Annotated in this window: 207 protein-coding genes and 2 pseudogenes (1 of these 209 running past the window's edge); 129 read left to right on the top strand and 80 right to left on the bottom strand. The window is 62.2% G+C overall.

Going from position 1 to position 222,644, the window contains the following annotated elements:
• Positions 1-1,202: hypothetical protein (locus UP06_RS28010; RefSeq protein ID WP_045006879.1), on the bottom strand; the 1,202-nt coding region annotated here is incomplete at its 3' end.
• Positions 1,203-1,608: 406 nt separating this feature from the next.
• Between UP06_RS28010 and UP06_RS28005 the strand changes: the two genes are divergently transcribed.
• From UP06_RS28005 to UP06_RS41090, 3 genes are all read left to right on the top strand, one after another.
• Positions 1,609-2,295 (top strand): hypothetical protein, encoded by a 687-nt coding sequence (locus UP06_RS28005; RefSeq protein WP_045006878.1) that lies wholly within the window; start codon positions 1,609-1,611, stop codon positions 2,293-2,295.
• Positions 2,296-2,512: 217 nt separating this feature from the next.
• Positions 2,513-3,184 (top strand): hypothetical protein, encoded by a 672-nt coding sequence (locus tag UP06_RS28000; protein ID WP_045006877.1) that lies wholly within the window; start codon positions 2,513-2,515, stop codon positions 3,182-3,184.
• Positions 3,185-3,252: 68 nt separating this feature from the next.
• Complete coding sequence (locus UP06_RS41090; protein ID WP_156163270.1) at positions 3,253-3,588, top strand: hypothetical protein; 336 nt, start codon at positions 3,253-3,255, stop codon at positions 3,586-3,588.
• A gap of 1,873 nt (positions 3,589-5,461) precedes the next feature.
• On the opposite strand, the gene UP06_RS27985 is transcribed toward UP06_RS41090, so the two are convergent.
• Complete coding sequence (locus tag UP06_RS27985; protein ID WP_045006874.1) at positions 5,462-6,373, bottom strand: LysR family transcriptional regulator; 912 nt, start codon at positions 6,371-6,373, stop codon at positions 5,462-5,464.
• A 182-nt stretch (positions 6,374-6,555) separates the two neighbouring features.
• On the opposite strand from UP06_RS27985, the gene UP06_RS27980 reads away from it, so the two are divergent.
• From UP06_RS27980 to UP06_RS27950, 7 genes are all read left to right on the top strand, one after another.
• Positions 6,556-7,302, top strand: coding sequence for an SDR family NAD(P)-dependent oxidoreductase (locus tag UP06_RS27980; RefSeq protein ID WP_045006873.1), 747 nt, complete (start codon positions 6,556-6,558; stop codon positions 7,300-7,302).
• A gap of 90 nt (positions 7,303-7,392) precedes the next feature.
• Entirely contained in the window at positions 7,393-8,139 is a 747-nt protein-coding gene (locus tag UP06_RS27975) for an SDR family NAD(P)-dependent oxidoreductase (RefSeq protein WP_045006872.1), read from the top strand.
• A 168-nt stretch (positions 8,140-8,307) separates the two neighbouring features.
• Positions 8,308-8,745 carry a GlcG/HbpS family heme-binding protein gene (locus tag UP06_RS27970; RefSeq protein WP_045006871.1) on the top strand — a complete coding sequence of 146 codons (438 nt, stop codon included), beginning with the start codon at positions 8,308-8,310 and terminating at the stop codon, positions 8,743-8,745.
• 14 nt (positions 8,746-8,759) lie between these two features.
• Complete coding sequence (locus UP06_RS27965; RefSeq protein ID WP_045006870.1) at positions 8,760-9,623, top strand: alpha/beta fold hydrolase; 864 nt, start codon at positions 8,760-8,762, stop codon at positions 9,621-9,623.
• 41 nt (positions 9,624-9,664) lie between these two features.
• Positions 9,665-10,417, top strand: a complete 753-nt coding sequence (locus UP06_RS27960; RefSeq protein ID WP_349509944.1) for an SDR family NAD(P)-dependent oxidoreductase — start codon at positions 9,665-9,667, stop codon at positions 10,415-10,417.
• A gap of 33 nt (positions 10,418-10,450) precedes the next feature.
• Positions 10,451-11,746: an MFS transporter gene (locus tag UP06_RS27955; protein WP_082081644.1), complete on the top strand. Its 1,296-nt coding sequence runs from the start codon at positions 10,451-10,453 to the stop codon at positions 11,744-11,746.
• Positions 11,743-12,144 (top strand): nuclear transport factor 2 family protein, encoded by a 402-nt coding sequence (locus UP06_RS27950; RefSeq protein ID WP_045006868.1) that lies wholly within the window; start codon positions 11,743-11,745, stop codon positions 12,142-12,144. The genes UP06_RS27955 and UP06_RS27950 overlap by 4 nt, the downstream gene beginning before the upstream one ends.
• A gap of 263 nt (positions 12,145-12,407) precedes the next feature.
• Here UP06_RS27950 and UP06_RS27945 read toward each other — a convergent pair whose 3' ends face one another.
• Entirely contained in the window at positions 12,408-13,685 is a 1,278-nt protein-coding gene (locus UP06_RS27945; protein WP_245305561.1) for a complex I NDUFA9 subunit family protein, read from the bottom strand.
• 713 nt (positions 13,686-14,398) lie between these two features.
• On the opposite strand from UP06_RS27945, the gene UP06_RS27940 reads away from it, so the two are divergent.
• From UP06_RS27940 to UP06_RS39315, 3 genes are all read left to right on the top strand, one after another.
• Positions 14,399-14,944 carry a LabA-like NYN domain-containing protein gene (locus tag UP06_RS27940; RefSeq protein WP_349509943.1) on the top strand — a complete coding sequence of 182 codons (546 nt, stop codon included), beginning with the start codon at positions 14,399-14,401 and terminating at the stop codon, positions 14,942-14,944.
• A gap of 1,968 nt (positions 14,945-16,912) precedes the next feature.
• Positions 16,913-17,239 (top strand): hypothetical protein, encoded by a 327-nt coding sequence (locus UP06_RS27930; protein WP_156163269.1) that lies wholly within the window; start codon positions 16,913-16,915, stop codon positions 17,237-17,239.
• A gap of 71 nt (positions 17,240-17,310) precedes the next feature.
• Positions 17,311-19,938, top strand: a complete 2,628-nt coding sequence (locus UP06_RS39315; protein WP_050032132.1) for a PAS domain S-box protein — start codon at positions 17,311-17,313, stop codon at positions 19,936-19,938.
• A gap of 15 nt (positions 19,939-19,953) precedes the next feature.
• On the opposite strand, the gene UP06_RS27920 is transcribed toward UP06_RS39315, so the two are convergent.
• Positions 19,954-20,601, bottom strand: coding sequence for a response regulator transcription factor (locus UP06_RS27920; protein WP_045006865.1), 648 nt, complete (start codon positions 20,599-20,601; stop codon positions 19,954-19,956).
• Between the two features lie 518 nt (positions 20,602-21,119).
• Between UP06_RS27920 and UP06_RS27915 the strand changes: the two genes are divergently transcribed.
• The 6 genes and pseudogenes from UP06_RS27915 (at position 21,120) to UP06_RS27895 (ending at position 30,991) form a co-directional block, all read left to right on the top strand.
• Positions 21,120-21,569: a response regulator transcription factor gene (locus tag UP06_RS27915; protein WP_349509945.1), complete on the top strand. Its 450-nt coding sequence runs from the start codon at positions 21,120-21,122 to the stop codon at positions 21,567-21,569.
• Between the two features lie 270 nt (positions 21,570-21,839).
• A complete protein-coding gene (locus UP06_RS27910; protein ID WP_050032129.1) occupies positions 21,840-23,393 on the top strand; it encodes an ATP-binding protein in 1,554 nt (517 codons plus the stop codon).
• A 207-nt stretch (positions 23,394-23,600) separates the two neighbouring features.
• Positions 23,601-27,761: pseudogene (locus tag UP06_RS42220) on the top strand (ATP-binding protein); the annotation flags it as partial.
• Between the two features lie 70 nt (positions 27,762-27,831).
• Entirely contained in the window at positions 27,832-29,076 is a 1,245-nt protein-coding gene (locus UP06_RS41085) for a PAS domain-containing sensor histidine kinase (protein ID WP_349509942.1), read from the top strand.
• A gap of 318 nt (positions 29,077-29,394) precedes the next feature.
• Positions 29,395-29,988 (top strand): helix-turn-helix domain-containing protein, encoded by a 594-nt coding sequence (locus UP06_RS27900; protein WP_050032126.1) that lies wholly within the window; start codon positions 29,395-29,397, stop codon positions 29,986-29,988.
• A gap of 298 nt (positions 29,989-30,286) precedes the next feature.
• Positions 30,287-30,991, top strand: coding sequence for a Crp/Fnr family transcriptional regulator (locus UP06_RS27895; RefSeq protein ID WP_045006864.1), 705 nt, complete (start codon positions 30,287-30,289; stop codon positions 30,989-30,991).
• 221 nt (positions 30,992-31,212) lie between these two features.
• On the opposite strand, the gene UP06_RS27890 is transcribed toward UP06_RS27895, so the two are convergent.
• On the bottom strand, positions 31,213-32,106 hold the full coding sequence (locus tag UP06_RS27890; RefSeq protein ID WP_045006863.1) for a LysR family transcriptional regulator: 894 nt from the start codon (positions 32,104-32,106) through the stop codon (positions 31,213-31,215).
• A 103-nt stretch (positions 32,107-32,209) separates the two neighbouring features.
• Between UP06_RS27890 and UP06_RS27885 the strand changes: the two genes are divergently transcribed.
• From UP06_RS27885 to UP06_RS27875, 3 genes are all read left to right on the top strand, one after another.
• On the top strand, positions 32,210-33,631 hold the full coding sequence (locus UP06_RS27885) for an aldehyde dehydrogenase family protein (RefSeq protein ID WP_045006862.1): 1,422 nt from the start codon (positions 32,210-32,212) through the stop codon (positions 33,629-33,631).
• Between the two features lie 358 nt (positions 33,632-33,989).
• Positions 33,990-34,895, top strand: a complete 906-nt coding sequence (locus UP06_RS27880) for a helix-turn-helix domain-containing protein (RefSeq protein WP_045006861.1) — start codon at positions 33,990-33,992, stop codon at positions 34,893-34,895.
• A 15-nt stretch (positions 34,896-34,910) separates the two neighbouring features.
• Complete coding sequence (locus tag UP06_RS27875) at positions 34,911-36,074, top strand: alpha/beta hydrolase (RefSeq protein ID WP_156163266.1); 1,164 nt, start codon at positions 34,911-34,913, stop codon at positions 36,072-36,074.
• Positions 36,075-36,231: 157 nt separating this feature from the next.
• On the opposite strand, the gene UP06_RS27870 is transcribed toward UP06_RS27875, so the two are convergent.
• A complete protein-coding gene (locus tag UP06_RS27870) occupies positions 36,232-37,020 on the bottom strand; it encodes a TetR/AcrR family transcriptional regulator (protein ID WP_156163265.1) in 789 nt (262 codons plus the stop codon).
• On the opposite strand from UP06_RS27870, the gene UP06_RS27865 reads away from it, so the two are divergent.
• The 14 genes from UP06_RS27865 (at position 36,990) to UP06_RS27805 (ending at position 51,764) form a co-directional block, all read left to right on the top strand.
• Positions 36,990-37,559, top strand: coding sequence for a hydrolase (locus UP06_RS27865; RefSeq protein ID WP_045006860.1), 570 nt, complete (start codon positions 36,990-36,992; stop codon positions 37,557-37,559). The genes UP06_RS27870 and UP06_RS27865 overlap by 31 nt on opposite strands.
• Positions 37,556-38,680, top strand: a complete 1,125-nt coding sequence (locus UP06_RS27860; RefSeq protein ID WP_045006859.1) for an AbrB family transcriptional regulator — start codon at positions 37,556-37,558, stop codon at positions 38,678-38,680. The genes UP06_RS27865 and UP06_RS27860 overlap by 4 nt, the downstream gene beginning before the upstream one ends.
• A gap of 268 nt (positions 38,681-38,948) precedes the next feature.
• Entirely contained in the window at positions 38,949-39,929 is a 981-nt protein-coding gene (locus UP06_RS27855; protein WP_045006858.1) for a helix-turn-helix domain-containing protein, read from the top strand.
• Positions 39,930-40,438: 509 nt separating this feature from the next.
• A complete protein-coding gene (locus UP06_RS27850; RefSeq protein WP_245305559.1) occupies positions 40,439-41,269 on the top strand; it encodes an NHL repeat-containing protein in 831 nt (276 codons plus the stop codon).
• A 1-nt stretch (position 41,270) separates the two neighbouring features.
• On the top strand, positions 41,271-42,248 hold the full coding sequence (locus tag UP06_RS27845; protein WP_045006856.1) for a 3-hydroxyacyl-CoA dehydrogenase NAD-binding domain-containing protein: 978 nt from the start codon (positions 41,271-41,273) through the stop codon (positions 42,246-42,248).
• 77 nt (positions 42,249-42,325) lie between these two features.
• Complete coding sequence (locus UP06_RS27840; RefSeq protein WP_045006855.1) at positions 42,326-43,546, top strand: acyl-CoA dehydrogenase family protein; 1,221 nt, start codon at positions 42,326-42,328, stop codon at positions 43,544-43,546.
• Between the two features lie 112 nt (positions 43,547-43,658).
• Positions 43,659-44,441 (top strand): enoyl-CoA hydratase-related protein, encoded by a 783-nt coding sequence (locus UP06_RS27835; RefSeq protein ID WP_245305558.1) that lies wholly within the window; start codon positions 43,659-43,661, stop codon positions 44,439-44,441.
• Between the two features lie 37 nt (positions 44,442-44,478).
• Entirely contained in the window at positions 44,479-45,705 is a 1,227-nt protein-coding gene (locus UP06_RS27830) for a CaiB/BaiF CoA transferase family protein (RefSeq protein ID WP_045006853.1), read from the top strand.
• A 76-nt stretch (positions 45,706-45,781) separates the two neighbouring features.
• Positions 45,782-46,159 (top strand): succinate dehydrogenase, hydrophobic membrane anchor protein, encoded by a 378-nt coding sequence (gene sdhD / locus UP06_RS40235; protein ID WP_082081634.1) that lies wholly within the window; start codon positions 45,782-45,784, stop codon positions 46,157-46,159.
• A gap of 46 nt (positions 46,160-46,205) precedes the next feature.
• Positions 46,206-47,165, top strand: a complete 960-nt coding sequence (locus UP06_RS27825) for an alpha/beta fold hydrolase (RefSeq protein ID WP_245305557.1) — start codon at positions 46,206-46,208, stop codon at positions 47,163-47,165.
• A gap of 8 nt (positions 47,166-47,173) precedes the next feature.
• Positions 47,174-47,626: a (2Fe-2S)-binding protein gene (locus tag UP06_RS27820; RefSeq protein ID WP_045006852.1), complete on the top strand. Its 453-nt coding sequence runs from the start codon at positions 47,174-47,176 to the stop codon at positions 47,624-47,626.
• A complete protein-coding gene (locus UP06_RS27815; RefSeq protein ID WP_045006851.1) occupies positions 47,623-49,773 on the top strand; it encodes a xanthine dehydrogenase family protein molybdopterin-binding subunit in 2,151 nt (716 codons plus the stop codon). The genes UP06_RS27820 and UP06_RS27815 overlap by 4 nt, the downstream gene beginning before the upstream one ends.
• Positions 49,770-51,062: a c-type cytochrome gene (locus UP06_RS27810; RefSeq protein ID WP_045006850.1), complete on the top strand. Its 1,293-nt coding sequence runs from the start codon at positions 49,770-49,772 to the stop codon at positions 51,060-51,062. The genes UP06_RS27815 and UP06_RS27810 overlap by 4 nt, the downstream gene beginning before the upstream one ends.
• 135 nt (positions 51,063-51,197) lie before the next feature.
• Positions 51,198-51,764: a carboxymuconolactone decarboxylase family protein gene (locus tag UP06_RS27805; RefSeq protein ID WP_045006849.1), complete on the top strand. Its 567-nt coding sequence runs from the start codon at positions 51,198-51,200 to the stop codon at positions 51,762-51,764.
• 290 nt (positions 51,765-52,054) lie between these two features.
• Here the strand turns inward: UP06_RS27805 and UP06_RS27800 are convergent, their stop codons facing one another.
• Entirely contained in the window at positions 52,055-53,386 is a 1,332-nt protein-coding gene (locus tag UP06_RS27800; RefSeq protein ID WP_045006848.1) for an NAD(P)/FAD-dependent oxidoreductase, read from the bottom strand.
• A gap of 541 nt (positions 53,387-53,927) precedes the next feature.
• On the opposite strand from UP06_RS27800, the gene UP06_RS27795 reads away from it, so the two are divergent.
• The 7 genes from UP06_RS27795 to UP06_RS27770 all read left to right on the top strand — a co-directional run bounded on the left by UP06_RS27795 (position 53,928) and on the right by UP06_RS27770 (position 61,420).
• A complete protein-coding gene (locus tag UP06_RS27795) occupies positions 53,928-55,403 on the top strand; it encodes a catalase (RefSeq protein ID WP_045006847.1) in 1,476 nt (491 codons plus the stop codon).
• 143 nt (positions 55,404-55,546) lie between these two features.
• A complete protein-coding gene (locus tag UP06_RS42460) occupies positions 55,547-55,675 on the top strand; it encodes a hypothetical protein (RefSeq protein ID WP_283806043.1) in 129 nt (42 codons plus the stop codon).
• 902 nt (positions 55,676-56,577) lie between these two features.
• Positions 56,578-57,285 (top strand): ATP-binding protein, encoded by a 708-nt coding sequence (locus tag UP06_RS27790; RefSeq protein ID WP_156163264.1) that lies wholly within the window; start codon positions 56,578-56,580, stop codon positions 57,283-57,285.
• A 38-nt stretch (positions 57,286-57,323) separates the two neighbouring features.
• A complete protein-coding gene (locus tag UP06_RS27785; protein ID WP_045006846.1) occupies positions 57,324-57,848 on the top strand; it encodes a flavodoxin domain-containing protein in 525 nt (174 codons plus the stop codon).
• Positions 57,849-57,851: 3 nt separating this feature from the next.
• Positions 57,852-59,699 carry a 2-oxoacid:acceptor oxidoreductase subunit alpha gene (locus UP06_RS27780; RefSeq protein WP_045006845.1) on the top strand — a complete coding sequence of 616 codons (1,848 nt, stop codon included), beginning with the start codon at positions 57,852-57,854 and terminating at the stop codon, positions 59,697-59,699.
• On the top strand, positions 59,696-60,583 hold the full coding sequence (locus tag UP06_RS27775; protein WP_050032116.1) for a thiamine pyrophosphate-dependent enzyme: 888 nt from the start codon (positions 59,696-59,698) through the stop codon (positions 60,581-60,583). Before UP06_RS27780 ends, UP06_RS27775 begins: the two co-directional genes overlap by 4 nt.
• A 204-nt stretch (positions 60,584-60,787) precedes the next feature.
• Positions 60,788-61,420, top strand: a complete 633-nt coding sequence (locus tag UP06_RS27770) for a PepSY domain-containing protein (RefSeq protein WP_050032114.1) — start codon at positions 60,788-60,790, stop codon at positions 61,418-61,420.
• A gap of 703 nt (positions 61,421-62,123) precedes the next feature.
• On the opposite strand, the gene UP06_RS27765 is transcribed toward UP06_RS27770, so the two are convergent.
• A complete protein-coding gene (locus UP06_RS27765) occupies positions 62,124-62,834 on the bottom strand; it encodes an FCD domain-containing protein (protein WP_156163263.1) in 711 nt (236 codons plus the stop codon).
• Between the two features lie 329 nt (positions 62,835-63,163).
• Here UP06_RS27765 and UP06_RS27760 point away from each other — a divergent pair, with 329 nt between their 5' ends.
• The 5 genes from UP06_RS27760 (at position 63,164) to UP06_RS27740 (ending at position 69,105) form a co-directional block, all read left to right on the top strand.
• Entirely contained in the window at positions 63,164-64,786 is a 1,623-nt protein-coding gene (locus UP06_RS27760) for an FAD-dependent monooxygenase (protein ID WP_045006843.1), read from the top strand.
• Positions 64,783-65,985, top strand: a complete 1,203-nt coding sequence (locus UP06_RS27755; RefSeq protein WP_045006842.1) for an FAD-dependent monooxygenase — start codon at positions 64,783-64,785, stop codon at positions 65,983-65,985. The genes UP06_RS27760 and UP06_RS27755 overlap by 4 nt, the downstream gene beginning before the upstream one ends.
• Positions 65,982-67,220, top strand: coding sequence for an ABC transporter substrate-binding protein (locus UP06_RS27750; protein ID WP_045014466.1), 1,239 nt, complete (start codon positions 65,982-65,984; stop codon positions 67,218-67,220). Before UP06_RS27755 ends, UP06_RS27750 begins: the two co-directional genes overlap by 4 nt.
• 46 nt (positions 67,221-67,266) lie before the next feature.
• Positions 67,267-68,166 (top strand): VOC family protein, encoded by a 900-nt coding sequence (locus UP06_RS27745; protein ID WP_045006840.1) that lies wholly within the window; start codon positions 67,267-67,269, stop codon positions 68,164-68,166.
• A 75-nt stretch (positions 68,167-68,241) separates the two neighbouring features.
• Positions 68,242-69,105 (top strand): fumarylacetoacetate hydrolase family protein, encoded by an 864-nt coding sequence (locus tag UP06_RS27740; RefSeq protein ID WP_045006839.1) that lies wholly within the window; start codon positions 68,242-68,244, stop codon positions 69,103-69,105.
• Positions 69,106-69,116: 11 nt separating this feature from the next.
• Here UP06_RS27740 and UP06_RS27735 read toward each other — a convergent pair whose 3' ends face one another.
• From UP06_RS27735 to UP06_RS27715, 5 genes are read right to left on the bottom strand one after another with little or no spacing between them, the layout of a single operon-like run.
• Entirely contained in the window at positions 69,117-69,821 is a 705-nt protein-coding gene (locus tag UP06_RS27735) for an ABC transporter ATP-binding protein (RefSeq protein WP_045006910.1), read from the bottom strand.
• The gene (locus UP06_RS27730) at positions 69,814-70,560 is read right to left on the bottom strand and encodes an ABC transporter ATP-binding protein (protein ID WP_045006838.1); all 747 of its coding nucleotides are present in this window, start codon (positions 70,558-70,560) and stop codon (positions 69,814-69,816) included. Before UP06_RS27730 ends, UP06_RS27735 begins: the two co-directional genes overlap by 8 nt.
• A complete protein-coding gene (locus UP06_RS27725) occupies positions 70,557-71,567 on the bottom strand; it encodes a branched-chain amino acid ABC transporter permease (protein WP_045006837.1) in 1,011 nt (336 codons plus the stop codon). Before UP06_RS27725 ends, UP06_RS27730 begins: the two co-directional genes overlap by 4 nt.
• Entirely contained in the window at positions 71,567-72,436 is an 870-nt protein-coding gene (locus UP06_RS27720; protein ID WP_045006836.1) for a branched-chain amino acid ABC transporter permease, read from the bottom strand. The genes UP06_RS27725 and UP06_RS27720 overlap by 1 nt, the downstream gene beginning before the upstream one ends.
• 31 nt (positions 72,437-72,467) lie before the next feature.
• Positions 72,468-73,724 carry an ABC transporter substrate-binding protein gene (locus UP06_RS27715; RefSeq protein ID WP_045006835.1) on the bottom strand — a complete coding sequence of 419 codons (1,257 nt, stop codon included), beginning with the start codon at positions 73,722-73,724 and terminating at the stop codon, positions 72,468-72,470.
• Between the two features lie 279 nt (positions 73,725-74,003).
• Here UP06_RS27715 and UP06_RS27710 point away from each other — a divergent pair, with 279 nt between their 5' ends.
• Positions 74,004-74,651, top strand: a complete 648-nt coding sequence (locus UP06_RS27710) for a GntR family transcriptional regulator (RefSeq protein ID WP_045006909.1) — start codon at positions 74,004-74,006, stop codon at positions 74,649-74,651.
• Between the two features lie 111 nt (positions 74,652-74,762).
• Here the strand turns inward: UP06_RS27710 and UP06_RS27705 are convergent, their stop codons facing one another.
• Positions 74,763-75,455, bottom strand: coding sequence for an SDR family NAD(P)-dependent oxidoreductase (locus UP06_RS27705; protein WP_045006834.1), 693 nt, complete (start codon positions 75,453-75,455; stop codon positions 74,763-74,765).
• A gap of 236 nt (positions 75,456-75,691) precedes the next feature.
• Between UP06_RS27705 and UP06_RS27700 the strand changes: the two genes are divergently transcribed.
• The 9 genes from UP06_RS27700 (at position 75,692) to UP06_RS27660 (ending at position 84,434) form a co-directional block, all read left to right on the top strand.
• Positions 75,692-76,495, top strand: coding sequence for an SDR family oxidoreductase (locus UP06_RS27700; protein ID WP_045006833.1), 804 nt, complete (start codon positions 75,692-75,694; stop codon positions 76,493-76,495).
• Complete coding sequence (locus UP06_RS27695) at positions 76,488-77,690, top strand: pyridoxal phosphate-dependent aminotransferase (RefSeq protein WP_045006832.1); 1,203 nt, start codon at positions 76,488-76,490, stop codon at positions 77,688-77,690. Before UP06_RS27700 ends, UP06_RS27695 begins: the two co-directional genes overlap by 8 nt.
• A 216-nt stretch (positions 77,691-77,906) precedes the next feature.
• Entirely contained in the window at positions 77,907-78,839 is a 933-nt protein-coding gene (locus UP06_RS27690) for an ABC transporter permease (protein WP_045006831.1), read from the top strand.
• The gene (locus UP06_RS27685; RefSeq protein ID WP_045006830.1) at positions 78,839-79,642 is read left to right on the top strand and encodes an ABC transporter permease; all 804 of its coding nucleotides are present in this window, start codon (positions 78,839-78,841) and stop codon (positions 79,640-79,642) included. Before UP06_RS27690 ends, UP06_RS27685 begins: the two co-directional genes overlap by 1 nt.
• 28 nt (positions 79,643-79,670) lie before the next feature.
• Positions 79,671-80,735, top strand: a complete 1,065-nt coding sequence (locus UP06_RS27680) for an extracellular solute-binding protein (RefSeq protein ID WP_045006829.1) — start codon at positions 79,671-79,673, stop codon at positions 80,733-80,735.
• 12 nt (positions 80,736-80,747) lie between these two features.
• The gene (locus tag UP06_RS27675) at positions 80,748-81,842 is read left to right on the top strand and encodes an ABC transporter ATP-binding protein (RefSeq protein ID WP_045006828.1); all 1,095 of its coding nucleotides are present in this window, start codon (positions 80,748-80,750) and stop codon (positions 81,840-81,842) included.
• Between the two features lie 119 nt (positions 81,843-81,961).
• Positions 81,962-82,657, top strand: a complete 696-nt coding sequence (gene pxpB / locus UP06_RS27670; protein WP_045006827.1) for a 5-oxoprolinase subunit PxpB — start codon at positions 81,962-81,964, stop codon at positions 82,655-82,657.
• Positions 82,654-83,631, top strand: a complete 978-nt coding sequence (locus tag UP06_RS27665) for a 5-oxoprolinase subunit C family protein (protein ID WP_045006826.1) — start codon at positions 82,654-82,656, stop codon at positions 83,629-83,631. The genes pxpB (UP06_RS27670) and UP06_RS27665 overlap by 4 nt, the downstream gene beginning before the upstream one ends.
• A gap of 35 nt (positions 83,632-83,666) precedes the next feature.
• Entirely contained in the window at positions 83,667-84,434 is a 768-nt protein-coding gene (locus UP06_RS27660) for a LamB/YcsF family protein (protein ID WP_045006825.1), read from the top strand.
• Here UP06_RS27660 and UP06_RS27655 read toward each other — a convergent pair.
• Genes UP06_RS27655 through UP06_RS27630 form a run of 6 tightly spaced genes read right to left on the bottom strand, consistent with a single transcriptional unit; the run spans position 84,427 to position 89,116 of the window.
• The gene (locus UP06_RS27655) at positions 84,427-84,861 is read right to left on the bottom strand and encodes an acetyl-CoA carboxylase biotin carboxyl carrier protein (protein ID WP_045006824.1); all 435 of its coding nucleotides are present in this window, start codon (positions 84,859-84,861) and stop codon (positions 84,427-84,429) included. The genes UP06_RS27660 and UP06_RS27655 overlap by 8 nt on opposite strands.
• Positions 84,852-85,829 (bottom strand): 5-oxoprolinase subunit C family protein, encoded by a 978-nt coding sequence (locus UP06_RS27650; RefSeq protein WP_045006823.1) that lies wholly within the window; start codon positions 85,827-85,829, stop codon positions 84,852-84,854. Before UP06_RS27650 ends, UP06_RS27655 begins: the two co-directional genes overlap by 10 nt.
• Positions 85,826-86,488: a 5-oxoprolinase subunit PxpB gene (gene pxpB / locus UP06_RS27645; RefSeq protein ID WP_045006822.1), complete on the bottom strand. Its 663-nt coding sequence runs from the start codon at positions 86,486-86,488 to the stop codon at positions 85,826-85,828. The genes UP06_RS27650 and pxpB (UP06_RS27645) overlap by 4 nt, the downstream gene beginning before the upstream one ends.
• Positions 86,485-87,840, bottom strand: coding sequence for an acetyl-CoA carboxylase biotin carboxylase subunit (accC, locus tag UP06_RS27640; RefSeq protein WP_045006821.1), 1,356 nt, complete (start codon positions 87,838-87,840; stop codon positions 86,485-86,487). Before accC ends, pxpB (UP06_RS27645) begins: the two co-directional genes overlap by 4 nt.
• Positions 87,840-88,310 carry an acetyl-CoA carboxylase biotin carboxyl carrier protein gene (locus tag UP06_RS27635; RefSeq protein ID WP_045006908.1) on the bottom strand — a complete coding sequence of 157 codons (471 nt, stop codon included), beginning with the start codon at positions 88,308-88,310 and terminating at the stop codon, positions 87,840-87,842. The genes accC and UP06_RS27635 overlap by 1 nt, the downstream gene beginning before the upstream one ends.
• 47 nt (positions 88,311-88,357) lie before the next feature.
• Positions 88,358-89,116 (bottom strand): SDR family oxidoreductase, encoded by a 759-nt coding sequence (locus UP06_RS27630; protein WP_045006820.1) that lies wholly within the window; start codon positions 89,114-89,116, stop codon positions 88,358-88,360.
• A 152-nt stretch (positions 89,117-89,268) separates the two neighbouring features.
• On the opposite strand from UP06_RS27630, the gene UP06_RS27625 reads away from it, so the two are divergent.
• From UP06_RS27625 to UP06_RS27610, 4 genes are all read left to right on the top strand, one after another.
• A complete protein-coding gene (locus UP06_RS27625) occupies positions 89,269-90,288 on the top strand; it encodes a LysR substrate-binding domain-containing protein (protein WP_349509941.1) in 1,020 nt (339 codons plus the stop codon).
• Positions 90,289-90,385: 97 nt separating this feature from the next.
• Positions 90,386-91,057 carry a 4-carboxy-4-hydroxy-2-oxoadipate aldolase/oxaloacetate decarboxylase gene (locus UP06_RS27620; protein WP_045006819.1) on the top strand — a complete coding sequence of 224 codons (672 nt, stop codon included), beginning with the start codon at positions 90,386-90,388 and terminating at the stop codon, positions 91,055-91,057.
• Between the two features lie 39 nt (positions 91,058-91,096).
• Entirely contained in the window at positions 91,097-92,080 is a 984-nt protein-coding gene (locus UP06_RS27615) for a peptidyl-alpha-hydroxyglycine alpha-amidating lyase family protein (protein WP_045006818.1), read from the top strand.
• A gap of 707 nt (positions 92,081-92,787) precedes the next feature.
• A complete protein-coding gene (locus UP06_RS27610) occupies positions 92,788-93,693 on the top strand; it encodes an alpha/beta hydrolase family protein (RefSeq protein WP_349509940.1) in 906 nt (301 codons plus the stop codon).
• A gap of 42 nt (positions 93,694-93,735) precedes the next feature.
• Here UP06_RS27610 and UP06_RS27605 read toward each other — a convergent pair whose 3' ends face one another.
• Positions 93,736-94,215 (bottom strand): MarR family winged helix-turn-helix transcriptional regulator, encoded by a 480-nt coding sequence (locus tag UP06_RS27605; RefSeq protein ID WP_045006816.1) that lies wholly within the window; start codon positions 94,213-94,215, stop codon positions 93,736-93,738.
• 508 nt (positions 94,216-94,723) lie between these two features.
• On the opposite strand from UP06_RS27605, the gene UP06_RS27600 reads away from it, so the two are divergent.
• Positions 94,724-96,307, top strand: coding sequence for a porin (locus UP06_RS27600; RefSeq protein WP_045006815.1), 1,584 nt, complete (start codon positions 94,724-94,726; stop codon positions 96,305-96,307).
• A 94-nt stretch (positions 96,308-96,401) separates the two neighbouring features.
• Here the strand turns inward: UP06_RS27600 and UP06_RS27595 are convergent, their stop codons facing one another.
• Positions 96,402-97,661 (bottom strand): LysR family transcriptional regulator, encoded by a 1,260-nt coding sequence (locus tag UP06_RS27595; protein WP_082078786.1) that lies wholly within the window; start codon positions 97,659-97,661, stop codon positions 96,402-96,404.
• Between the two features lie 186 nt (positions 97,662-97,847).
• Between UP06_RS27595 and UP06_RS27590 the strand changes: the two genes are divergently transcribed.
• The 12 genes from UP06_RS27590 (at position 97,848) to UP06_RS39310 (ending at position 110,214) form a co-directional block, all read left to right on the top strand.
• Positions 97,848-99,050, top strand: coding sequence for an aminotransferase class I/II-fold pyridoxal phosphate-dependent enzyme (locus UP06_RS27590; protein WP_045006813.1), 1,203 nt, complete (start codon positions 97,848-97,850; stop codon positions 99,048-99,050).
• A 13-nt stretch (positions 99,051-99,063) separates the two neighbouring features.
• Positions 99,064-99,537, top strand: a complete 474-nt coding sequence (locus UP06_RS27585; RefSeq protein WP_050032100.1) for an acetyl-CoA carboxylase biotin carboxyl carrier protein — start codon at positions 99,064-99,066, stop codon at positions 99,535-99,537.
• On the top strand, positions 99,534-100,235 hold the full coding sequence (locus UP06_RS27580) for a 5-oxoprolinase subunit B family protein (RefSeq protein WP_045006812.1): 702 nt from the start codon (positions 99,534-99,536) through the stop codon (positions 100,233-100,235). The genes UP06_RS27585 and UP06_RS27580 overlap by 4 nt, the downstream gene beginning before the upstream one ends.
• Positions 100,232-101,227 carry a 5-oxoprolinase subunit C family protein gene (locus UP06_RS27575; RefSeq protein ID WP_045006811.1) on the top strand — a complete coding sequence of 332 codons (996 nt, stop codon included), beginning with the start codon at positions 100,232-100,234 and terminating at the stop codon, positions 101,225-101,227. The genes UP06_RS27580 and UP06_RS27575 overlap by 4 nt, the downstream gene beginning before the upstream one ends.
• Entirely contained in the window at positions 101,224-101,643 is a 420-nt protein-coding gene (locus tag UP06_RS27570) for a biotin/lipoyl-containing protein (protein ID WP_045006810.1), read from the top strand. The genes UP06_RS27575 and UP06_RS27570 overlap by 4 nt, the downstream gene beginning before the upstream one ends.
• 19 nt (positions 101,644-101,662) lie before the next feature.
• On the top strand, positions 101,663-102,430 hold the full coding sequence (locus UP06_RS27565) for a LamB/YcsF family protein (RefSeq protein WP_045006809.1): 768 nt from the start codon (positions 101,663-101,665) through the stop codon (positions 102,428-102,430).
• Between the two features lie 17 nt (positions 102,431-102,447).
• Entirely contained in the window at positions 102,448-103,830 is a 1,383-nt protein-coding gene (locus UP06_RS27560) for an acetyl-CoA carboxylase biotin carboxylase subunit (RefSeq protein ID WP_045006808.1), read from the top strand.
• Between the two features lie 26 nt (positions 103,831-103,856).
• Positions 103,857-104,762: an ABC transporter permease gene (locus UP06_RS27555; protein WP_045006905.1), complete on the top strand. Its 906-nt coding sequence runs from the start codon at positions 103,857-103,859 to the stop codon at positions 104,760-104,762.
• A complete protein-coding gene (locus UP06_RS27550) occupies positions 104,759-105,565 on the top strand; it encodes an ABC transporter permease (protein WP_045006807.1) in 807 nt (268 codons plus the stop codon). The genes UP06_RS27555 and UP06_RS27550 overlap by 4 nt, the downstream gene beginning before the upstream one ends.
• A 102-nt stretch (positions 105,566-105,667) precedes the next feature.
• A complete protein-coding gene (locus UP06_RS27545) occupies positions 105,668-106,663 on the top strand; it encodes an ABC transporter substrate-binding protein (RefSeq protein ID WP_197087405.1) in 996 nt (331 codons plus the stop codon).
• Between the two features lie 18 nt (positions 106,664-106,681).
• Entirely contained in the window at positions 106,682-107,767 is a 1,086-nt protein-coding gene (locus UP06_RS27540; RefSeq protein WP_050032095.1) for an ABC transporter ATP-binding protein, read from the top strand.
• 56 nt (positions 107,768-107,823) lie between these two features.
• A complete protein-coding gene (locus tag UP06_RS39310) occupies positions 107,824-110,214 on the top strand; it encodes an MFS transporter (RefSeq protein ID WP_197087403.1) in 2,391 nt (796 codons plus the stop codon).
• A 67-nt stretch (positions 110,215-110,281) separates the two neighbouring features.
• Here UP06_RS39310 and UP06_RS27530 read toward each other — a convergent pair whose 3' ends face one another.
• Both UP06_RS27530 and UP06_RS27525 read right to left on the bottom strand, forming a co-directional pair.
• A complete protein-coding gene (locus UP06_RS27530; RefSeq protein WP_045006804.1) occupies positions 110,282-111,421 on the bottom strand; it encodes an MFS transporter in 1,140 nt (379 codons plus the stop codon).
• Between the two features lie 290 nt (positions 111,422-111,711).
• On the bottom strand, positions 111,712-112,080 hold the full coding sequence (locus tag UP06_RS27525; RefSeq protein ID WP_045006903.1) for a hypothetical protein: 369 nt from the start codon (positions 112,078-112,080) through the stop codon (positions 111,712-111,714).
• A 250-nt stretch (positions 112,081-112,330) separates the two neighbouring features.
• Here UP06_RS27525 and bamA point away from each other — a divergent pair, with 250 nt between their 5' ends.
• The 10 genes from bamA (at position 112,331) to UP06_RS27475 (ending at position 124,472) form a co-directional block, all read left to right on the top strand.
• A complete protein-coding gene (bamA, locus tag UP06_RS27520; protein ID WP_045006803.1) occupies positions 112,331-114,844 on the top strand; it encodes an outer membrane protein assembly factor BamA in 2,514 nt (837 codons plus the stop codon).
• A 295-nt stretch (positions 114,845-115,139) separates the two neighbouring features.
• Entirely contained in the window at positions 115,140-116,276 is a 1,137-nt protein-coding gene (locus UP06_RS27515; RefSeq protein WP_082081633.1) for an ATP-grasp domain-containing protein, read from the top strand.
• Complete coding sequence (locus UP06_RS27510; protein WP_045006801.1) at positions 116,273-117,163, top strand: succinate--CoA ligase subunit alpha; 891 nt, start codon at positions 116,273-116,275, stop codon at positions 117,161-117,163. The genes UP06_RS27515 and UP06_RS27510 overlap by 4 nt, the downstream gene beginning before the upstream one ends.
• Positions 117,164-117,197: 34 nt before the next feature.
• Complete coding sequence (locus UP06_RS27505; protein WP_045006800.1) at positions 117,198-118,403, top strand: FAS1-like dehydratase domain-containing protein; 1,206 nt, start codon at positions 117,198-117,200, stop codon at positions 118,401-118,403.
• A gap of 79 nt (positions 118,404-118,482) precedes the next feature.
• Positions 118,483-119,682 carry a CaiB/BaiF CoA transferase family protein gene (locus UP06_RS27500; RefSeq protein ID WP_045006799.1) on the top strand — a complete coding sequence of 400 codons (1,200 nt, stop codon included), beginning with the start codon at positions 118,483-118,485 and terminating at the stop codon, positions 119,680-119,682.
• Positions 119,679-120,869: a CaiB/BaiF CoA transferase family protein gene (locus tag UP06_RS27495; RefSeq protein WP_045006798.1), complete on the top strand. Its 1,191-nt coding sequence runs from the start codon at positions 119,679-119,681 to the stop codon at positions 120,867-120,869. Before UP06_RS27500 ends, UP06_RS27495 begins: the two co-directional genes overlap by 4 nt.
• A 23-nt stretch (positions 120,870-120,892) precedes the next feature.
• Entirely contained in the window at positions 120,893-121,744 is an 852-nt protein-coding gene (locus UP06_RS27490; RefSeq protein ID WP_045006797.1) for an HTD2 family dehydratase, read from the top strand.
• A gap of 58 nt (positions 121,745-121,802) precedes the next feature.
• Entirely contained in the window at positions 121,803-122,630 is an 828-nt protein-coding gene (locus UP06_RS27485; RefSeq protein WP_082081631.1) for an ABC transporter ATP-binding protein, read from the top strand.
• Positions 122,627-123,418, top strand: coding sequence for an ABC transporter permease (locus tag UP06_RS27480; RefSeq protein ID WP_045006796.1), 792 nt, complete (start codon positions 122,627-122,629; stop codon positions 123,416-123,418). Before UP06_RS27485 ends, UP06_RS27480 begins: the two co-directional genes overlap by 4 nt.
• 37 nt (positions 123,419-123,455) lie before the next feature.
• A complete protein-coding gene (locus UP06_RS27475; RefSeq protein WP_045006795.1) occupies positions 123,456-124,472 on the top strand; it encodes an ABC transporter substrate-binding protein in 1,017 nt (338 codons plus the stop codon).
• 33 nt (positions 124,473-124,505) lie between these two features.
• On the opposite strand, the gene UP06_RS27470 is transcribed toward UP06_RS27475, so the two are convergent.
• Entirely contained in the window at positions 124,506-125,081 is a 576-nt protein-coding gene (locus tag UP06_RS27470; RefSeq protein ID WP_045006794.1) for a cysteine hydrolase family protein, read from the bottom strand.
• A complete protein-coding gene (locus UP06_RS27465; protein WP_045006793.1) occupies positions 125,078-125,764 on the bottom strand; it encodes a GntR family transcriptional regulator in 687 nt (228 codons plus the stop codon). The genes UP06_RS27470 and UP06_RS27465 overlap by 4 nt, the downstream gene beginning before the upstream one ends.
• Before the next feature lie 112 nt (positions 125,765-125,876).
• Here UP06_RS27465 and UP06_RS27460 point away from each other — a divergent pair, with 112 nt between their 5' ends.
• From UP06_RS27460 to UP06_RS27420, 9 genes are all read left to right on the top strand, one after another.
• The gene (locus UP06_RS27460; RefSeq protein ID WP_045006792.1) at positions 125,877-126,686 is read left to right on the top strand and encodes an HpcH/HpaI aldolase/citrate lyase family protein; all 810 of its coding nucleotides are present in this window, start codon (positions 125,877-125,879) and stop codon (positions 126,684-126,686) included.
• Positions 126,687-126,766: 80 nt separating this feature from the next.
• The gene (locus UP06_RS27455) at positions 126,767-127,972 is read left to right on the top strand and encodes an ABC transporter substrate-binding protein (protein ID WP_045006791.1); all 1,206 of its coding nucleotides are present in this window, start codon (positions 126,767-126,769) and stop codon (positions 127,970-127,972) included.
• An 82-nt stretch (positions 127,973-128,054) separates the two neighbouring features.
• Positions 128,055-128,804, top strand: a complete 750-nt coding sequence (locus UP06_RS27450; RefSeq protein ID WP_045006790.1) for an SDR family NAD(P)-dependent oxidoreductase — start codon at positions 128,055-128,057, stop codon at positions 128,802-128,804.
• A 4-nt stretch (positions 128,805-128,808) separates the two neighbouring features.
• Positions 128,809-129,714 carry an NAD(P)-dependent oxidoreductase gene (locus UP06_RS27445; RefSeq protein WP_045006789.1) on the top strand — a complete coding sequence of 302 codons (906 nt, stop codon included), beginning with the start codon at positions 128,809-128,811 and terminating at the stop codon, positions 129,712-129,714.
• Positions 129,715-129,716: 2 nt separating this feature from the next.
• A complete protein-coding gene (locus UP06_RS27440) occupies positions 129,717-130,607 on the top strand; it encodes a branched-chain amino acid ABC transporter permease (protein WP_245305556.1) in 891 nt (296 codons plus the stop codon).
• On the top strand, positions 130,594-131,574 hold the full coding sequence (locus tag UP06_RS27435) for a branched-chain amino acid ABC transporter permease (protein WP_045006787.1): 981 nt from the start codon (positions 130,594-130,596) through the stop codon (positions 131,572-131,574). Before UP06_RS27440 ends, UP06_RS27435 begins: the two co-directional genes overlap by 14 nt.
• Complete coding sequence (locus UP06_RS27430) at positions 131,571-132,356, top strand: ABC transporter ATP-binding protein (RefSeq protein WP_050032090.1); 786 nt, start codon at positions 131,571-131,573, stop codon at positions 132,354-132,356. The genes UP06_RS27435 and UP06_RS27430 overlap by 4 nt, the downstream gene beginning before the upstream one ends.
• Positions 132,349-133,086, top strand: coding sequence for an ABC transporter ATP-binding protein (locus tag UP06_RS27425; protein WP_045006786.1), 738 nt, complete (start codon positions 132,349-132,351; stop codon positions 133,084-133,086). The genes UP06_RS27430 and UP06_RS27425 overlap by 8 nt, the downstream gene beginning before the upstream one ends.
• Before the next feature lie 17 nt (positions 133,087-133,103).
• Positions 133,104-134,042 carry an SMP-30/gluconolactonase/LRE family protein gene (locus UP06_RS27420; protein ID WP_045006785.1) on the top strand — a complete coding sequence of 313 codons (939 nt, stop codon included), beginning with the start codon at positions 133,104-133,106 and terminating at the stop codon, positions 134,040-134,042.
• Between the two features lie 72 nt (positions 134,043-134,114).
• On the opposite strand, the gene UP06_RS27415 is transcribed toward UP06_RS27420, so the two are convergent.
• The 7 genes from UP06_RS27415 to UP06_RS27385 form a co-directional block, all read right to left on the bottom strand.
• Entirely contained in the window at positions 134,115-134,828 is a 714-nt protein-coding gene (locus UP06_RS27415; protein ID WP_045006784.1) for a phosphoribosyltransferase, read from the bottom strand.
• A gap of 13 nt (positions 134,829-134,841) precedes the next feature.
• Entirely contained in the window at positions 134,842-136,074 is a 1,233-nt protein-coding gene (locus UP06_RS27410; RefSeq protein ID WP_045006783.1) for a Zn-dependent hydrolase, read from the bottom strand.
• Positions 136,067-136,852 carry an ABC transporter ATP-binding protein gene (locus UP06_RS27405; RefSeq protein WP_045006782.1) on the bottom strand — a complete coding sequence of 262 codons (786 nt, stop codon included), beginning with the start codon at positions 136,850-136,852 and terminating at the stop codon, positions 136,067-136,069. The genes UP06_RS27410 and UP06_RS27405 overlap by 8 nt, the downstream gene beginning before the upstream one ends.
• The gene (locus UP06_RS27400; RefSeq protein ID WP_045006781.1) at positions 136,849-137,622 is read right to left on the bottom strand and encodes an ABC transporter permease; all 774 of its coding nucleotides are present in this window, start codon (positions 137,620-137,622) and stop codon (positions 136,849-136,851) included. Before UP06_RS27400 ends, UP06_RS27405 begins: the two co-directional genes overlap by 4 nt.
• A 72-nt stretch (positions 137,623-137,694) precedes the next feature.
• Positions 137,695-138,639 carry an ABC transporter substrate-binding protein gene (locus UP06_RS27395; RefSeq protein ID WP_045006780.1) on the bottom strand — a complete coding sequence of 315 codons (945 nt, stop codon included), beginning with the start codon at positions 138,637-138,639 and terminating at the stop codon, positions 137,695-137,697.
• Positions 138,640-138,745: 106 nt separating this feature from the next.
• Positions 138,746-139,471: a histidine utilization transcriptional repressor HutC gene (gene hutC, locus UP06_RS27390; protein WP_045006779.1), complete on the bottom strand. Its 726-nt coding sequence runs from the start codon at positions 139,469-139,471 to the stop codon at positions 138,746-138,748.
• On the bottom strand, positions 139,468-140,826 hold the full coding sequence (locus UP06_RS27385; protein WP_045006900.1) for a formimidoylglutamate deiminase: 1,359 nt from the start codon (positions 140,824-140,826) through the stop codon (positions 139,468-139,470). The genes hutC and UP06_RS27385 overlap by 4 nt, the downstream gene beginning before the upstream one ends.
• 85 nt (positions 140,827-140,911) lie before the next feature.
• On the opposite strand from UP06_RS27385, the gene hutI reads away from it, so the two are divergent.
• From hutI to hutU, 3 genes are read left to right on the top strand one after another with little or no spacing between them, the layout of a single operon-like run.
• Positions 140,912-142,126 (top strand): imidazolonepropionase, encoded by a 1,215-nt coding sequence (gene hutI / locus UP06_RS27380; RefSeq protein WP_045006778.1) that lies wholly within the window; start codon positions 140,912-140,914, stop codon positions 142,124-142,126.
• Positions 142,126-143,682: a histidine ammonia-lyase gene (gene hutH / locus UP06_RS27375; protein ID WP_502691610.1), complete on the top strand. Its 1,557-nt coding sequence runs from the start codon at positions 142,126-142,128 to the stop codon at positions 143,680-143,682. Before hutI ends, hutH begins: the two co-directional genes overlap by 1 nt.
• Positions 143,683-143,721: 39 nt before the next feature.
• The gene (gene hutU, locus UP06_RS27370; protein WP_045006776.1) at positions 143,722-145,392 is read left to right on the top strand and encodes a urocanate hydratase; all 1,671 of its coding nucleotides are present in this window, start codon (positions 143,722-143,724) and stop codon (positions 145,390-145,392) included.
• 7 nt (positions 145,393-145,399) lie between these two features.
• On the opposite strand, the gene UP06_RS27365 is transcribed toward hutU, so the two are convergent.
• Both UP06_RS27365 and blaBJP read right to left on the bottom strand, forming a co-directional pair.
• Positions 145,400-147,415 (bottom strand): putative bifunctional diguanylate cyclase/phosphodiesterase, encoded by a 2,016-nt coding sequence (locus UP06_RS27365; RefSeq protein ID WP_045006775.1) that lies wholly within the window; start codon positions 147,413-147,415, stop codon positions 145,400-145,402.
• Between the two features lie 307 nt (positions 147,416-147,722).
• Positions 147,723-148,613, bottom strand: coding sequence for a BJP family subclass B3 metallo-beta-lactamase (gene blaBJP / locus UP06_RS27360; RefSeq protein WP_045006774.1), 891 nt, complete (start codon positions 148,611-148,613; stop codon positions 147,723-147,725).
• Between the two features lie 268 nt (positions 148,614-148,881).
• Between blaBJP and UP06_RS27355 the strand changes: the two genes are divergently transcribed.
• Positions 148,882-150,210: an alpha/beta hydrolase gene (locus UP06_RS27355; RefSeq protein WP_045006773.1), complete on the top strand. Its 1,329-nt coding sequence runs from the start codon at positions 148,882-148,884 to the stop codon at positions 150,208-150,210.
• A 22-nt stretch (positions 150,211-150,232) separates the two neighbouring features.
• Here the strand turns inward: UP06_RS27355 and UP06_RS27350 are convergent, their stop codons facing one another.
• The 3 genes from UP06_RS27350 to UP06_RS27340 form a co-directional block, all read right to left on the bottom strand.
• Entirely contained in the window at positions 150,233-150,517 is a 285-nt protein-coding gene (locus tag UP06_RS27350; protein WP_197087401.1) for a TonB-dependent receptor plug domain-containing protein, read from the bottom strand.
• Between the two features lie 63 nt (positions 150,518-150,580).
• Positions 150,581-151,603, bottom strand: a complete 1,023-nt coding sequence (locus tag UP06_RS27345; RefSeq protein WP_502691609.1) for a hypothetical protein — start codon at positions 151,601-151,603, stop codon at positions 150,581-150,583.
• Between the two features lie 181 nt (positions 151,604-151,784).
• A complete protein-coding gene (locus UP06_RS27340) occupies positions 151,785-152,087 on the bottom strand; it encodes a hypothetical protein (RefSeq protein WP_045006770.1) in 303 nt (100 codons plus the stop codon).
• Positions 152,088-152,319: 232 nt separating this feature from the next.
• Between UP06_RS27340 and UP06_RS27335 the strand changes: the two genes are divergently transcribed.
• Positions 152,320-152,595, top strand: a complete 276-nt coding sequence (locus tag UP06_RS27335; RefSeq protein ID WP_045006769.1) for a hypothetical protein — start codon at positions 152,320-152,322, stop codon at positions 152,593-152,595.
• Positions 152,596-152,610: 15 nt separating this feature from the next.
• Here UP06_RS27335 and UP06_RS27330 read toward each other — a convergent pair whose 3' ends face one another.
• The 5 genes from UP06_RS27330 to UP06_RS27310 all read right to left on the bottom strand — a co-directional run bounded on the left by UP06_RS27330 (position 152,611) and on the right by UP06_RS27310 (position 155,231).
• Positions 152,611-153,303: an MIP/aquaporin family protein gene (locus UP06_RS27330; protein WP_045006768.1), complete on the bottom strand. Its 693-nt coding sequence runs from the start codon at positions 153,301-153,303 to the stop codon at positions 152,611-152,613.
• The gene (gene arsC / locus UP06_RS27325) at positions 153,303-153,713 is read right to left on the bottom strand and encodes an arsenate reductase (glutaredoxin) (protein WP_045006767.1); all 411 of its coding nucleotides are present in this window, start codon (positions 153,711-153,713) and stop codon (positions 153,303-153,305) included. Before arsC ends, UP06_RS27330 begins: the two co-directional genes overlap by 1 nt.
• Positions 153,714-153,724: 11 nt before the next feature.
• On the bottom strand, positions 153,725-154,195 hold the full coding sequence (locus UP06_RS27320) for an ArsI/CadI family heavy metal resistance metalloenzyme (protein ID WP_045006766.1): 471 nt from the start codon (positions 154,193-154,195) through the stop codon (positions 153,725-153,727).
• An 11-nt stretch (positions 154,196-154,206) separates the two neighbouring features.
• Entirely contained in the window at positions 154,207-154,551 is a 345-nt protein-coding gene (locus UP06_RS27315) for an ArsR/SmtB family transcription factor (protein WP_045006765.1), read from the bottom strand.
• Between the two features lie 89 nt (positions 154,552-154,640).
• A complete protein-coding gene (locus tag UP06_RS27310) occupies positions 154,641-155,231 on the bottom strand; it encodes a TetR/AcrR family transcriptional regulator (RefSeq protein WP_045006764.1) in 591 nt (196 codons plus the stop codon).
• Positions 155,232-155,407: 176 nt separating this feature from the next.
• Between UP06_RS27310 and UP06_RS27305 the strand changes: the two genes are divergently transcribed.
• The 5 genes from UP06_RS27305 (at position 155,408) to UP06_RS27285 (ending at position 160,265) form a co-directional block, all read left to right on the top strand.
• On the top strand, positions 155,408-155,785 hold the full coding sequence (locus UP06_RS27305) for a DoxX family protein (RefSeq protein ID WP_045006763.1): 378 nt from the start codon (positions 155,408-155,410) through the stop codon (positions 155,783-155,785).
• 253 nt (positions 155,786-156,038) lie between these two features.
• Positions 156,039-156,890, top strand: a complete 852-nt coding sequence (locus UP06_RS27300) for a 3-hydroxybutyryl-CoA dehydrogenase (protein ID WP_045006762.1) — start codon at positions 156,039-156,041, stop codon at positions 156,888-156,890.
• Positions 156,891-157,026: 136 nt separating this feature from the next.
• Positions 157,027-157,491, top strand: a complete 465-nt coding sequence (locus UP06_RS27295) for a group III truncated hemoglobin (RefSeq protein ID WP_045006761.1) — start codon at positions 157,027-157,029, stop codon at positions 157,489-157,491.
• Positions 157,492-157,757: 266 nt separating this feature from the next.
• Complete coding sequence (locus UP06_RS27290; protein WP_045006899.1) at positions 157,758-158,411, top strand: QcrA and Rieske domain-containing protein; 654 nt, start codon at positions 157,758-157,760, stop codon at positions 158,409-158,411.
• Between the two features lie 126 nt (positions 158,412-158,537).
• Entirely contained in the window at positions 158,538-160,265 is a 1,728-nt protein-coding gene (locus tag UP06_RS27285) for a methanol/ethanol family PQQ-dependent dehydrogenase (protein WP_045006760.1), read from the top strand.
• A 263-nt stretch (positions 160,266-160,528) separates the two neighbouring features.
• Here UP06_RS27285 and UP06_RS27280 read toward each other — a convergent pair whose 3' ends face one another.
• The 7 genes from UP06_RS27280 to xoxF5 all read right to left on the bottom strand — a co-directional run bounded on the left by UP06_RS27280 (position 160,529) and on the right by xoxF5 (position 168,411).
• Positions 160,529-160,789, bottom strand: coding sequence for a hypothetical protein (locus UP06_RS27280; protein ID WP_045006759.1), 261 nt, complete (start codon positions 160,787-160,789; stop codon positions 160,529-160,531).
• 54 nt (positions 160,790-160,843) lie between these two features.
• Positions 160,844-163,156 (bottom strand): xanthine dehydrogenase family protein molybdopterin-binding subunit, encoded by a 2,313-nt coding sequence (locus tag UP06_RS27275; protein WP_045006758.1) that lies wholly within the window; start codon positions 163,154-163,156, stop codon positions 160,844-160,846.
• 1 nt (position 163,157) lies between these two features.
• The gene (locus tag UP06_RS27270) at positions 163,158-163,610 is read right to left on the bottom strand and encodes a (2Fe-2S)-binding protein (protein ID WP_045006898.1); all 453 of its coding nucleotides are present in this window, start codon (positions 163,608-163,610) and stop codon (positions 163,158-163,160) included.
• Positions 163,611-164,240: 630 nt separating this feature from the next.
• Positions 164,241-164,801, bottom strand: coding sequence for an S-(hydroxymethyl)glutathione synthase (gene gfa, locus UP06_RS27265; protein WP_045006757.1), 561 nt, complete (start codon positions 164,799-164,801; stop codon positions 164,241-164,243).
• A gap of 33 nt (positions 164,802-164,834) precedes the next feature.
• On the bottom strand, positions 164,835-165,944 hold the full coding sequence (locus UP06_RS27260; protein ID WP_045006756.1) for an S-(hydroxymethyl)glutathione dehydrogenase/class III alcohol dehydrogenase: 1,110 nt from the start codon (positions 165,942-165,944) through the stop codon (positions 164,835-164,837).
• Positions 165,945-166,005: 61 nt separating this feature from the next.
• The gene (locus UP06_RS27255; protein WP_045006755.1) at positions 166,006-166,494 is read right to left on the bottom strand and encodes a c-type cytochrome, methanol metabolism-related; all 489 of its coding nucleotides are present in this window, start codon (positions 166,492-166,494) and stop codon (positions 166,006-166,008) included.
• 111 nt (positions 166,495-166,605) lie between these two features.
• Positions 166,606-168,411: a lanthanide-dependent methanol dehydrogenase XoxF5 gene (gene xoxF5, locus UP06_RS27250; RefSeq protein WP_045006754.1), complete on the bottom strand. Its 1,806-nt coding sequence runs from the start codon at positions 168,409-168,411 to the stop codon at positions 166,606-166,608.
• Between the two features lie 510 nt (positions 168,412-168,921).
• Between xoxF5 and UP06_RS27245 the strand changes: the two genes are divergently transcribed.
• On the top strand, positions 168,922-169,890 hold the full coding sequence (locus UP06_RS27245; protein WP_045006753.1) for a helix-turn-helix domain-containing protein: 969 nt from the start codon (positions 168,922-168,924) through the stop codon (positions 169,888-169,890).
• Between the two features lie 27 nt (positions 169,891-169,917).
• Here the strand turns inward: UP06_RS27245 and UP06_RS27240 are convergent, their stop codons facing one another.
• From UP06_RS27240 to UP06_RS27220, 5 genes and pseudogenes are all read right to left on the bottom strand, one after another.
• A complete protein-coding gene (locus UP06_RS27240; RefSeq protein ID WP_245305555.1) occupies positions 169,918-170,907 on the bottom strand; it encodes an FUSC family protein in 990 nt (329 codons plus the stop codon).
• Between the two features lie 160 nt (positions 170,908-171,067).
• A pseudogene (locus tag UP06_RS27235) lies at positions 171,068-172,242 on the bottom strand (IS481 family transposase).
• Positions 172,243-172,461: 219 nt separating this feature from the next.
• Positions 172,462-173,388 carry a substrate-binding periplasmic protein gene (locus UP06_RS27230; protein ID WP_045006751.1) on the bottom strand — a complete coding sequence of 309 codons (927 nt, stop codon included), beginning with the start codon at positions 173,386-173,388 and terminating at the stop codon, positions 172,462-172,464.
• A complete protein-coding gene (locus UP06_RS27225; RefSeq protein ID WP_045006750.1) occupies positions 173,385-173,741 on the bottom strand; it encodes a c-type cytochrome in 357 nt (118 codons plus the stop codon). Before UP06_RS27225 ends, UP06_RS27230 begins: the two co-directional genes overlap by 4 nt.
• A gap of 13 nt (positions 173,742-173,754) precedes the next feature.
• Entirely contained in the window at positions 173,755-175,419 is a 1,665-nt protein-coding gene (locus tag UP06_RS27220) for a methanol/ethanol family PQQ-dependent dehydrogenase (RefSeq protein ID WP_045006749.1), read from the bottom strand.
• A 334-nt stretch (positions 175,420-175,753) separates the two neighbouring features.
• Between UP06_RS27220 and lanM the strand changes: the two genes are divergently transcribed.
• The 4 genes from lanM (at position 175,754) to UP06_RS27200 (ending at position 177,647) form a co-directional block, all read left to right on the top strand.
• Positions 175,754-176,146: a lanmodulin LanM gene (gene lanM, locus UP06_RS27215; RefSeq protein ID WP_045006748.1), complete on the top strand. Its 393-nt coding sequence runs from the start codon at positions 175,754-175,756 to the stop codon at positions 176,144-176,146.
• Positions 176,147-176,328: 182 nt separating this feature from the next.
• Positions 176,329-176,409, top strand: coding sequence for a pyrroloquinoline quinone precursor peptide PqqA (gene pqqA / locus UP06_RS27210; protein ID WP_018460299.1), 81 nt, complete (start codon positions 176,329-176,331; stop codon positions 176,407-176,409).
• A gap of 28 nt (positions 176,410-176,437) precedes the next feature.
• Positions 176,438-177,343: a DUF6662 family protein gene (locus UP06_RS27205; protein WP_045006747.1), complete on the top strand. Its 906-nt coding sequence runs from the start codon at positions 176,438-176,440 to the stop codon at positions 177,341-177,343.
• A gap of 94 nt (positions 177,344-177,437) precedes the next feature.
• Positions 177,438-177,647 (top strand): hypothetical protein, encoded by a 210-nt coding sequence (locus UP06_RS27200; RefSeq protein ID WP_045006746.1) that lies wholly within the window; start codon positions 177,438-177,440, stop codon positions 177,645-177,647.
• A gap of 4 nt (positions 177,648-177,651) precedes the next feature.
• Here the strand turns inward: UP06_RS27200 and UP06_RS27195 are convergent, their stop codons facing one another.
• The 4 genes from UP06_RS27195 to UP06_RS27180 are packed head-to-tail and all read right to left on the bottom strand — an operon-like array spanning position 177,652 to position 180,484.
• Positions 177,652-178,005 carry a hypothetical protein gene (locus UP06_RS27195; protein ID WP_045006745.1) on the bottom strand — a complete coding sequence of 118 codons (354 nt, stop codon included), beginning with the start codon at positions 178,003-178,005 and terminating at the stop codon, positions 177,652-177,654.
• A gap of 59 nt (positions 178,006-178,064) precedes the next feature.
• Positions 178,065-178,775, bottom strand: a complete 711-nt coding sequence (locus UP06_RS27190) for an ABC transporter ATP-binding protein (protein ID WP_045006744.1) — start codon at positions 178,773-178,775, stop codon at positions 178,065-178,067.
• Positions 178,765-179,502, bottom strand: coding sequence for an ABC transporter permease (locus tag UP06_RS27185; protein ID WP_045006743.1), 738 nt, complete (start codon positions 179,500-179,502; stop codon positions 178,765-178,767). The genes UP06_RS27190 and UP06_RS27185 overlap by 11 nt, the downstream gene beginning before the upstream one ends.
• Before the next feature lies 1 nt (position 179,503).
• Positions 179,504-180,484: an ABC transporter substrate-binding protein gene (locus UP06_RS27180; RefSeq protein ID WP_045006897.1), complete on the bottom strand. Its 981-nt coding sequence runs from the start codon at positions 180,482-180,484 to the stop codon at positions 179,504-179,506.
• Between the two features lie 87 nt (positions 180,485-180,571).
• Here UP06_RS27180 and UP06_RS27175 point away from each other — a divergent pair, with 87 nt between their 5' ends.
• Entirely contained in the window at positions 180,572-180,931 is a 360-nt protein-coding gene (locus UP06_RS27175) for a hypothetical protein (protein ID WP_045006742.1), read from the top strand.
• Between the two features lie 52 nt (positions 180,932-180,983).
• Here UP06_RS27175 and UP06_RS27170 read toward each other — a convergent pair whose 3' ends face one another.
• Positions 180,984-181,802 carry a quinoprotein dehydrogenase-associated SoxYZ-like carrier gene (locus tag UP06_RS27170; RefSeq protein ID WP_045006896.1) on the bottom strand — a complete coding sequence of 273 codons (819 nt, stop codon included), beginning with the start codon at positions 181,800-181,802 and terminating at the stop codon, positions 180,984-180,986.
• Between the two features lie 53 nt (positions 181,803-181,855).
• Positions 181,856-182,647: a quinoprotein relay system zinc metallohydrolase 2 gene (locus tag UP06_RS27165; RefSeq protein ID WP_502691607.1), complete on the bottom strand. Its 792-nt coding sequence runs from the start codon at positions 182,645-182,647 to the stop codon at positions 181,856-181,858.
• 262 nt (positions 182,648-182,909) lie between these two features.
• Here UP06_RS27165 and UP06_RS27160 point away from each other — a divergent pair, with 262 nt between their 5' ends.
• Together UP06_RS27160 and UP06_RS27155 are read left to right on the top strand one after the other, a co-directional pair.
• A complete protein-coding gene (locus UP06_RS27160) occupies positions 182,910-183,791 on the top strand; it encodes a substrate-binding domain-containing protein (RefSeq protein WP_045006740.1) in 882 nt (293 codons plus the stop codon).
• Complete coding sequence (locus UP06_RS27155) at positions 183,788-184,345, top strand: PQQ-dependent catabolism-associated CXXCW motif protein (RefSeq protein ID WP_045006739.1); 558 nt, start codon at positions 183,788-183,790, stop codon at positions 184,343-184,345. Before UP06_RS27160 ends, UP06_RS27155 begins: the two co-directional genes overlap by 4 nt.
• Before the next feature lie 3 nt (positions 184,346-184,348).
• On the opposite strand, the gene UP06_RS27150 is transcribed toward UP06_RS27155, so the two are convergent.
• The 6 genes from UP06_RS27150 to UP06_RS27125 all read right to left on the bottom strand — a co-directional run bounded on the left by UP06_RS27150 (position 184,349) and on the right by UP06_RS27125 (position 189,222).
• On the bottom strand, positions 184,349-184,651 hold the full coding sequence (locus UP06_RS27150) for a copper-binding protein (RefSeq protein WP_045006895.1): 303 nt from the start codon (positions 184,649-184,651) through the stop codon (positions 184,349-184,351).
• 135 nt (positions 184,652-184,786) lie between these two features.
• The gene (locus UP06_RS27145) at positions 184,787-185,401 is read right to left on the bottom strand and encodes a hypothetical protein (protein ID WP_045006738.1); all 615 of its coding nucleotides are present in this window, start codon (positions 185,399-185,401) and stop codon (positions 184,787-184,789) included.
• Positions 185,398-186,246 carry a lanthanide ABC transporter permease protein PedC gene (locus tag UP06_RS27140; RefSeq protein ID WP_045006737.1) on the bottom strand — a complete coding sequence of 283 codons (849 nt, stop codon included), beginning with the start codon at positions 186,244-186,246 and terminating at the stop codon, positions 185,398-185,400. The genes UP06_RS27145 and UP06_RS27140 overlap by 4 nt, the downstream gene beginning before the upstream one ends.
• On the bottom strand, positions 186,243-187,052 hold the full coding sequence (locus UP06_RS27135; protein ID WP_045006736.1) for a lanthanide ABC transporter ATP-binding protein PedB/LutE: 810 nt from the start codon (positions 187,050-187,052) through the stop codon (positions 186,243-186,245). The genes UP06_RS27140 and UP06_RS27135 overlap by 4 nt, the downstream gene beginning before the upstream one ends.
• Complete coding sequence (locus UP06_RS27130) at positions 187,049-188,017, bottom strand: YVTN family beta-propeller repeat protein (RefSeq protein WP_045006894.1); 969 nt, start codon at positions 188,015-188,017, stop codon at positions 187,049-187,051. The genes UP06_RS27135 and UP06_RS27130 overlap by 4 nt, the downstream gene beginning before the upstream one ends.
• 8 nt (positions 188,018-188,025) lie before the next feature.
• The gene (locus tag UP06_RS27125) at positions 188,026-189,222 is read right to left on the bottom strand and encodes a lanthanide ABC transporter ABC transporter substrate-binding protein PedA1 (RefSeq protein WP_045006735.1); all 1,197 of its coding nucleotides are present in this window, start codon (positions 189,220-189,222) and stop codon (positions 188,026-188,028) included.
• A 126-nt stretch (positions 189,223-189,348) separates the two neighbouring features.
• Between UP06_RS27125 and UP06_RS27120 the strand changes: the two genes are divergently transcribed.
• Positions 189,349-189,852 carry a DUF3280 domain-containing protein gene (locus UP06_RS27120; protein WP_045006734.1) on the top strand — a complete coding sequence of 168 codons (504 nt, stop codon included), beginning with the start codon at positions 189,349-189,351 and terminating at the stop codon, positions 189,850-189,852.
• Positions 189,853-190,018: 166 nt separating this feature from the next.
• On the opposite strand, the gene fghA is transcribed toward UP06_RS27120, so the two are convergent.
• Both fghA and UP06_RS27110 read right to left on the bottom strand, forming a co-directional pair.
• The gene (gene fghA / locus UP06_RS27115; RefSeq protein WP_045006733.1) at positions 190,019-190,864 is read right to left on the bottom strand and encodes an S-formylglutathione hydrolase; all 846 of its coding nucleotides are present in this window, start codon (positions 190,862-190,864) and stop codon (positions 190,019-190,021) included.
• Positions 190,865-190,966: 102 nt separating this feature from the next.
• Positions 190,967-191,587: a response regulator gene (locus tag UP06_RS27110; protein ID WP_045006732.1), complete on the bottom strand. Its 621-nt coding sequence runs from the start codon at positions 191,585-191,587 to the stop codon at positions 190,967-190,969.
• Between the two features lie 207 nt (positions 191,588-191,794).
• Between UP06_RS27110 and UP06_RS27105 the strand changes: the two genes are divergently transcribed.
• The 3 genes from UP06_RS27105 to UP06_RS27095 all read left to right on the top strand — a co-directional run bounded on the left by UP06_RS27105 (position 191,795) and on the right by UP06_RS27095 (position 197,867).
• Positions 191,795-193,153 (top strand): histidine kinase, encoded by a 1,359-nt coding sequence (locus tag UP06_RS27105; protein ID WP_045006731.1) that lies wholly within the window; start codon positions 191,795-191,797, stop codon positions 193,151-193,153.
• Positions 193,154-193,316: 163 nt separating this feature from the next.
• On the top strand, positions 193,317-195,782 hold the full coding sequence (locus UP06_RS27100; RefSeq protein ID WP_045006730.1) for a TonB-dependent receptor: 2,466 nt from the start codon (positions 193,317-193,319) through the stop codon (positions 195,780-195,782).
• Positions 195,783-195,869: 87 nt separating this feature from the next.
• On the top strand, positions 195,870-197,867 hold the full coding sequence (locus UP06_RS27095; protein ID WP_050032083.1) for a tetratricopeptide repeat protein: 1,998 nt from the start codon (positions 195,870-195,872) through the stop codon (positions 197,865-197,867).
• A 188-nt stretch (positions 197,868-198,055) separates the two neighbouring features.
• Here the strand turns inward: UP06_RS27095 and UP06_RS27090 are convergent, their stop codons facing one another.
• Complete coding sequence (locus UP06_RS27090; RefSeq protein ID WP_045006729.1) at positions 198,056-198,340, bottom strand: hypothetical protein; 285 nt, start codon at positions 198,338-198,340, stop codon at positions 198,056-198,058.
• Positions 198,341-198,664: 324 nt separating this feature from the next.
• Between UP06_RS27090 and UP06_RS27085 the strand changes: the two genes are divergently transcribed.
• On the top strand, positions 198,665-200,128 hold the full coding sequence (locus UP06_RS27085) for a GH1 family beta-glucosidase (RefSeq protein ID WP_045006728.1): 1,464 nt from the start codon (positions 198,665-198,667) through the stop codon (positions 200,126-200,128).
• 116 nt (positions 200,129-200,244) lie between these two features.
• Here the strand turns inward: UP06_RS27085 and UP06_RS27080 are convergent, their stop codons facing one another.
• Both UP06_RS27080 and UP06_RS27075 read right to left on the bottom strand, forming a co-directional pair.
• On the bottom strand, positions 200,245-202,413 hold the full coding sequence (locus tag UP06_RS27080) for an alkaline phosphatase family protein (protein WP_045006727.1): 2,169 nt from the start codon (positions 202,411-202,413) through the stop codon (positions 200,245-200,247).
• Entirely contained in the window at positions 202,410-203,960 is a 1,551-nt protein-coding gene (locus UP06_RS27075; RefSeq protein ID WP_197087399.1) for a multicopper oxidase family protein, read from the bottom strand. The genes UP06_RS27080 and UP06_RS27075 overlap by 4 nt, the downstream gene beginning before the upstream one ends.
• Positions 203,961-204,526: 566 nt before the next feature.
• Here UP06_RS27075 and UP06_RS27070 point away from each other — a divergent pair.
• Entirely contained in the window at positions 204,527-205,165 is a 639-nt protein-coding gene (locus tag UP06_RS27070; RefSeq protein WP_050032081.1) for a hypothetical protein, read from the top strand.
• On the opposite strand, the gene UP06_RS41075 is transcribed toward UP06_RS27070, so the two are convergent.
• Positions 205,162-205,326 carry a hypothetical protein gene (locus tag UP06_RS41075; RefSeq protein ID WP_156163252.1) on the bottom strand — a complete coding sequence of 55 codons (165 nt, stop codon included), beginning with the start codon at positions 205,324-205,326 and terminating at the stop codon, positions 205,162-205,164. The genes UP06_RS27070 and UP06_RS41075 overlap by 4 nt on opposite strands.
• 69 nt (positions 205,327-205,395) lie before the next feature.
• Between UP06_RS41075 and UP06_RS27065 the strand changes: the two genes are divergently transcribed.
• Together UP06_RS27065 and UP06_RS27060 are read left to right on the top strand one after the other, a co-directional pair.
• Complete coding sequence (locus tag UP06_RS27065) at positions 205,396-206,628, top strand: acetyl-CoA C-acetyltransferase (RefSeq protein WP_045006726.1); 1,233 nt, start codon at positions 205,396-205,398, stop codon at positions 206,626-206,628.
• 281 nt (positions 206,629-206,909) lie between these two features.
• Positions 206,910-207,212, top strand: coding sequence for an HU family DNA-binding protein (locus UP06_RS27060; protein WP_045006725.1), 303 nt, complete (start codon positions 206,910-206,912; stop codon positions 207,210-207,212).
• Between the two features lie 228 nt (positions 207,213-207,440).
• Here UP06_RS27060 and lon read toward each other — a convergent pair whose 3' ends face one another.
• From lon to UP06_RS27045, 3 genes are all read right to left on the bottom strand, one after another.
• Complete coding sequence (lon, locus tag UP06_RS27055; RefSeq protein WP_045006724.1) at positions 207,441-209,834, bottom strand: endopeptidase La; 2,394 nt, start codon at positions 209,832-209,834, stop codon at positions 207,441-207,443.
• An 8-nt stretch (positions 209,835-209,842) separates the two neighbouring features.
• The gene (locus UP06_RS27050; RefSeq protein WP_045006890.1) at positions 209,843-210,226 is read right to left on the bottom strand and encodes an Hsp20/alpha crystallin family protein; all 384 of its coding nucleotides are present in this window, start codon (positions 210,224-210,226) and stop codon (positions 209,843-209,845) included.
• 170 nt (positions 210,227-210,396) lie between these two features.
• Positions 210,397-210,963 (bottom strand): YciE/YciF ferroxidase family protein, encoded by a 567-nt coding sequence (locus UP06_RS27045; protein WP_045006723.1) that lies wholly within the window; start codon positions 210,961-210,963, stop codon positions 210,397-210,399.
• A 143-nt stretch (positions 210,964-211,106) separates the two neighbouring features.
• Here UP06_RS27045 and UP06_RS27040 point away from each other — a divergent pair, with 143 nt between their 5' ends.
• The 4 genes from UP06_RS27040 to UP06_RS40230 all read left to right on the top strand — a co-directional run bounded on the left by UP06_RS27040 (position 211,107) and on the right by UP06_RS40230 (position 215,784).
• Positions 211,107-211,733 (top strand): MarC family protein, encoded by a 627-nt coding sequence (locus UP06_RS27040; protein ID WP_045006722.1) that lies wholly within the window; start codon positions 211,107-211,109, stop codon positions 211,731-211,733.
• A gap of 159 nt (positions 211,734-211,892) precedes the next feature.
• Positions 211,893-212,546: a class II aldolase/adducin family protein gene (locus tag UP06_RS27035; RefSeq protein WP_197087392.1), complete on the top strand. Its 654-nt coding sequence runs from the start codon at positions 211,893-211,895 to the stop codon at positions 212,544-212,546.
• A gap of 8 nt (positions 212,547-212,554) precedes the next feature.
• On the top strand, positions 212,555-214,342 hold the full coding sequence (locus UP06_RS27030; RefSeq protein ID WP_045006721.1) for a chloride channel protein: 1,788 nt from the start codon (positions 212,555-212,557) through the stop codon (positions 214,340-214,342).
• A gap of 125 nt (positions 214,343-214,467) precedes the next feature.
• Positions 214,468-215,784 (top strand): alpha/beta hydrolase, encoded by a 1,317-nt coding sequence (locus UP06_RS40230; protein WP_050032079.1) that lies wholly within the window; start codon positions 214,468-214,470, stop codon positions 215,782-215,784.
• A 12-nt stretch (positions 215,785-215,796) separates the two neighbouring features.
• Here UP06_RS40230 and UP06_RS27020 read toward each other — a convergent pair whose 3' ends face one another.
• Both UP06_RS27020 and UP06_RS27015 read right to left on the bottom strand, forming a co-directional pair.
• On the bottom strand, positions 215,797-216,984 hold the full coding sequence (locus tag UP06_RS27020; RefSeq protein WP_245305554.1) for an MFS transporter: 1,188 nt from the start codon (positions 216,982-216,984) through the stop codon (positions 215,797-215,799).
• Positions 216,985-217,080: 96 nt separating this feature from the next.
• Entirely contained in the window at positions 217,081-217,338 is a 258-nt protein-coding gene (locus UP06_RS27015) for a DUF2798 domain-containing protein (protein WP_045006719.1), read from the bottom strand.
• A gap of 169 nt (positions 217,339-217,507) precedes the next feature.
• Here UP06_RS27015 and UP06_RS27010 point away from each other — a divergent pair, with 169 nt between their 5' ends.
• Positions 217,508-218,074 carry a hypothetical protein gene (locus tag UP06_RS27010; RefSeq protein ID WP_502691323.1) on the top strand — a complete coding sequence of 189 codons (567 nt, stop codon included), beginning with the start codon at positions 217,508-217,510 and terminating at the stop codon, positions 218,072-218,074.
• Between the two features lie 137 nt (positions 218,075-218,211).
• Here UP06_RS27010 and UP06_RS42215 read toward each other — a convergent pair whose 3' ends face one another.
• Entirely contained in the window at positions 218,212-218,550 is a 339-nt protein-coding gene (locus tag UP06_RS42215) for a hypothetical protein (RefSeq protein WP_245305553.1), read from the bottom strand.
• A 123-nt stretch (positions 218,551-218,673) separates the two neighbouring features.
• Here UP06_RS42215 and UP06_RS27000 point away from each other — a divergent pair, with 123 nt between their 5' ends.
• From UP06_RS27000 to uraD, 4 genes are all read left to right on the top strand, one after another.
• Positions 218,674-218,952: a hypothetical protein gene (locus UP06_RS27000; RefSeq protein ID WP_045006718.1), complete on the top strand. Its 279-nt coding sequence runs from the start codon at positions 218,674-218,676 to the stop codon at positions 218,950-218,952.
• Positions 218,953-219,041: 89 nt separating this feature from the next.
• Positions 219,042-219,455 (top strand): DUF3830 family protein, encoded by a 414-nt coding sequence (locus UP06_RS26995; RefSeq protein ID WP_045006717.1) that lies wholly within the window; start codon positions 219,042-219,044, stop codon positions 219,453-219,455.
• Between the two features lies 1 nt (position 219,456).
• Complete coding sequence (gene puuE, locus UP06_RS26990; protein ID WP_045006716.1) at positions 219,457-220,392, top strand: allantoinase PuuE; 936 nt, start codon at positions 219,457-219,459, stop codon at positions 220,390-220,392.
• A gap of 7 nt (positions 220,393-220,399) precedes the next feature.
• A complete protein-coding gene (uraD, locus tag UP06_RS26985) occupies positions 220,400-221,287 on the top strand; it encodes a 2-oxo-4-hydroxy-4-carboxy-5-ureidoimidazoline decarboxylase (RefSeq protein ID WP_045006715.1) in 888 nt (295 codons plus the stop codon).
• Here the strand turns inward: uraD and UP06_RS26980 are convergent.
• Positions 221,284-222,644, bottom strand: partial view of a molybdopterin-dependent oxidoreductase gene (locus tag UP06_RS26980; RefSeq protein ID WP_045006714.1) — the end only. 1,366 nt of this gene lie beyond the right edge of the window; 1,361 of the gene's 2,727 nt are visible here — the last part of the coding sequence; its start codon lies beyond the right edge, outside the window — the gene reads right to left on this strand; it ends in the stop codon at positions 221,284-221,286. The two genes, uraD and UP06_RS26980, sit on opposite strands and share 4 nt — an antisense overlap.

The following is a 222,644-nucleotide window of genomic DNA, read 5'->3' as shown; positions in this document are numbered from 1 at the left end:
TACTCGTCGCGCTCAAAGGCGATGTCGTAGTTGGTGCCCCACTTTGCGAGTTGTTCGCTGATCGCTTCGCCGTCAATCCGATTCGCATTGCGATAAAGATATTTGGAAGGCCACTGTGGCGCGCCGTCAATCGAGACGATCGAACTATCGCAAAAGGCAAAGCCGCGTAGTTCCGGCTTAGTCTCAGCCGCGGAATAATCCAATCGTTCTTTTGCGCTCAGTTCGGCAGGAAGTTCACCGGTAGGTTCCAGCTTGTTGATCGAGAGGTCTGTGTGGGCCGGGTAGACATCGCCTTCGACTTGGCGATTAAAGAAGATGACTGCGCCAGGTTCGCGTCGTGCCAATCCATTATTGCCCCGAGAGCCAAAGTAATCTTGGAACCGATTCCCTTCGATGAGCGGGGGTTTGCTGGGTCCATAAGCGATATTCCAAAGCGATTCTCGAGTCGACTTATCAGGAAACCAATAGGCTGGTTTGCTGGGAGGCCAGCCAGACGTCACGACATTGCGCGCCGCGTCGGAGAGCTTCATTCTTGAAATGCCGAAGCACTGGGTGGCCATTACACGAAGCCCCGGCTTCCATTTGGGAAACTTCCACATATTTATCGGGTTGATGCCCAACAGCTCGTAAGTGATGAAATTCCTTTTCGCCTCGGTCTCGCGCCACGCTTCCCATTCTTCGCGCGTTGCTCGAGCAATTGTGGAACCCAGGAATTTCAATTCAGAGCGCGGGCTATCGTACGAGTCCTCCGATGCATAGGCGACGCCAGACCAAGGCTCGTCGGCACGTTGATAGGTGATCACGAGCGGTAGCAGCGTTTTGGGGACCCTGCCGTTCTGCGTAGTCTCGCCATTGCAGGCTTGAGGCAAGTGCACCACCACACCGTGCTCATCTTTTGTCTTGAGCCCGAAGATCGTTGGCACGACGCCGACTTCGACTGTTCTATCGTTATCGTTGTAGGTCGTTATTTTTACGCGGCAACCGACCACGATGTCGAAATTAAGCGGCTCCCCCTTGTAGACGTAGCTGGCCTTAAATCGGTAATAGTAGCCGCGGTCCTGGCCGGGTGCAGTGACCTTGACCGGCTTCGTGAAACTGAAAAGAGCGCCGAAGACGAGCCAAGGTTGCGAAAACAACAGCATCAGCCCCAAGCCGAGTAAAACGACAACGGTTCCGAAGATCAGGCTGGGTAATGTCTTCATATCCACTTATACGGGTCGATTGCGGTCGGGCTGATGTAGCACTGCAATCGCATAGCAAACAGAGGTTGTGGAAGTGATCGATGACGTTGGATCTTTTGCGGCTACGCTTTCACCGTTCGTTAGCCAATGTCATGCGCGAAGCGTCGTGAAGGCTAGCGAGCGCTGTTCGCAGACCGTGGGTCCGCTTCTGGCCCGGAGGCGAATGGGTGCAGTCCGCAGCTAGAAGCAGACCGGACATCGGCGGCATAGCTTTCGACTACCGCCTTTGACCCGAAGCGGACATTCGATCTGTGCATTCATGGAAAGTTTAGTATCGCGTGGAAAGTTGATGCCATTTTCTGATGCAACCAACGATAATGGTCGGGACGCCGATGCACCGGGTCGTTATGATTAGCAGGATCCATCCATGAACGGTGCCAAATGGCTCGTTGGCGCTACCGCAATCCTCTTGGCGGCTAGTGTCCTGGCCTACAAGATGGTGCTCCCGAGCTACTCGTATCGCTACCGGCTTCATTTGACAGTTGAAGTCGGAGAGAAGACCCATGCTGGTTCGAGCGTCATACAAGTCAACTGGGGATGCGGGCCGAAGATTGCGGATGCTTCGGGATGTGCAGCCGGACTAAGCGGTCAGGCGACATTGATTGACCTCGGGACCCACGGTGTGCTCGTAGCGGCACTACACACCGGTGATCACATTTTACCAACGCCAGATGGGGCCATCGACGCAATTTTTCTCTGCGCCAAGGCATTCGGCAACCAAAGCACTTTTAGGGACTTGCCAGAACTGTCGAAGCTGAGTGGACGGCGAGCCCTTTCGGCCGACAACTTCCCGAGACTAGTTTGGTTTACAAACGGAGCAGATCCCGCGTCCGCGAGAAAGGTAACGCGAGAAAGCATGGCTGACTTGATTGATCCGACAGCCAAGATTACCGACGCATTTGTCGAGATCACTCGTGATCCAGTCGCGGTCGATCTGCCGAACAAGTTGACTTGGTTTGAGGCACTGAAAGTTGCGCAAAAGGAAAGCAGAATGCCTTCGATGCCTCAGCAGTTTCATCTATACTACAATATGCTCGTTGGGGAAGACACCTGAGGTCTGCTTGTGGCCCATCGCTTCCATCGACGCGATGAAGCTGCATGTCGGCTGGTAGAGGCAAAACGGAAGTCTGCGGCCGAGCGCCAAACCAATCCGATTGACCCTTAGCGGTCCTTCACTCATTCATCGAACGTTGAGTATCACCGGAGCGAGCCGTTGACCTCCAAATCAAATGCAACCAAAAGGAGAACTTTAGAATAACAAGAGGCACCGGATGAAGCGGATCGGGATAGTCGCGATCCTGATAGGAACAGCATTCATCGTTTATTTGTGGACGCAGCCTGCGTACACACATCGCATCCGGTTGACAATCGAAGTTCAAACTCCTGACGGCATCAGATCAGGGTCAAGTGTAATCGAGACGAGTACATGGGAGAGCGGAAACTGGGGGCCCATAGAGGCCAGAGGGATTCGCAGGGACTTTAAAGGCCGCGCGATATTCGTGGATCTCGGACACGGGAAGAATGTTGTTGCTTTGTTGGGCTTTGGTGCCGATGGCACAGATCAATATCATCTATATCGGCTCACGCGCGATGCGTTGGCTCCAACTAAGAAAGGCGACTGGACCGAAGAGTATAAGCTGAAAGGACAAGGCGTCTTGCCGCCAGATGACATACCGGGCCTCGCAACCTTCAAAGACATCAACGATCCATCCTCGGCAGTGCGCGTCGATCCCGCTGATGCTGCCGCAACTCTGGGATCGGGATTCGCATTTCGGCAGGCATTGCTGGAAACAACAAGCGACTCGGCCTCAAAGGGCATCGAAAAGATCTTTCCCTGGTGGCGGTCGCAGGGACGTCCAGCGGAAATAGCGTATCGAGCTTGGCGAGCGGGCTCAAGGATCGGAACTAGCATTGAGCCCGAGCACCTTTTCCAAAAAGAGTAGTCGGTGATGCGTGAATGATCGGCCTCGTCCTATTGCTCATTCTACACAGGCTTGGATAGGAGAGGCGAATGCTTTGCTTCGAGGTTTGGAGAAATGGCGAAAAGCTGACGACGGCCGGTGTGAGTGAGACAGGCGTTCTGTCCGTCATTTTGAGCTGGGTAGGCAAAGAGCCGAATGCATCATCAATTGCGGCTTCGTCGGCGGAAGCGATCCCAGGGATTCGTTGTCAGGTGGGTGGGATTGAAGGCGTCAATTCGATCGACTGGTATGATACGGACCAGTTGAAGATCGGCGACGAACTGCGGGTACGTCTGATCTCGTCCGATCACTCCGATCCGCCAATTCGCTCCCAAACGCCTCCGCGTGGTACCCGGGATTGGATCGGAAAACGCCGCCTGGAATGATTTCTGGTATTGGCCCATCGCGTGGGTTGGCACACCAAAGGGACATGTCGGGTGCGAGGGGTAGAGCAGAAGCCGTCCGAGTCATGGCCGACCGCCGCTTTTGACCCCAAGCAGACCTACCGGAGACATCGCTCCGGCCTGGTTACTTCCAGCTCCTGTTAACAAAATGACAATAGCATCCGCCGCAATGGCGTTCGGAAGAACCGGACAACTTGGATGGTTTGCGCGATCCAAAAGATGGATGATCAATGCCTCAGCACGCGGCGGACGCATACGATGCGCAAATGTGGACCTACCGCGACCATCTCCGCGGGTTGAACCGCAGGCTGGCGGAGGACTACGCTCGAGAGAATGTTCAGCATGTAGTGGCGGCTATCGAGGAGTTGGCCCAAGCGGCTCCAGTCACTCTTGCGATAGCCCAGTTTCACGAAGCAATTCGTCGCTCGCCAGCGAAAAATTTCTGGCCTGTCATCCGCCGAACAAAAGGCGTGTTGCTCCTTCGATCATCTGACGTGGGCGGCGGCTGCCCGTGGCCATGGCAACGAACAAACTCAGGAAACATGCGCTACAGGCTGCCAGGACATCTGCTTTTTTCGCCATGGCCTCCGAATGTTTGCCGCAGCGTTCGAAACCGCACGATCGAACTTCAGCGAATGGTCGATCGACTCCGAGCAATGTCAGACACAGTTAGTTTCTTGGACGAAGCTCTTGCCGGTTCCATACAAGTTAGGACGCGGTTCGCTATTCGGCTCATAAACGGGATCAAAGCGCTCCAGGGGATAGCAATGCCAGACAGCATTGCGGCTCTTGATCAATGGTCCGATGAACCACGGCCCGGTTGGAATGTCGTGTTGCGGATTTCGCAAGGAGCGCTCATCTATCGCGACGGCCCCGATCGTTGCGAGATCGAAATTCCCGCCGCGTTCACCAAGCCTCTCCGTGCACCCTCGTCGCCCGACCGCGCGTTGGAACGTCATCTGGTCCGTGCCGGACCGAGATCGTATTACCCGTGAGCTAGGGGGCCGCTTCTGGCCCATCGCGTTGGTTTGCACACCGCGCGGCGACATGTCTGGAGCGAGAGGTAGAGCAGAAGTCGTCTCACTCAGGGGCCGACCGCCGCTTTTGACCCCTAAAGGACATTGAGCAGTATTCTTGTTAGACTAGCTCGTGACGCGCCGATCTTAGCTCGATTCATCGAATCAACAGGCTGGCTCTCGTGGTCCTAACTCGTTACCTGAAATGCGCGTTTGTTCTTGCGCTACTGCCAAGCAAGATCATGGCGCTCCCCATATTCGAGAGCGGCATCTGCACTCACGTCGATGGCCTCGACCAAGCCCAACAGGTGAAGAAACCGACGGCGGCAGGCCCGAATGCGATACAAGATGCCAGAAATGCCTATATTGAGCGGTTCGGTAAACCGACATTTGAAAACCGTTATCGGCCCGATAGCGTTACACTTACCTGGGTTACGAAGGACGGCCCAGTCCCCGTGGCGCAGGACGTCATCATTGAGATCGTCCGGGGCGATCTTCACATCAGGTGTGGTCTTACGTTCTAGGTATCAGATGGGCGTCGTCCAATAGATTTGGCGGTGCGGTGCTATTCTCAAATGGCAGCTTTTGGCCCAAAGCAGACATCTTCGAGCTGGCGAGCCGCGGTCGACTGGTGGCCCTTTTCGGAAGTGGCGGCCCTGGTGCCTGATGTCCGCTGTTGGGCGAGTACGGACAGATCACATGCGCGCAGCGCGTGGGTAGCAAATCTTCACCAATGCAGTCCTCAAGGTCACTAGCCGATCCGAATTCGCGCGCCAGCCCCGCGCGGCCGTGCCCTGTAATCGGCCTCAGACAAAGGATGGGATGCGATGCCGATCTAGTCACGGAGCCTTCCGGCCCCTGCTGGACATCTGGGCGCTCAAGTCATCGATTCTCGAAAGGAATAGTTTCAGGATCGGCGATCTATTCGCCTTGTTGTAGCCGACAACCAAGTCGATCGTTGGGGCATCTCCTCGGATCGGACGGCTGGTTACGGACCAAGGAAGAAGAATATTTGAATAGGCAGGCAGAAGCGCTACGGCACCGGTCGACGCGATCATGGATATCGCATGGGTAATGTTGTCCACTTCGCGAGCCGGAACGATAGCCAGTCCGGACCGCTTCAAGTAGTCCTCGATCACAGCGCGCGAGGTCGGGGCCGTCTTCGATGGTATGATGAATGTTTCGCCCACGATCTCTCGCAGATCGATGGCGTCATGCCCGGCAAGGCGGTGGTCGCTGGGGAACACGACGACGAATGGCTCCGTAATCACACCCCTGTAAATCAGATCGTCCGCCCGCTCTTCCGGCCGCATGAACGCGGCGTCAAGCCTGCCCCGTATCAAGGCGTCCGCGAGGTCCGGGGAATTCTGGCTAAAGACTGTGACCTCTATATTGGACAGTTCATCGTGAAGGATGCGCATCGCTTCAGGCAACCATTCTATTTCCTTCCCCGTGAGACACCCTAGAGCGAAGGACGGCTTGGCGGGTTGAGCCGCCCGCCGCGCTGCTTCCTTGGCTGCCTCTGCCTGGGTGAGCGCCAGCCGTGCATGGTCGAGAAAGGCCTTGCCAGCGGCGGTCAATTCGATGCCGTGCACGCTACGGCTCATCAACTCGACGCCAACCTCGTATTCGAGATCGCGGATTTGGCGGCTGAGGGAAGGCTGCGCCGTGTGCAGCCTTTTCTCAGCCGCGACCGTCAGGCTGCCTTCCTCGGCGACCGCGATGAAATAGCGAAGGTGCCGTAGCTCCATAACGCTCCCTCCATATCTCCAAGGCATGCCCGCCAACTTACAAAGTCTTTTTCGGGGGTGCCAGCGGAGCCTACATGGCTTTCAGGGAAAGCACCTGAGACTGTTCTCGGTCTTAAAAGCCGCGGCCATAAGTTTCCGGTTCCATGCTCTCCCGGTAGGGCAGTAAATTGCGAGGATCACAAATGAGTAACTCAGTCGTATTGATCACGGGTGCCTTGACCGGCATTGGTCGCGCCGCTGCCGTCGCCTTCGCCAAGAAGGGCGCGAAGGTGGTCGTTGCCGGCCGGCGCGATGAGGCCGGCCAGGCGCTCGTCAAGGAGCTGCGCTCGTTCGGTTCCGAGGCCGAGTTCATCAACACCGACGTCCGCAAGGAGGATGACGTCCGCGCTATGGTCGACAAGACCGTCGCACGGTTTGGCCGTCTCGATGTCGCGGTGAACAATGCCGCCACCGAAGGTGCGGTCGGCCCGATCACAGACCAGACCGCGGAAAGCTTTGCCGCGACCTTCGAGACCAACGTTCTCGGCGTGGTCCTGAGCATGAAGCACGAAGTGCGCGCCATGCAGGCCCAGGGCAGCGGCAGCATCATCAATATCTCCTCGACCTATGGGCATAGGGGCGCGCCCTATGCCTCGATCTACGTCGGCGCCAAGCATGCCGTCGAAGGCATTACCAAGTCGGTGGCGCTCGAACTCGCCAAATCGGGGATTCGCGTGAACGCTGTCGGGCCTGGCCCCACGGACACCGGCATGCTGACCCGCTTTACTGGCACGGCGGAGAACAAGGCGGCCCTGGTGACCCAGGTTCCGCTCGGTCGGCTCGTCCTCTCCGAGGAGGTCGCCGACGGCATCGTGTTCCTCGGTTCGGACGAAGGCAGGTTCATCACCGGCCACGTCCTCAACGTCGACGGCGGACACAGCGCCAACTGACCATGTCCGGGCGCGAGGTTTGCTCCGCGCCCGAAAGCCACGGCTTCGAATGCGTTTTAGGTCAACAACAAGATTCAGAGGACGACCGCTATGGGCGCTCCTGTTATCCTCATTACCGGCGCTCTGACCGGCATCGGTCGTGCCACCGCATTTGCCTTTGCCAAGGAAGGCGCAACGGTCGTTGCGTCCGGCCGCCGCGAGGCCGAAGGCAAGGCACTCGAAGCCGAGCTTCGTAGCCTCGGCGCTGAAGCCGCTTTCATTCTGGCGGACGTGCGCCACGAAGACGACGTGCGCAACCTTGTCGAACAGACTGTCGCGCGCTTCGGCTGCCTGGATGTCGCGGTCAACAATGCCGGTACCGAAGGAAAACCTGGCCCGCTGGCCGAGCAGACGTCCGAGAGCTATGCAGGGATGTTCGACACCAATGTGCTTGGCACGCTCCTGAGCTTGAAGCACGAACTGCGGGTCATGCAGCCGCAAGGCTCAGGCAGCATCATCAATATTTCTTCGACCATGGGCGAGCGCGGTGCGGCGAATTTAGCGCTCTACACCGCAAGCAAGCACGCGGTGGAAGGTCTCACGAAATCCGCCGCTCTCGAAGCCGCTCCTTCGGGCGTCCGCGTCAATGCAGTCGCCCCTGGTCCGACCGAGACCGCGATGCTCGATCGTCTGACCGGGACCCCCGACAAAAAAGCGGCGTTCTATGCTGCCATACCGCTTAAGCGCGGTGCGAAGCCGGAAGAGATAGCCGACGCGATCGTGTTCCTCGCTTCAGACAAAGCGTCCTTCGTCACCGGCCAGATTATCAGGATCAACGGCGGCAAAACCGCCATGTGATCGCTCGCGGCAAGCTGATGCTGCCGGGATTTTCATCTTCATATCTTCGGAGCCCGATCATGACCACCGACAACCACCAGGGATACGCAAGAGAGTCGATTCATTGCGACCTACACCGGATCAACGCGCAGTGCATATGCAGTGCATATCAAGTGAGGAGTGAACCCAATGGCTAACGTTGTGAAGAAACACAGCATCTCTTCTGGGCTGGCACAGAAAATGGTGGATGCAGCTGTGGCAAAAGCCAGCGAACTTGGCGTTAGCGAGAACGTGGCGATCCTCGATGACGGCGGCAATCTCAAGGCCTTTAGCCGGATGGATGGGGCCTCGATGCCTACCATCGAGATTGCGCAGAAGAAGGCGTACACCGCTCTATTCGGCGTCTCCACTCAGGACTTTTTCAACTTTATCCAGGGCGACCCGTCGCTTTTGGCCGGCATCCCCACGCTTGCGCGTGTAGCGGCGTGGGGTGGCGGGTTTCCCATCAAGGTGAACGGCGAGGTTGTCGGGGCGATCGGGGTGAGCGGAGCGCCCATGGTGCAGAACGACATCGATTGCGCGAGAGCGGCCCTAGCGCTCCTACCGGATGCGGTACCCACTGAGTGAAAAGGCCCGACCAGATGGTTCATACCCACCAGACCGCGCCGACGCAGTTCGTCGAAGCGAACGGAATCCGCTTAGCTTATCGCCGATACGGCAAGGCCGGCGGCGTGCCACTCGTCTTCAACCAGCACTTCACCGGGACGATGGACCATTGGGATCCAGCCGTGACCGACGGTTTCGCCAAGGACCGCGAAGTCGTTCTGTTCAATAATGCCGGCGTCTCCAGCAGTTCAGGGCAAGTGCCAACTTCGATCGAGGGTATGGCCGCCAACGCCATTGCCTTTATCGGAGCGCTGGGTCTTTCAAAGGTCGACGTGTTGGGTTTCTCCATCGGTGGCTTCGTCGCTCAGGAGATCGCCGGCCAAGCGCCTGGCCTCGTTCGCAAGTTGATCCTTGTCGGGACCGGACCACGCGGTGGCGAGGGTATGGCCAATCTGACGCCCGAGGCGCAGCAAATTTTCGGCGCAAGCTACGAGGACCCTGACCACCTCTGGCTCGCCGTCCATTTCACCAGGTCGCAAGCAAGCCAGGCGGCTGGCCGCGGTTTCCTCAAGCGGTTCCGCCTGCGCAAAGAAAACCGAGACCCCGAGGTCAATGAAAAGGTGGCAACCGCACAACTCGAAGCATTAGGCAAATGGGGCATTCGGTTCAAAGGGTCGTACGACTACCTGAAGTCAATCCGGCAGCCGACGCTGGTGGTGAACGGCGGCAATGACGTGATCATCTACTCCGTGAACTCGTTCATCCTGCAGCAGCACCTGCCGAACGCCGAGCTCATTCTCTATCCCGACGCAAATCACGGCTCGCAGTACCAGTATCCCGAACTCTTCGTCCGTCATGTCTCGATGTTCCTGTCGGAGCACGAGCATCGGTGCGAGTGAATTCCAAAGCGGTCACCTAATCGGCAGCAACAACCAGGACGATGATCATGGCTACTCTGACCGGCAAAACCGCGCTCGTTACCGGCGGTTCGCGCGGCATAGGACGCGCCAGCGCAATCGCGCTTGCCGCCGCCGGCGCCCAGGTTCTCGTGCATTACGGCCGCGGCGCGAAGGAAGCCGACGAGGTTGTCGCGCAGATCGCCGAAGCCGGCGGCCGAGCGGATGCCATAGCGACGGACCTTGCCGCCGCGGACGGCGCCGGCAAGCTTGCGAGGCAGGTCCGCAGTATTGTCGGAGATCGCCTCGACATCCTTGTTGCCAATGCAGGGGTCTTGAAAGCGGCCACCATCGAGGAAACGACGGTCGAGGATTTCGACAGGCTGTTCGCAGTCAACGTCCGCGCACCGTTCTTTCTTGTGCAGCAGCTGCTTCCGATTATGTGCAAGGGAAGCAGCATCGTTTTCCTCTCATCGCTCGCGGCGCGCGCCGTTGTTGGAACGGAACCCGCGTATGCGGCAACCAAGGGTGCCGTCGACACCCTGGTGAAGCATTTCGCCTCGATGCTTGGCGCGCGCGGTATCCGCGTCAATGCCGTCGCGCCCGGTGTCGTCGAGACGGACATGTTGAACTTCACCAGGATAGACGCGGGCCGCGACTTCGCGCTGGGCATTCAGGCAATGAAGCGCCTCGCGCAGCCCGACGACATCGGCGGGGTTATCGCCTTCCTGGCATCCGAAGATGCCCGATGGATCACCGGCGATATCATCCGCGTCGATGGCGGCTCGAAGCTCTGAAGTTGGAATGCCGGGAGCGCCGGGAGTAAAGCGATGATCAAGGGTCCTCCTCTGTCTCTAGCCGCTTGCGGGCCTCACCAACGCGGCTGCTGTACCCAGCGAAACTCCGCACCGTGCGAGCTTGGGCAACGCACAAGCTTCTGGGTTGCGGCCGGCGTGGTCGCGCACACCTTGTGGACCAGCGCTGCGCCGGCGATGACCTATCCCCTGTTTGCCGAGGAGTGGCATCTCACCCACACGGTTACGACCGGAGTCTTCGCCATCTATCCTATTGTCGTAGCCGCCGTTCTGGTCGGCTTCGGTGATGTGTCCGATTATGTCGGCCGTCGCGCCGCAATCCTGTGGGGTGTCGGCGCTTCGCTCTTTGGCACTCTGCTCTTGGCGCTGGCGCCCGATGTGCTCTGGCTGTTTGCGGGGCGCGCCTTCATGGGCATCGGCGTCGGCCTCACGGCAGGCCCCTCGACCGCCGCAATGGTGGAGTTCAGCGGCCAAGGAGCGGCGAAGCGCGCCGCCACGATCACAACCATCGCTCAAGCCGTCGGTTTTGTCGCGGCCCTGCTGCTCGGCGGTGCTCTCATTCAATATGCTCCGCTGCCCACGCGGCTGAACTTTTGGGTGCTGTCCGCAGTCCTGGCTGCGCTGTTTGCCGCGGCATGGTTCCTGCCGCGCCATACCGGCACCGAAGCCCAGGGCCGCTGGCGTCCCAAAACCCCCTTCATACCGAACCATTTGCGCAACGCTTTCGCGGTCGCGGCGGCGGCGGTAACTACTGCCTACACGCACGGCGTACTGATCCTATCGCTCGGAAGTCAGGTTGCCCGCGATCTCGTTGGATCGCCCAACGCGCTCGTGAACGGCGCGGCTCTTTCCCTATTCGCAATCGCCTCGGCCGTGGTCGGGATTGGCGCGAGGAGGCTGCAACCTCGGGCCGCGATGACCGGTGGCGTCGCCGCATCCGCACTAGGCATGGTGCTGCTGGCGGCGGCGGTCGCTCATCATCATTTGCCAGTTTTCCTCGCCGCTACGGCGATCTCCGGCGCCGGATATAGTCTGCTGTTTTTCGGCGGCCTGCAGACGATCAACAGCGCCGCGCCGGTCGAGCACCGCGGCGGCGTGCTCTCGGCAATCTATTTGCTGGCTTATGTGTCGTTGGGTGCCGTCTCGCTGCTTCTCGGTGCGGTGGCGACCGCGCACGGGCTCGGTTTCGCCGTCAACCTCGGCGCGGGCGTGATCTCCCTGTTCAGCGTGATCACGGTCGCTTTGGTCGCGATGACCGCGCCGGATCGATCCAGATTGCTATTCCGTCGAAAAGCGAAGGACAACACATGATCAGGACCACACCGGAGCAAAACAAGGCACTCGTGCTCGAAGCATTCGACACGCTGTTCAACAAACGTGACTACGACGCAGCATCCCGCTTCTGGTCCGACAAATACACGCAGCACAGCGCCCACATCGAACCGGGCCGCGAAGGTCTCTTCAACCTCATCAAGGCCTCTCCCGCGTCCCTCAAATATGAGCCGGGCCTGATCTTGGCCGAAGGCGATTTTGTCATCGTCCACGGGCGATTCTCTGGCATTGGACTACCAAGAAACTGGATTGCCGCCGACATCGTGCGCATTGCCGACGGGGTGTTGGCCGAACACTGGGACGTTCTCCAGGATGAGGCGGCTCGCGCGGAGTCGAAGAGCGGTCTGCCAATGTTCGGTGACAGCTTCACCGGTTGATCTTCGTGCGTCACCGAGGGTCAGCGAGGAATAGATATCTTTGAAGGGTTGTTGACTTCCGCTGTTGGCCCATCGCTTCCGTTGACGCGGCACAGCCACATGTCGGCTCATAGGGGCAGACCGGAAGTTCGTAACCGAGCGCCAAACCGACGCTATTGACCCCTGAGCTGACCATCGATCTATCGCGCCTAGTGCGCGACCTCGGAGGCAAGCCGCTTCCCGACATCAGTAGTCACATGGTGACACGGTAACGAAGTCTAGCCCTACCTGGTCCGAGCCTTATTTGTGTTATGAGTTTCCTCGTTTGTATGCTTGAGCATCGCTTTGAGTTCTTCTTCGAGCGATCGCGGCGAAATTCCGAGTAAACCAAATCCCGGTCGGCTGCCCGAGACCATTGTGTCGATCTGCATAAGCTCAACCTGATTGCGCGTGAGCGGCGGGTGCGGCAGGATCTCAGCGAGGCCGGCGGCGGCATTCCAGAAAGCAAAGGGTACTCGCACCAGCATTGGCCGCAATCCGGCGGTGCGCGCAATGGTCCGCAACAGCTCCCCGTATGAGTAAACGCGCGGGCCGGCCAGTTCGTAGATAGGAAACGGCTTTTGTGTTTGCCGCAGGACCTGTGCGATCGCCGCGGCGACGTCGTCCACGTACACCGGCTGAAGCCTCGTCCTGCCGTCGCCGAATAGCGGATAAGCCGGCAGGGTCCGAAGCAGCCCAAGAATTGTCGTGAGAAAGGCGTCGTCCGGCGCGAACATTACAGCCGGGCGGATAACGACTGCGCCAGGGAATGCCGCTTGCACAGCCACCTCGCCCTCGCCGCGATTGCGAATATAGGGCGAAGGCGATGTGGGGTCAGCGCCTATTCCCGATAGGTGTACAAACCGTTTGATCTCGGCCCGCCGTGCCACTCTAGCGATCCTGGCGGCCGCTTCGACGTGCACCGAATGAAATGTGTCGCCTCCATGCTCGGCGTAAAGGCTGATCGCGTTGACGACGCCGTCGGCACCCATAACGGCGGCCTCTACAGAGCGCTCGTCATGTGCATCAGCGATGACCTGTTCCGCGTTGTCGCCCTCGGCCCGCGCAGGATGCCGTGAGGCTGTACGCACCGTAACGGTGGAGACGCTCAAATGGCGCACAACGCGACGACCAACAAAGCCGGTCCCCCCAAACACGGTCACGCGGTTCATTCCCCGGTCCATCCCGCGATCCTGTGCGACGTTCTGTATTGACCCGCCGAGCGCCGCGGGCACTGCCTCAGCGGCCTCCGCCGGCGAACTGCCTTTGTCGAGATGATGTGAGATCACATCAATCAAAATTTGCGCTGCAGGGCCGACCGTTTGCCATTCTTTCCTAGCTTGATCGATCAGCGGCTGCGCCTCATCATAGAGCGTTCCCGCCTGTTCGATGATCGGATGTGCCTTACTGAGAAGATCGATCAGCGCCTTGGTCGCTGGCAATGACCGCTCAATTTGTTCAAGCTGCGCGTCGCTGAGACCGGAAACGTGACCAATGACTTCAATGAGCAAGTGTTTCAGCATAGCGCAACCTTGCTGGTAGCGACGTACTAACTCAGGGCAACCAAGCGAAAGTGGGCACGGGCTCGGGGGCGTCAGTTGTTGTCTCAGCTGACAGGGCCCGGCTGCCGAGCCCTCAGAGCTCGGAACAATCGCGCGCAATGGTGGCTGATATTTGATCCACATCGATTATGTCCAGCATCTGGACCCAAATTTCCGTTAGCTGCCTTGGACTGAGTGACTTGCTCGTTGAGCCGGACCTCTGTTAGAGGCTTTCGATATTGTAGATCGGTAGGGCGCCGCGAGGAGCATCTGGAAAGCCCCCTAGCCGCGTAGTATCTGGCAGCGGCACACTGTCGCCCCGTCCTGACATCACGGTTCTCTGTTCGCTGGTCCACACGCGCCAAGTCCATCGTCGGCCTCGCCGTTGCACGGTGATATCAGAGATTTCGAATTGGTCAGGCATTGCGCTGCACAAAATTGCGGACAGGTCGAGAATAGCCGAACCAGCCGACCAATCCACCACGGGCGGACATACCCCTCTACGCCGCCGCGTAGGACTTTTCGTAGTCCGGCGGTGTTACGAATTAATTTTGGCCGGAGCAAAACTGTTTGAAGGTTAAAGGACCCCGGTATAGCATCAGAAAATCCGGCTTTGATGAAAGCTTTGGAAGTGCCGCCTCATTGGCGGGTTCGTATTCCCCGCAGCATGGCACTTCGTGCTTCCGAGATACGATATGTCGTCTCCCAACAGGATTGCGCTCTTTATCGACGGAGCCAATCTCTACGCCACAGCGAAGACGCTCGGCTTCGATATCGATTACAAACGCCTGCTGAGCGAATTTCAGAGCCGCGGTACGCTTCTGCGCGCCTTCTATTACACTGCCATTATCGAGGACCAAGAGTACTCCTCGATCCGTCCGCTGATCGACTGGCTTGACTATAATGGCTACACCGTCGTCACTAAGCCAACCAAGGAGTTCATTGACGCCGGCGGTCGGCGCAAGGTCAAGGGCAACATGGATATTGAGCTCGCTGTCAGTGCCATGGAGCTCGCCGCCCATATCGACCAGATGGTGCTGTTCTCGGGTGACGGAGACTTCCGGCGCCTGGTCGAGGCGGTACAGCGCCGCGGCGTTCGGGTCACTGTTATTTCCACGATCGCCAACCCACCGCCGATGATCGCCGACGAGCTGCGCCGCCAGGCCGACGTGTTCACCGATCTTATCGAGCTCCGAGCTAAGATCAGCCGCGATCCGTCCGAACGCCCGCCCCCCCCGTGAGCGCGAGTCGCGCTATCAGCCGCAGCAGATACCCGAGCGTCAGACCATCGCGGGATCGAAGGGAAACGATAGCGTTCTCGAGAACTGATTCCGAGCGAGACCCCTGATGCAATGCAGATATGGCTAAGACTCAGTAGCCACGCACTTGGTCGTGCGTTCGTTCGAGCTCGGTCCCTAGGGAGGGCCGTCTGATTGAAGCTCGTTTGAAAGAGCGTTGGCTAATCTCTCCAGCTCTGATCGCTCTTCGCTCAAACGCTTCTCGATAAACTTCCGCTCAAATTCGGTCAGGCGGGTTCGCAATAAGCGGCGGTATCGTTGGATGTTGTTGTGACGAGCTTGTGTTCGAGCCGATTGCTCAGCTTCAATCGTCGGCATCTCACACTGGCCTCTTTCATGCACTCCGAAGCCTCGCTGCTTCCCCATGCCTCGCCGGACCTGTGGCCTCACCGGCTAGGATCTGGTCACTCAAGCTTACGCCGCCCGGCTCGAAATACAGCGTCCTGGCGGCGTTTATTTCAGCCGGGCCCCTGAAATTCCCAACGCAGTAAGCCTAGCAGGCCAACAGTGTCGGACGTGTGAAGCAGTTCACAAAGAGCCGAGGGCCGCTATGGCGGGTGCTTCACCTTGATCCAGTGCTTCTGACGCGCGCCACGCTGGGGCCGATCGCGATGTTTGACACAAGCGCCGCGAGGGTCCAGCAGGCGGCGGCGTCAGGACTCCTCCGTCCGGGGGCGGCCTCTTTGTCTCGTCGTTTGCCATACTTTACGGTGTACCTGTTTCCCCATACCGCCCAGGCGCCGCTGACATGAAAAGGCCGCAGGATCTGAAGTGGATCCTGCGGCCTGTCCGGGAAAATTGATTGTTTACGGAATGAGCACTTCCAGCCCCGGTTACAGTGATGATTTCAGAACTTGGCTCGGGGGTTGAGTCGAAAGCATTTGTTCCGAAGCGGAACATAAGGGCTGTTGCGCCAGTGCAACGTCTTCACGTCGCAGGGAATAGGAACTGGACGGGGGGAAAGCTCGGCAAAATAATTGTTTGTTTGAATGTTGATGGTCTCGATCCTTTGTTTTGTTTAGCGGCCTGCTTAGTCGGCGCGTCACTGAGCAAAAACTTGCCGTTCGTCCTTGCATTGGTGCGATGGTCTATTTCACGCTGATGTCTCGCTCAGATCGGCAAGTTCCTCAATCGCCTGGTCGAGGCCCCCATCTAGATCCAGTTCGACCAGCTGGGCGATCTGCTCGGTCCACGGTAACTGTCTGGTCGACCGTCTTGCGTGTGACGCGTCGCCGTTCAACACCCGTCCATTCAACAGACACTTTGCCCCCCGAGGCTAGCAGCATCACATGGCGGGGCCGCCGACCGAGGGGCGGCGACCCCTCGCCGCGAAGGCGCCGTTACGCGAGACGAGGACGACTTCGCGACTGCATCCAGCATCGGGTCCGCTGTCGGCCGGCGCAAGAACATCCGCGCGTTAGTGTTACTTGGGCCGCTTAACGGTGCCTGAGGGCGTGACGGATTGGTCCCGCGCGACGATCGCTTCATCAGTTTGCAGGGTCCGCGCGAGTTCAGACCGAAGATGTCGAGCGTGCGCCGCATCTTTTGGCTCTGAGAGAAAAGCAATCTTCACGAGGAAGCGGTTCAATCGCGGTGTGACGAGAAGATTGTCAGAGTGTTGCGAGCGCAAGTTCGTGATCTGTCGTCGCATCTCAACGAGATCGAACCGGTCATCGTCGGGCTTATTCGCCAAATGAAGCTCATACCTTTGTGGCGGATAAACGAAGCCGCCGCGCCGAGTATCTTGGCGCGACGACTTCGCCATGGTGAACCCGGACGGGGCAATGTCCGGTGGGCAAAGCTACCCCACCGATGCGTCGCCGCAATCAAAGCTTCAAATTAAGCTTGATCTCCTCGCTGGAAGTTAATTCGGGAACCGATAGGCCGCACGGGAAGGTACCGAGCCGGTGAATGCCCAAGAAGGAACGTCTAGGCCTGCGTCGGAATTCCCGACTGAACAACCAACGCGAAACTTCGATGCGCTGCTATATCTTCACGCTCGACGACTGCGGTAGGACACTGAAAGCGCAAGAGATCGACTGCAATAACGCCGAAGAGGCTCTACAGCTGGGCTCTGCCGCGGTGGCGAACGACCCTGTGGAGGTTCTCATCCGGCCGCCGTATGATGAGTGGAGTGCGGCTTTGGATCCGCGGCGCAGCAGACGTCGAGCCCTGAAGCCGGCGATGGAGATGACCTTGTCTCGCAAAGGGCGAGGGGCCGAAAACTTTCGTGCATAGCTCCTCGTTGGGAGGCTGGCTCACGAATGAGGCAAGCAATGGCGCGTCGGGACCCTTTATCGCCAACACCTATGCCGACGATTCTCCGCTACGGCATTGCAGTCCTGTCCGTAGCAATCGCAGTCGTACTGGATTTCTTCGTGCTGCGGCAGTTCGAGGCCGTTTTGACGCCGTACCTGTTCGCGGTCGCCGCGACCGTTTGGTACGCAGGAACCGGGCCGGGTGTGCTCGCAATTGTCCTGTCAGTGCTCAGTCTCAATTACTTCTTCCTGTCTCCCGTTTTTTCCTTCAGCCCAATCAGCTATGCCGATTTTGTTTATCTGGCCTTTTGCATATTTTGCGCTTCGGCTGTCGGCTGGGTCAGCGCTGTGCGACGGCGGGCAGAGCAGGAGCTTCGTTGGACCCACGAGGAGCTCGAGGCCACGGTGGCGGAACGCACCGCCAGCTTACGCCGCAGCGAAGCCTATCTGGCGGAAGCACAGAGGCTAAGCCACTGCGGTGTGACGGCCTACAAGGGCTCGACGGTTTTCTATGGATCGGAAGAGATTTACCGCATCTGGGGGTTTGATCCGGCGCAGGGTGTTCCAAGCCGCAAAGCCGTGCTGCAACGGATCCACCCCGACGACCGTGACCGGCTGAACGCAGTGGTTGAGCGCGCGCTGGGTGAGAAGAAACGTTACTCGGCCGCGTACAGAATCGTACTGCCCGATGGAACGGTGAAACACCTCGAGTCAATCGGCCAACCTGTGTTCTCGACAAATGGGGAACTGGTCGAGGTGGTCGCTACACAAATCGACGTGACGGAGCGCAAACACGCCGAGGAAGCATTGCGCGAAAGCGAAGCGAAGATCCGGCGCCTGGTCGATTCCAACATCATCGGGATTTTCGTCTGGGATTTCGACGGTCGCATTCTCGAGGCCAACGACGAATTTCTTCGCATGGTGAGCTACGATCGCGAAGACCTGGCTTCGGGCTGCATAAGGTGGGCGGACCTGACGCCGCCCGATTGGCGCGACAGGAATAACGCAAGGATCGAACAGCAGAAAAGTGGCGGCCGGTTCGAGCCATTCGAGAAAGAATTCACGAGAAAAGACGGTAGCCGTGTGCCCATACTGATAGGTGGGGCAACATTTGAAGAGGGCGGTAATCAGGGCGTTGCATTCGTGCTCGATTTGACGGAGCGCAAGCGCGTGGAGGATGCGCTGCGCGAGAGAGAGATTCAACTCGCTGCGGCGCGGCGCGAGTTGCGGCAGATGATCGATACCATCCCAATCCCGGTGGCGAGCTATTCGGCAGACGCCAGGCGCGACTTCGTCAACGCCGCCTGGAAACAATACACGGGCCTCTCGGACGAGGCTGCGCTCGGCACGAAATGGTCCGTCGTGGCGCATCCCGACGACATCGCGGGAGGCGATAAAATGTGGCGTGACGCCCTTGCCACCGGCGAGCCGTGGCATACCGAGGAGCGCGTCCGGCGTGCCGACGGACAGTATCGCTGGTTCTGTATCGATCGTGTCGCTGCGCGCGACGAGAACGGCAAGATCATTAAGTGGTACGGGACCGCCTATGACATCGAGGATCGCAAGCGCGCCGAAGATGCGCTGCGGGAAAGCGAACACAAGCTCCGTCAAATCATCGATACGATACCGGCCCATGTCGTGCGTTATCAGCCGGACGGCGCAGCCGATTTCATGAATCGGACTTTTAGTGAATTCGTCGGTCCAGGGGTCGGGTTCGACAACCTAGGAAGCGTGGTGCATCCGGAAGATTACCCGGAACGCTCGCGCGACTGGGACATGCATGTTGCAGCGGCAGAGCCATACGACATCGAAATGCGGCTGCGCCGCGCCGACGGCGTGTATCGCTGGCACCGCAGCAGGCGCGTGCCGTTGCGCGACGCGAACGGTGCGATCGTGAACTGGTATGGCGCAGGTCACGACATCGATGACCAGAAGCGGGCCGAAGAAGCATATCGCGAGGCGCTGCTGGAGCTCGCGCACGCCAATCGCGTCGCGACAATGGGCCAATTGACGGCCTCGATCACCCATGAAGTGAACCAACCGATTACGGCGGCAGTCACATACGCGTTAGCCGCGCGGCGTTTCCTGAGCGCCAAGCCACCGAATCTTCGTGAGGTGGATGAAGCGCTTTCTCTTATTGTCAAGGAGGGGAATCGTGCAGGCGAGGTTGTCGGGCGAGTCCGCGCGCTCATCAAGAAGGCGCCCGCGCGAAAAGACGCCGTAGAGATCAACGATGCCATCCTCGAGGTTATTGCGCTCACCCGTAGGGAGGCCGCAAACAATGGCATCTCGGTGCGGACGCAGTTAGCGGAGGGCTTGCCTCGTGTCCAGGGTGATCGGGTCCAGCTGCAACAGGTGCTGCTTAACTTGATCATCAATGCCATCGAAGCGATGCGCGAGATCGACGAAGAGGAGCGGGAATTGCTCATTGGCACCCGTAACGAACCGGATGGCGTGTCAGTCGAGGTACGAGATTCAGGTCCAGGCTTCGCGTCGGCGGCGCTTGAGCGCGCATTCGAGGCTTTCTACACCACGAAATCGGACGGTTTGGGACTTGGGCTGTCGATTTGCCGGTCGATTATCGAAGCGCATAACGGGCGTCTGTGGGCGAGCCCTAACGTGCCACGTGGCGCTATCTTTCGCTTCACTGTGCCGACTCATTCGGCCGCCGCATTGTGAATGAAGTGCCCGCTTCTAGGCAACGCGACCCGGGTTATGCGGCTTTGTCGGCGTCAGTTGCAACTGGTCGGCCATGCGCGCCAAATCAGGTAAGGACGATGCCCGCATCTTGCGCATCACTTGGCCACGATGAACTTTTATCGTGATTTCGCTAACGCCGAGGTCGGCTGCGATCTGCTTGTTCAGCCGCCCGGTCACCACGAACGCCATGACCTCGCGCTCCCGGGGCGTCAAGGTTTCGAAACGAGCTTTCAGCCCTGCCAAAGCTTGTTCCTGCTCAAGCTGCGCTCGATCACGGGCGTGACCGAGTTGAATCGCTTCAAGCAAATCCTGCTCCCGGAACGGCTTTGTCAGGAATTCGATAGCGCCACCCTTCATCGCCTGCACCGACATTGGAATGTCGCCATGTCCGGTGATGAAGATGATAGGCAGCCGTCTTTTGGCGCCTGCCAGTTCGCGCTGCAGTTCGAGTCCGCTCTGGCCGGGAAGCCGCACGTCAAGCACCAGGCAAGTGGGTCCTTCTGGCAGATCCGCCGCGCAAAATTCGCTCACCGACCCGAATAGGCTGACCCGAAAGCCCGCCGATCGAAGCAGCATACTTATGGAGTCCCGCACTCCCGGATCATCGTCGATGACCATCACTGTTGGCGGTTGCTCTACCACATGTGCCTCGTTGACATGCGCATCAGCTTTTCTAGTCCGCGACCTAGCATAGCGAGATTATCGCGTGGACGATAGAGGAGACCATCAGCCCAATTTACTCTCCACGGTTTGCACTCATCGGTGAACTGGCTTGTTGAAGTCGGGCCAGTATTTTGCGTCAGGAAGCCACCTGCCCACCCAAGTCGAACCGACTAGCGCCGGCAGGGCGCAACCTTTGTATAGTGCGCACATTCCCATTTGGTACTCGATCTTTCCGCTAGTTCAATAGTGAGCGCCGATGCGTGCCGCTATGGTCGAGTTCTCTCCCGAGGCCGATCACTCCCTGCGGCCTCCCCTTGCCCCCTCCAGCCTGGTCCAGGCTGGAGGGACTTTTTGTGAGTTAACAGAGCAAGGGCGATATGAAAGTCGGTGCTTGTGACGCAGCTTGTTCCATGGACCACAAGATTTCCGGTCGAGTTACTATACAATCGTATAATCGAAGCACGTAGCGGTTGCGCCTAGGTTGGATGAGCAAGAGTGTGTGGGCGACATTCGTTTCTCCAAGCGCTGCTCGCGGTTACCGGTCGTGCCAAGTGCCAAATACCAGACCAATAGTTGCCATAGTCGATGACGACAACGCGGTTGGAAATGCAATCGAAGTTTTAATGCGTTCGGTGGGATTGATCGCCAAGGCATTTTCGTCCGGAGAGGAGTTCCTGCGGTCACCCGAACTGAGCCGCACCGGCTGCTTGGTTGTCGACTACGACATGCCCAAGATGAATGGCCTCGATTTGCACAACAATTTGTCTCGATTGGGCAATGAGATTCCCACCGTACTGATAACTGCCTATCCGAGCGATGATATCCGCGCCCGGGCACTTCAGGCCGGGGTCATCTGCTATCTGCCCAAGCCGTTCGATGAGAGTGACCTCCTGAATTGCATTCAGGCTGCGCTGGATCGCATCAAGGGAAATGGAGGCGCGCCTTAGCGTGCCTACGTCGCATCAATGGCCGCTAGGCATGCGACAGGTCGCCTCCGCTCGCCATCCCTGCCCATCATTGCGGTCGTAGCGGCGGGGTGCGGCCCAACTCAGTGCTGAGGGTGATTGAGTTATACCAAGGTGTAGTTCCTGCTTTCCAAAGGTGAGGGAAAGACTACGAGCTTCGTTGGGGTCAGCTTTACGCGCGCACAATTGCGGCGTTTGCCCACCGACGATACGCATGCAGAGCCGGGGAGATCCAACATTTGGCTGACAAGTATGCATGGCACCGTCGTTCACAAGAAGCTGAGGTTTGGCCCTTTTGAACTTTCGATTGGCGAGAGGGCGCTTCGGCGCGACGGTCGAGAGCTTTCGCTCGGGGATCGGGCGTTGGATATTCTGACCTATCTTGCCGACCGCCCAGGCGAGGTCATCGCGAAGCAGGAGCTGATGGATCACGTCTGGACAGAGGTCACCGTTGAAGAGGGAAGCCTCCGGGTCCACGTGGCCGCAATCCGCAAGGCTCTTCGTGACGGCCAATTCGGCAATCGATACATCGCAAACATCAAAGGACGGGGCTATTCGTTCGTCGGCACCGTCATCCCGCTGGTTGGCGGCACGGAAAGCAGGAACGCCAAGTTCTCCCACCAGGGCAGGCTCCCCGTCAGACCGATCGTGATGGTTGGGCGAGAAACGGTTGTCAGCGAGGTTAGCCAGAAACTTCGAAATGAGCGGTTCGTAACTCTGCTCGGCCCCGGCGGTATTGGCAAGACGACCATTGCCCTGGCCGTTGGCCGCGCCGCTGCCGAGGAGTTTGGCGGGGAAGTCCATTTTGTCGACCTGGAAAGCCTTGCGGATCCGCGGCATGTTGCAGGCGCCGTCGCGACATCCCTTGGACTTGCGCTCACATCGAAAGATCCCGGTCTGGAGCTGGTCGATCTGGTTCGTTCGCGGAAGTGTCTTATCATTCTCGATAACTGTGAGCATGTAATCGAGGCGGTCGCGCTGCTCGCCGAGCAACTCTATCAGGAATCGGAGCAGATCTATCTTCTGACCACGAGTCGCGAATTGCTGAAGGTAGGAGGCGAGCATTGTTGGCGGGTTCTTCCCCTTGATTTTCCACCAGATGGCTCGGAGCAAACGGCAAATGCCGTGCTTCGATTTCCTGCGGTGCAGTTGCTCGCACGACGCGTGGCGGCGAGGGCGGGAAGCTTCATTCTCACCGATGGGGAGGCGCCGTTTGTCGCAGAAATGTGCCGGAAGCTGGATGGCATACCCTTGGCAATTGAGTTGGCGGCAGGTCAGGTGGCCGCCCTCGGCCTCAAGAACACCCTCGCTCGGCTGGAGCTGCTGAAACTGGCCCATCGATCGGCGGTCGCCAGACATCAGACGCTGAAAGCGACATTGGATTGGAGCTACAATCTGCTGTCTGACGGGGAAAGGACTGTTCTTCGACGTATCGCCCCTTTCGTTGGTCAATTCACCCTTGACGGCGCGCGGTATGTCGCTGGCGAACTCGGCATGGGCACCGGAGACATCTTTGACGCGATCGCCGGCCTGGTTGAGAAGTCGTTAATAGCAACTCAGATCGACGAAACGCAGGGACAGTATCGGTTGCTAGATACGACGCGGGCATATGCACTCGAAAAACTAGAGGAGCATGCCGAAGTCGACGTAGTCCTCCGCCGGCATGGGGAATACGTCGCTGGCTGCCTCGAATCGCAACGAGTTGCGCTGTTGGCAATAGGAGCCGACAAGTCGCCACACGTTCCTTCAAGCGGCCAGCCACCTGCCCGTCTAAGTTTGGTGCGGATACGTTCCCGGGGCGGGTGAGAGTAGGCAGCCAACAGGGCGGCGCTTTCCAGTAGGTGCAAGTCCCGGAAAAGGTTCCAGATGGAAGCAACCAGAACAGTCAATGGAAGTAACGAAACGGCTAACGTCTTCGGTAAGCGCGTTACGAATTGGTGACCGCGCGACTGTACAGGCCGTAACGCGTGTGATTACGGGGCAAGCCTCAAAGCACTTCCACCAGGAACCTTCATGAACGGGCTCTCGGGTTACGTGTTCTCGTCGCTGCGGGAAGGCGGCATCGCTCTATCCCGAGGCTCTGGCAACGGCTTGACGCCTATCCTGCTTGTTGCTGCAGAGGAAACCTCGCCCGGTTGCGTCGAGCGACTTGAGCGCGAATATGCGTTCAAGTCCGAACTTGACGCCGAGTGGGCCGCGCGACCTGTTGCGCTTACGCACGATAACGGCCGTATAACGCTGGTGCTTGAGGATCCCGGCGGTACGCCGCTCGATCAACTGCTTGGCCAGCCACTGGATGTATCGCATTTCCTGCGCATCGCGATCCCGCTCGCGGGCGCGCTCCGCCATGTGCATGAGCGAGGCCTCATCCATAAGGACATCAAGCCTGCAAATATTCTGGTGGAATCGGCAAGTAGCGGCGTGTGGCTGACGGGGTTCGGCATCGCTTCGCGTCTGCCGCGCGAGCGCCAGGCGCCAGAGCCGCCGGAGACTATCACCGGTACACTCGCCTACATGGCGCCGGAGCAGACAGGCCGGATGAACCGCTCGGTCGACTCCCGAAGCGACCTGTACGCGCTGGGGGTTACCTTTTACGAGCTTTTGACAGGCGCGTTGCCCTTTACCGCCGCTGACCCGATCGAGTTGATCCACTGTCACATCGCGCGAGAGCCTGTCCCGCCGCACGAACTTGTAAGCGCGCTGCCGGCTCCGCTCTCGATGATCGTCATGAAGCTTCTCGCGAAGACAGCCGAGGAGCGCTACCAGACCGCAGCAGGGGTCGAGGCGGACCTGCGCAAGTGCCTGACTGCCTGGGAGTCGTTCGGGCGGATCGACCCGCTCTCGCTTGGTCTGCAGGACGCGTCGGACCGGCTGATGATCCCGGAGAAGCTGTACGGACGCGAGGACGAGATCGCCACCCTGCTCGTTGCCTTCGATCGTGTCGTGAAGCATGGCGGCTCGGAGCTCGTTCTGGTCTCTGGCTACTCGGGCATCGGCAAGTCGTCGGTCGTCAACGAGCTGCACAAGGTCATCGTGCTGCCTCGCGGTATCTTCATTTCGGGAAAATTCGACCAGCGGCTCCGCGATACCCCTCATGCGACCCTGGCTCAGGCTTTTCAGGGATTGATTCAACAACTGCTGAACGGCCAGGTGAACGACATCGCTTTCTGGCGAGAAGCGATCAAGGAAGCTGTCGGCAGTCAGGGCCGCCTGCTGACCGACCTCATTCCCAACCTCGTTCGACTGATCGGCCCACAGCCGACCGTGGCAGTCCTCTCGCCGGTCGACGCCCAACTGCGGTTTCAGACCGTGTTCCGGCGGTTTGTCGGCGTCTTTGCGAGGGCGGAACATCCGCTCGTCATTTTCGTCGATGACCTGCAATGGCTCGATCCGGCCACGCTGACGCTCATCGAATATCTCCTCCTCCATCCCGACACGCGTCACCTGTTGCTCATCGGTGCCTATCGCGACAACGAGGTCGACCCGGCACATCCGCTGATGCTCAAGCTGGAGGATCTGCGCCAAGCCGGCGCGAAAGTCGATCGGATCGTCCTCGGCCCGCTCTCGGTCGACGACATCAACCAACTGCTGTGTGACACGTTGCGGAGTGCGCCCGCCGAGATGCGGCCGTTAGCCGAGCTGGTGCACAAGAGAAGCGGCGGCGGCAATCCCTTTTTCGCAGGACAGTTCCTCACCAGCCTCGCCGAAGAACGGCTGATCGAGTTCGATCCGCTCTCGCGGTCGTGGACATGGGATTTGGACGCTATCGTCGACAACAACAGGTTCAGCGACAATCCAGTGGACCTGATGATTGGCAGGTTACGGCGTCTTGCTCCGGCGGCCCAGGAGGCGTTGAAGCTGCTCGCCTGCCTCGGCAATCACGCCGACTTTGCGACTTTGGCAAAGCTGCGCACCGAGTCCGACGAAGCGATGCACGCAAGTTTTCGCGACGCGGTCCGTGCCGGCGCCGCTGTTCCCCGCGAAGGAAGCTACCGGTTCTTCCATGATCGGGTTCAGGAGGCCGCCTATGCTCTGATTCCGACGGAAGGTCGTGCCGAACTCCATCTGCGGATCGCACGTCTCCTTGTCGCGGAGACCACGCAAGAGAGCGTCGCGGAGAAGATCTACGACCTCGTCAACCAGCTGAATCTTGGCACGGCTCTCATTTCCGAGTGGCCCGAGAAGGTGCGCGCGGCCGAACTCAATTTTGTTGCAGGCCGGAAGGCGAAAGCTTCGACCGCCTATGCTGCGGCCTCCACCTACCTCGCAGCCGGTATCGCCGTTCTCTCGGACGACGGGTGGCAGAGAACCTATGACTTGACGTTGAACCTGTTCCTGGAGCGGACAGAATGCGAGATTCTCAACTCGAACCTGGAGCAGGCGGCGGGACTCGTGGAGGTGCTACTCATCAAGGCGCGGTCCAAGATCGATAATGCCGAGATCTGTCGTCTGCGCATCATGCTTCAATTGAGGCAAGGCAACTACAGCCCCGCTGTGCGCACGGCGCTCGAATGCCTGCGAACGTTCGGCGTCGATCTGCCGGATGCTCCGACGCCGGAACAAGTGCGGGCAGAATACGAGGAGATGCGCCGGGCCCTCGACGGGCGCCCGATCGAGAGCCTGATTGATCTGCCGATGATGGAGGACCCGGAGACGCAGGCGGTCATGAAGCTCTGCAGTTCAATGGGCGAATTGGCCTATCACGCCGACGGCGAGCTGTTCCAGATGAATTGCTTAAGGATGGTCAGGCTGTCCTGTCGGTATGGAACAAGCGGGTACTCTACGATCGGCTACGCCGGAATCTCCGTAGCTCTTGGCCCGGTGTTCCATTGCTTCGCAGACGGAGAGGCGTTTGCACGATTGGCAGTCGCGGTCGCCGAACGATACGGGTTCACCGCGCAGAAGGCAGGCGCACATTTCCTCATGCAAATGGCGGTCCTGTGGACGCGTCCAATTGAAGAGGCTCTGACCTGCCTCGAGGCCGCGGCTCGATCTGTCGCGGAAACCGGCGAGATGGTCTACGCCTGCTGGAACCGTCAACATCGCGTCACCGATCTGATGGCACGCGGCGATCCTCTCGACCAGGTATGGCTCGAGTCGGTAGATGCCCTGGATTTCGTCCGCAAATACAAATTTGGTCAGTTGGTCATCTTGAGCATTCAGGGTTTTGTTCAAAGTCTTCGCGGAGGAGCGGGAAGCGGCGCCCCCCTTGACGAGACGGCGCTGGAAGCGCGGGTGCTCCGGGGCGGCGTGCCAATCGTTGCCTGCTTTCATTGGATCCTGCAATTGCAGCGGCACTTCTTGCTGGGCAACGCGGAGAGAGCCCTTGAGTTTGCTGCCAGGGCGAAGCCAGTTCTCTGGTCGGCTCGTTTCAATCTTCAGTCGATGGATTACTGCTTTTATCATTCTCTTGCCATTGCCGCGGTCTTCCCGGCGTCTTCGCCGGAGAGACGAGCAGATCTTCGTGAGGAGTTCATCGCACACCTGGGTTCGTTTCAGCGATGGGCTGAGAGTGGCCCGGCGACGTTCGCGCACAAACACGCGTTGATCTCGGCGGAATGGGCGCGCCTCGAAGGAGGGGACATTGAGGCCATGCGGCTGTACCAGCAGGCAATTCGCTTGGCGGCGGAGCGCGGCTTCCTCCAGGACCAGGCGCTCGCCAGCGAATTGGCGGCTCGATTCTACCGCCTTCGTGGTCTCGAAAAGGTGGCTGATACTTTTTTGGACGAAGCCCGCGACTGTTACGTTCGCTGGGGCGCCTGGGCGAAGGTCGCTCAACTCGACAAGACCCACCCCCGGATCCGACAACCGGTATCATTGGCCGCAAAGCCCACCATCGAGACGTCTGCCGAGCGGTTGGATCTGGCTACGGTCATCAAGATGTCGGAAGCCGTGGCCGGCGAAATCGTCCTCGAGAGGTTAATCCAGACGCTGATGGCTATTGCGGTCGAGCATGCCGGGGCCGACCGCGGCCTCCTGATTCTCCCACACGGCGGCGAAAGTCGGATGGAGGCGGTCGCGAGGAGCGGTCGCGATGGTGTCAGGGTCCATCTTCTCGGAACACCGGTGACGTCGTCTGAATTGCCCGTGTGCGTCCTTGAACGAGTCATCCGCACTAAGAGTCAGGTAATTCTGGATGACGCCCGCGAAAAGAACGCGTTTGCCGAGGATGAATACATCGGTCGCAAACAGGCACGGTCGCTTCTTTGCCTGCCGTTGCTGAAAACAGACCGAACTAATCGGCGTGCTATACCTCGAAAACAGTCTGGCGTCGCATGTGTTCACGCCGGGGCGTATCGCGGTGCTGAAGTTGCTCGCCTCGCAGGCGGCAATCGCGTTGGAGAACGCCCGGTTGTACGGCGACGTCGCAGAGCGCGAGGCGAAAATCAGGCGACTGGTCGATGCCAACATCATTGGGATTTTCATCTCGAGTCGGAAGGGTGGAATCATCGAAGCCAACGACGCGTTCCTCAAGATGATGGGATACGACCGGGAGGATATCGCCGCGGGCAATATGCGCTTGGCCGACCTGACGCCGCCGGAATGGCGGGCCAGCGCCGCCCGCTCTCTGGTGGGCATAGACACGACTGGCGCGGTCCAACCTTATGAAAGGGAGTACTTGCGCAAGGACGGCAGCCGCGTGCCTGTGCTGATCGGTTCGGCCGCGTTCGACGAACAGCAAGATCATGGCGTTGCCTTCGTGCTTGATTTGACTGAGCGCAAACTCGTGGAGGCAGAAGCACGCGAAAGCGAGCGGCGCTACCGCGAGACGCAACTGGAGCTCGCGCACGCCAACCGCGTCGCGACGATGGGCCAGTTGACGGCCTCGATCGCCCATGAAGTCAACCAGCCGATCGCCGCGGCAGTCACGTACGCCTCAGCCGCTCGGCGTTTCCTGAGCGCGAAGCCACCAAATTATCGCGAGGTAGATAATGCGCTCTCACTTATCGTCAAGGAGGGGAATCGCGCAGGCGAGGTCGTCGGGCGAATCCGCGCACTGATCAGGAAGGCGCCCCCACGAAAAGACGCTGTAGTGATCAACGATGCCATCCTCGAGGTTATTGCTCTCACCCGTACCGAGGCCGCCGAAAATAACGCCTCGGTGCGGACGCAGTTGGCGGAGGGGTTACCGCATATCCGAGGGGATCGGGTCCAGCTGCAGCAGGTACTGCTTAACCTGATCATCAATGCCATCGAAGCGATGCGCGACGTCGGCGAAGGGGAGCGGGAATTGCTCATCAGAAGCCGTAACGAGCCGGATGGCGTGTCGGTCGAGGTACGCGATTCAGGTCCGGGCTTCGCGCAGACGGATCTTGGGCGGGTGTTCGAGGCGTTCTACACCACGAAGCCAGGCGGTTTGGGGCTTGGGCTATCGATCTGCCGATCGATCATCGAAGCGCATAACGGACAATTGTCGGCGAGCCCTAATGTGCCACGTGGCGCGATCTTTCGTTTCACTGCGCCGGCTCATCCGGCTGCCGCATCGTGAGTGGAATGCCGCTTCGGACCCACGACATTTCCGCAGGCATGTACAACTCGGCACACGTCGACCAACTCAACTGCGGCCGGCTTTGTTGTCAACGAGCTCGCGGTGTCGATCACCGACAATCTCTCGGTCGCCTGGGCATAAATCGTGATGGGCTTACTCAACCTTCCGGAAGCGAAGGCGCGGATATTCAACACTCGATCCGCTTCGTTGTGCCGAGCAACTAACCTTCCATAACGTTGATTAACAAGCCAAAAAGGCGCCCCGCGCTGCACGCTCTCGCGCATCCGAAGCCTCGGATACCTTATCGAGGGAGTGACCATGGAAGGACTTCAAGCCACCGCACCAGAGCCTTTCGCTGCGGCCGATAAGCAGTTCCACCTGGTTGCGAGCAGCTTGGCCAAGCTGGTGGAAACTGCAAGACGAGAGTTGGGGCGCGACCAGGAGGCGGTCAAGGCGTCGCTGGCGACAGCATCGAACATCCTGCAGTCGGAGATCGAGCGCTGTTCGGGCGCTAGTGGCTCCAAAAGGGGTGGCCTAGCGGCTTGGCAGATCTCACGCGTGCGAGCTTACATTGACAGCAATTTGCACCACACCATTCACATCCGGGATCTCAGCACTATAGCGCGTCGAAGCCCAGCGCATTTCTCACGTAAGTTCAAACTGGCCGTTGGCGATTCGCCACATGCCTACGTAGTGAGAAGGCGTCTGGAGCGAGCCAGCCTCCTGATGATCACAGGAGCGGCGTCACTGAGTGAAATAGCCTTGAGCGCTGGCGTTTCGGATAAAGCACATCTGTGCAGGCTGTTCAGGCGGGCCTTTGGCCAAAGCCCGGCCAGTTGGCGACGCGAGCGCGGGACACCTGGGGAGGTTATCTTAAGAACCGGCAGGGACGAGAATATTCGTCAAGGATAAGCGCTTGGGCAGGAGCGGAAATTTCCTAACTGCACGCACCGCGACCCTCAACCGCCTTTATGTTGTTCTTATACCGATGAGTCGCCTTCCCAATCGAATTCGTACGTAGATTGAGCAACGATATGGTCGCCGCGTCATTCCGGGTGCGACCGCTAGACTATCGGATGGTTGATCCGCTGCATCTCGGGCCTTCGCCAGCCACACATTGCTGACATCGTCAAATCGCTGTCGCGACCTACTGCTCGAGCGGGCTCGTGCCTGGCGTTGGTCGCGAGTCTGAAGCATCGTGGGAGTCGTTATGTATGAGTTCGTAGTGGATCAGAGTCTTGGGATCAACGGTCTGATTAACTTGTCAAATATTGTGTTTCTCGTGGCGTTCTCGGTACGAGACGTGCTCAAGCTGCGCATATTGGCGATCGTCGGTGAGGGGCTGACCCTGCCGTATTACTATTTCCAGGGCGAAAAATTGTGGCCGCCGATTTTCTGGGGAGTTGCGTTCATGATCGTCAACGCGATCCGCATCGTGGCGATCGCCTTGGAGCGGCGGCCGGTGGTTCTCAGCAACAAGGAAGAGCAGCTCTACCGCGTCGCTTTCAGCTCGATCGACAAGCGAGAATTCTTAAGGCTGGTCAGCCTTGCTCGATGGGTCGACTGCTCGCCCGGGGAAATTATTCTCGAAAAGGGGCAGCACATATCTGAGGCCATCGTCGTCATGGCCGGGGATCTCGAAGCTATTCTTAGCGGCAACTCCAGAATGGCGCTTCGATCTGGTCAACTTATTGGGGATGTAAGCGCCTACAGCGGCTTGGCCAGTCCGGTGCAGGTAGTGGCTCGTGGTCCCGGCATTCTCGCAAAGTGGGACCTGCAGCACTTGCGCGAATTCGCAGCGAGCAGACCCGAACTCCGTGCCAACCTTCTGCGGATTGTGAGCATGGATATTGCCGTCAAATTGCGCGACATCGCCAGTCCCAGTTTAGCTGCTCAAGAACTTGTACCGAAGTGATCCAGTGGCGCGTAGGGAGCTACGGCGCGATGAGCCTGATGGGAGCGAATTCAGGACTACGGCCCGACGAACCGCAAAAGGCGGCGCTTGCGCTGCGTGACACTAGCAACGGTGGCGCACCATTCAGGATAAAATTGCGAACTCAAATACAACTGAAATTGCAATATAACCTCCAGTCGGATTCCGATTTGATCATGCGTCGCGCAGCGCCAACAAAACTATCAAATCACTGCTTTTTCCCGGATCAGATCGATCATGGCGCGCAGGGCGGCGGGCACATGCCGACGTCCGGGATAATAGAGCGACAGGCCTCGAAAGGGCGGTGTCCATTCATCCAGCACGCGAACCAGCGAGCCGGCCGCGAGGTCGGCCGCGACATTCCATTCGGTGAGATAGGCGATGCCGAACCCGGCCCGCGCCGCCGCCAGCATTAAATTGGGCTCGTCGAGGATCAGCGGCCCTTCACCGTCGATCGCCAGCGCTTCGCCGTGGCGCTCGAACTCCCAACGATAGATGCCACCGCTCGGCAGTCGGCTGCGGATGCAGCGATGCCGGGAGAGATCGGCAGGCGTGCGCGGCTTCGGATGCTGCTTGAAATAGGACGCCGATCCCACGACTGCGAAACATTGGGTGGGCCCCAGCGGCACGGAGATCATGTCCTGCGGCACCTGTTCAGCCAGCCGCACGCCGGCGTCGAACCCATCGACGACAATGTCGACCAGCCGTCCTTCCGTGACGATGTCGACCGTCATGTCGGGATAGCGGCGCAGATACTCGAACACGATCGGCTCCATCTGCCGTGCCGCACCCGCCGACGTGTTGATGCGCAGTGTGCCGGCCGGCGTCACGCGATGACTTCCCGCCAGCTCCATCGCTTCTCTAATCTGGCCAAGCGCCGGAGCAATGCCGGAAACGAACTGCTCACCGGCCTCGGTCAGCGACACGCTTCGCGTCGTTCGGTGGAATAGGCGCACGCCGAGTTTCGCCTCCAGCGCGGCGACGGCATGGCTCAACGCCGAGCGTGACATGCCGAGTTCGGTAGCGGCCGCTCGGAAGCCGCGGTGGCGCGCCACCGCCAGCACCGCGTCCAGTTCGATCAGTCCCGATGACCTCATTGTCCGGATTCCTGCACCAGATCATGCAGAATTATACACCTTATCGGGCCAACGAAAGTGCCCTATTTCCCGGTTCATCCAAGTTTCTCCGGGAGAGAGTGCCATGCGCTTCATCGACAAGATCTATATCGACGGCAGCTTCGTCACACCACACGGGACGGAGCTGTTCGACCTGTACAATCCTGCGACGGCGCAGGTCATCGGCCGGGTGCGCCTCGCTGACGAGGAGGACGCGCGCACCGCTATTGCAGCCGCCAAGCGCGCTTTCCCGGCCTTCGCGCGCACGAGCAAGGCCGAACGCATCGCCCTGCTGAGGCGGATGCACGCCGCCATCAAGGCGCGCCGCGAAAAACTGTTGGAAGCCATCCTCGAAGAGTATGGCGCTCCCGTCTCGCGTGCCGGCTTCATGGCCGACCATCCGGCAGGCGTCCTGCTCGATATGGCCCGGGTGCTGGAGGACTATCGCTTTACGCGTCGGGTTGGCACGGCAGAGGTGATGATGGAGCCCTTGGGTGTCGCCGGCCTCATCACGCCGTGGAACAGCGATGCCGGCTTCATTTGCGGCAAGCTCGCTGCCGCAATCGCTGCTGGTTGCACGGCGGTCGTCAAGCCGAGCGAGATGAGCGCGATCCAGACGCAGGTGGTAAGCGAAGCCCTACACGAGGCCGGATTGCCGGCCGGCGTGTTCAACATCGTCACCGGCCGGGGCGACGTCGTCGGCACCGAGATTACGAGCCACCCCGATGTCGCGAAGATCTCCTTCACCGGTTCGACCGCAGTCGGCAAGGCAATCCTGCGCGCCGGCGCGGAGACGATGAAAAGGATCACGCTCGAACTTGGCGGCAAGTCTCCCACCGTGATCCTGGACGATGCCAATCTGGCCCAGGCGATTCCGTTGGCCATCGGTGCGGGCTTCATGAACAGCGGACAGGCTTGTATCGCCGGCACGCGCATCCTCGTGCCACGGAGCAGACTCGGTGAGGTGGAAGAGCTCGCGAAGGCGACGGTCGGACAGGTCAAGACCGGCGATCCGCGCGATCCCTCAACGACCGTCGGCCCGATGGTCAGCCAGAAGCAATGGGATCGTGTTCAACGTTATATCCGTATCGGGATCGACGAGGGCACGCTGCTTGCCGGCGGCGAGGGCAGGCCGGACGGGCTCGACGGCTGGTTCGTGCGGCCGACGCTGTTCACCAACGTCCGCAACGACATGACCATTGCGCGCGAGGAGATCTTCGGGCCGGTGCTGTCGATCATTCCCTACGCGGACGACGAAGAGGCGATCGCCATCGCCAACGACACGGTCTATGGCCTGCAAGCGTATGTTCTGTCCGGCGACATGGCTCGTGCGCGACGAGTGGCCGACCGGATCGTTGCCGGTCGCGTGCTGATCAACACGCTGGCCCACGAGCCGATGGCACCGTTCGGCGGGTTCAAGCAATCCGGCATCGGCCGCGAATACGGCGACTTCGGGCTCGAGGCGTTTCTCGAGCCGAAATCCCTGCTCGGGCTACATGCCGCCTGACACGCCAAATCGTCAACAACGCCGGCGGTACGGCCAGCCCGGCTGATATCGAGAATTCGGTGACAGCAACGACTTGCGAAACCGACCTCAACAAAACTTGATCTCCAGCCTTCGTCTGGCTCGCATCCATGTGAACCCGGCCACGCCCCAAAAGAGCATAGGCAGACAGCTGGGATCACGTCCGTTCAAGAATTACTTGAGCAACTCCGGGATCGTCGCGGCTGGACTGACAGTTGACGCTCATGCGATGGGGCAGCCTCATCGACGATGATCGTTTCCGGTGCCAGTCGCGACGTCAGATCCAAGGAGCTGCAAATTGCGGATCTATAGTTCGGCGCTTTGAGCTATTGAGCGAGTGATGACCGAGGCTTATGGACAGCGACTTGCGGAGCGATTTCGAGTCGAGAACGCACCGGTGATCGTTACTCACGCATTACGCACAGCGGACATAGCAGTCACGGAGATTCGATGTGACAGTCCGTTGCTCGAAATGTGCAATCCGATTCAGTACGAAGACGCCTTTCTCGTCGGTTTATACCTTCGCGATTTTCCCAATCGCGAATATTGGGAGCGTGGCCGACGAGCGTCGGTGTGCGACATACGGGCCGGCGAGAGTTGTCTCCATGACCTGAAGCGAGTTCCCACCGTTTTATTCGACAAGCCCTATCACTCTCTGGCTTTCTATCTGCCGCGTGCGGCGCTGGACGCGATTGCAGACGAGGCCAACGCGCCGCGCATTTGCGATTTGAGCTATGAGCCCGGCGCGGGCGTCAACGACGTCACGATATCCGGCCTGGGGAGTTTGCTGCTTCCCGCCCTCAACCATCCCGACCAAGCTAACCAGTTATTTGTCGATCACGTCCTGCTCGCGGTCGGGGCGCATGTCGCGCATACCTATGGGGGCATGCGGCCGATGTCGCGGCCGGCCCGGGGTGGGCTGACGCCATGGCAGGAGCGACGCGCGAGAGAAATTCTTCAAGCCAACATCAAGCACGGTGTGGCGCTCAAGGAGGTGGCGCGAGAGTGCGGCCTCTCTGTGGGCTATTTCTCACACGCCTTTCGTCGCACGCTGGGAGTGGCGCCGCACAAGTGGCTCACTGAGCAGCGCGTCGAGCTATCCAAGGAAAAGCTGCGCGATGATGGGCTGTCGCTATCGGATGTGGCCGCTGAGTGCGGCTTCAGCGACCAAAGTCACCTCACGCGAATTTTCAGACAGGCGGTCGGCGTAAGTCCGGGCGCGTGGCGTCGGGCTCTCCAGCGATAGCAAACGAGTAGATCAGTGCGTGTTGCCTTGATGGGGAAGTCAGTTGCCATGTGGAGTAGCTTTCGTTATCGCAGGCTGGATTGGGCAATCGCTGTTCTAATTTCCTTCATTTTGGTCGGTTGCGCTGCCAGACCTGGCCCAGAGGTGCTGACGCCCGTGGCTGCCTCGTCTGGCGAAAAGGCGCTGCAGATCTATGTGGCGACCACGCGTGCGCGCGAGAGTTCGTCGGGGAACGTGTTCACCGCGAACCAGGCCAATGCGCTCAACTTTGCAAAGTTTGTCGTCTCGGTGCCGCCCAATCACAGGTCAGGCAATGTTGAAATGCCGACCGCAACCCCCGATCCACGGAGCAGCTTTGCTGTGGTGGATCAGGCCGTGATGAGCGAAGCCGATTTTCGCAAAGCCGTCGCTCCGCAAGGCGATACTCGGAGAAAAAAGCACAAAGCCTTCGTTTTCGTGCACGGGTTCAATAGCAACTTCCAGGAGTCGCTGTTCCGACTCGCCCAATTGCAGGCGGACATCAAAATCGACGGGATTCCGATCCTGTTCTCCTGGCCATCGCAAGGTCAGGTAGCTGCCTATGAAACAGACAAACAATCGGCAAGCTATTCTCGCGACTATCTGATGGCTTTACTAGAAATGTTAAGCAGCAGCTCCGAGGTCGGAGACATTGTAGTGGTTGCCCACAGCATGGGTGCTATGTTGACAGTTGACGCTCTGCGCCAGCTTCGTATCGAAGGCAAAGACCGAGTGATCGCCAGGCTAGGCCGTGTTGTGCTGGCGGCGCCCGACATCAACGCGGAAACGTTCCGTGCTCAGGTACAAGCCATCGGTCCGCTCAAGCCACCTTTGTTGGTTCTAGTTTCCAAGGATGATGGTGCGCTTCGACTGTCCAGTTTTCTTGACGGTGGCATTGCGCGTGCTGGTGATATCAACGTAGACGATCCCGTTGTGCGGGCGGCCGCCCTGACGGAAAGAGTTCAAATCGTCGACATTTCGAGGCTCGCAAAGCACGACGATCTGGGGCACGACCAGTTCGTCAGTGTTGCTGTACTTTATTCACGATTGCACGACCAAGCCACGCGTTACCGCTACACGGCTGGCACATTCACCTTTGCGGATGATCATGAGACGTTCTTGCGGCCGATTGACATCGGAAATCAGGTGGCTGCGCAATGACGGCTTGCAAGCCCACAGACGGGGCCCGTTGATTTCGTCGATGCGGGCAACAACCGGAGCAACCAGTCATTTCTTCCAGATCACTAATCGCTTCGATTGCACTCGCTCGTCTCGAGCATAACTCTCGCGCTACCGTAAGGATAAAGACCAGATTAATTCAGTTGCCGCTCTTTTTCCTTTTACGCGGCGCTCCAGTTTTGAGCTTCGCTGCCAGATAGAGGCGGTTCATCAATCTGAGTTCGTCCGGTGCGCCAAGGCTGGTAGGTGCTTCCTTGTTGGCCATGCCTACCATCGTCTTCATGTTGTTCAGAACGACGGCGGCGACGTCGTCGGCCAGATTGTCATCGAGATCGGGCGCACAGACAGTTAGCGCCGTTCTAACGCCAGTGAGCGCCTGGGCTCGGAAACGTTGACGGACGACCGTCCAGTCGGCTCGGAACTCAAGGAATGCCGTCACGGCTTGCGCTTGCGGATGGAGTTTCACAAAGAGATCGATGAGGGCGTCGGCGAGCTCCTCGGGCGTGATCACCGCAGCCCGCGCGTGGATCGCGTCATATTCTGCCTGCAGGATTTCAGCGTATCGCTGCATGAGAGCATCGCCCACTGCCTCTTTGCTCGGGAAGAAGCGGTAGAGCGAACCTATCCTTGCATCGGCCCGCGCCGCGATCTCCGCCATGGTGGCGGCCTCGTATCCCCGTTCCTGAATCACGGCCGCCGCCGCTTGCATCAAGTCCGCGACGCGTTGGCGGCCGACATCCCGCTGAGGTTCCAGCGACCGTCGATTGGGGCTTGACGAATTTGAGGATTTGCTCAAATAGTAATCCTGCTTGAGTATGTCCTCAAATATATAGCGGAACCGCTCCGCGTTGGGCAACAGGCGAAGACAAGAAATCTCGAACTCGAAAGGACACTCCGATGATAATTCTTCCCGCCGCTTCGACTGCATTGATCTTGATCGATTTGCAGAAGGGCATCGTCGGAATGCCAACGGCTCCTTATTCTGGCGAAGCGGTGCTCGCCAAAGGAAAAGAGTTGGCTCGGCGCTTCCGGGCCGCTCGGGCACCGGTCATGCTCGTCAATGTCGCCTTCGCTCTCGATTTCAGCGACGCCCTGAAGATGCCGGTCGATCGCCCACCGGCGTTGCCACCCGGCGGCTTGCCGGAAGGTTGGACCGAGCTGGCCGACGGCCTGGCCGAACCGTCCGATCTGACAATCACAAAGCGCCAATGGGGTGCATTCCATGGCACCGAATTGGATCTGCAACTCCGCCGCCGCGGAGTGACCTCGGTGGTGATCGGCGGGATAGCAACCAATATGGGCGTGGAGTCGACCGCCCGGGCGGCGCATGAACACGGCTATGCCGTTGTATTGCCCGAGGACGCCGCCGCAGGCCGGTCGGCCGAGATGCATAGTTTTGCGTTCGAGCAGATTTTCCCGATGCTGGGTCGTGTGGCGAAGGCCGACGATATCGAGTTGCAGAGGTGAGCGAGCCGTCGGCGAAACGGGCTCTCCCGCTGCAACGCTTATCCACGGCGGAACGTTGGGTTGTGCTCATCGCACTATCCGCCGTGGCGGCGGCAGTCCTCCAGTGCGCCCGGCTCCCGGCCGCTGCGATGCTCGGGCCGCTCGCGGCTGCCGCGCTGGTGCAGGCCTCGGGTGGCGCAGTAAGAGTTCCGCGCGTCCTGCTCATAGCAGCGCAGGCGATCATGGGTTGTCTCGTCGCCCGCTCGATCACCTCTTCGATCGTCGGAGGCTTCATCATTCATTGGCCTCTGTTCCTCGGCGTTGTGGCGCTGTCGATCATCGCGAGCGCGGGAGTTGGCTGGGTCATGAGTCGCTTTCGCGTCATTCCTGGCACGACCGCGGTATGGGGCATGCTTCCAGGAGGCGCTCCGGTGATGATGTTGATGGCTGAGGCTTATGGCGCCGATTTTCGGCTCGTCGCCTTCATGCAGTATCTGCGCGTCGTAATGGTGGCGGCCGTAGCCTCCCTGGTTTCGCTGATATTCGTCCCCAGTGGCGGTGGCCGCTTCTCCAGCGGCTATTTCCCGCCGATCAGCCTGCTGGACCTTACGGCGACGGCAATTCTTGCTGTGATCGGCGGTAGCATCGGTCTCGGCCTGCGGATACCGGCCGGCGCGCTTCTTGGTCCGCTGGTGCTCGGAGCGGTGCTCAACGTGTTCGGCTGGGTGAACATCGAGCTGCCCCCTGTCGTCCTTGTCGCCAGCTTCGCGCTCATTGGCTGGAATATTGGATTGCGATTCACCCAAGACGTTCTGGCCGCTGCGGCCCGGGCTCTTCCTCAGTGTCTGGTGGCCATCGTACTGCTGATGGCGTTTTGCGGCATACTCGCTGGGACGCTGACAGCTTTCTTCCACATTGACCCACTTACCGCCTACCTCGCCACCAGCCCCGGTGGCGTCGACGCTGCCGCGATCATCGCTGCCTCTACCAAAGTAGACACACCCTTCGTCATGGCCATGCAAACTGTCAGGATGATCGTGCTGTTGCTCGTTGGTCCTCATATAGCGCGATGGATGGCGAGCACGCTTGAGCCGCGAGCCCCGAACTCCGAGCCAGCCGCGCCACTGGACCAAGGTGACTGAATCAGCAGGAGGATAGCCATGGCGGACGGTCTCCATAGAAATCTGCGTTTGGGTTCTTTTGAGCTTTCAGGCGAAGAGAGAGCGCTTCGGCGCGAAGGTGTGATGCTGCCCCTTGGTAGCGGGGCGCTCGACATCCCAATCTATCTTGCCGAGCCTCCGGGCGAGTCAATGGCAAAGCAGGAACTGCTTGATCGCGTCTGGTCAGTCAGATCAGGGAGCTACAAAATGCGGACCAGCTGTTTGGCCCCCTCGAGCGATTGATTGGGTCATGACCGAGGCTTTTGGACAACGGCTTGGTGAGAGATTTCGAGTCGGGAACGCACCAGCGATCGTCAGCGGAGCATTGCGTACAGGTGATATCGCGGTCACGGAAATTCGATGCGATAATCCGCTGCCGGAGATGACCGGTCCGATTCAGCGTGAAGATGCGTTTGTCGTCGGTTTGAAACTCCGTGATTTTCCCGCTCACAAATATTGGGAGGATGGCCGACTGACGCCAGTGTGCGACTTGCGGGCTGGCGAGAGTTGTCTCCATGACCTGAAACGGGCTCCCACCGTTCTCCTCGATCAGCCCTATCACACTTTGGTATTCTATCTGCCGCGCGCGGCGCTTGACGCGATCGCTGACGAGGCCAACGCGCCGCGAATTCGCGATCTGAGCTATCAGCCCGGTGCGGGCGTCAACGACGTCACGATTTCCGGCCTGGGACGCTTGCTGCTGCCCGCCCTCAGCCATCCGGACCAAGCTAACCCTTTGTTTATCGACCACGTCTTGCTGGCGGTCGGGGTGCATGTCGCTCAGACCTATGGAGGCATGCGGCCAATGTCGCGGCTGACCCGGGGTGGGCTCGCGCCATGGCAGGAGCGACGCGCGAAGGATATTCTGCGCGCCAACATCAAGCGCCGTGTGACGCTCAAGGAGGTGGCGCGAGAGTGCGGCATGTCAGTGGGCTATTTTTCGCACGCCTTTCGTCGCACGCTGGGAGTGGCGCCGCACAAATGGCTCACTGAGCAGCGCATCGAGCTATCCAAGGAAAAGCTGCGCGATAACGGGATGTCGCTATCGGATGTGGCCGCGGAGTGCGGCTTCAGCGACCAAAGCCACCTCACGCGAATTTTCAGACAGGCGGTTGGCGTAAGTCCGGGCGCGTGGCGTCGGGTTCTCAGGACCGTTCAAGAAAGCGGATCGGGCAATATCGAGCGCGATCCCAGTGATCCGAATGATCCAACGGCAGGCCCGCGCGCATAGGCCGGGCGCCTCATCGACCTGGATGCGACCCTGCTGGTGGGCTCGCAACAGTTCGAACCAGCCCATGATATAGACAAGTAAGCCCTCGAAAAAGATCTCCAGAGCCGCGAGAGGACGTTACTCGCGACCGGCAAAGAGGCCGATTGGTGCGCCCCCAATCAACGCTGAGCGGGAGTTCGCGGTTGTTGGACCGTGGCGCTAGAATTCCGCCAACGGTCGCGCGAACCGTTTCAACTGCTGCACTCGACCCGGTTCGCGATTGCTCTTAGAGCGTCGTGTTCTTCAGAAGTGAAGTTGGAAGCAGAACCGTTCCAGAGACGACAGTCTGATCAAAGATAATCATCGGCCTGCGCGGCATGATCACGATCGAGCTTTGAGTTAGCACGATCCCGATCGCAAAGAGGTACGACATGTCGAGGCCGCTACTGAAATCGTCTCAAGACGCTGTTGCGAGGGCGGCTATCCAACGCCTTTTTGTTCTTGAGCTGAATGCCGGCCGCATTCACTCGATGAATACCGATGGCTCCGACCGTCAGACCATCGTGTCGGGTTGCCATTTACCCGACGGCATCGTCGTCGACGTTGACGCTGGCCATATCTACTGGACCAACATGGGCATCCCGAGCCTGAACGACGGCTCGGTCGAGCGGGCCGACATCGACGGCAAGAACCGCAAGACAATCGTCGCGCAAGGAGATACCCACAGCCCGAAGCAGATCATCCTCGATAAGAAGGCTGGCAAGCTCTATTGGTGCGACCGCGAGGGCATGCGCGTCATGCGCTGCAATCTCGACGGCACCAAGCTGGAGACGCTCATCGAAGCAGGCCGTGGCGAGGCTGACAGCCGTGATGCGACACGCTGGTGCGTTGGGCTGACGATCGACCCGAAGTTTGGACATCTCTACTGGAGCCAGAAAGGCCCAGACAATGCCGGGCTCGGCCGTATCTTCCGCGCCAATGTCGAAATCCCCGCCGGCCATACCGTAGCCACCCGGTCCGACATCGAGATCTTCTACGACGGCCTGCCGGAGCCGATCGATCTCGAGCTCGACCACAAGAATCGGATCCTCTACTGGACCGACCGCGGTGACCCTCCGCGCGGCAACACGGTGAACCGGGCCTCGATCGACGACAAGCCTGTCGAGCCGGAGATCGTGATGACCCACCTCATGGAGGGGATCGGTATCGCGCTCGACGTTCCAAACGACCGCATGTTCGTTACCGATTTCGCCGGCTCAGTTTTCTCCGCACGGCTCGATGGATCCAGTGAAAAAAATGTCCTCGAAGCCCAGGGCAACCTCACCGGCATCGCATATGCCGAAATACCGAAGGTGAAGTGACATGTCGCAAAACAAGCCTATTCGTCGAGTTGCCATCATCGGCACGGGTGTCATCGGCGCAAGCTGGGCCTCACTCTTCCTTGCCAAAGGCCTTGACGTAGTGGCGACAGACGTTGCGCCGGGCGCGGAAGCGGCATTGAAGCGCTTTGTCGCCGCGGCCTGGCCGGCACTGCGGCGGCTTGGCCTCGCACCCGGCGCTTCCCAGAACAGGCTGGGATTCACCGCGGCCCTGCCGGATGCTGTCAAGGACGCCGATCTGGTCCAGGAAAACGGACCTGAGAAGATCGAGTTCAAGAAAACGCTCTATCGTCAGCTGGATGAATTACTGCATCCCAGCGTCATCATCGCCTCAAGTTCGTCGGGCTTGACGATGAGCGAGATCCAGTCGGCGTGCGAGATGCATCCTGAACGCTGCGTGATCGGCCATCCGTTCAATCCTCCCCACTTGATCCCGCTGGTTGAGATAGTCGGCGGGGCAAAGACCTCGGAAGCCACGATCCGGCGCGCAGCAGAATTCTACACCTCGATCGGGCAACGGACGGTGCGCGTCAACAAGGAGATGCCTGGCCACGTCGCCAACCGCCTGCAGGCCGCACTGGCACGCGAGGTCTACTACCTTGTCGCCGAGGGTGTCGTGAGCGCCGCCGACGTCGACACCGCCCTGTCTTGGGGCCCGGGCCTGCGCTGGGGCATCATGGGCAACATGATGCTCAACCACCTCGGCGGCGGTCCGGGCGGCATCGAGCACTTCTTCCAGCAGTTCGCCGGCCCGATGACAGCTTGGTGGAAGACCCTCGGCTCGCCGGCGCTAACGCCGGACGTGCAAAAGACGCTCATCGACAGCGTCCATGCCGAGGTCGGATCGCGTTCGATCGACGAACTCGCAGCGGAACGCGATGAAGTCTTGCTCGGGTTGCTTGAGTTACGCAACAGGGTTGCCGAGTCGAGCCAAGCGAAAGTGACGGCGACAGTCGCCTGAGACCAGGCGCCGCGGCGAGATCAATCATAAATCCTTCGACTATTCCGATTTTCAACCCACAGCATCAGGAGTACCAAATGTCCACCACAACCGCAGCAAGCAAGACCTTCGCGTCGAAGCCGGTCCCCCTACCGAACGCCGACTTCTATCAGCTGATCGAGATGCTCACGCCCGAGGAGAAAGCGGTCGTCACAAGAGTGCGGACCTATATGCAGACCAAGGTCCAGCCGATCATCAACAAGTACTGGTCCGATGACGCGTTTCCGTTCGAACTGCTGCCTTCGTTCAAGGAAATCGGCATCGGCGGGCTCGGCTACGAGGGTTACGGCTGCGCCGGCGGCAGCCAGAAACTGTACGGCTTCGTCACGATGGAGATCGCGCGCGTCGACGCGTCGATCTGCACGTTCTGGGGCGTCCACAGCGGCTTGGCGATGGGCTCGATCTATCTCGATGGCTCCGAGGAGCAGAAGCAGAAATGGCTGCCGCAAATGGCCCGTTACGAAAAGATCGGGTGTTTCGGGTTGACCGAGCCGCTGGTTGGTTCGGGAGCGAGCGGCGGGCTGACCACGACCGCCAAGCGCGAGGGCGACGCCTGGATTCTCAATGGCCAGAAGCGGTGGATCGGGAATTCGACTTGGTGCGACGTTTCGATCATCTGGGCGCGGGATCTGGCGGACAATCAGGTCAAGGGCTTTATCGTCGAGAACAAGTCGACGCCAGGCTTCAGCGTCGAGAAGATCGAGCACAAGATTGCGCTCAAGGTGGTCCAGAACGGACAGATCACCCTCAAGGACGTACGTGTGCCCGAAGCGAACCGCCTGCAGGGTGGCAATTCATTCCGCGATACCGCACGCGTGCTCCGGATGACGCGGTACATGGTCGGTTGGGCGTCGACCGGAATCCAGATGGGCGCATTCGAAGCAACCCTCAAATACGCCCAGGAACGACTGCAATTCGGCAAGCCGATCGCGTCGTTCCAGATGATTCAGGATCTGCTCGCAAAGATGCTCGCCAATCTGACCGCGTGCCAGTGCTTGATGCTCCGGCTGGCGCAGCTCGATGACGAAGGCAAGCTCGACGATCATCATGCGGCGCTGGCGAAGGCGTTCTGTACGGCGAAATCGCGCGAGACGGTCGCATGGGGCCGCGAGATCCTGGGCGGCAACGGCATCGTTGCCGACTACAACCTCGCGCGCTTTTTCGCCGATGCCGAGGCGCTGTACTCCTACGAGGGCACCTATCAGATGCAAAATCTGATCGTCGGCAAAGCGATCACCGGCCACGGCGCCTTCGTGTGACATTCCAGCGGCCGGCGCTCGGAGGCCGGCCGTCCCCGGTCAAGGAGACATGATTATGATTTCGCAAGCTGCATCGTCTGTAACCGTATCCAACCCATTGCCCAGGGCGGCCTTGGCCCTTGCGAACGTTCAGTACGAGAAAAAGGGGGCGATCGCCTACGTCACGGTCAATCGGCCCAAGGTGCTCAACGCGCTCAACACCCCGACTTGGACCGATTTGCGGGCCGCTTTCGAGGATGCGAAGGCCGACGCTTCCGTGCACGGTGTGATCCTCACCGGCGCTGGTGACAAGGCTTTCATCGCCGGTGCCGACATCAGTGAACTCGCGCATGTCGATGCCTATGAAGCGGAAAAGTCCAGCCGCTTTGGGCAAGACGTCCTCGATCTGATCGAAAATCTCGGCAAACCCGTGATCGCGGCGGTCAATGGTTTTGTGCTTGGCGGCGGCTGCGAGACCGCGATGGCCTGCACCATCAGGATCGCAGCGGAGCACGCCAAATTCGGGCAACCCGAGGTCAAGCTGGGCCTGTTGCCCGGCGGCGGCGGAACGCAGCGTTTGCCGCGCCTAGTGGGAAAAGGTCGTGCGTTACAGCTAATCCTCACGGGCGAAACGATTTCTGCGCAGGAGGCCTATCGCATCGGCCTCGTTAACGAAGTCGTTCCGGCCGCCAGCCTGATTGAGCGTGCCGAGACGATCCTGAAGCAGATCGCCGCCAATGCTCCGATCGCCGTGAAGTTCTCGCTGGAAGCCGCCAACAAGGGGCTGGAGACGAGCCAAGGCGAAGGCCTCGCGCTGGAAGCCTCCTTCTTCGGCATCTGCGCCGCCACCGAAGACAAGAAGGAAGGCACTGCTGCCTTCCTCGAGAAACGTGCACCGCAGTTCCACGGTCGCTGAAGCGACCGCCGCACACGGCGATCTAGAAAGGACGACTATGACAAGCGACAATATTTTCTCTGGACTGAAAGTGGTGGATCTGGCGAGCTTTATCGCAGGCCCGAGCGCCGCGGTTATCCTGTCGGATTTCGGCGCTGACGTCATCAAGGTGGAGCCACCGCACGGCGACCTGTGGCGAATCGCGAACCACCTGCCACCGCAGCCAGTCGCCGAGGATGCCTACCCCTGGCACCTCGCCAATCGCAACAAGCGGGGTATGGCGCTTGATCTAAAGTCGCCGAGCGCCCATCAGGTTCTCGAAAAGCTCGTCAAATGGGCCGACGTTCTCATCGTCAATACACCGCACCCGGCGCGCAAGAAATTGAAACTCGAATATGAAGATGTGGTGGGGTGGAACCCGCGCCTGATCTACGCCGACGTCACGGGCTTCGGCGACAAGGGACCGGATGCGGATCTCCCCGGCTTCGACATCACGTCGTACTGGGCCCGCAGTGGGTTGCTGTCGATGACGCGCGATGCCGGAGCGCCGCCGACCTGGCCGGTGGCCGGCAGTGGTGACAATGCCACCGCCGTAGGGCTCTATTCGGCAATCGTCACGGCCTTGTATCGTCGCGAGCGCACGGGGGAAGGTGCGCGCGTCACGACCTCGCTGCTTGCCGAAGGCGTGTGGTCCGCCAGTGTCTCGATCCAGGCAGCGCTGTGCGGTGCGAAATTCTTCGGGCTTCACGATCGCAAGAACCCTGCGAATGCGGCGATGAACGTCTGGCGCGCCAAGGATGACACCTGGTTCGTTCTCCTCATCACGCCCGACAAGCTGGCAGCCGTCGCCAAGGCCATCGGCCGTCCGGACCTTTTGACTGATCCCCGTTTCTCCGATCCGGCGAAGCTGATGGCGAATATGCCGCAGCTCACCGCGATCCTCGACGAGATCTTCAGGGCCGAGCCGATGGCCCATTGGTACGAGGTGTTCAATGGTGCCCATGTGACGTTCGGAGCCGTGCGAGGACCGCAAGAGGTGATCAATGATCCCCAGCTCCAGGCGAACGACATCATCGTTCCGCTCAATGGCGCCGGCGGCAAGCTGACCTCCACTATCAGCAGCCCGCTTCAGGTGCATGGCGTCGCCAAGGTGCCCGCGAAGCGCGCCCCAAAGATTGGAGAACACAACGAGGAAGTTCTCCGGCAGCTCGGATTCAGCGTGGCCGAAATCGACGGTTTCCATGCGAGCGGTGCCATTCCGAAAGCAAAGGGACACGCGGCCTAGCGTGACGACACTGTCGGGGGCGGCGAGGGAGCCGCCCCGGCAGCCATTACCTGGTTCTTTGGTCTAGGAGACCTCGATGACAAAGGCCACCTCTCGATCGGATAAGACGGAATTGCGCGACGAGGTGGTGTCCCGCCGTGTCCGCCAGTTCGGCAGTGCGCGCGATGGGTTGCGCGAATGGGGATTGCAGCGCTTGACGGCGATCGCGGTCATCCCGCTGAGCCTGTATTTCGCCGCATCGGTCCTGTCGCTCGCGACGTCAGACCGAAAAGCTGCATCCGACTGGCTTTCGTTGCCTGTACTAGCCTTGGTCGTAATCCTCGTCGTTCTTGCGTTGATCACACACGCACTGATCGGCGTTCGCGCGGTTGTTCTCAATTATGTGCACGCGCGCACCCGCCCTGGTAGCCGAGCCCGTCTGATCGATCATCCAACCCCCGCAAATCAAGCGTAGTACGATGGCAATCCGAAAACCTAGCGCCCCCGGAGGAACGAGATCGATGATCGCCATCCGTCGAGCCACGTGCCATGCAAACGGCATCCGCCAATTCTACCTGGAGGCGGGGTCCGGCCCGCCTGTGGTCCTCTTACATGGCTTTCCGGAGACCAGCTTCGGCTGGCGTTTCCAGATTCCGGCGCTTGCCACACGCTATCGCGTGATCGTTCCGGACCTGCGTGGATACGGCGAGACCGACAAGCCGTCGAGAGGCTACGACCAGAGGACAATGGCCAACGACATCGTCGAGCTCTTGAAGACGCTCGGCGTTGGGCGTGTCGCACTGGTTGGGCACGATCGCGGCGCGCGGGTCGCGACTCGCCTTGCCAAGGACCACCCGGATGTTGTCGATCGCCTGGTCGTCATGGACAATGTTCCGACCCGCATCGTCGCGCGCGAAATGAACGCGAAGGTCGCCCGCGAATACTGGTTCTTCACGTTCCACCAGATTCTTGATCTGCCGGAGGCGTTGATCGCTGGACGCGAGGACATCTGGCTTCGTCACTTCTTTTCCGACTGGTGCCACGATCCGATGACGATCTCCGGCGAAGCGTTCGAGACCTATGTGAAAGCCTACAGCGCCCCCGGCGCCGTACGGGGCGCGATGTCCGACTATCGTGCCAGTGCAGAAGACGTCGCGCAGGACCTCGAGGATGCCGAGCGGAAGATCGGGTGCCCCGTGCTTTCGCTTTGGGGCGCGGATTTCGGTGCCGTCGGCCGCCTATTCGACATGAAGGCGGTCTGGAGCGAGATGGCAGAAAACCTCTCGGTAGCTCCGATCGAACGCTGCGGCCATCTTCCGCAGGAGGAGCAACCGGAAGCCGTCAACAGGCTGCTTCTCGACTTTCTCGACGGATGGGCCGGTCGAACCGCAGCGCGGATACAGCAAGAACATCCAATGCGTGTTGAACTCAGACAAGAAAAGGTCTTCCCCACTGGACAATGCTCCGTCCGCATCGACTGAGAGGACAAATGATATCGCTCAACATCAACGGGCGCGACTATTCCGTGCAGGCTCCCGATGACATGCCATTACTCTGGGTTCTGCGCGATCTCCTGAACCTCAAGGGGACAAAATTCGGATGCGGAATCGCGCAATGCGGCGCTTGTACCGTGCATGTGGACGGCCGGCCCGTTCGATCCTGCATGTTGCCGGCCGCGAACGTCGGCCCGCGCGAGGTGACGACAATCGAGGCCATCGGGCAAAAGGACAGCGGGCGCAGGATTCAACAGGCATGGCTCGAACTCGAGGTCGTCCAATGCGGCTACTGCCAGTCGGGCCAGATCATGGCCGCGGCGGCTCTCATCGAGCGCAATCCCGCTCCCGACGATGCTGAGATCGATGCGGCGATGGCCGGAAATATCTGTCGTTGCGCGACCTACGCGCGCATACGCGCCGCGATCAAGTCGGCCTCCCGCAAATGACCGGGCACCTGTCGATTTCCCGTCGCCAGTTGATCGTAGGCGGCCTCATGGTCGCCTTCGCCTCTAGCGCCCGGGCAAGAGCCGCAACGTCCGAAGTGACAAGTCCGAGCGCGATCGGCGGTTTCGTTCGCATCTCGCCGGAGGGAGGCATATCGCTGGTGATGCCGAGTGTCGAGATGGGTCAGGGTATCTACACCGCGGAAGCGGCTTTGCTGGCCGAGGAACTCGACGTCCGCCTCGACCAGATCGTGGCGTTTGCCGCTCCTCCCGACGGATCGCTTTACGCGCAGCCTCTCTTCAAGGCTCAGATGACGGGTGGGTCCACCTCGATCCGCGGGTTCTGGACCCCTCTTCGGCAGGCGGGGGCGGCCGCGCGATCCATGCTCGTTGCCGCGGCGGCGCAGGCTTGGGGAGTGCATCGGAACGAATGCTCCACGAAGGATGGCACGATCCTGCATTCATCGACGGGCCGCGTCCTAAAATATGAAGAGGTCGCTGAATCGGCCGCGACCCTGCCGATGCCCGAAGATCCGAAGCTGAAGTCGCGCGAAGAGTTTAGGATCATCGGCAAATCCCAACGTCGGATCGATACGTCGGCCAAGGTGAACGGGAGCGCGGTCTACGGGATCGATGTGATGGTCGATGGAATGAAGACCGCGGCCGTGGCGATCAGCCCCGTGGACGGAGGCAGGCTGAAATCGGTCGATGACAACCGTGCGCGAAAGATCCCGGGCGTCATCGACGTCTTGCGCATCGACGACGCGGTCGCAGTGGTCGGCGAACACTATTGGGTCGCTCGCGCCGGCGTTGAGGCACTGGATATCGATTGGGAGCTGGGACCGAACACGAAACTGACCACCGCATCGATCCGCGCCGAAGCCGTCAAAGCGGCCGACGAGGGGACGCCGATCAAGGCTCTCGAACGCGGTGACGTCGAGACTAGCTTCAAGAATGCGACGAAGCGGGTGACCGCCGAATACGAACTTCCGTTTCTGGCTCACGCGACAATGGAGCCGATCAATACGACCGTTCATGTCCGTCCCAATGGTTGCGATATCTGGGTCGGCACTCAGACGCCCGTGGTAGCCCAGAAGCATGCGGCCAGGATCACGGGACTTCCGGTCGACAAGGTGGCCTTGCACAATCATCTCATCGGAGGTGGATTCGGGCGCAGACTCCAGGCTGATACGATCGAGCAGGCCGTTCATTTTGCCAAGCAGGTCCCCTATCCCCTGAAGATCATCTGGACGCGCGAGCAGGATATCCGGCACGATCGCTTCCGCCCCTGTTATCTCGACAGGATAGCAGCTGGTCTGGACGAGCAAGGCCGGCCCCTGGTCTGGACCCATCGCACCATATCGGGAACGGTCAGGCGTTATTTCGCTGAAGACGGCTGGCCGGAAGGAAAGCTCGACAAGGATGCCGTCGATGGCGCTTGGGACAGCCCCTATGCGTTCCCAGCCATCAGGGTCGACTGGGTCAGGCACGATCCGCCAGTCAAGCTGAACTGGTGGCGCGGCGTCGGCCCTACGCACAACGTCTTCGTGGTCGAGAGCTTCCTGGACGAGTTGGCGCATACCGCAGGACAGGATCCGATCGCCTACAGGCGGGCGTTGCTCGATGCCAATCCGCGCGCAATGGCCGTGCTGGACAAGGTTGCCGACGCCGCCGGCTGGCATAAGTCGTTGGAGCCAAGGTCCGGGCGCGGGGTGTCGCTGCATCAGAACTTCGGAAGCTACGCCGCTCTGGTCATCGAAGTCGCGGTGGCTATCTCAGGCGAGATTTCGCTGAATAAGATCGTGGCCGCCGTCGACTGTGGCATCCAGATCAATCCCGATACGATCCGTGCGCAGATCGAAGGCGGTGTCCTGTTCGGACTGTCGGCCGCCCTGTTCAACGGCATTACCTTCGACGAAGGACGGGTCGAACAGGGCAACTTCAACGATTACCGACAACTTCGCATCAACGAGACGCCGCCGATCGAGGTCCACCTCCTGGAAAGTAACGAGAGTCCCGGTGGCCTCGGCGAGGTAGGAACGGTGTCTGCGGCCCCAGCACTCGGGAATGCAATCTTCGCAGCAACCGGGGTCCGCATCCGCCGCCTGCCGATCGACCGAAGCCTGCTTTCCAAACGGGAGAACGCATGAAGCGCATCCTTGTCGCTGTATGCGCTCTCGGTGTCGTCATCGCGATCGTGGCCGCATGCTTTTTCTTTTGGCCCGCCTCGATCGAAGCGGTCCAAGCTACGCAGGCGCAACCAACTGGATACGCACTCGTTGCAAAAGGCGAGTATCTGACCAAAGCGGCCGATTGCGTCGCCTGCCACACCGCTCCGGGAGGGCAGCCGTTTGCCGGTGGTCGCGCCTTCAGGCTTCCGTTTGGAACGATCTACTCGAGCAATATCACGCCGGACGGGGAAACAGGGATTGGCAGATGGAGCGATGCGGAATTCGTAAGAGCCGTGCACAGGGGAATCGGGAAGAACGGAGAGGATCTCTATCCTGCCTTTCCGTACACAGCCTATGCCCTTCTTTCGACCGACGACGTCCTTGCCATCCGTGCCTACCTTTCAACTGTGCGACCAGTGTCACTGCGGAACACCGACAACACACTCGTTTTCCCATTCAACCAGCGGTACTCGCTGAGAGCCTGGAAGCTCCTGTTTGTGCCGACCAGGCCATGGGAGCCGTCCACGGCTCACGACGCGCCGTGGAATCGTGGAGCGTACCTTGCCGAAGCGCTCGCGCATTGCGGCGAATGCCATACACCCCGCAATCTGATGTTCGCGACAAAGAGAGGCAGGAAGTACGCCGGGGCGGTCGTTGACGGATGGAAGGCCTACAACATCACGTCTGACCGTGAGAGCGGCATAGGTGCTTGGTCCGACGCCGACATAGCGCAGTATCTATCCTCCGGGCACGCGCCCGCGCGCGGCAGCGCCGGAGGTGGGATGGGAGAGGCAATCGATCTCAGTCTTCGTCATCTCTCCTCCGAAGACATCGCAGCGCTGACCCGATATCTGAGATCCATTCCGGCACAACCATCGGAGCTCGCGGTCCGGATCGATCATCATCCGGCCACGTTGAACCGTGCCACGGCCTGGTCGCCGGGACCGGATCGCAACGAAAGTATCGGGTTTCAGATTTTCGCGTCGGCTTGCGCCAGTTGCCACGGCTGGGACGGAGCCGGTCAACAGACGGAACACGCAGAATTTCTCGGCTCACCCGCGGTGAACGACCCGTCGGGCGTCAATCTCGTCCGCGTCGTGCTCGAAGGGGTCAAGATCGGGTCGCACAGGGGCGACAACTTGATGCCTTCGTTCGCCGCTGCCTATTCCGACGCGGAGATCGCTGCCGTCAGTAATTATGTCATAGGGCATTTCGGCGGCAAGCAAGGCAAGGTTACGGCGGCCGACGTTCGTGCCGCCCGCAACTAAGAAGTCGCTCGAATTCGAACTCGCCTTGAGCAGGAAAGCTAGGACACCACGATGAGAATGATCCTGTCCACGCCCGTCGGGATGCAGAGCTACCTGCCGCCGGGTGTGAGTATGATCCTGTAAGGAGTAACGCTCATGCGTTTGCCGTTCATTCCGCCGGCCGAACTCTCGCCGGAACAGAAGCTGCTCTACGACGATATGAAGGCCGGCATTGCCGCGAAATACAGCACCTTCAAGACCATGCGACCGGACGGGGCGATACTCGGGCCATGGAGCGCATGGCTGCATGATCCCGATCTTGGTCACGCGCTCTGGGGCGCCACAAAAGGAATGACGCGATTCCGGCACTTGCCGGAAATGGTTCGGCAGATCGTGATCCTTACGGTAGGTGCAAGGTTCGGCGCGGCCTATGAGATCTACGCACACGGCGCTGTCGCTCTGGCGAATGGAATGAGTGCCGAGCGCCTCGCAACCATTGCCGCGGGTCTTCGACCGGCGGACCTGACGAGCGAGGAGGCAATTGGCTACGACATGGCTAGCGCGTTATTGGGCGGCGGCATGCTGGCGTCACCGATCTGGGAACGCGCCATCGCCGTCTTCGGTGGGGAGGGAACCCGCGAGATCGTATACCTTGTCGGACACTATTGCTTCATTTCAATGACACTGAACGGCTTTGCGATTTCCGTCCCTGACGACGAGTAGCGGTGCTGGCGGGGGCCTCTTTCGCAATTGGTGAAGAGGCTGCCGAAATCAGCAATTGGCTCCGGTCGCTCTTTGGGCGTATGACGCGCTTCGTATCGATACCGCTCTCCAATTCCGGGGACGGCTGTTAAGCTTTCCAAAGACCACCCTGGGGCCTAGCGTTCTCTCCGTGGCAGGGCTAAGCCCCCGAAGTGGCGTAAGGTGACGCTTGTGGTTCAATATTGAAGCACAGGGCTATCCCAAACCAGCTTAAAGCATCCGGCAGTGATGACCACCGGGCCTGACCACGACTATGAGGCGGACGACCGCGATCCTTCGGAAATCAACCGTGAGCTCCGCTGCCCCGACAGATAAGACCAGAGCCATTGCGTTTGGACGCGGAACCGGTTTTGAAGTTGCGGCAGGGATAGTATGTGCAACGCGGCCCACACCAGCCAGGTCAGAAAGCCGCTGCTACGCAAATGGCCGGACTCGAGGATGGCGAAGTTCTTGCCAACCACCGCCATATTGCCCTTGTTGCGGTATCGAAACGGTCGACCATCCTTGCGCCCTCTGACACGGTTCGCGATGACATGCCCGACAAATCGGCCCTGTTGAATGGCTGCCTGCGCCACTCCGGGGACGGGGTTCCCATCCTGGGTCATCGTGGCCGCATCTCCCGCGACAAAGACATTGGGCGCCTCAGGGATGTCCATGAAAGCGCCGACGAAGGCGCGCCCAGCGCGGTCCATTTTCGTCCCCAGCATTTTTATGACAGGCGAGGCGCTGACGCCTGCCGTCCAAAGCACGGTGGCGCTCGGAATGCGGTTGCCGGCCGCGATCACGCCCTGGTCGTCAACCTTCTCGACCTTTACGCCCGTCGAAACTTCAACGCCGAGCTTGCTTAGTCGCCTTGCTGCCTTTCGTGACAGAGATTCTGAAAAGGTCGGAAGAATACGCGCGCCTCCGTCCAGTAGCAGAATTCGGCTCTTGGCGGGGTCGATCTTGCGGAAGTTGTTGCGCAGAGTCACCGAGGCCAGTTGAGCGATCGAAGCGGCAAGCTCGACGCCGGTTGGGCCGGCACCCACCAACACGAAGGTCATTTGGCGCGCGCGCTCCTTCTCATCATCGGTGGATTCCGCCAATTCAAACGCACTCAGGATCCTGGTCCGGATCGTCTCAGCGTCGTTGAGGCTCTTGAGACCTGGCGCAAAGCGCGCGAACTCGTCATGACCAAAATAGCTCGGATGCATTCCGGCGGCGATCACGAGGAAGTCGTACTCGAGTTTCAGAGAACCTATTCCCGGGCAATATACGTCGACGGTCCGCGTTCCCGAGTTGATGCCCTTAACCTCGGCCAGCAATACGCTGAGATTCTTCTGTTTCGCCTCGAGCTGCCGGATTGGCGCCGCTATCTCGGATGGCGCCAAGACAGCGGTGGCGACTTGGTACAGGAGCGGCTGGAAAATATGATGATTGCGCCGATCGATCAGCGTTATTTCGACATTGGCTCGCTTGAGCGCGCGTGCAGCCGCGATGCCGGCGAAGCCTCCGCCGACGATCAGGACGCGTTTCTTATCTAAGACCGCCTTTGTTGCCGGCGGCTCTTCTTGCGGAAGCGATTCGGTCAGAACTGTCGTCATGGAAACTCCTTCGATCCGAAGGCGACTCGGTCTCTGCTATGGATATGGGAAGTGTGACGGCTCTTCTTGAACGACGCTGCGGTGCATGGAACGTTCACGCCGTTTTCATGTTCGCGTCGATCGCAAGCGCTTGAACAGTGGGCGCTTACGGATCAGCCCCATGGTCGTAGCCATAACAATCAGGGAGCCGTGATGCCGTTCGCTACGGTGCTCGTCAGCAGAATCGGGCGCCCAACCGGCTATCGCGAGCTCCGCACCGATCTGCCTTGGGGAGAGCTTATGTGGCCCGCTTGTTGCCTGCGCGAACTATCCTGAAAATCGTGCGGTTGCCCCGCGCGTCTATAGATCCGAATTCGTCAGCTGACAGTTTTGAGCATGATTGGCGCTAATCCCGCAGTAGCGTTCAATCGCAACTGGTAGCGAGAAGGCATATTGGGTGCCGGCTTCGAGACGCTGTTCCAACTCAACACGACAGCTCTCGTTCTAGATGATGAAGCATTGAGCACTCGGCACGTCCAACTCTGTCCACCGGAGCCTACCCTTGAGCGACCTATCCAAACGATCGCCGTTGGCCCATGCATCCGGCACCCCAGTCACGGATAATTTCAACATTCAGACCGCGGGGCCGCGCGGTCCCGCCCTGCTGCAGGATGTCTGGCTGATCGAGAAGCTCGCCCATTTCGCCCGCGAAGTGATCCCCGAGCGCCGCATGCACGCCAAGGGTTCCGGCGCCCACGGTACCTTCACCGTCACGCATGACATCACGCGCTACACCAAGGCCAGGATGTTCTCCGAGATCGGCAAACAGACCCCGATGTTCGCTCGCTTCTCGACGGTTGCGGGCGAGCGTGGCGCCGCTGATGCCGAGCGCGATATCCGCGGCTTTGCCCTGAAATTCTATACTGAAGAGGGCAACTGGGACGTCGTCGGCAACAACACGCCGGTGTTTTTCTTCCGCGATCCGCTGCGCTTTCCCGATCTCAATCACGCCATCAAGCGCGATCCGCGCACCGGCATGCGTAACGCCGACAACAACTGGGACTTCTGGACGCTGCTCCCTGAAGCACTGCATCAGGTCACAATCGTCATGAGCGATCGAGGCATTCCGAGAAGCCTCCGTCACATGCATGGCTTCGGCAGCCACGCGTACAGCTTCCTCAATGTCGCGAACGAGCGCATCTGGGTCAAATTCCACTTCTGTACCCAGCAGGGCATCCAGAATCTGACGGATGCGGAAGCCGAAGCCCTCGTCGGCAAGGATCGCGAAAGCCACCAGCGCGATCTGTTCGAAAATATCGAGGCCGGCAATTTCCCGCGCTGGACCCTGTTCATCCAGGTGATGACAGACGCGCAGGCGAAGGCATTCCCATTCAATCCTTTCGACCTGACCAAGGTCTGGCCAAAGGGCGACTTTCCGCTGATCGAGGTTGGATATTTCGAACTCAACCGGAACCCCGAGAACGTCTTCGCCGAAGTCGAACAGGCAGCGTTCTCTCCCGCCAACATCGTGCCGGGCATCAGCTACTCGCCGGATAAGATGCTGCAGGGGCGGCTCTTCTCCTATGGAGATGCACAGCGCTACCGCCTGGGCGTCAATCATCATCACATCCCGGTCAACGCGCCAAAATGCCCGTTCCACAGCTATCATCGCGACGGCGCCATGCGCACTGACGGCAATCTCGGCGGAACTGTTACCTACTTCCCCAATAGCCTGGGCGAGTGGGTTGACCAGCCGCAGCTGAACGAGCCGGCGCTGGAACTCGGAGGCGCCGCAGCACATTGGGACCATCGTGTCGATGACGATCACTACCAGCAGCCAGGCGACCTTTTTCGCAAGATGACTCCTGCCCAGCAGCAAATACTGTTCGACAATACGGCTCGTCAGGTCGGCTCCGCTGCCAAGCAGATTCAGGAGCGTCATGTCGCTAACTGCGCCAAGGCAGATCCTGCCTACGGCGCGGGCATCGCGAAGGCGCTGGGCATCGATTTGAAATCGAACATGATAGCGGCGGAGTAGCCTCGCCCTCCGCGCCGACGGCACTCACCGGCTCCCCCAGCCGCGTACCGATACCGTCGTAGAAAAAGGGTCGTGCGACGCGGCGAGTCAACGAAAGTAAAGTCGGCTGCATCGGCGCGAACGGACAGTGCACAGGAGACGATATGAGGAGCGTATTGAGCCTGGCTACATTCGCCATCGTGGTGCTGTGCTTCGTGGCGTTCGTGAGCAAAGTAAGGCCAGTTCCCATCATTGCAGCGCCCTCGCTGATCGAGCAGACGCAGGCTCAGTGATGCGTCCGACGATTCGGGTATCTCCCAAAGGACAATCGAGAGTTCTAATCGAGAGCGATAAGGAGTGCCCGTAGCCCGCTATTTTATCTTCGTCGGAAGCACGCTTGCGGCTTTGTTACTCATCTCCAGCCGGTTTCTGCCGAACCCACCAGCGGCGTTCGCTGATCAGTCCGTCGCCGTCGATAGAGCGGTTATCCGGATCAAGTCCGCCCACAAATGGCCGGAGAAGGTCATCTTTGACACCAGTCAGCTGACCATCACACCTCCCGTTGTCACGGACGCTCTCACGATCCAGTCGTCGAGTCCGCTACCGTCTGTCAATTCGCTGGATCATTCGAATCTTGAAGCCACGGGCTTGCTAAAGCCAGACACACAGCCGGTCGCCATCAATCATCCAACCCTGCAATCCAAGCACCGCGTGGAAAGGACCACTCGACCGAGGCGCTTAGCGAGGGGTCCTGTTACACACCGCCGAATAGTAACGAGCAGGGACTGTTGCCAGTTCGGGTGGGTTGATGGCGGTCAAACAAGCTCGAATGCTATGCCGCCCAAGCGGGCTGCGTCGTCATGGCCCTTGGATTGACGCGCGATCGATCGGCAGAACTTGAAAGACGACGGATTTCGACAGGTGGGCACGGAAGTGAGCATCAACCATCCAAATAAATCAGCAACGTACAAGACCGACAGAAGTACATCCGTTATTCCTTACAGCATCAAGAGGCGACGAAATCCCGAGATTGTCTTTGACGCGATTGAGGCCGAGTTGGAGCGTCGCGGCGCCGAGCTATGAGGGCTGCTGTCCGAAACCATTCGCTGCGAGAGCTGTTTGGAAAGGCATTACGATCCAAACGAAATCGTGGAGAACGCTTTTGGTCAGAGACAACAACTCGTTGGAGCACGAAATGACCGAGCGCGTCGCACAGTTGCCGGATCCCGACGGATCGTTGCTTCTTCGCGAGTTGGATCACAGAGTGAAAAACGAATTAACGTCCGCGATATGCGCAGTTTCAGCCAAAGCGGTGCAGTCCGATAGTGCCGCGGTCAAGGCCGCGCTGTTCGACGTCGTGGACTTCCTACATCAATGGGCCGACGTTCATCGCGCGCTGCACATGCCAGATCAAAGGCGCCTCACCGATGCCGCAAGCTACCTCCAGCAGCTTTGCTTCGCCATGACGAAATACCGACTGGATTGCCTGGCAATACGCGTCTTGTATTCAGCGGATGATCTGAGGCTTGAAGGAGAGCGCTGCTGGAAGCTCGGACTGATTGTATCCGAGCTACTGACCAATGTGGCACGACATGTAGAATTCGGAGCTAATCATCCAGAATTGCGAGTGAAGTTGATGCTTGTAGGCGACGTCGTAAGGTGCGGGGTCTCTGACAATGGGTCGGCACCTGAACCCATCCGGCGCGGCCGAGGGCTTACGATCGTCAGCGAGTTGGCTAGCAGTCTGGGGGGCCGCGTTCATACGTCTTGCGCCGCCGAAGGATCCTCCTTCCTTCTCACCTTTCCGTTGACTGAGGCCGAGAAGCGTGCCGCCGGCGCGACCCATGATGTTTTGAAGCAGAAAAAGATGGGCCGCCCACGGCGGCTGGAGGCGTCAAGATAAGTCGGCCGGGAACCGTCACTGGAAAGCGGAGGTAACTCTTGAACAACATTGCCAATCCCGCGGGAGCGGTCCTACAGTTCGCTCAGCGTCGACTCCTTCATATCGTCTTTGCCTCCACCAGCGGTCACACGGAGTACGTGGTGGGTGCGCTGATCGATTCCTTGAAGAACAGCGTCCTAGGTTGGGAGATCGAGGCAACGACGGCCGAGAAAGCGCAACCACAGGATTTGCTGAGCGTTGATGTTCTCCTGCTTGCCTCCGCGACCTGGAATACAGGGGGCATCGAGGGACAATTGAATCCGCATATGTCGGTGCTGCTCCAAGACAAGGCGCAGACTCTGGATTTGGCCGGAAAACCGTGTGCATGCATCGGACTCGGGGACCACCGATACTTTTACACGGCTCGGGCGGCGGATCATTTGGACCACTACGTTGAGGCCCACTATGGCCGGCTGATCGTTCCAACGCTTAAAATCATAGACGAGCCCTACGGCCAGGAGGAGACCATAGGAACCTGGGGCAAACAGTTGGTTGATGTCTTGAATCCGGCAGATCGGTGTTAGGCGATGCCCCGCATCTCTCTCAAAATCGTCGGCGCTTCGGGACAGGGAATAAATTCCATTGGCGCGATCATCGCTAAGGGTCTCAAAAGATCCGGCTACTGCGTGTTTGGCTACCGCGAGTATCCCTCCCTGATAAAGGGCGGGCACGCTAGCTATCAACTGGACGTCTCGAATGAACGCATTTGCAGTACCGAAACGAAAGTGGACGTGCTTGTCGCGCTGAACCATCACGGCCTCGAGCTGAACATGGAGGAGCTGAAACAGGGCGGGATCGTGCTGCACGTGACGCCCGGGTGGCAGTTTCCGGAGCACCATCGGAAGCTGATCGCGGAGCGAAGCCTTCGCATCATCTATTTCCCGGTTGATGATATGCTCAATCGCCTCGGCGCAAGGGCAATTCTGTCGAATGTGCTGCTGACCGCCTTTGTCTGGTCCATGCTGGACCAGGATATCGATGCCCTCAAGTCCCTCGTCGGAGAGACGTTTGCGAAGAAGAAAGCTCTCCTCGAATTGAACATACGATGTATCGATGAGGGATATTCTTTTGTCGATCCCGAGCAGGGGGCGATCTCCGTCGCTTTGCCGCCGCCTGACAAAGGCTTCGCCGGCCACCTCCTTATTACCGGCAGTCAAGCAATGGGACTAGGCGCGGTTCATGCCGGGGTGAGGCTCTATGCCGGCTACCCGATGACACCCTCCAGCCCGCTGCTGTCATTCATCGCCGAGCTCGAAAACAAGACCCACATGGTGGTCAAGCAGGCGGAAGACGAAATCACCGCGGCCCAGATCGTGAGTGGGGCGATGTACATGGGAACGCGCGCGCTTACCGCCACCTCCGGCGTCGGATTTGATCTTATGAGCGAGACACTGTCGCTGAATGCCATGATCGAGAACCCGACGGTGTTTGTGCTGGCACAACGCCCTGGTCCGGCCACCGGCCTGCCGACCTGGACGGCTCAAGGAAGTCTCTTACAGGCCGCGAACTGCTCTGCCGGTGAATTCACGCGCTGCGTAATCTCGGTGAGCAACAGCCAGGATGCCTTCGACTTGATGCCGGTCGCATTCAACCTGGCGGAGCAGTACCAGATCAGTGTCATTGTCCTCACCGACAAGCAGATCGCCGAGGCGCTGTACACGCAACATCCTTACGATCAGGAAAAGACTGAAATTGATCGTGGCAGGCTCGTCGTCGATCCCGAGAAGCTGAAACTCCTGAAATCTTCTGATCGATTTAACCCGCACGCCCAGGGCGGCGTTTCGTTGCGATGGCTTCCCGGCAGCCGCGCGGCGACCTATTGCGCGCAAGGTGATGAACACAATTCCATCGGCGCGGTGGATGAGTCCAGTCTCAACACAAAGTTGCAGATAGAGAAGAGGCTGCGGAAGTGTCACGGATTAAAGGCAGGGCTTCCCGCACCTCACTTGAGTATCGGCGGTCGCAGCGTAGAGACGAGCGACTGGATTGATACAGGCGACGAAATCGAGTTGCTCGCGATCGGCTGGGGAAGCACCGGTGACGTGTTTCAGGACGTCATGCGCAGCGATGAACTGCGAGGGCGGAAGATCGCGTATCTGCACTTCACGTATCTCTGGCCGCTCCGCACCCAGGAGCTTCAGAGACTGGCAAAGCGGTCGAAACACATCGTCCTGGTCGAGCAGAACTATCAGGGGCAATTGGGCATGCTGATCAGAATGGAATGCGGCCTGGATATCCCGGATAAAATTCTCAAGTACGATGGTCGACCATTTTTCTACGATGAGCTTCTGTCATCGGTGATTGAGAGATGTGCGAGCACCTCGGAAAACGAAAAGACGTCTCCCGGTTTAGAACATGCGGGTAGCCCATCATGAATATCGCTCTGCAGACCCAGCCGCCCGCTCTTTCCGACTACTATTCGGAGACCAAATGCATCTGGTGTGACGGCTGCGGCAACTACGGCATTTGGACGGCCGTGAAGTATTCCCTGGTAGAACTGAATTTGTATCCTTGGCAGGTTTGCCTTTGCTACGATGTCGGCTGTAACGGCAACGGCTCGGACAAGATTGAGGGCTACCGCTTCCACGGGCTCCACGGTCGGGTCATCCCGTTTGCGGCAGGCGCGAAGCTTGCAAACATGAAGGTTCCGGTCATCGCCTTCGGCGGTGACGGCGCGACTTTCTCGGAAGGTATCGGGCATTTGATCCATGGCGTGAGGAGCAATTATCCCATCACGTTCGTCCTGCACAACAATACAAACTTCGGGCTAACGACCGGGCAGGCGAGTTCGCTCACGCCACAGGGCCAGGTCATGAACACAAGCCCCAACGGGATCCCCGAGCACACGTTGGCGAGCATGGACCTGGTTTTCTCACTCAATCCCACGTTCGTTGCCCGTGGCTTCAGCGGCGACATCAAACTGATGACTCGTATTCTCAAAGCCGCCATTCAGCACCGCGGCTTTGCCTTCGTCGAGATGCTCCAGGCGTGCCCGACATACAATCACTTCGCGACGCACGAGTATCTGTTGGACAGGTACTTCGATGCAAATGCCGATGGTCACGACCCGGGCAATCTGCAGCAGGCGAGGGCGCTCGCTACGCAGGTTCAGGATCGCATCGCCTGCGGCATTCTCTATCAACGCAGAGACGCTCCCGACTTCTATAGTCGGTTAATTCCGCGACAAGGCGTAGAGACGACCTGTGTGGAGGAGGTGCGGAGGTATGATGTAAGCGAGTATTGGAAGGAATTGGTGTAAGCAAATCCCACCGTTGGGAGCGCGGCGGCGCGAGCGCGGGCATCGGCGTCTCACCGTGACCGGGACCCGCGCCGCGCCAACGATTGGAAAATCCGCAAAGCAGTCTTTGTGTCGGTTAATGGCTTATGGTTGGAACGGCATCATCCTGCTGGCCAGCGTCTCTCTTCAGCAAACCGTTCCTCGTCGATCTAAATGAGTGGGGCAATGTCAAAGAAGCAATTAGTCGTAGCCCTAATATCGCTTCTAATCTGCGCACCCTCCTATGCCGGCGCCACGCCGGATGGCGAAACCGGCGCGGCTCAAGAACAGGATGCAACGAGCAATGAGCTCGCCGAAGAGGCGATAAGCCGTGAACTTAAGTTGTTCCGAGGCGCGGAAGTATCATTGCGCCAAGCGCTGAAGATAGCTGACAGCCTTCACCCCGGCTCGAGGATCGTCGATGTCAGTTTTGATGGCGGCTCCGGCTCATCCGTTTATCGCGTGAAGATGTTTCGGCAGGATCGCATTTGGGAAGATACTATCGACGCCAAAACGGGGCAGGTTGCGGGCAATGCTAGAGTATTATCCATGAGTGAGGTGAACCTGGAGGATCGCCTCAACTTGATCGCTATGCAATCTGTCCGGCAAGAGCTTGCAGATGCAGTCTCTGTCGCTGAGGATAACACGTCAGGAAAGGCGGTCAGCGGCGGACTGGTGAGCGAAGCCGGCAAGTTGAATTTTGTGATCGTGGTTCTGTCCGGCACCAATCTCAAGCAGGTCCTGCTCGAACCGCCCAGTGCCATCAACCCAGAAACGCTTCCACGTCATTCAATGTCGTCAAGGGTCAAGCCGCACTGACGGCAACCGAGTGTTGGCTTTCCATTCGTTTCCGTTCCCACGATAGCCTCCGGGCCGCTGGCCAGCTAAAAGACTGCACAGGAGCCGCGGCCAATGTCGGCCTCTTAGCCGTGGGCTTAAGTTCCGCCCCACCCCTGGTTGTTTCAGAGAACTTGTCGCTTTTAGCGCCCGCCTCTCGGCGGAGCGAACGAACGCAGATCCTTGAGCTTCAGCCCAAGGAGCGCCCAAGAATGGCCATGAACAAAAGTGGAAAATAGTCGGGGACAAAGGCCGAAAAGTTGCGCAATTTCAAGCCTACGCTCTGAAGGCAATCCGTTCAGGACGCAGAGGTCGCAGGTGTTGAAGGCGCGGCCGAGCAATTTACAGTTGGTCTGTAACCTATTGATTTCGATAGCGCTATTACGGTAGCCTTTTACATCTAAGTATTTGTAATTGCTTCTGAAAAATGAGACTCTTAATCAGCGGGTCCCAGGTTCGAGCCCTGGTGCGCCCACCAAATAAGATCAATCATTGCGGACGCTTCTGAATCAGAGCGGACCTTTTGGTTGGAAGGCCGGTCTGATCCGTTCTGAAGGCTGGTCGAGAGCCGGGCTCGAATTGCTCTCAAATTCCGAGATACGCCGCTTGGACTTGTTTGCTGTTTGCAAGCTCGTCGTTTTTTCCCTGCATGGTCACGCGCCCGCTCTCCAGCACGTAAGCGCGGTCAACCAGAGACGGCGCGCGGCTTTGCGGATTTCGGCGCCTGCTCGCGCTCGGACAACGAAGAGTCGAGGATGACGCTTGCGGTCTTTTGCAAATGTTCGTTCATCAGCGCGACTGCGCGTTTACTGTCCCGCGCCAAAGCGGCCTCTGCAATCTCGCGATGCTCCCTGTCGAGGTCCCTTTCCACCTTGGAAAAGGGGCCCGAAAACCAGCGGTAGCGTTCAGAGTGATTGAAAAGCATCTCCCGCAAATGAAGGAGCCAGGGGCTGTCGCATCCCGCCGCGAGGACTTCATGGAAAATCTCGTGAGCCTTCGCATATTCGTTGCTGTAGCGGCGCGCGGCCTTATCTGCCCATACCGGCGTGTGCGATAGGCGATGCAGTGCCGCGACGACCTGCGACTGCCACTCGATACCACCCTTCTCGATGGCCCCCTGAAGGCACAGCCCCTCGATGTTGCACCGAACGTTTGTGAGGTCGCGAAGGGCTTCGATGGACAATGGCGCGACACGAAAACCTCGCTGAGGTTCGCTGACGACAAACCCTTCCGATGCGAGACGTGAAAGGGCCTCACGGACGGCGCTCGAGCCGACCGCAAAGCGACGGCACAAGTCATCGATCTTCAGCTTCTCTCCGGGAGCAAAGCGGCACGCGAGCAGTTCGGACCGAAGCTCCGCATAGGCTCCTTGGGTCAGGCTTGTCGGCGATTCCATGATTTTCTCCGATAACACGCGCGATGCCACAAGTCAGCCATAATATGCACGCTTTTAGAATTATGCATATTCCATTGTAATATGCATTTTATATGTTATGGTGAGTTCGCACTTGGAGGAAACGCCCCGCGCGTTTCATCGCTTACGAAAGAAACGGAAGCCGCAACCTCGCAGCGGCCGATCAAGACGGGATCAGAGCGAAGGTTACGTCGCTGCCCGCGCGTGTGCACTGCCTGATCTTGGAGTTGAGCAGTTCCAGCTCTGATCGGGCGTCATGCGCAAGCGCACAAAAACATAAAATTCTTCGCGCGTCGTATTGGGAGGAAGGAATGAAATCGGTTCCGGTTTTGATTGCAGGGGGTGGTCCGGTCGGGATGACGCTTGCGAAGGTCCTGGCCTATTTCGGAATCCGCTCCATGCTGGTGGAGACGAACACGACCACGACCCGCCACCCGAAGATGGACATCACCAACAGCCGCAGCATGGAGCTTTTCCGCCGGTTTGGACTGTCGGATGCATTGCGTAAAGTCGCGGTGCCGGAAGATCATCCCTTCGACGTCGCCTGGATCACGAGCCTCGCCGGATATGAGCTGCATCGTTTTCGATATCTGACCCCGAGCGAGTTTCGAAAGCGCATCCGTGTCAAGAACGACGGCACCCAGCCGCTCGAGCCTCCGATGCGCGTTTCACAGGTCGAGATCGAGCCCGTTCTGAAGAAAGCCATCGACGCCCGTCCGGAAGTCGAGGTGCGGTTCGGCGTTGCCTTCGAACGTTTCGAAGAGAAGAACGATCATGTCGTCGCGGTCCTGCGGGAGCAGGGAAGTGGCGCGCAAGAGCACGTCACCTGTCAATATCTCATCGGTTGCGATGGCGGTTCGAGCCGTGTTCGGGCGGGGCTGGGCATCCAGCTCGAGGGACAAGCGCGCGTCGGCGAACTCTACATGATCCACTTTCGGTCAACCGAGCGTGATCTGCTGCAGCGCTGGGGTGTCGCCTGGCACTACCAATCGCCACTTGGAACAATGATTGCCCAGAATGACGATGATATCTGGACCGTTCATGTTCCCGTTTTTCCCAGCCAAGACTCAACCAAGCTCGATCCGCGCGCGCTTGTCGAGGCCTATGCCGGCCGGTCATTCCCGTTCGAGATCCTGGTCGCGAATGCGTGGACGCCGCACCTGCTCGTTGCCGAATCCTATGGTAGGGGACGCGTCCTCCTCGCAGGCGACTCCGCGCACCAGTTCATCCCGACGGGCGGCTATGGAATGAATTCGGGCGTCGGCGACGCCATCGACCTCGGCTGGAAACTGGCTGCAACCTTGCAGGGCTTCGGTGGGCCTGACCTTCTTGCGTCATACGAAATTGAACGGCGTCCCGTTGCGGTCCGAAATCGCGACGCATCCGGCCGCCACATGCAGGTGCGGATGCAGATTGCCGAAGCCTACGGAAACCTGCTGGAAGGCGGCAACAGCGAAAATCCCGTGCGACGGGCAGAAGTCGGCGCAGAGCTTGCCAAGCTTGGCAACATAGAGAACGAGTGTTTCGGGATCGAGCACGGCTTTATCTATGAAGGATCGCCGATCCTCGCCGACGGGCCGGCCGCTCCCTTTCCGTTTGATCCTGTCGTATACAAGCCGACGACCACGCCTGGCGCCCGCCTGCCCAGCACATTCTTGAAAGATGAGACGGCGCTCTATGATCGGCTCGGCACGCACTTCACCCTGATCGATTTCCGCGGAAGCGATCTGTCGGCCTTTGTCGAGGCTGCGGCGCGACGACGGATACCGCTGGCGATCTTGCAGCTCGACGAGCCCGATCTGAAGGGGGTTTATGGTCAGGACATGTTGCTCGTGCGGCCCGACCATCACATTGCGTGGCGCGGAACAGGCAGAAAGACGCCGAATGCAGACGCAATCCTGGCGACGGCTCTGGGCTGGGGGGCGGAGCGGTGAAGCCGCTTCATGCCCTGGTAATCGGCGCCGGCATCGGGGGCACGGCGGCTGCGATAGCGTTGCGTCGGGCTGGCCTCGACGTGTCCCTGTTCGAGCAGACGGTGGCGCAACGCGAGGCTGGCGCAGGTATTCAGGTTAGCCCCAACGCCTCCCGGCTGCTCCGCCGCTACGGGCTTGGCGATGCCATGGCACGCGCTGCCGTTCGTCCCTCCGCGGTCGTCTTTCGTCGCTGGCAGGACGGTCGTGTCCTAGGGCGCGAAGAATTGGGTGATGCCCTCGAGAACCGCTACGGTTCGCCGTACTATCATTTCCACCGGGCCGACCTCATCGCTCTTCTGGCGGACGCGTTCGGTCCCAAAGAGATCAAGCTCGGACGTCGTCTGATCGATGTCGCGCAAGACGAAAGCGGCGTGACTGCTCATTTCGAGGATGGCACGTCGGAGCGCGGCGATCTCCTGGTCGGGGCCGACGGAATACACTCCAGGGTTCGCGAACGCCTGTTCGGCGAGGAAAAGCCAAGATTCTCGGGGCAGATCGCGTATAGGGGGCTCGCGCCTGCGGAACGCGTCGCGCATCTCGGCCTTCCGCTCGATGTCACGAACTGGGTCGGGCCGGGCGGACACTTCGTGCACTACTTCGTTTCCGCCGGTCGCTTTCTGAATTTCGTGGCGGTCAGCGAGGAAGCGACATGGACGCGAGAGCAGTGGTCTGACCGCGGTTCGATCTCCGATGCCGCGAAGATCTATGAAGGATGGCATCCGCAGATCGCGACCATTCTCAACGCGGTCGACGAGACGTTCAAGTGGGCGCTGTTCGATCGCAATCCGTTTCCGGAATGGACGGAGCGGCGTGTCGCACTGCTGGGGGACGCGTGCCATCCCATGCTGCCCTTCATGGCGCAAGGTGCCGCGCAGGCTATCGAGGACGGTGCGGCGCTGGCGGCCTGCCTGAAACAGGCAGCCTTCGACATTCCGGCAGCGTTCCGGACTTATGTCGCCTTGCGCAAGCCGCGAGCAACCGCGGTGCAGGAAGGATCACGCGCCAACTCCAAAAGCTTCCACCTGCACGATGGACCACAGCAGCTCGAGAGGGATCAGATCTTTGTCACGCGAGGCGTGCGCGGCAGTCCTGAGGCAATGAACAGGCTTTACGGCTACGACGCAGAAGCCGTCGCGCCGACACTGGAGGAACAGCGATGACCCGCGCTTTCGAAATCGCTTACGCCCGTTTGGGTATCGCCCTGATGGTGTTTAGCGAGTTGGCCATTTCGACGCCTGGCATCGCTCAAGAGAAGCGGTACGATACGGGCGCATCCGATACTGTGATCAAGATTGGCAACACTGCGCCCTATAGTGGACCGCTGTCCTCGAATGGTGTCATCGCCAGGACGGAGGCCGCCTACTTCAAGATGATCAATGATCAAGGCGGGATCAGTGGCCGCAAGATCGAGTTCATTTCGTACGACGATGCGTATAGTCCTCCGAAGACCGTGGAGCAGACCCGAAAATTGATCGAAGGCGACGAAGTTCTCCTTCTTTTCAATCAACTCGGTACGCCGACCACCATGTCGGTCATCAAATATGTCAACGCCAGAAAGGTACCGCAGCTGTTCATCGCGGCGGGCGCAACCGTCGTCGGCGATCATAAGACTTACCCTTGGTCGATGGGCTTCCAGCCAAGCTACCAGAGCGAAACGCGTATCTACGGCAAGTACCTGCGCGATAATTATCCCAATGGAAAGATCGCCGTTCTCTCGTCCAATGACGACTTCGGACGGGACAACGTGAGGGGATTGAAAGATGGTCTTGGCGACGCGGCCGGGAATATCGTCGCCGAAGTCACCTACGAGACGAGCGCGCCGACGATCGATTCCGAACTCGTGAAGCTGAAATTCTCTGGCGCGAACATCTTCGTCAATTTCGCCTCCGCTAAATTCGCCGCGCAAGCCATCAAGAAAGCGGCCGAGATCGATTGGAAGCCCGTGCATATCCTGCATGGAAACTCGCAGTCGATCAGCGCCGTCCTGAGCCCTGCCGGCCTCGAAAACGCCAGGGACATCATCACCGCGAGCTACATCAAGGATCCTGCGGACGCGGCTTGGAAGGACGACCCCGGTCTGAAGAGGTTTTCCGATTTCATCGCCAGATACCTGCCGGGCGAGGACAAGAGAAATTTTTACGTGGTCTATGCATACAACGCTGCGCAGGCGCTGATTGCGGTACTTGAGCAGTGCAGGGATGACCTTACGCGCGACAACGTCCTGAAGCAGGCGGAGGCTTTGAAGCAGGTTCATCTCGATATGCTGCTTCCCGAGATTGCGCTGAACACCTCGCCCACCGATCACTACCCGATTGAGCAAATGCAACTGCAGAAGTTCGATGGACGGAACTGGGTGCGATTTGGCCCAACTATCGAAGGGGCACCACGAAAGTGATCCGCCACCAAACAGAGACGCCGAGCAATACGACCAGGAGGTTGCAATGAGCAGGATGTTTAATCCGAAAGTCTTCCAGCTGGGGTACGTCGGGCTGGGATGCACGGATTTGGGGCGCTCGGCCCAATACTACATGGAGACGCTCGGACTGACGGAGACGGCGAAAGGACACCTCGGCGAAATCTATGCCTCAGTGGGATACGAACATCACAATGTCATCCTTACGAAGGCGGCTCACAAATCCTTGCTGCAGTTGGGCTTTCAGCTCAAGCCAGCCATAGACCTTGCAGATTTCGCTAAGCAACTGAACGCGTACGGTGTGCGCAGCGCGGTCAAGTCCGATTCACAGCCAGGAATCTCAAAGTTAATCGAGGTGGAAATCGCTGACGGGCACACCGTCCAGTTCTACCGCGACATTGAAGCACCGGCGCCTGGCTTCAAGAACGTCGGCGTAGCGCCATTGCGCCTCGGCCACGTAGCGGTGATCAGCCCCCAGGCGGCAAAGCTCCGGAAGTTCTACGAGGAATTCCTCGGATTTTGGTACACCGACGAGTTTGAAGGCATAGCGACGTTTCTCACCTGCAATCGCGATCACCACGTCATCAACATCGTCGACATTCCGGAATCGAGGGTTCATCACATCGCCTTTCAATTGAAGGACAGCGTCTCTCACCCGAACGCTTGCGATGAACTCCGTCGGGCAGGGATCAAAACGGAATGGGGGCCGAGCCGCCACACGGCAGGTCACAATCTGGCAGGTTACCACTACGACCCGGACAAGGTCCTGATCGAGCTCTACACCGAAATGGATGTTTTCATTCCAGAACTCGGCATGTGCGAAGCGCGCCCCTGGCACGAACATTTCCCGATGAAGCCTCGCGCCTGGAAGCTCACAGAGCTCAACGCATGGGGAACCGACTTCGCCTTCAACCTCGGTCAGGGCTAGTCGGATTCGGCACGGCGTTCCCGTCGAGGGGGCAGGATAGCGGTGCAATGCGCCCCATAGCAAAGGAAGGCTAATATGAAACTGGTACGATATCTGAGCGACGGCGCTTCGGCGAGGCTGGGTCTTCTAATTGGCGATCGCGTTGTGCCGTTGGCCGACGTAGCTCCGGGGGCGCCGACCGATGTCCTCGATGTCATCGGGGCTTGGGAAGGGCTGCGTGGCGCCCTAGCCAATGCCGCCGCGACCAGCGGCATCGCTCTTAACAGAGTGAAGTTGCTTGCCCCGATCGAGAGGCCCCGAAAGATTCTCGCGATCGGCCTCAACTACGCCGATCACATCGAGGAATCGCAGGCGGCTGGGGTCAAAATACCCACCGAACAAGTGTGGTTCTGCAAGCAGCCGACGTCTGTCAACGCGCCATTCGGCGACGTTCAGTTGCCGCGTGTGTCAAACCAGCTCGACTACGAAGTAGAACTCGTTGTTGTCGTCGGCAAGAGTGGACGGCACATCCCGGCCGAGCGCGCTCACGAACACGTCTTTGGATACAGTGTCGGAAACGACGTCACGGTCAGGGACTGGCAGTTCAAAACGCCGCAATGGATGCTGGGGAAGTCATTCGATACGCACTGTCCCTTCGGTCCGAGCATCGTAACCGCGGATGAAATTGGCGATCCGCACTCGCTCGGGGTTCGCGCGTTCGTCAATGGCGAGTTGCGACAGAATTCCAACACGCGCCATCTGGTCTTCAATGTTTGGCGCCAGATCGAAGAGTTGTCTCACGCAATGACCCTCGAGCCCGGAGACCTGATTTTCACGGGAACTCCGGGCGGAGTGGGTTTCGGCTTTAAACCTCCGAAACCGCTGCTCGCGGGCGACTCTGTACGATGCGAAATCGACCGCATCGGAGTCATCGAGAACCGGATCGTCGCAGAGGTCTAGAGGGGTGCCTCTCAAATTCCGAGATACGCCGCTTGGACTTGCTGGCTGTTCGCAAGCTCGTCGCTTTTTCCCTGCATGGTCACGCGCCCGCTCTCCAGCACGTAAGCGCGGTCAACCAGAGACAGCGCGCGGCTGACATTCTGCTCGACCAGCAGGATTGCAGTGCCCATTTTGTGAATTTCTGCAATCTTCTCGAACGTGACGTCGGTCATCACCGGCGCCAGGCCGAGTGACGGCTCGTCCAGCATCAAGAGCCGTGGCTTCAGCATGAGGCCGCGGCCGACCGCGAGCATCTGCTGCTCACCGCCGCTCATCGTACCCGCGAGCTGCCTTTTGCGCTCGGCAAGCCGCGGAAAGATCTCATAGACGAGCTCCATCGTTTTGCTGCGCTCGGCCTTGGCCTTTGGCACAAAGGCGCCGATTTCCAGATTTTCCTGCACGGTCATCTCCGGAAAAACCTGGCGCCCTTCCGGGACGTGGGCGATACCCAATTCCGGAATCTTGTGAGGTGGCAGCGAGGCCAGGTCTATGCCGTCGAAACTGATGACCCCCGACGTCAGGCGGACGAGTCCGGAGATGGCACGCAAGGTCGTGCTCTTGCCGGCGCCGTTCGCGCCCAACAGGCCAACGGCTTCACCGGCGTTGACGTTGATCGAGACCTGGGAAATCGCCGGCACCGCGCCGTAGGCTGCGCTAACGCCCTTGAGCTCAAGCATGAGCCCCTCCGCCTGCGCCTGCATAACCGGAGCCGAGGTAGGCGCGGATGACCTCGGGATTCTCGACAATCTCCTTCGGCGCGCCATCCGCGATCTTCTGGCCGTGGTCGAGCACGACGATATGACGGGCAACCGCCATGATCGCGCGCATCACGTGCTCGACGATGACGATCGTCAAGCCGCGCTGCGACAGTTTGCCGACCAGCGCAACCGCCTGATCGATCTCTGCCGGGTTGAGCCCCGCCATCACCTCGTCCAGCAGGAGGATGCGCGGCTGGGTCGCCAGCGCGCGCGCCATTTCGAGCCGGCGCTGGTCGATGGTGGTGAGGTCCTTGGCCGGCGTCTGTTCGCGCGCGGTGAGCCCGACGAAGTCGATGGCTTCGCGCGCCTTCTCGCGCGCGGCCACAATGTGGCGGTCGCGCAGGAAGGCGCCGGTCATGACATTGGCAAGCACCGTCATCGCGCCGAAGGGCTTTGCGACCTGGAAGGTGCGTGCGAGGCCCAGCGCACAGACGTCGTGCGGCTTCAGGCCCACGACTTCCTGCCCGAAGGCCAGCACGGAGCCGGAATCGGCGCGATGAAAGCCGGTGATGAGATGAAAGCTCGTGGTCTTGCCGGCGCCGTTCGGCCCGATCAGCGCCACCGTCTCGTTCTGCTTCACGGTGAAGCTGACGTCCTGCACGGCGCGCAAGCCGCCGAAGCGCTTGCTCAGGCCCTTTACCACCAGCGCATCCGTCATGGCGATGTTCTCACCCGCGCCGGGCGCCGGTCGAGATGCCGTTGCCAGATATCGTTGAACAGGCCCATCAAGCCGGTCGGTCGCCACAGGATGACCGCCATCAGGATCAGGCTGTAGACGGTGAGTTGGATGCCGCCGGTCGAGGAGCCGAGCCAGCTCTGCAGCAGGGCCGAGGTGGTCTCCAGCAGCACCGTGCCGACCACCGGGCCCCACAGCGTGCCGATGCCCCCGACGATCGAGACCAGCGCAGCCTCGATCGAGATGTTGAAACTGAAGGCGGTCGCGGGATCGATGAAATAGATGTACTGGACGTAGAACGTTCCGGCGAGCGCGGTGAGGAATGCGCTGATCATGTAGATGTGGCGCTTGATGCGCGGCGCGTTCACGCCGATCGCTTCCGCTGCGTCCTCATCCTCGCCGATGGCGACGAGGTAGTAGCCCATCCATGAGCGTTCGATGCGCCAGGTGATCACCAGCCCCAGCACCAGCAGGCCGAGCACCACATAGTAGTAGGACGCCTTGGTCTCGAACTGCATCATCAAGGGCGAGCTACCGAGATTGGGAATGGTGGTGCCTTCGGCGCCCCAGGCGAGATCGCGGAATTTCAGGAAGATCAGCATCAACGCCTGTGCGGTCGCGATGGTGGCGATGGTGAAATAGGGGCCGCGCAGGCGAAAGCAGAGCCAACCGACCGGCAGGCTCGCCAGCATCGCGACGAAGCCGCCGGCGATCATGCCGATCCATGGCGAGATGTCGAAATCGATCTGCATGATGGTCGAGGTATAGGCGCCGAGCCCGAAATAGGCAGCGTGGCCGAGCGACAGCTGCTTGGCATAGCCGCCCATCAGGTTCCAGGCGACTCCGAGGAACGAAAACAGGAGGATGCGGATGAAGATGTCGAGTGCGAATCCGTTCCTGACGAGTTGCGGGAGCAACAGCAGGATCACGCCGAGCGTGGCCAGCGCAAGCACCTGCCACTTGCCAGCGTTGTCAGTGTCCTTGCCCACTAGCGCATTCTCCCACCGCCGAGGCCTTGCGGCTTGAACGCCAGCGTCAGCAGCAGCATCGCAAACACCACGATCAATCCGGAATCGGCGCCGACGAACTGGACGCCAAGCGATTCTGCAATTCCCATCATCAGGCTCGCGACCAACGCGCCGAGCACATTGCCGAGCGTGCCCAGCACGACCGCAACAAAGGCCATCAGCACGAACACCTGGCCTACGAACGGATAGGCTGAATAAAACGGCATCAGGAGCGAGCCCGCGGCGCCCGCAAGCGCCAGGGCGGCGCCGAAGGCGACACAGAACACGCGGTTGGGGTTGATGCCCATGAGCGTCGCGACATCGCGGTTCTGCGCTGCCGCGCGCATCGCCTTGCCGAGATCGGTCGCGCGCAGGAAGGCCCACAACGCGCCGCTCAGGGCCATCGCGACCACGAAGGCGATCAGCTTCGCCTCCGGAATGTATAGTCCGCCGAAGTGAAAGGCTTCATCCGAATAGGAGGTGTGAACCGTGCGGTAGTTCGCGGTGAACAGCAACAGCGCAAGATTGAGCAGCAGCAGCGACAGCGCAAAGGTCAGGAAGATCTGCGGCATGTCGTTCGGCCCCAGCACCCTGCGGATCAGGAAATGCTGCACCAGCACGCCGATCACGAACAGGGCTGGCATCGACACGAGCAGCGAAACGATCGGGTCCACGCCGAAATAGGTGGCAAGGAAATAGCTGACATACATCCCGATCATCACGAATTCGCCCTGGGCGAAATTGACGATCTTGACCACGCCGAAGATCAGCGTCACGCCGATGCTGACGAGTGCGTAGATGCCGCCGATGAGCAGGCCGTTGATGACGGCCTGGGCCACTGTCTCCAGCATCGGAACCCTCTCGTCTTCAGCTCTTGCGTCTTCAGCTCTTGATGAGCGGTGCGCGGGCGTCTTCCTGGGGGAAGACGCTTGCAAGGTCGCCGTTCTGCCACTGCACGCCCACGGGGCGGCCATAGACATTCTTGCCGTCGGGCCCGAACTTGACCTTGCCGCCGGGCGTCATCGCCGCATAACCCGAGGATAGGTCGAGCGTCGACAGCGCCTCTCGCACCTTCTGCGGATCGGCGGAAGCGGCGCGCTCCAGCGCGTCCGCCAGCATGAAGGTCTGTGCCACCAGCCCGCCCGCATATTCAAACAGGAAATCGCCGGTGATTTTCTTGTAGGCCTCGTTCACCTTTTGGCAATCCGGACTCATGTCGTGATTCCAGTGGGCGATCCCCTGCAGGCCTTCGGCAAGCTTGCCGACATTCTTGTAGAAATCCGGAATGACAAAGCCGCCGGAGCCTCCATTGATCGCAACGTTGAGGCCGACCTGCTTCACCGTGCGCACGATCAGGATCAAATCGTTGAGGTAGGAGACCGAAAACAGCGCATTCGCCCCAGAAGCCTTCACCTTGTTGATCAGGGGACCCGCATCCGTGAAGCCCGCCGAATAGGGCTCGAACATCACGATCTCGACGCCTTCGCCTGGTGCCAGCTCCTTCAAGCCGTTCGAGGTGGAGGTGCCGAAAGCCGTGTTCTCGAAGATCACGGCCACTTTCGGCTGGTCACTGACGAGCTTGGACATCTGGAGCTGCGCGCGGGCGAATTGCGAGGCGCGCGCGAACGGCGTGAAGGTGAACTTGCGGCCCTTGTTGAGCTGGTCGGAGCTCGAGCCGGTAATGATCGGCATCTTGGCGCGCTCGCAGACTTCGCTCGCGATCAAGGTGAGCGCGCTGGCGAAGCAGCCGTGGATCGCCGATAATTTATTGCCAGTGATCAGCCGGTCGGTCTCGGTCCGGGTCACGGTGGTATCGCTCTGCACATCAGAGATGATGAGGTTGAGCTTCGCACCGCCGAGCGATTTGATGCCGCCGGCGTCATTGATCATCTCCACCGCAAGCTTTGCCGCGGCGACGCAGCCGACGCCGATCTGCGCCATGCTGCCGGTGGTGGGATAGAGCGCACCGATATTGACGGGATCAGCAGCGTAACCACGGAGCGGCACCGCGCCGAAGGCCCCGGCAGCCAATGCACCGCCCGCCTTGATGAGGAATCTGCGGCGGCTGTGTTGCTTGGAGAGGAGGGGCTTCGGTGCGCTCTCGCGATCGAGGACGGATTTGTGGCGTCGTCTGCTCATGCCGTTTCCTCCCTGTTCGGATCTGTCGCTGGGCCTTGGGCCCGCCGTCCGTCTTGCCGAGGAGCGTAACCCCTCGCGAAATTGTTTACAATATCGTTAGCAATATTATTATCCGGCGGAGAGGGTGCTGCGCCTGCGCGGGGCGCGTTGACGGATCGGGACAGAATGGCCGCGAAATCGCTCAAGCCAATGAAGGTAGGCGCCAAGGTCGCGGAGAAGGCTCTGGACAAGTCCGCCGACGGCGCCGCCCGACCGGCGCAGCCGCCGGCCGCGACCGAGATGATCGCGCGGCGCATCGAGGAAGATATCGTGCTAGGGCGACGGCATCCGCGCGAGCGTCTGATTGAGCAGGACCTTTGCGATCTGTTCCAGACTCATCGCGGCGACGTGCGGCTTGCGCTGTTCGAACTGGAAAGAAAGGGATTGATCGATCGCATCCCCAATCGCGGCGCGATGGTGCGCGGATTGACGCCGCATGAGGTGCGCGAGATCTACGCCGTCCGCGAGGAACTGGAGGTGATGGCGGTGCGCATCATCCCGTTCCCAGTTGCACCACGCGAAATCAGTCGGCTCGAAGAACTTCACCGCGAGCACAGCGCGGCCGTCGCATCCGGTGATCTGCTCACCGTGTTCTACAGCAATCTGAGCTTTCACCAGACGTTGTTCGGCCTGTGCGGCAATTCCTGCCTGATCGAGACCATCGATCAGTTGGCACGAAAGGTCCACGGAATACGCTTCTATGCCGATGCATCGCCGAAATCGCTCGATCGCGCGCGGCTTGATCATTTGCGGATGATTAAGGCGCTGCGCGGCGGACGTCGCGACGAGTTGATCTCACTGACCCGCCGGCATCTAAGACCCTCGCCGGAAGCCTACATCAAGGCATACGAGCAGCGTTTCGGTAAGGGCGACGTGGCAGGGTCGTAGGAGCGGCGCGGCCAGAAACCCAACAGCGAGCCAGCGCCGCTTCAAGCCGTTGTTCGGGGCATCAATCGATTCAGTCTCTGCCCGTGATTTGGCAGTCGTTCCGCCCGAGGCTCAAAGCATCGGCTCGAACTGGCAGTGCACGAGCATCTCGGAAACCGAAGCGTTGTTCGGCAGCATGAGCGCTGTTTCCGCCAGGCGGGCGATATCGCCGGGCTGGCTCATCTCGTGGCGGGGAATCTCGTCGTCATTCAGGGTCATGTCGGTGGCAACATAGCCCGGGCAGATCACGGTCGCCCGAATGCCCGCCGCGCGCCCTTCCCGGCGAATGCCGTGGGTGAGTGCGACCACGGCGAATTTCGTCATCGCGTAGCCGACGTTGCTGCCCACGCGCTTCCCGGACAGCGATCCCAGATTGATGACCCGCCCATGACCGCAGACGGCCAGATGGGGGAGGGTGGCTCTGACAAGGCGCAGGGGGCCCTTGACGTTGACGCGCCACATCTCATCCAGTTCGCTCTCGCCCTCGTCGGAGACGCGAACCCTCGGATTGATTCCGGCCGCGTTGACGATGGCGTCGACGCCGCCCCATCGCGCAACCGTTGCATTGGCCCATGCGAGCGGGCTTTTGGCGTCCTCGGCGTCATAGCGATGCGTCATCAGCCGCTCGCTCTCCGCGAGCCGGCTCGGATCGCGGAGCCCCGCGGAGACCCGGAAACCCGACGCCAGCAGCCGCTCGACGACTGCGCGTCCGATGCCGCGCGAAGCACCCGAGACCATCACGATCCGATTGTCGACCTCCAACATTTCGATTCCGTCTCCCAGGGATGAGCAAAGCCGTTTCAAAGTGTAAGGGGGCACGACGGGAAGCAAGTAAGAAAAATTCGCTCTACCGGCATTGTGCGTGCTTATGGCTCGCCGGTGAAGGACGCCGTCGGGGACATTGGATGTCCTTATGAGGGCAGAACAAATCCGCTCTATGCGTGCGTGCGCCCGTGCACGTAGTTTTCCGTCGCTCTGTTTGACGGCAAAGAGCCTTGCGGATGGGATTTTCAGACTATCGGACGGCGTTGGTGACGGGCGCGTCCTCGGGCATCGGAGCTGCGACGGTTCGTCGCCTCCGCGCCGAGGGGCTCGAGGTTCATGCGTTGGGCCGTGACGCGCAGCGGCTGGCGAGGTTGTCGGCGGAGACCGGGTGCCGTATAGGCGAGGTCGATGTGAATGACCTCGAGGCCCTGACGCGTCTCGCGACCTCGGCCGCGTTCGATATTCTCGTCAACAATGCCGGCCAGTCGCGCCGCAGCAATATCCTGGACACCGCGACCGACGATGTCGACATACTCGTCGACGTCAATTTGCGCGCGGTCCTGCACCTGACGCGGCTCGTCGTGCCCGGCATGGCGAGGCGCAATCGCGGCCACGTGGTCAACGTCTCGTCGATCGCCGGCCACTATGCTTTCGGCGAGAACGCGACGACCTTCAATTCATCCGTCGCCTATCACGCGACGAAGGCAGGCGTTCATTCGCTGTCGCAGCAATTGCGTGTAGATCTCCATGGCACCTGCGTCCGTGTCACAGAAGTATCGCCAGGACGCGTCGCGACGAGCATCTTCCAGAATCAGAACGCTGCCGATAACCCGGATGCGCGCTTCGTGGGGGCGTTCGAGACGCTCCAGTCCGAGGACATCGCAGAAGCCATCGCGTTCGCCGTGGGATCGCCGGCGCGGATGAACGTGGCGATGATCGAGGTCGTGCCGACGTTCCAGGTCGTGGGCGAGTTGCGATTCGCGAGCCGATCCGAGACTGTCCGACGCACTGAAGTGATAAGTGGAGCTGATAATGCCTGAACTCGCAAACCGCCTGAAGACCGTGAAGATATCGGCTTCGGCGGCGATGACGGACAAGGCGCGCGAACTTCGCGCCGCAGGCGTCAAGATCATCGGCCTGTCGTCCGGTGAGCCCGATTTTCCGACGCCACCGCATGCGATCGAGGCTGCGCATCGGGCGGCGCTGGCGGGCGATACCAAATATCCGGCGCAGCCGGGGACCGTCGCGCTGAGGACCGCGGTCCAGCGCAAGTTCAAGCGCGAGAACAATCTCGACTATGCCCTCGACGAGATCTTGGTCGCCAATGGCGGCAAGCAGATCATCTTCAACGCGCTGCTCGCCACCTGCAATCCCGGCGACGAGGTCGTCATTCCGGCACCGGGCTGGATCACCTATGCCGACATCGTGCGCTTTGCCGAGGCGACGCCGGTCGCGGTGCCGTGCCCGGAGAACAACCAGTTCAAGCTGCGGCCTACGGACCTCGACGCTGCGATCACGCCTCGGACCAAGTGGCTGATCCTGAATTTTCCCAACAATCCGACCGGCGCGGCATGCACGCGCGAGGAGATGCGTGCGATCGCGGACGTCATGCTCAGCCATCCCGACGTCTGGATCCTCACCGACGACATCTACGAACACCTCACCTATGACGGTTTCGAGTTCTGCACCATCGCGGAGGTTGAGCCGAGGCTGAAGAATCGTGTCGTGACTGTCAACGGCGCGTCCAAGGCCTATGCGATGACGGGCTGGCGGGTCGGCTATTGCGGCGGTCCGAAGGACCTGATCGCCGCCATGAACAATGTCCACGGTCAGGCGACCGGCGGAATCTGCACCGTGAGCCAGGCGGCGGCAGTCGCGGTCCTGGACGGTCCGCAGGATTTCCTGAAGGAGCGCGCGGACATCTATCGCGACCGGCGCGATCTGGTGGTCAAGCTCCTCAATCAGATCCCCGGCATCACCTGCCACAAGCCGGAAGGGGCCTTCTATGTGTTTCCGAACATCGCCGGCTGTATCGGCAAGACCACGAAAGCGGGACGGCGGCTGGAAACCGATGCCGACTTCATTTCCGCGCTGCTGGAAGAGCAGCATGTCGCGGCCGTGCCCGGCGGCGCCTATGGCATGAGCCCGTACTTTCGTATCTCCTATGCGACCGACACCGAGTCGCTCAAGGAAGGCTGTCGGCGCATCGCGAGCTTCTGCGAAAGCCTGCGCTGACCGGACATCCCGATGCCGGGCTTTACCCCCGGGGAGGACAAAGATGCTGTCAGCAGCACTTACCGATCAAGATTGGAGCAGTATGCCGCACCAATTGTCATAATCGATCCTAATGCCCCTAAACGAAGATGTTCTTGGCCCCGTAGGATGCCGGCGCATAAGCTTTAAGCAAAGAAGGGGTATGCCTTGGTATCGCGCAGTCCAGGACGGCCAGCGATGACCACCAGCGACGATGCGGTGGCGGTTTTGGGCGTTGAAACCCCACCGGTTGCCCGACAGGGATCGCGGTGGCGCCTGGCCTTGCCTGTCGGACTTCTCGCAGTCCCGATGTTGGCATTCCTGACCTATTTCTTCTTCTATCCGGCGATACGGCTGCTGTTCTCCAGCATCCTGACCCAGAACAGCCTGGGAATCATTGGTCGCCCGTTCACGCTTGCGCACTATGCGCGCTTGATCGATGTCGAACTCTATGCCCGCGTGCTTTGGACGACGCTTCGGATCAGCGCGATCACCTCCGTGCTCGCGACGGTGCTTGCCTATCCGGTCGCGTTGGTCATGGTCAAAAGCCGCCCGATCGTCACGCGGAGCATTACGCTGATTGTCATCGCGCCCTTGATCGTCAGCGTGGTCGTGCGTGGATATGGCTGGCAGCTGGTGCTTCAGAACGGCCCGAAGGGGATGTTGAACTGGATCCTGATGACCCTGCACATCGTCAATGAGCCGTTGTCGATTCTGTACACCGAAACGGCCGTCGTCATCGGATCGCTGCACGTATTCTTTCCGATGATGGTCCTGCCGCTGGCGTCGGCGCTCGGCAAGATCGATCCCAATCTCGAAGATGCTGCCCGCACACTTGGCGCGCCATGGTGGAAGGTGTTCCTTCGGGTGACGCTGCCATTGAGCATGCCCGGCTTCGTGGCGGGCTTCACGCTGGTATTTTCGCTCACCGCCGGTTCTTTCGTCATTCCAGCGATCCTCGGCGGCGCTTCAGCGGTCATGCTCGGCAATCTGATCGAGCAACAGATCTTCGTCGTCTATGATTGGCCATTCGGCGCTGCCATCGCCGTGGTTCTCGTCGGCCTCGTCCTCGCAGTCAACGGTGTCTCGATGTGGCTTCTGGAAGGCCGCCGTCTCAGGAGGGCCGATTAATGGACGAGCGGTTTTCCGGCTTTGGTGCCTTCATCCTCTACACGATCACGGCCGGCATGATGATCTTCATCCTGGCACCGCTCCTGCTGGTCATGGCGGCGTCGGTCTCCGATACCTATTTCGTGACGTTTCCTCCGCAAGGCTTCACTCTGAAGTGGTACGCCAAGGTTCTGCAAGACCGTGATTTCCTCGAAGCGATGCGGCTGAGCATCCTGCTCGCGCTCGGCACGACGGTCGGATCGCTCCTGTTCGGCGTGCCGGCGGCCTTTGCGCTTGTGCGCGGCAATTTCTTCGGCCTGGCCGCGATCAAGGGGTTTTTGCTGTCGCCGCTGATCTTCCCGGCGCTGGTGACAGGCCTGGCATTGCTTCAGATTCTCACGAAGCTCGGCTCCCAGGATGCGCGGGTGAATCTTCTGATCGGGCACATCGTCGTGACGTCGCCCTATGTTATCCGGACCGTCGTCACCAGTCTTCAACTGGTGGACGAGAATCTGGAGGATGCCGCGCGCACGCTCGGCGCGAGCCGGTTGCTGACGTTCTGGCGCGTGACGCTGCCGCAGATCGCCTCCGGCGTCGCCGCCGGCGGACTGTTCGCCTTCATGGTGTCCTTTGACAACTACCCGGTCACGATGTGGCTGGCGAACTCGGAATATTCCCCCGTGCCGCTCGTCCTGATGCGGCAGTTGGTCAACGTCTTTGATCCATCCGTGCCTGCAATGTCGACGATCATCATCCTGATGGCGATGGTCGGTGTTCTGCTGCTGGAGAAGCTGGTGGGCCTGCGCCGCGCGCTGGCCGCCTGATGTTTGTTCATAGAAGGAGATTGGACTCATGAGCCTGACACGTAGGACACTCATCAAGGCCGGCGCATCCGCGATTGCGCTCCCCACGATCATCAGCCGGGCGTCGGCGCAGGACGTCAAGCAACTGCATGTCGGCGTATACAACTCCGCGCTGGGCAAGCTGATCCAGAAGGAGGTCATTCCCAAGTTCGAGGCCGAGTTCAAGTGCCGCGTCTTCACGATCGAGGGGGCGACCCTCTCCAACATCGCGGCCCTCCGCGCGACCCGCGATACACCGCGCTTCAGCATGATGATGATGGATGACGTCGGCATCCCCCAGGCCAAGCAGGAAGAATTGATCGACAAGCTCGACGCGAGCAAGATTCCCAACCTCGAGAAGGTCTATCCGCGCTACCTCTTCGAGGACGGCTATGGCGTCGGCTTCTCGATCTCCAGCGCGGCGATGTTCATCAATCCGCAAGTGACCAAGCCGCTCGAGAGCTACGAGCAGATCTTCGATGCGAAGTACCGCAAGCAGATCCTGCTGAACACACCCAAGAACACCCAGAGCGTGCTGATGCTGATTGCCGCGACGTCACTCGTAACCGGCAAGCCGTTCAAGGAAGCGCAATATCTGGTCGACAGCGGCTGGGACAAGCTTGCGCTGCTGAAGCCGAACGTGCTGACGATCTACGACAGCGAGGCGCAGGTGCTCCAGGTTGCCCAAGGCCAGGCGACCATCGGCGGCATCGAATACTCCAAGGCGATCTACCCCCATACGGCGAAGGGCATGCCGCTCGACATGACCTTCCCCAAGGAGGGTGCGTTCACCGGCATCAACAGCATGACGCTGGTCAAGAAGGCGCCCGAGCCGGAGCTGGCCTGTGCGCTCATCAACCGTATCCTGGAGCCGTCGGTCGCAAAAATGCTGTCAGAGCAGACGCTGAGCGCGCCGTCGGTCGGCGGAATCGATTTCAAGCCCGAAACGGCCAAGTTCCTGGCCTATCCCGACACCAAGGCGGCCGATCTCGGGCTGTTCACGCCGGACTGGAAGTTCATTGTTCCGCGCCGCGGTCCGTGGCTTGAGCGCTATAATCAGGTGTTCACGAGCTGAGCAGGGGGTGCCATGAGGTCGTCCGTAGTCAGGCTTGATCGCCTCAGCAAGGAATACAACCGAACGGTTGCCGTCGACGACGTATCGCTCACGATCGAGCCGGGCCATTTGATCGCGCTGCTCGGTCCGAGCGGATGCGGCAAGACCACCTGCCTTCGCATGATCGCGGGCCTGATCCGTCCGACATCCGGCGACGTCTTCGTGAACGACGAGAGAGTGACCGACATTCCGGTCCATCGCCGCAACGTCGGAATGCTGTTTCAGAGCTACGCTCTGTTCCCGCATCTTACCGTCGAGGAGAACATCGCATTCGGCCTCGACGTGCGCGGGATCGCGAAGGCCGAGGCCGCGAAGAAAGTGGCTTCGGCACTCAGCCTCGTCCAGCTGTCGAACTTCGGAAAGCGGTATCCGGCGCAGTTGTCGGGCGGTCAGCAGCAGCGCGTCGCGCTTGGACGGGCGCTGGTCATTGAGCCGGCGATGCTGTTGCTCGATGAACCGCTAGGAGCGCTCGACAAGGGGCTGCGCGAAAGCATGCAGGTCGAGTTGCGCGCCTTGCAGCGCAGGCTGGGTCTCACCACGATCATGGTCACCCATGATCAGGACGAGGCCCTGACCATGGCCGACAAGATCGTGGTGATGCGCGACGGCAAACTCGAGCAGGTCGGCTCGCCGACCGAAATCTACCAGCGCCCGACGTCGAAATTTGTGGCGAAGTTCATCGGTGCTTCGAATCTGTTCGAAGGACACGTTGAACAGAGAAGCGGCGGCGGTGCGCTCATCCGTGTTTCGCCGGAGCTGAGCCTGGAGGTCGACGAGATGCCGGCATCCGCGACCGACGCGATGATCTCGATTCGGCCCGAGTCGATCATCGTCGAGAGGGCCGGCGAGAACGCAGCGCCACCACAGGTCAACAGCGTGGCTGCGCGTGTCGACCAGGCCATCTATAGAGGGTTCGTCAGTCACTATTATCTGAAGACGAGCGGCGGCGAGCAGATCATTGTGTTCGAGCAGAATCAGTCGCAGCAAGCGGGACTTCGATATACCGTGGGCGAAGAGGTTGTCGCGCGATGGGGCTCTCCGAGCAATCACGTCATCGCACGCCACTGAGGCTCGCGGGCAATCGACATCCCTTATACCCGCAGACGAACATCGTCTTGGATCGACTTCCGCTGTCTGGCTAAATTTAACGCTGACGACGCCGTGGGCGTTGGACGTGCGAGGCGTTTTTGTCGATTAATCATCCCAGTGCTCCCTTTGTCGGCGCGATCGAAAAAAGCCCGAAGGTCAGCCTGATCGGTACACTCGCGATGCTGATTGAAGCGCCCGGCGACTTCGACCTGGTACAGCAGGGACGCATCTGGGCCCTGGCTGATGCACTCTCGTCCTGGCCAAATGTCCAGGAGGCCGTCATTGGCGTCACCAACGTGATGCTGGCATTTGAGCAACCGCCTGACGATCTCGGCGGGCTCAGCGCTTCGATCATCGAACTGTGGCATCGTCTGCCGGGCCGTCAGGCGGATGGCAAGCTCATCGAAATTCCCGTCGTCTACGGCGGTGAGCAAGGATTCGACTTGCCCGCGGTCGCCGCGCGCGCGGGACTATCCGAGCGGGAGGTGATCAGGATTCACAGCGACGGCGAATATACGGTTTGCGCGGTCGCGAGTTCGCCGGGGTTCGGTTACCTCCACGGCCTTGATCCGCGCATCTTCATGCCACGAAAGTCCGTACCTTCATTGAACATGAGCGCGGGCTCAGTGACCATCGGCGGGATGCAGACCGGCGTCGCGGTCTTGACCAGTCCGAACGGATGGAATGCGATCGGCTGGGCCTCTGTTGCGATGTTCGATCCAGAGCGGACCCAGCCGTCTCTCATGCTGCCGGGTGACCGCGTCAGGTTCAGGATCGATCGGATCGAGCTGTGATCGAGATACTGACCAGCAATGCGTTCAATACCATCCAGGATCAGGGCCGCAACGGCGCGCGCCGCCTGGGTGTGAGCACGTCCGGCGCCATGGATCCCGTCGCCCTCGAGGCCGGAAACGCGTTGCTTGGTAACGATCGCGATGCCGCCGGAATCGAGATCCAGACGTTTCCTTTCCGCCTGCGATTCGAGGCCGACACCACATTCGCGCTAACCGGTGCCGACCACGATGCCACATTGGCGGGCACGACTGTTCCATCATGGTGGTGTAGGCGGGCCAAGGCAGGCGATATCCTTTCAATCAGCGCGCCCAGGCGAGGTACACGCGTCTACGTGACGTTCGCAGGCGGCATCGATGTGCCGCGCGTGCTGGGCTCGCGCAGCACCCATCTGCGCGCCGGCTTCGGCGGGATGGAGGGCCGCGCCTTGCAGGCAGGCGACGTCGTGCCGGTCGGCGAGACACGGTGCGAGGCCGCCGGCCGCTTCGATTTCGGCGTCGAACCACCCGATGTGGCGATTGCGGGCCGTGGTCCATCGAAGGACCGCGTGCTGCGGGTGCGTCTCATGCGGGCCGGCGAATATGATCTGTTTTCGGAGGCGATGCAGGCCGCGTTCTGGTCCACGACATGGAAGATCAGTGCCCGCAGCGACCGCGGTGGATACCGCCTCACCGGAGGCAGACTGACATTGGACGCGCCGGTCGAGATGCGTTCGCATGGCGTCGTGGCGGGTGTCGTGCAGGTGCCGCCGGCCGGCGAGCCGATCATCCAGATGAGCGACGCCAACACGGCAGGCGGCTATCCGAAGATGGCTGCCGTGATTCAGGCCGATCTCTGGCGTCTCGGCCAGGCGGCGCCGGGATCGTTCATCGCCTTCAGCGAGGTCAGCTACCAGGAGGCCGTTGCGGCCATGGCGCCCGTCAACGGCTACCTCGCGAAGTTGCGTGCGACTGCGGATCTCTATCGAGCGCTTTGAGTGGACATCAACAATAACAAGAGCAGGGTGCAAACATGAAAATCGGCATCAATTCAGACATGGGCGAAGGTTTCGGCAACTATCGCATCTGCGACGATGAGGCGCTGATGGGCATCATCTCGTCGGCCAATGTCGCGTGTGGTTTCCACGCCGGCGATCCCATCATCATGGATCGCATGGTCCGGCTGGCGAAGCAGAAGGGGGTCGAGGTCGGCGCCCATCCGGGCCTGCCGGATCTGCTCGGTTTTGGCCGGCGCGTGATCCAGATGGATGCCGCCGAGCTCGAGAAGCACATGGTCTACCAGATCGGCGCGTTACAGGCGATCGCGGCCAACGCAGGCCACCGCGTGACCCATGTCAGCTTCCATGCAGCGATGGGCAACATGGTGGATGCGGATCCCGAGATGGCCGAAATCGTTGCGCGTGCGATTGCGACCATCAATCGCGATTTCATCGTGTTCTCGCAGCCCGGCGCCGAGATCGTGCGGGCCGCGCGCAAGGTCGGCCTGCGTGTCCTGACGCTGTTCCTGGCCGATCGGGCCTACGACGAGAATGCCCATCTGGTGTCCCGCAAGCTTCCCAATTCGGTCATCACCTCGCCCGAGGCCGTGGCCGAGCGGGTTCAGCGGTTCCTTGATAGCGGAACGGTGAAGACGATCGAAGGCAAGTCGATCAAGATCGAGGCGCGCTCGATCCTGATCCACAGCGACACCCCCGGATCGGTCAACCTCGCCGGCACGGTGCGCCGCGTGATCGAGCAGGGCGGCGGTGAAGTCACGCCCGCAACCGTATTGCTCAACTGATCGGGCTGATCTTGCCGAGTGGGCGGATGCGCGCAATTGGTGTGCCGTAGCCGACCATTGCCCCCGTCTCTGCGATCACGGCATCGACGGTGCCAGCGGCCGGCGCAATGACGGGTGCATAGAGCAGTCCGATCTTGACCAGGCCGACGATTGCGCCGGCCTCGATCCGCTGACCGGGCGCAACAAACGGCTTGTCCCGCCAGGGATGAGCCGCAAGGAAATGTCCTGCGACATCGGCCTTGGCAATGACGGAGTGGTCTGCGGCTGGGCCGGCCGCAGCAGCCAGCATCGGAGAGGCAGCCATCCGGGCGCCTGTATCCATGACGAGCTTCAGCGACTGTCCCGACTCCTCGATCTCGATCGCGTCGACGCCGGACCTTTCGAGGATTTGCGCCAGGCGTTCGATATCGGTCAGCTCTATCGGCATGCTCTGATCTCCTCGACAAGACGCACATTTGTCCTCAGCCGATCGAGATAGGCGGACATCTCGGCCTCGGCCGCAAGCGCATCGGTATAAGCGGTTTGCTCGAACCGCAATTTTCCGCCGAGGCGCGCCTGCCCGACGCGCCAGAGATCGGCCCTGATCACGGTTGCGATCTTCGGATAGCCGCCGGACGTCTGCGCGTCGCGCATCTGGATGATGGGTTGCCCGTTGGGTGGAATCTGGATGACGCCGGGGACGATGCCGTGAGAGCGCTTCTCGATCGGCACGCGCGGCTTCACGGCCGGGCCTTGCAGACGGTAGCCGTAGCGGTTGCTTTGCGGCGTGATCTTCCAGCTGCTACGCCAGAACAGCGCCTGCGTGGGACCGTCGAATCCGTCATATTCGCCCGCGATCACGACCCTGACGATGGTCTCGTCCGTGGATGCGTTTGCCCGCGCCAGAGTGAGATCGGCCGGCTCGATCCCGAGCTCGCCGATGGTCGCGGTGGACGCGGCGCAGGGCAGGATATCGCCGGGCTGGAGCGGTCGTCCGTGCAAACCGCCGAATTCGCCGCGAAATTGCGTGCTGCGCGATCCCAGCACGATCGGCACGTCGATGCCGCCGCCGACCGTCAGATAGCATCGCGCGCCGTGGGACATCGCCTTGATGGTTAGAACATCTCCGGCGCGGGCGTACGAACGCCACCATGGCGGGATCGAGCGTCCTGCGATTTCGGCCTCGACCCCGGCGCCCGTCAGCGCGAAGGCCCTGTCCCGGCCGAAGCTGAGCTTGAACGGCAGCATCGGGATTTCGATGCCGGCGGCATTCTCGTCATTGCCGAGAAGGATGTTGCCGGCGCGCAAGGCGACGTCGTCCATCGCGCCCGATGTGCCGACCCCGAAGCGATATTGGTCGAACCGGCCCAGGTCCTGGACGCTGGCCGGACCCGTGACTGACAGGATCTCGATCAACGGATCACCCGTTCGATCTCGAAGCGGATGATATCGCCGGGTACGAGCGCGGCCGGTGTAGGCCAGGACGGATCGAAGAACGTCCAGTCCGTATGCCCGATGGCGTGCCAGCCGCTGGGGCCAGGTGATGCGGAGACGCCGGTCTGTGATCCGCCGATGGACACCGAGCCACCTGCGGAACGTTGCAGCGGCGTCTGACGCCGCGGCATGGTGATCCGCGGGTCCATGCCGCCGAGGTAGCAATAGCCGGGATGGCTGCCCAGCGCGAACACCGTGTAGAGCGGCGCAGCATGGATCGACACGACATCGTCCACTGACAGGCCGCAATGATCGGCGACGGACTTGAGCGACGATCCGATCTCGCCGCCATAGGTGACAGGCAGCTTGATCTCGCGACCGCCGATGGCGATGCCTTCTGCCTCGTCCCAGCCGTCGTTGAGGGCGGTAATCAGGGTCTTAAGCTCGCGGGGAGGTGTCTCGAAGGTCAGCATCAGGTTGGTGATGCCGGGAATCGCCTCACGGATTCCCGGCCATGCCGATGCGGTGGCCGCCAGCGACCAGATGCGCCGCTGATGCGGCAGGTCGAACGCGCCGGGGGCCTCGAACAATAGCGCCGATGTTCCGAGCAGGCTGATCCGCGGTCGGTCCGGCGTCGTCATTGCGCGGCCACTCGCGCGCTCATCCAGTGCTCGAGATGGTGGATGTCGTAGCCGCCACGGCAGAACGTCGGATCGGACAGGATCGCCTGATGCAACGGCACATTGGTTCGGATGCCTTCGGCGCGCAGTTCAGACAAGGCGACGCGCGCGCGTGCCATGGCTTCATCGCGGGTGCTGCCATGGGCGATCAGCTTGCCGATCAGCGAGTCATAGTGACGGGAAACGGTGGCACCGGCGGTGATGTGGGAATCGACGCGGATGCCGATCCCGCCGGGAACGTCCCAGCGCGTCACCGTGCCGGGCGATGGCGCGAAGGTGGTGGGGTCTTCGGCATTGATGCGAAACTCGATCGCATGGCCAACGCGCGCGATGTCGGCTTGCGAGATCCGCAGCGGCTCGCCTTGTGCGATCCGGATTTGCTCCTTGACGATGTCGATCCCGGTCGTCATCTCGGTGACGGGGTGCTCGACCTGGACGCGCGTGTTCATCTCGATGAAGAAGAATTGCCCGTCCTCGTAGAGGAATTCGAAAGTGCCTGCGCCGCGGTAGCCGATCCGCCGGCAGGCTTCGACGCAGCTTGAGCCCACCTGTTCGATCAGCGCGCGATCGATGCCGGGTGCGGGAGCTTCCTCGACGACCTTCTGGTTTCTGCGTTGGAGCGAGCAGTCGCGGTCGCCGAGCCAGAGATGATTGTCGTGCTGATCGCACAGCACCTGAATCTCGATATGGCGGGGCTTTTCGAGGAATTTCTCGATGTAGACCGCAGCGTTCTTGAAGGCCTTGCTCGCCTCCGCACGCGTCAGCGCGAGCGCCTGATCCAGTGCGTCTTCGTTGCGCACGATCCGCATGCCGCGTCCGCCGCCGCCACCGGCGGCCTTGATGATCACGGGGTACCCAATGTCCCGCGCGAGCGCGCGCACTTCGGCCGGATCATCCGGCAGGGCGCTGTCCGGCCCGGGCACGCAAGGCACGCCGGCCGTTCGCATCGTGCGCTTGGCTGCAACCTTGTCGCCCATGGTCCGGATGCAATCCGCCGGTGGGCCGATGAAGGTGAGGCCGGCGCGCGTGACCCGCTCGGCGAACTCCGCACTCTCCGAGAGGAATCCGTAGCCCGGGTGAATTGCCTGGGCGCCGCTGACCTCCGCCGCGAGCAGGATCGCCGCCGCGTTGAGATAGGTGCCGCTCGCCGGTGCCGGCCCGATGCAGAGTGCCTGGTCTGCAAGCGCGACATAGCGCGCGTCGTTGTCCGCTTCCGAGTGAATGACGACCGTCTTGAGGCCCATGGCCCGACAGGCGCGCTGGATACGAAGCGCGATCTCGCCGCGGTTGGCGATCAGGACCTTGTCGAACATCAGGATGGACCCGCAGGACCGATCCGAAACAGGGCTTGTCCCGCTTCGATCTCGTTACCGTCATCCGCGAGGATCGCAAGCACGACGCCCGGCGCTTCGGCTGTGACGTCGATGAAGGTCTTCATTGCCTCGATGATGCATATCTTCTGCCCGACCTCGATCCGTGCACCGACCTCGACCAGCGGCGGCTCGTCCGGCGCCGCTGCCCGGTAGAACACGCCGTGCATCGGTGCGGGCACGACAATGTTTGTGATGGCCGAGGCGGGGGCGTCGGGAGCAGGGCCTTCCTGGCGATCGAGGGCGGGAGCCTGCGAGTTGCCTGCACTTGCAAGAGGTGCCGAGACCTGGGGCGCTCCCTGATCCGGTCGCTTGAGGATGCGGATGCGTGTTCCATCCTGCGTAAGCTCGAGTTCCGCGATGGAGGACCTCGCAACCAGATCCACGAGCTGTTCGATTTTAGGGAGATCCACGGTCACGCTCTGTGTTGACGGCACGTCGAGTTCGGGGCGTTCATGCATCACTCTGCTGGCCGCGGGCCCTTTTGTGCGAAATTGAGGCCGCCGACAACCTGCTGGGTCGGCAAGACCTCCATGAACGCGACATTCATGCGCGCCGGCGATCCGATCGCGAATGTGATCGAGTTGGCGATGTCCTCAGGCTGGAGTGCATCATAGTCGTCAAAGAAGCGGCGCTTGGCTTCGGCGAGGTCGCCCAGAAGGCGCCCGAAGACTTCAGTCTCGACCCGCGCCGGTGATATCTCGGTGACGCGAACCCTGGTGCCGAAGAGATCAACGCGCAATTGCTGCGACAGCGAGTGAATGCCCGCTTTGGTGGCATGGTACACGGTGTTTCCGCCGGCAAATGCGTAGTGGCCCGCGATGGAGGAGATGTTGACGATATGGCCGCGGTCGCGGTGCGCCATGCCCGGCACGACGAGCCGTGTCAGATGCAGCACCGCACGCAGATTGACGTCGATGAGTGCGTCGACATCCTCCGGCGTCGTGTCCAGGATATTCCCGCGTCGGGATTGGCCGGCATTGTTGACCAGGACGTCGAACTCGGCGGACTTCGCCAGCGCCGCAAGCGCGTCCAGGTCGCTGATATCAACGGCGCAGGGCCGGCATCCGGTCTCCGCGGATAGGGCGCTCAAGCGGGCTGCGTCGCGCGCCACGGCGTAGACTTCGAGCCCTTCCGCACTGAGGCGGCGCACCGTCGCCGCACCGATCCCCGAGGACGCACCGGTCACCAGGGCCGTTCGATAGTCCGAAAATCCCATCCGCAGGGCTCCCTCTGCTACCGTCCAGCCCTCGATGGCGTCGGCTGCGATGCGAGCGGCGGACGTGTTCAGAGCTACCTATAGGCCCTGCGGGTTCCAGATGGTAAGAACATTTCCTTCTGATCCCATAGCTTCAGCCTATTGCTGCTGCATTGCTCCCTGTCTGGATATCCGGAGGCGCCGTATTGGATACGAAACGTTTGGAGGCATTCACGAAGGTCGTGGATCTCGGCAGCATGACGAGCGCGGCAAAGGTGCTGAACGTCGCGCAGCCGGCCTTGAGCCAGCACATTGCGAGCCTGGAAGCGGACTTCAAGTGCAAGCTGCTCGATCGCAGCGCCCGCGGGGTCAAGCCCACCGAGGCCGGACGGATCCTCTATCGCTACGCCAAGTCCATCCAGCGGCAGATCGAGGAAGCCCGGCGCACCATTCTGGACAACAAGCCGGAGCTGACCGGCAACGTCACGATCGGCCTGGCGCCGCTCAGCTCGGCGGCATTGCTCGCGACTCCGCTGCTGATGCAGGTGCGTGAACGCTATCCCGGCATCGTGCCACACATCTACGACAGCTCGGGGATCATGCTCAGCGAAATGATGCTGAAGGGGAGCATGGATATGGCCGTCCTGTACGGCGATCGTCCGGTGACGGGTCTCGATTACAAGCCGCTGATGCGCGAGTATTTTTATCTTGTGGCGCCCCGCAGCATGTACCCGGAGCAGATGCCTCCGGAGGAGGTTTCGGCGGAGGAGGTCGCTCAATTCGACCTTCTGCTTCCATATCGGGAATCCTTCCTCCGACAGACGGTCGAGCGGGTCTGCGCCGAGGTGGGACTCCGCCCGCGCATCGTCGCCGAGATCCACTCCCAATCGACCCTGTCTTCGGCGATTGCAGCCGGCGTGGGGGCGGCCGTGCTGCCCATCTCCATCGCAAAGGCATTGCCGAACCTGGATGAGCTCTGCATTCGGCGGATCAATGCGCCGTCGGCCTCGCAGCAAATGTCGCTATGCATTTCGGATAACGTTGCCCTGTCCGATGCCGCATTCGCCGTCTACAAGATATTGCTCGAGATCATCGTCAAGAACTGGGGGCAGTTCGATTGCCCCCCGGGCTCGGCTGCCATCGCTGCGGGTGGCGCAACATCGCCTCTGGACGGTCCGAAGGACGAGCCATAACGAAACGCGATGCGGCAATCCTAAAATCTGAAATTCTCCGATGTGAGACGGTCGACTATCTCAGGTGAAGCTTAGATTGCGGACCCTCGGAGGGACCATGGTTCACGTTGTCAGAACATTCGATCGGCCTGCCAAAGATCTCGTCGAGCGTATCAAGCAGTTTCCTCCGTCCACCCTGCACGAAGCGCAGGGGCGATCGGGCGCACTGACCTCCCGCATCAAGCCGATCTATTCCGGCATGCGCGCCTGCGGGCCCGCGCTGACGGTCAGCTGCCATCCGGGCGACAACATGATGCTCATCACCGCGATCTCGCTGGCCAAGCCGGGTGACGTGCTCGTTGTGAGTGCGGGTGATCATCCCGAGCAGGGCGGGTTCGGCGAGGTGCTGTCGACGGCCTGCGTCGCCAAGGGCATCGTCGGTCTGGTCACGGATGCCGGCGTTCGCGACGGCCCAGCGGTGCGCGACACCGGCTTCAATGTCTTCTCCTACGGCCTCTGCATGAAGGGCACCGTCAAGGAGACGCTTGGCACCATCAATCAGCCGATCGTCATCGGCGGCATTGCGGTTCGTCCTGGCGATATTGTGAGTGCCGACGACGACGGCGTGGTGATTGTGCCGAAGGAGAACATTGCCGACGTTTGCGTCAAGTCGGCCGCGCGCGAGGAGAAGGAAGCCAGCGTGATGAAGGCGCTCAAAGCTGGCGGCGACATTCTCGAGCTCTCTGGCATCGGCAAGGTGCTGGAGTCCAAGGGCTGCACCTTCGCCTGAGCGGTCACGCGCCGCGACCGCGCAACGATAGGAGATCAGGTGGCAGCCATTCTCGGCTCGGGGAATCATCGCTACCGCGTCGTCGACAATTGGGTGAAGCTGCCGGACGGCTGGCAGCTCACCGACGTCGCCTCCGTCGCGGTCGACAGCAAGGACCGCATTTACGCCTTCAATCGCGGCGCTCATCCGATGGTGGTGTTCGACCGCGAGGGCAATTTCCTGCAGAGCTGGGGCGAGGGACTGTTCTCCCGCGCGCATGGCCTCCATATCGACGCCGACGATCATCTCTATTGCACCGACGATGGCGACCACACCGTGCGCAAATGCACGACCGATGGCAAAGTACTGCTGACGATCGGCATCCCCGGGAAGCCCTCGCCGTTCATGAACGGTGATCCCTTCCACCGCTGCACCCACACCGCGCTGTCGCCAAACGGCGAGATCTACGTCTCCGACGGCTATGGCAACGCCCGCGTCCACAAGTTCACGCCCGACGGCAAGCTGATCAAGAGTTGGGGCGGCCCTGGCACTGATCCCGGCCAGTTCAACATCGTGCACAACATCGCTACCGACGCCGACGGCTTCGTCTACGTCGCCGACCGCGAGAACCATCGCGTGCAGGTGTTCGATGGCAATGGCAGATACGAGACGCAGTGGAACAACCTGCACCGGCCGTGCGCGCTGTGTTGTTGCGGCGGCAAGAGCCCCACCTTCGTCATCGGTGAGCTCGGTCCCGCCATGGCCGTCAACCGCAAGGTGCCCAATCTCGGTCCGCGGCTGTCGATCGTGGACGCCAAGGGCAAGCGTATCGCGCGGCTCGGCGGTGAAGACGGTCCGGGGATAGCAAGCGGAAAATTTCTAGCGCCGCATGGCATCGCGCTGGATTCCAGGGGCGACCTCTATATCGGCGAGGTCGGTGTCACCGATTGGAAGACGAATTTTCCGGACGAGGATATGCCGGCCGTGGTCCGCGCGACACGTTGCTTGCAGAAACTGGAGCGCATCGCGGACCCTTCTCCCTAGAGTCGTATTTTGGTCTCGCTGGTCAGGATGCGGCTCCCGCTCCTTCGCAGTACCTTCCGCGAGAAGTTCGTGGGATGGTCGCCGTCAGATTTCTCCAGCATTTGCGCTGCGCGTCGATTGGACGCAGCTCGGGCTTGTTCTTTGGGCAGCACGCTCATGAAACAATCGCTCTTGGCGAAGCAGCTGGCGCCCTAACTCGCAAGATGCAGCAGAAAGGGCACTCGATCTCGCGTCATAAAAATCCGCTATGACGGCAGACTGCAGTCGTGCCTTCCTTTGTCATCAAACGTGTTTCAATTTTTTCGTCGGCCGCGACAAACGGTGCCGAGAGCAAGGCCACCGAAGTGGCGGCATTTGCGGGTGCGTCAACTTGTAGCAGCTATGGAGCGAGCGGAAATGACGACCTACTCGAGTCGACGGGGATCTGGCATCGGAATTGCTCTGATTGGAGTGCAGACCAAGGGCACACCAGTCGAGGACGCGAATTCCGCAGCCCTGAGTAGCCGTTAACTGCGCCGCTTAGGGGGCGGGAGATGGATTGTGAATATTGGCCTCATGGCTTCTCTGACGTTGCTGGTGGAAGCCTGGCGCGCCTGCGGAAGCGTGCGTCCGCATTCTTCGAGGGCCTATCGGTCACCGACCTTGTGCGTGAGACGCAGAGGAAATCATGGATATCAGATTGGACGCGAGTAGGGGACGATTACCTATTGCTCGCCGAATCCGCGGGCGGGGCTGGTCCGGATCATGTTGTCGGCGAATCGTACCTGTGCGCGCTGACGGCCTTTGAGGTCGCAAGAAGCCTGTCGTACTCGGAAGATCCTGCAAGCATCGTTCTCGCAGACAAAATCGGCCTCAGTCTGAGCAAGCTCGAAGATTGCTTCACCAAGCCGATCGAGCGCGCGGAAATTGACTGTTTTGATCAAGGACCGCTTGAGGGGCTTTTTCTGCCGGCTGCTTGCGATGAGTCGTCCGCCCCTGCGATCATCTGCGTCGGCGACGAGGAAGTTACTCTGAGCTCGATGTTGAGTCGGTTGTTTCCGGTCGCACTTTGCCGGAGAGTGTCGCTCCTGCTCATCGATGGTCGCAATGCATCGGCTTTTCGCTCGTCCAAGCCCGAGCATGCTCTTGGTTGCTGGTTGGACTATTTGGACGGCCGCCCGGATGTCGATTCAAGTCGGATCGCTGTTTATGGCGAAGGGGCGGGCGCCAGCCACGCGTCTCGCCTCGCCTCTTCCGATCGCAGGATCGCCGCGGCCGTGTGCGACGGGGGCCTTTGGGCGTCGCACCGACGTCAAGCGTCGGTTCGCTGGATAGCCGGCGTCTCGCATGGGGCCGACAGGAGCCCGATACGCCCCTTGCGGATATCCCGCACAATACCTTGTCCAATTCTCATGGTGGTCGGAAGTCGCTCGATGGTCCGTGAGGAGGACGCACTCGAACTGCAAGCCGGCTACCGGCAATCCGGAGCTCATTGCTCGATTGTCGTCCCGAACGCGATCCAGAATCCTCTGGGAGAGGTCGAGAATTTTATTGCCGTGGATGATTTCGTTTTCGACTGGTTCGATGACAAGCTCGGATCTGCCCGTCAGCTCGATCCTCTAACTTATCTCTAGCTGAGTGAGAGGCGTTGCCCGGCCAATCGGGCTCGGCTCAAGCTACGAGACGTCTAGCGCCAATAATCGTGCAGCCAATCGGGCGTTCTTGGCGATCGTTGCAAGGACGGCGTTGAGGTCAGCCAAGGTTTTCTCGTCGAGATCGTTGAACATGGTCGAGTTCAAGGCGAGCTTTCTCTTGGACAGTTTTTCGATCTCCACCGTCGCCTTCGTCGTGAGCGACATCAGGACGAAGCGCGCGTCGTCAGCGCCCGGTCGCCGCGATAGAAAGCCGTTCTTTTCGAGGTTCTTGGTCTGGTTGGTCACAAAGGCGGGGTGAACGCGCAACTTGTGCGCAATGTCAGTTCCGGCAACGCCTCGCCCCTCGTCCAGTTCGGTGATCGCCATCAGGATCAACCATTGTGGCTCGGTAATGCCCAGCAGTCCGGCCCAGCTGGTGTGGATGTCCTCCATCTGAGAGTGGATTTCGACCACGTTCCAGATGAAGTCGGTAATTGCTCTGTCGAGTTTCTTCTCGATCATGTTGCCCCCTGTTTGGTTTATGACGAGTCTTTTAATGGGATATTGGGGAGGCGTCTCGAATATCGGGCACCGACGATAGTGGTAGACACCGAACGGTGGAAATCGTCCGAGGATTTATTGCTTGCAAAAAACAATTGATTAAATTACGCCTTATCGCACTCAATCTTGCTGCTCTTGACCTTGTCGATGGACAGCGATGTGAGACCTCCAAGAAGCCCTCGGGATGCCCCCTGAGGGCTTTTTTCGTCTGAATTCGTGCTGATTTTGGCCCTCGGGCCGTGAGCTGTTGCTCTCAAGTCACATCGCCTCCGGAACTTACGATTCACTAAATCAATAAATTGAGGCCATTGTTTTTATAAACTATATGTGAAGCCACGACGGAGGGGGGGCACCTCGCTGTCGTTTCAGTCCGGACCTCGAGTGCGGACCTGAATTGAACGGAAATTGAGAGGGTAAAGCGGCGTCCACCGAGGATGCGAGCCCCCTGAACCGACCTGGAGGTTTACTAATGAAGTTGACGAAGACACTCTTTCTCGGCTCGGCTGCCGGCCTGATGGCCGTCTCCGGGGCGTTCGCAGCCGATCTTCCCGTGAAGGCCAAGGCGGTCGAATACGTGAAGATCTGCTCGCTGTACGGCGCCGGATTCTACTACATCCCGGGCACCGACACCTGCATCAAGCTGGGTGGTTACCTGCGTGCCGACGCAAATCTGGGCACCAATTCGGACTTCAACCCGAACCAGGGCGGTACTGCCGGTGCTCGCAACCGTCTGATGAACTACTACACCTTCCGCGCTCGTGAAGACCTCAACATCGACACCCGCACCGCGACCGAGTACGGCGTGGTCCGCACCTTCTTCGACGGCGTGTTCTCCTGGACGACCGGCAACTATACCCCCACCGGTTCGGGAACGGGCGGAACCCAGTACAGCGGTACGCTCGGTCTCAACGCTGCGGGCACCGGCCTCGTCGGTTCGAACGGTTCGGGCTCGGTTAACGGCACCGACGGCAACACCTCGGCCGGTTCGCTCGGCGTGTACTACGCCTTCATCCAGTTCGCTGGCTTCACAATGGGTAAGGCCGTGTCGCAGTTCGACGCGCCCTGGACCAACTATCCCGGCAACATCACCGACAACCTCGTTGGCGGCAGCGGCACCGTCACCGGTGTCGTCCAGTTCACCTACACCGCTGACTTCGGCCAGGGCGTGACGGCGTCGTTCTCGGCTGAAGATGCGACCCAGTACTATCAGGCCGGCAACCTCAACATGACCGGCGCGACCGCGGGCGGCATGATCGGCGGCTCGTACGGCACCAACGCTATCGGCGGCTCGCGTTCGCCGAACCTCGTCGGTACGGTGCGTGTCGACCAGGCCTGGGGCCTCTTCCAGGCGTCGGTGGCTGCGCATGACAACCACGTCGGCTACTACGGTGCGACCGAGACCACCGGCCACCCCGACGACAAGTGGGGTTGGGCGGTTCAGCTCGCTCTCTCGATCAAGAACATCCCGACCGGCGCGGGTGATACGATCAACATCCAGGGCGTCTACACCGACGGTGCGACCCGCTACAACTTCCAGAATCTGTCGGGCAGCTCCTACGCGCTGTACGGTAATTCGGGCGCTGCTGGCACCTACGGCAGCCTCGGCTTCGCCAACGCTCCCGACACGGTGTTCGTGACCGGCAGCTCGCAGGAAACCGTCAAGACCTGGGGCTTCCGTGGCGCCTACACCCACAACTGGGATCCCTACTGGAACTCGGCGATCTACGGTGCCTACGCTCAGGCCCAGTTCGGTACGCTGGCCAAGACCACCCTCTGCGGCGCTGGCGGTGCTGGCGGCGTGTTCGGTGGCCTGGCGGGTGTGACCAGCTGTAACCCGGACTTCGCTATCGGCCAGGCGGGTATCGTCACCCGCTGGACCCCGGTCAAGAACTTGACGTTCTCGGCCGACCTCTCCTGGACCCATCTCGACCAGAAGTATGCTGGCACGGTTGGCATCAGCCCGGCCGTCACGACCGCCAAGCCGACCGCGACCTACGAGCTGAAGGACCAGGACTCGCTCGCCCTGATCCTCCGCGCTCAGCGCAACTGGTAAGATCGGTCTAACGACCTAACAGAGAGCCCCGGCGGGAAACCGCCGGGGCTTTTTTGTACATCCGGCAAGGTTGATTGCGGGACGCGAAAATGGTTCAGCCAGCGGCGATGGCCGGCTGCAATTGAGTCTCGTGGACTGTTGCGCGCAGGATCCGCACGAACTCCGTCTGGATGGCCGTTGGCTCCAGATCTCGCCGCGACAGGAGCCAGACGTCGCGATGTGAGTTCGGCACCGCCTTCGGGAGGATACAGAGGCCCGTCAGGGCGTCGTCGATCCCATGGGTACTGCGGGTGGTGAGCGCCAGGAAATTCGTCTGAAACAACAGTGAGCGGACCAGCGAGAATTCCAGCGTCGTCACGGCCGCGGTCGGCGCAGCCATGCCTTCCAGCTCGAACATCGTCGCCATCCGCGCTGCAGCGCCGGTGCCGGGTTGGGCTCCGATCCAAGGATATGATGCAAGCGTCTTACCGTCGAGGTTGGTTTCGCGGGCCAATGGATGATCCGGTCCGCAGACGACGCACAACTCGCTCGCGAACAGCTTTTCGGACCTGAACTCGCGCGGGATGTCTGGTCGCACCGTGGTGCAGAGGTAATCCAGCCGCCCGGCGCGTAAATGCTCGAGCATGTCTTCGTAATGATCCTGCTCGACCACGAAGCTTATGCCGGGAAATGCGTGAACGCATTTCTGGATGGTTGCCGGCAGCAGCACGGATGCCGAGACACGAACGCAACCAACCGCAATCGTGCCTTGCAGCTGGCCATTGAGGGCACTCATGTCGGCATTGGCGAAGCGAAGCTCTCTCAGCGCCAGGCTGAACAGGATTGCGATCTCGTGGCCGAGATCATTGAGTGAGCCGCCGTATTTCTGCCGATGCACCAGCTTGGCGCCGACGGCAGCTTCAAGGCCGCCGATCGCGCGATGGACGGACGGCACGCTCAAGCCGATGTGCTCGGCGGCGTTGCGGAAGCCGCCGGACTCGTCCATCGCGGTCAGCGCGCGGACCTGTGACACCGTCAACAGATTGAGCAAGCGTTCGAGGCGTGCGACCGACGGCCGATCCGGGTCCGGGCAGAATTTTGACAGCGCGCGCGTGAGGTAAAAGATGCATCGCCCTGCGCGTCTGACCAGAGCAGCGCCAAACTCCGTCTCGACCAATCCTGTGGCGCGTCGCTCGAACAGGTGCACGCCATAGTGTTCTTCGAGCGCACGAAGTCCAAGCGTCACAGCAGGTTGGCTCAGTCGCAGACGCTGTGCGGCCTTGCGCAGGCTCAACCCTTCCGAAACGAGCGTCAATAGGCGCACGTGCCTAAGATTAGGCAGGGGATGATCCTCTTTTAGGCGGATGTGTCGCATCGGGGCAGGGTGTTAGCAGGAACTTATCGCATGACGGAATGAATAAATTGGCGATCCGGCGCGTGAACGATGCATCATTTCGTCATAGCGAGCCACAACGAAGTGGCCGCGACGTCAGAGGTGAGGAACGGCACGGGGGAGATCTTATCGGCGCCTTCGAAAGGCGACGAATTCCGGAGCTGTCTTATGCAACTCACTGCCGCCCGCCTGTCTCGCGTCAAAGCATCCGCCTCTGAAGCTGCATCACGAAAGGCGCGCGAGCTTATCTCGGCAGGCGTGGACCTGATCTCGCTCGCGACTGGCGAGCCCGATTTCGATACGCCTGATCATGTCATCGAAGCCGCGATCGCAGCAATGCGCGGTGGCCAGACGCGATACACCTCGTCCGACGGAACCGTCCAGCTCAAGCGCGCGATCGCGACGAAGTTCGAGCGCGACAACAATATCCAATATGCCCCCAACGAAATCCTTGCCAGCTCGGGCGCGAAGAACGTCGTGTTCCTCGCCTTGATGGCAAGTCTCGATGCCGGCGACGAAGTGATCGTGCCGGCGCCTCACTGGGTGTCGTATACCGACATGACCGTGCTGGTCGGCGGCACGCCGGTCGTCGTCAGCTGCTCGCACAACAATGGCTACAAGCTCGACGCCGAAAGCCTCGAGAAGGCGATCACGCCACGGACCAAGTGGCTTCTCCTCAATACGCCGAACAACCCGACCGGCGCGATCTACAGCCGGGAAGAGCTCGAAGCTCTGGCCGAGGTGGTCAGGCGGCATCCGCGCCTTCACGTCATGACCGACGAGATCTATGAGCACATCATCTTCGACGGGCTCAAGTTCCACAGCTTCGCGGCCGTTGCGCCAGATCTCAAGAACAGGACGCTGACGATCAACGGCGTGTCCAAGGCCTACGCCATGACGGGCTGGAGAACCGGATTCGCCGGTGGACCGGCCGAGCTGATCGAGTCGATGAGGCGTGTTCAGTCGCAGTCCCTGGGCAGCAGCTCCTCGATCAGCCAAGCCGCCGCAGTGGCGGCCCTGACTGGGCCACAGGAATTTCTCCTGGAGCGGTCGGCGGCGTTTCAGGCGCGTCGCGATCGCGTCATCGCAATGCTGAACTGGGTACCCGGTCTTTCATGCAGCCGTCCCCAAGGCGCCTTCTACCTGTTCGTCGGCTGTGCGGATTTGCTGGGGCGCCGCACACCGGACGGCAAGGTGCTTGCCGCCGACACGGATGTCGCCGAGTTCCTGGTCGAGTACGCGAAAGTCATGGTCGTCAATGGCGGAGCCTATGGCCTCTCGCCTCACTTCCGGATATCCATCGCGACGTCGCTCGAGCGGCTGGAAGAGGCCTGCCGCCGTATCACGTCGGCGATTTCGGCGCTGAGGTAGCAGAGGCCACGCCATGACCGTTCCATCGATCAGCTTCATCGAAGGCGTCATCGATCTCTTCAACAGGTCGGGTGCCACGGAGTTCGAGTTCAGGGACGGCGACGTCAGCGTGAAGCTTCGCCGAGGTGCTGCTGCGGGGCGCGGGATCGTCTCGCCCGCGGCAAGTGCGCCCGGATCAGTGCCATCGGGCACATCAGTCACCCCACGGCCCGCGCCGACAAGGACCGAAGAGCTCGTATCGGCCTTCATGCATGGCGTATTTCACCGTGCGTCGGCGCCGGGCGAGAAGCCGTTTGTCGAAGTCGGCTCAAGCGTCGCAAAGGACCAGCAGATCGGCATTCTCGAAGCGATGAAGGTGTTCATACCTGTCGTCTCGCCGATCGATGGGACGATTATTCGGATTGACGCCGAAAACGCGGCGGACGTTTCAGTCGGGCAGCCGCTCATGAGCGTTGCGCCCATCGGGACAACAGGAGAGCCCGCTTGAGCGGCCGGATCGCCATTCTTGCCGAGCCTCGGGTCACGCATTGCGGCGACCAGGGATTGCTGCTCGAAGCCGAAGGCGATCTGGCGCTGCCGACGCAGGAACGGATCTGGGCCCTCAACGACCGTGTTCTCGAATGGCCGGGCGTGCTGGATACGCAGCCGGGCATGAACAGCCTGCTGGTGCTGCTCGATCCCGATGAAAGCGACCTCGTCGAAAGCGCGGACAAGCTGCTTCGCGCCTGGAAGGAGTGCCGGAGCGCGACACGCCGAGGGCAGTTGCTGGAGATCGGCGTCGTCTATGGCGGGGAGGGGGGGCTCGATCTGCCTGATGTCGCCCGCTACCACGGCCTCGCTGTCGAGGACGTCGTCAAGCTTCATTCGGACGCGGAGTACACGATCTTCGCGCCGGGCACCGGTCCTGGTTTCGGATATCTGTTCGGGCTCAATCGTCGTCTCTTCATTCCGCGCCGGAACGTTCCGGTGATGAGAAAAGTCGGCGGTGTGGTGTCGATGGCCGGGGCGCAAGCGATGCTGGGTGTGCCGAGGAAGCCGGGTGGTGCGGACGTCCAACCGACCGGATGGCACGTCATCGGCCGGGCGCCCGATGCGCCGATGCCGTTCGATGTGGTGCGCGATCCGATGAGCATCGTGTCGCTGGGCGATCGCATTCGCTTTCGCGTGGAGCGGATCGAACGATGATCGAGATCCGCCAGACATCTCCGCTCAACACGGTCCAGGACCTCGGCCGGTTCGGATACCGGCGTTATGGCATCGGCACCGCCGGTTCGATGGATGGTCTGGCGCTGGCGGCTGGAAACCGTGCCCTTGGAAATGCGCAGAACGCGGCGGGCGTGGAGTTCCAGTTGTTCCCCGCGACCATCTGCTTTCAGCGCGACGCCGCCATTGCGCTGACAGGCGCTGATTGCGCTGCGACGCTTGATGACAAGGCCATCCCGCCCTGGTGGGTGCTGCCGGTGAGGGAGGGGCAGACCTTGAAACTCTCCGCGCCCATGCGCGGGGCCCGCACCTATCTCTGCGTCGCCGGAGGCATCGATGTGCCGGAGGTGCTCGGCTCGCGCAGCACGCAGATGCGGGATGCTTTTGGTGGGCTGTCGGGGAGGTATTTGAGCGCGGGCGATGTTCTTTCAGCGGGTCCGCACGCGGCGTTTCGCTTTCGTGACTCCTTCGGCTTCGGCATCGAGCCGCCGGAATCCGCGCTCACGCCCAATCTGCACGATTGGGCCGGTGAGAACGAGGTCGTCCTGCGCGTGATCCTCGCATCCGAAGCGCCACAGTTCGATGACGCTTCGCTCAAGGCATTCAAGACGGCGTCCTGGACGATCACGGCGCAGAGCAATCGCATGGGGTACCGGCTCGCGGGCCCCACTCTGAGACGACCAGACCCGACCGAGATGCGCTCGCAGGCGATCGTTCAGGGTGTGGTTCAGGTGCCGCCGTCGGGGCAACCCATCGTGCAATTGGCCGATGGAAACTCTGCGGGCGGATATCCCAAGATCGCTTATATCCTCCAGTCGGATTTGTGGCGTCTGGCGCAGTCGACGCCGGGCCGCACGCTGCGCTTCTCGGTCGTGTCGCTCGACGACGCCGGCCGCGCGCGCCAACAGGTGTCGCAGTACCTGAATGAGCTCGCTCGCTTCAGCAGCCACTGCCGGATGCAGGTGGCGCGATGAGCGAGAAGCTGCACAGGATCACAGCAATTGTCGACTTGCTGCGCAGGCACGGGATCGACGCGTTCGAGTTATCGAGCCCTGACGAGAGCATCAAGTGCATCTTCGAACCGATCGCCAGTGCAGGTGCTTGTGACGCACTGACGCCCCCTGCAATTGCTGAATCCGACATGGTCGAGATCGTGTCGCCGGGAGTTGGCACGTTTGTTGCGAGACATCCGGCGATGTCGAGAGATCTCGCGGCAGTCGGAGAGACCAAGCGGGAAGGCGAATGCGTCGCTCTGATTCAGAGCGGCAGGATTTACCGGCCAGTCGTCGCGCCATTCGAAGGCGCGATCGTGAAGCGGCTGGCCAGTCCGGGCGACGTAGTGGATCACGCGCGCCCGTTGTTCCTTCTGAAGCACGGCAAGGCCGTCTGATGCCATGGAGTGAAACATCATGAAGATCGATCTTAATTCCGACCTGGGCGAGGGTTTTGGCCGCTGGAAGAGCGGAGACGACGAGGCCCTGATGAAGGTGATCTCGTCGGCCAATGTCGCTTGCGGATTTCACGCCGGCGATGCGGTCATCATGACGCGGATGACGGAAGCGGCCAAGGAGAACAAGGTCGCTCTCGGCGCGCACACCGGATTGCCCGACTTGCTCGGGTTCGGCCGTGTCGCAATGGATATGAATCCGAGGGACTGGCAAAAGCATGCGCTGTATCAGCTTGGTGCGCTCGTGGCGATCGCAAAGGTCGGCGGCTACGAGGTGACGCATGCCGGCTCTCACGGTGCGCTCGGCGACATGTCCAAGCGCAACCCGGAATACGGCCAGATGATGCTCGACGTCTTTGCCGCCTTCGACAAGAACCTGATTGTTGCCCTTCAACCCAACAGCAGCTCGATGAAATATGCCCGCAAGATTGGTCTCAGGACCGTGGGCAAGATCTTCGCCGACCGGGCCTACGATGACGAGGGCCACCTCGTCAGCCGCAAGCTGCCGGGTGCGCTGATCAATGATCTTTCGGCGGTCGGGCAGCGCATAGACCAGTTCATGAACGACAGCACGATCACCGCGATGTCGGGCAAGCGCATCAAGATGGAAGCAGCCTGCGTGCTCGTTCACAGCGACACGGCCGGCGCGCTCGAGATTGCCAAGACAGTTCGCGCAACTGTCGAGAAGGGGGGCGGCAAGATCGTCCCCTTGACGGAATTGGCGAACTGACAGCGGAGCTCGTCGCAATGCGGTTCCAGACCGTTCTCATAGCCAACCGCGGAGAGATCGCGCTGCGCATCATCCGCGCGTGCAAGCGGTTGGGCTTGAGAGCGGTCGCCATCCATTCGGAGGCGGACCGTGGCGCGAGCTATCTGGAGCTCGCCGACCGTGCGGTCTGCATCGGTCCTGCTCCCGCTGCCGCGAGTTATCTGGACATCGGCGCCATTCTGCTCGCGGCGGAGGCGACCGGCGCGGAAGCCATCCACCCCGGCTACGGCTTCCTGTCGGAGAACGGCGGCTTCGCGGAAGCGGTCGAAGCCGCGGGGTTGACCTTGATCGGCCCCAGCTCGCGATCGATCAGGCTGATGGGAGACAAGATCGCTGCAAAAGAGGCCATGCTGCGCGCCGGAATCCCATGCGTTCCCGGCAGCGTCGGCGCTTTGCCAGCAGACATGGCGGCCTGCGAGGCCATCGCCGACAAGATCGGCTACCCCGTGATCGTGAAGGCCGCGGGCGGTGGCGGCGGCCGCGGCATCAGCATCGTGAGGAGCAAGTCTGAACTGGCGCCCGCGATCATCAGCACGCGGGTCGTTGCCGCGAAAGCCTTCGGTGACGGAAATCTCTATATCGAAAAATTCCTGGAACATCCGCGGCACATCGAAATCCAGGTGCTCTGCGACGAGTTCGGCAACTGCATCTGGCTTGGCGAGCGCGACTGCTCGGTGCAGCGGCGGCATCAAAAGGTGATTGAGGAGGCGCCTGCCGTCGGCATTGATCGCGCACTCATCGCGGAGTTGGGAGAGCGGTGCGCCGACGTTTGCCGCGAGCTCGGCTACCGCGGTGTCGGGACCTTCGAGTTTCTCTATCAGGACGGCGCCTTCGCCTTCATCGAGATGAACACCCGCGTCCAGGTCGAGCATCCCGTGACCGAAGAGATCACCGGGGTGGATATCGTCTGCGAGCAGATCAAGGTCGCGGGAGGCCTGACGCTCGGCATCCGACAGAAGGACGTCAGTTTCGCGGGCCACGCGATCGAATGCCGCATCAACGCCGAGCAGCCGTTCGAGTCCGTTCCATCCGCAGGCACGGTCACGGGCTGGGATGTGCCCTCGGGCGAAGGCATCCGCATGGACAGCCACATGCGCGCCGGCGCGATCGTGCCAAGCTATTACGACTCCCTGATCGGGAAGCTGATCGTTCGTGCCGACGACAGGGCTCAATGCATCGAACGCCTCAAGGCCGCGCTCGGCCGGCTCCGGGTCGATGGCGTCAGCACCAATAGCGAGCTGCACCAGGTGGTGCTTGAGAATGCCGACTTCGTGCGGGGCGGGATTGATATTCATTTCCTGGAGAAGCTATTGCGGAACCGCGCGCAGCAGGTCGCCGAAGTGGTGGAGCGCAGGCGATGACGCTGGCGTCGACCGTGGATCAAAGCATGGCGAACGCCAAGCCGCGTCGCGGACGCCAGGCGCTGCGGGTTTCGATCGGGATGATCCTGCTGCTTCCGGCGCTCGGCTTTCTTCTTGTTTTCCTCGTCATTCCCTCACTGTCGCTGTTGAGCGCCAGCGTTCTGACGCAATCCGGGTCCGGCGATATCGGTCTGCCCGTGACCTTCGCAAACTACGACCGGCTCTTGTTCAGCTCCGCCTATCAGAAGGTCGTCCTGCGAACGATGAGCATCTCGGTATGGACGTCGCTGATCTCGATCGTGCTGGCGTACCCGCTTGCTATGGTCATCGCCTATGGACGTCCGTCGCTGAGCCGGTTGACGATGGTCCTGGTCGTTGCGCCGCTCGTGGTGAGCGTCATCGTGCGATGCTACGGTTGGCAGCTGCTGCTCGGCAATAATCGCGCAGGCGTGCTGAACTGGCTGATCGCGTTAGTCTTCCGGAATCCGGCGACGATCAAGCTGATGTATACGGAATGGGCGGTGATCATCGCCTCGGTCCATGTGTTCTTGCCTTTGATCGTCCTTCCGATCGCCACGTCGCTTGCCCGCATCAACCCATCTCTCGTTGAGGCCGCCCGGATGCTCGGTGCGCCGCCCTGGCGGGCGTTCTTGCGCGTGACGCTGCCGCTCAGCGTGCCGGGACTCACGGCCGGTGTGACCATCGTGTTCGCGCTCACGGCGTCGTCATTCGTGACACCGCAAATGCTCGGCGGCACCAATGCCTCGATGCTTGGAATATTACTCGAGCAACAGGCCATGACGGTGTTCGACTGGCCGATGACCGGGGCCATCGCCTCCGTGATGGTCGCGATCGCGCTCTGCTCGAATGCGGCATCGACCTGGATCATCGGGCTGTTGACGCGGCGCGGCCAGCCGGGAGGCCGCAAATGACGAGCGGCAGGCTCTCCGGCGGAGGCGGCTTCGTCACCTACACCGCGGCGATGGCAATTCTGTTGTTCATCGTTGCGCCGCTCGCCGTGATCGTTGCCCTGTCGGTTTCGGAATTGAACTTCGCGACGTTCCCGCCCAAGGGCTTTACGCTCGCCTGGTACGCGAAGGTGCTGTCCGACGCTGCTTTTCGGCATTCCTTCGTCGTCAGCATCTTGATCGCCTTGGGCGCGACGACGATATCGCTGTGCCTGGGGCTCCCAGCGGCCTATGCGCTTGATCGATGGAAAGTGCCGAGCGCAGGCGTGATCCGGGCGCTTCTACTGTCCCCGATGATCCTGCCGATCCTGATCACCGGTCTCGCCCTTCTCAAGCTTTTCTCGCAGACAAGGATGCGCGATGCGAGCATCAATCTGCTCATCGGCCACATCCTGGTCACGCTGCCCTATGTGGTGCGCACCATCACGGTGAGCCTCGAGCTGGTCGATCGGACCCTCGAAGAAGCCGCACTGACGCTGGGCGCATCTCCGGTCCGCGCCTTCGTGAGGGTGACGGTGCCGCAGCTCGTCCCGGGTATCGCGGCGGGCTGCCTGTTCGCCTTCATGATTTCCTTCGACGACTATCCGATCTCGATGTGGCTCGGCGACGCCGAATATGTGCCGTTGCCGGTCTATCTGCATGACAGCCTCACGAGGCTGTTCGACCCGTCGATTGCAGCGACGTCGAGCTTGATGATCCTCACGGGAATTTTGGCCGTCGTCGGCCTGGAAAAGATCGTCGGACTTCGGCGTGCAATGGGTGTCTGATCAAAAGGGGTATGAGTTATGACAAATAGGATCATCCGTCCGGTTTCGCGTCGTACTCTGCTGGGCGCAGCCGCCGTCGGTATCGCGAGTCCGAATTTTTTCGTGAAGAACGCGTGGGCGGCCGGAAAGAGCCTCTTCATCGGGACCTACACCTCCATTCAGGGACAGGTCATCAAGGAAAAGGTCATCCCGAAATTCCAGGCAGATTTCGACTGCAAGGTCTTTCAGACCGAGAACGTGACGCTCGGCAACATCGCGATTCTCAGGACGCAGAAGGCGAATCCCAACTACTCCGTCATGATGATGGACGATCTCGGCATCCCGATCGCAAAGGCGGAAGGCCTCATCGACAAGCTGCCGCGCGACAAGATCCCGAACATGCAGAATGCGTTCTCGCGCTTCATCTACAATGACGACCATGGCGTTGCCTTCGCAATCTCCGAGATTTCGCCCTGGTATGTAAGCTCGCTGTCGCCGCCGATTGAAAGCTGGACCGACATGTGGAGCGACCGGTTCAAGGGCCGCTTCATGCTGATCACGCCAAAACAGTCGCAGAGCGTGCAGTTGCTCGCCTTGGCCGCCTCGCTTGCGACGGGAAAGCCGATCCTGGAAGCCCAGTACGAGCTGGACAAGGGCTGGGCGAAAATGGCGGAGTTGAAGCCCAACGTTCAGACCGTCTATGACACGACCGGCGCGGCGCTGCTGCAAGCAGCGCAGGGACAGGCGGACGCAGGCGGGCCGGATTTCTCCAAGGTCGTTCAACCCTACATCCTCAAGGGTGCGCCGATCGTGCAGTCGCGCCCGAAGGAGGGATCGTTCGCCGGTGTGAACTGCGTAACGCTCGTCAAGGGCGCGCCGGAGCCGGATCTTGGCGCGGCCTTCATCGATCGCCTGTTGTCGCCCGAGGTCCAGAAGATTTTGGCGGAAGAAACCTACGGCGCTCCCTCGGTCAAGAACGTCGACCTGAAGAAGGAAGTCGCCGCGGCGATCCCCTACGGCGAGGATCGGGTCAAGAACCTGATTCTTCTCGACTGGGAGAAAATCAATCCGCAGCGCGGCGCGATCATCGAGAAATACAACCAAACCTTCGGAGCCTGAGCCATGAGACCGCCCACAATGGATCTGGCGCTGTCCGGTCTGGTCAAGTCGTTTGGCGAGTCCACAGCGGTGGACAATGTCACGCTGCGGATCGCGGCTGGAGAGCTGGTGGCGCTGCTCGGACCGAGCGGGTGCGGGAAAACGACCACCTTGCGCATGATCGCAGGGCTGGTGCAGCCCACGTCAGGCGAGGTCCTGATCGGAGGATCCCGCATCACGCATGTGCCCGTGCACAAGCGGAACATCGGAATGCTGTTCCAGAATTATGCCCTGTTCCCGCATATGACGGTCGCGCAGAACGTCGCCTTCGGATTGCAGATGCGGCGTCTGCGGCAATCCGAATTGCGAGAGAAAGTCGAGACGGCCCTGGCGATGGTGCAACTCAAGGAATATGCCGACCGGCTTCCCGCGGCGCTCTCCGGCGGCCAGCAGCAGCGGGTCGCGCTGGCAAGGGCGGTGGTGATCGAGCCGGCGCTGCTGCTGCTCGACGAGCCGATGGGAGCGCTCGACAAGAATTTGCGGGAGAACATGCAGTTCGAGGTTCGGCAGATTCAGAAGCGTCTGGGCATTACCGCTGTCCTGGTCACGCACGATCAGGAAGAGGCGATGACCATGGCCGATCGGGTCGTGGTGATGCGTGATGGACGGCTTGAACAGGTCGGGACGCCCAAGGAAGTCTATGAAAGCCCCGTCAGCCGTTTCGTGGCGAGCTTCATCGGCGTTTCCAACTTCATTCAAGGGTCCGTCGTTGCCGCGGACACTACGGGCACAAAGATGAAATTGGTGTGTGGAACTGAAGCGCTCGTGTCCGAGACAGGCGTGACCGACGGCGAGCGTCTTCTCTCAATACGTCCTGAATCGGTCATGCTGCGGGTTGCCACGCCCGGCGAGACACCCGGCCTGAACGAGGTCATTGCGACGGTCGAGCACGTCGTCTTCAAGGGCCAGACGACCCACGTGCACATGAAGATGCGCGACGGGGCGACGCTGCTGTCCAACCTGTCCGGAACGGTAGCATCGCGCCTGCTCCCAAGCCTCGGCGCCGGGACTGACGTGATCGCAAGCTGGTCTGCCGACCGCGCGCGGGTCGTGCTCGACTCCTGATAGCAACGGCCGAGACACGAAAGACAAGACAAGTGACGCCGGGTTGGATGAATCGCGTGGACCTCAGCGATGGGGTGCCCACGCCTCTCAGATATCTGTCAATCGCCACGATCACGCTGGCCGTGACCATGAGCAGCCTTGACAACAGCATGGTCAACGTCGCGCTGCCCGCAGTCGCGCGCGACCTGAATATCCCGCCGGCCAGTGCCATCTGGCTGGTGAGCATCTATCAGATCGCGCTCGCAGTGACGCTGTTGCCGCTGTCGAATCTCGGCGAGATTTTCGGTTATCGCCGCGTGTATCTCTGCGGATTGACGCTCTTCACCATCTCGTCGGCTGCCGTGGCGGCGTCCAACAGTTTCCTGACCATCATGCTGGCGAGATGCATGCAGGGGCTTGGCGCGGCCGGCATTCTGAGCGTCAACATCGCGCTCATCAGGTTCGTCTATCCCAAGCATGAGCTTGGCAAGGGCATCGGCATCAACTCGTTCGTGGCAGCCTCGGCCTTTACCGCCGGCGCGCCGGTCGGATCGCTGATCATCAAATATTTTGGCTGGCACGGCCTGTTCGCGGTGAACGTACCGACCGGCATCGTCGCCATTCTGGTCGCGCTCTATTCGGTCCCGCAGACCCCGGTCTTTGCTCGGCCATTCGATCTTGGCGGCGCATTTCTCTACTCGACGGCCTTTGGCTTGCTGCTGTTCACATTCAACGGCTTCGGGCACGAGCAGTCCTGGTGGCTTCTGGCCGCCCTGGTTCTCGGCACGGGGGTGTTCTGGTGGGCCTATCTGCAACGAGAGGGACAAAAGCCGACGCCGCTCCTGCCGATCGACCTGTTCAAGCGTCCCCTGTTTCGCATGGCGGTGCTGACGTCGATCTGCTCGTTCATCGCGCAGATGTCGGCGATCCTCGTCCTGCCGTTCTTCATCGAACATATCGGCTATCACGATCCGGCCGTTATTGGCCTGTTGATCACGCCGTGGCCCGCGGCGGTCATTGTGACCGCCTTGGTGGCCGGCAATCTGGTGAACCGGTTTTCGGCGGCGCAGCTCTGCACCGGAGGGCTGTTGCTCCTTGCGGCTGGCCTCGCTTCGCTGGCTCTTCTGGACATCGGCGCGACACCTTTGCGCATCGCTTGCAGCATGGCTGTGTGCGGCGTCGGCTTCGGGCTGTTCCAGTCACCCAACAATTGGGCGCTGATCAGCGCGGCGCCTCCGGCCAGGAGTGGTGCGGCGAGCGGCGGCCTGAATTCGGCGCGGCTGGTCGGTCAGTCGCTCGGGGCGGCCATCGTCGCGATCATGCTCACGGAATTTGGGCCCAATGGCGCACCCTCGGTCTGCCTTTTCCTCGGCGCGGCTGTTGCGGTCGTCGCGGCCTGTGTGAGCGCACTTCGGGCAGAGGCTTATTCAACCAAATCAAACGAGGCGGCCGAAGCACCAATGGTGTCGCCAGGCGCCAATGATAGCAGGACAGGAGCAATGGAACCGGTGGGATTGAACGATGTGATCTTCAAGGTGGAGGCACAGGCGTTTCGCGACGCTCTGCACGGAAAATACAGCATCCACGACATGATGTCGGATCGGCCGCCTCCGGGCGATGAAATCCTGTCCAGAGCAAAGGTCCTGGTGACGACCGGACTCGCCGGTGCGTCGGAGGACGACATCCGAATGATGCCGAACCTGTCGCTGATCTGCTGCATCGGGACGGGTTACGAGAATGTTGATATTCCGGCTGCGCGTCGGCGGGGCGTGGTCGTCACGCATGGTGCCGGAACGAACGCGTCCGCGGTGGCGGACCATGCGGTCGCCATGCTGCTCGCCATCATGCGCAACCTGCACATGTTCGATACCGTCGCCAAGCAGGATCTGTGGCGGGGAAATCTCGGGCCGCGTCCGATTCCGACCGGTAAGCGAGCCGGTTTGGTCGGGATGGGCGCGATCGGACAGCGGATTGCGCGACGGCTGGAGGCCTTCGACATGGAGGTGAGCTATCACGCCAGACGTGCGAAGGCCGAGTTTCCCTGGACATTCTACCCGTCCGTCCTCGAGCTCGCGAACAACGTCGATTGCCTCATCGTGGCAGCGCCGGGTGGTGGCGAGACCTATCACATCATCGACGATCAGGTTCTGTCGGCGCTGGGCCCGCACGGCTTCCTGGTGAATGTCAGCCGCGGCAGCCTGGTCGATACGCCGGCGCTGGTGACGGCGTTGAAGTCCGGCACCATTGCCGGCGCGGCGCTGGATGTCTTCGAGGAAGAGCCGTCCATTCCATCGGCCCTGCGTGACCTCAGCAACGTGATCCTGACCCCGCATGTCGCGGCCTTCGCGCCGGAAGTCCATGCCGTCTCGACTAAGCTCCTTCTGGACAATATCGAGGGATTTCTTCGCTGTGGCGCCGTTGTGTCTCCCGTTCCGGAGATGCGTGATGCTCTCGCATTGAAGAGCTAGCCCTCGAGCCCGTCTGCTGCTGGCTGCCCAGATGATTGATCGCAAAAGTCTCTCGCAGCTAGACCTGCTAACGCTGGTCTCTCGTCACGACGCGCGCCGAAACCGTGACAAGCGCCATGAGTGCGGCCAGGATCCAGAACGCCGTTGGGAGTCCTGCAACATGGGCGACAAATCCGACGCCGGCGGGACCGACGAGGATGCCGGCATAGCCCGCAGTCGTGATCGCTGCGACGGCGAGACCGACGGGCATAACAGCTTGCGTGGCCGCGCGCCGGAACAGGATCGGCACGAGGTTCGATGAACCGAGGCCGATGAACAGGAAGCCGGTCATGGCGATGGCCGCAACGGGCGCCAGCAACAAGACGATGAAGCCTCCGATTGCAATCAGGCTTCCCCAGAACAGCGCCGCGCGATCCCCGATGCGGGCAACGACGGCATCTCCGGCCAGCCGGCCGACGGTCATCGCGATCGAGAACACGATATAACCGATTCCACCATGGGTCGCGGAGACGAGGCTCGCGCCGATGACGAGCAGCGCGCCCCAGTCGAGCATTGCGCCTTCGACGAGGAAGGTGATCGCGCAGAGCAGCGCGAGCAACAGCACGGTTCCGCGCGGCAGCACGAAGAGTGGTCCCTCCGGCGTCTGCGTCGAACGAAGCAGGCGTGGCCAGGCCACCACCGTTGCGAGCAGCATCAGGACCGAACAGATCAAGGTGCACGCGAACGCATCCAGTTGCAGCGAGAGCAAGGCGGTCATCACGGCGGATCCGGCGAAGCCGCCGATACTGAACAGCGCGTGGAAGCCCGACATCAGCGGGCGTCTCGCGGCGCGTTCCACCTCGATCGCGTGGATGTTGATGGCGACGTCGATGGAACCGAGCGCCGCGCCGAACGCGGCAAGCGCCAGTGCCAGTGTCAGGGGCGAGCTCGCGATCGCCAAGAGCGGCAGGATGAAGGCGAGACCGAGTCCGCCCGCGATGATGATCGGCTTGCTGCCATAGCGCGCGCTCAGGACGCCAGTCAGGAACATCGCGACGACCGAACCGATGCCGAGGCTGAGCAGGAGCAATCCGAGGACGCCGTCGTCAATGGCGAGACGCGCTTTTGCGAAGGGCACCAGCGGCGCCCAGCAGGCGATGCCAAAACCGGCAACCAAGAAGGCGAGCCGCGTCGCAAGACGTGTCGCGGGCCGGTCGGCAGAGAGCATGAGAATTCCGGGGAAAGGGGCGAAGAATGCTATGAACGTTGCCGCACGCGCGGTCAAGGCGTCGACAAGCCGCCCGTGATGTCGATGTTCCGGCCGATGTACAGGTGATCGCGTGCGACGACAAAGATGCCGCGCCTTCCAGTCGCGCGGATGGCGAATACCCGCAGCCCAGGCGTGATCTCCGCTCGCGCTCGATCTCCGTGTTCCAACCGGCCGAATGTTGCTGAATATCAAAAGATATTGCCGGCCGTCGCGCGCCTGCAACGACCGCCAGGCTGGCCGCAAGCAGGTCACCAGGACAGCGGGAGTCTCTGCTCAAATCCGCCGAGGTCCGAGGCCGGGCTGAGGGGTTGCCGGTCGAGCGGCCGATTGTTGTTCTGGCGGGCGAACGATGTGCCGGGCGGAAGGGCGTAGTCGCTGAACTTCCGATCGCCGGGCAGGACCTCGGTCCCGCCGTCCAGCCACGACCGCTTGCTGACATAGATGCGCGTATGCGGACCGGACTGGTACGAGTGATTGGGGCCGCGTGGGCCGTAGTCATAGACCGCCCCACGTGCCGTCTGCTGCCGATCGTGCTTGCCGGTCGTGTCGGCGTTGCACGTTACGGTCGAGGCGAGGACGGCGACCAGCGCCAGTCCGGTCGTGACGATCGGGTTCATTGCGGCATTCCATGCGCGTTGGCTGATGCCGACCGCTCTCGCATCGACCTTGCGGTCTGTAAACAAGCCATGTTTTACGCGATGTTGCTGGCCGATCGCGCAAACGGGACGTACATGCCGCTTTCGGTGCATGGGCGAAGGCGGCCCGCTCAATCAAACTCAATCCCCGGAAACAGTACAGCAATCACAAAGCCACACCACGGCCACAGCCGTTTCGTTTCAGAGCAGTCAGGTGCTCTTGAGGTGTGGAATGTCGGTTTTGCGGGCCTGGCTTGTCGCGGTCGTCGTGAGTGGCGTGTCGATTGCAGCTTCACTTCCTCTGGTGCTGCTGCCGCAGCCGGCGGCGGCGCAAGCCGCTGAAGCGATCGTGGTTGAAGGCAATCGCCGCGTGGAGGCCGAGACGGTTCGCTCTTACTTCACACCCAAGGCCGGCGGGCAGCTCGATCAGGCGACCATCGACGACGGTCTCAAGGCGCTGATCGCGACCGGGCTGTTCCAGGACGTGAAGGTCAGCCGGTCCGGTGGCCACGTTGTGGTGTCGGTGGTGGAAAACGCCGTGATCGGCCGCGTTGCCTTCGAGGGCAACAAGAAGATCAAGGACGAGCAGCTCTCGGCCGAAGTCCAGTCCAAGCCGCGCGGCACCTACTCGCGGGCGATGGTGCAGTCCGACACATTGCGGATCGCCGAGATCTATCGTCGCTCAGGCCGCTACGACGTGCGTGTCACGCCCGAGATCATCGAGCAGCCGAGCAACCGCGTCGATCTCATCTTCACGGTCGAGGAGGGAGTGAAGACCGGTGTCAAATCGATCGAGTTCATCGGCAACAGCGCCTACTCGGCCGCGCGTCTGCGCGACGTGATCAAGACGCATGAGAGCAATCTGCTCTCCTTCCTCGGCAACAATGATATTTACGATCCGGACCGGGTCGAGGCCGACCGTGACCTGATCCGCCGCTTCTATCTCAAGAACGGCTTTGCCGACGCGCAGATCGTGGCCGCGCTGACTGAATATGATCCGGACAAGAAAGGTTTCCTCGTCACATTCAAGATCGAGGAAGGCCAGCAATATCGCGTCGGCACGGTCGATTTCCGCTCCGGCATCGCCAATTTTGATGCAAACTCGATGCGCACCTTCTCGCGCGTCAATGTCGGCTCGCTCTACAATGTCGAATTGCTCGAGAAGTCGACCGAAGAGATGCAGATCGAGGCCTCGCGCCGCGGCTATTCTTTCGCTGTGATTCGACCGAGCGGTGATCGCAATTTCGAAGCGCACACCGTGTCCGTCGTGTTCAACATCGATGAAGGGCCGCGCACCTATATCGAGCGCATCAATCTCCGCGGTAACACCCGCACGCGCGATTATGTGATCCGGCGCGAGTTCGATCTCTCCGAGGGCGATGCCTACAATCGTGCACTGGTCGACCGCGCCGAACGCCGGCTGAAGAACCTGGATTACTTCAAGAGCGTCAAGATCACCACGGAGCCCGGCTCTTCCAGCGACCGCGTGATCCTGATCGTCGAGATGGAGGAGAAGTCGACCGGCGACTTCTCGATCTCGGGCGGCTACTCCACGACCGACGGTGCGCTCGCCGAAGTCTCGGTCTCCGAGCGCAACCTTCTCGGCAAGGGACTCTATGCCAAGGCGTCAGTGACCTACGGCCAATATGCCCGCGGGGTATCGCTGTCCTTCGTCGAGCCTTATTTGCTCGACTACCGGATAGCGCTCGGAGTCGACACCTACTGGCGCCAGCAATTGTCGAACAGCTACACCAGCTACGGCGTGACGACGGTGGGTTTCTCGCCGCGTCTCGGCTTCGCGCTGCGAGAAGATCTCTCGCTCCAGCTCCGCTACTCGCTCTATCAGCAGAGCATCTCGCTCGCCAGCATCTACAACAATTGTAACAACAACGCGGCCAATACCTCACTGGCCTTCAATCCGACGCCGGCCTACATCAAGAATATCCTGGGCGGGGTGGATCCGACCAATGCCACGGATTCGGGCGTTTATGGTTACGGCTGCTACGGCGACGGCGAATCGACACTGCCGGTTCGAAAGGAGCTGGCGAACGGCCCGACCTTGACGTCGGCAGTGGGCTATACGCTGAACTACAATACGCTCGACAACAACAAGAACCCGACCGACGGCCTGCTGATCGACTTCAGGCAGGATTTTGCGGGGGTCGGCGGCGACGTGACCAATCTGAAGACCGCGGTCGACACCAAGTACTACACGCCGCTGGTGTCCGAGATCGTCGGTGTCATCCACCTCCAGAGCGGCATTCTCAACAAGATCGGCGATAACGATTTACGCATGCTGGATCATTTCCAGATGGGGCCGAACCTGGTGCGTGGCTTCGCATCCAACGGCATCGGTCCGCGTGACATCACCTACGCGAGCTACGGCGCGGTCGGTGATGCACTCGGCGGCACGAAGTACTGGGGCGCGTCCATGGAGTTGCAGATGCCGTTCTGGTTCCTGCCCAAGGAAGTGGGCCTGAAGGGCGCGGTCTATGCCGATGCGGGCTCGCTCTGGGGCTATCAGGGCCCGACATCCTGGGCGGCGACAGGCGAGGTCAACACCAAGGCCTGCCCAACCTGCGGCCTTCAATATGACGACAGCAGCGTGGTGCGCTCGTCGGTCGGTGTCGGCCTGATCTGGGCCTCGCCGTTCGGACCGCTGCGCTTCGACTACGCCGTGCCGATCACCAAGGGCAAATACGACATCGTCCAGGAGTTCAGGTTCGGCGGCGGCACGTCGTTCTAACGCGACGTCGAGCGAGCTAGCCATTCGCGTCAGGCACGCCGCAGCGGATGCGCGTGCCTGCTCCTTGATTGCTCTGAATGGTGACCGGGCAACCAGCGGTTGTGGGCGGCCTCCATCTCCGGCATCCCGGTGCGGGGGAGTCGAACTCACCAAATAAAATGCATTATTACGCGTGCCGGTTCCACTCGAAATGAGCGGATTCGGTCCCGACCACAGCTAAATCGACAAAATACGATGCCTGTTCCTTAAGAAATGGGACGGAAGGCGTGTTGACACTGCTTTTTGATAATGCATTATGCATTTTATGCTAGTCACTGAAGCCCAAGGCAAGGTGCTGCTTCGCGCCGCTGCCGTCGCCACACCTTCAAGTCAGGAATTGCGCTCGCTTGACGAGGTCAGGGCCTGTCGCATCGATCTTCCTGTCGCCGTGAAGGCGCAGGTCGCCACGGGCGGCCGCGGAAAGGCCGGCGGCATCCGCAAGGCGAGCTCGGCCGCCGAACTCGAAGAGGCGTTCGGCGCGATCATGGCGATGCGGTTTGCCGGCGAGGCGCCGGCATCCGTGCTGGTCGAGACCTGGCTCGAGATCGAACGTGAGCTCTATCTTGCGGTCGCGATCGACAGCCGCGTCGGCGGTTTCAACGTGCTGTATTCGCCGCGCGGCGGCGTCAACATCGAGGACGGGCCACCACCGCTAAGCTACCCTGTCGGGCTCGCGCGCAATTTCCGCGCCCACGTGTTTCGCGGTCTGCTCGAGCCGGTCGAGCCCGACGCCAGGGTGCGCGAGCGCGTGATCTCCGTTGCGCGGCGTCTGCTCGACATCGCGCTGGCGAACGAATGCACGACGGTGGAGATCAACCCGCTGGTCGTTGCCAAGAGCGGCGCACTGGTCGCGGCCGATGCCAAGATCGTCCTCGACGAGGCCGCGGCCTTCCGCAGGGCGGAGACCGCCGCGGCGATCGCGACGACGCGTGAAAAGGCCGACCGCGGGATCAGGCTGTGCGAGGAAGCCAATCTGATGCTGGTCTGGCTCGACGGCGAGATCGGCCTGATCTCGGGCGGGGCCGGCATGACGATGGCCGCGATGGATGCGATCGACGGCGCCGGTGCGCAGCCCGCCTGTTTTCTCGACGTCAGCGGCAATCCGACGCCTGCGGGCTTCGGGCTCGCCTTCGATCTGCTGGACCGCGCCCCGAAGGTGAAGGGAATTCTCGTCAGCATGTTCGGCGGCGGACTGCACACCGATCGTGTGGCCAAGACCCTGGTCGAGCTTCTCGGCAAGCGGACGTCGGTAAAGCCGGTGACCTTGCGGCTCAATGGCACGCGCAGCGACCTCGCGACGACCATCCTTCGCGATGGTGGGCATCAGAACCACGCCACGCTGGAGGCGGCTGTTGCCGACATCGTGAAGCGAGTAGCGGAGGTGCGGCGATGAGCATTCTCCTGGATGCCGATGCGCGCATATTGATCGTCGGCATTACCGGCAAGTTCGGAACGTTTTCGGTCAAGGACCTCGCGCAGAGCCAGACCCAGGTCGTCGCCGGTGTGGCGCCCAGGCGCAGTGGTCAGACCATCGCGGGTGTTCCAGTGTTCTCCTCCGTCGCGGCTGCAATGACCGAGACGCACGCTAACGCCGCACTGATCTATGTGCCGGCCGTCGTCGCACTCGATGCGGTGCTGGAGACGGTCGAGGCCGGTTGTCCGCTGATCGCCTATCCCGGTGATGGCCTGCCAGTGCTGGACGCGATGGAAATGCGCGCGGCCGCGCTTGCGCATGGCGCGTATCTCATCGGCCCGAACTCGCCGGGCCTGATTTCTCCCGGCAAAGCCAAACTCGGTTTCATGCCGTCGTTCTGCTACAGGCCCGGACCGATCGGCGTGATCTCGCGCAGCGGCTCGCTGTCCTATGAAGCATGCTTCCGCCTGTCGCAGGCCGGCCTCGGCCAAACCAGCGTCATCGGCATCGGCGGCGATCCCGTGCGCGGCGTCAACGCGGCGGAGGCGATCGCGCTGTTCCACGACGATCCGGAGACACGCGCCATCATCTATCTCGGCGAGATCGGCGGTTCGGAAGAATATGCGCTTGCTGAATATGCGGGACGTCCAGACGCCAAGCCTTCGGCGGCGCTGCTTGTGGGTCGCACTGCACCTGCGGGCAAGAAGATGGGGCATGCCGCCGCAATGATCGGTTCCCACGCCGAGAGCTGGTCCGCCAAGGTCACAGCGCTCGATCGCGCCGGCGTCGTGATCGCGCGCGACCTGGACGGTCTTGCCTCCGCCGCCGCAACAGCGCTGGCCCGCGCGATGAAACCCGCAGCTTAGCAAACCGCAACTCATACAGGGATTGGAGACGACAATGGCAGATGTGATGGAAAAAGAGGTCGGTCACGCACCGGCGGAAGGCAAGATCACCGACGAGGCGATCGCGCAGGCGCGCGGCATGATCGGTCTTCAGCTTCGCCCCGAGGGGCCGTATCTCCAGGACGCAACGGAAGACACGATCCGCAATTTCTGCAACGGCATCGGCGATCTCAATCCGCTGTATCGCGACGCCGAGCATGGCCGCCAGAGCCGTTACGGCACGAATGTCGCTCATCCGATGTTTCCGATGGCGTTCGGCTGGATCGGCCGCACCCGCTGGGGCCTTCCCGGTGTGCACGGCTTCTACGCCGGCAACGACTGGGAGCTGTTCCGCCATATCCGTCCCGGTGACCGCATCACAGCGATCGAGCGCGTCGTCGGCATCGAGGAGAAGGAAAGCAAGTTCTCCGGCCGCCTCGTGCTGCAATATGTCGAAGCGACCTATTCCAACCAGCGCGGTGAGATGGTGGCGCGCGCGCTCGGCACTTGCACGCGCCACGAGCGCAAGGCCGCGCGCGACGCCGGCAAGTACAAGGACATTAAGCCTTACGAATACACCGCCGATGAATTCGCCGCACTCGACGAAGCCATCCTGAAGGAGGACGAGCGGATCCGCGGCGCCACGATGCGCTATTTCGAGGACGTCAACGAAGGCGACGAGTTGCCGCCGATCGTGCGCGGTCCGCTCTCGCTGATGGACACGATGGGCTTCCTGGTCGGCTGCGGCCGCGGCCACACCCACGGCATCGTGCTGCAATCGGCGGTCAAGCATCCCGGCCATTTCTTCCGCAATCCGGAGGCCGGCGGCGGCATCGAATATACCGGCATCGGACATCATCGTGAATCGGTGGCGAAGGAGGTCGGCGTCCCCGGCACCTACGATTACGGCCCGCAACGCTCGTCCTGGCTCGCTAGCCTTGTCTCCAACTGGATGGGCGATGCCGCCTTCCTGAAGCGCGTGCGGACCGAGATGCGGCGCTTCAACACGATGGGCGATTCCACCTGGTGCAAGGGCAAGGTCGCCAGAAAATACGTCAAGGACGGTTTTGCGCTGGTCGATCTCGACATCCGCGGCGAGAACCAGCGCGGCGAACTGACCACGCCGGGCCTTGCGACCGTGATGCTGCCGTCGCGCGATGTGAAAAACAATGTGTTCTTCGATGGATCCGGGCTGAATCTCGAGCTGCCGACGATCCGCTAAAGCGGACGCAAAGAATATCCGGGAGCATGCACATTATGCTCCCGGGCGTCGGCCCATAACAACAAGGGGAAGCGTTGCCATGACGGACAGGGCTGTTGCGCCGCTGTTGGCGGGAGTGACCATCGTCGAAATCTCGCGCGGGGTCGCTGCGGGCTATGCCGGCCGTCTTCTCTCCACGCTCGGCGCCGAGACGATTCTCGTCGAGCCGCGGGATGGCAATCCGCTTCGTCACGAGCCGCCGATGCTTCCTCCAACCAACGAGGCCAGCGCGCTGTTCGCTTACCTAGCGGCGGGGAAGAAGAGCGTCGCTTGCGATTTCGAAACGCCGGCCGGGCGGGCCGAGTTGTCCACTTTGTTGGCGGCGGCTGAAATTGTCATTCACGATCTCCGCCCTGAGGAGCGCATCAGGCTGGAGCTCGACGAAGAGGGCCTCCGGGCGCGCTACCCGAAGCTGGTCGATGTCTCGGTGCTGCCCTTCGGCGCCTTCGGACCGAAGGCCGGCTGGCAGGCCGAGGAGATCAACCTGATCCACGCATCCGGCGAGGGCTTCCTGCTGCCCAATGGACTGGCTGCCGAACGCTTTCCCGATCGTCCGCCGCTGAAGGTATATGGTCACTTCGCCGAATACCAGGGCGGCGTGGTCGCTGCGCTCGGAGCGCTGTCTGCACTGATCGGCCGAGAGCACGGCGGCGCCGAAAGCGTCGACGTCTCGGTGCAGGATGCCGCGCTCGCCGTGGGCGCATTCGCGCTCCAGCGTCTTGGTGACGGCTCGCTGGAGCACCGCCGCACGCGCTCGTTCAAATATGGCGGCGTGCTCGAATGCGCCGACGGTTATGTCGAGCTCCTGACGCTCGAGGAGCGGCAATGGCGCGGCTTGGTCGAGCTGATGGGGCGTCCCGACTGGATGCAGGATCCCGCGCTTGCGGACTCGCTGGAGCGGAGCCGCCGCGGTGCCGAGATTAACCGTGCTATTCGGGCCTGGGCGCTCGAACAGCGGACCGCCGATGTCGTGGCGCAGGCGCAAACGCTGGGCGTCCCCATGGCAAAATATGCGAGCCCCGCCGAGGTGCTTTCCGGTGCGCATGAGCGCGCGCGGCACCTGTTCCAGCCGGTCGAAATTCCCGGTGCAGGTCGTTTGCCAATGTTGTCGGCGCCATTCCATGTCGATGGCGCGGCACCGACGCTGAAGGCCGGGCCGCCGCGGCTCGGCGAACATCAACATTTGCTCACGTCCAGGCGTCGTCGCGACCAGCCGGCCGTCACCGCGGAGGCGTCATGAAGCCGCTCGCCGGAGTTCGCATCGCCGATTTTACGCTGCATGCCGCGGGACCGTTCTGCACGCACATGCTGTCGCAACTGGGCGCCGAGTGCATCAAGATCGAAAGCGCGGCGCGGCCGGACATCTTCCGCAAGGCGCATCCGGTCTACGGCCGGATGGGACCTGCGAGCTTCGACCAGGTCGCGTCCAACAAGCTCTCGGTGCGCATCAACCTGAAGGATGCAAGGGGCGTCGCACTGGCCAAGAAGCTGGTCGGCGTCAGCGATCTCGTCTGCGAAAGCTTCCGGCCCGGCGTGATGGAGCGGCTCGGTCTCGACTACGCGGCGCTGGCGGCGCTGAAACCGTCGGTGGTGATGGTGTCCGTCTCGTCGTCGGGGCAGAGAGGACCGGATTCGCATTTTGCGGGCTACGCGCCGCTGTTCGGCGCCTGGGGGGCGCTCGGCTATCTCACGGGATACGAGGATGGTCCGCCGGTCGAGATGCGGCATGTGATGGACCACAGCATCGGCATGAATGCGGCAATGGCGGCGGTGGCCGCGGTCTATCGCCTTCGCCGTACCGGACGTGGCGGCCATGTCGACGTGAGCGCACGCGAGGTCGCCTGCTCGCTGGTCGGTGAGGCACTGCTGTTCGCAGCTTCCGGCGGCGAGCCCGCGCGTATCGGCAATGATCATTTGCGGATGGCGCCGCATGGCGTGTTCCGGACCCGTGACGAGGATCGCTGGCTGACCATCGCGGTGCGCTCAGACGACGAATGGCGGATCCTGGTGAGGCTGATCGATGCGCCGCATCTGCTGGTCGATCCGCGGTTTCAGACTGCCGCGGGCCGCCACGAGCACCGGCGGACGCTGCATGGCGAGATCGAGCACTGGACGATGACATGCGAGGCGGCCGAAGCCGAGCGAGTGCTTCAGGCCGCGGGGATCGCCGCACATATCTCCTGCAACATGGAGGACATCGCGCACGACCGCCATCTGCGCGATCGCGGGACCGTCGTCGATGTCGAGGATACGACCGGGCATCAGCGTGCCGCGCTGAAGGTACCGATCCGCTTCTCGAAGTCCGATGCCGGGATGGCGCGCGGTACGCCGCGGCTTGGCGAAGACGAGGATTACGTGTTCGGCGAGCTGCTCGGCTTAAGCTGCGAGGAGCGCCAAAGCCTGATCGACCAGCAGGTGATTTACTGACCGTTTGAAGTGGAGTTGCCGTCATGAGCGAGAGCGCAGCACTTGCCGGAGAGGACTGGCAGGCCTGGGTCGGCCGCAAGGAGACGATCCGCGAGCGGATCGCGCCGGATCGTGTCGCAGCGCTCGGTGCCACGCTCGGCATCGAGGGAAACTATGCGGCCGGCGCGACCTTGCCGGCCGGGTGGCACTGGATCTTTTTCAACCGGGTCATGCCGCGTCACGAGCTGGGAACGGACGGACATCCCAAACGCGGCGGATTCCTGCCGCCGGTGTCGCTGCCGCGCCGCATGTGGGCAGGTGGGCGGCTCACCTACCACAGGCCCTTGACCATCGGCGGCGAAGGCGCGCGCGAGAGCACCATTCTGAAGGTCGAAGTCAAATCCGGCCGGGCCGGAAAGCTGGTGTTCGTGACCGTCAGCCACAGCATCGCCTGCGACGGCACGCTCTGCGCAACTGAGGAACAGGACATCGTCTATCGCGAAGCGGCCGCGCCAGGATCGCCAGCACCTGCGGCCACGCCGGCTCCGCCTGACGCGGTTTGGTCGGAGGAGTTTCGTCCCGACACCGTGCTGCTGTTTCGATATTCGTCGCTGACGTCGAACGGACATCGCATCCATTATGACCAGTCCTACGCGCAAGCGGAGGAGAACTATCCTGATCTCGTCGTGCATGGACCGCTGACCGCGACGCTGCTGCAAGGCTTTGCTGAGCGGCATGCCGGCAAGCCGCTCAGATCCTTTGAATTCAGGGGCGTCTCGCCGCTGTTCGTGAGTTCGCCCTTCAGCCTGGAAGGGAAGGGCGATGGCCACGCGCTCGATCTCTGGGCCGGCGGCCCCGGCGGGGCGCTCGCGATGCGCGCGACGGCCCAAGTCTGACGACACGATATCGAGACGGGATCAAGAACAAGAAAAAGATACAAGGGAGGCCCATGCGATGAGATCGGCGCACCTGTCCGTTGTTCCCGCGCAAAGTTGCGAGGCGCAGCGCCGGCCCGCTGTCGAGCTGCGCGGGGTTGGCAAGACCTTCACCTCGCGCACCGGCCAGGTCGAGGTCCTCCGTGGTCTGAACCTCTCGCTCCAGGACGGCGAATTTCTCGCCATCGTCGGTCCGAGCGGTTCGGGCAAATCGACGGTGCTGAATCTGCTTGCGGGCCTCGATCAGCCGACCTCTGGTGCGGTGTTCTGCCGAGGCGAGCCGGTCGCGGCGGTCAATACCGGGATCGGCTATCTCACGCAGCACGACAGTCTGCTGCCATGGCGAACCGTGGAGCAGAACATCGCCGTCCCGCTGGAGCTCCGCAACATCGGCCGCACGGAGATCGCTGCGCGCGTGCGCGACCTGATCGCGCAGGTCGGCCTCGAAGGCTTTGAGCGGCACTATCCGAGCCAGCTTTCGGGCGGCATGCGCAAGCGCGCGATGCTGGCCCGCACGCTGATCTACGATCCGCCGGTGCTCCTGATGGACGAGCCATTCGGGCCGCTCGACGCCCAGCTCAAGCTGGTGCTCCAGGCCGAGCTTTTGAAGCTGTGGTCGGCGCATCGCAAGACGGTGGTGTTCGTGACCCACGACATCGTCGAAGCCATCACGCTCGCCGATCGTGTCCTGGTGTTCTCGTCGCGTCCTTGCCAGATCAGGCTCGACGAGCCGATCGCCATTCCGCGCCCGCGCGAGGTGCACGAGGTGCGCTTCCATCCCGCATTCGAGGAGCATTATCGGCGGCTCTGGACAGCCCTCGAACCGCCGGCGAGGCGGCCGTCATGAGCACACAGGCGCTGTCCGAGACGCAAGCCGAACCGACGCTCGGTCTATCCGGTCGCGTGTGGCTCTATCGCGCGATCTTCGTGGTCGTCATGCTGACGGCCTGGCAGTCCGCATCGGGAACGCTGCTTGATCCGTTCTGGGTGAGCAGCCCAGCCGCCATATTCAGGACGCTGGTGGCATGGACCGCGAGCGGCCAGCTCGGCTATCACCTGTTGATCACCTTCAAGGAAACCGCTGCCGGATTCGTGCTGGGAGCGACGGCCGGCGTTCTGTTTGCGCTGCTGGTCGGCGCGAACGACACCTTGCATCGCACCGTCGATCCCTTCGTCACGGCGATCTACGGCGTACCCAAGGTCGCGCTCGCGCCGCTCTTCATCATGTGGTTCGGCATCGGGCTCGCGCCGAAGATCGTGCTGGCCGCCATCAGCGTCTTCTTCCTGGTGTTCTTCTCGACCCTGCGCGGTGTGCGCGAGGTCGACCTGAAAATGGTCGATGCGCTCCGCACCATGGGTGCAGGTAAATTCGCGACCCAGCGCATGGTGATCTTCCCGTCTGCGCTGCCGTGGTTGTTTACGGGGTTAAAGCTCGGCTTGCCCTACGGCTTCGTCGGCGCGGTCGCAGCCGAGATGATGGCCTCCAATGCCGGCATCGGCTACCTCACGCAGAACTCAGCGGGCCAGCTCGATACCGCCGGTGTGTTCGCCGCGCTGTTTGCGCTGATGGTTGTCACCTCCCTTCTGAATGAAGCGCTCGGCAGATTGGAGAGCTGGATCTTTCGCTGGCGCTGAGAGACGCCACGACAACAAAGAAACAAGGGAGGACATCATGATCACGCGTCGGATGATGCTGGGCGGTATTGCTGGAGGTGCGCTGATCGGCTCGGCCACGCGAAGCCTGTCGCAAGGTGCAGGCGGCAAGCCGGTCACGATCGCGATCGGCGGCTACACATTCGCCTATCTGCCGTTGCTGGTGGCGACGGCGGCCGGATTCATGAAAGACGCCGGCCTCGACGTCTCCCTGATCGATACCGGCAGCGGCACCAACAGCATGGCGGCAATCCTCGGCGGCAGCGTTGACGTCGCCGGTCTGGTGATGAGCGACGTGATTCTTGCGGTGGCCAAGGGCCAGAAGATCAACGCCTTCGCTCCGTTGATGTCGCAATATGCGAGCGACGCCGTGATCAGCCGGAAGACCGCTGAGAAGATCGGTCTTGTACCGGAGATGCCGCTGAAGGAACGCATGGCCCGCATGAAGGGCCTGACGCTCGCGATCTCCGGCCGTGGCAGCGGGACCGACAAGATCTGGCGCTATCTGCTGTCGCTTGGCGGACTTGATCCGGAGAAGGATGCTAGCCTCACGGTCGTCAAGCTCGACAAGATGTATCTGGCACTGCGCTCCGGCCAGATCGACGGCTTCAACACCACGGCACCCGCGAACAACCAGGCGGTGGAGGAGGGCCTTGCCGTCTGGGCAGCGCGCCCGTCGCATGGCGAGGTGCCCGGCATCGAGAACTTTCTCTACACCGTGCTGTGCGGCAGGCCGGATTTTCTCGAGAGGAGCCCGGATGTCGTCGCATCGCTCGTCCGCGGCATGACCAGAGGATCAGAATTGATCCGCAGCGACCCCGATGCGGCCGGCCAGATGCTGCGCGACCGGTATTTCCAGCAGACCGACGTCGCGCTGATCAAGCACACGGTGTCGGATCAACGCATGACCGTCGCGATGCCGCCGACACTGTCGGAGCAGCAATTTGCGCACAACATGGAGTTCGAACTGAAGTTCAGCGATGCCGTGCGCGGCGTCACCTATCAGCAGGCGATCAATCCGCGCTGGCTTGCGTAGCTCACCTTCCCTCCCGGGAGAGAACGGAGACCGTCAGCCGAAGCTTACATCGGCGCTGTTCTTGATGGCGGCGAAGCGGCCGAGGCAGCGCAGGGCGCTGTCGTGCTCGTCGGTGGTTCCGCCGGCGCAGCAGTCTTCCAGCACCGTGCAGGCATAGTCGCGGTCGTGGGCCTCGCGCGCGCCGGTGTGCACCACGCCGTTGGTGGAGACGCCGGAGAGGAACAGGTCGGTCACGCCGTGGGCGCGCAGGATCGGCTCCAGCGACGTGCCGTAGAACGGGCTGACCCGGTGCTTGACGATGTCGAATTCGCCGGCTTCCGGCGTGAGGTCGGGATGGACTTCCGTGCCCCAGCTGCCGAGCTTGAACATCCCGGCACCGCGGGCGCGAGAAAAGATCGGCGAATTGGGCGGGCATTCCCGGTAGTCGGGCGAAAATCCGACGCGGACATAGCCGATCAGCACGCCGGCCGCGCGCGCTTTCGCGATCACCGCCTTGGTGCGGCCGAGCACGTCACGCTCCTTCATCAAGGGAACGTAGCTTTTTGCTCCACCTCCGTTCTCGTGGACGAGGTCGTTCAGCATGTCCATGACGAGCAGCATCGGCTTCATAGCGTCTCTTTCTCAGAGCTCTTCGACTTGACGGGAGGCTCGGACCTGGTTGCCGGCATGCTGTTGCGAAGCTCGGTCCAGCCGGTCTCGATGTGCTGCCGCATCGTCAGCATCGCGCCTGCGGCGTCGCCCTCGATCACGCTCTTCAGGAGCTCGTTGTGCTCCTTGGCGGCGCGCACCGCCCGGCCGCCGATGCGGTTGATGACGTCGAACGGATATTGCGCCCACAGCACCTGCACGAAATGCAACGTCTTCGGCAGCCGCGCGAAATCGTACATGCGCCGGTGGAAGCGATAGTTGATGCCGCGCGCCGCCGTGCTGTCGTTGGCGAGCGCCGCGTCCTCGAACTGGCGCGCCAGCTGGCGCAGCTCCGCGATCTCCTCCGCGGTGATGTTACGCACGGCGCTTTCGACCAGCTGGGTCTCAAGCGTGATCCGCAGCTTCAGGATCTCGGTGGACGCCTCGACGTCGAACGGCGCCACGGTCGCGCCGCGATAGGAGTCGCTCGCGAGATATCCCTCGGCCTCAAGCAGCTTCAGCGCCTCGCGAACCGGCGTGATGCTGATCTTGAGTTCCTGCGCGATCTCGGTCTGCTTCAGCCGGGCGCCGCGCGGCAGTCGCCCCGAGATGATGCCCTCGCGGAGATAGTCAGCGACCTGCTCCTCTTTCGTCCGATATTCCATTGAATGCCGCCGCTCGTGACCGATTTGCCCCGCGACTACCATAGACGCGCCCTATGGAGGAGAGTAGAAGTACAAACGATAATGCATTATGCATAATCGAGGTTGATGCCGGATGTCCAGCTCTTTGTCCCGCTCCTTCCTGTTCGTCCCAGCCAACCGCCCCGAGCGTTTCGACAAGGCGGCAGCCTCAGGCGCCCACCAGGTCATTCTCGACCTCGAGGATGCGGTGGCACCGGCCGAGAAGGAAGTCGCGCGCGGCTTCGTCGCGCAATGGAGCGGGCGGGCCGACGCGGTCGTGCGCGTGAACGGCGCAGAAAGCACTTTTTTTGCCGCCGACATGGAGATGATGCGCCGCGCCGGCGTGGCCAAGCTGATGCTGCCAAAAGCAGAGCCGGCCTCGATCGAGCGTCTTGCGGCATCGCTGGACGGACCGCGCCATGTCATCGCGCTGATCGAAACAGTCAGGGGTTACGCGGAGCTCAGGCGCATAGGTGCGAGCGGGCTGGTTTCGCAGCTCGCGTTCGGCAACCTCGATTTCGGCATCGATTCCGGCGTGACCGAGACAACGCAGGAGCTCGACCCTGTCAGGCTGCAAATCGCCCTGGAGTCGCGGCTGGCCGGATTGCCGCCTCCGATCGACGGCGTGACCACGTCTTGGACGGATCCTGCGGCCTTCGGCTCGGCGGTCGGTCGAGCCAAGGCGCTCGGTTTCGGCGCCAAGCTTTGCATCCATCCGGCCCAGGTCAAGCCGGTCAACGATGCCTTCCTGCCGACCGCCAATGAGGTCGCCTGGGCCCGCCGTGTGATGGAGGCTGCGGACGGCGCGCGCGGCGGGGCGGTGGCGCTCGACGGCAAGATGATCGATGCACCCGTCATCCGACGCGCCGAGCTGATCCTCTCAAACGCGCCGGCTTCAATATAATGCATAATGCATTTTATCTTGACCCTGTAAGTTCGTCCCTCTAAAGATCAATGGATAAGAACAGATATCGGGGAGGGCCCATGAAGAGGCGTGACTTTCTCAGGCTGTCGGGCGCTGCCGCGTTGGCATCGGCTTATCCCGGCACGTCGCTCCTCGCCGACGATATCGGCGTCGATGCCGGCGCCAAGACCATCACCATCGGCGGCTTCACCCCCGTCACGGGACCCGTCCCGTTCTATGCGATCCTGACCCACGCGGCCGACGCCTATTTCAAGAGCGTCAACGAGGCCGGCGGCATCAAGGGCTGGAAGATCAACTATGTGACGCTCGACGACGGCTATGATCCCGCGCGCAGCGTTGCCGCGGTCCGGCGCCTCGTCGAGGACAACCACATCTTCGCGCTCGTCGCCGCGGTGGGGACGGCAACCAACGTCGCCGTCATTCCCTTTGCGAAGGAAAGCGGCCTTGCGATGATCGGGCCGATCGGTGGCGCCAGTGCCTTCTTCGCCGAGCCCAATATTTTTCCGCTGCTGCCCGACTACGGCTGGTCGGCCGCCTCGAATGCCGAGTTTGCCGTCAACGACCTGAAGCTGAAGAAGATCGCGCTGTTGTGGGAGAATGACGAGCTTGGCCGCTCGGCCAAGCGCGGCTTCGATCTCTTCATGGAGGCGAACAAGCTCACGGCGGCGGAGTCGGTTCCGTTCGAGGTGAAGACCACCGACTTCACGCCGCACATCCGCCGCGTCGCAAATTCCGAGGCCCAGGCCGCAATCCTCTTCGGCTCCAACGCCAACCTTGCGGCCGCGCTGAAGGCGGCCGACCGCCAGGGCGTCAAGCTGACCTGGTTTGCGCCGTTCTTCACCGCCGATCCCGCGACGTACAAGCTGACCGGCGATCTCCTCAACGGCGTCTACTTCTCGTCGTGGCTGCTTCCGGTCGACAGCGCCGAGCCCGAGATCAAGGCCTATCGTGAAGCCGTCACGAAATACTATCCGAGTGATCCGGTCGGCGTGTTCGGCCTCAACGGCTGGAGCAATGCCGCGCTGTTCGGCAGCATTTTCGGCGCGCTGATCGACAGCGGCAAGCCGATCACGCGGGCAAATCTGGTCGAGGCCGGCAACACGCTGAGTAATGCCTCGGTCGGCGGCGCGCGCAAGGTGACCTTCACCGGCTCCGATCATCGCGGCACGCGGCAGGAAGCGATCCTGCAAGCGCAAGGCTCCTTCGTCATGGTGCGTGACTTCAAGCCCTATCCGGCCGTGGCCTTCGACGCCAAGCCGGCTTGAGCCGAACTTTTCAGCGGGTAGCCGCAAGACGCGGTCGCCCGCTGCTCGTGTTAACTACCAAGAAAAACAAGGAAAATACGACATGGCTGGATCGCCCTTGAGCGGGCCCTCGCGTCTCGACGGACAAACTGCCCTCATCACAGGAGCTGCCGGCGGCATCGGCCGCGCCGTGGTTGCGGCTTTCTGCGCAGCCGGTGCCGACGTCATCGCCACCGACATCGTCGCCGATGGCGGCAAGTTTCCCGAAAAAGCAAGCTATCGTCGCTGCGACGTGACGGATCGCGTGGCCACCGAGAAGCTGATTGACGAGGAGCTGAAGGCGCGCGGCAAGATCGACATTCTCGTGCTCTGTGCCGGCACCATTGCCAATACGCCACTGTCGCAGTCGACCGACGAAGAGTGGGAGAGGATCCTCGCCGTCAATCTGATGGGCACGGTCAATCCCGTCCGCAAGCTCTATCCCGTCATGGCGGAGCGTGGCTTCGGCAAGATCGTGGCGCTCGGCTCGATTGCAGCCAAGATCGGTGGCGTCGCTTCGGGGCCGGCCTATGTTGCGGCGAAATCCGCCGTGCACGGCCTGATGAAATGGGTCGCCAAGAATGGCGCCGGCAAGGGCGTCTATGCCAACATCATTGCGCCCGGTCCGGTCGAGACCCCGATGTGGGCGACGGTCACTGACCGTGCCGCGCCGTCACCGAATGGCAACGTACCGCTGGGACGCTTCGGCCAACCCGAGGATATCGCACAGAGCATTCTCTTCCTCTGCTCGCCGGCGTCGAACTGGATCACCGGAACGGTGCTCGACGTCAACGGCGGCATGTTGATGGACTGACGCCATGAGCACAGCAGAAACCATCGGCTTCATCGGGCTTGGTGTTATGGGCGGTCCGATGTGCCGCAACATGGCGAAGAAACATCCCGGTCGTGTGCTGATGCTCGACCGCGATGCGGCCGCGCTCGCGGCGCTCTCCGACACCAAGGCGGAAGCGGCAGCGTCACTTGAGGCGCTCGCCGCACAGGCCCAGGTCGTCTTCCTGTCGCTGCCGGGCGGTCCGCAGGTCGAAGCGGTCTCGGCTGCGATTGCACAGGCGGCGCGGCCGGGGACGACGATCGTCGATCTCAGTACCACGCCCGTCGCCTTGGCGCGCAGCGTGGCGGATCGTCTGAAAGCCAGGGGCCTCGACTTTGCCGACGCGCCGGTGGCGCGCACGCGCGAAGCGGCGCAACGCGGCGAGCTCAGCATCATGGTCGGCGCCGAGGCGGCCGTGTTCGCGCGGGTCAAGCCGCTGCTCCACTACATCGGCTCTGACGTCACCCATTGCGGCGAGGTCGGCTGCGGCCAGGTCGTCAAGCTGGTCAACAATGCGCTGGTGTTCGAGCACACGCTGGCGCTTGCCGAGATGATGGTGATCGGCGAACGCGCGGGCGTGAAGCCGGAGACGTTGCTGAGCGCGGTGTCGAAAGGGTCTGGCGACAGCTTCGTGCTGCGCAATCACGGCACCAAGGCGATGCTGCCGCGCAATTTTCCGGAAAAGGCCTTTCCGCCGGAATACGTGCTGAAGGACCTCGACTATGTGCTTCAGCTTGCCGCCGACATCGGCGTCCGTCCGGCCGTCGCCGAGCTTGCGCGCCGCTACTACGACGCCGCGTGCCGACAGGGGCTCTCGGGGCGGTACTTCCCCGGCGTGATCGAGTTCATCGAGAAGGGCGGGACTTCCGACGACGGGCAGGCAAAGGTGTGAGCGTGGCGGGATTTTTCAGGGACATCCTGCCGCTGCTGTGGTCCGGCATCATCTCCGGCTGTCTCTACGGCGTCGGTGCGCTCGGTCTCGTCATGGTGTTCAAGAGCTCGCGCGTCGTGAACTTCTCGCACGGCAATCTCGCATGTCTCGGCGCCTTCGTGGTTTATGGCTTGTCCAGCGGCAGCCTGCTGAGCTTGTCCTGGGGCAGCGCGGTTGCACTGGCGCTCGGGATTGCCTGCGCGGTTGCGGTCGCAAGCTATGCCCTGATCGCGCCGATCGTGTTCAAGTCCGATCTGGCCTCCACGATCGCGACGCTCGGTGTCGGGCTGATCCTGCAAGGCGCCGTTCAACTCATCTTCGGCGCCGACATCGTCAATCTCGACCTGCCGGTGCCACGCTTCAATTTCAGCCTGGGCGCGATCCGCATCTCCTCCTACGATCTCGCCGTCCTTGTCGTCACGCTCGCGATCGTCGGCGGCCTGTACGTGATCATCGAGCGCACCAAGCTCGGTGTCGCGTTCCGCGCGGTGTCGACCAATCCGTTCGCCTGCGAAGTCTGCGGGCTCAACCTGCGCTCGGTTCATCTGTTCTCCTGGCTTGCGGGCGCCGTCCTCGGTCTCGTCGCGGCATTGCTTATCGTCCCGACGACGTTCCTGAGCTCGACGACGGTGCCGTCCTTTATGTTGCAGGCCTTCACCGCCGCCGTGGTCGGTGGTTTCTCCAGCCTGCCGGGTGCGGCCGTCGGCGGCATCCTAGTCGGCATCGCCATGAACATGTTCTCGTTCTACGTCTCGCCGGAGTTCATGAATACGTTCCTGCTCGGCGTGATCCTGCTGACGCTGAACTTCTTCCCCAACGGGCTTTTGGAGAGGGCGATCGGTGGCCGTGTCTGACCTCGCGCACGTCTCCAAGGCCGGAGTTTCGGCCCGCGCTGGTCACGTCGATTTGGCGCGCCTGTCTGTGCTGGCCTTGGTCGCGGCCCTGTTGTTGCTGCCGCTCCTTGCCGGCGGTTTCCTGCTCTACAGCCTGTCGCTGTGCTTTGCGAACGCGCTTGCCGTTCTCTCCGTAAGCATGCTCGTGCGCTATGGCGGCGAGGTGTCGATCGGGCACAGCTTCTTCGTGGCGCTGGGGGCCTATACGGTCGCGATCGTCGAGCACCGGCTTGGTCTCTCGATCGCGGTGAGCCTGCCGCTGGCGACGTTGCTCGGCGCCGGTGCCGGCTTCGTCTTTGCATTTCCTTCCCGCCGGCTGTCCGGAATCTACCTTGCGGTTGCGACGATGGCGCTCGCGCTGGCGCTGCCGGAAATCCTGATCGGTTTCGAAAAATTCACCGGCGGCTTCGAAGGCCTCTATATCGCGCAGGACCTGATCCCCGGCGTCTCGAAGGCGTTGCAGCACTATTACATCGCGCTCGCCGTGTTGGTGGCAGTCAGCCTGGCGCTCGCGCATTTTCGTAAATCGGCGCAAGGGCTGGCGTTGCTGATGGCGCAGGCGCAACCGCGTGCGGCCGAAGCCATGGGGATCACAAGAAGCTGGGCGCGCGTCTCCATCTTCACGCTGAGCGCGGCGCTGGCCTCGCTCGCAGGCGCCTTGACGGGCTTTGCGTCCTCGACGGTCTCGCCCAACAGCTTCACCTTTTTCAGCGGCGTCTTCCTGCTCGTCGGATCGGTCGTCAGCCTCAACGGGCTGTCGCTGTCGGCCGCACTCGTCGGCGGCGCCTTCATCACGCTGGTGCCGACCTATCTCGCGAAGGCCGGCGACTGGGTTCCGGTCCTCTATGGCGTGACACTCGTCGTGGTGACGCTGGTGGCGAATGCCGGCGATCTGCGCCGCTTCCTGCCGCGCGGGAGAGCGCGATGACGGACGTCGTCTCCAGCGACGGATTGGTCGCGGAAGGCATCTCGCTTGCCTTCGGCGGGCTCCAGGTGCTCAGCGACGTCTCGATGATTCTGCGGCCCGGCGTGATTACCGGGCTGATCGGACCGAACGGGGCGGGCAAGACCAGCCTGTTCAACTGCCTGAGCGGGCTTTACCACGGCCAGCGCGGCCGCAGCAGCTTCGCTGGCGCGTCGTTGAAGGGTCTCGGCCCGGCGCAGCGGGCTGCATGCGGCATCACCCGCAGCTTCCAGAATCTGGCGATGTGTCCCGACCTGTCGCTGCTCGAAAATGTCCTCGTCGGCCTCACCTTGAAGCGGCGGTCGGGCTGGTTCAGCGCCTTCGTGCCGACACCGTCGCAACGGCTCGACCAGCAGGAGGCCGAGCGCCGCGCCATGGCGGCACTGAACGAGCTTGGCATCGCATCTGCGGCGCATGACAAGCCGTCGGACCTGCCGCCGGGAACGTTGCGCCTCGCCGAAATCGCGCGCGCCATCGCCAGCGAGCCCAAAGCGATCCTGCTGGATGAGCCGGCCGCCGGGCTGAATGCGGTCGAGACGCGCGACCTCACGCGCGCCCTGAAGCGCCTGATGCGCCCCGACCTCGTGCTCCTCGTCGTCGAGCACGACATGGACCTGATCATGGAGCTCTGCGAGCAGATCTATGTGCTGAACTTCGGCAAGATGATTGCGAGCGGGACGCCCGCCGAAATTCGCGCGCATCCGGACGTGATCCGCGTCTATCTCGGAGACGATTCCGATGACTGAGCTGTTTTCCGTGCGCGGACTCTCGGTCAGCTACGGTGCGGCGCGCGTCGTCGAGAACATTGATCTTGCCGTTCCAGAGAAGGGCGTGGTGGCGCTGCTCGGCGCCAACGGCGCGGGCAAATCGTCGGTGCTCAAGGCCATCGCAGGCCTGGTGCCGGCACACGGCGAGATGCGCTTTGCCGGCGAGGATATCGGCGCGCTCGCGGCGCGGCAGCGCGTCCGGCGCGGCATCGTCTATGTTCCCGAGGGCCGCCAGATCGTCGGCTCGCTGACGGTCGCCGAAAATCTCCTGCTTGGCGGCTTCTTTCTCGATGCGCGCATGCAGCGGCAGCGGCGCGATCTCATGCTGGACTTGTTCCCGGAGATCGCCAACCGCCTGAAGTCGCCAGCCTGGATGCTGAGCGGCGGCGAGCAGCAGATGCTCGCGATCGGGCGCGGCCTGATGAGCGCGCCGCGGCTGCTTCTGCTCGACGAGCCCTCGCTGGGACTGGCGCCGCTGCTGATCCGGCGGGTATTCGAGCGGCTGGTGGCGATCAAGCAGGACACCGGGCTTGCCATCATGCTGGTCGAGCAGAATTTCCGCATGACGATGAAGGTGGCCGACGAGCTCTATTTCGTCCGCAATGGCGCCATCGTGGGCCATCGCAGTGCGGCAGACCTCGCCACGGCGGCGAGCCGGGCTGAGGTGGTGGAAGCCTATCTGGGTGCCGGTCAGCCGACGCCGGCATAAGGACAGGGAGTGACGAGATGCGTCTTGAGGGCAGAGAGATTGCGAACGGGCTGGCGTTTCCGGAAGGGCCGATCGCGCTCGCCGACGGCAGCGTCATCGTCGTCGAGATCGAGGGCGGCCGGCTCACGCGCGTGCTTCCGTCCGGCCGGAAAGAGGTCATCGCACATCTTGGCGGTGGTCCGAACGGCGCCGCCATGGGTCCGGACGGCAAATGCTACGTCTGCAACAATGGCGGCTTCTCCTGGCACAAGGACAGAAGCAACTTCGTCCGTCCGACCGGTCGCGCCGAGGATTACACCTCGGGCCGCATCGAGCAGGTCGATCTCGACACCGGCGCGGTCAAGACCCTCTACGACAGTTGTGGTGGTGTTCACCTGAAGGGGCCGAACGACATCGTTTTCGATGAGAAGGGCGGCTTCTGGTTCACCGATCTCGGCAAGACCTATGGCCGGCTGATGGATCGTGGCGCGGTCTACTATGCGCGGACCGACGGCTCGATGATCCGCGAGGCGATCTTTCCGATCATGACGCCGAACGGCGTCGGGCTGTCACCGGATGGGCGTACACTCTACGTCTCCGAGACCGAGACCAGCCGGATCTGGAGCTACCCGATCGTCGGCGAAGGCGAGGTCGCAAAGGAGCCCTGGCCGTCGCCCAATGGCGGCCGGCTGCTGCACGGCCTGCCGGGCTATCAGCGTTTCGATTCGCTCGCAGTCGAGGAGAGCGGCAATATCTGCGTCGCCACGCTCGTGCGCGGCGGGATCAGCGTGTTCTCGCCGGCCGGCGATCTGCTTGAATTCCGCGAAGCCGACGAGGTCTATTGCACCAACATCTGCTTCGGCGGCGCCGACATGCGCACTGCCTTCATCACGCTCTCCGGCACTGGTCGGCTGATGGCGGTGGACTGGCCGAGGCCCGGCCTCGCCCTCAACGATCCCCGCACCGCGCGCAGATAGAAGCGCCGACCCCGCTGACTGTGCCGTGACGGCAGTCGCCCCCTTCCGTGACGACGATCGATACCCGATCAATCAGGGAATGGTGGGCTGGGTCTCGATCAGCGGCATCCAGCCGGCATCGCTACGCTGGAACAGCGGGCACCCGTAGACCGCGCGAACCGGAAGCGCCGCGGCAGATGCCTCCCAACGATTGGTTTGCTTCATGGCGACGACCATGCCGGCAATTTCGGCGCCGATTGTCTGCAACAGACGTATGGCGGCAATCGCGGTCGCGCCGGTAGAGATCGCATCATCGACCAATACCACCCGGCGGCCTTCGATCAGGGGCAGCAGGTTCGGATCCAGCCGCAACTTTTTTCCAGCCTCGGGGCTGGTGATTGAAGTCACAGGCTCGGACAGCGCGTCATCATACCAGAATTTGCGCGAATATCCGAGCGGGACATAGCGCGACTGTCCGAGCCGCTCGGCCACCAGCGCCGCGAATGCAAGACCGAGGGTTGGTAGTCCGACAATGATCGCGGCGTCGAGTGCGCGCGCCTGTGTCGCCATATGGTCTGCCAGCGCCCCGACAACGAGATTTGAGGCCTGGTTGGCGATGAGGGAAGCGACAGCGCGATCGCCGTCGGGTAACCGGCGCAGCGGCAAGACGAGGATGCGGCCGCAAGGCAGCGCCACGGGATAGCCGAAGCGGTAGGGAGGCGTTGCCGAGAAGCGTGCGGGAATCTCTGGCGTCAGATCCTGCCAATAACCGGTTGTCGGCTCGGTGTAAGACTCGCTCGCGGTCATGACGACGGTCCGCCTAGCCGCCGAGGATACGCCGGCACGCGTCGACGAAGACCTGCGCGCCCGTCGCGATATCCGCGTCGTTCGTGTTCTCGGTCCAGTGATGGCTGATGCCACCGATCGACGGCACGAACAGCATGCCTGCGGGCATGATGCTCGCGAGCATCTGCGCATCGTGGCCGGCGCCGCTCGGCATACGGAGGGACCGTCCGCGAGCCAAGGCCTTGCTCGCGGCCTCGATCGCGTCTTGAAAACCAGCGTTCATCATGGCCGGCGCACCGGTACGCAGCTTCTCTACGGAGGCGGTGCAGGGGCCCTTCGCGTTGACTTCGTCCGCCATGGTCCGCAGCAGATCCTCAAGCCGCGCAATGACGGAAGGATCTTCATCGCGGATCTGAAACAGCATTTCGGCGCCACCAGGAATGATGCTCGGCGCGCCCGGATCGAGCGTGATGCGGCCGGTGGTCCAGACCGTGCGCGGTCCGCACGCAGCCGGGAAACGCTCGTCGATGGCGACGCAGAACTTGGCCAGCGCGAGGCCTGCATCCTTGCGCACGGCCATGCGCGTGGTGCCGGCGTGGTTCTGCTCGCCGGTGAAATTGATGCGGTACTGCCAGATGCCGACGATGGAGGTCACGACGCCGATCGCAAGCTTGCCGCTTTCGAGCGTGTCGCCCTGCTCAATATGCGCCTCCAGATAGCCGACGTGCCGTCCCGGCTCGGCCGTGATGCGCGCGCGTCCGGCGAGCCCCGTGTCGCCGAGTGCGTCGCGCATGGTGCGGCCATTGGTGCGGTCGCGTGCCGCGTCGATCTCGGCTTCGGTCACTTGCCCGACATAGGAACGCGAGCCGAGGAAGCTGCCGAAATGACCTTCCTCGTCACACCACGCGGCGACTTCGACCGCGCCATTCACGAATGGATCGTTATTGAGCACGCGCGCGGCCTCGAGCGCGTAGACGACGCCGAGCGGGCCATCGAGCCAGCCGGCGTAGTTCTGGCTCTCCAGATGCGAGCCCGCGAGAAGTTTTGGCCCGGCCTTCGCACTCTTCCCAAAAACGTTACCGATGCCGTCGATCGTCGCGATGAGGCCAGCTTCGGGTAGCCTTTGTGCCAGCCACTCCAGCGACTGCTTGTGCGGCTCGGAGAAGGTCGGCTTGTGCACACCGGTCTTGTAGGCGCCCACGGCACGGAGCGCGTTGAGATCGGCGAGAACGCGCTCGCCATTGGCGTGCGGCTGAGAGTCAGGCATGTTCGGCAACCTTTAGCGCTTCGGTGCGGATCTCCTCGACCAACCGTTCCTTCAGCTGGACGAATTCGGGCGTGGTCTTGATCTTGTAAGAGCGGGGATGTGGCAGGTCCACCGCGATCTCGGCCTTGATCCGGCCGGGACGCGCGCTCATCACGACGACGCGGCTGCCGAGGAAGATCGCCTCTTCGATGTCGTGCGTCACGAACAGCACGGTCTTCTGGTCGCGCTCCCAGATCGCGAGCAGCATCTCCTGCATCAGCGCGCGGGTCTGGTTGTCCAGCGCACCGAAGGGCTCGTCGAGCAAGAGGATCTTCGGATCGTTGGCGAGCGCACGCGCAATGGCGGTGCGCTGCTGCATGCCGCCGGAGAGCTGTTTCGGCCAGTGGTTCTCGAAGCCGGACAATCCGACCTGGCGGATGAAGGCATCGGCGATTCTGTGCCGCTCGTCCTGCGAAACGCCGCGCTCGCGCAGGCCGAAGGCGATGTTCTCGCGCACGGTCAGCCAGGGAAACAGCGTGTAGGATTGGAATACCATGCCGCGATCGGCGCCCGGTCCCGTCACCCCGCGCCCGTCGAGCGTAACACGTCCACCGGTCGGACGATCGAGGCCTGCGACGATGCGGAGCAGCGTGGACTTGCCACAGCCGGACGGGCCGAGGATGGTAACAAAATCGTTGTTGCCGATGACAAGATCGGTCGGCTCCAGCGCCTTGGTCGGCGCGTTGCCGTGGCGGGCGGGGAAGGTTCGAGAGACCTGCTCTATCTTCAGTGTGGTCATGCGAGCTTCCAAGGAAACAGCCAGGCATTGAAGCCCTTGAACAGGAAGTCGGAGACGAGGCCGATCAGGCCGATCACGATGATGCCGAAGATGATCTGGCCGGTGTTGAGTAGCGCCTGACTGTCGGTAATCATGTGGCCGATGCCGGAGGACGATCCGATCAGCTCGGCGACGATGACATAGGTCCAGGCCCAGCCCAGCACCAGCCGCAGGATTTCCGCAATCTCGGGCGCTGAGGAGGGCAGCAGCACGCGACGGATGATGCCGCGGTCGCTGGCCCCCAACGTATAGGCCGCTTCCACCAGATCGCGCCGCGTCGCGCCGACCGTCACGGCGACCATCAGGATGACCTGGAACACCGAGCCGATGAAGATGACGAGCAATTTTTGCAGTTCGCCGATGCCGGCCCACAGGATCAGCAGCGGAATGAATGCGGAGGCGGGCAGATAGCGTGCAAAGGACACGAAAGGTTCGAGGAACGCCTCGACCGGCTTGTAGGCCCCCATCAGCACGCCGAGCGGCACCGCGACGATCGCCGCCAGTGCAAAGCCGCCGACGACGCGCCAGACGGTCATGCCGATGTCGAACAGGAAGCCTTGCTTTGTCAGCAGGTCAAAGCCCTCCTGCACCATGGTCAGCGGGTTGGCGAGAAAGGTCTTCGACACATGGCCGCCGAACGTTGCCCAGGACCAGAGGGCAACGAACAGCACGAAGAACGCGAGGCCATAAGCCACGCGCTGCCTCGATGTCACGGAATCCAGGGGGCGCATCAAACTGTCTATCCGGGAAGTGGACAAGTCTGCGGCCCCGCCGCGAGACGGGGCCGGCAGCTCCTGAGAGGTTTACTTGATGTAGCTTGCGTCGAAGAGGTCCTCGACCTTCGGCGCGGCCTTGATGATGCCGATCTCGAGCAAGAGATCTGCGGCTTCCTTGTTGAAGGTCAGGAAGTCGCCGGCGAAGAACTTCTGGTTCGCGGCTTTGTCCTGCCAGCGCAGATACTTTGCCGAGTTGCCGAACGCCTCGCCGGTCTGCTTTACGTCGGCGCCCATGATCTCGTAGGCCTTGGCTTGATCCTTGGCGATCATGTCGAGTGCCTCGAAATAGCTGTCGGCGAGCGCCTGCGCGGCCTTAGGGTTCTCGCTCAGGAATTTTGGCGTGCAGCCAAAGGTGTCCATGACGATGGGGTAGTCCAACGTGGTGGCGATGATCTTGCCCTTGTCGGGTGCGGCGCGCACGGTCGACAGATACGGCTCATAGGTCATCGCTGCATCGTTCTGGCCGGAGACGAAGGCCTGCGCCGCTGCTGCCGGCTCCAAATTGACGACGGTGACGTCCTTCACCGTGAGGCCATTCTTCTTGAGCATCCAGGCCAGCGCGAAATAGGGCGAGGTGCCCGGCGCGGAGGCCGCGACGGTCTTGCCCTTCAGCTCCTTGATCGCAGTGACGTCATTGCGCACGGCCATGCCATCAGCGCCAAAACTCTTGTCGAGCTGGAAGATCTGCTTGGTTGCGACGCCATTGGCGTTCCAGGAGATCCAGGTCTCGACCGTCGTCGCGGCGCATTGAACGTCGCCTGAGGCGATGGCGAGGTGGCGGTCCTTCTGCGGGATCTTCTTGATCGTGACGTCGAGGCCGTTCTTCTTGAAGATGCCGGCCTCCTTCGCGAGTGTCAGCGGCGCAAAGCCGGTCCATCCGGAGATGCCGACGCCGACCTTGACGTCGTCGGCGAGCACCGGGGTGGAGGCCGCCAGCGCAATGATTGTCGCAAATACTTTCGAATTACGCATGATAGTCGTCCTCTTGCCGATCGATGAATTGATGTCCTGTTGATCTCTGTCGGCCCATCTGGACCGTTGCCCGAACCGTTGCACGATTTGTGCCGACATTGCTCCCTCAGCCTCCCTTGAATCGGGCGACAAGGCGGTGAGAGTCACCGGGATAAAGCAGCCGTACCGCGGTGATCGTGCGCGCGCCGCGCCAGGTATAGCGGTCGATTACGAGGCAGGGCGCGCCGACGGCGATGTCGAGCGCTTCCGCCGCATGATCATCCGCAACAATGGCGCTGATCGTATGCTCGGCCTCTGTCCATGGGACATGATGAAGCAGCCATGTGCCCGGCGGCTCGCGCGCGAAATCCGCGGTCGCAGCATTCGGCACGGACGACAGATCGATCAGCCTGTCCTCGACGGCAAAGGGCACGTTGTCGGCGCTGTGGCGGCAGGCGATCGCGACCACCTTGCCGGCCTTCTTAATGCCAAGACGATCGCGGTCGGCGGCAGTCGCGGCGCGCAGCTTGCGATGCATCAGCTCGTAGCCATAGCTGCGGCCGAGTGCGGTGATCTCGGCGCGGATGTCGGCGATCTTGAGCACCGCCGACTGATGCTGCGGCCGGCGCACGAACGAGCCGGCCCGCCGCCGCCGCTCGATCAGGTCGGCCTGTGCGAGTTCGGACAGCGCCTTGTTCACGGTCATGCGCGAGCAGCCGTAGCGTACCACCAATTCGTGCTCGAACGGAATGCGGTGACCCGGCGGCCATTCGCCGGTCAATATCCGCTTCTCGATGTCGGCGCGGATCCGCTTGTAGAGCGTCGGTTCGGCTGCGTCGGTGGCGAGGCTCATGCGACGAGCCTCCGCACCGATACGTTGAAACGCTCGCGCGCGGTCTGGCGCAATCTGTGCCGGCCGCCCTCGACCACCTTGTGGCCGCCGGCCCAGACGCAATCGATCGCGCCGCTGCCGGCGGCAAAGATCCAGCCGTCGATGACGGCATCGCGCGAACGTCCTGCCAGCGATGGATGCGCCCCGTCCAGCGTGACGATGTCGGCGCGCGCGCCCGGCGCGAGGCCGACGGTCCGCTGTCCCAGCGCCCGCGCGCCGCCCACAAGCGCGTGATCGAACAGCGTGCGCCCCGTCGATGCGCCCGCGCCGCCGGAAAGCACATTACGCGCGCGATGCTTGAGGCGCTGACCGTATTCGAGCTGACGCAGCTCGTCGGCGACACCGATCAGCACGTTGGAATCGGTGCCGACGCCGAACCGGCCGCCGGCGTCGAGAAATTCTCGCGCCGGAAAAATGCCGTCGCCGAGGCTTGCCTCGGTGATAGGGCAAAGGCCCGCCACCGCGCCGGTCTTCGCGAACGCGACGACTTCCTCGTTCGTCGTGTGGGTCGCGTGAATGAGGCACCAGCGTTGATCGACGGGCGCGTGCTCCAGAAGCCACTGCACCGGCCGCCGCCCCGACCAGGCCAGGCAGTCTTCGACTTCCTTGACCTGCTCGGCGGCATGAATATGCACCGGCCCGCCATCCGCGAGCGGGATGATGGCCGTGAGCTCGTCCGGGGTCACCGCGCGCAAGCTGTGCGGCGCGATACCGATATTGGCGCCCGGCAATGTGCTGATTGCTTTGCGCGAGGCGTTCATCAGCGCAGCAAACTGATCGACCGAGCAGATGAAGCGGCGCTGGTCGTCATGTGGCGCTGCGCCGCCGAAGCCGCCGTGCGCATAAAAACTCGGCAGCAGCGTCAGTGCGATGCCTGACGCCTCAGTCGCCTGGGCAATGCGCGCAGCCATTTCGCCGAGATCGGCGTAAGGCGAGCCGTCGCGATCGTGATGCAGATAATGAAATTCGCCGACGCGGGTAAAACCCTGCTCCAGCATCTCGATATAAAGCAGTGTCGCGACGGCGGCGACGTCATCTGGCGTCATCGCGAGAGCGAAGCGATACATTGTCTCGCGCCAGGTCCAGAACGTGTCGGCACTGTCGCCGCGCAGCTCGGCCAGCCCCGCCATGCCGCGCTGGAACGCATGGCTGTGCAGGCTCGCAAGTCCCGGAAGCGCGATTTGATGGTGCTCGTCGCCGGCGGCCGGCGCCACGCCCGATGTCACCTCGGCGATCGCGCCGTCGGTGACGACCACCTGCACGTCATTGGCCCAGCCCGAGGGCAGGAGCGCGGAGGCGAAATGCAGTCGGGTCATGATCACACGCCGGCTGGACAGAACCGCCTTACGATTATATGTCTAGACATATAAGTCAAGCATCCCACCGCGAAGGGACATCCGCATGGCAGAGCGCTTCGACCGGATCTGGCATAACGCCCGGCTCGCCACGATGCGGGCCGACCGCCCCGATTTCGGCGAGATCGAGCATGGCGTGATTGCCGCGCGCGGCGGCCACATTGCCTATGCGGGCGCAGAGACGGACTTCCCGGCGGACGCGGATGCGATCAAACGGATCGATTGCGAGGGGCGCTGGATCACGCCGGGCCTGGTCGATTGCCACACCCACCTCGTCTATGGCGGCAACCGCGCGCACGAATTCGAGCTGCGCCTGAAGGGCGCGAGCTATGAAGAAATCGCGCGCGCCGGCGGCGGCATCGTCTCGACGGTGGCCGCGACGCGCAAGGCGAGCGAGGACGAGCTTGTCGCGCGCGCGCTGCCGCGGCTCGATGCGCTGATCGGCGAGGGCGCGACCACGGTCGAGATCAAGTCCGGTTATGGCCTCGACACCGAGACGGAGATGCGGCAACTCGCGGCGGCCCGCAGTCTCGGTCGCCAGCGGCCGGTTGCGATCCGCACGTCTTTTCTCGGCGCGCATGCGCTGCCGCCGGAGGCCGATGGCGACAAGGACCGCTACATCGATCTCGTCTGCAAGGAGATGCTGCCCGCGATAGCGAAGGCCGGCCTTGCCGATGCCGTCGATGCCTTCATGGAAGGCATTGCGTTTTCCGGCGAGCAGACGGCGAGGGTCTTCGAGACGGCGAAGGGGCTCGGGCTGCCGGTCAAGCTCCACGCCGACCAATTGTCGAATCTGGGCGGCGCGGCGCTCGCCGCAAAATTCTCCGCGGTCTCCGCCGATCACCTCGAACATACTGACGAGGTCGGTGCCGCCGCGATGGCGAAGGCCGGGACGGTGGCCGTGCTGCTGCCCGGTGCCTTCTACTTCATTCGCGAAACGCAAAAGCCGCCGGTCGAGGCGTTCCGCAAGCATGGCGTTCCCATGGCGCTCGCGACCGACTGCAACCCTGGCAGCTCGCCGCTGACCTCGCTGCTGCTCGCCATGAACATGGGGGCGACGCTGTTCCGGATGACGGTGGCCGAATGTCTTGCCGGCGTCACCCGTGAAGGCGCGCGGGCGCTCGGCTTGCTGGGGGAGACCGGCACGCTGGAAGCCGGCAAATGGTGCGACCTCGCAATCTGGGACATCGAGCGGCCCGCCGAGCTCGCATACCGCATCGGCTTCAATCCGTTGCACCGCCGGGTGTGGAGGGGACAGTGATGGAGCGGGGCTCAGCAATCATAGTCAAACCGGGAACGGTCAGTCTCGACGATCTCGCGCGCGTGCTTGCGGGGCAATCCGTCGTGCTTGATCCCTCGTTCTGGCCGCGTGTCGAAGCGGCTGCGGCAATCGTTGCGAAGGCAGCGCAGGCCGACGCGCCGGTCTATGGCATCAATACCGGTTTCGGAAAGCTTGCCTCGAAGCGCATTCCGCCCGATCAGACCGCGTTGCTCCAGCGCAATCTCATCGTCTCGCATTGCTGCGGCGTCGGCCCGGCAACGCCAGAGCCGATCGTCCGGCTGATGATAGCGTTGAAGATCGTCTCGCTCGGGCGCGGCGCCTCGGGCGTGCGCCGCGAGGTGATCGACCAGTTGCAGGCCATGCTGGCGCGGGGCGTCTTTCCGCTGGTGCCGCAGCAGGGCTCGGTCGGTGCCTCCGGCGATCTCGCGCCGCTCGCGCACATGACCGCGGTGATGATCGGAGAGGGGCAGGCGATCGTCGATGGCAAGACCGTGTCCGGCAGCGATGCGCTGGCCGCCGTCGGCCTCGCGCCGCTGACGCTCGGCCCCAAGGAGGGGCTCGCGCTGATCAACGGCACGCAATTCTCGACCGCCTATGCCATCTCCGGCGTGCTGCGCGCATTTCGCCTGGCCCGCGCCGCGCTCGTGACCGGCGCGCTGTCGGTCGATGCGGCGATGGCGTCGACGGTGCCGTTCCGCCCCGAGATCCAGGCGCTGCGCGGTCATGCCGGGCAGATTGCAGCGGCCACAGCGCTGATGGCGCTGCTCGACGGCAGTGATATCAGGCTGTCGCATCTCGAAGGCGACGAACGCGTGCAGGATCCCTATTGCCTGCGCTGCCAGCCGCAGGTCGCGGGCGCTGCGCTCGACCTGATCATACAGGCGGCGCGTACGTTGATCGTTGAGGCCAACGCCGTCACCGACAATCCGCTGGTTCTGGTCGAGACCGGCGAGATCGTCTCGGGTGGCAATTTCCACGCCGAGCCGGTGGCCTTTGCCGCCGACGCAATTGCACTGGCGCTGTCGGAGATCGGCGCCATCAGCGAGCGGCGCATCGCGACGCTGGTCGATCCCGCGTTGAATTTCGGTCTGCCGCCGTTCCTGACGCCCGATCCCGGCATCAATTCCGGCTTCATGATCGCCGAGGTGACGGCGGCTGCGCTCTATGCCGAGAACAAGCAGCGTGCGGCAGCCTGCTCGATCGACTCGACGCCGACCAGCGCCAACCAGGAAGACCACGTCTCGATGGCCGCGCATGCCGCCCGGCGCCTCTCCGACATGGCCGACAATCTCGCCGCGATCCTCGGCATCGAGCTTCTGGTCGCAGCCCAGGGCATCACCCTGCGCGCCCCACATGCTACGAGCGCGCCGCTCGTTGCCGTCATTACCGCGTTGCGCGAGCAGGTGCCCGCGCTCGGCGCCGACCGCTACATGGCCGGCGATCTCGCCAAGGCGGCCGTGTTGATCGAAGCAGACGCGCTTCCGGCCGTGGTAATCGCTGCCCTTTCGACCGATCCGTTTCCGAGACTTGACTGAACAAGACTTGATTGAAAAAGACTGCCCGAAGAGGTCTTCATGAATCGCCGACTGGACAACGACCGCACCATCCGCGCTCCCCGCGGCAGCGACATCAGCGCCAAGAGCTGGCTGACTGAGGCGCCGCTCCGCATGCTCATGAACAATCTCGATCCGGAAGTCGCCGAACGCCCGAGTGAGCTCGTGGTCTATGGCGGCATCGGCCGCGCCGCGCGCGACTGGGAAAGCTTTGACCGGATTGTTGCATCGCTTCGCGCGCTCGAAGGCGACCAGACCTTGCTGGTCCAGTCCGGCAAGCCGGTCGGCGTCTTCCGCACCCATGCGGATGCGCCGCGCGTGCTGATCGCCAATTCCAATCTCGTGCCGCATTGGGCCACGCTCGACCACTTCAACGAGCTCGATCGCAAGGGCCTGATGATGTATGGCCAGATGACCGCCGGCTCCTGGATCTATATCGGCAGCCAGGGCATCGTGCAGGGCACCTACGAGACTTTTGTCGAGGTCGGGCGCCGGCACTATGGCGGCAGCCTTGCCGGCAAATGGATTCTCACCGCCGGTCTCGGCGGCATGGGCGGTGCGCAGCCGCTGGCTGCGACCATGGCCGGTGCCTCGATGCTCGCGGTCGAATGCCAGCCGAGCCGTATCGAGATGCGGTTGCGCACGGGCTATCTAGACCGCCAGGCCGCGACGCTCGATGAAGCGCTGGCGATCATGGCGGAAGCCGCGAAGACACAGAAGGCCGTCTCGGTCGGGCTGCTCGGCAATGCCGCAGAGATCTTTCCCGAACTGGTGCGTCGCGGCGTCAAGCCCGACATCGTCACCGACCAGACCAGCGCGCACGATCCGATCAACGGGTATCTGCCGAAGGGCTGGACACTGGCCGAATGGGAGGCGAAACGCGCTGCCGATCCCAAGGCGGTCGAGCGCGCCTCAAAAACCTCGATGGTTGAGCACGTCCAGGCAATGCTGGATTTCCACGCGCAGGGAATCCCGACGCTCGACTACGGCAACAACATTCGCCAGATGGCGCAGGACATGGGCCTGAAGAACGCCTTCGATTTCCCGGGCTTCGTTCCCGCCTATATCCGTCCCTTGTTCTGCCGCGGTGTCGGGCCGTTCCGTTGGGCCGCGCTGTCGGGCGATCCCGAGGACATCTTCAAGACCGACGCCAAGGTCAAGGAGCTGATGCCTGATGACAAGCATCTGCACAATTGGCTCGACATGGCCAAGGCGCGCATCAAATTCCAGGGCTTGCCCGCGCGGATCTGCTGGGTTGGCCTCGGTGATCGCCATCGGCTCGGTCTTGCCTTTAACGAAATGGTGGCGAGTGGTGAGCTGAAGGCGCCGGTCGTGATCGGCCGCGATCATCTCGACAGCGGCTCGGTGGCAAGCCCGAACCGCGAGACCGAGGCGATGCGCGATGGCTCGGATGCAGTGTCCGACTGGCCCTTGCTCAACGCTCTCTTGAACTGCGCCAGCGGCGCGACCTGGGTGTCGCTGCATCATGGCGGTGGCGTCGGCATCGGCTATTCCCAGCATGCCGGCATGGTGATCGTCGCCGACGGCACGCCGGACGCCGCGCGCCGGATCGAGCGCGTGCTCTGGAACGACCCGGCGACCGGCGTCATGCGCCATGCGGACGCGGGCTACGAGACTGCGATCGAGTGTGCCGGCACCAACGGGCTCGATCTGCCGAGCCTGGCGAGGTAGTTCGATCTCAGGCCACGACTTTGGCCGCGTCCGTCGTTTCCCGGAGGCGCTGCCGCTCCTTCGCGAGGTAGCCGTCGATCGTGGCGCCCGGCATGGGTTTTGCGAAATAATAGCCCTGGATGAAGTCACATCCCAGGCGGCGCAAGCTGTCGAGCTGAGCGCGGGTCTCGACGCCCTCGACGACGCAGGCGATCTCCATGTCGTCGCACAGGCCCGCGAGCGACTTGACGATCTTGTGGCTGACCGGATTGTCGTTGATATCGGCGACGAAGCTGCGATCGACCTTGATCTTGTCGAGCGGCAGGCGGTGCACGTGGCTCAATGATGAATAGCCAGTGCCGAAATCGTCCAGCGAGATGCCGCAGCCCATCGCCTTCAGCGCAGCGATCGATTGCTGTGCACGCACGAAGTCGAAGGTGACGGCGGTCTCGGTGATCTCGAAATCGATCCGGCGCGGCGGCACGCCGCTCTTCTCGATGATGGTGATCAACGGCAGGATGCCCTCGGACGAGCAAACGTCGTGGGCCGAGAGGTTGAACGACAGGTGGATATCGTCTGGCCAGGTCTTCGCGGCCGCCAGCGCGCGAACCAGAAGCGCCTGCGTCAGCGGACGGATCAGGCCGATGCGCTCGGCGGCCGGAATGAAATCGGTCGGCGAAACCCAGCCGAGGCGGGGGCTTTGCCAGCGCGCCAGCGCCTCGAAGCCCGCGGTGTGCTCGCTCATGGCATCGACGATCGGCTGGAATACCAGCTCCATCTCGGCGCCGAAATCGGAGGTGCGCAAGAGATTTTCGATGACGCCGCGGCTGCGGATCTCGGCCTCGAGCTCGCTCGAGAAGATCACGGTGCGGCCGCGCAGATGGCGCTTGGCGTGATAGAGCGAATAGTCCGCACATTCATAGAGCGCTTCCGCCGTCGTCGCCGAGTCCGGGAATTGCGCAAAGCCGATCGAGCAGGATAGGCCGGTGTGCGCAGTGTCGACCTGATAAGGCAGCTTGACTTGGTCGCCGATGCACTGGCCGAGCCGCATCAGATCGTCATCGTCAGGGTCGCCGCACACGACGAGGCCAAACTCGTCGCCGCCGAGGCGTGCGAACTCGACGCGATGCGGGCCAAAGCCCTCGCAGACCTCGCGAACGCGGCGTCCGGCCTCGATCAGGACGCGGTCGCCGACCGAGTGACCGTAATTGTCGTTGATCGGCTTGAAGCCGTCGAGATCGATGATGCCGACGGCGAGCCGAACGCCCTGGCGCTCGGCATCACCAAAGGCGCTCGAAAGCTCGGCGAAGAAACGGCGGCGGTTCGGCAGCTCGGTCAGGGAATCGAGATTGGCGAGGCGGAAATTCTCGTCGGAGAGCGCTTGCGTCGCCACCTGCTGCGCGAGCAGCGATTTGCGGCTGGCGACGAGATCGGCGAAGTCGCGATAGTAGATGACCAGCACCGTCACCATTGCGCCGGAGACGAGCAGATTGTTGACCGCGATCGCTTTCAGTGTCGGCTCGCCGGTAGCCCAGAAGAACAGCACATAGGGCACGTCGACGACCAGGGTGACGATCAGCGCTGCCGAGCGCAGATGCATCAGAGAGAAGATGCAGCCGATCACGGTCACCGCCATGTAGAAGGCGACCTGGCTCTTGGCGAAGGGATCGCCGTAAGGGTAGAGCGCAAAGGACCAGATCGTGAAGCCGGCGCCGATCGGCAATGTCATCCAGTTGGTGGCGCGCAGATTGCGCAGGATGTCGGCGTCGCTGCGCACAAGATGGCGCTGGCGCAGCCACCAGAACGTCCGGAGCGCTGCAAGCGCGGTCAGCACGCTCGGCACGATCATCGTCAGCCAGTCCGGCGCCACGTTCACATACGTATAGGCGACCGCGATCGTGTTGCTGATCAGGATGAAGTAGAGCAGCGGGACCTGCTTGGAGAAGGCGTCGAACTGCGCGCGCGTCAGGTCCGGGTTGTCGGCCGGCACGCGGAACAGCCGCACTGCGGCGGAGAGGTAAGACTTCAAATCGGCAACAGGCATTGCAATACGCGCCCCGGATCCCTTCAAAACGGGGCGATCTTGCACAGCTCGGGTAAAGGCCGCGTTAGATGGGTTCCTCGCAAAAAGCCCGCGCAGGTTGCACGCTACCGCCAAATGTTTCCGGTCGCGTGCATTGGTGAGGCGGCGTTAAGGATACGAGCCGGCAGAGGCCGGCCTATCGGCCGCAAGCTATCCGTAATAGCCGCAGCTACGTTCTGCTAACCATCGCGTAGGCGACGGCGCGGTGCTGCGTATAGCTGCGCGCGCCGCCTCTCTCCGCTGGGAGAGGCTGCGCGCGCGAACCACATTATTTCGCGGGCTGAAGCGCCGCCGTCTGCTTGGCGAGCTGCTTGTCGAAATCCTCCGACAGGCCGGTCGCGTAAGTCGTAAGCTCGCCCGGCTTGACGAACGGATTCGACGAGCTGTCCTTTATCTGCTGCGCGCGCTTGTCCTGCATGCCATAGACCTCCGGATGCGGCCCGAGCAGCACGTCGATCTTCATCGCCTTGGCTTTGGCGAAGGTCGCGCGATAGTCGTCGACGATGCCGGCATAGGTCGGCTGGCCGACCAGCCGGTTCAGCGCCACGGTGCCGCTACAGAAGAACAGCACCTCGCGGTCCTGGCTGCCGTCCTTGACGGTCATCTCCCAGCTTGTGCAGCCCGGCGAATGCCCGGGTGTTTCGTGTGCCGTCAGCGTGGTGTCGCCGAGGGTGACCTTGTCGCCCTCCTTCACGGCGCGGTCGACCTTCACTGCGGGGAAGGCGAGATCCTCGTTCTTCTCGTCGCCGGGATAATAGCCGCCTTCGAGCAGCGCCTTGTCGCGCTCACCGGCCACGAGCTGCGCGCCGGTCTCCTTCTTGATCTCGGCGAAGCCGCCGGTGTGGTCGAAATGCGCGTGCGTGTTGAGGATGTACTTGATGTCGGCGACCTTGAATCCGAGCTTTGCGATGTTGTCCTTGATCATGCCGGTTGACTGGGGAAGGGCCGTATCCATCAGGATCAGTCCTTGCGAGGTCTTGATGATGTAGACGGCGATGCCGTCGGTGCCGACATAATAGATGTTGCCGATGAGCTGGAACGGCTCGAACGGCGTGGTCCACTTCTTGGTGACCGCCGCAATGAAATCCTTGACGGTTTGCGCCTGCGCAACCGGTGCGAACAGTGCCAGCGCGCACAGCGCGGCCGTGAGCTTTCTCATCGTTTTCCTCCCAAAGTGTTCTTGTCGTTATGATTGCACGTGACGTTCGCGCGCCTCGACCTACCGCAAGCTACGTGTTGCGCGATAAGGCAGCAACGGCCTCATGTTCGAAAAATTTCGCGCCATGCGCGGAATAACGATCCCTGTCCGTTTTGAGCATGGCGGCTATTGCTGCAACGCGGTCGCCCGGCGTTTGACCGCGCGCGGGCCACCCGCCATACTTCCTCTCAAGACGAGCCTGCAAGACTCGTCGGCACCGGGAGCTGAAATGACCAATTCATTGTCCGTCCTTGCGGGGACGCTGATTTCCCTCGTCTCCTTCACGTCAATTGCCAGTTCGATTGCCTTGGCGCAGCCGGCCTGCGTGACCCAGAACATGGCCGTGCCGCCGGGTGCCAACACCACCGACAAGACGGCGCCGTTCTTCATCGACACGACGAGCCTCGATTTCAAGACGACGCCGCCGACGCGCGACCCCTCGAACCCGAACTATCCGCGCGCGACCGAGCTGCCCGATGGCACGCTGCCGCCGCTAGGCGCTGAGGGCAATTTCATCATAGGTCCCACCCACAATCCCGCGCCTGAGACCATAGCGAAAGAAGGTGTCCCACGTGGCACGACAAAATCCTTCACGCTCACGTCGAAGGACAGCACGATCTACAATCCCGGCCTGATCCGCGACGACGTTGCCGGATGCAGCAACTCCTCGATCATGACGACCGTCACCGCGCCGGACGACAAGTCGAACATGATCGTCACCACCAGCCATCCCGGCGTGTGGTCGCGCACGATCGACGTCTATGTGCCGGCGCAATATGTCGCCGGCACGGAGGTGCCGTTCATCGTGATCGGCGACGGTGGCTCCGCCGCGTACAAGGATCTCCCCACCACGCTCGATAATCTCATCGCGCAGCGCCGTGTGCCGCCGATGATCGCGATCCAGATCGGCAATGGCGGCCAGGATGCGCAGGGCAGTCAGCGCGGGCGGGAATATGACGCGGTGTCTGGCGCCTACACGCAGTTCGTCGAGCGCGAGGTGCTGCCGCTGGTCGAGCAGAACGCCGGCGTCAAGCTCACCAGGAATGCGGACGGGCGCGCGACCATGGGGCTGAGCTCGAGCGGCGTAGCGGCCTTCACCATGGCGTGGTTCTATCCCGATCTCTATCACCGCGTGCTGGCGTTCTCGCCGACGATGGTCAACCAGCAATGGCCGCACGATCCCTCGCTACGGGGCGGAGCCTGGGAATATCACAGCGCATGGACCGGGCCGGCCACGCCCAATCTCATTTCGAAGGCGGGCGTGCTCACGCCTGCCGATCCGCCTGGCGTGCCGCTGATCCTGAGCGCGCCGACCAAGCCGATCCGCTTCTGGTTCTTCGGTGGCGACCAGGACCTGTACTATCCCAACCCCACCATTCCCGATGGCATGCACGACTGGACCTTGTCGAACGCGCTCACAGCAAAGGTGCTGGCGGAGAAGGGTTACCACTACCAGTTCCTGTTCGTGCGCAACGCCAAGCACGTCGACCGCCCGACGATCGCGCAAACGCTGCCGTCGGCGCTGGAGTGGGTCTGGAAGGGTTATCCGATTCCCTGAGCGCGCAAGCCGCGAGAGGCGTCTAGCGCCCGATCGTCACGCCGGCGGTCGAGCGCATCGCGTCCTTCAGGCTCGTTGCGTTCATGTCGTCGAGGACTTGCCGCGTCAGCACAGTGGTCTGGCCAGGCGTATTGAGGATCGTCTCGCCGCGCGAAGAGGAGAGCCGGTCGGCCTTGTAAGGTGCAGCCGGATCGATAGCGGGTGTCGTCGCAGGCGCGTGGCGCTGCCGTTTGCTGGAAGCGGCAAACGCGCCTTGCGAGACACAGAGGGCGGCGATCACGATCAGTCGCAACAATTTCGCGGGCATGCGATCTCCCATATCCAGGGTGTCAGCCTAGCATATGGTGAGCATCGTCGCAGAGCGAAAGGATCAGGCGAGAGCGGCCTGGCGTTCCCGCACCGGCTCGCGAACCCGGTCGGATTTCCCTGGCTCGGCGAGCCGGGTGAAGCTGCGCTTGTCCGCCTGCGCGGGCGCATCGACGATCACGCCTTCGCAGACAATCTGGCCGCCGAGCATCTTGAATTCCAGCTTGTCGTAGCGCGGCAAGTTCTCGCCAGGCGCAGGCGGCAGCAGTTCGACGCGCCCCTGGATGTTCAGCGTGGCATCGCCGGTGCCGTGAAGCCGCGGATTCCACATCCTGATGCCGGTCTCAGTCCAGCGTTGCCGGATCAGCGTGGCGCGATCGACGGGTTCGGCAGCTTTCGCACGAGCCTTCGGTGCGCTGCGGATCTCCGGAGCGGGAGACGCAAGAACAGGCTCAGGCTCGTTGCTCGTCGGGACAATGGGGGAGTCGGCGGACGAGCTGTCCGCGGCAACGATGGTGATGGGCAGAGGATCGTTCGCGAGGACCGGCTCGATCTCCACCGTGACGCTGGGAGATGCCTCGCTGTCGACGCTGACCGCGGGAACATCGGCCGAAGCGGTCTCGACCTCGACAGATGAGACGAAGGCCTCCTCCGCAACGACAGGTTCGACGTCCGTCTGGAGTTCGGCGGACGGATCGCTGCCGATGATGAGCTCAGGGATATCAGCCGGCTCGACGTCAAACGAGACCGACGCCTGTTCTTCGACGATCGGCTCAATTTCCGGGAGCGCGGTTCGAGATGACTCGTCGCTGACCTGGATATCGGCCGGCGCGGCCGATGGGCTCTCCGCGATGACAGAGAGAGTCGTATCATCGTCTGCAGCCGCGATGTCTGCGTCGTTGTGCAACGCCTCGGTGCTGATACCGATGTCTAGGGCCGGAGCGGCGTCCACGATGACGGCAGGCGGCTCGTCCGCGACGATCGGTGCCACGTCAATGCTGCCGCTGTGTGGCAAGGGCCGAAGCCGGGCGAACGCCCATTTCACCGCTGGAATGCGGCGTAGCAACGATATCAGTCTCGAAAGCACTGGGAGTTGTCCAAGAGGTACTCAGCTTGAGCCAATCGCTGATTCGCCAGCAATGCAAAAAACTGCCCCGGCCGTCACACCGCTGTCAATGTATGTGGGACCAATTGCAGAACATCCACGCATCAGCCGCGCGCGCGAGAGCAATGCAGGTGACGTCTCGCCTGTGGCCGCGACGCAGCGTTCATTCGAAATGCATGGACGCAAGAGGATCGTCTTCGCGATCGGGCAGGCGCGTCGTCGGAGGAAGCGAGGCGTGCTCCGCTTTGCGGATGTGCCGAAGCACCGGCTTGCGAGCGAGCGCGACAGAGGCGGCACGGATCGAGACGAGCCCATCACATTCCGCTCGTTCAGCGCCCCACGCGCAGTCGGCGCTTGAGGGCGCGGCGATGCCTGCGCCGGGGTCACCGGGCCAGGCCTGCGCCGGGCCGGTGATCGCGAGCGAGAGGATGAGCCGCAAGGCTGTGACGATGGTTGTCTTTGTCATGGGAGGCTCCGAGCAGGTCTATCGAAAGGATCGGGCCGGAGGCGCAATATTCCGCGCCGCTGCATGATCTCGCGGCCGCTCACGCGAGGTTCAAAAGCCGTGAGGCAGGCGTGAGGGGCGCCCTCGTTCGCAGGCGATGAACTGTTCCGGGAACCCGGATGCGACAAAGCACCACCGCAAAGTTCCGGCGCGCCGCGCCTAGGATGGGTGGGCAGCAAGGCGAAACGCTCGCATGTCCGATCCTCCCGAACACAGGATCGTTCCGATCCGTTCGTTGCAAGGCGCGAGGCTCGACGAGCGCTTCGACGCAACGCTTGCCGATCTTCAGGGCCGGCGCGACGAACTCGTGCAAGTCATCGCGCGTCTTGGCGAAGGATTGGCCGTGATCGATCAGGCGGCCGCAAGCGGATCGGCGCAGTCGGCGAGGGATCTTCTCGATCTCCTCGCCACGGCCCAAGTCCAGCTGGACGAGGTGTCGGCCATCATCGAACGGCTGCGATCGTCGTGACAGCCATGCCGGCTTTCAGGAGACCTGTGGTGAGGCGCCCCGCTTCACGGAGCATCCGCTCCAAAGCCAGTTCGCGAGCGGAATGGCAAGGATCGCCCCAACAAGCTGCGCGGCAATGAAAGCCGGCACGCCGTGCGGGGCGATGCCTGCGAACGTGTCGGAAAGTGATCGGGCGATGGTGACCGCCGGATTGGCAAACGACGTCGAGGCCGTGAACCAGTAGGCCGAAATGATATACAGGCCGACGGCGTAAGGAACGGCGGTGGGGGTTCGCGATGCGACACCGAGGATTGTCAACAGCAGACCGAAAGTCGCCACGGCCTCGGCGAACCATTGTCCCGCTCCGGTGCGCTCTGTCAGAGAAAGCTGGAGCACGGGAAGCTCGAACATCAGATGCGCGATCCATACGCCGATGATCGCGCCGGTGATCTGTGCGACGATGTAGATCGCAGCATCGGTCCATGGCGTCTCGCCGCGGAGCGCGAATGCCAGCGTCACCGCCGGATTGAAGTGGGCGCCCGATATCGGGCCAAACATCAGGATCAGCACGACGAGGATGGCGCCTGTGGCGATCGTATTGCACAACAGCGCCAGCGCAACGTTTCCGCCCGAGAGCTTTTGAGCCATGATGCCCGAGCCGACCACTGCGGCGAGCAGGAATGCGGTCCCGAGCCACTCGGCCGCGGCACGCTGTGCAAGGGCCGGCATCAGGTACCGCGGTCCAGCCGGACGCGCTCGCCGTCTTCCTTGACGAACTCGCCCTGCTGCGCCGGCAGGAGATCCAGTACGAGTTCGGAGGGACGGCAGAGCTTGACGCCTTTCGGCGTGATCACGATCGGCCTGTTGATCAGGATCGGATGCGCTACTATGGCATCGAGAAGCTGCTCGTCGGTCAGCGCCGCATTGCCGAGCCTCAGCTCGGCGTAGGGCGTGCCCTTCTCGCGCAGCAGGTCGCGCAACGAGTGCCCCATGCGCGCGGCGAGCTGCTGCAACAGCGTGCGCGACGGTGGTGTCTTCAGATATTCGATCACATGCGGCTCGATGCCGGCGTTCCGGATCATGGCGAGCGTGTTGCGCGAGGTGCCGCAGGCGGGATTGTGGTAGATGATCGCTTCCATCGCCAACACCTTCAGCAGCAGGCCTGTGACGGCTTCGGTGCCGCCTGCGGCGTGCAGCAGGCCGATTGCTGCTCATGCGCGACCCGCGCGCGGTTCTCGCCGCTCCCGTCGCCGTAATCGGTGCTCTCGCCCGTGGTGTGAAAGGTTTCCCAGGCGATGCCCGCGGGATCGTCGATCCAGGATTTCTCCGACTTGGCATAGCAGCAAGCCGTCTGCCCCTGTTCGATCACGTTGCCGCCGGCCTGGCGCAGCCGCGCATAGACGTCTTGCAGCTCGTCGCCGGTCTCGACCTGGATGCCGAGATGGTCGAGGCCCGGCTCGCGTCCACGCGTCGAGATCGCGAAGTTCACGCGGGGATCTTCGAGCATCCATTTGGCGTAGTCGGATTTCACCACCGAGGGTTCGCATGCAAACAAGGCCGAGTAGAATCCGATGGAGCGGGAGAGATCGACGACGGACACGTGGACGTGCAGGCGCTTCATGGTCTGTCCTTTCAGGCTGGAACCTTGCTGCGCTTTCGCGCGGGTTTCGAAGGCGCGGACGGAGCGCATGAAATGCCGCCACAGCAGTTTTCGGTCAGGAAGCCGACGAGCGCATTCATGATCTCGAACCGCGCCGCATAGATCATTGAGCGCCCCTCGCGCCGGACGGTGGCGAGACCAGCCATCCGCAGCCGGTCGAAGTGAAACGTCAGCGTATTGGGGGCGAGATCCAGCGCTTCCGCGATCGCGCCGGCGGCCAAGCCGTTGGGACCGGCCTGCACCAGCAGGCGGAAGACGTCGAGGCGATTGTCCTGCGCAAGCGCGGCGAGCGCGGTGACGGCATCTGTCTTTTCCATATTTCAACGAATATTGAAATGAAGGCGACCTGTCAATCGCGCTCTTGGCCTGCTCATCGGCCATCTCGCCCGTAGGCGTCGCGATGCCGCTAGCGGAGGGAAGATTCGATGGCCTCTTCGATCTGCTTTTTGAATCGAGCTTTGAAATCGGGCACCTCGTAGCCGAGCGTCATTTCCAGATGCGTGTCACCGAGGACCAGCGAGACGAAAGTTGACGCCCTGACCGCGGCTGTCTTTTCGTCAAAGCGCTTCGCCAGGATTCTGGCGGCCATGCTTCGGGCCAATTGCGGACCGTGCTGATAGAATATGGCACCAAGCATCGGGAGACGGCCGGCCTCCGCGACAATGGCGCGATAAAGCGCCAGGCTGTCGGATGCAATCAGGCTGCGTGCGAGTAATTGCCCGAGCGCACGCAATTCGTCTTTGATTGGGCGGTTGGTCGGATGTGCGGGTTCGATCGCGCTGGCGCACATCGACTGCACCAAACCGAGAAACAACGCCTCCTTCGAGCCGAAGTGGCGATAAACGGTTTGCTTGCCGACACCGGCGGCGGCAGCGACGTCGTCCATTGTCGCGGTCTCAAAACCATCGCGCAGGAATACGGTCTTGGCGCCCTCTAGGATTGCGGTCCGCTTACGGGTTTGCAGCGGGGTCAATTCGGGAATCGATGCTGAATTCATAGACCGATGATAGCCGAAAAAATTGCTGTTGACGAGACTGATCAGTCTCGTTACTAAGCGCCCGCAACGAGACTACTCAGTCTCGTTCTCATCGGCTTGGCCGGTTAGGCGCGGGAGGAGTGGATCGTGAAACTCCTTCCCGGAACAACAGGCCCAATGCAGGAACGGATGCATAGATGTTCGCGGAAATCGTCTCATTTACTCCGGCCATCCTCGTCGGGGTTTTGGCCGTCGTATTCCTCTTCGCCGGTATGATCAATCTGAGTGGACGGGGCACGGTGAAGGCCGACTTCGCGCGTTGGGGCTTTCCAGCCGGTTTTCATCTTGTCTGCGGCGGACTGGAGCTTATCGGCGCTGCGTTGTTGCTGGTGCCTTCGACGAGGCTCCTGGGCCTGGCGTTGCTTGGCGCGATCATGGTGGGGGCCATTGTCTCGCTCCTGCGCCATCGGGAGCCGGTCTCGCATCTTGTGCCGGCTTTTGGTATTGCGGTCCTTCTTGCACTCGCTGCGATGGCTCTGTCGGCGGGCGGCTTTTGGCCGCTTTATCAGTCCTGAATTACACGCCAGCGCACCCGCATCTCGGCACTCAAAAGGCGGCAGAGGAGGCAGATCGCTCGGGCCGAACAGGCCGCGAGACCGCCAAATCATGCCTTTCGCGGCTTTCAGGCGGCTTTATTCCCGCCATGGATGCTTTAAGGAAAGGGGAGGATCGGGTCGCGCGCGCCCAATGGCGGTGCTAGACCCTGATGCAGGAAACAGGGCGCGGGCCTGTGCCGGCATGCCCGCAGGATGAGAAGGATATGAAGCAATGATCCAAACCGTTGGTATCATCGGGGCAGGGACCATGGGCAATGGCATCGCCCAGATCTGTGCCGCGGCCGGGCTTTCGGTCGTGATGGTCGACATCTCCGATGCGGCGGTGAGCCGCGGTGTCGCCACCGTCGGCGGCAGCCTCGAGCGCCTGGTCAAGAAGGAGAAGATGTCGGCGGCCGATCGCGAGGCGACGCTCAAGCGCATCACCGGCACCACCGATCGTGCCAAGCTCGTCGACTGCGATCTCGTCATCGAGGCCGCGACCGAGAACGAGGAGCTCAAGGTCAAGATCCTGAAGGACCTCTGCGCGACGCTGTCGCCGCGCACGCTGCTTGCGACCAACACCTCGTCGATCTCGATCACCAAGCTTGCGGCGGCGACGGATCGCCCGGATCGCTTCATCGGCATGCACTTCTTCAATCCGGTGCCGGTGATGGCGCTGCTGGAACTCATCCGCGGCTTGCAGACCTCGGACGATACCCATGCCAAGGCGCTGGATTTCGCCAAGCGCGTCGGCAAGGTGGCGATCACGGCCAAGAACAGCCCGGGCTTTGCCGTCAACCGCATCCTCTGCCCGATGATCAATGAGGCGATCTTCGCGCTGCAGGAAGGGATCGCGACGGCCGAAGAGATCGATGCCGGCATGAAGCTCGGCTGCAACCATCCGATCGGGCCGCTGGCGCTCGCCGATCTCGTCGGGCTCGACACCATGCTGTCGGTGATGGAGGTCTTTTACAAAGGCTTCAACGACCCCAAATACCGACCGGCGCCCTTGCTCAAGGAAATGGTCGATGCCGGCCATCTCGGCCGCAAGACCGGGCAGGGCTTTTACACCTACAGCGCCTGATATTGGCGCGGGCGGCGGGTGCTGAGCGCCCGTCGCTTGTCCCGCAATTTGCGCTGCGTCAAAGACGACGCGCGCGATTGGCCCGACAATGTCGAACGGGCGGCCTGCGGGAACAACTGAACGGACAACAAAGAATATGTCGGATCGACTGAAGGCTGAGCGGGAAGCTGCGGCTGAGCGGCGGAACCTCTTGGTCCAGGACGCGATCGAGCGCACCGGAATCACAGAACAGATGATCGGGGAACTCGTCACCCGCTTCTACGGGCGCGTGCGTGAGGATGCGCTGCTGGGGCCGGTGTTTGCGATCGTGCAGAATTGGGACGAGCATCTCGCCAAGCTCAAGAATTTCTGGTCCTCCATCGTGCTGATGACCGGCCGCTATCACGGCGCGCCGATGCGGGCGCATTTTCCACTCACGCTCGCCGGGAACCATTTCGATCGTTGGCTCGAACTGTTTGAAGAGACCGCGCGCGAGGTCTGTCCGCCCGCAGCCGCCGCGCTGTTCATCGACAAGGCGCGGCGCATCGCCGACAGTTTTGAAATGGCGTCGGCGACCGTGGCGGGACGCATCGCGTCGCCGCGCCATGTGCTTCGATCCTAGAATACAAAATGCCTGCCTGAGAAACGTGCAAACGAATTGATGTTCGTTGACATCGCGGCGCACGTTAGCGCGTCGCACCAATTCCAACATCATCGGTCTGATCTGCAAAATCATCATGTCGCTCGCGTAGCATGGCGTTGAAATTACAAAAACGCGTTTGATTGCGCTCATTTGCGTTCAATCAAAACGAGCATAGCCATATTGATGCACTGCGGCGCCAATTCTTCGCCTTTTTTTCGGCAGAGTTCCAGCGCCTGCTAGCATGCATGTCGAGCGCATCGTTCAACACCACATCCTCATCCTCCGACAACTTCGCGGAAACTGAAGTCGACGTGTGCGCGGAGCAAACGAGGCGAACGCTCCTGCTCGGTGCGCTCGCCACCACCGCGTGCCTTGGCTGTTCCACGCAGGTCCACGCCGGCGAGGATCCGCCCGGCTCCGATGAGCGGCCACAGAAGGGCGATCTGCTCGTCTTCTCCGAAGGTGACCAAGAAGGAAAGCCCGTCACCTCGGCCGATCTGCCGCGCGGCGGGCCGCCGGTGCATGCCTGGCCGAAGGATCCCAAGACATCGGTGGTGCGTAGTGCCTCGCGGCTGAACGAGATCCTGATCATTCGGCTCGATGCCGCCGAACTCGACGAGCAGACGCGCGCGCGTGCCATCGATGGGATCATCGCCTATTCGGCAATCTGTTCCCATGCCGGCTGTCCCGTCACCGCCTGGGTCAAGAGCGATGTCGGCGACAAGGAGGTGTTCAAATGCATGTGCCACAACTCCGAATACGATCCCCGCGCGGGCGCGCAGGTCGTGTTCGGGCCAGCGCCGCGGCGGCTCGCCGCGCTGCCGCTGGCGCACGCTGACGGCTCGCTCAGCGTTGCCGGCAACTTCGTCGGAAAGGTAGGTGGCGTACAGCAGGGATGACCGACGCGCGGGTCGCGCCCGCGTCACGACAGGCCGCATCCGCCACCGCGCGGGTGACGAGAACGACGCGCACGACGACAAGAATTCACCAAACGAATTCAAAACGGATGAAAAGGGGATACGTCCATGACCAGGAAGCAATGCTTACTGTCCGGCTTCGTCGCCTTCACGTGCCTTGTCTCGACTGCGGCCGTCGCCGGCCCGATCGAGAGCTACTCTCCGGTCACCGCGCAGCGCCTGGAAAATCCGGAACCGGGCAACTGGATGCTCTACCGCCGGACCTATGACGGGCAGGGCTATAGCCCGCTCGATCAGATCAACACCACCAACGTCAAGGATCTCACGCCCGTCTGGACGTTTGCGACAGGCGTGGTCGAAGGCCATGAGGCGCCGCCGATCATCAACAACGGTGTGATGTTCGTGGCGACCCCGATGGGACAGGTGATTGCGCTCAACGCCAAAACTGGTGACGAATACTGGCGCTACAAGCGGCAGCTCCCGGACGATCTGTTCCAGCTGCATCCGACCAGCCGCGGTGTCGGCCTGTGGGAGGACAAGCTCTATCTCGCCACCACCGATGACCATGTCGTCGCACTCGATGCCAAAACTGGCAAGGTAGTGTGGGACACCAAGGTGCAGGACTACAAGAAGGGTCAGTACATGACCCTGATGCCGCTCGTCGTCGACGGCAAGGTCATCGTCGGCGGCTCCGGCGGCGAGCTTGGCGTGCGCGGTTACGTCGCCGCATATGATGCCAAGGACGGCAAGGAGTTGTGGCGCACCTTCACCATTCCCGGCGAAGGCGAGCCCGGTCACGACACTTGGCAGGGCGACGATTGGAAGACAGGCGGTGGTTCCGCCTGGATGACCGGCAATTACGACAAGGAGACCAAGACGATCTATTGGGGCGTCGGCAACGCCGCGCCATGGCCCGGCGAGACCCATCCCGGCGACAATCTCTACACCTCGTCGGTACTGGCGCTCGATCCCAACAACGGCAAGATCAAGACCTATCATCAGTACCATCAGAACGACTCCTGGGACTGGGACGAGGTCGACGCGCCAATGCTGGTCGATTTGCAACGTGACGGCCGCAGCATCAAGAGTCTGATCCATCCCGGCCGCGATGCGATCTTCTGGATACTCGAGCGCACCCCGACCAAGATCAACTACGTCGCCGGCTGGCCGTTCGTCGCAACCGACGTCTGGAAAGGCATTGATGCCGAGAGTGGGCGGCCGATCGTCGATCCCGATCACAAGCCGGCAATCGGCAAGCGCGTCGAGTTCTGTCCGTCGTTGTGGGGCGGCAAGGACTGGCCGTCGGCGTCCTACAGCCAGAAGACCGGGCTCGTCTACGTGCCCGCCAACGAGAATTTCTGCGGCGGCTTCACCGGCGAGAAGGTCGCGCTCAAGCCCGGCGAACTCTGGCTCGGCACCAAGCCGGAGGACATCGGCCTGAAGGCGAAACCCGGCGCCGATCATTTCGGCGAGCTCCAGGCCTGGGATCCCACCACTGGCAAGAAGGTGTGGCAGCACAACTTCCCGAAATCGCAGCTGTTCGGCTCGGTGACGGCAACCGCGGGCGACCTCGTCTTCGCCGGCGGTACCAACGACCGCAACTTCCGCGCCTTCAATGCCAAGACCGGCGAAGTGTTATGGGAGCAGAAGACCAACTCAGGCATCATGGGCATGCCGGTGTCCTATGAGATCGACGGCACCCAATATGTCGCGATCCAGTCAGGTTGGGGCGTCGACGCACAGCGCATCCAGGACGCGCTGGCGACCAACAATATCGGCATCGAGTCCAACGTGCCGCAGGGCGGCGTGGTCTGGGTGTTCGCGCTGAAGAAATAAGCTCCGCGGCGGATCGAAGAAGGCGGAGCGGGGACGAGCGAATGCGGCGGACGGCAACGTCCGCCGCATTTTTGCATGCTTTCTTCCCTTCTCCCCTTGTGGGAGAAGGTGGCGCGAAGCGCCGGATGAGGGGTTGTATCCGCGAACAACAATGCTCGAGATTCGTAGAGACAAACCCCTCACCCAAGCGAGGTTGCAGCCACTAGCGTCGCTGCCCTCTCCCGCAAGGGGAGAGGGCACATCAATGCGAAGGCGCTAAACTACTACTTCCCCTGGCGGTCGACCTTGTCCTTTTCCTTCTGGTTCATCTCCTGAACCTTCGGATCGGTGCTGCTCTGCCCGGTGGTCTGGGTGGTCGTGGTGGGCGGCGCGTTGGCGTTCGGAAGCGAGTTCTGGTCCGGCGCGGTGGGACGCGTCGCCGTGGTCGGTGGTGTGGTGTTGTTTTGGGCGTATGCGCCGGCGGCAATCAAGCAAAAGGCGCCCGACAGCAACGAGACTGCGAGCGCCTTTGAGATATTGGTCATCGATCTGCTCCTGTCAGATCGATGGCAACGGCGCGAGGCCGCTTTCCGTTCCTCTCACGCCTCCAATTGCTTGCCGATCGGAAGTGCGCGGATGCGCTTTCCGGTCGCGGCGAAAATCGCGTTCATTAGCGCCGGTGCAAACGGCGGCACACCGGGCTCGCCGACGCCGCTCGGCGGCGTGTCGGGTCCGGGCGGGACGATATAGACGTTGGTGATCAGCGGAGATTCGTCGATCCTGATGACTTGGAAGTCGTCAAAGTTCTTCTGCACCACCTTGCCGTCCTTGAAGCTGATCTCGCCATATTTGGCGAGGCTCAGCCCCATGATCGCCGCGCCCTCGATCTGCGACTGGATGCGCTCGGGGTTGACATAGGTGCCACAGTCGATCGCAGTGTCGACCCGTGGCACCGTCAGCTTGCCCTTGTCGTCGACCGCGACCTCGACGATGGTCGCGATATAGCTGACGAAGCTGCGGTGCACGGCGATACCGAGACCGTGGCCCTTCGGCACGCTGCGTCCCCATTCGCCCTTTTCGGCGACCAGCTCGACCACCTTGCGCAGGCGCGCGGTGTCGATTGGGTAGCTGTCAAAGGGTTCGCCGTAGTTCCACATGTCTTTCACGGCAGGCTTGACGATACGCGGGCTGCCGATCAGCGCGAGCAGCGTCTCCTTCTGGTCGCGGCCGGTCGCGTTCGCGATCTCGCCGACCATCGACTGCACCGCAAAGGCGCGCGGGATGTTCGAGACCGAGCGGAACCAACCGATGCGGGTGAACGCCGCGGCCTCCGGGTTTTCGCAACTGATGTTGGCGATCTCGAAGGGCATGTCGACGAGTCCCATGCCGAGCTCGAACGCCGCCGCGTGGTTTGCGCCTGCGGCAAAGGTCGAAGCGATGGTGGGGGCCACGCTGCGGTGGCGCCACGCGACCACCTTGCCGCTCTTGTCGAGGCCTGCCTCGATCCGCTCGACCGAGACGGTGTGCAGGAAGTCGTGGTGGAGGTCGTCCTCCCGCGTCCACTGCACCTTCACCGGCGCGCCGAGTTCTTTCGACAGCAGTGCGGCCTCGAGCGCGAAGTCGCATTTCGACTTGCGCCCAAAACCGCCACCGAGCAGCGTGACGTTGACGGTGACGTTGCCTTCGGGAATGCCGAGCGTCTTGGCGACGTCCTCGCGCGTGCCGCCCGGGCTTTGCACCGGCGCCCAGATCTCCGCCTTGTCGCCCTTGACGTCGGCAATCGCAACCGGAGGCTCCATGCTGGCATGAGCGAGATGGGGCAGGTAATATTCGCCGACCACGACCTTGTCGGCGCTCTTCAGCGCGGCGTCCGCGTCGCCCTCGGCGCGCACGACGAGACCAGGCTTGCGCGAGGCCTCCTCGAGCTCCTTGCGATAGGCGACCGAGTCGTACTTGCCGTTGGCGCCGTCGTCCCAGACCAGCTTCAGCGCGTCGCGGCCCTTGATCGCCGCACCGGTGTTGCGGGCGATCACCGCGACGCCGCCGAGCGGCTGGAACTTCGAGGGCCACGGCCAGCCGCGGACCTGCATCACCTTCTCGACGCCGGAGACTTTCATCGCCTCGGCCGGGTCGAACGAGACCAGTTTGCCTCCGGTGACCGGCGGCCGCGCGATCACGGCATACTTCATGCCGGGCAGGCGCACGTCGGCACCGTAACCCGCCTTGCCAGTGGTGATGTCGTGGAGATCGACGATGCCGATCTGGCCCTTGGTCAGATAGCGGAAGTCCTTTGGGTCCTTCAGCTTGAGGCCTTCGATGCTCGGCACCGATTCCTTGGCGGCATCGGCGGCGAGCTCGCCGAAGCCGAGCTTGCGCCCGCTGGCGCCGTGGACGACCTCGTGATTGACGGCCTTGACCTCGGTCGCCGGCACGCCCCAGCGCTTGGCTGCGGCCTGCTCCAGCATGGTGCGGGCGGAGGCGCCGATTTGGCGCATCGGGATCAAATAATGCCGCGTGCTGCGCGAGCCGTCGGTGTCCTGGTTGCCGAACTTGACCTCGTCGCCATGGGCCTGCTGCACTTTCACCTTGGACCAGTCGGCTTCCATTTCCTCCGCCACGATCAACGGCAGGCTGGTGCGCACGCCGGTGCCCATCTCGGAGCGATGGGCGAGGATGGTGACGGTGCCGTCGGGCGCGACCGCGACGAAGACGCGTGGGTCCACCACGACGCCATGCGGCATTTTTCCGGCGCCGGTCTCATAGGCAAAAGCCTGGCGGGACATTACGGGGGCGGCGAGTACGAAGCCACCGGTGATGCCGATCCCCCTGAGGATGCTGCGGCGTGAGATCTTCTCGACCCTGGTGTGCTTTTCGAAGCCACGAAGCTTTCGGGGATTGTCGATGAAATTCATGTCACACTCCCGTCGATGCGAGATGGACGGCATTCTCGATGCGCTGATAGCAGCCGCAACGGCAGATGTTGCCGGACATCGCCTCGCGGATCTGGTCGTGCGACGGCTTTGGATTGTCCATCAACAGGGCCGCGGCCTGCATGATCTGGCCGGCCTGGCAGAAGCCGCATTGGGGGACGTTGACCTGGCGCCAGGCCTTCTGAACGGCGTGGTCGCCGGTCGGATGCAGTCCCTCGATCGTGGTGATCTCGCGTCCGGCGACGTCGTTGATCGACGTGATGCAGGAGCGCACCGCCTCCTTGTCGACGATGACCGTGCAGGCGCCGCACAGCGCCTGGCCACAGCCAAATTTGGTGCCGGTCAGCCCGGCCTCGTCGCGCAGGAACCAGAGTAGCGGGAGATCCGGGTCGCCGTCCCAGCTCTGTTCCTGGCCGTTGATCTTCACCTTGATCATGATCGTCCCTCGCTCTTCATAAGCATTGCCGATTATGGAAGTGCCGATTTCGGTCGGCATCATGGTCCGTGCGTCGTCGCAACCACACTCCGGCCCGTTGTCCCGCGCGGGCAAATCCCGGCAGGGGGCAAAATGCGAATCGCGATGTCCGGATGTGCTCGATACCTCCCGTTTTGTTCTTAATTGATTGAACTTCGCGCGGCATCGTGACACCGCGATCGTAGCAGAGATCGGGCCGGCCCGGCATTCACAGCCGGGTGTTCTCGACGTGAGCAGATTGCATCCGTGGTTTGTCAAAAGCAGGGCGCGGCAAGCCGTCCCGCGTTTTGCGCGACTGCAAAATCAGATTCGAGGTGAAAAAGGCTTCGTCCGCCAGAGAGACTGCGCGGACGAAGCAGGATGCCTCAGTCGAGGGAGGGAGAAACGCAGGGCCTGCGGACTTCAAGAGAGAAGCTTTGGCACTGCGCAGTCATTCAGAGACTAGGACTGAGGGAGCGAATGGCCCACGTCTACGCAAGGTGCACCGGCGGCGACATCGCCGCGATCATCTGAGGGCCGCACCCGTCCGGCTCGCTGGCGGTGGTTGCGACCAGCGAGCGGACGGGGCTTGGCAACGTCTGGCGGCCTTGTTCAGGCGGCTTTGGCTTTCGCGACGTGGGTCGCGATCGCGTCCATCAGCGCCGGAGACAGGCAGTCATAGGGCTCGAGCCCGATTTCCTTCAGCCGCGAGCGGATGCCGGCCATCTGCTCCGGCTTCACGCCCGATTCGATCACCGAAGAGACGAAGGCGGCGAATTGCGGCGCCTGCGAGCCCTGCTCCTGGAACAGCTCCGGATGGACGAAGTCGAGACCGTAGAACGGATGGTTCTTGTTCTCGATGCGGCCATACATGTGCGTGCCGCAGGCCTTGCAGGCATGACGCTGGATCACCGCGGAAGCGTCGACGATCTGGAGCTTGTCGCCGTTCTCGAGCACGGTGACGTTCTGGCGCGGCACCACCGCGACGACGGAGAAGTTCGCGCCCTGCGGCTTCCAGCACTTGGTGCAGCCGCAGGCGTGGTTGTGCGCCACGTCGCCCTTGATGCCGACCTTGACCTGGTGGTCCTTGCATTTGCAGGCCAGCGTGCCGCCGGCAAAATGGCCGGTGCCTTGCTTGAGGCCGTTGTCGATCGAGGGGTGGAGTGCAGTCATGGGTCGATCCTCCTTGGGTGTGACGCTTTCGAGTTAGAACACGACGACTGAACGGATGGATTTGCCCTCATGCATCAGCTCGAAGCCCTTGTTGATGTCTTCGAGCTTGAGCGTGTGGGTGATCATCGGATCGATCTGGATCTTTCCGTTCATGTACCAGTCGACGATCTTCGGCACGTCGGTGCGGCCGCGCGCGCCGCCGAATGCGGTACCGCGCCAGTTGCGGCCGGTGACGAGCTGGAACGGACGTGTCGCGATCTCCTTGCCGGATTCCGCGACGCCAATGATGATCGATGTGCCCCAGCCGCGATGGCAGGCTTCCAGCGCCTGGCGCATCACCGTAGTGTTGCCGGTGCAGTCGAAAGTGTAGTCGGCGCCACCGTCGGTGAGGCTCACGAGATGCGGGACGATGTCGCCGGTGATTTTCTTGGGATTGACGAACTCGGTCATGCCGAACCGGCGGCCCCATTCCTCCTTGGAGTCGTTGATGTCGACGCCGATGATCTTGTCGGCGCCGGCCATCTTGGCGCCCTGGATTACGTTGAGCCCGATGCCGCCGAGGCCGAACACGACGACGTTGGAGCCCGGCTCGACCTTGGCGGTGTTGACGACGGCGCCGACGCCGGTGGTGACGCCGCAGCCGATGTAGCAGCTCTTGTCGAACGGCGCGTCCTCGCGGATCTTCGCCACCGCGATCTCCGGCAGCACCGTGAAGTTGGAGAAGGTCGAGCAGCCCATATAATGGTAAACTGGCTTGCCCTTGTAGGAGAAGCGGCTGGTGCCGTCGGGCATCACGCCCTTGCCTTGCGTCGCGCGGATCGCGGTGCAGAGATTGGTCTTCCGGCTCAGGCAGCTTTTGCACTGCCGGCATTCCGGCGTGTAGAGCGGGATGACATGATCGCCGGGCTTCACCGAACTCACGCCCGCGCCGATCTCGCGGATGATCCCGGCGCCCTCATGGCCCAGGATCGACGGGAAGATGCCCTCGCTGTCGAAACCGTCGAGCGTGTAGGCGTCGGTATGGCAGATGCCCGTCGCCTTGATCTCGACCAGGACTTCGCCGGCCTTCGGTCCTTCCAGATCGACTTCGACGATCTCGAGCGGCTTCTTGGCTTCGAAAGCGACGGCGGCACGTGTCTTCATCGGTAACTCCTCAAATTCTCGCAGGGCGCCAAGACTTAAGTCTCGGTCGGGCCCCAAACGTTCACTTCTTGCCCATGCACGAGTCTTCGTTCTTGGTATAGGCGTCGTTCTTGTCCTCGTGCTTGCCGGGCCGGGCACGGCCCCAGGCTTCGTTGGAGCGGGCACGCAGATAGACGTAGAGATCGTCCATGTAGCAGGCGACGTTCGGGTTATCGCCGAAGGCCGGCATCACGTTCTCCGACGCAGTCGAGATGTTCTTGCGGCCGGAGGCGACGACGCCTAGAAAATCGGCATAGCTCATGGTCTTGAGTGAATCCTTCAGTGCCGGGGCGTAGGTCGAGCCCATTCCATCCGGGCCGTGGCACACATGGCAGTCCGAGTGATAGCGGCGGTATCCCGAATAGGTGTACCAGTCGACGGATTCGCCGTTGATCTTGTAGGTCGGGTTACCCTCCTTATCGAGCCATTCGCCAGTTTCGTTCTGCTTGACGGCAGTGGGGTCGCCCGAGCCGTCCGCGATAGCAATTCCTCCAGACGCAACGAAGATCATCGCAGCAATGACAGAGCAGATTTTACGCAAGAGGTGTTCCTCGAAGGCGTTCGGTGGAGACGAGCCGGCGCGTGGAGTTGATCCACGCGCCGGAGCGATACAGAGGTGAGGCTAGTTCGTCGGCAGCGAGAACACGGTCAGCGTACCGCCGAGCGCCGTGTAGTTGCTGAGCGCCGCGTAGCCACCGACTGCGCCGAGACCGGCGGTCGGATCGGTCAGGCCAGCGGCGAGACCGATGCCGGCCCAGCCACCCACGCCGGAGAGAACTGCGACATACTGCTTGCCGCCGTTTTCATAGGTGGTGACGTTGCCGATGATGCCGGAGGGAGTCTTGAACTTGTAGAGCTCCTTGCCGGTCTTGGCGTCCACTGCCTTCAGGTAGCCTTCGAGCGTGCCGTAGAACACCACGCCGCCGGCGGTTGCGAGCGCACCTGACCAGACCGAGAACTGCTCCTTGTTCGACCAGACGATCTTGCCGGTCTTGCCGTCCCAGGCGATGAAGTTACCCATGTTGGTATCGCCTTGCGGCGGATACATCGAGAGCGTTGCGCCCACATAGGGCTGGCCCGCGGTGTAGCTCACCTTGAACGGTTCGTAGTCCATGCAGACGTGGTTGGTCGGGACGTAGAACAGCTGCGTGTCCGGCGAGTAGGCTGCCGGCTGCTCGTCCTTGGTGCCGAGCGCGGCCGGGCAGATGCCCTTCACGTTGTGGTCCTCGCCGGCCTTGTCGGTCGAAGCTGCATCGAGCACCTTCGGACGGCCATAGGTCGCCGAGTTCTTGTCCATGTCGACGCCGGAGGTCCAGTTCACCTTCGGATCGTACTTCTCGGCGACCAGCAATTCGCCGGTGACGCGATCGAGCGTATAGCCGAGGCCGTTACGATCGAAATGCGTCAGCAGCTTGCGCGGGGCACCGCCAACGGTCTGATCGCTGAGGATCATCTCGTTGACGCCGTCGTAATCCCATTCGTCATGGGGCGTCATCTGGTAGACCCACTTGGCAACGCCGGTGTCCGGGTTGCGTGCCCAGATCGTCATCGACCATTTGTTGTCGCCGGGACGCTGCTTCGGATTCCAGGTCGAGGGATTGCCCGATCCGTAATAGACGAGGTTCAGCTCGGGATCGTAGGAGATCCAGCCCCATGTCGCGCCGCCGCCGATCTTCCACTGATCGCCTTGCCACGTCTTCAGGCTCGAATCCTTGCCGATCGGCTTGCCAAGCGCGGTGGTCTTGTCGTCGACCAGGATCTGGTCATCCGGTCCTTCCGAGAACCCGCGCCAGGCCAGCTTGCCGGTCTTGATGTCGTAGGCGGTCATATGAGCCTGGACACCAAACTCGCCGCCGGAGATGCCGACCAGCACCTTGTCCTTGACGACCAGCGGTGCCGAGGTGCCAGTCTCCCCCTTGCTCGGATCGCCGTTCTTCGCGGTCCACGCAACCTGACCGGTCTTGGCGTCGAGCGCGACCAGGGTCGTGTCGGCCTGATGCAGGAAGATCTTGCCGTCACCATAGGCGACGCCGCGGTTAACCGTGTCGCAGCACATCACCGGAATGACGTTCGGGTCCTGCTTGGGCTCGTACCTCCAGACGATCTTGTTCTCATTCGAAAGGTCAATAGCGTAGACCTTGTTCGGGAACGGCGTGTGGACGTACATCATGTTGCCGACGATCAGCGGTCCACCTTCGTGGCCGCGCAGCACGCCGGTCGAGAAGGTCCAGGCGACCTGAAGCTTGCCGACATTTTGTGCGTTGATCTGGTTCAGCTTGGAATAGCGGGAATTGGCGTAGTCGCCCGCCTGCATCACCCAGTCTTTCGGGTTCTGCGACATCTTGTTCAGCTCGTCATTGGCTGAAGCGCTGCCGACAGCGAGAGCCGCCGCGGAGCCAAGAAAGGTCGCCAGTAGCACCTTGCGCATAGTCATTCCTCCGTTGATCTCGTTTATTGTTTCCGAAGCATTGCTTAATCGCCGGGCTTCACGTCCAGCGTCTGCTCGTGCAGGGCGGTCACGATTGGGACCAGAAACGATGCTGGGGGTTTCCTCCTCCTGATGAGAGCCACAGGTCCGCGTGCAGGGCGGCCCGTTTTTGTTGTTCCTGTCGTAATTCCTAACGGGTTCGCGATCGGGAAACTTGCCCAAGAGAGAAGCCGCTTTGCTCGACAGCGCACGGGTGCGAAGTTTTTGATTTTGCAGGAGCGAATTCAGCTTTTTCGCACCGCGCAAGCGCGGGCCGCATCGCTGGTTCCCCTTGACGGCGTTGCAACTAAGGCGGAGGATTAACCTCCAAGGGCAGCAGAGGAGCGATGGCGCTCGTTCCAAAAGACCGCCCCAATTTGAGGTAAACGTCACGCAATCACGACTGAGGGCTCCGGCTGCACCGGTCGTGATTCGCATCGAATCTCCCGGATGAAAGCAGTGGCTGGATTAATGTCCGACTCAATTCACACGCTCTCGACGACCGGAATGACGCCGAAGAGGCAGATCCAGAGCTGGATTGACGGGCTGACGAGTCTGTGCGGCCATTTCGACGTCGATCCGCTGGAGGCGTCCTCGCTCGAAGGCCGCATCGATTACACATCCGTCTCGCGCCTGAAGCTCTGCCAGATCGAGGTGAGCCAGCATCGCATCGCGCACACGCTGGCGCGCGCCAAGGCCAATGAACACCCGTACATCAAGATCCACTTCCAGACCTACGGCGTGTCGTATTTCGAGCAGGAAGGCCGCCACATCGAGCTGAACCCCGGCGACATCATCGCCTATGACGTCTCCTGCCCGCATTCGATCATCAGTCCCGCCTTCACGCGCCACGATGTGGTGATCGTGCCGAAATCGCTGCTCCGCGACCGCGGATTCCCGTCGCAGCGGATGCCGGCCTGCAAGCTGTCGTCGCGCACCGGAACGGGGCGGATCGCCCATGATTTCGTCCATGCCACGTTCGACGAAGCGGCAAAGCTGTCGGCGAACAGCGCGGTCGGCGTTGCCGATTCGCTGATCGACCTGTTGCTGCTGCCGCTGCGCGAAGCCGATACGATGCTCGATCGGGTCGGGCCCGAGGCGATGTATGTGCGCGCCCAGTTCTTTATCCGCGAGCACCTGCGCGATCCCGATCTGTGCATCGACCAGATCTCCGCCGAGCTCGGCTGCTCGAAGCGCTATCTGCACATGCTGTTCTCCGAGCGCGGCACCACGGTAAGCGACTACATCTGGCAGGCGCGCTTGCAGAACTGCCGCCAGGAGCTCGAGGCGCACGCGGGCAAGACCATCACCGACGTCGCGTTCTCCTGGGGCTTCTCCAGCTCATCGCACTTCAGCCGCGTATTCCGGAAATATTTCGGCGTGGTGCCGTCCTCGATCCACAAGGCGCAGCAGGGCGCTGTCGCCGCGGACGAGAACTAGGCGAGGCGTCACCCGCCGAATCCGTACTCACGGGGAAGCCTGCGTCGGCCCACCAGCTTTCCGCGTGACCCGTTGCCAGACAATCTCTGTCAGGGCGACCGCAATGAGCCCAAACGCACCGCCGATGATCACGTTGGCGACGCGCTCTTCCGCGATCCCGCTGGCGCCGCCGGCAAAGGATGCGGCGAGCGCAATGAAGAAGCAGCGCAGGCCGAAGCCGACGATATAGCGGGAGAACGAAATCAGCGTGAGGGTCGCCGCGAGAACCGCGAGCGCGTAGCCGATGCGGCTCTGCGGCAGTGCGATGCCGGCGAGGAAGCCGAGCGGCACGCCGACGAACGCGCCGATGGCTCTCTGTTTCAGCTTGCCGGTCGAGGCGGAGAGGTCACCGACGACGACGCTGGCAGCCGACCACATCACCCATTGCCCCTGCTTGAGATCCAGAATCTCGACCAGTGCGGCTGCGGCGAACACCGCCATGGCGGTTGCGAGCGAGGGCAAGAACCATTCGGCCGTAGGCGGTCCGAACGAGGTCGCGGCGTCACCGCGTCGCCGCCGGTCGTAGATCTGGATGCCGCAGACCAGCGCCAGCGCAATCGGCGAGGACACGACGATCATGCCGGCATGGCGTAAAGCTTCCGCGGCACTTACGCCTTCCCGCACCTCGCAGGCGAGATAGACCGCGGGGATGAACACCCAGTTGCCGAGGGTGCGGAAGTGTTCGCCGTAGCGCGTCACCGCGACGGCCAGGAAGCCGGCAAGCGCCGTCAGCACCACGAACAGCGGCTTGATCGGGGCGGCAAGGAAGAGCGCGGCAAAGGTTACGAGGATCGCGAGGTAGTGCCAGGCGACCACCTTCGGCGCCAGCTGCAGCCGCAGCGCGGGAATGAGCAGCGACACTGCGATGAGCCCCAGGTTCAGCAGCGCCGTTTCGCGCGAGACGAAATAGGCGGCGACAAACGGGCCAACGACGATCAGCGCGCGTGAGAGCTCGCTGGTCTTGATCTCCCGGGACAAGACATCGTGCAAGCTTGTGGTGGACGGGATGGTCGGGGAGTTCACAATGGCACCAAGCGTCGAAATGAAGCACGAAACATAGCACGAAAACGAAATCTGTATTTTGGCGCGTGGGACGATGGTCTCGCCACCCTCTCGCTGTCACCGCCCGGCTTGATGTTTAGTCCGGAGACATGGCTGACACCTGTTCGGACACATCACTGACAGGTTGGCCGTTGGTCAAGTCGATCGATGCGACCTGCCAGCTGGCGAAGAAGATGCCGTAATGGCCGTCGCGGTCTAGCGGGCGGATGGCGAGACGCTCGCGGGCGAAGGCCTGGGGAACTTTCCAGAACCGTCCCTTGAAGGAGATGTAAGGTCTCGTCGATGAGACCCTGCGGACGGTCTCGCCGTTGTCGTATTCGACGTTCGGAACGCGGGCCGGCATGGCACGGGCACTCGGCCGGAAGCGATCGGCGGGGACGTGCATATCGAGGCCCTGGTGGGGACGCTCCAGATTGTAGACCGGCCGCCAGGCATCGAAGGCGCGTTGGACTTCGGGAGAGTGCGGAAGCGACGCATCGCAAAGACCTCCGCCTTCAGGGTGCGGTGGAAGCGTTCGTTCTTGCCGCGCGCCTGCGGATGGCATGGCCTGGCGTGCACCACCCTGACGCCAAGCTTGAGCAGCCACACCTTCAGTCCGGTCCAACGAATGCCCGACGTATCGCCCCAGGGTGAGCCGTTGTCGGTGTAGAAGGCCTCCGGCAGGCCATAGCAGCGGAACGTCGTGGTCAGATGGTCCTGCACGGTGAGACGCTGCTCGTCGGCGCAGGCCTTCAGGCACAGGACATAGCGCGAGTGATCGTCGACGATGGTCAGCGGATGGCATCGGGTCCCGTCGGCGAGCGGCAGGTGGCCCTTGAAGTCCATCTGCCACAGCAGATTGGGAGCTTCCTTCTCGAAGCGATGCCCCGGATTTGGCGGCGCATTCTCGCTCGGTTTGACCCGACCGTTCCGACATAGGATCCGGTGCACCGTTGACGGCACAGGCACCGTTTGGCCGCCTCGCTTCAGACAATGGCCGATCTTGCGCGCTCCCCAGGCTGGATGCTTGTCGCGCACCGCCAGCACCTGCGTCTCGATTGCGGCGTCGCTGCGTTTGGGCATCGCATGCGGCCGGCGCGAGCGGTCGGCCAGCTCCCGATCACCGGCTTGCCAGCGAGATAACCACTTGTAACCGACGTCAGGACTGATGTTGAACCGCCGGCAGAGCTCGCGCCGGTTAGCGCCCTCCTGCAAAGCCAGCCGTACAAACTCATGGCGCTGATCCATTACCGACACCTCGTTCCAGGGCATGGACGGTCTCCCGAATCGGACCAAATCCAGCTCAGTTTGATGTGTCAGTTATGTCTCGGAACACCTGTCAGTGATCTGTCCGGACTAAACACTTGACCGGGCGATCCAGTATTCCGAGAGGGTTGTGTTCAAATCGATGGGCCGCAGCGTACTGGATGCCCCGCCTTCGCGAGGCATGACAGCGGAGAACGAGGCCGTACCGTTCTCACTGCCGAGCGATCACCGCTGAATGATCTGCCTCCAGACATCACCAAGGATCGCGGGCTCGCGCGGGGGCAGGTAGGTGAGCCCGGCCTCTTTGCCGAACGCGGCGATCTTGCCCTCGGCGGCGAGCTCTGTCAGCGCCTTGTTGACGGCGTCGATCAGGGCGGGGTCGCTTGCAAGCCCGACATAGCCGCGATTGGCGCCGATCGGATAATAGTAGCCGGAGGCTGATATCGCGGTGTTGGGATGGGCGGTGCGATGGGCATCGAGGCGGCCGAGATCGATCAGCGTCGCGTCATAGTCGCCGCGGGCAAGCGCGCCCAGCAAATCGTCACGGCCGGGCACAAGATGCGTGATGTTGTCGATCAGGCGCCCCTTGTCGAAGCTCATCAAGATGGCATCGCCCAGCGATCCGCTCTCGATTGCGAGGCGAAGGCCGGCGAGATCGCCGATACCGCCGATCTTGCGGTCGCGCGCCTTGGGGCCGAGCACCACCGTCATCGGCGCATAGACGTAGGGCTGGCTCGGCGCGAGCACGCCGAGCGCGACGCGGCGCCGTCGGTCGTCCCGGGTGGCGCCAGTGAAATCCGGCAAGCGCGCCGTCTTCATGCCGGGGACCACCAGCGAATCCGCCGTCAGCGCGTAGCCGCCGACGAGCGAGCAGCGCCCGTCGGACAGCAGCGCATTGGCCTCCAGCTGCGGGCTCGAATCCTCGTCCAGCTTGCTCTCGAACCACTGGATCCTGAGCGGCCGTCCCAGCCGGTCCGCAATCGCCTGCGCCAGCACCACGTCGAAGCCGGAATCCGGCTTGCCGCGGTGATGCACCGAGAGCGGGGGCCGGTCCTCGTCGAGACAGACGCTCAACGGATCAGCCGCCCAGGCTGTCGTCGCCGGCATCGCGAGCATCGCAGCAAGACCGAGCGCTGCCAGCCGGCCCCTCATGGCTTCCTCCGGCTTGAGATGAAGGCCCAGAGATTGCCGATCTCGTCGTCGCTGAGGATGTCGCCCCAGGGAGGCATCTTGTTGTTCTTGCCGTTCTTCACCGTGGTGACGAAGCGCGTCCTGTCGTCGGGAAAGGCGCGCAGGTCCGGCGTGATCGTGCCGGCGTTCATCATGTTGGGGCCATGGCAGTGCGAGCATTTCGCGGCGTAGGTCGACTTGCCCTGGTCGATCTGCATTTGCACGGGATTGCCATTTGCGTCATCCGCGGCACGAACGGTCGCCGCAAGCGCGACCGTCAGCGCCGCGACGGCGGCGAGGATCGCCGCCGTCCTGGAAGATACGTCTCTCAGCACGTTTCGCCTGTCGCTATTGCTTGACCGCGAAAACCCACAACGATCCGCCGGCGGGCACGCTGGCGAGCCTCTCGTCACCCGAGAAGATCGAGTAGACGCCGCCATAGCCGCTGGCAATCGCGACATATTGCACGCCATCCTGCTGCCATGTCACCGGTTGCCCCTCGATTCCGGAGCCCGTCTGGAAACTCCAGAGCTTCTTGCCGTTGTCGGCGTCGAAGGCCTCGAACTCGCCGGTCAGCGCGCCCGTGAATACGACGCCACCGGCGGTCGACAGCACGCCGGAGAAGCGTGGAATGTCGCTTGGTGCTTCCCACTTCGCCTTGCCTGTCATGGGATCGATGGCCTTGAGATGGCCGCGTGGTCCATCGGGCCAGTCCCACAGGTCAGTCAGATCCATGCCGAGATACCACTCGCCTGCCTTATAGGTCGCCGGCTCGGTCTTGTAGTGGCCGCCGAAGGCGAGCGTGTTCGCGTAAGCGAGCCCCGTCTGCGGGTTGAACGACATCGGCTCCCAGTTCTTGCCGCCAAGAAGCGACGGATAGACGACGACCTTCTTGCCCTCGCGCGCGTCCTTGCTGACATCGGTCTCGATCGGCCGTCCGCTCTTCATGTCGATGCCGGTCGCCCAGTTCACCTTCACGTAAGGGTTGGCCGCAAGCAGCTTTCCGTTGGTGCGGTCGAGGACGTAGAAGAAGCCGTTGCGGTTGGCATCCATCAGCACCTTGGTCGGCTTGCCTTCGACGTTCATGTCGGAGAGCACCATCTCGGCCACGGAATCATAGTCGAACGGATTGTTCGGCGAGAACTGATAGTGCCACTTGATCTTGCCGGTCTTGGGATCCATCGCCAGCACGGAACAAGTGTAGAGGTTGTCGCCGGGGCGCACCGCCGAATTGAACGGACCGGGATTGCCGATGCCCCAATAGACCGTGTTCAGCTCGGGATCGTAGGACCCCGTGATCCAGGTCGAGCCGCCGCCAAGCTTCCAGGTGTCGCCCTTCCAGGTATCGCCACCGGGCTCGTCCGGTGAAGGGATCGAATGGGTGCGCCAGAGATGCTTGCCCGTTGCCGGATCCCAGCCGTCGATGAAGCCGCGGGTGCCGAACTCGGCGCCGGAGATGCCGGTGATGATGACGCCGTCGGCGACCAGCGGGGCTACCGTCATCGAATAGCCTTCCTTGATGTCGGCTGCCTTCTGCCGCCACAGCTCCTTGCCGTTCTTGGCGTCGATCGCGATCACGTTGGCATCGAGTGTGGTGCGGAACAGCTTGCCGTCAAAAAGCGCGGCGCCGCGATTGATGATGCCGCAGCAGACGATGCGCGGCGTCTCGGCCGGATATTCGATCTTGGACTTCCAGATCTGCTTGCCGGTCTTGGCGTCGACCGCCATGGTCGCGTTGTGCGAGGTCACGTAGATCACGCCCTGGTAGACCAGCGGCTGCGATTCCTCGCTGCGATCGTCGTTGAAACTGTAGTTCCAGACCGGGACGAGGTTCTTGATGCTGTCCTTGTTGATCTGGTTCAGGGTCGAGAAGCGCTGGAGATTGTAGCCCATCCCGTAATTGAGAACGTTCGACGTGTCGGTTGCGCCCTTGACCAGTTGGTCGGTCGTTTGTGCGCTCGCAACCGAGCATGCGGATATGACGAGGCTCGCGGCCATCGCTAAGCGTTTCATCCGTTCCTCCCAATTCGCGCGCCTTTTGACGCTGCGAGAGTAACATTCCGCCCGAATGCAAAACCCGTCAATACGAAAGTCGAACGCGTGCTGCCGATATGTTGGACGCCAGATGCCGGGCCTCGCTCGGTCATTCCCGAGAGATTTTGCACGTCTTGCGCGAATGCGCTGCATCAATTTCCGTGGCACGAAGATTGGCGCGGCGCGAGATTTGGGCGCGACCGGGGTCCGCTTGTCGAAGGGACGTTGCAATTCCGCTTGAACCGGGGACCGCTTGCGGACTTATGTTGTCGCGATCCCGCGCGAATCGGGGCTCTTGGTCAGGGAGGTTTTGATGATATCGCGTCGCTCTGTTGCTCTTGGGTTGACGATTGCGCTGCTGTCTGTTCCGGCTTGGTCGGCATCCGGCAGCGCCGTCAAGATGTTCGATACCGACAACGACGGCACGCTCGATCTCGCCGAGGTGAAGAAGGCGGCAGCTGCGCTGTTCGCAAAGCTCGATCCCGACCACGATGGCACGCTGGATGCGCGCGAATTGCGCGGACGGTTAACGGCGAAAGAACTTGCCGCCGCTGATCCCGATCACGATGGAACACTGACGCTCGATGAATATCTGTCCGTAGTCGAGCAGCGTTTCAAAGCGGCCGACCCTGACAATGACGGGACGCTGGATGCCAAGGAGCTGAAGTCGCGCAAAGGGCAGTCACTGCTGCGGCTGCTGCGCTAAAAACGGCTTTTGCACGGCGCGCTTTGACCGAGAGCGAAGGCGGTTTGTCCAAGAGCGAACTTGCCTCGCACAAAGTGCCGCATTGCTGTATCATCGGTTCGATTCCAGTCTTGCTTAGTGCCTGACGCAGCCCTAGGTTTTGCCCGGCGCGATGTCGCGCCCAATACCCTTGGGAGACCCGAATGGCTTGGAAAGCTCCGAAGATCGTGGAAGTGCCGGTCGGCATGGAAATCAACATGTACGCCTGCGCTTTGCGCAAGTAAGACCACCTGACGACCTGCCGCGGCTTCGATGGCGGATGCCGTCGAAGCCGTGGTAGTGTTCGAGATGCGCACCGGAGCCCTCACAATCTGGACGGCGATTGCGTGCACGCTCGCGCTGGCACCGGCACGCGTCAGCGCCGAAGAGGGCTTTGATACCGAGCACATCTTCGGCTTCATGATCGGCAGCGATGTCGGCAATCCCGGCGAGCGCGAACTCCAGAGCCAGACGACGGGTCGGTTCGGCAAGGGTGCCGGGACCTATCGCGCCATCAGCCAGGAGGTCGAGATCGAAATCGTGCCGCTGCCGAATTTTCGCATCGAGGTCGGCGGCACGACGACGATGCACGACATCACCGGCGTCCCGGACATCAATGATCGCCGCCAGCTCAATTTCCAGGGCGCCTCGCTCGATCTGCGTTATCGCCTGCTCGATCGGGAGAACGCCCCGTTCGGTTTGACGGTTGCCACTGAGACCCATGGCGACCGTATCGACGAGATCAGCGGCGCTAAGGGACGGATGTACGGCACCGACTTCACGCTCGCCTTCGACCGCGAGCTGATCCCGAACTTCGTGATAGGTGCGCTCAACCTGATCTACCAGCCGGAATGGGCGCGCTTCGAGGTGACAGGCCTGTCCGAGAAAAGCTCGACCATCGGCGCCGCCTTCGCCGGCATGGTGCGCGTGCGGCCTAATTTCCTGCTCGGCGGTGAGATGCGCTACTTCCGGCAGTATGAGGGCATCGGCCTTGGCGAGTTCGCAGGCCAGGCCCTGTTCGTCGGGCCCACCGCCTATTTTCAGATATCGGAGCGCTCGCGGCTCACCCTGAGCTGGAGCATGCAGGCCTGGGGACGTTCGGCCGGATCAGCCGCCAATCTCGACCTCGTCAATTTCGAGCGGCATCAGGCGCGGTTGGTGTTCGGTGTTAACTTCTAGCTGAGCGGTTCCCTCACGCTGGATTGAAACTTCCGGCTCCTCGGGACGTATCCATTTATGCTAACGTATAGCGGCCCTGCGCGAGGATCCCGGCATGAACCCGATCGACCTGGTGGTGACTGTGTGTGCAGTGCTCTCGCCTGCGACCTGCGAGGAGCAGCATATCGTGTTCAACTATGCGGGGTCGCCGACGCAATGCGCCATGGCCGCGCCGCCCTATATCGCGCAATGGGTCGGTGACCACCCGAAGTGGCAGGCGGTGCGGTGGCGCTGCGAATATCCGCACCCGAACGACAAGGCGTAGTCCGCTACTTCGTGCAGTCCTTCAGATCCTTGTCGGCGATCGAGAACACCGCGTCTGCCTTGATCTCGATGTCGCGCACGACGCATTGCCGTGCATTGGCATAGCTAACCTTGGCATCGTAGCGGCCGGGCTCGACGCCGGTGATGCGCAGCCGCTCGTCATGATCGACCTCCTTGTCCTTGTCGTTCAAGGTCTGGTTCGGACCCCAGTCGGTCTTGCCGGCCGGTGACAGCTGGAAACCGGAGATCGTCTCCGTCGTCAGATTCCACAGCCGGATGCCTTTGCCCTTGGTCTGCGCGAGCGCCGCGCCCGGCATCGCAACCAACAGGATGCCGATCGCAATCAGCGTACGCCGCATGGTGAACCTCCCAGGAAAATTTCCAAGTCATCTCGTTGGGTTCAGTTGATCACGAGTTGTCATTTCGATTCAAGCGGCAGTGCCGCGAGCTCCGCTCTGATCCTGCCGAGTTCGGCCTCGCTGCGCTCCGCGCGCGGGATCGAGATCGGTACCTCCCGGACGATGTGCGCCGGGCGCGGCGACAGGAAGAACAGGCGATCACCGAGGCGGATGGCGTCGTCGATGCTGTGGGTGACGAGAAGCGTCATCACCGGGCGGCTCCCGACCATCGATGCGATCTCGTCACGCAGCCGTCCGGCCAGCGCATCGTCGAGCGAGGCAAGCGGCTCGTCGAGCACGAGCAGGTCGGGCTCGACCGCGAATGCGCGGGCGAGGGCGACGCGCCGGGCCAGCCCCAGCGACAATTCGCCGGGGAAGTGGCTGCGATGCTGCTCCAGCTCGAGGGTCCTGAACAATTCGGACAGCTTTGCGTCGCCGATGCCGGGCGCCGCAAGGCGCACGTTCTGTTCGACCGAGCGCCACGGCAGCAGCCGCGGCTCCTGGAACACCATGCCGATCCGCGCCTCCGGCGGACGCGCGATGCTCCCGTCGAAATCACGGTCGAGCCCGAGGATGATGCGCAGCATCGTGCTCTTGCCGCATCCGGACGGGCCGATCAGTACGCCGACCTCACCGGATTGAAGCGCGAATTTGATCGGTGCCAGTACCTCGTGCGTTCCGCCCGCGGCACTCTCGAATGTCTTGCCTGTGATATCGACTTCAAGCCGCACGGGGTCGCCACCGTGTTGCGCGGGCCTCGAACGGCTGCACCAGCGCGGTCTCGATCACGAGCACGACCGCGGCGAAGGTCAGCGAATAGGCGAGCAGCCGCGGCGTGTCGAACAGCTGGAAGGCGACGCCGATCTCGAAGCCGACGCCGTTCGGCCGCCCCAGCAATTCAGCGACCAGCACGATCTTCCACACCAGCGACAAGCCTGAGCGCGCGGAGGCCGCGATATAGGGCGCAAGCTGCGGCAGCACCACATGGCGGAATGCGCGCCAGCGCGGCATCGCGAACACGGTCGCCATCTCGTCGAGTGAGCGGTCGAGCGCGCGGGTGCCCTCGCGCAGGGTGACGACCGCGGTCGGCAGCTTGTTGATGGCGATCGCCGCGATTGCGGCGGCCTCGGTGAGCCCGGCCCAGATATAGGCCAGCACGATCACCACCAGTGCCGGCAGGTTCAGGAGCAGGATCAGCCAGGGATCGCCGAGGCGGTCGGCAAGCTTCACCCGCCCCATCAGATAGCCGATGGCGCTGCCGAGCGACATCGCCAGCACGAAGGACAGCGCGACGCGGGCGAGCGTGGCACCGAGATGCAGGAACAGCGCGCCGCTCGCGGCTTCCGCGATGATGACGTTGAGCACCGCAGGCGGGGAGGGCAGTTTTGCGCCGCCGACGAACAGCGCGGCTGTCCACCAGATCGCAAGCAGCAAGGCCATCGACAGAAGGCGCAGCACCTCAGTCTCCGGGCACGGCGTGATAAAAGGTGCCGGGATCGAGCTCGGCCGCCGGTCCGACCAGATCGCGGCCGCCGATCTCGGCCAACACGCGGTAGAGCACGCGCGCATCCGCCTCCTCGTCGGCGATGCTCCGGCGTGGAATCCCGTCGCGATAGCGGTCGCGGTAGACCTTGAGCATGGCTGGATCGGTGGCGCCGGTGAGCGGCGCGATCTTGTCCCAGGCCGCGTCTGAGGTCACCAGCAACTGCTTGGCCTTGCGGGTCATCGCGATGAAGCGCGCCACCGCATCACGATGGCTCGCCGCCCAGTCCTCGTCGAAGACATAGCCGACGGCCGAGACTGCTCCCTTCGCGCCGAGTTTCGGCAAGATGTCCTCGATGCCGGCGAGGCGGCGAAAGCCCTTGGCTTCGAGCTGGGCGCAGAAATTCCAGAAATTGAGGCTCGCATCCATCTCGCCGTCGAGTGTCTTCGCGGCAATCAGAGGCGGCGCGCCATAGGCGATGGTTGCCTCGGACTTCAGGTCGATGCCGTCCTGCTTCATCCGCGCCTGGAGCAGCAGCCAGCTCTTGTCGATCGGGCCGCCGCCGACACCGAGCTTGCGTCCCTTGAGGTCGGCGAGCGTCTTGATCGGCGAGGACGCCGGCACCATCACCGCGCCGAGCGCGCTGGAATAGGGATAGAAGGCAAGCTTGGTGCCGAGCGCGCGCTCACGCGACACCCACAGCCAATCCGACAGCATGATGTCGGCATTGCCGGCGCGGAGCGCGATCTTGCCGGCCTCGGGGCTTGCAAGCTCGGTCACCTCGAGCGACAGGTCGGCCTCCTTGTCGAGACCGCTCGCGCGGATCGTTGCCAGTTCCCAGGAGAATGTTCCGGTCTTCTGCACCGCGAGGCGGATGGCATCAGCGGCGTGGCCCGTCGCGACTTGCGTCAGCGCCAGTGTTATCGCGAGCGCCAATGTTCGACCGAGAGCTTTCATCACCTTGTGAGCCGTTTCCTCGAAGGGAGTGCTTTTCAGGACAATACGCATAGCATAGCTTCCATCGCAACCAGCGGGAGGACACTCATGAGTTTGGCGGGACGGGTACGACCGATTGTCGCCGCATTGGCCGTGCTGGCCGCGAGTGTGTACGCGGCGCGGGCCGAGGAGGCCAATGATTATCCGACCTCCGCGCGGGCCGAATATGTCTATGGCTGCATGAAGGCCAATGGCGAAACGCGTCAGGCGATCGAGCAGTGCTCGTGTTCGATCGACGTGGTGGCTTCGATCGTCACCTACGAGCGCTACGTCACCGCCGAGACCGCGCTCAGCATGTCCCAGGTCCAGGGCAATCTGGGCGTCCAGTTTCGCACGTCAGAGCAGGCGAACTCGGCGGTGAATGATTTACGGCGTGCGCAGGCGGAAGCCGAAGTGAGGTGTTTCTGACGCTTGCGCCGCTGCATTCCCTTCTCCCGAAGGAGAGAGGGTAAGCGGAGCCTCATGTCCCCGGCTTGTCGACATCCCATTCATTGCGGAACACATGCCCATCCGTGTCCTTCGCCTCCGCGCGAAAACGCTTGGCGCCGTTGGAGACGTAGGTGAAGCGCAGATTGGGATCTTCCGAGATCGAGATGCCGCCTTCCATCGACAGCACGGGGCTGTCGTCCTGCGTCAGCTTCAACTGGTTGACGAAGAAGGCCGGAATATAGAGCTGCGTGACCTGATCCATCTGGAGGCCGGAATTGTTGGGATGGCCGATCATGATCTGCGCCTCGCGGATGCGGCTCGCCGGCGCATCCTCACGCGCGAATTGGCGGTAGCGCATCTGACCGAGGCGGTTCTCGGCTTCCTCCGCGTTCTTTCCCGCCGGCGCCGAGCAGCCGCCGGAGGCCTTCACATAGGTCTTGGAGACGTAGAGCGTGCCGTCGCTGAGCTCGGCCACCGCGTGCACGTCGGTGTAGTTATTGACGCGCACGCGCGTTGAGATTTCGCTGACATTGGCATCCGGCCCGAGCTCGAACTTCGCCGCCATCGGCGCCGGGTTGCGGTCGATCACCAGCGTGATCGACCGGATGCGGCGGGCATCGCCCGGCGACAGCTTGCTGCGCAGGGTCACCGGCACGATCGCCGCGTCCTCGGCGCGATAAGGCATCTCGATGCCAATCACGTCGGCGCCGTCGTTCATCGGGCGGTTGCTGAAAATGTCCTGCACCAGGCCGGGCCAGGGATCATAGGCCTCCTCGGCGCGCACCGGCATTGCGAGGACGATGCCGGCGAGCGCAGTGATCAAGGTGAGGCGAAGCTTAAGTCCCAGCATGGTCATGGTCCCGTGCGGACGAAGCAGTTGTGGAGGTAACCCTAGCGCGTCCGCTACTCCCATTCAATTTCCGAAAATGCTGCGGTTGCGTTGCGGGCGTTGTAGTCGTCGAAGAGATCCCAATGGGAACGCTCGGATGAGGCCGCCTTGTCCGCCGCGGCCCGGATCGATTCGCCCTTCTTGTTGAGCGCACGCACGTCCGACAGCAGCGTCGAGAGATAACGCCGTTCATCGGAAAGTGCGGCCGGCCAGTCGCTCACAGGGCCGTGACCGGGAACGACGCGGGCCGCTGGAATCGTCTCAAGTTCCCCAAGCAGGGCGAGCCAGCCGCGAATGCTGCCGTCCATCACCGGAATGTGGCTGAGAAAGACGAGATCGCCTGCGAACAGCGTCCTGGTCGTCTCATCGAACACGGTCAGATCATTGTCGCTGTGCGCGGCCGGCCATGCCCGCAAGGACAAGCGGCGCGATCCGAGATCGAGCATCAGCGTGTCCTGCACGAGCAGGGTGGGCGGCACGATCTTCACCGGCGAGATCAATTCGTCTCCCATGATGCGTCTAAAATTGTCGAGATAATACGGCCCGCGCGTCGCCAGCGCCTGCGGCAGCTTGCTGTGGCCGACAAAGCTGGTTCCTTCCGCCACAAAAGCGGCATTGCCGAAGACATGGTCGGGATGGCCGTGGGTGTTGATGACGTAGCGGATCGGCTTGCTGGTGTGGGCCCGCACGGTCGCGAGCAGCGCCTCGCCCTCGCGGACGCTGCCGCCGGTATCGATCACGGCCACCGCATCCTCGCCGACGATGAAGCCGACATTGGCAATGTCGCCCTCATTCTCGCGGGTCATCAGGGCGATGGTCCCGGAGTGTACGAAGATTCCCGGCGCGACTTCGCTCACAGGCAATTCGGCTGTCCCCGCGCGTGCTAGCGTCGCGAAGCCCAGCAGGGTCAAGGCTGCGATCGTTGAAGCGAGATGAGACACTTTTCCGCCTCAGTTCAGGGGTTTGCGGCATTGCACTGCAGCACAACAAGCCAACACAAAGTTTGGCAAAACATGGTGCGTCCTGCGTTGCATGGATAGCATCCAGACAAAAGATGGAGGAAGCGCGATGACGGAGGCCGGGCGACATCGTTGCTGGTTGATTTTGCTATGCGCCATGGTCGCATCCTGCGCAGTCGGCGATGTCGCCATGGCGCAGACAAGCGAGACTGGCGACCTCTCATTCGAGCTGGTCGATCCAAAGGTGCTGCGCGTCTGCGCCGATCCGCGCAACCTGCCGTTCTCCAACGAGAAGGGCGAGGGGCTTGAGAACAAGCTCGCGGAGCTGCTCGCAGACAAGCTCCAGAAGAAGCTCGACTATGTCTTCTTTCCGCAGGCGACCGGCTTCGTGCGCATGACGCTGGGTGCGCATCGCTGTGACGTCATCATGGGCTTTCCGCAAGGCGACGACCTCGTGCAGGGCACCAACCCCTATTACCGCACGTCCTACGCGCTGGTCGCGAAAGCGGGCGGCGGGCTCGAGGACGTCGATACGCTCGAGGATATCAGGCTCAAGGGCAAGCATGTCGGCATCGTCGCCGGCACTCCGCCGGCCACCAACATGGCGATCGCCGGCCTGATGGGCGACGCCAAGCCCTATCCGCTGATGATCGACACCCGCTATGACAATTCGGCGCAGGCCATGATCGACGATCTCACCAACGGCAAGATCGACGCCGGCGTGCTGTGGGGCCCGATGGCGGGCTTCTACGCCAAGAAGGCCGGCTCGCTTCATGTCACGCCGCTGGTGAAGGAGACCACCGGGCCGAAGCTGGTCTATCGCATTGGCATGGGCGTGCGCCCGGCCGACCAGAACTGGAAGCGGCAGCTCAACAAGCTGATCCAGGAGAACCAGGGCGAGATCAACAAGATCCTGATCGACTTCGGTGTGCCGCTGCTGGATGAGGGCGACCGGCCGCTCGGCGCGGAGACGGCCAAGAAGGCGCCATGAGACGGCGTCTTGCCGCTGCGATCGTCGCCGCCATGCTGGCGGCGCCGGCATTCGCGCAGCAGCAGGAGCCGTTCGAGCCGGAAGGATTTCGTACCGACAATTACCGCGCGCCGGTGCCGGCGACGCTGGAAGGCGCACGCGTGCTCACGACCGCAGAGGCCGAGGCGATCTGGCGGGCAAAGAACGGCGCGTTCATCGATGTCCTGCCGCGACCGCCGAAGCCGAAGAACCTTCCCGAAGGTACGGTGTGGCGCGATGCGCCGCGGAAAAACATTCCGGGCAGCATCTGGCTGCCGGATACCGGCTACGGCACGCTGCCGCCCGCCATGGATGACTATTTCCGCCGCGGCCTCGCGCGCGCGTCGCACGACGATAAGTCCGCGCTGCTCGTGATCTATTGCCTGGCCGATTGCTGGATGTCGTGGAACGCCGCCAAGCGCGCGTTGGCTGACGGTTACTCCAACATCGCCTGGTATCCCGACGGCACCGACGGCTGGGAGCGCGCGAAACTCCCGACCGACGAGGCGCAACCGGAGCCGCGCCCCGATCAGTAGGAGTTACTGCTTCTGCAACTTCGTCAGCGTGCCCGTGCCATCCGCTTCGGTCGCGGTATAGCTTACCCGGTCACCGGCATGGACGGCGTCCAGCATCGCGGCGTCCTTGGCCTTGTACTCCTGGAGCGCGCCAGCGCCGCCGGCGCTGCCGCCGACCGTGCCCTTCTGCGTCTGCTGGATCGAGATCGTGTTGTTGAGGCGATCGATCCTGGTGACCATTCCGGTCATATCGTCAGCGGCAAATGCGCTGGATGCGAGCATACTGATGGCTGCAGCGCCCGCGAAGATGAATTGTCTGGTTCCCATCGAGGCCTCCCGGCGTTCGAGATCCACATCGACAAGACATCCTAGATCGATTTGGTTCCGGCAGATAGCGCGGCAACCGTTAACGATCGCGTTGAGATCGCGGGAACTTTTGCGGAGCTGTCAGTGAGGCTGACGCTATTCCATTTCCTGCTGGATTACGCGTCCCAGCGCAAACAGGCGCTGGTCGATCGCGGTCGGAACCTCGCAGACGAATCGCACCACCTTGCGGCGGTCTTCGAAGATGCGGGTCTCCCAGATCAGCTGGTTGCTCAGTGCCTCGACCTTGGTGTCGTCGCGCGGCGTCGCCCCCTGGAGCGTCTGGAGCTGAATCGTCTCGTCGCGGATCTTGTCGGCGGCCTCGCGCTGCTTGCGGCTGACCCGTTCGAGCCCGCCCATGACCTGGGAGCGCTGGGCGTTGAGCGTGTCGAACAGGCCGGCGAACAGCAGCTTTGCATTCGCGGTCTTGTCGGCGGCGGAGCCCGCCAGAAATTCCTTCACCGACTTTTCAGCGTCGTCCAGCGGCGTCTTGCGTGCCGCGAGCTTCGAGACCAGCGCACTGATTTTTGCGTCGTCCTTCCACTTGGTCTCGGCATCGTCGAGCGCCGGGCCGGCCCAGACGGCGGCGAGCGAGATGTCCGGCACCTTGGCCTGTGTGCACGGCCAATCGGGGTAGCGCGGATCGGCCGCGCGCGCGGCTGTGCCCGTCAATGCGAGCGCCAGAGCGGCCATCGTCACGATCCGAACCATCATCCTTCGCCTCCCGCAGGCCCGCGCCGGGCCAGCCCGCGCGAGGGATCATAGGCGAAAATCGCCCCGGTCATGAAGACGATTGTGCAGCTCGCGACCACCGCGAGCGAGATCCAGTTGACCTGTCCGTACAGCGCGAAACGGATCAGCTCCACCGCATGGGTGAACGGATTGGCCTGGCAAACATAATAGAGATAAGGGCTGCCCTCCTGCACCCGCCACAGCGGGTAGAGCGCCGAGGAAGCAAAGAACATCGGGAAGATCACGAAGTTCATCACGCCGGCGAAGCTTTCAAGCTGCTTGATGCCCGAGGAGATCAGCATGCCGAGCGAGCCCAGCATCAAGCCGGACAGGATCAGCGCCGGCAGCACGGTAAGATAGCCGATCGGGGGAGGCGTGATGTCCCAGAACCAGGCGATCAGAAGGAACGCATAGACCTGGAGCAGCGACACTGCGGTTCCCGCGAGCAGCTTGCAGAACAGCAGGAACCCGCGCGGCAACGGGCTCACCAGCAGCGTGCGCATGTTGCCCATCTCGCGGTCATAGACCATCGAGAGCGAGGACTGCATGCCGTTGAAGAGCTGGATCATCGCCATCAGTCCGGGCGCGATGAAGACCTCGTAGAGAATGTAGGTCTCGTAGGGCGGGATGATGGAGATGCCGAGCACCTGGCGGAAGCCGGCGGCGAAGATGAACAGCCACACCAGCGGCCGCACCAGCGCCGAGACGAAGCGCTCGCGCTGATGCAGGAAGCGCAGGCCCTCACGCCAGACGATGCCGGTGAGGCAGGTCATGTACTCCGAGAACGAGAACCCGCGAGGCGCATCGTGGGCGGTGATGCTGCTCATGCGCCGCCTCCCGGCATGGTTTGCGCGCCGGTCAGACGCATGAAGGCGGTGTTGACGTCCTGCGCGCCGGCCTCCGCAACCACGCGGCCGACAGGGCCCTTGGCCAGCACCTGGCCCTGATGCAGCACCACGAGATCGTCGCTCGCGTTGATCTCGTCGAACAGATGCGTGGCCCAGAGCACGCCGATGCCCTGTTCCGTTACCAACTGGCGCACATGGCTGATGATGTCGGCGCGCGCCTTGACGTCGAGGCCAACGGTCGGCTCGTCCAGCAGCAGCAACCGCGGCCGGTGCAGCAGCGCGCGCGCAATCTCCAGCCGCCGCATCTGCCCGCCGGAGAGATCGCGCACCTTGCTGCCGGTGCGGTCGGAAAGCCCGATGCGGCCGAGCAGTTCGGCGCTGCGCGTGGCGGCCTCGCGGCGGCTGATGCCATGAAGCGCGGCGTGATAGAGCAGATTCTGCGTCAGCGACAAATCGAGATCGAGCGTGCGCGGCTGGAACACGACGCCGAGTAGCCGCAGCGCCTCGCCGGGGTTCTTGCTGATGTCATGGCCGAAGATGCCGACGCGGCCGGTCTGGATGCCGAACAGGCGCGTGATGAGTGAGAACAGCGTGCTCTTGCCCGCGCCGTTGAGGCCGAGCAGCGCGGTAAAGCTCGCCGGAGCGACGTTAAAGGAGACATCGATCAGCGCCCGCCGCGGTCCATAGGCATGGCTGATGCCATCAATCGACAACGCCGGCACAGCCGCCGTATCTGCCTTTGGCGCGGCCTCGCGTGTTTCGGTGATGGGAGCAGGGCTGGTCATGGCGCGATCGTGATGCCCCAGGGTAGCTCGCCCACTTGAATCGTCTTGATCACCTTTTGCGCCGCGACGTCAATCACCGAGACGTCGTTGGACACGCCATTGGTCACCAGCAGGTACTTTTCGTCCGGCGTGAACGCCATGTGCCAGACCCGCTGTCCGACCAGCAGATATTTCGTCACCTTGCGCGTGGCGGTGTCGACCACGGCGACGCGGTTGGCGGGGCCGAGCGCGACGAAGGCGGTCTTGTCGTCTTTGGTCATGCCGATGCCGACCGGCTGGATCGCCTCGCGGCGCAGGCCCGGGATATCGAAATTGATCTTGCCGATCACCTCGTGCTTGCCGGGATCGATGATCGACACCGTGCCGCCGATCTCGGACGACACCCATAATTCGGAAGCGTCGTGCTTGAATTCGGCAAAGCGCGGCCGCGCGTCAACCAGCACGTTGGCGACGATCTGGCGCGAGGTCGTATCGATGAAATGCGCCATGTTGGTCGTTTCCGACGTGTTGATCAGAATCCTGCCGTCGGGGCTGATGGTCATGCCCTCGGGCTCGACGCCGACCTGGATGTCGCCGAGACGGGCGCGCTTTTCGAGGTCGATCACGGTCACCGTGTTGTCGTTCTCGTTGGCGACATAAAGGGTCTTACCGGCGGCATCCTGCGTGAACAGCTCGGGGTCGGGTCCGGAGGGCAGGGTGTCGACGATGCCTTGCGTCTTGGCGTCGATCACCTGGATGGTGTCGTCGTCGCCGACCGCGACCATCACGAACTTGCCGTCACGCGTGAACTCGATGCCGCGCGGGCGCTGGCCGACCTTGATGGTTTTTGTCACCGTCCAGCTCACGGTGTCGATCACCGACACCGTGTTGCTCTTCTCGTTCGAGACATAGGCAATGAAGGCATGGGCGGGCGCTGCGGCAAGCACCAGTCCGGATAGCAGTCCCATACGCAACATGCGCGACATCATCGTCCTCACTTCAGCTTGCATTTGCTCTCCGGACGATCATAGCCGAGCGTATCGAGCTCCGAGACCTGGTGCAGAAATCCCTCCTGTGGCGACACCGACACCACCATTCGGCCGTCGACGAGCAGGATCGGCTGGCGCAGCTGGAGATTCCAATCGCGCAAGGTCAGCTTCGTGCCCTTGAAGGCGGCCACGGAAAAATCCGGTCCCATGATGAAGTCTGTAACCTTCTTGACGTCGCCTGAATTGGTGCGCGAGGTGGCTTCGCCGATCATGCGCACGGCCGTCCAGGCCTGCATGTCGAGCGCGGTCATGCGGCGCGAGTTCAGTTTCATGAAGCGGTTCTGCATCTGGGTTGCACCCCACTGGTCCTGCGCTGCGTCCCAGCTGCGCGGCACCAGGCCGGCCGAGCCGGCGACGGGCCGCGGATCCCAGGTGCGATAGGGCAGATAGGCGCCGAACACTTCGCTCTCGTCGGCGGCGACGAGCACGTCATAGGCGGGCGCCTGCTGCGTGAACACCGGCATCTGGCGTTGGATCAGCGTCACGCCCGAGTCGGTCCTGCGCGCGCCGCCGGTGTCCTCGAAGCTGCGCTCCTGCACGATCTTGGCGCCGAAGCGCGTCGCGGTGCGCCGGAGCGCATCGGCGAACAGCTTGTCCTCGTCGTGCGAGCCGACCACGAGCAGCCACCGCTTCCACTGCTTCCACACCAGATACTGGCCGAGCGCATCCGCCAGCATCGACCGCGTCGGCGCGGTGTGGATGACATTGGCGCGGCAATCGGCCTCGCGCAGCCGCTCGTCGATCGCGCCGGTATTGAACAGCAGCGTACCGCGATCGCGCAAGGCGTCGGCAACTTTCAGGAGCGCGTCGGCCGGCAGGTCGGCGATGATAAAGCCGTTGCGCGCGGCGAGGTCGGTCGCGGCTTGCACCACGTCCTCGCCCTCCTTGATGCGGCGCTCTTCCAGCGCAAAGCGCTGGTTGAGGAATTTTCCGGTGGTGTTGTTGTCCTCGATCGCAAGGCGCGCGCCGGCGACGCCGTCATTCTCCGCGGGCTGCTCGACCAGCGACAGTGTCGATCTGGTGCCGGCGATGCCGAGATAGCCGACGCCGATCGTGACCGGGTCGGCCGCGAGCGCTTGCGTCGCGGCAAGACTCAAACCGACCAGACACAGGCCGATCAGGCCGGGCAACCATCGGATCATGCTTCCTCCGTACGTCTCCCCGGCTTGACCGCCGGTGGAGAATTGTCTCTGCTAAAGCATGACCGATTTGGCAGGGCATGCAACCCCGCATTTCGTCCTCACGTGGGCACGCCGGGAATCACGATCATGCGAGCGCTGATATGTTTCGCCGCTTTGCTGTTGACGGCATCAGTTGCGCTCGCCGATTCACCAAAGCTTGTGGTGTTTGATTTCGAGCTGATCGACACCAGCCTGCCCGGCGAGTTCTATGGCTCGAAGCCGGAGGAGGCGCGGCTCGAGCTCATCGGCGAGCAGTTGCGTAAGGCGCTGGCGGATTCAGGCAGGTTCCAGATGCTCGACGTCGCGCCCGTGAGGGATGCCGCCCGTCACAGCAATTTGCAGGTCTGCGGCGGCTGTGACCTCAAGCTCGCGGGCCAGTTGGGCGCCGACCTCGAGATCACCGGCATGGTGCAGAAGGTCTCAAACCTGATCATCAACTTGAACATTTACTTACGCGACGTGAAGACCGGCAACATGATCACGGCCGCGAGTGCCGACATGCGCGGCAATACGGATGAATCCTGGTCGCGCACGATGAGCTACCTGATCCGCAATCGGTTGCTGGCGCCGAACTACGGGAAGCCGGAGTAGGTTTTTCCCTCTTCCCCTGTGGGAGAGGGTGGCTCGCCGCGCAGCGGCGAGACGGGTGAGCGGTCTCTCTCCGCGAGTCTAACTCTCATCTGAAGTCGCGGTGAGATACCCCTCATCCGGCGCTTCGCGCCACCTTCTCCCACAAGGGGAGAAGGAAGAAAGGAACTCACCCCTTCAATCTCTCCGCATGCCAATGCAAATGATCGCCCATGAACGTCGAGATGAAGTAGTAGCTGTGGTCATACCCCGCCTGGCGCCGTAGCGTCAGCGGGATGTTGGCCTTGGTGCAGGCCGCTTGCAGCAGCTCCGGCTTCAGCTGCTCCTTCAGAAAGTTGTCGGCCTCACCGACATCGACGAGGAAGCCCGAAAATTTCGCGCCGTCCTCGATCAGCGCCACCGTGTCATGGCTGCGCCAGGCGTCCTTGTTCGGCCCGAGATAGCCGGTCAGCGCCTTGATGCCCCAGGGCACCTGCGACGGCGCCACGATCGGGGCAAACGCGCTGGCCGCACGATAGCGATGCGGGTTGCGCAGCGCGACCGTCAGCGCGCCGTGGCCGCCCATCGAATGGCCCATCACCGATTGCCGCTTGGCATCGACCGGAAAATTCTCGGCGACCAGTTTTGGCAGCTCGTCGGTGACATAGCTCCACATGCGATAGTTGCGCGAAAACGGTTCTTGCGTGGCATCGACGTAGAAGCCGGCCCCCAGGCCGAAATCATAGGAATTGTTGGCATCGCCGGGCACGTCGGGCCCGCGCGGGCTGGTGTCGGGCGCAACGAAGATCAGGCCGAGCTCGGCGCAGGCGCGGCGGAATTCGCCCTTCTCGGTGACGTTGGCATGCGTGCAGGTGAGCCCCGAGAGATACCAGACCACGGGAAGCTTCGCCCCGGCCGGATGAGGCGGAACATAGACCGAGAACACCATGTCGGTTCCGGTCGAAGCGCTCGCATGGCGGTACACGCCCTGCACGCCGCCATAGGATGTATTGGTCGAGACAGTCTGGATCGTCATGCCTGTGTGCTCCGCGGCATCTCACCACATCTACGTTGCAACGCTTGTGTGACCGAATTTGTGCGGCGCGCCAAGCCTTACGTAAGACAAGTCTGGCGCCAGTCAGGCCACGCCGCTGTCGATCGCCAGCCGCACCAGCTCGACCGAGGTCTTGACGCCCAGCTTCTGGCGCATGATCGAGGAAGTGTTGGCGACCGTCTTGTAGGACGATTGCACCAGCCAGGCGATCTCGGACAGGCTTTTTCCGGCGCTGAGCAGCCGCAGGATCTCCATCTCGCGCGCGTTCAGCTTCGATAGCGGGTTTTGCGCCAGCGTAGGCCCGGCGAAAGCGATGCTGCGCGCGATCGCGCTTGGCAGATAGGTGCCGCCCGCACCGACGGTGCGGATCGCCTCGACGAGATCATCGGGGTCGCCGGTCTTGGAGACGTAGCCTTTGGCGCCGCACTCGATCGCGCGCGCGGCGAAGGCGGGATCGTCGTTCATGCTGAACATGATGATGCGCGCATCTGCCGCGCGCTCCAGGATGCGGCGCGCGAGCTCGAAGCCGGAGACGGTCGGCAGGTTGATGTCGATGATGCAGAGGTCGGGGCGCTCGACGATGAAGACGCACTCGCCGCTTTCGGCGTCGGCGGCCTCCAGAATGTCGATCTCGCCGTCATCAGCCAGCACGGCACGGCAGCCGGAGGCGACGATGGGATGATCGTCGACGATCAGAATGCGCATAGGCGTTCCTCGCGACAGCACGTTCCCCGTGATAGAACTTGCCTGTTTCGCTGCATGATGCCGAACAAGGGAGCCGCGCGCGTCTCATGTCGGGTCATGCAACCCGGCCGGGATTGCTGTACGCTTCCGATTAGATATCGGGTGCTTCAGGTCTGTCAACGTCATCGGACGGGCACGAGCGATCCTTCGGGGGCACGAGCGTAACCAATGTGGCAAAATCTATCCTTGCGCGCGCGCATCAACCTGCTGCTGGCGTTGCTGCTGGCGCTGGGGCTTGCGGTCAATATCGCCCGCCAGGCCGCGGAGGCGGGGCCGCGCGTGCAGGCAGAGGACCAGAGCGTGATCCGGCTGGCGCGCGAGTTTATCGAGATGATCGTTGCCGATCTCAACGAGGCGCCCGATCCCGATGCCAGGCTGAACCAGATCGCGCGCGATCTGAACCGTCTGCGCCATGTCAGCATCGCGCTCAAGGATTCAAGCGGGAACCCGCTGACCCCGCCGCGGCCCGATGCTGATGACGACACGCCCGGACCGCCGGCCTGGTTTGTCAGCCTGGTTCATCCCGAGCAGACCGCGGTCAGCGTGCCGGTCTCGGTCCACGGCAAGCCCGGCTCGCTGGTGATCACCTCGCATCCAAATGACGAGATCGCCGAGATCTGGGACGCGATCGTCACGCAGCTCGAGGTCGGCTCGGCCATCGCGCTCGCGCTGTTCCTGGTGATGATGAATGTGGTCGGCCGCGCGCTCGCGCCGCTCCAATCCTTGGCGCAAACGATGGGCGAGCTGGAAGACGGCCGCTACGATTCGCGCGCGACGCCGGGCGGCGCGCCCGAGCTCGCCGCGATCTGCACCAAGCTCAATCATCTCGCCGCGACATTGGGAGAGGCGGTCGAGGACAAGCGGCGTCTTGCCGAGCGCGCGGTGTCGCTCCAGGACGTCGAGCGCAAGGAGATTGCGCGCGAGCTGCACGACGAGTTCGGACCATATCTATTCTCGCTGCGCGCGCATGCGAGCGCGCTCGCAAAGCTGGCGGAAGGGCGCGCCCTGAGCGCGGACGCCGTGCGAAAACACGGCAGCGCCTTGCTGGAGCAGATCAACGCGCTCCAGCAATTCACCCGTCGCGTGCTGGAGCGGCTCCGGCCTGTGGGCCTCGCCGAGCTTGGCCTGGGCCAGGCGCTCGAATCACTGTCGCGATTGTGGCGGGAATCGCGTCCCGACGTCGCGATAAAGACCACGATCTCGCCCGCGCTCGGGCCGGTCGGTGAAACCGCCGATCTCACCATCTACCGCGTCGTGCAGGAGGCGCTCACCAACGCGTTCCGCCACGCCGGCGCAACTTCGATCGATGTCGTGATCGAGCCTGCGGAGCCGTCGGGCAGCGACGGTCGCGGCTGCGCCAGGGTGCGGGTCAGCGACAACGGCCATGGCATGGAGCCGGGCCAGAAGCTCGGCTTCGGCCTCGTCGGCATGCGCGAGCGCATTCTGGCGCTGGGCGGCACGCTCAATGTCGCATCAGGCGAGGGTGGCGTGACCGTGGAAGCGCTGGTTCCGACGGTCGCGGCCTGATCGCGCAGAAGGCATTCGGGAAAAATTCCCGATTTCGTCGGGAAAACGGGCGCGGATGCTGCCCGACCTTTTGTAGCTGGCGCGCTCACCGCCGCCGACTACACTCCTCTCCAACCAAACGGCGAAAACAAAACAGCCGGAGGTTACGGATGGGGCGACAGGAATGGGCAAGCCGAGAACTAAGCCGAGAAACAAGCGAAATCTACTGATTGCCTCGGTATCGACGGGGCTGCTGTCGGGACTCTTTCTCGGAACTGACGCGCGCGCCGCGCAGGACGAGGAGACCAACGTTCAAAACCTCCCGGCGATCGAGGTGGTGGCCCCGCAGCCGACCACGCGGCGCGCGCCAACGCGGGCGGCGCCGGCCAGAACGACAAGTTCCGCGAAGCCCACGGCCAGGCTCTACGTCTACCCGACCTCGCCCGGCGCCTCCGGCAGCATCGATGTCGACAAGATTCCGGCGAGCGTCAATGCGGTCGATCCGAACCAGATCAAGCGTACCGGTTCGTTGAACATCGGCGACGCGCTTCAGCAATATGTCCCCGGCGTCAATCTCACCGAAGTCACCGGCAATCCGTTCCAGCCGAACATCGAGTTTCGCGGCTACGTCGCTTCGCCTTTGGTCGGCACGCCGCAGGGGCTTGCCGTCTACCAGAACGGTGTGCGCATCAACGAAGCCTTTTCCGACGCCGTCAATTGGGACGCGATCCCGACCGCGGCAATCCGTTCCGCCACGATCGTGACCAACAATCCCGCCTTCGGCCTCAACGCGCTCGGCGGCGCCGTCAATCTCCTGATGAAGGACGGCTTCACCTATCAGGGTGCCGAGATCGACGTCATGGGCGGCTCGTTTGGCCGCATCCAGGGTTCGGCGCAATGGGGCAAGAAGGTCGACAACAACTGGGCAGTCTATGGCGCGCTTGAGGGCGCGCATGACAACGGCTTCCGCAATTTTTCCTCCTCGGACATCCGCCGCTTCTACGGCGACGTCGGCTATCGCTTCGAGGGTAATGAATTCCATATCAACATGGGCGTTGCCGACAATCATCTGGCCGGACCGAGCACTGTTCCGGTCGAGCTGCTCCAGCAATATTGGGGCGCCTCCTACACCACGCCGCAGACCAATGCCAACCAGATTGGCTATATCAATCTGACCGGCAAGGTCGAGGCCACGCCGACCTGGACGTTCGAAGGCACGGCGCATGTGCGTGGTTTCAGCCAGAAGACCCAGGATGGCAATCCGACCGACGCCCAGCCTTGCGCCGATCCGACACTGTTGTGCTTCGGGGACGACAGCACGCCGGCTTTCGGCCTGAACGGCGCCCAGCTTGCCAACCCCTTCGCTCCAGGCGCGGTGCTCGGCGAGATCGATCGCACCACGACGCGCTCGACCACGTTCGGCATCTCCGGCCAGGCGACCAACAGCGACCAGTTGTTCGGGCATGAGAACCGACTCGTGCTCGGCGCAACCTACGATGCCAGCGTCACCCATTTCGACGCGAGCTCCGAGCTCGGGACTTTGGGCGAAAATTACGTCGTGACGGGCAATGGGATTTTCCTCGGCCAATCGGGCGATCCCACCTCGATTGGCCCGGTATCGCTTCGAACCGTCAACCAATATCGCGGGCTCTACGCGCTCGATACTTTCAATGTGACGGAAGCCTTCGCCATCACGGGTGGTGGCCGGTACAATACGGCCCGCGTCACCCTGGAGGATCAGCTCGGCACCGCGCTGAATGGCGATCACACCTTCGATCGCTTTAATCCGGTGATCGGCGGCACCTACAAGATCACGCCCGAACTGACCGCCTATGCCGGTTATTCGGAAGCCAACCGGGTTCCGACGCCGCTCGAGCTCGGTTGCGCCGATCCGAACAACCCCTGCCTGATCGCTGCCTTCCTCGTCTCCGACCCGTCGTTGAAGCAGGTCGTATCGAAGACCGTCGAGGCCGGTTTGCGCGGCACCAAGGACTTGAACATCGGCCAGCTCGGCTGGAAGATTGGTGGCTTCCGTGCCACCAATTATGACGACATCCTGGCGATCCCGATTCCGGGTCTCCAGGGCTTTGGCTATTTCCAGAACGTCGGCTCGACGCGCCGGCAGGGCATTGAAGCCGAGGTGAGTCTCAAGTCGAATGTGGTGCAATTCCACGCCAGCTACGCCTTTGTGGATGCCCGCTTCCTCGATGCGCTTCAGGTCGGCTCGAATAGCCCGTTCGCCGACGGCGACAGCAACATCCAGATCTCACCGGGCAACCAGATTCCGAACGTCCCGCGCCACCGCATCAAGGCCGGCATCGAATATGCCGTCACCGACGCCTGGAAGGTCGGCGGCGATGCGCTCTGGGTCTCGAGCCAGTATTATGTCGGCGACGAGTCCAATCAGGCGCCCAAGCTGCCGGGCTACGCGGTGTTCAACCTGCACACGTCCTACCAGGTCACCAAGAACCTCCAGTTCTATGGCAAGGTCGACAACGTCTTCGACAACCGCTACTCGACCTACGGCACCTTCTTCGACACCACTGCGCTGCCGAACTTCGCCAACGGCGGAAACAACTTCACCGATGCGCGCTCGCTCAGCCCGGCAAGGCCGCGCGCGTTCTACGCGGGCGCGCGGGTGACGTTCTGAGTTGAGCTCGCCGAGCGCGCGGCGAAAATTATCGCGCCCGAAATCCGTGTGCCGCCCGTTGAAAATGGAGGGCAGGACGCGGAGCCAATGACGAGCACCGGCAAGGCTGACGTTGGTGAGGCTGATGGTGGTGATGTCAAGGCAGCCTTCGAGACCGCCGTCCGCGATCATGCGTGCGGCCGTCTTGCCGAGGCGGGGGCCCTGTGCCGTGCTATCCTGACGCAAGACCGTCGTTTTCGCGATGCCATGGTGCTGCTGGCCGTGGTGCTGTGCCTCGACGGCGCGCCGGAAGCACGCGTCGAGGCGATCGACTTGCTGGAGCGTGCCCTGGCGATCCACGGGGACGATGCCCAAGCTCTTGAGATCCTGGGCGACGCGTTTTCGGTCGACGGCCGCTGCGACGATGCCATTGCTTGCTACCGGCATGCCGTCGGATTGGCGCCGACGCGTGCCAGGCTCCATTCGAAGCTTGGCATCGCCTTCAGCGATTGCGGCCGACACGCCGAGGCGATCGAGGCCTTGCAGCAGGCGATCGCTCGTGATCCGAACTCGGCCGCGCTCCACTTCAACCTGGGCGTCGTGCTGAGGGATGCCGGCCGGTCGGATGCCGGTGTCCATGCCTATCGGCGAGCCATCGAACTGCATCCCGACAGTTCCGGCGCCTACGCCAATCTCGGCATCGCGCTCGAGGAACTCGACCGCCGTGACGAAGCGATCGCATGCTACCGTCAGGCGCTGACATTCGATCCTGCGAATGTCGAAGCCCACATCAATCTCGGCGCCGTGCTCGAGGAGGTCGGGCGCCGTGACGACGCGGTCGTCGCGTGTCGCCAAGCGCTGGCGCTCGATCCCGCGCATGTCGATGCCCATATCAATCTCGGCGTTGCCCTCCAGGGGCAGGATCAGCTTGATGCTGCGATCGCGTGCTACCGCCAGGCACTGGTGCTGGATCCGAAGAGTGCCAAGGCATTGTCCAATCTCGGTGTCGCCATCGAGCAACAAGGTCTTGGCGACGTTGCGCTCGGCATCCAGCGGCAGGCCGCGGCGCTCGCGCCGAACTCCGGCAAGATCCGCTTCAACTTGGCGGTCAGCCTGCTGCGGCGCGGAGAGCTTGCCCAAGGCTGGGAGGAATACGAGTGGCGCTGGCGAGGCGGCGTTCGCAATCTCAAGGCGCCGGACCTGCCGCAACCGCTCTGGCAGGGCGAGGATCTCGCCGGCCGCACCCTGCTGGTGCGTTCCGAGCAGGGGCTCGGCGACGTGCTGCAATTCGTCCGCTATCTGCCGCTGCTGGCGCGTGCCGGTGCCCACGTGATCCTGCGTGCACCCGCCGCGCTCGCGCGGCTGCTGCGTTCATCGCTCGCTGGCGTAACAGTGATCGGGCCCGACGCGCCGCAGCCGCACTTCGACTTTCATATCCCGCTCATGAGTCTGCCGCGGCTGTTCGGGACCGATCTCGGCAACATCCCTGCCACGGTCCCCTATCTGGCTGCCGATCCGGCGGCGGTCGCCGCGTGGCGGCAGCGCCTCGACGCTGACGATAATCTCCGTGTTGGGGTGGTCTGGTCCGGCAACCCCGACCACAGGGGTGACCGCCAGCGCTCGATCACGGCGTCCATGCTGCTGCCCGAGCTGATCATCCCCGGAGTACGGCTATACAGCCTCCAGAAAGATGTTCGGCCAGCGGATCATGACGCGTTGCTCCAACTGTCGCAGGCCGTTACCGATCTATCGCCGCAGCTCAACGATCTCGCAGACACCGCGGCGGCCCTGTCCGCCCTTGATCTGCTGATTTCGGTCGACACGTCCGTCGTGCATCTTGCCGGCGCGCTTGGACGCCCGGTATGGACCATGCTGCCGTTCACGCCCGATTGGCGCTGGCTCCTCGAGCGTGAGGACAGCCCATGGTATCCGACCTTGCGACTGTACCGTCAGGCGCGACGGAGCGACTGGAACAGCGTCTTCGAGAAGCTGCGCGCCGACCTGCAGCGGCAGGCTATGCACCACGCGCCGGTCTTGCCGGTCTCAGGATCGCAGTGGCACGGAGCGAAGACGAACCAGTCCTCGAGCGCGGCCACCTTGCTCTAAAGCGTTTCCTCGGCGAGCCGGTGGACGCGCTGCTGGCGGCCCTGACGGGACGGGCTTTAACGTTAAATAGTGAGATTAATTCCACCGGCTGTTTGTCGATCCTCGCGAGCCTCGGTATGTCCTGCCAACAAGCAGGCTGAAATGCTCGACAGAACCATCCGCCCAACATCTGTTAAGGACGCCCCGCGTCAATTTGGCGACACTGTCGTCGCGATCGCCTTTTTTGGCGTCGCCGGCGTCGCGATGGCGGCATGGATGGCTGCGATTGTTTGGGTCATCTGGGGCGGGATTAAATGGATCTTTTGAACAAGCCGCGCCACTTCTTTCGTTATTCGACCGACGCACAAAACAGGATCGTGCTGCACGGTCTCACGCCCGACGAGACCCTGGAATTCGAACACCTCTTCTACCAACACGACGACTTTCGAAGCCCCGAGGACCAACGGCGCCTCGATCAGCTCTGCGCCAAGCATTGCCAGCCTCACGGCGACGGTAGCCGTGAACCTGCTGAGCTAAGCTATTTGATACCTCGTGGACCTCGTCCTCGACCGCAGGTTGCAAGCCGCCTCGGCTTCAGAAGGCGCGCACTTTGAGCACAGAAGCTCTCTGATCTGTCGTCCCTGCAAAACCAATAAGTGTTGAGGCCCGCCAGCACGGCGGTTTTTTTGCTGCCCCGAGGCGATGGACAGTTTGCGGCGACTGGCAATTCTGCATCCTCAATTTCCAACGCCGCCGCTTCTCAAACGGTTTCCGACCCGCCATTGTGCCGGCGCAACAAGATCAGCGGAGAAGCAATAATGTCGGACGACGTCTCGCGTCGCCAGTTCGCGAAGCTGGCGGCCCTGTCCGCGGCCGGGCTTCCGGCGCCTCTCGCGGTGGCTGAAGCAAGGCCGGCATCGGCGCCGCGCCGCGCGAGCAGCTTTCCGCAAAACTTCCTCTGGGGCACGGCGACCTCGTCCTATCAGGTCGAAGGCGCCGTCAACGAGGACGGGCGAGGGGCCTCGATCTGGGACAAGTTCGTCCGCATCCCCGGCAAGATCGAGGACGGCTCGACCGGCGACCGCGCCAACGAGCATTATCATCGCTACAAGGACGACATCGCGCTCATCAAGGAACTCGGATGCAAGGCCTATCGCTTCTCGGTCGCATGGCCGCGAGTGTTTCCGGATGGTGACGGCAAGCCGAACCCGAAAGGGCTCGACTTCTACAATCGCCTGGTCGACGAACTCCTCAAGAACGGCATCGAGCCGTGGCTGACGCTCTATCATTGGGACTTGCCGCAATCGCTCCAGGACCGCTTTGGCGGCTGGCGTTCGACGGAGACCTGCAAGATATTTGGCGACTACGCGGCCTATGTCGCCGAGCATCTGACCGACCGCGTCAAGAATGTATTCACGCTGAACGAGAGCGGCCGCTTCGTCTATTTCGGCTATGGCATCGGCATCGATGCGCCCGGCCTGACGCTGCCGCAGGCCGAAATCAACCAGATCAGGCACAACAGCGCGCTCGCGCACGGGCTCGCCGTGCAGGCGGTGCGTGCCCATGGCCGCCGCGGCACACGCGTAGGTCCGGCCGAGAACATAGATGCTTGCGTTCCGGCGATCGATACGCCCGAGAACGTCCGCGCCGCCGAGATCGCGCTGCGTGAGCTGAATGCCGGCTATCTCAACGTCATCATGACGGGCCGTTACACTGACGCGTTTCTGAAATACGCCGGCGCCGATGCGCCGAAATACACCGATGCGGAGCTGAAGATCATCTCCTCGCCGGTCGATTTCCTCGGCCTCAACATCTACGCCCCGCAGCACTACATCGTCGCGTCCGACCAGGGCGCGGGCTTCATGCCGCTGCCGGTGCCAAAAGCCTTTCCGCACATGAATTCGGAGTGGCTGCGCGTCGGCCCCGAGACGATCTATTGGGTGCCGAAGCTGGCCGCAAAAATCTGGAAGACGGATGCGATCTACATCAGCGAGAACGGCACCTCGGGCGAGGACCAGGTCACGCCCGATGGCAAGATCTATGATACCGACCGCATCATGTATCTGCGCAACTATCTCGCGCAGCTCCAGCGCGCCACCGCCGAGGGCGTGCCGGTGCGCGGCTATTTCCTCTGGAGCCTGATGGACAATTTTGAATGGGTGTTCGGCCTCAACAAGCGCTTCGGGCTCTATCACGTCAATTTCGACACGCAGGTGCGCACGGCGAAGCTGAGCGCGAGTTTCTATCGCAACGTGATCGCGAAGAACGCGGCGGGGGCGTGATCTCTCTCCCTCTCCCCGTTGCCGTCGATCGGTTAGTTGATCCCCAAGAAACAACGGCCGCCCGTGGAGGGCGGCCGCTATCATTATTCGATAACCGGTTTGGGATCGCCGGCTGACTAATGCCCCGGGAAGCCCGGGAATCCCGGCTCTCCGTGGTCCGCGAACTCGAAGAAGTCGAAGAGATCGCTGATCGCCGGGCTGTTCAGGGGAACATAGGGATTGCGGAACTCGGCGACCGGGTTCGGGAAGTTGTCGCGACTGCGATGCGTTATGGTCGGCAGCTGCCAATTACGCTCGATGAATTTGATGATCGAGACGTGATCCGCGTAGTCGTGCGAGATATGGCCCGGCTTTACTAACGGCGAAACCACGATCAGCGGGATGCGGGTGCCGTCGCCGAAGAAGTCGAGCGGCTGCACGTAGCCCGAGTCGTAGTAGCCGCCGCCTTCGTCGAAGGTGATGAAGATGGCGGTGTCCCGCGCGTAGGGCGAAGCCTGGACCTGATCGACGATCTTCTTGGTGAAGCCTTCGAACAGATCGAGCTTGGAGGACGCCGGGTGGCCATCGACGAAGCCGCTCGGCTTGACGATCGAGACTGCAGGCAGGGTGCGAGCGGAAATATCCGCGTACAGTTTCGTCGAGTCGTGCAGGTGCTCGGCAACCTGGTCCGGATGCGACATGATGGACGTGTCGTACTGGAACGGATTGCAGATGTTGCAGTATTCATCCGCGGTCGGGCCCGCCGCACCCCAATTGAGCTGGTACGGATCGTCGACGTAATTGTCCCACTGGTCGCCGTAGTACTTCCACGAAACATTCTTGTCGTTGAGGAGGTCGCCGATGCTGCGGGTCGACGACGGCGGAATGGTGAAGGGCGTATTGGACGGATTGTGGTCGATGTAGGCGTTCTTGCCGTTGCCGAACCAGCCCGGATTATAGTTGTTCAGCAGATAATAGTGGCCGGGCTCGCAGTGGGGATCAATCGGGCGAGGCAGTGACTGGAGATAGTCCCGGATCGGCTTGACGCCGGGCTGGTTGAGATCGGAGCAGTCGCTGTACGATCCGCCGCCGGAGGCGGGCGAGACAGAGAACGGGGGCGGATAGCCGGAGTTGAAGCTGCTGCCGTAACCATCCTCGGTGTACCAGTTGTTGGTGTCGGACGCCGGATTGGGGTTTTCGATCATGTGGACGATACCGGCATCGGGGGTGCCGCCGAAGACCTGCACCCCGTTCGGCGGCGCCGCCGGCTTGCCGTCGGAGTTGCTGAACCAGATCATGTCGGCATGACCGAACATGACGTGGTTGGCGCCGGTGCCGCCATTGACGGATTGGTGGAAGTTGTCGCTCATCGCGTACCTGTCCGCCAGGCTCGTGAAATAGGGCGCGTCACCCTTTTGCACATTGTAGAAGCCGAGCGCGGTCGAACCTTCTCCCGTGGTCACTGCGCCCGGCGCATATTGGGTGCTGAAGGTCTCGGGCTGCGCAGCGCCGTTGGCACCGGCACCGACGGTCACTTCGACCCAGGCGAACAGGTTGCCGGTGCAGCCCGAGGGATTGTCCCGACTGCCGGCGCCCTTGGCGCAATTCAATTGCTGCCACATCTGGTAGAAGCGATGCACCGGGCTCGCGGCGTAGCTCTCGTAGAGGAACGTGTTGCCGTTGGTCAGCTGAAACGGCCCGGCCGGCAGGCTGTTGACTGCGGTGATGCGCTGGTCCGGTGTCTTCGAGGTCTGGCCGGTGCCACCGGTCAACAGTGAAGGATAGTAGCTCGGGTCCAAGCCGGTTTCCGATTGCTGCGCGAGCGTCAGGCTCGCCTGGCACTGCGCGATCGGCGTGCTGCCGCACTTGTTGGGGATGTAGGAGACCTGGGGCCCGCCGACCAGCGGGGCCGGCAGCTGGTCGTTGGGAAAAGTCTGCTTTGGCGGGCTCATCAGAAACGCGTCCTTTGAACCGATGTCCTTTGCAGCCAGCTGATGCGCCTGTTCGAAATTGGGGCCTGGAACCGCATTCTTGTTGGCGTCGAGCTTGATGATGCCCCTGGAGAGCAGGTTGTCGACGCTGTTCCGGTGCTCCTTCGGCACGTAGGTAGCGAACACGTGGTCGAAGCTGCGGTTCTCGCCGATGATGACGATGACGTGCTTGATCGGCGACCGCGTGTAGTGATCGGCGGAGGTCGGCGCGCCGCCGGCAAGCACCGGGCTCATGCAGAATTGCCCCATCGCCAGTGCACTTAACCCGATGCGGCAACTATTCAGTAGACGTGACTTACGCTTGTTTCGGCTCATTCTGCGCTCCCTTGGTAAAGTTGTTGACCTGACGACTTGGTGGAAACGGTGGTGCCGGCCGGCTCGACGCGGATTCGTCCCATCATGCCGTTGTCCTCATGCTCGAGGAGGTGGCAGTGGTAGACGAAGGTGCCGACGATGTTCGGGTCGCGAAAATCCATGCGCAGCCGCACGCTCGGATATTGCAGCATGTGGCCGTTGTAATCGGGGACGTTGACTGTATCGCGTACGAACGGCTCGTTGACCTGCATGCCCGACCATTCGCGCAGCTCGAAGTGAAGCTGGTGGGTGTGGAAGTCGTGCAATTCCGTCGAGCGGTTCTCGATGATCCAGTCCTCGACGTCGCCTTGCTTGACGACGATGTCCGCAATGTCGGAACCCGCATCGAACGGTTTTGGCTTTTCGCCATCCACGGTGATGTAGAACGTCACCGGGCTGTTGGGATCGTCCGGATTGGTCGGTTGCTCGGAGAAGTACAGTTTCCTGACGCGCGCGGGCGCAACGTCTCCGATCCAGGGGCGAACGGCTGATGGCAGCGGCTGCGGATTTGCCGGCAGCCTCGATTGCGGTTCGGGCGCATCGGCCGCGGCCGTGATCGACAGGAGCGCGCGGTTGGGATCGTTTTCACCGGCCGGCCCGGTATCGACCGTTCGCGTCACGAGCAGCGCCGGTACGCCGAGCGGCGGACCTTCGACGATGAATTCGACGCGGGAACCGGGCGGCACGCCGATGCGATTGACCCACTCGACCGCTGGCGCCGGGCTGCCGTTGAAATGGATCGGCACGCCATCGATGGCGACGATGCCGAGCGGTTGCGGCGCGCGCCGGAACACGACCGCGAGATTCAGATAGGTGATCGCCGAGGCGTTGAGTACGCGCCACAGCTGTCGCTCGCCCGGCTTCATCTCTAGCGATGCCGGCGGATAATCGGGATAAGGCACCGGCACGAAGTTGACTGAGAGGTCTTTCGCCGGCCTGCCGAAGCCGGTGCCGTTGTTGGTGGTGTCACCGTCACTGTCGAGCTGATTTTTCGGGACGATCGGCTCGGATTTTGCGGGCGGTGCGTCGGGGTTCAAGAGGTCTAGGTCGCGGATCACCAACACCCGCTCGGGGAGGTCAGCCAGTTCCGGAGCAGCCCGCTCGACGCCCTCGATGATCAGAGCGCCTGACGCCCCGCCGAGCACCTGCGCCTTGCTGTAGCCGTGAATGTGCGGGTGATACCAATAGACTCCGGGCGGCTCGTCGGCGGGAATGCGCAACCGATATTCGAACGGCGGATCGTCCGGCTGGATCGAGGTCTTCAACACGTCGTCCTGATGGCATACCGGCGGTGCCGTCAGCCCGTGAAAGTGCAGATTGGCTGAGGTCGGTCGCATGGCGTCGCTGCCGCACGGATCCGAGATCTTTTTCGACACACACAACGGCGCCGGGAACGGCAACGCTTGCGGCTGATCCGCAGCGGGGCGTGCCGGTGCAAGCTCGGTCAGATCATTCTTGAAGCGCACGATCAGCAGATCGCCCGGCTTGACCCGCAATGTCGGTGACATCTCCCCATCGGGCGTCAGGTAACAGTAACGGGTCGAGCCGTCCGGCTGCTTGCTGTTGTGAATGGCCAGATCGACCTGCAGGATCCCGTCGTGGCTGCGAAGGTCCTGCGGTTCCCGTATGGCGCTTCCGGACGTCGGCCGCTGACAGGCTTCGTGTTGCGGTTGTGAGGGCTGAGTAAATCCGCTGGTTCCGAGCAAGGCCACGAAGCTGATCGCTCCAAGCCCCAACATTGCGAACCAGGCCACGACAACGACCGACCATCGTCGTGTCGATCGACTTCGGCTGATCCGACCAAGCCAACCAAGTGAGCGCGCTTCGGAATCAATCATAGACAGACCCGGATCCCGCTTCACCGAGGAATGACAAGGGAATGACGATCGCTGCGTCGTATCGACGCGAGTAGTTTTGTATCACCTGCTCTCTGACAGGTTGTTTACACGACGATGACACGCACGCTCGCAGTCGATGGAACTCTGACTTGGTTGAAAGGCGATCAGTATTTTCTTTCAGCATCTGCAGCTCGGTGATATCGGCACGGGCGCGCTGGATGACGGGGTGGGCAACGATGCCGAAGCTGACTTGGTTTCTGTTCCTGGTGTTCGCACTCTGCGTTCTCGCCTCGAATGCGGCGCTGACCGCGGACAGCTTCGATGATGAAGCGGCGCGTGGCGCCGGTGTTTTGGCCGCGCCATCGCTCGAGGTCCCCACCACGGCTTCCGTGCGGGTGCTGAGCGCGCCTGCCGCACAGCCGGGCGGGCGCGCGCGAAGCGCCAATCCGCTGTGGGCGATCCCGTTTGAGATCCTCAGCAATACGCGCGAGCGTCCAATATTTTCGCCGTCGCGACGGCCACCGCCAGTCGCGGTTGTTCAGGTCGCGGTCGCGAAGCCACCGCCGAAGCCGGCGCAGGAGGAGCATCCTCCGCAGCTTTCGCTGGTCGGCACCGTCATCGGCGGCGAGCGAAGCTTCGGTATTTTCGTCGACCAGACCTCCAAGGCTGCCCTGCGTTTAAGATTAGGCGAAGAATATCAGGGCTGGAGATTGCGCGCGGTGCAGGGCCGCGAGGCGATGTTCGCGCGCGACCAGCAGACCATCGTCCTGAATTTTCCGGAGCCTGGCGCCGCTGCGCCGGTCGCGCCGCGCGTCGAAGTTGCGGATGTGGCGCCGTCGGCCGACGAACCCAGGCGGCCGCACGTCCACCGTTAGCCTATCGGGTCGCGGCTGATATCCCGGCGATCATCAATTGTTGCTCCTGTTTTGCCCGACGAGTCAATCGCTTCGCAAACGGACGATGCACCATCCAGCACCTGCATTTCTACTGTGCATGGGGTTGTTTTCGCGTTTTTTGCAAACAGGGTGTCCGCCACCGCGCATTGACTCCGCTGTCCCCCTGATTCACAACGGCCTCAACATCCATAAAAAAGAGGACAACGCCAATGGCTGACGCGCTGATCATCGATGCCTGCCGTACCCCGCGGGGCGTCGGCAAGGCCGGCAAGGGAGCTCTCTCCGGCATTCATCCGCAGCAACTCGGCGCCACCGTGCTGCGCGCGCTGGCCGACCGCACCGGCATCAACACTGCTGACGTCGACGACATCGTCTGGGGCTGCAGCGCGCAGGTCGCGACCCAAGGCGGTGATCTCGGGCGGATGTCGGCGCTCGATGCCGGCTACGACGTGCGCGCCAGCGCGGTGACGCTCGACCGCTTCTGCGGCTCCGGCATCACCAGCGTCAACATGGCGGCGGCCTCGATCATGGCGGGCGCGGAAGACCTCGTCATCGCCGGCGGCTGCGAGATGATGTCGATGGAAGGACGTCGCGGCGGCGGTCCGATGATGATGGACAGCGGCAATCTGCGCCTGCGTGCGCGGCATCCGCAGTCGCATCAGGGCGTCTGCGCCGACGCGATCGCGACCATGGAAGGCATCACGCGGCAGGATGTCGATGCGCTCGGGCTCGAAAGCCAGAAGCGCGCCGCGCAAGCGATTGCCGGCGGCCACTTCAAGAAGAGCCTCGTGCCCGTCCATCGCGAGGACGGCAGCCTCGCGCTCGACCACGAGGAGTATCCGCGGCCGCAGACCACGATGGAAGGGTTGAGCAGCCTGAAGCCGGCATTCCCCGCCATCGCCGACTATGCGCTCGACGACAAGGGGACGACCTATCGCGGTCTCATTCTCCAGCAATATCCGGACCTCAAGATCGACTTCATGCACCACGCCGGCAATTCGTCCGGCGTCGTCGACGGTGCCGCCGCGATCCTGCTGGCCTCGCCCGCTTACGCCAAGGCGCATGGCCTCAAGCCGCGTGCCCGTGTCGTCGCGATGGCGAATATGGGGGACTCGCCGACCCTGATGCTGAACGCGCCGGTGCCGGCCACGCGCAAGGTGCTGGCGAAAGCTGGCCTCACCATCGACGACATCGACCTGTTCGAGATCAACGAGGCCTTTGCGGTGGTGGCGGAAAAATACATCCGCGATCTCAAGCTCGATCGCGCCAAGGTCAACGTCAATGGCGGCTCGATCGCGCTCGGCCATCCCATCGGCGCGACCGGCTCGATCCTGATCGGCACTGTGCTCGACGAGCTCGAACGGCGCGGCCTCAAGCGCGGTCTCGTAACAATGTGCGCCGCCGGCGGCATGGCGCCAGCCGTCATCATCGAGCGCGTCTAGCCTTATTTTCTAGGGTGAATCGCGACCGGCCTCGCACAAAGAGGCCGGTCGTCGCTTGTCGAAAGCATCGAATCAGCATTAGCAAGGCTGCTTGCGGGCCTTTGAAACAAGGCAAAATCCGCTGACCCAGGCGCCTTCCGCTCAGGAAGTAGCTAAAAAGCAGGGTTTTTTGCCACAGGGGGCCAAAAAAGCCCGTAAAACCGCGACAAAACTGTACAGAAGGCTATAGGCCTTCAACGGTTGGTCTAATATGCAACCGGCAACGAATCAGAGGAGACACGATGCCAACCCAAATGTCCAAATCGCAGCTGATCGAAAAGATCGCGACCAGCACCGAGCTTTCCAAGCGTGACGTCAAGAGCGTCATGGAGACGCTGACCGACGTCGGCCACAAGGAGCTGAAGAAGAACGGCCTGTTCCTGGTGCCGGGCTTCGCCAAGTTCGTGGTCATCAAGAAGCCCGCGACCAAGGCGCGCAAGGGCACCAACCCGTTCACGGGTGAAGAGATGATGTTCAAGGCCAAGCCGGCCCGGAAGATCGTCCGCGCCCGCCCGGTCAAGGCCGCCAAGGACGCTGTGGCCTGATAAAGAAGGCCCCCTCGTGAGAGGGGGCCTTTTGTGTTGAGTGATCGCGAGGGCTGATACGGAGGGGATCAGCCCTTGCGGCGCTTCACCCGAACCGGGACCGGCTGAAGCCGCGGCTCCGGTGCTGCAAGCGCATCGCGAACCCGATCGACCGCGCGATCGAGCAACTGGCGTAACCGCTGCGCTCTCCGCGATCTCTTTGCTCTTTCCAACAATCCGCTCATCGCATCACTCCGCCGCTTCGACTTTGGCCTCGGCCGGTTCGAGCACTGCGGCGATGGCTTCGTCGACGCGCTCGAGCCAGATGAATTCGAGGTTGTCCCGCGCGCTTTGCGGGATGTCGTCGTAGTCCCGCTTGTTGCGCGCCGGCAGCATCACCCGCTTCAATCCGGCGGCGGCAGCCGCCACCACCTTCTCCTTGATGCCGCCCACGGGGAGCACCAAACCACGCAGTGAGATCTCGCCGGTCATCGCGGTGTCGCTGCGCACCGTACGATTGGTCAGCAGCGACGTCAGCGCCGTGAACATCGCAACGCCCGCGCTCGGTCCGTCCTTCGGGGTCGCACCCGCCGGCACGTGAACGTGGATGTCGCTCTTCTCGAACAGCGACGGATCGATGCCGATCTGCGTGGCGCGGCTCTTCACCAGCGTCAGCGCAGCCTGCACGCTCTCGCGCATGACGTCGCCGAGCTGGCCGGTCAGGATCAAATTGCCCCTGCCGGGCACCCGCGTGGCCTCGATGAACAGGATGTCACCGCCGACCGGGGTCCAGGCAAGGCCGGTGGCCACGCCGGGAACGCTGGTGCGCTGCGCAATCTCACCCTCGAAGCGCGGCTGGCCGAGCACGGTGGTGATGTCCTTCGGCGTCACGACAACTTTCGAAGCCGTGCCTTCGGCGACCTGCACTGCGGCATGCCGGAACAGCTTGCCGATCTCGCGCTCCAGATTGCGCACGCCGGCCTCGCGGGTGTAGCCCTTGACGACCAGCTTCAGCGCCTCCGGCTCGATCTCGGCCTGCTCGGCGGCCAGGCCGTTGGCCTCGAGCTGCCGCCGTACCAGATAGCGCCGCGCGATCTCGAGCTTCTCCTCCTGGGTGTAGCCGGCCAGGCTGATCAGCTCCATGCGGTCCAACAGCGGACCCGGAATCTGGTCCAGCATGTTGGCGGTCGCGATGAACACCACGCGCGACAGGTCGAAGGGCACGCCGAGATAGTTGTCCCGGAACGTCCCGTTCTGCTCGGGGTCGAGCACCTCCAGCATCGCAGCCGATGGATCGCCCTGCACGCCGCGGCCCATCTTGTCGATCTCGTCCAGCATCATGACGCAGTTTCGCGTGCCTGCCTTCTTGATGCCCTGGATGATGTTGCCGGGCAGCGCGCCGATATAGGTGCGCCGGTGGCCGCGGATCTCGGCCTCGTCGTGCACGCCACCGAGGCTGACGCGCACGAAGGGGCGATCCATCGCGCGGGCGATGGATTGGCCGAGCGAGGTCTTGCCGACGCCGGGCGGGCCGACAAAGCACAGGATCGGCGCCTTGCCCTGCGGGGCGAGCTTGCGCACCGCCAGATATTCGATGATCCGGGTCTTGATCTTCTCCAGGCCGAAATGGTCGGCATCGAGGATGCGGCGCGCCTCCTTGATGTCGATCGGCTTCTCCTCGGGCAGCGCCCAGGGCAACTCGATCAGCCAGTCCAAATATGTGCGGACCATACCGGCTTCGCCTGCGGCTTCCGGCATGCGCTCATAGCGGCGCAGCTCCTTCTTCGCATGCGAGTCCGCCTCCGGCGGCATCTTGGCCTTGGCGATCGCAGCCGTCAGCTCGGCGACCTCGGCCGCCTTGCCGTCGCCTTCGCCGAGCTGGCGCTGGATGGTCGCCATCTGCTCGCGCAGGATCGCCTCGCGCTGCCGCTCGTCGAAGCTGGCGCGGGTCTTCTGGCCGATTTCGTTCGAGATGCGCAGCACCTCCAGCCGCTCGGCCAGATGCTTCGACACCTTCTCAACGCGCAAGGCGAGGTCGATGGTCTCCAGCACCTCCTGCTTGTCCTGCGGCTTGATGTCCATGAACGAGGTCGCCAGATCCGCCAGCGTGCCGGGCGCGGTGGTGCTCTGGAACATCGCGACCAGCTCGGGCGGCGCCTGCGGCAGCAGCTCGATCGCCTCGATCGCCTGGCGCTGCAAGTTCAGCGCGCGCGCCTCGATCTCGGGCGAACTCGTGGTCGGCTCCGGAATCTGCTGGAAGCGCGCCACCGGGAACGGCGTCCCCGGCAGGAAGTCGAGGATGCGCGCGCGCTGCACGCCCTGGCAGACAATGTGATGGGTGCCGTCGGGCGCGGTGATGTAGCGCACGATGTTGGCGATGGTCGCAACGCGATAGAGGTCGTCCGGACCCGGCTCTTCGGTCTCGGGGCTACGTTGCAGGACGATGCCGATCGGCCGCTGCTCGCGCAGCGCCTGCTGTGCGGCGGCAACCGACTTCGGCCGCGCGATCGCGATCGGCGCGATGGCGCCGGGGAACAGCACCATCTCGCGCACGGGGATGATGATCAGCGCGTCTTCGGGAATCTTCACGTCAGAATTGTTCTGGGAATTGGTCTGTGCGGTATTCATTTGTTCGGTGGCCATGATCGACCTCAGGATTTGGCGAGGCGCAGTGCGACGCAGCCGTCCATCACGAAGCGGCTGATGGCGTAGCGGCCGATGGGAAGCGCGATGCGCCGCTCGAAGCGGCCCTGCGGCAGTTCGAGCCGGTGGATGCGGGCGTTGCGAAGCTCCGGCGGCAGCGTGCGCTGGCCGGAGATGACGAGCACGCCGTCATGGATCACCGTCTCGACATTGTCGGGATTGACGCCGGGAAGCGCGACCAGGATCAGAAGCTCATGCTCGGTCTCGAGCACGTCGATCGGCGGCTCCCAGCAGGCTTCCTGACGGCCGAACTGCTGCCGCATCCGGTCGGCGCGGGTCAGCGAGTCCAGGGCTTCGGACAGCATCCAGTCGAGGGGATTTTTGGGTTGCATGACAAAACTCGGGGGAAGGCGCTGCGATTGGAAAAACAGCATATGGGGATGGTTCCCCGGAAATCCAGCATCGCGCATTCAGAGCATGCCTGGCCCTCGAACCAGAGGAGGCCCTTGCAAACAGTTCGGCGCCGCGGAGAGTTCCGCGGCGCCGTGTCTCGGGCGGGCAATCAGGCCGCGGCGCGGTACTCGTCTTCCGCTTCGAGATTGATCACGGAGGTGGCGAGCTCGGTCAGCGTGTGATCGGTCGCCTCTTCCTCGTCCAGCGTCGCCTGGAGCAGTCTTGCCGCGTCCGGCATGCCGAGCTCCTCGGCCCAGGTGCGAAGTGTGCCATAGCGGGAGATCTCGTAATGCTCGACGGCTTGCGCGGCAGCGAGCAGGCCGGCGTCGAGGGCAGGGGCGTTCTTGAAGTCCTTCATGATCTCGGCACCCTCATCGGTGATGCCGTTGATCGCTTCGCAGGGCTTGCCGCGCGCCGGCTTGCCCAGCATCTTGAAGATCTGGTCGAGACGTTTGACCTGGCCCTGCGTCTCGCGCAGGTGCTTGGTGAAGGCTGCAGAGAGCTGCTTGGAGTGAGCCGCCTTGGCCATCTTCGGCAGGGTCTTGATGATCTTGTTCTCGGCGTAATAGATGTCCTTCAGCGTCTCCAGAAACAGGTCGCTCAGCAGCTTCGGGGCCTGACGCGTGCGGCGTGCTGCGGTCTTTTTGGTTGTTCGCTTCTTTGCTTGTTTAGCCATAAATCCTCCTCTTGAGGGGCACGGGAAGGCGATCCCGTCCTCAATCCTCGCGCGACCAAGACTCGGCGAGGGCAAATGTTCCTCGCGAAGGCCGTGTCGAGCCGTTATGGATTGCGGCTGCACCTCGCGCGAGACCCATCCGCATGCTCGACTTCGCCCTGTCCGCTTTCGTGACACTGCTGCTGGTCGTCGATCCCGTCGGCCTCGCGCCGGCCTTTCTCGCCGCGACCGGAGGCATGCCCGACAAGGTCAAGCGGACGGTCGCGCTGCGCGCCCCGATGATTGCGGCCTCGATCCTGGTTGTGATCGCGCTGGCCGGAAACTGGCTGTTGCGCCAGCTCGGGATCGGCATCCCCGCGTTCCAGATCGCCGGCGGGCTCCTGTTGTTTGGCGTGTCCTACCAGATGATCTTCGGCGACCGCCCGCATCGCGAGGCGCGCGAGGCCGACAAGGCGACCGCGGAGCATGCCTCCGACGTCGCGGTGTTTCCGCTGGCCATTCCCATGATGGCCGGCCCCGGCGCGATCGCGACCACCCTGCTGCTGACGGGCGATGCCGGCTACGGGGCGAGGCTCGCCATCATCATCGCCGTCGTCCTCGCGGTCTGCCTTCTCTGCATGCTCTCCTTTGTCTCCGCGGGCCTGATCGCGCGGACGCTTGGGCGCACCGGCAATGCGGTACTCTCGCGCGTGCTCGGCATGCTGCTCGCCGCCTATTCGGTGCAGTTCGTGATCAACGGAATCGCGGCTGTCCGGGCAAGCCTGTCATAGGGCTGCGATAATCCGTTAATTTGTTGATTTTACGGGATATTTACTGGTACTCCGGGAGCATCAGGGAGGCGGCCGCGATCCGGCCCGCTTTCTCTTGCACTGCCGCATTGCTTTGACGTACTTCCCCTCCAGGGGATTGCGCATCGCCAGGAATTCGAGATGTCGATGACAGCGGACGAGCTCGACAAGAGGCAGGCCATCATCGACGCCTGTCGCCGCATGAATGCGCTCGGCATCAATCAGGGCACCTCTGGCAATATCAGCGTGCGTTTTGGAAATGGGCTCCTGATCACACCGACCAGCGTGCCCTATGACGCCATGACGCCCGACCAGATCGTGTTCATGGCGATGGAGGGCTCGCACGCCCCCAGCCAGAAGCCGTCGAGCGAGTGGCGCTTCCACCGCGATATCCTGAAGGCGCGCGATGACGTTAACGCTGTCGTCCACGCCCATCCGACTTATTGCACCATCCTGGCGATCATGGGCATGGACATCCCGCCGGTGCATTACATGATCGCGGCCGCCGGCGGCGACAGCATCCGCTGCGCGCCCTATGCGACCTTCGGCACGGTGGAACTGTCCGAGCATGCGGTGCGGGCGCTGGAGGGCCGGCTCGCCTGCCTGCTCGACCATCACGGCATGATCGCGATCGGCAAGACGCTCGACAAGGCGATGTGGCTCGCCGTCGAGGTCGAGACGCTGGCGCGGCAATATCACGGCTGTCTCCAGATCGGCAAACCGCCGGAGCTCGCGAGCGCCGAGATCGAACGGGTCCGCCAGCGCATGGCCGGCTACGGCATGTCGGAAGGTTAGGGCAGGCGGTGTTCGCGCGGATCAGACATATCGTCGATCGCAAGGGATCGAACCGCGTCATGGTTCGGCTGCGCGCGCTGTTGCGCAGCAACGAGTTCTACCTGATCCCGCTGGCGCTCGTGATCGGCACGCTTGCCGGCGCGATCGTGACGCTGATGGCCGAGATCGCGCAGATTGCCCATATGGTGATCTACGGCATTCCCGTCGACGTACGCCTGTCTGCCAACGCCCGGGTCAGCCCCTGGGCGGCGCTACTCGCGCCCGCGCTCGGCGGGTTGGCGCTCGGCATCATGGAATGGTCGCGGCGGCGGATGAAGATCTCCAGCGCCGTCGACCCGATCGAGGCCAACGCGCTGCGCGGCGGAAATTTGTCGATGCGCGACAGCGTGGTGGTGTCGAGCCAGACGTTGATCTCCAACGGCTGCGGCGCCTCGGTCGGCCTCGAGGCCGGCTATACCCAGATCGGCTCGGGCATCGCCTCGCTGTTCGGCAAGTTCTTCAATCTCCGCCGCAACGACCAGCGGCTGATCGTTGGCTGCGGTGCTGCTGCTGCGATCGCGGCGGCGTTCGGCGCGCCGATCACCGGCGCGTTCTACGCCTGTGAATTGATTGTCGGCGTCTACTCGGTCGGCAGCGCCGCGCCGATCCTGGCTGCCTCGCTCGCCGGCGCGCTGACCGCGCAATGGCTCGGCGGTGCGCCGTACTCCATCGAAATACCCAAGGTCAGCGCCGTCGGCATCGAGCAATATCTGGCGTTGATCGGGCTTGCGCTCGTCACCAGCGGCGTCGGCATCGCGGTGATGCGCTCGTCCTCGATGTTCGAGCGGCTGTTCAAATGGCTGCCGGTGTGGCTGCGCCCGGTGATCGGCGGCCTCATCGTCGGCGGCTTTGCCATCGTTACACCGCAGGTGCTCGCGGCCGGCCACGGCGCCATGGTGCTCGATCTGTTTCACGACCTGACCATCGGTCTGATCGCGCTGATCATCGCCCTGAAGGTGACGGCCTGCCTGATCTCGCTCGCGTCCGGGTTCCGCGGCGGATTGTTCTTTGCCTCGCTGTTCGTCGGCAGCTTGATCGGAAAGTTCTTTGCCGCGGTGCTGTTGCTCATCAGCCCGGAATTCGTGATCGATCCGCTGGTGGCGATGCTGACCGGCATGGCGACGCTCGGTGTCGCCATCGTCGGCGGTCCCTTGACCATGTCGTTCCTCGTGCTCGAGATGACCCGCAATGTCGACGTCACCGCCGTGGTGCTCGCCGGCTGCATCGTGACCTCGATCTGCGTCCGCTTCATGTTCGGCCATTCCTTCTCGACCTGGCGTCTGCATCTGCGCGGCGAGACCATCCGCAGCGCCAATGACGTCGGCTGGCTGCGCAACCTCACCGTCGAGCGGCTGATGCGCTCCGACGTCGGCAAGGTGCCGTCGACCACGACGATCGCCGCCGTGCGGAGCGAGTTTCCGCTGGGATCGCGGCCCGGCATCGTTATCGTCAACAATGCGGACGAATATGTCGGCCTCGTCCTGCTGCCCGACCTGTTCTCCAGCGACCTCGACACCATCGCTGACGACATCCAGATCATCGAGCTCGCGCGCCTGACCGACATCGTGCTGATCCCGGAAATGAACGTGAAGTCGGCGATGGCGGTGTTCGATGAGGCGGAGGCCGAGATGCTGGCGGTGGTCGATTCCACCGACAGCCGCAAGGTGGTCGGCTTCCTGACCGAGACCACCGCCCGCCGCCGCTACGTCGAGGAGATCGACAAGGCCACGCGCGGCGTGCTGGGCGCGCTGTCGTAGGGATCGCGCCCCGGGCAAGTTGACGCTGGCACGTGCAGCGGACTTGCCAGATCGTTCACAACCTCTAGGCTAGGGGCGGACGATCAGGCTGCCGCCTGGCCGCATTCAGCGACGAGGGACGTGCGATGTCGGACACGCTTCGCCTGTTGCTTGCCTTGCTCGAACTCGGGCCCCGGTTGAAGGATCGGCTGGGCGATAAATGGCCCCCTTACGGCGACGAATTGCTGGAGCTGGCCGCTCGTGCGGGTCGTGGCGATGATCCGGATCAGCTTCGCCAGGCGCTCGACCTGTTGGTCGTGCGGCTGCTCGCGGAGGCGCCGGCCATGGAACTCGTCGAGCAGGCCATGGCAAAGTCAGCGCCCACTGTCGTCAAGGAGACTGTGACCCGGCGCGGCCGGGTTTCGCCGCTTGTGGTCCCCGACATCGTCCGGCCGAGCACGGATGAGGCGACCGGTGTTGTCACCATCCCCGTCTTCTACGGCACCGACCGCGCTCGGGGTGACGACACGCCGGCGAACTATTTTGGCGGCGCGCGCGGCACGCTTGCATTCGGGATCGCGGAGGTCAGCGTGCCAACGCGCGGCCGCGAGCTCGGCGCGCTGACCGCTCCAAGCTGGTGGCACTTCGAACTCTCGGCCAATCCGCAAAAGCATGTGATCCTCAAAAGCGTCGGGGCGCTTGGCCGGGACGTCTTCGTCACGAGCCTGAAGGACTCGCTTGCGGCGGCGGACCAGCGCGACGTCCTGATCTTCGTGCACGGCTACAACGTGACGTTCGAGGATGCGGCGCGGCGGGCCGGGCAGCTTTCAGTGGATTTGAAATTCGCCGGCAGGACGCTGCTGTATAGCTGGGCGTCGGCGGGTGACACGAAGAAGTACACCGTGGACGAGAGCACGATTGATTGGTCGCGCGATCATTTCGAGGCGTTTCTCCAACTCGCGCTCAACGAGATCGGTGCCGGCAAGGTTCACATCATCGCCCACAGCATGGGCAACCGCGCGGTGATCAACACGCTTGAGCGCGTTACGTCCTGGCAGCTATCGGCCAGTGCCGCAAAACTCGGTCAGGTCATTTTTGCCGCGCCTGACATCGATCGCGATCGCTTCGTCCAGCTCGCCGCGAAATTCAAGGGCTGTGCCGCGCGCGTCACGCTCTATGCCTCGTCACGCGACGTCGCGCTGCTGGCCTCGAAATTCGTGCACGGCTATCCAAGGGCGGGAGAGGCCGGTGAGGCACTGACGGTCGTCGACGGCATCGATACGATCGATGCGTCGCTGGTCGACACCAGCCTGATCGGCCTGCACCATTCCTATTTCGGCGAGAAGCGCTCGATCCTGAACGACATGTTCAATTTGATCGCGCAGCAACTTGGGCCGGACCAGCGCTTCGACCTCCAGGCCGCAGGTGACGCACTCCGAAAGTATTGGAGTTACAGGGCCTAGAGGTCCGGTGGTTTATTCGAGCTGGTCCACCTCGCGCAGCACGGGAAACAGCTTCATCCACAGCAGCGCGATCGCGATGGTGCCGAGGCCGCCGAGCGCGGCTGCCGGCATCGCGCCGAGCAGGGCTGCCGCCATGCCGCTCTCGAACTCGCCGAGCTGGTTGGAGGCGTTGATGAAGAGGAAGTTGACGGCACCGACGCGGCCGCGCATCGCATCCGGCGTCGCAAGCTGCACCAGCGCGACGCGGACGACGACGCTGATCGTGTCGGCCGCACCCATCGCGGCGAGCGCGATGACCGAGAGCCAGATGTTCCGCGACAGCGCGAACACGATGGTTGCGAGCCCGAAGGCGATGACAGCCTGAAACATCCGCAAGCCCGCACGGCGCGCGATGGGATGGCGTGCGATGATCGCGGTCATGCACAGCGCGCCGACCGCGGGCGCCGCGCGCATCACGCCGAGCGCCCAGGGACCAGCCTGCAGGATGTCCTTGGCATAGATCGGCAGCAGCGCGGTGGCGCCGCCGAGCAGGACCGCGAACAGGTCGAGCGAGATCGTGCCGAGGATCGCGGGATTGCTGCGGACGAAGTGCAGGCCGGCGAACAGGCCGTTGAGACCCTCGTGCTCGGAGGCCGCAACGCGCGCGACCCGGATCAGGCCGCTGAGGCCGCACGCGATCAGCGATAGCACCGCCATCAGCACGAATGGCGCACTTGGTGACAGTGCGTAAGCGAGCCCGCCGACGGCAGGGCCGCCGATGGTCGCGACCTGCCAGGCGCCGGTCGCAAGCGCCGTCGCTCGTTGCAGCATGCCGTCCGGCGCGACCGCCGGCAGCAGCGCGGACGAGGCCGGGCTTTCGAATGCGCCGGCGAGGCCAAAGATCGCGAGCACGGCGAAGATCTCCGCCACGGTGAGCGTCCCGGCCAGCATCCGCGCGCCGAGATAACCGGCGGCGAGGCCTTGCACGAGTTCGCAGAGCTGGACGATGCGCCGACGGTCGTAGCGGTCGGCGGCGTGGCCGGCGACGAAGACGAGCAGTGCGCTCGGAATGAACTGCACCAGGCCCGCAAGGCCGAGATAGAACGCGCTGCCGGTCAGCGCATAGATCTGCCAGCCCACCGCGACGGTCGCGACCTGATAGGAGAACTCCGACAGGGTTCGCGAAGCAATGTAGAGCAGTAGCGGTGGATGTCGCAACAACGCGACGGGTGCAGATGGAAGTGTGGAAGTTTGATCCAAGGTGTTGGGCAATCTGGAAGCGGGACGGCGGGCTCTTTGCACCGCCGTCCGCGCCGGCTATCGGCCTGGTTGAGGAGGGACTGCGACGAGGCAGGCGACGATTCGGCGGACCATCGGCAGCACCACGAGCAGAGTTGGAAAAGCAACGAGCCATGAGAGCGCCCAGGCGCCCGGCCATGTCGCTAGAAACGCCGGCGTTGCGCCGAGGCTTTTGAGTGTTGAAATAACCGACACCACGGCTGTCATGAGGATGGACAGCACCAATGGCATCACGATCGGCGCATAGCGCGCCGGCAGTTTGCGAACCGCATTCATTTGATTTCTCTTAAGGAAAAAGACGCGTCAGTCACGTTGAACCCTGAAATTGGCATCGATCCCGACGACGTCGGTTGATGCGTTGGTTCACGTGAAACGCTTACGGCGACCGAAAAACGGCGCGGCCGTTCACTAACCGCTCAGGTTGAATGGATCAAGCTCGATCTGGATGTTGGGTTTACAATCGTTCAAAGCGCGGCAGATTGCCGCGATCATGCAAGCATTTCAGTGGTTTGCGCATTATGTATTGTTTGCACATGTCGCTTCGGCGAGAACAGAGGACGTTGATATGAGCGATCGACCCGCCAATTCCACCACCTTGCTGGCCGCATTCGCTAGCTTCGCCCTGGTTGCGGCTTCCGCATCGCCTTCGGCTGCAGCGTCGACCGCTCCGGCAACCAAGTCCGCAGCGGCAAGCCCGGCTGCATCGCGCGATGCCACCGATTTCAGCGCCGCCAAGCGCCGCTACAATCGTCGCGGATCAAACGCCGCGGCTCTTGCCGTCATGGGTGCGGCGGCTGGCATCATCGGAGGTGCGATCGCTGAGAGCCGGCGCCGCGATTATTACGAGGATCGTTATTATTACGATCGGGGCCCAGGCTATTACGGTGGTCCAGCCAATTACGGCGGTTCCAACTATTACCGGGGGCCGAACCGTCCTTCGGGCCCTTACATCCCTGGGGGCTATTGTGCCGGCGGAGGCCCCTCGGCCGTCTGCGGCAATTTCGACCGTTGAGTTCGGATGCGGCCGTCGGGCCGGACAGCTTCTCAGGTATTGCCAGGGGTGAGTTCGCGAAAGCGAACCCACCCGTTTTAGTTTGCCGCTTCGCAGTCGTGTCGCGAAGCTAGGCCCGCAACATTCCCAATTTCACCTCAACGTCCCGCCGGCGCCGACAGCGCGCCGTTCATGTAGCGCGAATAGTCCGGCTCGGTCGGTTGCGACGGCCAGACGGCGGCGTTGGAGTCGCGCACCGATTGGCTGATGGGGGCAGGCTGCGCCTTGCGGGTGTGGTGGCGGTCGCTCGCTGCTGCGGCCTGGATGGTGACGGCGGCAATCAGCGCGGCGCCGAGAATGGTGAAGGTCTTTTGCATTTTTGTTTCTCCCGTGACGACGTCCCGGTTGTGAGAAATGTGTTCGTCGTCGCGGCTGACATGGCGACACGCCCTACCGAATATCAGCAGCGCCCGGATCACGATCAGCAGCGCTGCCATCACGTTGGGGCGAGCAAGTTTTTTGGTCTCGGCTAAATATTCGGCAATTGGCCCTTTGGGGCCGATGGACTTGCCCCCCGCAATCCGGTTGAATGGGGTGAATTGAGATTTTGAGCGACAACGATGTCGAAATATCTGCTGATCCTTCTCCTGATTGCCTCACCGGCCGCGGCGCAAGTCAAGTTGGCTCCCAAAACCTCGGCGGCGCATCTGGACCCCTGCGCGCCGATCGGACGCACCGCGGATGGCAAGCTGGTCTATTCCATGAAATGCGAGAACCTGCCGGCGCCGCCCGCGCCCCCACCGCAGGCGGAACTGAAGGAGGCGCCCGTGCCCGCCGCCGAGCCGGAGCCGGAGGTGCGGCGGAGCGGCATTCTCGGCTGGTCCTACGACCGCAGGTGACGGGCCGCGCCCCTTGCGCGAAGTCCTCTGGAATGCTCTTTGCTTGAAAGTTCCCCGTGGGGCCACCGCCCCCGATCCAGAGAGATGAGATGAGCAAACTCGTTATCCGCACCGGCGATTACACCTTCGATGCTCGCTTCGAGGAGCAGCTGGCACCCAAGACCGTCGCTGCGTTCCGCAAAGCGTTGCCGTTCGAGAGCCACATCATCCATGTGCGCTGGAGCGGCGAGGCGGTGTGGATGCCGCTCGGCGATCTCGACTTCGGCGTCGGCTACGAGAACCACACGAGCTATCCCGCGCCCGGCCAGATCATCCTTTATCCCGGCGGGATCAGTGAGACCGAGATCCTGATGGCCTATGGCGGCGTGAGCTTCGCGAGCAAGATGGGCCAGCTCGCCGGCAATCACTTCATCACCGTGACCTCGGGGCTGGAGAATCTCGCGACGCTGGGCAAGAGCGTGCTATGGAAGGGCGCGCTTCCGATCCGCTTCGAGGAAGTCTGAGTTGGCGGACGCCCGCTACCCGCGCGATCTTCGCGGCTACGGCCGCAACCCGCCCCATCCGCAATGGCCGGGCAACGCGCGGGTCGCGGTGCAGTTCGTCGTCAATTTCGAAGAGGGCGGCGAGAACAACATTTTGCACGGCGACCGCGCGTCGGAGGCGTTCCTGTCCGACGTGCTCGGCGCGCAGCCCTGGCCGGGCCAGCGCCATGCCAATATCGAATCGATGTTCGAATATGGCTCGCGCGCCGGCTTCTGGCGGCTGTGGCGGATGTTCAACGAACGGAAGTGGCCGACCACCGTGTTCGGCGTCGCCACCGCGCTGAAGCGCAATCCGGAAATCGTCGCGGCGATGAAGGAGGCGGGCTGGGACATTGCGAGCCACAGCCTGAAATGGATCGAGCACAAGGACATGTCCGAGGCGCAGGAGCGCGACGAGATCACTGAGGCGATCCGTGTCCACACCGAGGCGACCGGCGCGCGGCCGCTCGGCTGGTACACCGGACGCAACTCGATCAACACCAACCGTCTGTTGACGGAGGAAGGTGGCTTCCTCTATCTCTGCGATTCCTATGCGGACGATCTGCCCTATTGGGTCAAGGGTGCCAAGGGCAAGCAACTCATTATTCCCTATACGCTTGATGCCAACGACATGCGCTTCATCAATCCGCAGGGCTTTGCGGAGGGCGAGCAGTTCTTCACCTATCTGAAGGACGCTTTCGACGTGCTCTATGCCGAAGGCGAGAGCGCGCCAAAGATGATGTCGGTGGGCCTGCACTGCCGTCTCGCCGGCCGGCCCGGCCGCGCGGCGGGGCTGATCCGCTTCCTGGACTATATCGGCAAGCACGAGCGTGTCTGGGTGCCGACGCGGCTCCACATCGCGCAGCATTGGCACGACAAGCATGCGGGTCTTGCCGGCAACGCTTTCGAGATCGAATAGGGAAGCAATGTCACAGATCGCCTTGTCTGATCTCAATGCTGCGAGCTTTGACGATTTCGTCGCCGTACTTGAAAACGTGGTCGAATATTCGCCTTGGATTGCCCAGGAAGCTGCGGCGCGCCGTCCGTTTGCCGGCATCAATCCACTGCTCGACGCGATCAAGGCGGCGATCGCGAGCGCTGAGCCCGAGGTGCAACTGGCGCTGATACGCGCGCATCCCGACCTCGCCAACAAGACCCAGCGCGCAGCGGGACTCACGCCTGACTCGAGTGCCGAGCAGAACAGCGCTGGTCTCGATCGTCTGTCGGACACCGAATATGCGGCCTTCGAGCGGGCGAACAATGCCTATCGCAAAAAATTTGGCATCCCGTATATCGTCTGCGCGCGCCGGCACACCAAGGATTCCATCCTGCGGGACTTCGAGGCGCGGCTACAGAACATCGCTAAGACCGAGACCCGCCGCGCGCTCGAGGAAATCTCTCGTATCGCCGCTCTGCGGCTCGACCAGCTCGTCATCGCGGATGACAAGCTCAAGGTGCACGGCCGGCTCTCGACCCATGTGCTCGATAATCACGCGGGCAAGCCCGCGCCGGGCATCGCGGTCGAATTGATCGAGCTCGCGAGTCTCGGCGAGAACCGCATCATCGCGCGCACCGTTACCAACGCTGACGGCCGCACTGACCAGCCGCTGATCGGCGGCCGTCCGCTGCCGATCGGCCGCTACGAGCTCCGCTTCAGCGTCGCCAAATATTACGCCGAGCGCAACGTGCCGCTGTCAGATCCGCCGTTCCTCGACGAAATCCCGCTGCGCTTCGCGATCAGCGAGGCGGAGAGCCACTACCACGTGCCGCTATTGGTCACGCCCTGGAGCTATTCGACCTATCGCGGCAGCTAAGCACCAAATTTGTCGTGCAGGGCCGGAAACAGCCGGTCCGGCTTGAAGGGCGGTGCGGTGAAACGGATGCCGGTGGCGTCCGTAATCGCGTTGGCGAGCGCGGCGGTGACCGGGTTGTACGGGCTCTCGCTCATCGACTTCGCGCCGAGCGGCCCGATCGCATCGGACGTTTCGGCGAAGAGGACTTCGGTGCGCGGCACGTCGGCGAAGGAAGGCAGGTGGTAGTCGCGAAACTTTGGGTTGGTGACGCGGCCAGTCCCATCGATCACCATCTCCTCATAGAGTGCGGCGCCAAGCGCCTGCGCCACGCCGCCTTCGACCTGGCCACGGCACTGCATGGGATTGGCGACGACGCCTGCGTCGGCGGCCTGCACGCTCTTGAGAATCTTGAGCTCACCGGTGCCCTTGTTCACGGCAACGCGAAAGCCCTGGACGTTGAAGCCGACCGAGCGCGGCGTGCCGTCGGAATTGCCTTTCGCCGCGAGTGGCTGGCCGCGTTCGCGCGCAAGCTTTGCCAACTCCGCAAAGGACATCCGTCGCACGCCGCTCACGACGGAGGCCTCTTCGAGCATGCAAGTCGCAACATCGCACAGCCAGGCGCCCGCGGCTGCCGCCTTCAGCTCGGTCGCAAGCTGCATCGCCGCCGCGTGCGTCGCCTTACCGGCCACAAAAGTGCCCGCGCTGCCATAGGCGCCGGTGTCGTGGCCACCATGGGCGGTGTCGGACTGGCGCAGGCGAATCCTGTCGACGGTGGTCGCAAGCGTCGTTGCCGCGATTTGCCGATGCACGGTGCTGGTCCCGTTGCCGAATTCGGCGGTGCCGACCGTGAGATCGAAGCCGCCGTCGTCGTTGAGCGCAATCATCGCATCCGCGATGTGGCCGGCCGGCGGCACCGTATCGATCATCGTGAGCGCCACGCCATCGCCGATCAGCCATTCCGGCGACAGATCGGGCTGCGGCGTGTCGGCCTGCATCGCGCGCTCGACGAGATCGAGGCACTGATCGAGGCCGTAGGAGCCATAAAGCACGTCGTGAAATTCGGACGGCGGCGGCGACAGCATGGGATCGCCGGGCTTGACGATGTTGCGGCGGCGCATGTCGTAGGGGCTGATACCGAGCTGCCTGGCGAGCTCGTCGATCGCGGCCTCCACCGCGATCAGCGTCTGCGGCAGGCCGTAGCCGCGAAATGCACCTGATGGCACCGTGTTGGTATAGACGGCAAAGCCGTCCACCTTTTTGTTCGGGCAGTTATAGACGGCGATGGACTCGGACAGCGAGTGGAACATCACGGGGCCGGCGTGATTGCCGTAAGCGCCGGTGTTGGAGAGCACTTCAAGTTGGAGTGCGGTGAGCTTGC

The organism is Bradyrhizobium sp. LTSP857, from assembly GCF_000938285.1.
Taxonomy (GTDB): domain Bacteria; phylum Pseudomonadota; class Alphaproteobacteria; order Rhizobiales; family Xanthobacteraceae; genus Bradyrhizobium.
This window is presented reverse-complemented; position numbering and strand designations above follow the sequence as displayed.

Bases quoted from the DNA above. Each gene is read 5' to 3' on its own strand.
- UP06_RS28005 (WP_045006878.1), top strand. From the start codon at position 1,609: ATGAACGGTGCCAAATGGCTCGTTGGCGCTACCGCAATCCTCTTGGCG.
- UP06_RS28000 (WP_045006877.1), top strand. From the start codon at position 2,513: ATGAAGCGGATCGGGATAGTCGCGATCCTGATAGGAACAGCATTCATC.
- UP06_RS41090 (WP_156163270.1), top strand. From the start codon at position 3,253: ATGCTTTGCTTCGAGGTTTGGAGAAATGGCGAAAAGCTGACGACGGCC.
- UP06_RS27985 (WP_045006874.1), bottom strand. From the start codon at position 6,373: ATGGAGCTACGGCACCTTCGCTATTTCATCGCGGTCGCCGAGGAAGGC.
- UP06_RS27980 (WP_045006873.1), top strand. From the start codon at position 6,556: ATGAGTAACTCAGTCGTATTGATCACGGGTGCCTTGACCGGCATTGGT.
- UP06_RS27975 (WP_045006872.1), top strand. From the start codon at position 7,393: ATGGGCGCTCCTGTTATCCTCATTACCGGCGCTCTGACCGGCATCGGT.
- UP06_RS27970 (WP_045006871.1), top strand. From the start codon at position 8,308: ATGGCTAACGTTGTGAAGAAACACAGCATCTCTTCTGGGCTGGCACAG.
- UP06_RS27965 (WP_045006870.1), top strand. From the start codon at position 8,760: ATGGTTCATACCCACCAGACCGCGCCGACGCAGTTCGTCGAAGCGAAC.
- UP06_RS27960 (WP_349509944.1), top strand. From the start codon at position 9,665: ATGATCATGGCTACTCTGACCGGCAAAACCGCGCTCGTTACCGGCGGT.
- UP06_RS27955 (WP_082081644.1), top strand. From the start codon at position 10,451: ATGATCAAGGGTCCTCCTCTGTCTCTAGCCGCTTGCGGGCCTCACCAA.
- UP06_RS27950 (WP_045006868.1), top strand. From the start codon at position 11,743: ATGATCAGGACCACACCGGAGCAAAACAAGGCACTCGTGCTCGAAGCA.
- UP06_RS27945 (WP_245305561.1), bottom strand. From the start codon at position 13,685: ATGCTGAAACACTTGCTCATTGAAGTCATTGGTCACGTTTCCGGTCTC.
- UP06_RS27940 (WP_349509943.1), top strand. From the start codon at position 14,399: ATGTCGTCTCCCAACAGGATTGCGCTCTTTATCGACGGAGCCAATCTC.
- UP06_RS27930 (WP_156163269.1), top strand. From the start codon at position 16,913: ATGCCCAAGAAGGAACGTCTAGGCCTGCGTCGGAATTCCCGACTGAAC.
- UP06_RS39315 (WP_050032132.1), top strand. From the start codon at position 17,311: ATGCCGACGATTCTCCGCTACGGCATTGCAGTCCTGTCCGTAGCAATC.
- UP06_RS27910 (WP_050032129.1), top strand. From the start codon at position 21,840: ATGCATGGCACCGTCGTTCACAAGAAGCTGAGGTTTGGCCCTTTTGAA.
- UP06_RS27900 (WP_050032126.1), top strand. From the start codon at position 29,395: ATGGAAGGACTTCAAGCCACCGCACCAGAGCCTTTCGCTGCGGCCGAT.
- UP06_RS27895 (WP_045006864.1), top strand. From the start codon at position 30,287: ATGTATGAGTTCGTAGTGGATCAGAGTCTTGGGATCAACGGTCTGATT.
- UP06_RS27890 (WP_045006863.1), bottom strand. From the start codon at position 32,106: ATGAGGTCATCGGGACTGATCGAACTGGACGCGGTGCTGGCGGTGGCG.
- UP06_RS27885 (WP_045006862.1), top strand. From the start codon at position 32,210: ATGCGCTTCATCGACAAGATCTATATCGACGGCAGCTTCGTCACACCA.
- UP06_RS27880 (WP_045006861.1), top strand. From the start codon at position 33,990: ATGACCGAGGCTTATGGACAGCGACTTGCGGAGCGATTTCGAGTCGAG.
- UP06_RS27865 (WP_045006860.1), top strand. From the start codon at position 36,990: ATGATAATTCTTCCCGCCGCTTCGACTGCATTGATCTTGATCGATTTG.
- UP06_RS27870 (WP_156163265.1), bottom strand. From the start codon at position 37,020: ATGCAGTCGAAGCGGCGGGAAGAATTATCATCGGAGTGTCCTTTCGAG.
- UP06_RS27855 (WP_045006858.1), top strand. From the start codon at position 38,949: ATGACCGAGGCTTTTGGACAACGGCTTGGTGAGAGATTTCGAGTCGGG.
- UP06_RS27850 (WP_245305559.1), top strand. From the start codon at position 40,439: ATGAATACCGATGGCTCCGACCGTCAGACCATCGTGTCGGGTTGCCAT.
- UP06_RS27845 (WP_045006856.1), top strand. From the start codon at position 41,271: ATGTCGCAAAACAAGCCTATTCGTCGAGTTGCCATCATCGGCACGGGT.
- UP06_RS27840 (WP_045006855.1), top strand. From the start codon at position 42,326: ATGTCCACCACAACCGCAGCAAGCAAGACCTTCGCGTCGAAGCCGGTC.
- UP06_RS27830 (WP_045006853.1), top strand. From the start codon at position 44,479: ATGACAAGCGACAATATTTTCTCTGGACTGAAAGTGGTGGATCTGGCG.
- sdhD (WP_082081634.1), top strand. From the start codon at position 45,782: ATGACAAAGGCCACCTCTCGATCGGATAAGACGGAATTGCGCGACGAG.
- UP06_RS27825 (WP_245305557.1), top strand. From the start codon at position 46,206: ATGATCGCCATCCGTCGAGCCACGTGCCATGCAAACGGCATCCGCCAA.
- UP06_RS27820 (WP_045006852.1), top strand. From the start codon at position 47,174: ATGATATCGCTCAACATCAACGGGCGCGACTATTCCGTGCAGGCTCCC.
- UP06_RS27815 (WP_045006851.1), top strand. From the start codon at position 47,623: ATGACCGGGCACCTGTCGATTTCCCGTCGCCAGTTGATCGTAGGCGGC.
- UP06_RS27810 (WP_045006850.1), top strand. From the start codon at position 49,770: ATGAAGCGCATCCTTGTCGCTGTATGCGCTCTCGGTGTCGTCATCGCG.
- UP06_RS27805 (WP_045006849.1), top strand. From the start codon at position 51,198: ATGCGTTTGCCGTTCATTCCGCCGGCCGAACTCTCGCCGGAACAGAAG.
- UP06_RS27800 (WP_045006848.1), bottom strand. From the start codon at position 53,386: ATGACGACAGTTCTGACCGAATCGCTTCCGCAAGAAGAGCCGCCGGCA.
- UP06_RS42460 (WP_283806043.1), top strand. From the start codon at position 55,547: ATGAGGAGCGTATTGAGCCTGGCTACATTCGCCATCGTGGTGCTGTGC.
- UP06_RS27790 (WP_156163264.1), top strand. From the start codon at position 56,578: ATGACCGAGCGCGTCGCACAGTTGCCGGATCCCGACGGATCGTTGCTT.
- UP06_RS27780 (WP_045006845.1), top strand. From the start codon at position 57,852: ATGCCCCGCATCTCTCTCAAAATCGTCGGCGCTTCGGGACAGGGAATA.
- UP06_RS27775 (WP_050032116.1), top strand. From the start codon at position 59,696: ATGAATATCGCTCTGCAGACCCAGCCGCCCGCTCTTTCCGACTACTAT.
- UP06_RS27770 (WP_050032114.1), top strand. From the start codon at position 60,788: ATGTCAAAGAAGCAATTAGTCGTAGCCCTAATATCGCTTCTAATCTGC.
- UP06_RS27765 (WP_156163263.1), bottom strand. From the start codon at position 62,834: ATGGAATCGCCGACAAGCCTGACCCAAGGAGCCTATGCGGAGCTTCGG.
- UP06_RS27760 (WP_045006843.1), top strand. From the start codon at position 63,164: ATGAAATCGGTTCCGGTTTTGATTGCAGGGGGTGGTCCGGTCGGGATG.
- UP06_RS27750 (WP_045014466.1), top strand. From the start codon at position 65,982: ATGACCCGCGCTTTCGAAATCGCTTACGCCCGTTTGGGTATCGCCCTG.
- UP06_RS27745 (WP_045006840.1), top strand. From the start codon at position 67,267: ATGAGCAGGATGTTTAATCCGAAAGTCTTCCAGCTGGGGTACGTCGGG.
- UP06_RS27740 (WP_045006839.1), top strand. From the start codon at position 68,242: ATGAAACTGGTACGATATCTGAGCGACGGCGCTTCGGCGAGGCTGGGT.
- UP06_RS27735 (WP_045006910.1), bottom strand. From the start codon at position 69,821: ATGCTTGAGCTCAAGGGCGTTAGCGCAGCCTACGGCGCGGTGCCGGCG.
- UP06_RS27730 (WP_045006838.1), bottom strand. From the start codon at position 70,560: ATGACGGATGCGCTGGTGGTAAAGGGCCTGAGCAAGCGCTTCGGCGGC.
- UP06_RS27720 (WP_045006836.1), bottom strand. From the start codon at position 72,436: ATGCTGGAGACAGTGGCCCAGGCCGTCATCAACGGCCTGCTCATCGGC.
- UP06_RS27715 (WP_045006835.1), bottom strand. From the start codon at position 73,724: ATGAGCAGACGACGCCACAAATCCGTCCTCGATCGCGAGAGCGCACCG.
- UP06_RS27710 (WP_045006909.1), top strand. From the start codon at position 74,004: ATGATCGCGCGGCGCATCGAGGAAGATATCGTGCTAGGGCGACGGCAT.
- UP06_RS27705 (WP_045006834.1), bottom strand. From the start codon at position 75,455: ATGTTGGAGGTCGACAATCGGATCGTGATGGTCTCGGGTGCTTCGCGC.
- UP06_RS27700 (WP_045006833.1), top strand. From the start codon at position 75,692: ATGGGATTTTCAGACTATCGGACGGCGTTGGTGACGGGCGCGTCCTCG.
- UP06_RS27695 (WP_045006832.1), top strand. From the start codon at position 76,488: ATGCCTGAACTCGCAAACCGCCTGAAGACCGTGAAGATATCGGCTTCG.
- UP06_RS27690 (WP_045006831.1), top strand. From the start codon at position 77,907: ATGACCACCAGCGACGATGCGGTGGCGGTTTTGGGCGTTGAAACCCCA.
- UP06_RS27685 (WP_045006830.1), top strand. From the start codon at position 78,839: ATGGACGAGCGGTTTTCCGGCTTTGGTGCCTTCATCCTCTACACGATC.
- UP06_RS27680 (WP_045006829.1), top strand. From the start codon at position 79,671: ATGAGCCTGACACGTAGGACACTCATCAAGGCCGGCGCATCCGCGATT.
- UP06_RS27675 (WP_045006828.1), top strand. From the start codon at position 80,748: ATGAGGTCGTCCGTAGTCAGGCTTGATCGCCTCAGCAAGGAATACAAC.
- UP06_RS27660 (WP_045006825.1), top strand. From the start codon at position 83,667: ATGAAAATCGGCATCAATTCAGACATGGGCGAAGGTTTCGGCAACTAT.
- UP06_RS27655 (WP_045006824.1), bottom strand. From the start codon at position 84,861: ATGCCGATAGAGCTGACCGATATCGAACGCCTGGCGCAAATCCTCGAA.
- pxpB (WP_045006822.1), bottom strand. From the start codon at position 86,488: ATGACGACGCCGGACCGACCGCGGATCAGCCTGCTCGGAACATCGGCG.
- accC (WP_045006821.1), bottom strand. From the start codon at position 87,840: ATGTTCGACAAGGTCCTGATCGCCAACCGCGGCGAGATCGCGCTTCGT.
- UP06_RS27630 (WP_045006820.1), bottom strand. From the start codon at position 89,116: ATGGGATTTTCGGACTATCGAACGGCCCTGGTGACCGGTGCGTCCTCG.
- UP06_RS27620 (WP_045006819.1), top strand. From the start codon at position 90,386: ATGGTTCACGTTGTCAGAACATTCGATCGGCCTGCCAAAGATCTCGTC.
- UP06_RS27605 (WP_045006816.1), bottom strand. From the start codon at position 94,215: ATGATCGAGAAGAAACTCGACAGAGCAATTACCGACTTCATCTGGAAC.
- UP06_RS27600 (WP_045006815.1), top strand. From the start codon at position 94,724: ATGAAGTTGACGAAGACACTCTTTCTCGGCTCGGCTGCCGGCCTGATG.
- UP06_RS27595 (WP_082078786.1), bottom strand. From the start codon at position 97,661: ATGCGACACATCCGCCTAAAAGAGGATCATCCCCTGCCTAATCTTAGG.
- UP06_RS27590 (WP_045006813.1), top strand. From the start codon at position 97,848: ATGCAACTCACTGCCGCCCGCCTGTCTCGCGTCAAAGCATCCGCCTCT.
- UP06_RS27585 (WP_050032100.1), top strand. From the start codon at position 99,064: ATGACCGTTCCATCGATCAGCTTCATCGAAGGCGTCATCGATCTCTTC.
- UP06_RS27575 (WP_045006811.1), top strand. From the start codon at position 100,232: ATGATCGAGATCCGCCAGACATCTCCGCTCAACACGGTCCAGGACCTC.
- UP06_RS27570 (WP_045006810.1), top strand. From the start codon at position 101,224: ATGAGCGAGAAGCTGCACAGGATCACAGCAATTGTCGACTTGCTGCGC.
- UP06_RS27565 (WP_045006809.1), top strand. From the start codon at position 101,663: ATGAAGATCGATCTTAATTCCGACCTGGGCGAGGGTTTTGGCCGCTGG.
- UP06_RS27560 (WP_045006808.1), top strand. From the start codon at position 102,448: ATGCGGTTCCAGACCGTTCTCATAGCCAACCGCGGAGAGATCGCGCTG.
- UP06_RS27555 (WP_045006905.1), top strand. From the start codon at position 103,857: ATGGCGAACGCCAAGCCGCGTCGCGGACGCCAGGCGCTGCGGGTTTCG.
- UP06_RS27550 (WP_045006807.1), top strand. From the start codon at position 104,759: ATGACGAGCGGCAGGCTCTCCGGCGGAGGCGGCTTCGTCACCTACACC.
- UP06_RS27540 (WP_050032095.1), top strand. From the start codon at position 106,682: ATGGATCTGGCGCTGTCCGGTCTGGTCAAGTCGTTTGGCGAGTCCACA.
- UP06_RS27530 (WP_045006804.1), bottom strand. From the start codon at position 111,421: ATGCTCTCTGCCGACCGGCCCGCGACACGTCTTGCGACGCGGCTCGCC.
- UP06_RS27525 (WP_045006903.1), bottom strand. From the start codon at position 112,080: ATGAACCCGATCGTCACGACCGGACTGGCGCTGGTCGCCGTCCTCGCC.
- bamA (WP_045006803.1), top strand. From the start codon at position 112,331: ATGTCGGTTTTGCGGGCCTGGCTTGTCGCGGTCGTCGTGAGTGGCGTG.
- UP06_RS27515 (WP_082081633.1), top strand. From the start codon at position 115,140: ATGCATTTTATGCTAGTCACTGAAGCCCAAGGCAAGGTGCTGCTTCGC.
- UP06_RS27510 (WP_045006801.1), top strand. From the start codon at position 116,273: ATGAGCATTCTCCTGGATGCCGATGCGCGCATATTGATCGTCGGCATT.
- UP06_RS27505 (WP_045006800.1), top strand. From the start codon at position 117,198: ATGGCAGATGTGATGGAAAAAGAGGTCGGTCACGCACCGGCGGAAGGC.
- UP06_RS27500 (WP_045006799.1), top strand. From the start codon at position 118,483: ATGACGGACAGGGCTGTTGCGCCGCTGTTGGCGGGAGTGACCATCGTC.
- UP06_RS27495 (WP_045006798.1), top strand. From the start codon at position 119,679: ATGAAGCCGCTCGCCGGAGTTCGCATCGCCGATTTTACGCTGCATGCC.
- UP06_RS27490 (WP_045006797.1), top strand. From the start codon at position 120,893: ATGAGCGAGAGCGCAGCACTTGCCGGAGAGGACTGGCAGGCCTGGGTC.
- UP06_RS27485 (WP_082081631.1), top strand. From the start codon at position 121,803: ATGAGATCGGCGCACCTGTCCGTTGTTCCCGCGCAAAGTTGCGAGGCG.
- UP06_RS27480 (WP_045006796.1), top strand. From the start codon at position 122,627: ATGAGCACACAGGCGCTGTCCGAGACGCAAGCCGAACCGACGCTCGGT.
- UP06_RS27475 (WP_045006795.1), top strand. From the start codon at position 123,456: ATGATCACGCGTCGGATGATGCTGGGCGGTATTGCTGGAGGTGCGCTG.
- UP06_RS27470 (WP_045006794.1), bottom strand. From the start codon at position 125,081: ATGAAGCCGATGCTGCTCGTCATGGACATGCTGAACGACCTCGTCCAC.
- UP06_RS27465 (WP_045006793.1), bottom strand. From the start codon at position 125,764: ATGGAATATCGGACGAAAGAGGAGCAGGTCGCTGACTATCTCCGCGAG.
- UP06_RS27460 (WP_045006792.1), top strand. From the start codon at position 125,877: ATGTCCAGCTCTTTGTCCCGCTCCTTCCTGTTCGTCCCAGCCAACCGC.
- UP06_RS27455 (WP_045006791.1), top strand. From the start codon at position 126,767: ATGAAGAGGCGTGACTTTCTCAGGCTGTCGGGCGCTGCCGCGTTGGCA.
- UP06_RS27450 (WP_045006790.1), top strand. From the start codon at position 128,055: ATGGCTGGATCGCCCTTGAGCGGGCCCTCGCGTCTCGACGGACAAACT.
- UP06_RS27445 (WP_045006789.1), top strand. From the start codon at position 128,809: ATGAGCACAGCAGAAACCATCGGCTTCATCGGGCTTGGTGTTATGGGC.
- UP06_RS27430 (WP_050032090.1), top strand. From the start codon at position 131,571: ATGACGGACGTCGTCTCCAGCGACGGATTGGTCGCGGAAGGCATCTCG.
- UP06_RS27425 (WP_045006786.1), top strand. From the start codon at position 132,349: ATGACTGAGCTGTTTTCCGTGCGCGGACTCTCGGTCAGCTACGGTGCG.
- UP06_RS27420 (WP_045006785.1), top strand. From the start codon at position 133,104: ATGCGTCTTGAGGGCAGAGAGATTGCGAACGGGCTGGCGTTTCCGGAA.
- UP06_RS27415 (WP_045006784.1), bottom strand. From the start codon at position 134,828: ATGACCGCGAGCGAGTCTTACACCGAGCCGACAACCGGTTATTGGCAG.
- UP06_RS27410 (WP_045006783.1), bottom strand. From the start codon at position 136,074: ATGCCTGACTCTCAGCCGCACGCCAATGGCGAGCGCGTTCTCGCCGAT.
- UP06_RS27405 (WP_045006782.1), bottom strand. From the start codon at position 136,852: ATGACCACACTGAAGATAGAGCAGGTCTCTCGAACCTTCCCCGCCCGC.
- UP06_RS27400 (WP_045006781.1), bottom strand. From the start codon at position 137,622: ATGCGCCCCCTGGATTCCGTGACATCGAGGCAGCGCGTGGCTTATGGC.
- UP06_RS27395 (WP_045006780.1), bottom strand. From the start codon at position 138,639: ATGCGTAATTCGAAAGTATTTGCGACAATCATTGCGCTGGCGGCCTCC.
- hutC (WP_045006779.1), bottom strand. From the start codon at position 139,471: ATGAGCCTCGCCACCGACGCAGCCGAACCGACGCTCTACAAGCGGATC.
- UP06_RS27385 (WP_045006900.1), bottom strand. From the start codon at position 140,826: ATGACCCGACTGCATTTCGCCTCCGCGCTCCTGCCCTCGGGCTGGGCC.
- hutI (WP_045006778.1), top strand. From the start codon at position 140,912: ATGGCAGAGCGCTTCGACCGGATCTGGCATAACGCCCGGCTCGCCACG.
- hutH (WP_502691610.1), top strand. From the start codon at position 142,126: ATGGAGCGGGGCTCAGCAATCATAGTCAAACCGGGAACGGTCAGTCTC.
- hutU (WP_045006776.1), top strand. From the start codon at position 143,722: ATGAATCGCCGACTGGACAACGACCGCACCATCCGCGCTCCCCGCGGC.
- UP06_RS27365 (WP_045006775.1), bottom strand. From the start codon at position 147,415: ATGCCTGTTGCCGATTTGAAGTCTTACCTCTCCGCCGCAGTGCGGCTG.
- blaBJP (WP_045006774.1), bottom strand. From the start codon at position 148,613: ATGAGAAAGCTCACGGCCGCGCTGTGCGCGCTGGCACTGTTCGCACCG.
- UP06_RS27355 (WP_045006773.1), top strand. From the start codon at position 148,882: ATGACCAATTCATTGTCCGTCCTTGCGGGGACGCTGATTTCCCTCGTC.
- UP06_RS27350 (WP_197087401.1), bottom strand. From the start codon at position 150,517: ATGCCCGCGAAATTGTTGCGACTGATCGTGATCGCCGCCCTCTGTGTC.
- UP06_RS27340 (WP_045006770.1), bottom strand. From the start codon at position 152,087: ATGACAAAGACAACCATCGTCACAGCCTTGCGGCTCATCCTCTCGCTC.
- UP06_RS27335 (WP_045006769.1), top strand. From the start codon at position 152,320: ATGTCCGATCCTCCCGAACACAGGATCGTTCCGATCCGTTCGTTGCAA.
- UP06_RS27330 (WP_045006768.1), bottom strand. From the start codon at position 153,303: ATGCCGGCCCTTGCACAGCGTGCCGCGGCCGAGTGGCTCGGGACCGCA.
- arsC (WP_045006767.1), bottom strand. From the start codon at position 153,713: ATGGAAGCGATCATCTACCACAATCCCGCCTGCGGCACCTCGCGCAAC.
- UP06_RS27320 (WP_045006766.1), bottom strand. From the start codon at position 154,195: ATGAAGCGCCTGCACGTCCACGTGTCCGTCGTCGATCTCTCCCGCTCC.
- UP06_RS27315 (WP_045006765.1), bottom strand. From the start codon at position 154,551: ATGGAAAAGACAGATGCCGTCACCGCGCTCGCCGCGCTTGCGCAGGAC.
- UP06_RS27310 (WP_045006764.1), bottom strand. From the start codon at position 155,231: ATGAATTCAGCATCGATTCCCGAATTGACCCCGCTGCAAACCCGTAAG.
- UP06_RS27305 (WP_045006763.1), top strand. From the start codon at position 155,408: ATGTTCGCGGAAATCGTCTCATTTACTCCGGCCATCCTCGTCGGGGTT.
- UP06_RS27300 (WP_045006762.1), top strand. From the start codon at position 156,039: ATGATCCAAACCGTTGGTATCATCGGGGCAGGGACCATGGGCAATGGC.
- UP06_RS27295 (WP_045006761.1), top strand. From the start codon at position 157,027: ATGTCGGATCGACTGAAGGCTGAGCGGGAAGCTGCGGCTGAGCGGCGG.
- UP06_RS27290 (WP_045006899.1), top strand. From the start codon at position 157,758: ATGTCGAGCGCATCGTTCAACACCACATCCTCATCCTCCGACAACTTC.
- UP06_RS27285 (WP_045006760.1), top strand. From the start codon at position 158,538: ATGACCAGGAAGCAATGCTTACTGTCCGGCTTCGTCGCCTTCACGTGC.
- UP06_RS27280 (WP_045006759.1), bottom strand. From the start codon at position 160,789: ATGACCAATATCTCAAAGGCGCTCGCAGTCTCGTTGCTGTCGGGCGCC.
- UP06_RS27275 (WP_045006758.1), bottom strand. From the start codon at position 163,156: ATGAATTTCATCGACAATCCCCGAAAGCTTCGTGGCTTCGAAAAGCAC.
- UP06_RS27270 (WP_045006898.1), bottom strand. From the start codon at position 163,610: ATGATCAAGGTGAAGATCAACGGCCAGGAACAGAGCTGGGACGGCGAC.
- gfa (WP_045006757.1), bottom strand. From the start codon at position 164,801: ATGACTGCACTCCACCCCTCGATCGACAACGGCCTCAAGCAAGGCACC.
- UP06_RS27260 (WP_045006756.1), bottom strand. From the start codon at position 165,944: ATGAAGACACGTGCCGCCGTCGCTTTCGAAGCCAAGAAGCCGCTCGAG.
- UP06_RS27255 (WP_045006755.1), bottom strand. From the start codon at position 166,494: ATGATCTTCGTTGCGTCTGGAGGAATTGCTATCGCGGACGGCTCGGGC.
- xoxF5 (WP_045006754.1), bottom strand. From the start codon at position 168,411: ATGCGCAAGGTGCTACTGGCGACCTTTCTTGGCTCCGCGGCGGCTCTC.
- UP06_RS27245 (WP_045006753.1), top strand. From the start codon at position 168,922: ATGTCCGACTCAATTCACACGCTCTCGACGACCGGAATGACGCCGAAG.
- UP06_RS27230 (WP_045006751.1), bottom strand. From the start codon at position 173,388: ATGAGGGGCCGGCTGGCAGCGCTCGGTCTTGCTGCGATGCTCGCGATG.
- UP06_RS27220 (WP_045006749.1), bottom strand. From the start codon at position 175,419: ATGAAACGCTTAGCGATGGCCGCGAGCCTCGTCATATCCGCATGCTCG.
- lanM (WP_045006748.1), top strand. From the start codon at position 175,754: ATGATATCGCGTCGCTCTGTTGCTCTTGGGTTGACGATTGCGCTGCTG.
- pqqA (WP_018460299.1), top strand. From the start codon at position 176,329: ATGGCTTGGAAAGCTCCGAAGATCGTGGAAGTGCCGGTCGGCATGGAA.
- UP06_RS27205 (WP_045006747.1), top strand. From the start codon at position 176,438: ATGGCGGATGCCGTCGAAGCCGTGGTAGTGTTCGAGATGCGCACCGGA.
- UP06_RS27200 (WP_045006746.1), top strand. From the start codon at position 177,438: ATGAACCCGATCGACCTGGTGGTGACTGTGTGTGCAGTGCTCTCGCCT.
- UP06_RS27195 (WP_045006745.1), bottom strand. From the start codon at position 178,005: ATGCGGCGTACGCTGATTGCGATCGGCATCCTGTTGGTTGCGATGCCG.
- UP06_RS27180 (WP_045006897.1), bottom strand. From the start codon at position 180,484: ATGAAAGCTCTCGGTCGAACATTGGCGCTCGCGATAACACTGGCGCTG.
- UP06_RS27175 (WP_045006742.1), top strand. From the start codon at position 180,572: ATGAGTTTGGCGGGACGGGTACGACCGATTGTCGCCGCATTGGCCGTG.
- UP06_RS27170 (WP_045006896.1), bottom strand. From the start codon at position 181,802: ATGCTGGGACTTAAGCTTCGCCTCACCTTGATCACTGCGCTCGCCGGC.
- UP06_RS27165 (WP_502691607.1), bottom strand. From the start codon at position 182,647: ATGACCCGCGAGAATGAGGGCGACATTGCCAATGTCGGCTTCATCGTC.
- UP06_RS27160 (WP_045006740.1), top strand. From the start codon at position 182,910: ATGACGGAGGCCGGGCGACATCGTTGCTGGTTGATTTTGCTATGCGCC.
- UP06_RS27155 (WP_045006739.1), top strand. From the start codon at position 183,788: ATGAGACGGCGTCTTGCCGCTGCGATCGTCGCCGCCATGCTGGCGGCG.
- UP06_RS27150 (WP_045006895.1), bottom strand. From the start codon at position 184,651: ATGGGAACCAGACAATTCATCTTCGCGGGCGCTGCAGCCATCAGTATG.
- UP06_RS27145 (WP_045006738.1), bottom strand. From the start codon at position 185,401: ATGATGGTTCGGATCGTGACGATGGCCGCTCTGGCGCTCGCATTGACG.
- UP06_RS27140 (WP_045006737.1), bottom strand. From the start codon at position 186,246: ATGAGCAGCATCACCGCCCACGATGCGCCTCGCGGGTTCTCGTTCTCG.
- UP06_RS27135 (WP_045006736.1), bottom strand. From the start codon at position 187,052: ATGACCAGCCCTGCTCCCATCACCGAAACACGCGAGGCCGCGCCAAAG.
- UP06_RS27130 (WP_045006894.1), bottom strand. From the start codon at position 188,017: ATGTCGCGCATGTTGCGTATGGGACTGCTATCCGGACTGGTGCTTGCC.
- UP06_RS27125 (WP_045006735.1), bottom strand. From the start codon at position 189,222: ATGATCCGATGGTTGCCCGGCCTGATCGGCCTGTGTCTGGTCGGTTTG.
- UP06_RS27120 (WP_045006734.1), top strand. From the start codon at position 189,349: ATGCGAGCGCTGATATGTTTCGCCGCTTTGCTGTTGACGGCATCAGTT.
- fghA (WP_045006733.1), bottom strand. From the start codon at position 190,864: ATGACGATCCAGACTGTCTCGACCAATACATCCTATGGCGGCGTGCAG.
- UP06_RS27110 (WP_045006732.1), bottom strand. From the start codon at position 191,587: ATGCGCATTCTGATCGTCGACGATCATCCCATCGTCGCCTCCGGCTGC.
- UP06_RS27105 (WP_045006731.1), top strand. From the start codon at position 191,795: ATGTGGCAAAATCTATCCTTGCGCGCGCGCATCAACCTGCTGCTGGCG.
- UP06_RS27100 (WP_045006730.1), top strand. From the start codon at position 193,317: ATGGGCAAGCCGAGAACTAAGCCGAGAAACAAGCGAAATCTACTGATT.
- UP06_RS27095 (WP_050032083.1), top strand. From the start codon at position 195,870: ATGACGAGCACCGGCAAGGCTGACGTTGGTGAGGCTGATGGTGGTGAT.
- UP06_RS27090 (WP_045006729.1), bottom strand. From the start codon at position 198,340: ATGCTTGGCGCAGAGCTGATCGAGGCGCCGTTGGTCCTCGGGGCTTCG.
- UP06_RS27085 (WP_045006728.1), top strand. From the start codon at position 198,665: ATGTCGGACGACGTCTCGCGTCGCCAGTTCGCGAAGCTGGCGGCCCTG.
- UP06_RS27080 (WP_045006727.1), bottom strand. From the start codon at position 202,413: ATGAGCCGAAACAAGCGTAAGTCACGTCTACTGAATAGTTGCCGCATC.
- UP06_RS27075 (WP_197087399.1), bottom strand. From the start codon at position 203,960: ATGTCACCGACATTGCGGGTCAAGCCGGGCGATCTGCTGATCGTGCGC.
- UP06_RS27070 (WP_050032081.1), top strand. From the start codon at position 204,527: ATGCCGAAGCTGACTTGGTTTCTGTTCCTGGTGTTCGCACTCTGCGTT.
- UP06_RS27065 (WP_045006726.1), top strand. From the start codon at position 205,396: ATGGCTGACGCGCTGATCATCGATGCCTGCCGTACCCCGCGGGGCGTC.
- UP06_RS27060 (WP_045006725.1), top strand. From the start codon at position 206,910: ATGCCAACCCAAATGTCCAAATCGCAGCTGATCGAAAAGATCGCGACC.
- lon (WP_045006724.1), bottom strand. From the start codon at position 209,834: ATGGCCACCGAACAAATGAATACCGCACAGACCAATTCCCAGAACAAT.
- UP06_RS27050 (WP_045006890.1), bottom strand. From the start codon at position 210,226: ATGCAACCCAAAAATCCCCTCGACTGGATGCTGTCCGAAGCCCTGGAC.
- UP06_RS27045 (WP_045006723.1), bottom strand. From the start codon at position 210,963: ATGGCTAAACAAGCAAAGAAGCGAACAACCAAAAAGACCGCAGCACGC.
- UP06_RS27040 (WP_045006722.1), top strand. From the start codon at position 211,107: ATGCTCGACTTCGCCCTGTCCGCTTTCGTGACACTGCTGCTGGTCGTC.
- UP06_RS27035 (WP_197087392.1), top strand. From the start codon at position 211,893: ATGTCGATGACAGCGGACGAGCTCGACAAGAGGCAGGCCATCATCGAC.
- UP06_RS40230 (WP_050032079.1), top strand. From the start codon at position 214,468: ATGTCGGACACGCTTCGCCTGTTGCTTGCCTTGCTCGAACTCGGGCCC.
- UP06_RS27015 (WP_045006719.1), bottom strand. From the start codon at position 217,338: ATGAATGCGGTTCGCAAACTGCCGGCGCGCTATGCGCCGATCGTGATG.
- UP06_RS27010 (WP_502691323.1), top strand. From the start codon at position 217,508: ATGTTGGGTTTACAATCGTTCAAAGCGCGGCAGATTGCCGCGATCATG.
- UP06_RS42215 (WP_245305553.1), bottom strand. From the start codon at position 218,550: ATGGCAGCGCTGCTGATCGTGATCCGGGCGCTGCTGATATTCGGTAGG.
- UP06_RS27000 (WP_045006718.1), top strand. From the start codon at position 218,674: ATGTCGAAATATCTGCTGATCCTTCTCCTGATTGCCTCACCGGCCGCG.
- UP06_RS26995 (WP_045006717.1), top strand. From the start codon at position 219,042: ATGAGCAAACTCGTTATCCGCACCGGCGATTACACCTTCGATGCTCGC.
- uraD (WP_045006715.1), top strand. From the start codon at position 220,400: ATGTCACAGATCGCCTTGTCTGATCTCAATGCTGCGAGCTTTGACGAT.